The sequence below is a fragment of the Edaphosphingomonas laterariae genome, assembly GCF_900188165.1.
GTDB classification, from domain to species: domain Bacteria; phylum Pseudomonadota; class Alphaproteobacteria; order Sphingomonadales; family Sphingomonadaceae; genus Sphingomonas_E; species Sphingomonas_E laterariae.
Window position 1 is genome coordinate 1 of the sequence record NZ_FZOS01000005.1, and the last position, 206,144, is coordinate 206,144.

Genomic DNA, 206,144 nt, shown 5'->3' on the forward strand with positions numbered 1-206,144 from the left:
CCCGTTACGACAAGCTCGCCGCCAACTTCCTCGGCTTCGTCAAACTCGCCAGCATCATGCTCTGGATCAAATAATTAAATCGTCACTACAGCCTAGAGCATTTATTCGACCCGACTGCGTCGGCTCGAATGCTCTAAACTTTTGGTTTGCCGCGTTTTCCGAGTCAGCAGATGATTCCACCTGCTTGGAAAACGCTCTAAGGTTGGCGTTGGCCGTGCCACTGGGAGGATGATCATGACGGACCGCAAGCTTCACCCCGAAACGCTCGCCCTGCACGCCGGCTGGCGCGCCGATCCGGCGACGGGGGCGGTGGCGCCGCCGATCTACCAGACGACATCCTACCAGTTTCGCGATGCCGATCATGCGGCCAGCCTGTTCGCGCTTCAGGAACTTGGCAACATCTACACCCGGATCGGCAACCCGACGACGGACATCTTGGAACAGCGGATGGCCGCGCTTGAGGGCGGGGCCGCCGCGCTTGCCGTGGCGTCGGGCCAGGCGGCGTCCGCCTTCGCCGTGCAGAATCTCGCCCGCGTCGGCGATAATATCGTCAGCGGCACCGATCTTTACGGTGGCACCTGGAACCTGTTCGCCAACACGCTGAAGGATCAGGGCATCGAGGTCCGCTTCGTCGATCCGGCCGATCCGGAAGCGTTCGCCCGCGCCAGCGATGAACGCACGCGCGCCTGGTATGTCGAAACGCTGCCCAATCCTAAGCTGGTCGTCTGCCCGATTGCCGAAATCGCGGCGCTCGGCCGGCCGCTGGGCATTCCGCTGATCGTCGACAATACGGCGGCACCGCTGATCGCTCGTCCGCTCGATCATGGTGCCGCGATCGTCGTTTATTCGGCGACCAAATATATTGGCGGCCATGGCACCTCGATCGGCGGCATCATCGTCGATGGCGGCAATTTCGATTGGGGCGCCTTCCCCGAACGCCAGCCGCTGCTCAACACCCCCGATCCCAGCTATCATGGCGCGATCTGGAGCGAGGCGGCGAAGCCGCTGGGGCCGATCGCTTACGCCCTCCGCGCGCGCACGATCCTGCTGCGCGATCTCGGTTCGGCGCTGTCGCCGTTCAATGCCTTCCAGATTCTTCAGGGGCTGGAAACGCTGGCGCTCAGGATGCCGCGCCATTGCGAGAATGCGTCGAAGGTCGTGCGTTTCCTGAGCGAGCGGGCGGATGTGGTTCGGGTCATCCACCCGTCGCAATTGTCGGGCGCGCAGGCCGATCGGGCGTCGCGCTATCTGCAGGGCGGTTTCGGCGGCCTCGTCGGCTTCGAACTCGCGGGCGGCCGCGATGCCGGGCGGCGCTTCATCGACGCGCTCGAACTCTTCTACCATGTCGCCAATATCGGCGATGCCCGCAGCCTTGCCATCCACCCCGCGACGACCACCCATTCGCAGCTTTCGGCGGAGGAGCAGAAGGCGACGGGCGTGTCGGAAGGCTATGTGCGCCTGTCGATCGGGATCGAGCATATCGACGATATTCTCGCCGATCTCGGCCAGGCGCTCGACAAGGCTTCGGTCTGATCGGGGCGGCCTGATCGGGGCGGCCTACCAGCGCGGCCTGATCAGCCCCGGCGCCCTTTGGGGCGCAGGTGGCGGAGCAGGCCGCGATCGCCCATCGCCTCGAACATGTCGTCGGGATTTTCGGGGTCGAGCACCTCATTGTCGGCGAGCCATGCTTCCACGTCCGAAAGGTCGGGCGGCGCATAAGGCACCAGCCTGCGCCTCCGGTCGCGCGCATTGCTGCGGCCGGTGAAGCGCAGCTTCTCGATCGTCGCGATGATCGATCCGGTTCCAGCGATGCTCGCCGCCACCGCCGCTTTGCTTGTGCCGAGATGTTCGGCCAGCAGATCATCGCGGATCGCGGCGATCGCGTCGCCCAGATCGTGATGGCCGTCGGTCGCCCGGTTGATCGCCCGGTCGATCGCGACGTCGCATTCCGTGTCCAGCCGCATCGAACGGTTGTTCATGTTGGACGATCCCACGCGCAGGATCATGTCGTCGACGATCAGGATCTTGGCGTGGACGTAGATGGGCGCGCCATCCCGCGTGACGGGGTGGTAAAGGCGCAGGCGATCGTGCCGGTCGTGGTGGCGCAGCGCCTGGAACAGCCGCGCGCGGGCAGTATCCATGGCCAGCGGCTCCAGCCAGCCTTCGGCGCTTTCCGGGTTGACGATGACGATCTCGGGACCGTCCTTTTCGGCAAGGCGTTTCGCCATGGCCTGCGCGATCCGCCGTGACGCGAAATACTGGCTTTCGGCGTAAATGAACCGCCGGGCGCGGGCGATATGGTCGAGATAGAGCTGTTCCACCTCCCACCGCGCGCGCTGGCCCGGCATCCTGGGTATGGTGCGCGCGATCGTCACGTCGACATCGTTGAACTGCGGCGCCAGCCCTTCCGGCCAGCAATCATGCCGGGCCCGAACCGCCGTCAGCGGCTTGCCGCCCGCCCGCTTCCAGCGATCGCGGGCGAGCTTGCCGAGCAGTGCAGCGGCAGGCCCTTCGATCGCGCTCGTCGCGTCGTGCCATGGGCCGTAGGGCGATCCATCGGGGTGGATGCGGTGCGGCGCCTCGTCCGCATGGTCGCGCGTGTCCCAGCGGCTGTCGGTCATGTCGATGCCGCCGCAGAATGCGAAGCAATCATCGATGACGATGATCTTCTGGTGATGCGATCCGCCGGTCGGGTGATGGCCGTCCAGCTTCACGGCGATGCGGGGATGGGCCATCCATTTCGCAACGGTGAAGGCGGTCTTGCCGCGAAACAGCGATTTGATCGCGCCCATGTCCCAGCGCAGCAGGTTCACTTCCAGTTCGGGCTTCTGCTGGACCAGCCAGTAGATGAAATCGCCGATCATGTGGGGTGGTTCGCCGGCCGCAGCCTCGCTGTCCGGTGCAAGATCGATCCGCGCATCGAAATCCCAGCCGATCAGCAGGATGCGCCGCCGCGCCTTGAGCATCGCGGCGCGGGCATGGCGGAAATAATCGGCGGCATCGACGATGATGCTCATGCGCGTCGCGCGCGCGACCCGGCCGATGCTTTTCGGGGTGGATGTCATGACGTCATTGGCGGGTGCGGACCGGTTGGAATGCAGGGCTGAGAGAGTTTTGCCGTTGCCCGTTGGGAACTCCAAACTCGCTCTGTCGTTCCCGCGATGATCAACTGTGCGAGGCGCGGGTGGAAGCGGACCGGAACATGACCTCCTTCCGACGACCTGACCCCCGGGAAACGGTTGCCGGGGATGGCGGGGGCAGGCATGCCCCCGTGTCGCAGGACATGGAAGCGATCTTTGGCAAGAAGGGCGCCACGCTGCCGCCCTTGCCAACCATCCAGCGCCCGCGCGCCCGCCCTATCGTCATCCGGCCGGGTGCAGCTGACGATGATCGCGGAACCGGCTGGCGGCTTGCCGGGGCGGCCGCGCTGGCAACGCTTGTCGCCGCCGTCATCACGATTACCGCGCAACGGCAGGATGCCGGGCAAGATGCGGCGCCGTTGCCGCCCCGACAGGAAATCGCGGCGCGGGATGTGGGTGCGCCCCCTCCGCAGCCGCAGCCCGAGCTGGCACCGGCGCCGGTCGCATCGGTCGAGCCGCCGGCCCCCGAACCCGTTGCGGTGGTCGCCGCATCCGCATCGCCGCCGGCCAAGAAGCCGCCCGCTCGGCCGGCGCGGGCCAAGCGCAAGGCCGCGTCCAAAACGGAGCAACTGGCCGATGCCAGCCCGTCGCAGCCCGCGCCCGTGGCCGTCGCGGCCGCGCCGGCCCAGCCGCGTTGCGAGGGGATGACGGCCAATCGCGAGGCGTGGTGCCTCCGCCCGGCCGTGCTGGAGGCCGACAAGGATCTGCGTGCGGCCTATGCCAATGCCATCAATATCGGCGTCGCGCGCTCAACGCTTAGTTCCTATCGCAAGCGTTGGGCGAAGCTGCGCAAGCAATCGTCCGATGAGCCGCGCCACCTGATCGGCAGCTATCGGGCCATGACCGAAGAACTGGCCCTGCTGAGCACGCAGGCGCGCGCGGGGCGTTAGGCGGATGGCGCTGCAAGGTCTTCATACCGCCGCTTCGCAGACGCCCGCCAAAGGCGGCCGCAAGGTGGATGGCGGGCTGGTCTATGCCATTGGCGATGTGCATGGCTGCTATGATCAGATGCGCGGCCTGCTCGCCCGGATCATGGCCGACGTGGCGGAACGCGGCGCGGGGCGGCGCCCGATCGTGATCTTTTGCGGGGATTATGTCGATCGTGGGCCCCGTTCGTTCGAGGTGCTCGATGCATTGTGCTGGTTGCAGCGCCGCGCCGATTTCGAGCTTCATCTGCTGAAGGGCAATCACGAACAGGCGCTGCTCGATTTCCTGACCACACCCGAAGATGGCGACGAGTGGCTCGAATTCGGCGGGCTGACCACGCTCGCTTCCTATGGCGTGGAACCGCCCCGCGCCGCCGCAGGGCCGCAGGATTATCAGCGCGCGCGCGATGAGCTGCTGGATAATATGCCCGCCGCCCATCTGCGGTTGCTCGATCAGCTCGAACTGATGGTCAGCCTTGGCGACTATGCCTTCGTCCATGCCGGCATCCGCCCCAATTGCTCGCTCGACCGGCAGGTCGAGGACGATCTGCTTTGGATCAGGAGCGACTTTCTGGATGCCACCGGCCCGCATGAAAAGGTGATCGTCCACGGCCATAGCTGGAGCGGCGAAAACCCCGATATTCAGGCGCATCGCATCGGCATCGATACGGGTGCCTATCAAACCGGCGTGCTGACGGCGCTGCGGCTGGAGGACGGCCAGGTCGAGCCGATTCAGTTTCGCACAGGCGCCGGCGCTTGCTGAGGCCGATCATGCCGCAGGCGTGACGGCAAGGCGTTGGCGCTCGGCAGGAAGTGGCGTCCCGCACGGAACCTTTTCGTTGCGCCTGCGTCCCCCAACAGGCGTGCATGTGAACAGATTCCGGGAATTGTCGATGAAAGCCGCCGTGGACGGGGGGGCGCTGCCCCTTCCACCAGCCGATTTGCTGAGCGATGCTAGCCTGTTCATCGACTTCGATGGCACATTGGTCGATCTGATCGATCAACCCGATCAGGTGGTGGCGGACGACGCGCTGATTGCCTTGCTTGCGCGCCTGCTGGATCGCCGGGCGGACGGGCTCGCCCTCGTCAGCGGCCGGTCGATCGAACAGCTCGATCGCATGCTGGGCCCGATCGCGCAGCGGATCGCGCTGTCGGGAAGCCATGGTTGCGAACATCGGTGGAATGGCATCCTGGCCCACCCGGTGCGGCCGGCTGCGCTGGATGATGTGGAGGATCGGCTGAGGGGCTTTGCCGGCGCGCATCCGGGCGTCGTCGTCGAACCCAAGAGCTTCGGCGTGGCGCTGCATTATCGTCACGCGCCGGCGGCCGAGATCGCGGCCCACGAACAGGCGCGCCTGCTGGGCGAGATGTTCGGCCTGGCGGTGCAGCCGGGCAAGATGGTTGTCGAACTGCGGGTGCCCGGTGGCGACAAGGGGGCGGCCGTCCGGCGCATGATGGGGCGCCCGATCATGGCGGGCACGAGGCCGATCTTCATTGGCGATGACTGGACGGATGAGGCCGGTTTTCAGGCGGCGTCCGATCTTGGCGGCTTCGGTGTGCTGGTCGGCCCGCTGCGGGAAACGGCCGCGCTTTATGGCTTGCCGGACAGCGCCGCCGTGCGCGCCTGGCTGGGTGGGGAAGGGGCATGACCGCGACGCTCGATCTCTGGCCGATCGGCAATTGCCAGGTTTCCGCGCTGATCGATCGGCGCGGGCGCTTCGTCTGGGGCTGCCTGCCGCGCGTCGACGGCGATCCGCTGTTCAGCTCGCTTCTGGACAGCCATCCGCCCGCGGCCGAAGGCGCGCGCGGGTTTTGGGAAATCGATCTCGAAGACTGCGCCGAAACCCGGCAATCCTATCTCCGCAACACGCCCGTGCTGGTGACGCGGCACGATGACGGGTGCGGCAATGCGATCGAGATCATCGATTTCTGCCCGCGCTTCGCCCGGCGGGGACGGATGTATCGGCCGGTTGCCTTCGTCCGCATCGTCCGGCCGCTTTCTGGCAGTCCGCGTATCCGCGTGCGCCTGCGCCCGGCGCGCGATTGGGGGGCGGAAGCGACAGGGCGGACGCGCGGGTCCAACCATGTCCGTTATCTGCTGGCCGATGGCGCCGTCCGGCTGACGACGGACGCGCCCGTCGGCTGGATCGAGGATGAACGGATGTTCCGGGTGGAACGGCCGCTGCACTTCTTCCTCGGCCCCGACGAAAGTTTCGCCGATGATGTGCGCGTCGCGACCGAACAGATGCTCGATCGCACCGTGCTGCAATGGCGGCGCTGGGTGCGCGGGCTGGCAACCCCGGTGGAATGGCAGGAAGCCGTGATCCGCGCGGCGATCACGCTGAAGCTGTGCCAGCATGAGGAAACCGGCGCGATCGTCGCGGCGCTCACCACATCGATCCCCGAACATGCCGATTCCGGCCGGAACTGGGACTATCGCTACTGCTGGATCCGCGATGCTTATTATACCGTGCAGGCGCTCAACCGGCTGGGCGCGCTCGACGTGCTGGAAGGCTATCTCGAATATCTGCGCAACATCGTCGACAATGCGAAGGGCGGGCATATCCAGCCGCTCTATGGCGTGGGGGGCGAGGCGCTGTTGACCGAGCGGACCGTTCCGGCGCTCGATGGCTATCGCGGCATGGGGCCGGTGCGTGTCGGCAATCAGGCCTATGAACAGATCCAGCACGACGCTTACGGCCAGATCATCCTGTCCAACGTGCAGGCCTTTTTCGACCAGCGCCTGTTCCGCGTGGCGGGCGTGGAGGATTTCGCCGCGCTGGAGCCGATCGGCGAACTCGCGTGGGACGTGCACGACAAGCCCGACGCCGGCTTGTGGGAATTGCGGACGCGCAGCCATGTCCACACCTATTCGGCGGCGATGTGCTGGGCGGCGTGCGACCGGCTGGCCAATGCGGCGGAGGTGCTCGGCCTCGAAGATCGTCGCGCTTACTGGCAGGCGCGCGCAGCGGCGATCCGGGCGAAGATCGAGGACAAGGCATGGCGGCCGGCCACCGATCGCCTGTCCGCCACCTTTGGCGGCGACGATCTCGACGCCAGCCTGATCCAGCTGCTCGACCTGCGTTTCCTGCAACCCACCGATCCGCGCTTCCACAGCACGCTGGTCGCGGTGGAAGATGGGCTGCGGCGCGGCAGCCACATGCTGCGTTATGCGACCGAGGATGATTTCGGCCTGCCCGAAACCGCGTTCAACGTCTGCACCTTCTGGCTGATCGAGGCGCTGGAGGCGACCGGGCGGACGGCCGATGCCCGCGCCTTGTTCGAGGAGATGCTGAGCCGGCGGACGCAGGCGGGGCTGCTTTCGGAGGATATCGATCCCGTGACCGGCGAACTTTGGGGCAATTATCCGCAAACCTATTCGCTGGTCGGGATGATCAACTGCGCCGTGCTGCTCAGCCGCCCGTGGGGGTCGGTGCGATGAGCCGCCTGATCGTGATTTCCAACCGGGTGCAGCCGGCCAATGGCGAAGGGGCGGGCAATCAGGGCGGGCTGGCGGTGGCGCTTTCCGCCGCCTTGCGCGAAAGCAACGGCATCTGGTTCGGCTGGTCGGGCGAGGAGATCGAAACCTTCACCGGCCAGCTCAATTTCCAGCGGCATGATGGCGTGGCGACCGCGACGGTCGATCTCGGCGCGCAGGACATCGAGGAATATTATAACGGCTTCGCCAACCGCACGCTGTGGCCGCTATTCCACTATCGGATCGACGTGGCGGAATTCGAACGTGGTTTCGCCGGCGGCTATGACCGCGTCAACGCCCGCTTCGCGGAAACCGTGCATCCGCTGATCGAGCCCGACGATCTGATCTGGGTGCATGATTATCACATGATCCCGCTTGGCGCAGAGCTGCGCGCGCGGGGCGTGCGCAACCGGATCGGCTTCTTCCTCCACATCCCATGGCCGCCGATGCGCCTGCTCGCCGCGCTGCCCAATCATCGCCAGCTCGTTCAGGCGATGCTCGCTTATGATGTGATCGGTTTCCAGACGCGGGATTGGCTGGATTCCTTCCTCGATTATGTGCGGGCCGAAATGCCCGACGTGCGGATCGAGGCCGATGGCAGCCTGTTCGTCGGCGAACGCGCGATTCGCGTGATCGCCTGCCCGATCGGCATCGACACGGCGGCGTTCCGGGCGAGCGCGCGCGAGCCCGAGGCGGTCACCGCCTTCGAACGGATGCGCGCCAGCGCCAATGGCCGCGATCTCATCGTCGGGGTGGATCGGCTGGATTATTCCAAAGGGCTGCAGGAACGCTTTCTCGGCTACGAACGCTTCCTGTCGTCCCGGCCGCAGGCGCTGGGCCGCGTGTTCCTGCTCCAGATCGCGCCGCCCTCGCGCGAGGATGTGCAAAGCTATCGCGAGATTCGTTCGGCGCTGGATGGGTTGTCGGGGCGGATCAACGGCGAGTTTGCGGACGTGGAATGGGTGCCGATCCGCTACGTCAATCGCGGCTATCCGCGCGATCGGTTGGCCGGCATCTATCGCGCGGCGCGGGTCGGGCTGGTGACGCCGCTGCGCGACGGGATGAATCTGGTCGCCAAGGAATATGTGGCCGCGCAGGACGAGGATGATCCCGGCGTGCTCATCCTCTCGCGCTTTGCGGGCGCGGCCGAACAGATGGGTGAGGCGCTGCTCGTCAATCCGCACAGCGCCGAGGAAATCGCCGACGCGATCAGCCAGGCGCTCGCCATGACGCGGGCCGAGCGCCAGCGGCGCTGGCGTGCGCTGATGGATGGCGTGGAGGAACGCGACGTGCTCTGGTGGCAACGCTGCTTCCTCTCGGTCCTTGCCAGTGGGGGGAAGGCGACGGTGGACGCCTGACACGCGACAGGCAGCGGCGGCGTTGCTAGGCTGGCGGGTGGCCGCATTGCTTCGGGGCGTGGATTTGACGATGACACGAAATTCGGTGGTGCCGCGCGTCGGCCCGCTCAAGCTCAAGGCGCAGATATTCTGCGGCGACGAACCGGCGATCGGCCCCGGCAAGGCCGATCTTCTCGACGCCATCGATCGCGAAGGATCGATCTCGGCCGCCGGCCGCGCGCTCGGCATGAGCTATCGTCGTACCTGGCTGCTCGTCGACAGCATGAACCGTTGCTGGGTGGAAAAGCTGGTGGATACCACCGCCGGCGGCAGCCGCGACCGCGGCGCCCGGCTTACCGATTGTGGCCGCACGGTGCTGGCGGCCTATCGCGATCTCGAACGCCGGCTGATCGCGGTGGCGGGGGCCGGCGGGCTCGATCCTTTCCTGCCGCTGCTGCGGGATGCGCCGTTGCCGCCGGCGGCCACCACGCCCACGGCCTGACCCTTCCATGACCGGCCGATCCTCGCCGCTGGCGCTGCGCGTCGATCGCTGTATATGTAGAAATATAACAGTGCGTGGGGCAGCATGACTCGATTGATCGGCCGCTTGCTTGCGTTGGTTGCGTTGCTTGGGGCGGCCTGTTCGCCTGCTGCGGCTGAAGTGAAGCCGCCTCTGGTGCTTGCGGCTGCCAGCCTTCAGGAATCGCTGACGGCCGCCGCCGCCGCGTGGAGCGCGAAGGGCCATGCAAGGCCGGTGCTGTCCTTTGCGGCGTCCTCGGCGCTGGCCCGCCAGATCGGTTCGGGCGCGCCGGCCGATCTCTTCATCTCGGCCGATGAGCCGTGGATGGACGACGTTGCGAAGAAGGGATTGATCCGGCCGGGAACGCGCGTCTCGTTCCTGCGCAACCGGCTGGTCCTGATCGCGCCGGCGGCGCGGCCGGTGAAGCTGGCGATCCGCCCCGGCTTTCCGCTGGCCAGCGCACTCGGCAGCCAGGGGCGGCTCACCATGGCCGATCCCGATGCGGTGCCGGCGGGCAAATATGGCAAGGCGGCGCTCACCCGGCTCGGTGTGTGGGCATCGGTCGAGCCCCGCGTCGCGCGCGCCGAAAATGTGCGCGCAGCACTTGCCCTGGTCGAACGGGGTGAGGCGCCGCTGGGCATCGTCTATGAAACCGACGCCCGGGCTTCGCGCGCGGTGGCGATCGTCGGTGCCTTCCCGGCGGATAGCCATCCGCCGATCACCTATCCGCTGGCGCTGCTGAAGACCGCCAGCAGCCCCGATGCGGAAGGCTTCCGCCGCTTCCTGCTGTCGAGGCAGGGCAGGGCGATCTTCGCCCGCTACGGCTTCGTGGCCAAATAGCGTTGCTGGGGCTGGCGCCGGACGATTGGGAGATCATCCGCCTCTCGCTCAAGGTGAGCGCGGTGGCGGTGCTGGTGACGTTGCCGATCGCCTTCGGCCTCGCCTGGCTGCTGGCGCGCATGCGGTTTCCGGGCAAGTTTCTGGTCGATGGCCTCATCCATTTGCCGCTGGTCCTGCCGCCGGTGGTAACCGGCTGGATGCTCCTCCTCGCCTTTGGCAATAACGGTCCGCTTGGCCGCTTCTTCGAACAATGGCTGGGCATCACCTTCATGTTCCGCTGGACGGGCGCGGCGCTGGCGGCGGCGGTGATGGCGCTGCCGCTGATGGTCCGCGCCATCCGGCTTTCGATCGAGGCGGTGGATCGCCGGCTGGAGGGCGCGGCGCGCACGCTGGGCGCCAGTGCCCTGCGCACCTTCCTCACGATCACCGTGCCCTTGTCGCTGCCCGGCGTGCTTGCCGCCACGGTGCTGGGCTTTGCCCGTTCGATCGGTGAGTTCGGGGCGACGATCACCTTCGTTTCGAACATTCCCGGCGAAACCCGGACGCTGCCGATCGCCATCTACACCGCGTTGCAAATGCCCGGGGCGGAAGCGGTGGTGACGCGTCTGGCGATCATCTCGGTCATCCTCTCGCTTGCCGCGCTGGTCGCGTCGGAGGCGCTGGCCCGCCGGTCGGGCCAAGGGCAGGGCGGCCATGTCCTTTGAGATCGACGTCACGCGCCAATTGGGCGACGCGGCCGTGCGCCTGTCGCTGCGCGCCGATGCCGGGCTGACGGCGCTGTTCGGTCCATCGGGGGCGGGCAAGACCAGCGTGCTCAACATGGTCGCGGGGCTGTTGCGGCCCGATGCCGGCCGGATCGTCGTCGACGGCGAACTGCTGTTCGATAGCGCGACGCGGGTCGATCTTCCGCCGGAACGGCGACGGATCGGCTATGTATTTCAGGATGGGCGCCTATTTCCGCACAAGCGGGTGCGGGCGAACCTCGTTTATGGCGAACGGCTGGCCGCGCCCGAACATCGCTGGATCGGGTTCGACGATGTCGTCGCCTTCCTCGGCATCGGCCATCTGCTCGATCGCTGGCCGCGCACCTTGTCCGGCGGGGAGGCGCAGCGCGTCGCGATCGGCCGCGCGCTGCTGTCCGCGCCGCGTTTCCTGCTGATGGACGAACCGCTATCGTCGCTCGATGCCGCCCGGCGCGAGGAGATCATGAGCGTGATCGAGCGTGTCCGCGATGAACTGCGCCTGCCGATCCTTTATGTCAGCCACGATCGCGCGGAAGTGGACCGGCTGGCGACCACGATCGTCCCCATCGGCCTTTGATCAGGCAGGTTTCGGGGCGGCCAGATAGCGCGCCAGATTGCCCATCGCCTCATCCAGCATCGCTTGCAGGAAGCTCGGGAAATCGCGGTCGGCGGACAGGAAGCTCAACCCTTCCAGCGGCTCGCAGGCCAGCGTCCAGGTAACGCGCGTGCCGCCTTCGGGAAGCGGATCGAAGGTGGTGAGTTCGATCTGCGCGGCGGCCAGCGGTTCCGTCGCCTTGTTGATGATATAGCCCCAGGCGCGCGGCTCGTCCCAGATCACCATGGTTTCGTCATGGGCGCAGCCCGCTACCCACGACTTGCGGATCATGCCGACGCCGGGGGCGCCTTCATGGACCACGCGTTCGACATGCGGAAACCAGTGCGGCCAGCTGGCGGGATCGCAAAACGCGTCCCACACGGCCTGCACCGGCGCATCGATCGACGAGACCGTGACATAGCGGGTCGGCGCCGTATTCACGAAATCCGGGCCGACGGCGCGGAAATCGAACCATTGGGCCGGGGCGGACTGGGGAAGATCGTCGCTCATGCGTCAATGCTGCGGGATCAGCGCGGCGCTGTCCACGCCGCGATGGTTGACGAAACGGCCAATGCGGTTTGAACTGGCCATAACGACCATGTTTCGCGAAAGCATGGCGGGGGAGATGGGGATGCTTCTATCGACGATGCCGCCGCAACGGCACGGGTTGGCGCCATGAACTGGGCGCCGCGGGATGGCCATGGCTGGCGCCAGCTCGTCCGGCGGATCGCGCGCGCCACGCGCGATCCCGACCGGGCGGAGGATCATCTGCACGCGGCCTATGTGCGGCTGGCCGAATATCGGTCGCGCTCCACGGTGGCCAATCCGGCCGGTTTCCTCGTCCGCGCGGCCGCCAATATCGCCGTGGATGATTCGCGGCGGCGCTGGGTGCGCGGCGAATATGGGCCGCAGCCGGGCGACATCGCCGAATTCGCCGACAATGGGCCGCTGCAGCTTGAAATGTTGCAGCTTCGCCAGCGGCTTGAACGGGTGCGCCTTGGCCTTGATGAACTCAGCCCACGCACCCGCCAGATATTCCTGATGCACCGGATCGAAGGCTTGAAATATCGTGAAATCGCCGAACAGCTCGGCATCACCATGAGCGCAGTGGAAAAGCATATCGCCAAGGCCGCCTTGTTCCTGGCCGAGTGGACGGAAGGTTGGTGACGTGACGGACCCGACACCTGCCCTTTCCCGGACAATCAAGGCGGAGGCTGCCGCCTGGCTCGCGCGCCTGCGCAGCGAGGATCGCGGCCCCGAGGACGAGGCCGCCTTCCGCGCCTGGCTGGCCGAGGATGCGCGCCACGCCGCCGCCTTCGATCTCGTCACCAATGCGTGGGAGATGGTGGGCGGCCTCACCCATGAGGTCGCCGTCGATGAACCCGTGGAGCGGACGGGGATGAGCCGGCGAACGGTGCTCGCCGGTGTCGCCGCGATGGTCGCGGTAGGGTCCGGCTATCTCTACCAGCGTGGCGCGGGGGCGGATCATTATGCGACCCAGCTTGGCGAACAGCGCCGGGTAACGCTGGCCGATGGCTCTGCCGTCACGCTCGATACCGAGACGGAGATCCGCGTCGCCTTCCACGATGATCGGCGCGAGATCGAATTGCTGCGCGGTCGCGCCCATTTCGATGTCGCCAAGGATGCCGCGCGCCCGTTCCGCGTTACCGCGGGCGGGCGGGAGGTGGTGGCGATCGGCACCGCCTTCGATGTCGCGCGGCGCGAGGATGAAGTGGCGGTGCTGCTGGTCGAAGGGCGGATCGCGGTGCGTTCCCCCGGCGTGGCGGCGGCCTATCCCCGGCCGGGCGAACGCATCGTGATCGATCGCGCCAATGCCATCCATCAGGAACGCCCCGACGTGCAGCGCGCGACTGCGTGGCAGGTCGGCCGGGTGATCTTCGACGATCAGCCGCTGGCCGCCGCCGTGGCGGAGATGAACCGCTATAATCGCAAGCCGCTGGTCGTTACCGATGCGGAGCTCGGCGCGTTGCGGGTCAGCGGCACTTACAGCACGGGCGATTCAGAAGCCTTCGCCCGTTCGATCGCCAGCCTGCTGCCGGTGGCGGTGCATTCCACCCCGCAGCAGATCCTCATCGAACCGCTGGCGCAAGAATCGGAACAATCGAGCTGAGGAAAAATCGCGTTCGCACGTCACCGCTCCGAGCGTCGCAAAACGGCGCCGCCAAGGAGGGGACATATCCATGATCGACAAGCCGGCGTTCTGCCGCACCTTTCTCGCCTGCTCTGCGTCGTTGCTGGCGCTCGCGCCGCTGCCGGCCGCAGCCCAGCGCGCGCCCGTCGCGATCCATATTTCCGCCAAGCCGCTGGCGGCCGCACTGAACGAACTGGCGCAGAGCACGCGCACCAACATCCTGTTTTCGCCGGATGCCGTGAAGGGCCTGCGCGCGACGGCGGTGCGCGGCGTGCTGACGCCGGAAAAGGCGGCACGGCAGCTGGTGCTGGGCACGTCGCTGGAAGTGGTGCGCGATGATGTCGGCGCGCTGATCATCCGCAAGCGGGCCGAACCGGGCCGGGCGCGGGGCGAGGCAGCGGCGCGCACGCCGGGCGTCACGGCGGCGGTTGCCGCCCCGGTGCGGATCGCGAGCGCCGATGCGCGCCTGACCGACCTGGGCGTCAGCGTGGATGGTGCGCAGGGCACTTCGGTCGCCGCGCCGATCGACGATACCGGGCTGGCCGAAATCGTCGTCACCGCGCAGAAGCGCGCGGAATCGCTGCAGGATACGCCGATCTCGATCGCCGCGCTGGGCGCCGCCGATATCGAGCGCGCCGGCGTCAATGAAATCAGCGACCTGCGTTCGCAGGTGCCGACCCTGCAGATCACGCCGCACCCGAACAGCGGCGTCAGCACGCGCATCTTCATGCGCGGCGTCGGCAATAATGACGATCAGATCACGCAGGATCCGTCGGTCGCGGTCTATGTCGATGGCGTCTATGTCGCGCGTACGCAGGGCATGGCGTCCGAAGTGGCGGAGCTGGAGCGCGTCGAAGTGCTGCGCGGGCCGCAGGGATCGCTTTACGGCCGCAACGCGACCGGCGGCGCGATCAACTTCATCACGCGCGAGCCCGATCTGGATGATCTGCGGATCAAGCAGACCTTCACCGTCGGCAATTACGATCATTTCCGCACCCGGACGAACGTGAACCTGCCGCTGGCGGATACGATCGCGGTCGAGCTGGGCTATATGCACACCGAACGCGATGGTTTCGTCGATAATCTCGGCACCGGCGTCGAACGGTTCGGCGATCAGCGTCGCGATGCCTATCGCGCCGGCGTGCTCTGGCAGCCGAGCGACGATTTCAACATCCGCTACACCTATGATCGTTCGGAAATCAGCGACACGCCGATCTTCATGGCGCAGGTGCCGCTCTTCCCGGGCAAGGGGCAGCGACCGTCCGAAGGCTCGCCCTTCGTCAACAATCTCAAGCGCAACGACGTCGTGGCGCAGGGGCATAATCTGACGGCGACATGGGATGTGGCCGATAGCCTGACGCTCAAGTCGATCACCGGCTATCGCAAGCTCGATAACCAGACCTACCAGAATTATCATTCGGGCGTGCTCGGGCCGTTCGCGCTGCTCGATTCCTCCAGCCTGATCCATCAGGACCAGTTTTCGCAGGAATTCCAGGCCGTCGGCGACGCGTTCGACGATCGCCTGCGTTACGTGCTGGGCGCTTATTATTTCGACGAGGACGCCGACGGTTTCGACGTCAGCCGCCAGCCCGCGCGGCGATCGGCCAGCGAACGCACCGTCACGATCGGCAACCGGGCTTATGCGGTCTATGGCCAGGCGACCTTCACGCCATCCTGGCTGGACGAGCGCCTGCACCTGACCGGCGGCCTCCGCTGGTCGCGCGACGAGCGCAAGGCCTCGCTGCAGGAAACCCTGATCCCGGCGAGCGGCATCCCGGCCGTGGGGCCGACGACCCCGGCGTCGAAGGCGTTCGAAAATTTCAGCCCGACGATCGTCGCCGCCTTCGATGTGACGGAGGATGTGAACATCTATGCGAAGATGGTGCGGGGCTATAAATCGGGCGGCTTCAACACCCGCGCCAGCACGCTCGAACGCTTTGCCGAGGGCTTCGGCCCCGAAACGCTGACATCCTACGAACTGGGTTTCAAATCGACCCTGCTGGACAAGCGCCTGCGCCTCAACATCGCGGCCTTCATGTCCGATTATAAGGATATTCAGGTCAACCTCCGGTCCGATCCATTGAACGTGGGCATCACCGACGTGCTCAACGCTGGCAAGGCGAAGGTGAAGGGCGTGGAGCTCGACATCACCGTCCGTCCTGTCGATCCGCTGACGATCAGCTTCAGCTACGCCTATCTGAACGGCGACTATAAGGAGGTGATCGACGCCACGGGCACGGATCGGTCGGAATTCTTCCGGTTCATCAACATGGCGCCGAACACGATCACCGCGAAGCTGGACTATCAGTTCCCGGCCACCGGCATCGGCCAGCCCGGCATCTACGTCGATTATTATTATCAGGACCGGATCACGACCTCGACGTCCGATCCGCGTTATCAGGCGCCGAGCTACGGGCTGCTCGATCTGCGCTTCACCCTGTCGGACATTCCGATCGGCTTCGGCAGCTGGCGTCTTTCCGCCTTCGGCCGCAACCTGACCGACAAGGAATATTATATCGCGCACTTCAATTCGGGCGTGCCGAGCGCCTTTTTCGGCCAGCCGCGAACCTATGGGCTGGAGCTGACCTTCGAATATTGAGCGATTTTTCGGAGCAGGTGCGAGCATCTGCTGACCCGGAAATCGCTTTATGTGCCCGCCAAATGGGGGAGCGGGGAGGGGCGTCGGCAAAACCGGCGCCCCTTTCGCGTTGTCGCGGTGGGCACGAACCGATAGGCATCGCGCATGGATGAAGCCGAACCCCTTGCCGCGAACGATATGTCGATGGCCGATCAGGAACCGCCGGTGAGCGCCGTGCGGGAAATCGTATCGCGCCTGCAGTCCGGCCCGACCAACCCCGTCGCGCGGGCGCGGCTGCGCGTCGAGCAGGAGGTGCCCGTGGCGCAGCGTGGCCCCGGCTGGGATCGCCACTGGCGCGAGCTGGAAGCCTATGTCGAGCTGCGCGGCGCCTGGCCGCTGGCGGCGAAGGGCCAATCCACCGACGAATGACAAGGTCGCAGGCCGAGGGGGAGAGCGATGCTGCGGGGAAATATGGGGCGCAACGCAGCGATCGCGATCCTGCTGGCCATCGCGGCGCCGGTTCTGCTGCCCGTCGCTGCGGCATATGCCCAGACGGTCGCCGTCGAACCCAATGGGCCGATGGTGCCGCGCGACATGCAGCCGTTGCCGGTTCATGTCGGCGGGCGGGTCGCCATCGCCAAGGCGGCACGCGGTGCGCAGCTTCACGCCCATCAATGGCCCGGCACCTATTTCGAGGCGGCCTTCACCGGCGATCACCTCGCCCTCAGTTTCGATGACAAGGGCAATGGCTATCAACTGCTGATCGACAACGCCCCGCCGATCGCGATCGCGCCGCCGGGGCGGTCGCTGCTGCGGGTGACTGGCCTGTCCCCCGGCGTGCATCGCGTGCGGCTGGAAAAGCTGACCGAAAATGATGGCGTGCGGGGGATATTCGGAGGCTTCTATGTGGCGCGTGACGCCCAGCCGCTGGCGGTGGCGCCGCGCAGCCGCCAGATCGAATTTATCGGCGATTCCTCGATGACGGGTTTCGGGCTGCGATCCGGCAAGGCGCAGTGCAGCTTGCGCGAATCCCAGGAAAGCACCGATACGCAGGGCGCCTATCCCGCGCTGGTCGCCCGCCATTACGACGCCGATTACCAGATCAACGCGATTTCGGCGCGCGGCCTCGTGCGCAATTATGCGGGCATGGTGCCGGGTCGGGAGATACCGAAGGTCTATCCCTTCACCTTCTTCGACATGACGACGCCCTATGTCGATGCGGGCTGGCGGCCGGAGCTGATCGTCCTCAAGCTCAACGCCGATTTCGTCGGCGCGATCGGCCCAGGTGAGAAGTGGAAGGATTTCGGCGAGGTCGCGGCCGATTACGGGCCGGCTTACGGGGCCTTCATCGCCGAGCTTCATCGCCGTTCGCCATCCGCCGCCTTCCTGATCTGGTGGTTCGATACCGCGCGGATGGGCGATCCCAATGCCCGCCGGATTTTCGAGACGGCCGAACAGGCGATCCGCGATGCCGCCCGGCAGGCCGGCGTCCAGCATCTCGATTTCATCACGGCATCGGATCTGGCGATCGAAGGCCGCGCCTGCGGGCATTATACGCCGTCGGATCAGCGCAAGCTGGCCGATTGGCTGATCGCCTATCTTGATCGGCATCCGACGATCTGGCCGGCCGAGAAAGCGAAAGCCCGGCAAGCGGAAGCCCGGCAAGTGGAATGATCGAAGGGGGAATGGGATGGACAAGCCACCGCCGTTGCACACCACCCTGCTATCGGGCGATGTCCGTCCCCTCGGCCCCAAGGGGATCGCCAGCGGCATCGCCAAGCGGCCCAACACCGCGCCCGCGCGGCTGACGCGGCTGGGTTTCGCGGGCGACGCGCAGGGCGACACGCGCAACCATGGCGGGATCGACAAGGCCGCCCACCATTATCCGTTCGATCATTATGCCGGCTGGCAGGCCGATCTCGGTGGCCATGCGCTGCTCGATCGGCCGGGCGCCTTTGGCGAGAATATCTCCACCCGCGGGCTTGTCGAAAGCGACGTCGCGATCGGCGATCGCTTCCGGCTCGGCCGTGCGCTCGTCGAAATTTCGCAGGGGCGGCAACCCTGTTTTCGCCTCAACCTCCGCTTCGGCATCGCCGATATGGCGCGGCGCATGCAGGGCAATGGCCGCACCGGCTGGTATTATCGGGTGATCGAGGAAGGCGATGTGGCGCCCAGCGATCGACTGACGCTGGTCGATCGCCTGACGCCGGAGTGGACGATCGATCGGCTGTGGCGCCTGCTTTACGTCGATGTGATGGATCTGGAAGGGCTGCGCGAAATGGCGGCGCTGCCGCATCTGCCCGATCGCTGGCGCCAGACCGCCGCCCGCCGCGTCGAAACCCGCGCGGTGGAAGACTGGCGTCGCCGTCTGGAAGGCGATTGACGGTGCCACCCCGCGCCGCGCCGGCATGGTCGGCGCGGCGCGGGGCGACATTGCGTCAGAACTGATATTTCAGCGTCAGCGTCACGTTGCGCGGCTCGCCAAAGGCGTGCTGGTCGTAAAAGCCGATCTGCGAATAATATTTCTTGTTGAACAGGTTCTCGACATTGAGCTGGGCGGAAAGCCCCTCGGCGAACTGATAGCGGCCCATCAGGTTGACCACCGCATAGGATTTCACCTCCAGCCGTTCGGGATCGCCCGATACGGGGTTGAAGGTGTCGGTGTAGCTCAACCCTTCCCAGTTGACGCCGCCGCCAAGCACCAGCCCATCCAGCGATCCACCGAACTTGTAGGTGGTGAACAGGCGCAGCAGCTTCTGCGGGAACAGGGTGTTGACCCGGTTGCCGTCCCGGTCCTTGGCCTTGAACTGGGTGTAGTTGCCGCTGACCGACCAGCCGGGCAGCACCTCGCCATTGGCTTCAACTTCGAAGCCGGTGCTCTTGATGCCCTTCACGCCGATATAGGCCTGTTCCGGCAGGTTGCCGTTGCCGCCGGTGCCGGGCACGGTTTCGTTGCCGTCCTCGATGCCGAAATTGTCCTGCTGGATGCGGAACACGGAAAGCGCGGTGATCAGGCGGCCGCCAAAAAAGCTGCTCTTGAGGCCGGCTTCATAGGTGCTGCCCGACAGCGGATCGAGGAACTTGCCGGTGCGGTCGCGCCGTTCCTGCGGCTGATAGATATCCGTGTAGCTCACATAAGCGGTGTGGTGCTGCGCGAATTCGTAGAGCAGGCCGGCATAGGGCGTGAACTTGTCGTCGTAGCCATAATCGACGGACGTGCCATAATAGAGGCCGTTGCGATCCCAGCTGTTCAGGCGGCCGCCCAGGATCGCCTTCAGTCCGTCGGCCAGGTGCAAGCGGGTCGACGCGAAATAACCCCATTGCTTGGTCTTGAGGTCGACCTGCTGGCTGCGCGCGCCCCAGGTTGGTTCGGGGAAGCTGCCGTCCCAGTTCAGGAAGTCGCCGACGGCGGCGACGTTGCTCGACGCGTAGCCGAAGAAGCTGAAATCCTGCTTGGCATAGCTTGCGCCGACCATCAGCTCATGTTCGCGCCCGAACAGCCCGTAGCTGCCGTTGACGCGGATGCCGACGTCCATCTGTTCGCGCCGCGCGTCATAGCGGGCGGGCGAGGCGCCCATGCCAAGCCCCGTCACCTTGTCCGGATAGCCGTAGAGGTAGAGCAGGCGCATGTCGCTCTTATTGTTGGTATAATTGCCGTAGAGGCGCGCATTCCACTTGTCGCCAAGCTGCTGGGTCAGATCGGCGAAATAGGTGTAGTTTTCGGCCGGCCAGGTCGTCCAGTTGGCGCCGATCGTCTTGGAACGGCGCCAATCGGTGCGCGAACCATCGGCATACCAGGTCGGCAGGCCGCCCCATTGCGTGCCGCTGGCATCATGATCCTGATAGCTGGCGCCGACGCTGAGGTGCGTGCCCGGCGTGATATCGGCATCGATGACGCCGTAGAGCACCAGCTTCTTGTTGTGGAGGATGTCGATGAAGCTGTCGCCTTCCTCATATTTGGCGACGACGCGGGCGCGCACCGCGCCATCGGCGGTGATCGGCGTGCTGACATCGCCCATGATCTGGTAATTGTCCCACCGGCTTGCGGACGCGGTGATCGACGCGGTCAGCTCGTCGCTGTCGGCATGCTTGCGGATCAGGTTTACCGAGGCGGAAGGGTTGCCCACGCCTGTCAGCAGGCCGGTGGCGCCGCGCACGATTTCCACCTGCTGGTAGATGGCGACGTCGAGATTGGATTCACCCGCGCTGAAGCCCTGCACCCACTGCACGGGAATGCCGTCGACCTGATAGATGTCGATGTCGAAGCCGCGCGCCGAAAAGCCGTTGCGCGAGCTGTCGAGCGCCTTCACCGACACGCCGGCGGCATTGTTCATCACGTCGCTGAGCGTGCGGATCGCCTGATCGTCCATGCGATCGGCGGTCATCACCGTCACCGACTGGGGGGTTTCGAGGATCGAAAGGCCGAGGCCGGTTGCCGAACCGAGTTTTTCGCTCGTGGTATAGCCCGTCACGACTATCGCATCGCGATCGGCGGCGTCGCGATCCTTTTCGGCGGATTGGGCGAGCGCCGGGGCGGCCACCGCAAGGCCACAGGCGAGTGCGATCGCGGACGCACCGCGCCGGGTGAGCGAAGGAAAGGCCAAGGACGTCGCGATCATGGATTAACCCCCCGGATTTTTTTGATGATGTTATGCGTGCGGCAACCGCCCGCCCCGCCATCGACGCGCGTGGCGCGGACGATGCGGGGCGGGCCTGTCGCGGATCAGAAACGGTAGGACACGGTGCCCATCACGTTGCGCGGTGCGCCCATGAAGCAATCGCCGCGCGCCAGGCAGGACGCATAATATTTGTTGTTGAACAGGTTGGTGGCGTTGAGCGCAAAGCGCCAATTGTCCCAGCTCACTTCCGCCAGCGCGTCGACCGTGGTGCGCGACGGCGTGACGATCGACCAGATGGAGCTCGTCGAGATGCTCTTGCCGGCATAGACGACGCCGCCGCCCAGGCGCAGCTGGGCCTCGCCGGGCAGGCCGAAGGTCTTGGTCGTCCAGGCCGACGCGGTGTGGCGCGGCATGTAATCGAGGCTGGTGTTGGTTTCGGACTTCAGCTTGGAATAGCCGTAATTGGCCAGCAGCTCGAAATTGCCGGGCAGGGTGTGGCTCGCCTCGACTTCGAAGCCCTTGGTGTTGAGTTCGCCCGACTGGGTGGTGCCGCCGGCGGCGAGATAGAGGACGCGGTTGCGTTCCTTGATCTTGAACGCGGTGGCCGTGATCAGCGTATTGGCGTCCGGCTGCCATTTGATGCCGGCTTCATATTGCGTGCCGGTCTGCGGCACATAGGGATCGCCGAAGGTGCCGTCCGGGTTCTCGATCAGCCCCGCGACCGGCAGGAAGCTTTCGGTATAGCTGAAGAAGGGCGAGAAGCCGGCGCCGATTTCGCCGATGATGCCGGCGCGGAAGGTGGTGGCGTTGTCCTTCTGCCCCGACGAGCCGGTGACGCGATCGCGACGGGCGCCGACCACGACCGACACACGATCGTACAGGCGGATCTGATCCTGGACATAGACGCCCAGCTGCTTCTGCGATGTCGAGGTGAAGGGCCCCGAGGGATCGTAGGTCAGCAGCGCATCATAATCGATGTCGTAAAGGTCGACGACCTCGAAACCGCCGTCATAGCGCTTGCTCACCTTGTTCCAGCTATAATCGATGCCGACGAGCAGCTTGTGCTCGATATCGTCGCCGGTGTTGAAGTTGACCTGCAGATTATTGTCGGTCGAAAAGACGTTCATCCGCGCGTCGCTGGCATCGGCGATCAGGCCGATGGTGCGGCCGTCTGTGCCGTAGACCGAATAGGGATCGGTCGGGTTGCTGTAGCTGTCGGCATAATGGGTGTTATATTCAAGGTCGCTGTCGATGTAGCGCGCCTTGAGGCTGAGGCGGATATTGTCCGAGAAATTGTGGGTGATGGTGCCGCCGCCCTGAAGCGAACGGCCGTTATAGCGATCCCAGCCCGCCTTGCCGACGAAGACATAACGGTCCAGCTGCTCGCCCGCGACCGGGTTGGGCTTGAAGGTGCCGACGATCGGCAGGAATTGCGAGGTCGAGCCGGTGTCGTCTTCCTGATAGAGGCCGGTCAGCACGATGTTGGTGTCGGGCGTGGGCTGCCAGCGGATCGACGGCGCGAACATCACGCGATCGTCGGGCACATGATCGACATAGGTGTCGGCATCGCGGACGCGGCCGACGGCGCGGATCGCCAGATTGTCGGTCAGCGCGACGTTCACGTCGCCCAGCAGTTCCTTGCGATCATAGCTGCCATAGACGGCGTTCAGTTCGCCGCGCGTTTCGAAATCCGGGGTCTTGGAGACGAGGTTGACGAGGCCGCCGATCGATCCCTGGCCGAACAGCACCGAGGCCGGTCCGCGCACGATTTCCACGCGGGAGAAGTTGTACGGGTCCGACGTGATCGAGGCATAATAAGAGAAGATGTCGCGCATGCCGTCGCGGAACTGCAGCGCATCGAGCCCGCGCACATTGAACCCGTCGACCCGCGTGTCGCGGCCATAAGGGTTGGCGAGCACGCCGGCGGCATATTTCACCGTGTCGCTGATGTTGATCGCGCCCTGCGAAATATAGGTTTCGGACGAGATGATCGTGATCGGCTGGGGCAGCTCGACCAGCGGCGTTTCCGTCTTCGTGCCGGCATTGGCGCCGGTCACGACGATCACATTCTCATCGGCTGCCGTTTCGGCGGCTTCCGCCGCCGCCTCTGCCGCCATCACCGGCAGCGGGCACAGCGCCAGCGCCGCACAGGTCCATGCAAATTTCCTTGCCGTGCTCATCATATTCCCCTTCCGCACGAAAATCATCGGGGCGCGCATAGGGCTATTGCGATGCGATCGCAATAGCGATACTCGCGTCTGCAATTAATCATGGCTTGCAATAATCGGCGCGCGACGGCTTATAGGTCCATCCGCGGCAGGAGGATCAATGTCGCCCACGTCCCGAAAATGGCTTCGCGTGTTTTTCGCCGGCCCCGGCGCGGTGATCATCGCGATGGTGGTGATGGCCGGCATGGCCCTGTGGCTGCCGCGCGGCGCCGCGCAGATCGACAATCTTGTCCTGCCGCTCGTGCTCGTGCCGCTGATCTGGGCGGCTCTGTTCTTTCACGCCTGCCTTGATCGTCGGCTCGGCCGCGTCGCCATCGTGGCGATCGGGCTGCTGTTGATCCATGGCGGCCTTGTCGCCCACAAATTCATGAATCGGCCGCCGGCGGCCGGGGAGCAGGCGAAATGATCCATCTTCCCAAGGAAGAAACCAAGCTGATGGTCGCGGTCCACGGCTGGTCCGGGATCCTGCTCGGCCTGCTGCTCTATGCCGTCGTCATCACCGGCATGGCGGCGGTGTTCGCCGAGGAGATCGGCGCCTGGTCCGCCGGGCATGTCGAGACGCAATCGGCGTTCGAACGTCCGTTCGACAAGGCGGTGCGCGAACTCGGTGCGCGCACGCCGGCCAAATATCATGAAGGCGTCGATCTGTTCGAAATCGGCGATCACAATCTCGGTGCCTTCTTCCACCGCCACGAAACCGATCCCGACGGCAAATTCGTCAGCCGTGGCATCTATTACCAGCTCGATCGCGACGGCCGGATCGAACAGGAACTGCACGGCACCGGCGAAGAGGTGTTCCAGCCGCGCAACGATGATGCGCTCAGCCACTTCCTGATCGACACCCATGTCCGCCTGCACGTGCCGGACCCGTGGGGTCTGCTGCTCACCGGCATATTGGGGCTGGCGATGCTGGTCGCGGCCATTTCGGGCCTGCTGATCCACCGCCACCTGTTCAAGGACATCTTCACCCTGCGGCGCAAGGCGAACCCGGTGCTGGTCGATCGCGACCGGCACAGCGTGGCCGGCACATGGAGCCTGCCCTTCGCCTTCATCCTCGCCTTCACCGGCAGCTTCTTTTCCTTCTTCGGCACGATCGGCGTGCCGATCGTCGCGATGGCGGCCTTTGGCGGCGACGTGCAGGCGCTGAACGACGCGGTGTTCGGCAACCCGGCCAAGCCCGATGCCCGGCCCGTGGCGGTGGGCAATCTCGATCGGATCGCTGCGGATTCGATCCAACGCGCCGGCGGACCGCCGATCTTCGTCGCGGTGGAAAATTACGGCCGCGCGGATGCCATGGTGACGAGTTTCCACGATCCCAAGGCCGGCGCCATCGAGCCGATGACCCTGCTCTACAACGGCACAACCGCCGAATTCGATCGCGCCAAGCCGTCGATCGGCACGCGCCCGTCGGCGGGCGGCACGCTCGCCGCGATCATGTCGCCGCTGCATTTCGGCAATTTCGCCGGCCTGTTGTCCAAGGCGGTGTGGTTCGGCCTCGGCTTCGCCATGTGCTATGTCACGCTCACCGGCCTGCGGCTCTGGCTCGTCCGCCGGCGTGAAGCCGGGCGCGCGCTGGCGTGGCTGGAGCGCACCGTCGCGGTCGTCGGCTTCGGCCTGCCGCTGGCGCTCGTCGTTGCCGCAGCCGCCTTCCTTGTCGCCATGCCGGCGGGCAGCGCGGTTTTCTGGACGCCGACGGCCTTCCTTGCCGCATCGGCGGTTGCGATCCTTGGCGGCATCCTCATGCGCTCGGCCGATGCGATCAGCCGCCTCCTCCAGATTGCGACGGGGGCGATCATGCTCGTCCTGCCGGCCTTGCGGCTCGCCACCGGCGGGCCGGGCTGGGGGCAGGCGATCGGCGCCGGCCAGCCGGTCATCGCCGCGCTCGACCTCGCCTTCATGGTCGCTGGCCTGTGGATGCTGTGGCGCGTGTTCGGCGCGCACCGCCGCCGCGACGATCTTCCGCTTTCCGCCAATCTGCAGGCTGCCGAATGATGCTGCCCACGCTTATCGCCATCGCCTGTTCGGCGGTCCTGATCATCCTGTTGTGCGCGAACGATCCCAAGCGGCGGCGTTCGGCCGGATTGGCCGATGCACTGCAGACCAGCGCGATGCGGCGATCATTTGCCGCGCTGGCCTGCCTGCCGGGCGTGGTGCTGGCGCTGATGGGCGATGCGGCGGCCTTCCTGATGTGGCTTGGCGCCTGTGCGTCGCTGGGCTGGTTCGTCACCCTGTGGTTCGGCGACCGCCGCGAGAGGGGCTGACCGGGCTTAGCATTTTGCCGACGCCGCCCTATCATGCGCGGCCGGCGGCAAGGTGGAGGCCAGCGCATGAGCAAGCACCGGATCTGTTCGGCGAGCGTGGCGAGCGTCTATCCCCATTATGTCGCCAAGGCCGAGAAGAAGGGCCGCACCAGGGCCGAGGTGGATGAGATCATTCGTTGGCTGACCGGGCATAGCCAGCCGTCGCTCGACGATCAGCTGGCCAATGGCGTGAGCTTCGAGGATTTCTTCGCGCAGGCGCCCCGCATGAATCCCGCGCGATCGCTGATCAAGGGCGTGGTCTGCGGCGTGCGGGTCGAGGATGTCGAAGAGCCGACGATGCGAGAAATCCGCTATCTCGACAAACTGATCGACGAACTCGCCAGGGGTAAGGCGATGGCGAAGATCCTGCGGGAATGATGCGGCGGGCGGCCGTTAACGGGCGCGCCGCCATTTGAGCACGGCCCGCTGGCCGCCTGTGCCGATATCGGCCGAAAGCGTCAGATCACCGTCGCCCTCGAAGGCATAGTTGCGGACGACGGTGGTTCCCGCCCAGCCGGGCATGGTCGCGCCCAGAACATGGTGGCTCACCTCATGCCGGCCGGTGTCGACATCATAGGGCCCATAATAGCTGGAATAGCGATCATAGGAGACCCGCGCCTCATAGGTCGCGCCATCGGCCACCGTGGATGGGCGCGCAGGCGGATTGGGGTTGAGCAGGTGGCAGGACATGTTTCCCGCGGCATCATAGATGATCTGGCCCTGCGCCTTGGCGCCCATCGGATGGATGACGCCGCCCTTGCCATCGTGAAGTTCATAGGAAACCAGCTGCCAGGTGCCGATCAGCCGGGGGAGCGCGGTGGCGGCGGCCTCATTTGCCATGGCGGGGCCGCCCGGCATCAGGGCCAGCACCGGCATGGCGACCGTGAGCGCCTTCAGCCAATATCGTCTCGACGCGATTGTCATCTGGCCGCTCGCTCCCCATCGGTGAATGCCCTCGCAATGCTGACGGGCCGATGCATAGGTGGTTAGCCGCAAGATCGCGATCTTTTCAATTGGAAGCTCCCTGGACGCTTGCCTGAAGCGGCCATGGTGGCGGACGCAGGGACTCGTTCAGAAGCTCATGCCGATGCCGATGATGCCGACATTGGCATCGGGTTCGCCGTCGCCGATGAACAGGCGCTTATATTCGATCTTGGCGTAGAGGCGCTCGGTGAGGCCCTGTTCCCAGCCGGCGCCGAGGCCGATGGCGTTGCCGCATTCACCGCAATCCTTGGATTGCCAGTTCAGGCCGGCGAAGGCCTTGCCTTCGGGCAAGGGTTCGATGCCGATCCGCCCGCCAATGCCCCACGCGACGCGGGTGTCATCGGCCAGCGGCTTTTCCGCCAGCCCTTCGACGCCCACGAAGACGCCTTCGGTGATGTCGAAATCATAGCCGACCGCCACGCCGGCGATCGCGTTCGTTTCCTCGTCATTCCAGCTGATGCCGCCAGTGGCTTCGATATAGGCCTCACCCGCGAAAGCGGGGGTGGCGGCGGCGAGGGGCAGGACGGCCAGCGACAGGATTGCCTTGCGTATCATGCGTTCACTCCCCAGCAATTCCCCCGGGAAATTCGGCCCCTCCGCGCGCTTGTCTGGCTGCGCCTGCGGCGGACGGCTGTCAATGTTCGTTGAACTTGCCCAGGAAGGGCGCCGCCACTTCGGCGGGCACGCGGATCGGGCGGCCGATGGATTTGTCGATGATCGCCCAGGTGGTGCGCGACCGGACATGGGCCTTGCCGTCGACGCCGATGAATTCCACCATCCGGTCGAAGCGCGCGCCCTTGGGTGGATCGGGGATCCAGGTGCGCGCGATCACCGTGCCGCCGGGGCCCAGCGCACGCAGATAATCAATCTCGTGCCGGGTCACGACCCAGATATAGGCATCGACATGGGTGGGATCGGCAACGGTGATCCAGTGCGCGGTGGCGACCTGCTGGATCCACTGCACCCATACCGCATTGTTGACGTGGCCCAGTTCGTCGATGTCCTCGGGCTGGGCGGTGAAGGTGACGGAGAAGCTCATGCGGTCAACGTCCCTCTGTCGATCGTTGCGCGGTCCTGCCGGCATCGCGGGGGGCGTGCCGGCAAGGTCGCGCCATCATCTCATGCCATCTGGGTCAGGATGAAGGCATAGGCTTCGGCATCTTCGCGCAAGCTGTCGAACCGGCCGGACTTACCGCCATGGCCCGCGCCCATATTGGTCTTGAGCAGCAGGGCGTTGGTGTCCGTCCTGGTGGCGCGCAGCTTCGCCGTCCATTTCGCCGGTTCCCAATAAGTGACGCGCGGATCGTTGAGGCCGCCGGTGATCAGCATTGGCGGATAGGCCTGCGCCGAGACATTGTCATACGGGCTGTAGCTGCGGATCAGATCGAAGGCGGCGGGATCGGTGATCGGGTTGCCCCATTCGGGCCATTCGCCCGGCGTCAGCGGCAGCGTATCATCCAGCATGGTGTTGAGCACGTCGACGAAGGGCACGTCGGCCACCACCGCGCCCCACAATGCGGGATCTGTGTTGGCGACCACGCCCATCAGTTCGCCGCCCGCCGATCCGCCGTTGATGGCGATATTGCCCGCGCGGGTGAAGCCGCCGGCGATCAGCCCCTTCGCGGCATCGACGAAATCGTGGAAGGTGTTCCAGCGCTTTTCCGCCTTGCCATCGAGATACCAGCCATAGCCAAGATCATCGCCGCCCCGGATATGCGCGATGGCATAGGCATAACCGCGGTCGAGCAGGCTGAGGCGCAGCGTGGAGAAGGCCGGCGGATAGGCATAGCCATAGGCGCCATAAGCGTAGAGATAGAGCTTGCCCTGGCCGTTCTTCACGAAATCGCGCCGATAGACGACCGAGACGGGCACCTTGGTGCCATCGCGCGCATCGACCATCAGCCGTTCGGTGGCATAGAGCGCGGGATCATAGCCCGACGGGATCTGCTGCACCTTGAGCGTGGTGAGGCTGCCCGCCGCCCAATCGAAATCGAACACCGTATTGGGCGTCACCAGCGACGAATAGACGAGGCGATAGACCGGCGGATCATATTCGGGATTGGCGGCGAGGCCGGCGGTGTAGCTGGCTTCGGGGAAGGGGATGAGGCTTTCGGCGCCGTCATAGCCGCGCAGCCGAACCTGATCGAGCCCGTCCACCCGTTCCTGGATGACGAGGTGCTGGGCGAAGCTGGTGACGCCGCGCAGATAATGGCGGTCGGACCCGGCGATCACCTCCGTCCACTCGCCCGGCGCGGCGGGATCGGACGAGGCGAGGCGGAAATTGACATGGGTGTCGTTGGTCAGGATCCACAGCCGGCCGTGGGCGCTGTCGATCGAATATTGCCGCTTCACCTGGCGCGGGCTGACGAGGAGGGGCGTGGCGGCGGGATCGGTTGCGGGGACGAGGCGCGCTTCGCTGGTTTCATGATCGCCGGTGGCGATGATGATCCACTGGCGATCCTGCGAGCGGCCGAGCGCCACGCGGAAGCCTTCGTCCGCTTCCTCATAGAGCGTCGCATCGCCTGCGGGATCGCGGCCGAGATGATGGAGCTGGGCGCGATAGGTACGCCAGTTGTCGTTCACCTCGGTGTAAGCGACGGCCGTGGAATCCGCGCTCCACACCACCGCGCCATTGGCGACGCGGCTGACGGTTTCGATATCCTGCCCGGTCGAAAGATCGCGGATGCGCAGCGTGAAGCGTTCCGATCCGTTGTCGTCCGCCGACCAGGCGAGCAGCCGGCCGTCGGGGCTGACTTCGAGCGCCTGCAGCCGGAAATATTCCTTGCCTTCGGCCTCGGCCGGTTCGCTGAGGATCAGTTCGTCCGGCCCCCCGGCCACGGGCTTGCGATACCAGAGGCGATATTGCCCGCCCGGCTGGAACGCCCACCAATAGAGCCAGTCGCCATCCTTTTGCGGCACGCCGGCATCGTCTTCCTTGATGCGGCCCTTCATTTCCTGGAACAGCGTTTCGACCAGATCGCCGTGGGGCGCCATCGCGGCTTCGAACCAGGCGTTTTCCGCCTTCAGATAATCAAGGATCTCCGCATCATCGACCTTGGGATAATGGGGGTCTTTCAGCCAGGCGTAGGGATCCTCGACCGTCCGGCCATGGTGGGAAAAGCTGTGCGGCTTCACCGCAGCGACCGGGGGCAGGACAGTCATCAACATCCTCTTAACTAGCGTCGGGCGGCCTGACGGCCTATCTAGGCCGTTTAGAAATAGAAGGCCGGGTGCTGATGTCCACCTACGAAGATCGTTTGAAGGCGCTCCGCGAGGAGCTGGCGAAGCGCAAGCTGGACGGATTCGTCGTTCCGCTGACCGATGAGCATATGAGCGAATATGTCGGCGCCTATGCCCAGCGGCTGGCGTGGCTGACGGGGTTCCAGGGATCGGCCGGATCGGCGGTGGTGCTGCCCGCCGAGGCCGCGATCTTCGTCGACGGGCGCTACACGCTGCAGGTGCGCGAGCAGGTGGACGGCAACCACTGGAGCTACCAGTCGGTGCCGCAGACCAGCATTGCCGCCTGGCTGAAGGACCATGCCGGCCAGGGCGCGCGGATCGGTTACGACCCGTGGCTCCACACCCGCGGCTGGGTGAAGGCCGCGCGCGCGGCGCTGGCGGATAAGGGCGCCGAGCTGGTGGCGGTGGACACCAACCCGGTGGATGCGGTGTGGCCCGACCGGCCGGAGCCGTCCAAGGCGAAGCTGGTCGTCCACGGCAATGATCTGGCGGGCAAGAGTTCGGCCGAAAAGCGGCAGGAGGTGGCCGACTGGCTGGCGACGCGTAAGGCCGACGCGGTGGTCGTCTCCGCGCTCGATTCGCTCGCCTGGCTGCTCAATGTGCGGGGTGAGGATGTCGAGCGGACGCCGGTGGCGCTGGCTTATGCGGTGGTGCAGGCCGACGGCACGGCCGATCTGTTCGTCGCGCCCGAAAAGCTGGGCGAGGATGTCGCCAAGCATCTCGGCAACGCGGTGCGCCGCCATCCGCGCGATGCCTTTGCCGGCTATCTGGCGGGGCTGGCGGGCAAGACCGTGGCGGCCGACCCTGAACGCGCTGTCGCCGCGATCTTCGAGGCGCTCGACAAGGCCGGCGCGCGGGTGATCGAGGCGCGCGACCCGACGGTGCTGGCCAAGGCGATCAAGAATGCGGCGGAGATTGCCGGCCACAAGGCCGCGCAGCTGCGCGACGGCGCGGCGCTGGTGCGCTTCCTCCACTGGCTTTCGGTCGAAGCGCCGAAGGGCGGGCTGACCGAACTCGACGCGTCCGACAGGCTGGAGGCGTTCCGCCGCGACACCGGCAAGCTGCGCGACCTTTCGTTCGACACGATTTCGGGTGCGGGGCCGAACGGCGCGGTCGTCCATTATCGCGTGACCGAGGAGACCAACCGGCCGATCGAGATCGATTCGCTGTTCCTGATCGATTCGGGCGGACAATATGAGGACGGCACGACCGACGTGACCCGCACGGTGGCGATCGGCACGCCCACGGCGGAGATGAAGGATCGCTTCACCCGCGTGCTGCGCGGCCATGTCGCGCTCGCCCGCGCGGTCTTTCCGGTCGGCACACGCGGCGGCCAGCTCGACGCGCTGGCGCGCCAGTTCCTGTGGGAAGCGGGGCTGGATTATGCCCATGGCACCGGCCACGGCGTCGGCAGCTATCTTTCGGTGCATGAAGGGCCGCAGCGCATCGCCACCTTCGGCGGTGGGGACGAGCCGCTGCAGGCGGGCATGTTCCTGTCCAACGAGCCGGGCTATTACAAATCCGGCGAATATGGCATCCGTGTCGAAAATCTTGTTCTGGTAGAGACGCGTGAAATAGCGGGCGCGGAACGCGAAATGCTGGGCTTCGAGACGCTCACCTTCGCTCCCATCGACCGCGAGCTGATCGACACCGGCGTGCTGACGCCCGGTGAGCGTGCATGGATCGACGGCTATCATGCCGAGGTGCGCGACCGGATTGGCCCGCTGCTCGATGGCGATGCGAAGGCGTGGCTCGACCGCGTAACGCAGCCGCTGTGATCGGAGGGGTAGGCATTCGATGAGCAAGAAGTGGCATCTTGGCGTTGCGGGCGTGCTGGCCGTCGGCGTCATCGCGGCGGTCGGCTATGCGCAGTTTCCGGGGGTTCCGCCCACGCCGCAAATGGCGACGGCGGAAGCGAACAAGCGCGTCGCCTGGGATTTCAACCTGACCGCGATCGACGGCGCGGCGATGCCGATGACCAAATATAAGGGCGATGTCGTGCTGCTGGTGAACACCGCCAGCATGTGCGGCTTCACCCCCCAATATGAAGGCCTGCAAAAGCTGCAGGACAGCTATGCCAAGCGCGGCTTCACCGTGGTCGGCGTGCCTTCGGGCAATTTCAAGGGCCAGGAATATGGCTCGAACCAGGAGATCGCGGCCTTCTGCAAATCGAAGGCGGTGAAATTCCCGCTGGCCGAAAAATCCGACGTGGTGGGGCCGAACGCGCTGCCCATCTATCGCTGGGCGGCGACCAAGCTGGGCGCGCAGAACACGCCCAAGTGGAACTTCCACAAATATCTGATCGGCCGCGACGGCCGCCTGATCGCGGCCTTCGGCACGCGCACCGATCCCACCGATCCCAAGGTCACCGCCGCGATCGAAACCGCGCTGAAGGCAAAGGGCTAGATTCGCCTTACGCCTGCCCGTCATGCCGGATCTGTTTCGGGGTGACGGGCCCTGTTGGCGCGCGCGCCGCATTCGTTTCAGTCCTGTGTGTCGTCGGCCTGCTGGTCCCGCGCCGCATCGTCGCGTTCGCGGCCCTGTTCCTTGCGCTTGCGGAGGTTCGCACGCAGCGCTTCGGCCAGCCGCCGGGCGCGCTCGGGATCGTCTTTCGCCATGAATTTGCTGTGAAGGCGAATATCCGCTTCGGCAAGCCTTGACGCCGCCCGGATGATTCTCCATAGGCGCCGCTCCAACGCGGTTTCGACCGTAGTGCTGCCGTAGCTCAGTGGTAGAGCGCATCCTTGGTAAGGCTGAGGTCGGGAGTTCAATCCTCCCCGGCAGCACCATTTTCCTTCATCCGCAATGATGACCGGACGATCCCTTCGGGGACCGTTCGTGCCTTCCATCGCGCTTTGCCGTTCGGGCCATCTTGGCCGCGATGGCCCGAAGCGCGTGCGCCGGACGTGCGCGGGGGTGAGGATCGTTGCCGCCCTGGCCGTCAGTGATGTCACGCCATCAATCCGCAAAGACCGGATCAAGCAGGGGGATATCCATGAAAGGCCATCTGACCGCCCGTTTCTTCATCATCGCAGTGCTGATCGCGGTGATCGTGTTCATCGCCGATTGCGCCTTCCACGCGGTGCTGGTGCCCGACATGTATGCCGGCTATCCGCAGCGCGCGCAGGCGGGGATGGAGGCGCTGTTTCCCTTCCTGTTCCTGACCTACATCGTCCAGATCACGCTCTACCTGATGATGTTCCTGTTCATCTATCCGCAGCGCGGCGTGGGCAATGCCTTGTGGTGGGGTGTGTGGGGCGGCCTGTTCGTGGTGCTGCCCAACATGCAGTTCTTCGTCGCGGTCGAAGGCACGACATGGACGTTGCTGATCGCCCAGTGCGTCGAGGCGATCGTGCTGCTGATGGCGGCCGGGCTGCTGTTCGAACTGCTTTATCGTCCGCGTGGCCAGGCGGCGGTCGCTACGGCCTGAGGGTCGGGCTGGAAGGGGCGGGCAGGCGCGGGTGGTTCCCGCGCCCGCCTGCGTTTAGGCTGGCACGATGCTGAGACGATTCGTGCCCTTCGCCCTGCTGTGCCTGACCGCCACGCCCGCTTATGCGCAGGAAGCGACGCCCGTGGCGCCAGCGCAGCCGCCAGCGCCGGCCGAAGCGCCTGCGCCCAAGCCTGCCACGGTGCGCGTGACGCTGCAGACCAGCGAAGGCGCCATCGTGCTGGAACTGGAGAAGGAGCGGGCGCCCGTCACCACCGCCAATTTCCTGCGCTATGTCGATCAGAAGCGGCTCGACGGGGCGACCTTCTATCGCGCGACCAAGGTGGCACCGGGGTTCGGGCTGATCCAGGGCGGCGCGCGCAACGATCCCAAGCGGGTGCTGCCCGCGATCGCGCATGAGCCGACGACGCAGACCGGGCTCAGCCATGACGCCGGCGTGATCTCGATGGCGCGCAACGCGCCGGGGACGGCGACCGGCGATTTCTTCATCACCGTCGGTGGCGCGATGCCGTCGATGAATGCGACTCCGGGCCAGCCGGGCGACAATCTTGGCTTTGCCGCCTTCGGCCGGGTAGTCGAGGGGACGGACGTCGTGAAGCGCATTCTCGACGCGCCGACATCGCCCACGGAAGGCGAAGGCGTGATGCGCGGGCAGATTCTGGCGCAGCCGGTGGTGATCACGGCCGCGCGCCGGGCGGATTGAACGCGGCCGCCGCGAGCGGCTTCGGTGGTTGGCAGGGAAGGGTAGCGCGATGATCTATCGCCGGCTTCGCATCCATGGCCGCGTGCAGGGTGTCTTCTATCGCGGCTGGTCAGTCGATGCCGCGCGCCGGCTCGGCCTTGTCGGCTGGGTGCGCAACCGCCGCGACGGCACTGTCGAAACGCTGGTGGCGGGCGATGACGAAGCGGTGCGCCGGTTCATCGCGATGTGCGGTGACGGCCCGGCGGCCGCGCGCGTAGACCGCATCGACGAAAGCGAGGCGGACGTGGAGCCGCTGGCGGACTTCACCCAACGGCCGACCGAATAAACCGTCGCCCGCGAGTCGGGGTGATGCGCTGAAAAGCCTTGCCGGCCGCGACTCGCCGGGAATCTTGGCTTCGCCGCGATCGCCTTTCAATTCGCGCCGATCGGCATAGTATACCGATAACGGGGTATGCATTGGGGGCCGACTTTGGAGGTACCTCCGATGACCAGACTGACCGCCGATTTCTGCGAACGCCGGGCCCTGGAGGAGATGGAAGCGGCGGAGCGGGCGGCGTGCCCCGAGGCCAAGGCCGCCCATCGCCAGCTGGCGCGGGAATTTTCCTCGAAGGCAAAGGCACTGCGCACGCAGGGTGACGAACCCCGCCTGCGCGGGCCTTCGGCCATGCTTATGCCGCGCGCGTTTTACCAATAGGGAACCGAGCCGTAAGGGCCGTAATAGCCGAAAATCTGTTCCCCATAATTGAGGTGGCTGGGGCCGCCGAGCTGGACCAGTTCATAGCGGTCGTAATTCGGCGCGGCCTCCAGCTGGGCGCGATCGAGCGGGACGACATAGCCGCCCTGATCGGGATCATAATCGAGCAGCGACCAGGGCAGCGGGTGGAATTTCTCGCCAATGCCGAGGAAGCCGCCGAACGACATCACGGCATAGATCACCTGCCCGCTCACCCGTTCCACCGACAGATCGTCGACATGGCCGATCTTTTCGCCGCCCTTGGAATAAACGGCGGTGCCGATCACCCGGTTGGCGAGGATGAGCGAATGGCTGCGATCGTCGCCGGTCGCGGCGGTGGGGTTGGGGCTTGTCTGGTTCATCCGGTCAGCTCCGTTCCGTCAGTTGGGATAGACGCGGCGGCCCTTGCTATCGACATAATAGCGGCGGCCATTCTCGTCGGTATAGTAACGCCGATCCTTGTCGGCCGTTGCAGCGCCGACCACCGCGCCGCCCGCCGCGCCGATGGCGGCGCCTTCGCCGACGCTGAGGCCCGGGATCACGGCACCGGCGACGGCGCCACCGGCCGCGCCAAAGCCCGCGCCGCGGCCGGCGCCGCGCAGGGTGGGATCGCTGGTCGAACAGCCGGCGGTCGCGGTGGCCAGCAGGATCGCTGCGATGGCATATCTGGTCATGGCAAGTCTCTCTCGGACAACGGGATCCCGCTCACCTTCCCCATGTAAACGCGCTGGTGGGGCACGGGTTCGATGGCCCGTCAGCCGGCAGGCTCGACTCGTCGCGATAAGGGGGGCGTGGGGCGCAAGAGGTGCGGGGCCCCAGATACAGGTAAGCCCCGTCGCTTTGGGCGGCGGGGCTCCCTGATGGCTTCGCCTCCATATCGAAGGACCGAAGTCTTCATCCACACTCCATTTTTCGATGAAGTGTTCGGGTATAACGGGCGGCGCCAAGGATGGTTCCGCGCCGCGCGAAATAAATCAGCGCCGCACGACGACGCCGTTGAGGACGATGCTGGTGATATCGTCGATCAGGCTTTCATCGGCCGGTGTCGATCCGATCAGCAGGCGGGAAAGCACCGCGCCGATGGTGACATCGTAAAAGGCGCCGGCATCGATCTCGGGGCGGATCAGGCCCTTGGCCTTGCCGGTATCGACGATGCGCTTCATGTCGGCGCGCGCGGCGGATTCGATCGGATGCTGCAATTCGCGGCGGAGCGCCGGATCGCGCTGGATTGCGGCGAAAAGGCCGAGCGCGGCGGCGCTGATATCGGCCAGCTGGTAGCGATAATAGACCTGCGCGACGAGCGCGCGCACCTCGCCCTCAATCCCTTCGGCTTCGGTGACGTCGACGAACTGGACGTTTTCGTCCTCATTGGCGATGTTGCTCAGCAGATGGGCCTTGGTCGGCCAGCGCCGATAGATGGTGGCGCGGGTGACGCCGGTTGCCTGGGCGATCGCATCGAAGGTCAGCGCCTCGATACCGCCTTCGCGCAGCAGCCGGCGGCCGGCGGCCATGATCGTGGCATCGGTTTCGGGATTACGTGGGCGACCGCGTCCGCGCGTCTGGGCGGGCGGGGGAGAAGCGGTCATCGACGATCCTTGCTGTTCATGGCCACAATCCTATGCACGGGGCATCGTAATTCGTCACCCCGTGAATTGCCCGGCGGCGCGGCTTTGGCTTAACAGAAGCCCATGGAGAACGCCCTGAAAACCCCGCAATCGCCCCGCCCCGCAGCTCTTGTCACCGGCGCCGGACGGCGCATCGGCCGCGCCATCGCGCTGAAACTGGTGGCGGCGGGCTGGGACGTCGCGATCCATTGCGGCCACGCCGTCGAAGAGGCCGAAACCGTGGCCCGCGCGGCTGAAGTTGCCGGCGCGCGCGCGGTGGTGCTGCCCGCCGATCTGGCCGACGAGACGGCGGTCGCCACGCTCGTCGCGCGGGCGGCGGAGGCGCTGGGGCCGCTGCGCCTGCTGGTCAACAATGCCTCGCTGTTCGAGGATGATCGCTTTGGCGGGCTGGATCGCGAGGGGTGGGATCGTCATTTCGCGGTCAATCTCCGGGCGCCGGTGGTGCTGGCGGAAGCCTTTGCCGCGCAGGCCGGCGAGGGCGCGGCGATCGTGAACCTGCTCGACCAGCGGGTGCTTCGCCCCAATCCGCTGTTCTTTTCCTACGCGCTCACCAAATCCGCGCTGTGGACGGCGACGCAGATGATGGCGCAGGCGCTGGCGCCGGCGATCCGCGTCAATGGCGTGGCCCCCGGCCCGGTGCTGGCGTCGTGCCATCAGGATGAGGACAGCTTTGCCCGCGAGGCGGCGGGGACGTTGCTGGAACGCCCCAGCGCGCCCGACGAGATTGCCGATGCCGTGCTGTTCCTGGCGACGGCGCCTTCGGTAACGGGGCAGTTGATCGCCGTGGATGCGGGCCAGCATCTCGGCTGGCGCACCCCCGACATGATTATGGGCTGACGCCGCCCCAACGGGGAAGCGCCAGCCCGGAGCATCATCAGAACTTCAGCGTCGCCTCGACGCCGTAGGTGCGGCCGAGATCGGGCACGATGACCTGGTTGATCGCGGTCGGGCCGAAGGTGCCCCGATCCACGTCGAACAGGTTCTTGCCGTAGAGCGAGATGCCGACCTCGGTGCCCGCGATCGGCAGGTTGGCGATGCCGGCGCGCGCGTCAGTCAGGATATACTTCTTCGCATAGGCCAGCTCGTCCAGGCCCGGACGGCCGGTCGGGAAGGCGGTCAGCGGCGTGCCCGAACGATAGCGGGCGTCGACGTTGACGAAGAAGTTGCCGCCATTGGCCAGTTCGAAGAAATCATACTGGCCGCCCAGGCGGGCCGTCCATTTCGGCGTGTAGATGATGTTGACGATATCGGCGACGTTCACGCCGTTCTGCATATATTCCTTATACTTGACGTTCGTGTAGCTGAAGTTCGCGTCGATCGTCAGGCCATCGACCGGGGCAGCCTGGAATTCGCCTTCGAGACCCCAGATCCGGGCCTTGCCGGCATTTTCGAAGCGCTGGACGCCGCCGACGAAGGTCTGCACCTGCAGATCCTTATAGTCCGAATAATAAGCGGCGAAATTGGCGCGCAGGCGGTTGTCGAACAGCTGCGATTTCAGGCCGAGTTCGTAGCTGACCAGCGTTTCCGGGCCGTAGGGAATGGCACCCAGAATGCCGCCGGCGACATAGCCCGATGCGATCTTCGCATAGGTGGTGATGTCGTCGGTCGGGCGATAGGTGATGATGCCCGTATAGTTCAGCTTCTCATAGCTGGTCTTGTAGGTGCGGCCGGGAACCAGATTGCCGCCCGACGACGCCGCCGTGGCGCTGATCAGATCGGTCGCGCGATCGTCGATCGTGTAGCGCAGGCCGACCGCGATATCGAGCTGATCGGTCGCATGCCAGGTAAGCTGGCCATAACCCGCCATCGAATCGTTGATCGCCCGCGTTTCGGTGACGCCGCTGCCGAAAACATTGTCCAGCGGGGTCGGAATGACCACGCCGTTGACGACCGGCTGGAAGATGCCGAGCACGTTGGTGGCCGGCGAATTTTCGTGGAAGTAGAACACGCCCGAGGTGAGATCGAAGCTGTCCCAGTTGAAGATGAACTGCATCTCCTCGGTGAACTGCTTCTGGCTGGTCGAACGCGCGGTCATCAGCGTGAAGAAGCTGTCATTCGGGCCGGGCAGCGGTGCGGCGAGAACGTCGCCGCCCGTCAGCATGGCGCCGAGCTGACCGGGGCTCAGCTTCAGGCCGCCGGTCGAACCGAGATCGAAGATCTGGGGCTTCTGCTTGAACTTGCGATAGGCGGTGATGCTCTTCACCGTCAGGATGTCGTTCACGCCCCATTCGACCGTGACGTTGTGGCCTTCCACGGTCAGCGGTTCGAGGCTCGTCGCATTGGCGACGGCGTCCATGCGCTTCTTGCCGAGGTTGGTGATGCCGCCGTTCAGCGGCTGCAGCGCGAGGATGCCGGCGGCCAGCTGGCCGGTCGAGTCACCCGTCGGCCCGAGCAGCTGCACGGCGCGGCCGACCGTCTTGCTGTCGGTATAATCGAAGCGATAGTCGACGGTCAGATCGTCCGACAGATCGAGCCGGGCGGCGACCTGGAAGGCATCGACATTCCGGTAGCCCAGCTTGTCGGCATATTTCAGCACGCCGAATTCCGGGCGGCGCAGGCGCAGATCGAGGGTCTTGCCGCCGATCAGATTGTCGGTGTCGCCGCCAAATTCGTCATGCAGGTAGGAAAGCTTGACGCTGAGCGGGCCGAAGGCCGGCAGATCGAGCACGGTGCGCGACCGGAAGGCATCGTAATTGCCGTAGGAGAGCTGCTGGCGCAGGCCGAATTCGCCCGACGGCGCCGCCGAGACGAGGCTGATCGCGCCGCCGGTGGAGTTACGGCCGAACAACGTGCCCTGCGGACCGCGCAGCACTTCGACGCGGGCCAGATCGGCAAGGTCGAAGATCGCGCCGACCGAACGGCCGATATAGACGCCGTCGAGATAGATGCCGACCTTGGGATCGACGGCGTTATCCGACGTGCCCGAGGTGATGCCGCGCACCTGCAGCGTCGGGATCGAGGCGATGCCCTGCGTGGTGATCTGAAGGCTGGGCGCGTAGCCGCTGAGATTCTGGACGTTGACGATGCGGGCCTGATCCAGCGCCTCGGTGTTCATCGCGGTCACGGCGACGGGCACGTTCTGCAGGTTTTCCTCGCGCCGCTGGGCGGTGACGACGATGTCCTCAAGGCCGCCCGACGACACGGCGTCCTGCGCCGCTTCCTGGGCGAGCGCCGGCGTTGCTTGCAAGGCGGTGATCGCGATCGCCGAGGCGGCCGCCAGATAAGTGAACTTCATGATGCTCCTCTCCTGATGATCCGTTTATTTTTCGCCGGTTGATCCGGCCTGTTGTGGATTGTGGGTGCGACGAAGGACGAAGGTCAGCGCGCGAGCGTCTGGCCGCTGGTGCCAGTGCGATCGAGCAGGCCGTTCAGCTTGATGAGGGCGATATCCGGCGCGGCGTCGCGCAGGGTGACCCAGGCGATATGATCCATTTCGCCCGTGCCATGTTCGTGCGAGATCGCGCCCGCCGTGCCCATGGTGATATAATCGCGGCCGTTGCGCTGTTCGTGCGTGTAATAATGGTTGTGCCCGGCGATCACCGTATAGGGGCGCCCGCCGAGCGCCGCTTCGATCTTGGCGAATTCGGCCGATTTCAGCTTCCACGCCGGCTTGTGCATCAGCACGAACGTCCAGCGGACCTGCGGGTGATCGGCGATCGCCTTGAGCGCGAAATCGACCTGTTTCGGGCTGAACCGGGCCAGCGACAGCGCCGCCATTTCGGGATCGGTGGGATTGCCCTTGGCGCGATCGGCATTCACCCCGCCGAGGAACTGCGCGAGCGCCTTTTCGGTCGCCACCGGATCGGTCTTCATGCCGGCCGCCATCTGGTGGAACTGCTTGGCGAAAGCGGATGGCATGTCGCGCGGGGGATCCTCGGTATCGAGCACGAGGAACAGCACGTCCTTGTAGACGAACTGATAATAAGGCTCGCCGCGCTTCGCCTTCCACGCGTTGAGCATCAGATCGTTGCCGATGTCGTGGTTGCCGGCCACGTAGAAGAATGGCGCGCGGAGCTGGCCGATGGCGCTTTCCATCTCGCCCCATTCGCGGGCAAGTTCGGCCGTGTCGCCGGTATAGCCTTCGATCAGATCGCCGACATTGATCAGGAATTCGGGCTGGAGCAGATCGACCTGCTTGATCGCCTGTTCGAAAACGCCCGGCCGGGCGAGGCCGGTGCGATCGCCGATGACGGCGAAACGCAGCGTCTGCGGCTCGGCGGACGGGGCCTTCGTCCACGGAGCCGGCCCTTTCGGGCCGCCGACGAAACCACCGTCCGCAGGGGCGGCAAGGGCCATGCCCGACGCGATTAGGGCCGAAATGGCCGAAATGCGCAAACTGGCCCTTCGCGCAATGCCCCATTGCATTTTGCGCAACTCTCTCCGGGATCCGAACATGCAGATGCTCGCTCTTTATTATTGGACCTCGTGTATCGTAATTCACGGGGCGAGCGCGAGAGGGTCATTTGCCGGCCGGGCTGGCCGGTCACCTTGTCGTAAATGTGTCGCTTTCTATGAAGTTGGCCGGGTGGTCAGAATGTATAGACCAAGGTCGCGCGGCTCAGCGTGTCGACCGGATCGCGATCCACCGGGGCATCGCGCTCATAGCGGATATTGTAGGAGATGCGCGTTCGCAAAGGCCCGAACAATTTGGCGTCGAGCGCGATCGTGGAACTGGCGTTGGTGTTGCCCGATTCCACATAGACCGCCGCATCCTGATTGAGGCTGGCAGTGGGCGAGATCGCCCATTTCAGCGCGATCGAGGCGCGGCCGGCGACCGTGGTCTCATCACTTTCGTCGACGAAATCGGTGTAACGCAGCGCCGGGCCGCCTTCGATGTCGAGCTTGAGCCGGGGGCCGGTGAATACCGTGTAACCGAAACCGCCGCCCAGCGTGTAGCGGCTGTCATAGCCCAGGAAGCGATCATGCTCATATTGGCCGAGGCCATAGGCATAGAGCCGGTCGTCGAACTTGAAATTGGGCTGATAGGCGAGCAGCCAGCGTTCGGTGGTGGTTTCGTTGTTGGTTTCCTGCACGTCGGCGCGGCCGTTGAAGCGGTGGCGGACGCGCAGCCCCTCGCGCTCGCCCTTGGCGGCGCCATAGAGGCCGAGCGTGCGGGTGTTGCCGGTGGCGCGCGAGGCCCCGAATTCCAGTTCGCCGCTCCACCCGTCGAAGAAGCTGGCGGCCTTGATGCGATCGTGCCGCTGGCGTTCGGCCAGCGCCTTCTGTTCGGCGATGCGGTTGTTGAACCCGTCGCGCAGCTTTTCGGCATCACGCGCGGCCCATGGCGCGGTCTGCTTGGCGAGCTTGGTGACGGTGGCGACGGCCTGGGCGTCGCCGCTGGCAATGGCGGCGTCCAGCATCGAGCGGACGTGCGGGGGCAGGCCGCTGGGCGCCTCCACCTCGATGCGGGGCATCGGCAGCGGGCGCGGCGGCGGCGGTGCCGCATAGACGATCGGCGCGAGTTCGAACTCGATCGCATCGAGCGCCGGCGGCTCGGGCGCGACCAGAGGTGGCTCGCCATCGGCAGCCAGCAAAGCAAAGGCAACTAGGGAAATCATCGCGGTCCTTCCGTCGGGCCGGGTATTCAGCAAGAGTCAGAGATATTCGGCGAATTCCTCTAGCACATCCTCATATAGACGGCGCTTGAACGGCACGATCAGCCGCGGCAGCTCAGCCGGTTCGGCCCACCGCCAGCCGCGAAATTCGGGTTCGGCCGTGTCGAGATTGACGTCGGCGTCGGTGCCGAGGAAGCGCGCGAGGAACCAGTGCTGGCGCTGGCCGCGATATTTGCCCTTCCACACCTTGCCGACCAGATCGGCGGGCAGATCGTAGAACATGACGCGGCGGGCCGGTGCGATCAGCTCGACCAGATCGGGACGGATGCCGGTTTCTTCCTCCAGCTCGCGCAGCATGCCGGCTTGCGGATCCTCGCCATCGTCGAGCCCGCCCTGCGGCATCTGCCAGGCATCGGCCTTGTTATCGATGCGCAGCGCCACGAACACCTTGTTCTCGGCATTGAGCAGCATCACGGCAGCGGCGTCGCGATAGGGAAGGTCGTGCTGGCTCATTCCGCTGCCTCCTTGAGCGCGGCTGCGGCGTCGGCCTCGACGATGATCGCCTTCAGCGCCAGCAGACAGCCGGCGAGATCGGCGACGGACGACGGGATCGCCTTGCGCATGTTCAGGAAGCCGTGGATGTTGCCCGTGGCCTCGCGATAGATGGTCGGCACGCCGGCCTTGACCAGCGCGGCCGCATAGGCCCGCCCGGAATCGCGCAGCGGATCGAGGCTGGCCGTGACGATCAGCGTCGGCGGGGTGCCGGCATGATCGGCCTTGAGCGGCGAGGCGCGCCAATCGGCATAATCGGCCGCATAGCTTTCGTGAAACCAGTTCATCGCCGCCGCGTCGAGGAAGAAGCCATCGGCGAAATCGCGATAGGAATGATATTTTCCGGCGGGGTCCGGCGCCGGATAGATGGGCCATTGCGCGATCACCGGCACGGCGGCGGGGGCATCGCGGAGCGCCAGCGTGGTAACGATGGTGAGCGTGCCGCCCGCGCTGTCGCCGGCGAGGACGAGGCCCGTTGCCGTGCGGCCGAGTTCCGCCGGGCTGGCGGCGATCCAGCGCGCGGCCGCCTCGCAATCCTCGGGCGCGGCCGGCCAGGGGTTTTCCGGGGCCAGCCGGTAATCGACCGAGACGACCGGCAGATCGAGCGCGCGGGCGATTTCGGCGCAGATCGGTTCGTGGCTGTCGAGCCCGCCGACGACGAAGCCGCCGCCATGATAATAAACGAGGACGGGGCCCGCCTCGCGCTCGCCCCGCGCATCATAGAGCCGCGCCGGAATAGGGGCGCCGCCGGGGCCGGGGATCGCGAGATCGCGGATCACCGCGAGCGGCCCGACCGGCAGATCGAGCAGATCGCGCCCGGCCGCCACCATCTGCCGCGCCATCGCCAGTTCCATCTCGTGCAGCTTCGGCGCGCCCGCCGTCGCGACATAATCGAGCATGGCGCGGACATCGGGTCGGACGAAATGATCGGTCATGCGGCGGGCCTCCTTGCAAGCCTGCCTGATTTAGCCGGCTGGCTGACGAAGTCGAGCCGATCGCCTATGTTTCCGGCCAAATGCTCCATGTCGTGCACCATCCCGGCTATGTGCCACCCGCAGCGCCGGGCAGCCGGTTCGCGTTCGACAAATATCGGCTGGTGATGGACGCGCTGATGGAGGAGGGCGTGCCCTTCGTTCGCCACGAACCCGCGCCGATGCCGCGCGAATGGATCGCGGCGGTGCACGACCCGGATTATGTGGACGAGGTGATCGCCGCCGAGGTGCCCGCGCACAAGGAAAGGCGGATCGGGTTTCCGGTGACGCCCTTCGTGGCGATGCGCGCGCAACTGGCGCCGGGGGGCACCTGGCTGGCCGCGAAACTGGCGCTCGAACATGGCTATGCCGCCAACAGTGCCGGCGGCAGCCATCATGCGCTGGCGGACAGCGGGGCGGGATATTGCGTGTTCAACGATCTGGCCGTCGCCGCGCACCGGCTGATCGCGGAGGGTGATGTCAGGCGGGTGATGATCGTCGATCTCGACGTCCATCAGGGCGATGGCACGGCGGCGCTGATGGCGGGGCGGGAGGACGTGTTCACGCTTTCCATCCATGCGGACAGGAACTTCCCGGTGCGCAAGGCGCGGTCGTCGCTTGATATCGGGCTGGCGGACGGCACCGGCGACGCGGAATATCTGGCCATGCTGCAGGCCGCACTTCCCGGCGCCATCGCACAATTCGGGCCGGAACTGATACTTTACCAGGCGGGTGTCGATCCCCACATTGATGACAGGCTGGGCCGGCTCGCTTTGACCGACTCCGGCCTTGCTGCGCGCGACGCCTGCGTCATGCGTGCAGCATGCGAGAGAGGAGTGCCGTTGGCCAGCGTGCTGGGCGGCGGATATGGGGAGGACAGGATGGAGGTGGCGCGACGCCACGTTCGTTCTATGATCGCACTGGTCGAAGCGGCCAAGCCGGGCGTGTTGCCTTAAAGTATTTTCTTCTTTGAGACGCCCGGAACCGGCAGCTACGAAAGAAGGCGAAAATAACTGAGGTGTCTAGGGTTATGGCGACAGCCGTTCACGAACTCACGCCAAAGGAAGCCGAGGCCAACCCGTCAGCAGAAGCGATTGTCGTTCGCTTTGCCGGGGATAGTGGCGACGGCATGCAATTGACCGGTGGTCAGTTCACACTTTCGACCGCGCTGGCCGGCAACGACCTCGCCACTTTTCCTGACTTTCCCGCAGAGATCCGCGCACCGCAGGGTACTTTGTTCGGGGTGTCGGCCTTCCAGATCAATTTCGGTTCGACTGCGATCGAAACTGCGGGCGACGCGCCCGACGTGCTGATCGCGATGAACCCGGCCGCGTTGAAAACCAATGTCGGCGTGCTCAAGCCGGGCGGACTGATCATCGCCGACGAGGGTGAGTTCGGCGCCCGCAACCTTGCCAAGGCCGGCTATGACGTGTCGCCGCTGGGCGATGGCAGCCTCGGTAAATGGCAGGTGCTGAGCTTCAACATCTCGCAACTGACAATGGATGCCGTGAAGCCCTTCGGCCTCGGCAACAAGGAAGCGCTGCGCTGCAAGAATATGTGGACGCTGGGGCTGGCGCTCTGGATGTTCGATCGCGATCGCGAGCCGCTGATCCAGTGGCTGAAGGACAAGTTCGCCAAGGCGCCGACCCTGGCCGAAGCCAATATCGCGGCGCTCAACGCCGGCCACGCTTTTGGCGAAACGGCCGAGATTTCGGGCCCGCTGAAGCAGCATCACATCGCCGCTGCGCCGGCGGAGCCGGGCCTCTACCGCACGATCACGGGCGCGGAATCGATTTCGCTCGGCCTGGTCGCCGGGGCGCAACTGGCCGATGTGAAGATGTTCTTCGGCGGCTATCCGATCACGCCGGCATCCGCGATCCTGCACCATCTTTCGCGGCTGAAGGAATATGGCGTCACCACCTTCCAGGCGGAGGACGAGATCGCCGCGATCGCGGCGGCCGTCGGCGCCTCCTATGCCGGGTCGCTCGGCGTCACCTCCTCGTCCGGGCCGGGCATCGCGCTCAAGGGCGAGGCGATGGGACTGGCGATCATGACCGAACTGCCGCTCGTCATCGTCAATTCGCAGCGCGGCGGCCCTTCGACGGGCCTGCCCACCAAGACCGAGCAGTCGGATCTCTATCAGGCGGTCTATGGCCGCAACGGCGATGCGCCGATGCCGGTGATCGCCGCGCGTTCGCCCGCCGACGCGTTCGACTGCGCGATCGAGGCCTGCCGCCTCGCCACCCAGTTCATGACGCCGGTGATGCTGCTGACCGACGGCTATATCGCCAATGCGGCCGAGCCATGGAAGGTGCCGGATATGAGCGGCTATGTGCCGTTCCCGGTGCAATATCTGGACAGCGTGCCCGAAGGCGGGTTCAAGCCCTATGGCCGCGACGACAAGCTGGCGCGGCCGTGGGTGAAGCCCGGCACGCCCGGCCTGATCCACCGCATCGGTGGCATCGAAAAGCAGGTCGATACCGGCCATATCGATTATGCGCCGGCCAATCACCAGGCGATGACCGATCTGCGCAAGGCCAAGGTGGACGGCATTGCCGATCATATCCCCGATCAGGACGTGACGCTGGGCGATACGACCGGCCAGCTCGTGCTGGTCGGCTGGGGATCGACCTTCGGGCCGATCCATCAGGCGGTGCGGCGCGCGCGGGCCCGGGGCCATGACGTGCACCATATCCACATCCGCCACATCTGGCCGCTGCCCAAGAATCTGGGCGCCTTGCTGAAGGGCTATGACAAGATCATCGTGCCGGAAATGAACACCGGCCAGCTCAAGACGGTGCTGCGTGATCAATATCTGGTCGACGCCCGCCCGCTCAACAAGGTGTCCGGCCAGCCCTTCCGCATCGCGGAGATCGAAGCTGCTATCGAGAGTGCGCTCGCATGAACGAGATGACCACGATCAAGACCACGCCCAAGGATTGGGAAACCGATCAGGAAGTTCGCTGGTGCCCGGGTTGCGGCGACTATGCCATCCTGAAGGCGGTGCAGCGGACCATGCCGGAACTGGGCGTGAGGCCGGAAAACACCGTGTTCGTATCGGGCATCGGCTGCTCGTCACGCTTCCCTTATTATATGGAAACCTATGGCTTCCACACCATCCACGGCCGTGCGCCGGCGGTGGCGACGGGGGTGAAGCTGGCCAACCCGGAACTCGACGTGTGGATCATCACCGGCGACGGCGATGCGCTGTCGATCGGCGGCAACCACACGATGCACCTGTTGCGGCGCAATCTCGATTGCCAGATCCTGTTGTTCAACAACGAGATTTACGGGCTGACCAAGGGCCAATATTCGCCCACCTCGCGCGTCGGCACGCGGTCTCCGTCCACGCCGTTCGGTTCGGTGGACCGGCCGGCTTCGCCGTGCAGCTTCGCGCTGGGATCGGGCGCGCGCTTCGTGGCGCGCGGCATCGACACCCACAAGAACCTGCCGGCGGTGCTGAAGGCGGCCCACGCCCACAAGGGCGCGAGCTTCGTCGAAATCTACCAGAACTGCATCGTCTATAATGACGGCGTGTTCGATCCCTTCACCGAAAAGAAGGCATCGGCCGACAGCCAGATCTGGGTGGAAGATGGGCAGCCCGTGCTGTTCGCCGGCGGTGCCAAGGGGCTGGCGATGGATACGGCGGCGCTGCGCCTGCGCGTCGTCGACGTTGTCGATGGCGACTGGCAGGCGGCGGGCGTGATCGTGCACGATCAGACCAATCATGGGCTGGCGCAGATGCTGATCGATTTCGCGCCCGGCGATGGCGGTCCGGTGGTGCTCGGCGTGATCTTCAACCATCCGCGCCCGACCTTCGATCGCGCGGTGGTGGAACAGAATGTCGCGGCCGCGGCCGGCAAGACGCCGAACCTGCAGAAGCTGATTTCCAAGGGGCAGACCTGGCAGGTGGACAAGCAGCCGCACGCATCCTGAGCGGCTGCAACGGGGCGCCCGGCTAGGGCTGGGCGCCGGTTTCCGCGTCGGCGGGCGCCGGACTGTCCATGGCGGGCGTGTAGATGTCGGTCGATGACTGGCGTTCGGTGGCCGACGGCGCATCCCGCTCGGTATCGCTGTCGGCGATCGGTGGCATGGCCGTGGGCTGCACGCTGCAACCGGCGACGATGACCAGAAAAGCTGCCGCCGACCTGGTGGGGATCGTCATTCCCGCCTCCTGACAAGGCGCCTGCCCGATTCGAACCGGGCGCGGCGGATTATGCCATGATCCGGCGCGTGCGGACATAAGCGGGTTTCGCCGCGGCTGGGGCTGGACCGTCAATGAAAAGCGGTTATGCCGGCCCGATGGACGCGCCGGTTCTGCTCTGGTTCCGACAGGATCTGCGGCTGGAAGACCAGCGCGCGCTGGCGGCGGCGGTGGGCGAGGGGCCGGTGATCCCCGTCTATGTGCTCGACGATGTGGCGCCCGGCGACTGGGCGATCGGTGCTGCGCAGCGCTGGTGGCTGCACCACAGCCTGGCGGCGCTGGACGCGGCCTTGCGCGCACACGGCGTGCCGCTGATCCTGCGGCGGGGCGATGCGGTGGACGAACTGTCGCGCCTTGCCCGCGAAACCGGCGCGACGCGCATCCACGCGATCCGCCATTATGAACCCTGGTGGCAATTGGCCGAAAGCGAACTGGGGCGCCGGATCGACCTTGTGCTCCACGATGGCGGCACGCTGGCGCCGCCCGATGGCGTGCGCACGGGCGGCGGCGGGCGATACCGCATGTTCACGCCCTTCTGGCGCGCGCTGAAGCAGCAGATGCCGCCGGAGCGTCCCGTGCCGGCACCGGGCGCGATCCGCCCGCCCGCGCGGCTGCCGAAGGGCGAACGGCTGGCCGACTGGGATCTGCTGCCGACCGCGCCCGATTGGGCAGCGGGCTTTGCCGATCAATGGACGCCGGGCGAGGCGGGCGCGCGGCAGGCCTTCCGCCAGTTCCTGCCACGGCTGGACGGTTATGACGACAGCCGCAACCTGCCCGCGCGGCCCGGCACCTCGCGCCTTTCGCCGCATCTCCATTTCGGGGAGATTTCACCGGCGACGACCTGGCACCACGCCGCGCGGCAGGCGCAGGCAGCGGCCGAGCCCTTTCTGCGCCAGCTCGGCTGGCGGGATTTCACCGCGAACATCGTGGATCAGATGCCGCGCTATGGCCGCCGCGCCGGGCGCGAGGGGTGGGACGATTTTCCGTGGCGGGCGGATGAGGCGGGGCAGGCGGACTTCGTGGCGTGGACGCGGGGGACGACCGGCTATCCCATCGTCGATGCGGGTATGCGCGAATTATGGGCGACGGGGTGGATGCACAATCGCGTGCGGATGATCGCGGCATCCTTCCTGACCAAGCATCTGTTGATCGACTGGCGGCGCGGCGAACGCTGGTTCTGGGACACGCTGGTCGACGCCGATTACGGCAATAACGCGGTGAACTGGCAATGGGTGGCCGGCACGGGATTCGATTCCAACCCGTTCGGGCGGATCATGGCGCCGGTGCTGCAATCGGAAAAGTTCGATGCCGCCGCCTATATCCGCCGCTGGGTGCCCGAATTGCGCGACGTGCCAGAGCCCTGGATCCACGATCCGCAAGAGGCCGGCTGCGCGCCCGCCGCCTATCCGGCGAAGCGGATCGGCCATCGCGAAGGGCGCGAACGGGCACTGGCGGCAATGGCTGCATTTTCGCGCGGATAAGCGCCGGATATCGCCAGAGATCGATTGCATCCGCCGCGCCTTCCCCCCACATGCAGGCTGGAAGGCCGGAGGTGAAATGAACGCAGAGCAACCGTTACGGGGGCGCCATCTGGTGACCGCCGATCGCGGGTTCGCCACCGGCGCGGGCGTGCTTGCGCGCGTGCTGGCACCGGGCTTCCGCCGGGTTCTCGATCATATCGATGCAGGGCTGGAACACGGCGCGATCGAGGCTGTCCTGCCCGATGGGACGCGCCGGTTGCTGGGCGGCCATGCCGACGGGCCGATCGCCATCGTCGAACTGCATAGCTGGCGGCCGCTGGTGCGGCTGATGACGTCGGGTTCGGTGGGCTGGTATCGCGGCTGGGCCGAACGCGAATGGAGCAGCCCCGATCCGGTGCCGCTGTTCGATCTGTTCATGCGCAACCGTGCCGCGCTGGGCGAGGCGGGGCGTGCCCGTGGGCTGAGCCGGTGGCTCAATTGGGTGAAGCATGCGCTGCGCCGCAACAGCCGTTCGGGCGCGCGCCGCAACATCGAATTCCATTATGATCTGGGCAATGATTTCTACGCGGCGTGGCTGGATGCCACCATGTCCTATTCCAGCGCGCGTTTTGCCGAGCCTATTTCGGACGTCGAGCCGCTGGAACTGGCGCAGGACCGCAAGATTCGCGGGCTGCTCGATCGGCTGGCGCTGAAGCCGGGCGATCGGTTGCTGGAAATCGGCTGCGGCTGGGGCGGTCTCGCCGAGGTCGCGGCGCGCGATTATGGCGTCCACGTCACCGGCATCACGCTGTCCGCCGAACAAAAGGCCTTTGCCGAAGCGCGCATGGCGAAAGCGGGGCTGTCCGACCGGGCCGATTTCCGCCTGACCGATTATCGCGACGTCGCCGATCGCTTCGACGCGGTCGCCAGCGTCGAGATGGTGGAGGCGGTGGGCGAGGCTTACTGGCCGGCTTATATGGAGGCGATCGCCCGCGTGCTGAAGCCGGGCGGGCGGGCCGCGATCCAGTTCATCGACATCGATGACGCAATCTTCGCCAATTATGCGACGAGCGCGGATTTCATCCAGACCTACATCTTCCCCGGTGGCATGCTGATTTCGGAAAGCCGGTTTCGCGCCGCTGCCGAGGGGGCGGGGCTGGCCTGGCAGAAGCTCGATCGCTTCGGCCTGCATTACGCGGAAACCCTGCGCCGCTGGCGATTGCGCTTCGACGCGGCGGTGGAAAAGGGCGCTCTGCCTGCGGGCTTCGACGAAGCGTTCGTGCGACTGTGGCGTTATTATCTGATGTACTGCGAAGGCGGTTTCCGGGGCGGCGGCATCGATGTCGCCCAGATCACCTTGGTGCGCGGCTGATCGGGCCGGCGATTTCTCGTTTCGGAACCGCAAGCGCTGCCATATGTTCGTTTCCCGGGTTTCCAGATGGGAGACGATGATGGCTGATACCCCGACCGACGAGTCCACCGCCAAGCCTGCCCGCACGACCAAACCGCGCAGCACCACGGCCGCGAAGCGCACCACCGCCAAGGCCGCGACCGCCAAGACCGCTGCTACCAAGGCGGCCACAGCCAAGGCCCCGGCGAAGCCGCGTGCTGCGGCCAAGCCGAAGGCCGCGCCCGCCACCGCCGCGAGCCGTGCGAAGGCGGCGATCGACAAGGCCGAGAAGGATGTGGCGGCGCTCGCGAAGACGGCGTCGGCCAAGGCCCGGCAGACGGCCAGTCAGGTCAAGACCAGGATGCCGCCGGCAACGCCGCGCAATGTGGCGATCGGCGCTGGCGCCGCGGTTGCGGTGGTCGGCGCGGCGCTGGCCGCGACGGTGGGTCGCAAGACCATCGCCAAGGCATCCGCCGATCTGGTGGAATCGGTCAAGAAGTCGATCGCGAAGTCGCGGGCGAAGGCCAGCAACAGCAATAGCAACAAGCCCTGACGAGTCCCGGGCCGGGACGATCATTAACCATGATCTGCTTGGGACATTTTGATTATCAAGGCGTTAAGCCTTGCACATGATCGAGGCGCAAACTGGATTCGCCCGTCCCTCCGCCGCCGTCGCGCGGCGGTTGCGGAACAGGCTGGGCCCGCAGGTCCGGGCGGGGCGCGGGCTGCTGGCCCGCGTCCCTCGGGATGATTTGCGGCTGTTCGGCCTGACCTTTGCGGCCGGCTTCCTGTTCTTTTCGGTGTTCCTGGCCTGAGGGGCGGGGGAGGGCGCCGGTCGCGGCGCCTTCCTACAGTCGCAGGCCCTTCAGTCGCAGGCCCCTTAATCGCAGGCCTTGTGGAGCTTCCAGGCGATCCAGGCGGACACCAGGCACATCGCGGCGACCAGCAGCAAGGTCTGCACCACGGTGACGCCCATCGACGTGAGCCCCATGATCGCCAGCGATCCGATCACCATCGCACCCGAATTGACGATATTGTTCGCCGCCACCGTGCGCGCCGTCTGGTCCTTGGGCACGGTGGTCGTCAGGAAGGCGTAGAGCGGCACTACGAACATGCCGCCGCTGACCGCGACCGCGAACAAGGCCGCGAACACCTCGATCGCGCCGGGGTGGGCGATGAAATCCTTGAAGCCGTAAAGCTGCCCGTCGGGCAGGCCCTGCCAGCCATTGGCGACATGGAACATGAACAGCACCGCCACGCCCATCGCGATCACCGAAACGGGCGCGAAGCGGGCGGAAACATGCGCGCCGAGCAGCCGGTTGATCGCCACCGATCCGATCGCGACGCCGACCGAGAAGATGGCAAGGAACAGGCTCGCCACGGTTTCATCGGCCGTGAACACGTTCTTCACCAGCGGCGGGAAGATCACGATCAGCACCGATCCGATCGCCCAGAAGAAGCTGATCGCGCAGATCGCCAGGAACAGGCGGGGGATGTGCATCGTCTGGGAGACGAGGTGCAGCGACGAACGGACGACATGGAAGTCGAGCGGCAGCTTTTCGCCCATGGCAGGCGCCGGCGGCACCTGCCGGCCGGATAGCCAGCCGAGCACTGCGACGCCCAGCACGGTTGCGGCGATGGCGATTTCGTTGCGGCTCATCAGCCCGGCGATGATCGTGCCGGCGAGGATCGCGATATAGGTGCCGGCTTCGACCAGCCCGGTACCGCCCAGCACCTCATCCTCGTCCAGATGCTGCGGCAGGATCGCATATTTGATCGGGCCGAAGAAGGTGGAGTGGATGCCCATCGCCAGCACCGCCGCCAGCATCAGCGGGATCGACGAAAGCAGCAAGCCCGACGCGCCGACCAGCATGATCAGGATTTCGGCGGTCTTCACCAGCCGGATGATCTTCGCCTTGTCGCGCGTGTCGGCAAGTTGGCCGGAAAGCGCGGAAAGCAGGAAGAAGGGCAGGATGAACAGCCCCGTCGCCAGCGCATTGAAGCCCGATTCGGCGCGCGGATCGGAATAGACCTCGTAGGTGACGAACAGCACCATCGCGGTCTTGAACAGGTTGTCGTTGAATGCCCCCAGGAACTGGGTGACGAACAGCGGCAGGAACCGCCTTTTGGCCAGAAGCCTTATCGATGCATGCATGCCGCGCTTGGTTCGCCTTGTTCTTATCGCCGGCGTGCATAACGCAAGGATATGACGGGTCCAAGCATTGTCGGCATCGGATTGTTCGATGCCGATCGCACTCCCCAAGCCGCAAAAAGCACGCTAAGACGGATGCGAAACCATGCTGACGCTGCCCAATATCCTCACGCTTTCGCGCATCTTGGCGGTGCCGATCCTGGTGTTTCTGCTCTGGAAACCGGGTTGGTACGATTATGCGCTCGCCTTCGTCCTCTATGTGCTGATGGGCGTGACCGACTATTTCGACGGCTATGTCGCCCGCGCGCGCGGCACCGTATCGAAGTTGGGCGTGTTCCTCGATCCGATCGCCGACAAGATCATGGTGGCCGCTGTCATCGTGATGCTGGTGTTCACCCGCGATATCGACGGTATCGCGGTGATCGCCGCGCTGGTGATCCTGCTGCGCGAGATCGCGGTATCGGGCCTGCGCGAATTTCTGGCGGACCTGCGCGTTTCCGTGCCGGTGAGCCAGCTTGCCAAGTGGAAGACGACCTTCCAGCTCGTCGCGCTGGGCGCGCTGATTCTGGGCGGGGCGGTGCCGCAATGGCCGTGGGTGCACGAAGTGGGGCTGTTCTGCCTGTGGGCGGCGGCCGCGCTGACCCTGATCACCGGCTGGGATTATCTGCGCGTCGGCCTGAAGCACATGGATTGATCCCGTGGCGATCGACATTCTCTATTTCGCCTGGGTGCGCGAAGCGATCGGCACGGATGCCGAAACGGTAACGCCGCCCGCCGAAGTGGGGACGATCGCCGATCTGGTGACCTGGCTGAGCGCGCGTTCGCCCGGCCATGCCGAAGCCTTTGCCCGGCCCGATCGGCTGCGCGCGGCGATCGACCAGGAATTCGTGGCGCTGGATGCGCCGGTGGCCGGCGCGCGCGAGATCGCGATCTTCCCGCCGGTGACCGGCGGATCGGGATGCGCGGGATGAGGGACATCCGCGTCCAGACCGGGCCGTTCGATCCGGGCACCGAGCTGGAGCGGCTGGAAGGCATGGGCGGCGGCGCGGTGGCGAGCTTCACCGGGCTGGTCCGCGGCGATGGCGGGCTGACCGACATGACGCTGGAGCATTATCCCGCGATGACGGCGCGGGCGATGGCGCGGATCGCCGACGAGGCGGAGGCGCGCTGGCCGCTGCTGGGGCTGACCCTGATCCACCGCCACGGCCCGTTGGTGCCCGGTGAGCGGATCGTGTTCGTCGGCACCGCATCGTCCCACCGCGCGGCGGCGCTGGAGGCGTGCCATTTCCTGATCGACTGGCTGAAGACGGCGGCGCCCTTCTGGAAGCGCGAGCGTTATGCCGATGGCCGCGAAATCTGGGTCGAGCCGCGCGCGGCCGACGATGCGGCGGCGTCGCGCTGGGGCAGGGAGGCGAAGGCATGAGCGGGAGCGTGGAAGCACCGCTGGAGGCGCTGATCGCCGCCACGGCGGCCGGCGACCGGCAGGCATTCGGCGAACTCTACCGCCGCACGTCGGCGAAACTCTATGGCGTGATCCTGCGTATCTTGCCCGAAGGAGGCAAAGCCGAGGATGTTCTGCAGGACGTCTATGTCCGCGTGTGGCACGCGGCGCAGGGCTATGATCTCGCCCGTGGCCGGCCCGTCACATGGCTGGCGGCGATCGCGCGCAACCGTGCGCTCGATGTCGTGCGGCAGGGCATGTCGGCCGGGCGGCGGCGCATCGTCGACGTGGATCCCGAAGAACTGGCCGGCATCGTCGACGAGCGCCCCGATGCGGACGAGGTGGCGGCGCTGCGCCAGTGCCTCGACGGGCTCAACCCCGAACATCGCGACTGCATTCTGCTGGCCTATATCGACGGCGCGTCGCGTGACGAGCTGGCCGAACGCTTCGATCGGCCGGTGGGCACGATCAAGTCGTGGCTCAGCCGTGGCCTGCTGGCGCTGAGGGGGTGCCTGGGCCGTGGATGAGGAACAACTGATCGTCGTCGCCGGCGAATATGTGCTCGGCACGCTCGACCCGGCCGAGCGCGAGGCGTTCGTGCGGCGGATGGCGGACGATCCGGCGGCCGCGCAGGCGGTGACCGAATGGCGTATGCGGCTGGGCCCGCTGGGCACGGCGGCCCGCGAAGTGCCACCGCCCGCGCATCTGTGGCCCGCGATCGAGGAACGCATCGGCCTGATCGAGCCGGTGGTGCCGGCCGAGATTCTTGCCGTCAACGACAACCGGGTTTCGCCCTGGTGGCGCAGCGGCGCGGTGGCGGCATCGCTGGCCGCGCTCGTGCTCGCCGGCGTGGCGTTCACACCGGGCCGGCACGCCGTGCCTGATGCCGCCCCACCGATCGCCGCCGCGTCCGCCGAGATGCCGACCTATGTTTCGGCGGTCACGCGCGAGGGGGCGGAGCCGGCGCTGCTGATCACGCTCGATCCCGAAACCGGCAAGGCGGTGGTGCGCGCGATCGGCCTTACCCCGCCGCAGAAGAAGAGCCTGGAACTCTGGTATATCGGCGGTGGCCGCGCGCCGAAATCCATGGGCCTTGTCGAAGGCGACATGGAAAAGGCGATGATGCTGGGCGATGCAATGCGCAATCGCGACAAGCTGGATGACAGCATGTTCGCGATCAGCGTCGAACCCGAAGGCGGTGCACCGGCGGGCAAGCCGACCGGCACGATCATGTATACGGGCAAGGTGCGGCAGGTTTCGGGCACCTGAGCCGCGTCCGCGGTCGCGCGGAACCGGCAATCCGGGCCAAGCCAATGCAGCCGGCCATTTTGTGACGCTGGCGCCGCATCGTGGGGGTGGCGGCAGGTTCCGCCCGGCATCCCGCAGGCTATGTCCTGCCCCAGCACAAGATGGATGGGATGCTTTCATGAAGAACATGAATCTGAAGCTGGAACGCGACTACGCCTTTGCGCCGGCCAAGGTGTGGGCCGTGCTGGGCGATTTCGGCAATATCGGCTGGGCCGCGCCGGGCGTTCAGGTCGACAAGATCGGCGATGGGCCGGGCATGATCCGGCGGATCCACATGCCGGGCATGGAGCCGATCGACGAAGTGCTCGAAGCGATCGACAACGACGCCCACCGCTTTAGCTACACCATCCCGCGCGGCCTGCCGATGCCGATCACCGATTATCGCGCGGTCGTCGAACTGTCGCCGATCGGCGACAATGGCTGCCGCGTGCACTGGAGCGCGGTTGGCGTCGCCACGGGCGATTTCACCGGCGATCAGGCGGCGGAAATCCTGGCCGGCGCCTATAACCAGATGCTCGATGCGCTGCAGGCCCATTTGAGCCAGGGCTGAACCGATACCCTGCTCCCCGCGCCGGAAGGGCGGGGAGCGATGCGGCCTTCCTCAGCGAACCTCGTCGAGGAAGGCGGCCACCTCGGCCAGATCGACATCCTTGGCGAGGAAGGTCTGGCCGATGCCGCGCGCGAGCAGGAAGGGCAGGCGACCGCCCGCCATCTTCTTGTCATGCATCATATGCGCGACGAGCGCGGCGCCCGGTGCATCGACGCCGGCCGCCTTCAGCGATGCGGGCAACCCGGCGGCGGTGAGATGCGCGGCGACGCGGGCCGCGTCCTCGGCCGGGCACAGGCCCTGCCGCGCCGAAAAGGCGAAGGCCAGCGCCATACCGGCGGCGACGCCTTCGCCGTGCAGCAGGCGATCGGAAAATCCGGTTTCGGCTTCGAGCGCATGGCCGAAGGTGTGGCCGAGATTGAGCAGCGCACGGCGGCCGCTCGTCTCGCGCTCATCATCGGCGACGATCGCGGCCTTGGCGGCGACGCTGCGTTCGATGGCATATTCCCGCGCGGCGGCATCGCCCGCCAGCAGCGCGGCGCCGTTCGCTTCGCACCAGCCGAAGAAGCCGGCATCGTCGATCAGGCCATATTTCACGACCTCGGCATAGCCGGCGCGCACCTCGCGGGCCGGCAGCGTGTCGAGCGTGGTCGGATCGATCAGCACATAAGCCGGCTGGTGGAAGCTGCCGATCAGGTTCTTGCCGGCGCGGCTGTTGATCGCCGTCTTGCCGCCGACCGACGAATCGACCTGCGACAGCAGCGTCGTCGGCACCTGCACGAAACCGCAGCCGCGCTTCAGGATCGAGGCGGCGAAGCCGGTAAGATCGCCGATCACGCCACCGCCCAGCGCGATAATGTTGTCGCTGCGTTCGATTTCGAGTTCGAGCAGGCGATCGGTGAGCGTTTCGAGATGGGCCCAGCTCTTGGTCGCCTCGCCCGCCGGCAGGACGATCGCGTCATGGCCGATGCCGGCGGCATCGAGGCTGGCGACGAGGCGGGGCAATTGCGCCGCCGCCACGCTGGCGTCGGTGACGATCGCGAAGCGGCCGCGCTTGGCGAAGGGGCGGAGCAGATCGCCCGCGCGGTCGAGCGTGCCCGCCGCGATGTCGATGGCGTAGCTGCGCTCGCCCAGGGCAACGTCGACCCGGCTCACAGGTTGAGGGCCCGCAATATGGCGTCGACCGTGGCGTCGTGCGGCAGCGGCTGGCTGCGGACGCGGATCGGCGCCAGCGCGTAGACCGGGTTGCGGATGGCGGCGAGTTCGCTCAGCGCCTCGTGCGGATCGCGGTCCTTGAGCAGCGGGCGGCCTTCGCGGCGGCCGACGCGATCGACCAGCACCTCGATATCGGCGTCGAGCCACACGGCGGTCGCCTTGTCGAGAATGAGCTGGCGGGTTTCATCCTGCATGAAGGCGCCGCCCCCCGTTGCCACCACCTTGGGTTCGCCGTCGATCAGCCGGGCGATCACGCGGCGTTCGCCGTCGCGGAAATGGCCTTCGCCGAATCGCGCGAAGATTTCGGGAATCGACAGCCCCGCCGCCACCTCGATTTCATGATCGGCGTCGACGAAGGGCAGGTGCAGGCGCGACGCCAGCCGGCGGCCGACGGTGGATTTGCCCGATCCCATCAGGCCGACAAGCACGATCGGCCGGCTCAGGACAGGATGGGAAGAATGGAGGGTATGCGGCATTGTGCGGGGGCTATACACAGGGCAACAGCATCGGGCAAAAGCCGTGTGGCGCCAATTGCGATGGCGCCGGCGGTTTCCGCATCAAAGGAAGATCATGTCGCGTTTCGGGCTCATCCTCATCGTCCTGCTGCTCCTGATCGTGGGGGGCATTGTATTCCTGTCGACGGTCGACACCGAAGTGCCGCCCGTGCGTGTGGAAAAGGCGATGCTGAATGAAGCTGACGCGCAATAAGCTGATCCTCGCCGCGCTGCTGGGCGGTGCGGCGCTGGGCCCGGCCCTGTGGCCGGCGATGGGGCAGGAAGCGCCCGAATCGCTGCTGCCGCCGGGCTTTGGCGATGCACCGCCGGCGGCACCGGCGCCGCAGCCTGCGCAACCCGCGCAGCCGGGACGGCCGGCTCCGGCGGTGCCCGTGCCTGCGCCGGGTGGCCCGGTCGATCTGTTGCCTGCGCCGCCGGTCGAGGCGGCGGGCGAACCGGTCGAGGAGGAAAAGAGCGCCGCCGAACTGGCCGCCGATGCAAAGGAAGCGGCCGAACTGGAGCTGCCGACCGCATCGCGCCGGCCGATCGAGGTGGTTGGCGTGCTCGACACGCATTGGGGCATGGCGCCCGATGCGTTCGGCAATATGAGCGGCGTGACGCTGAACGGGCTATTGCAGCGCACATCGGCGCCGATGCCGTCGCGCTGGGCGTCGATGCTGGTGCGCCGCGCGCTTTTGTCGCGCGTGCAGGCGCCGCGCGGCGTCGCCCCGCAGGACTGGGTGGCCGAACGCGCCTGGATGCTGCTGCGCATGGGCGAGGCGGATGGCGCGCGGATGCTGGTGCAGGCGGTCGACGTCGATCGCTTCACCCCGCGCCTGCTGTCGATCGCGGCGCAGACCGCGCTGGCGACCGCCGATCCGGCCGGGTTGTGCCCGCTGACGGCGCTGGCCGGCAACAGCCAGGAACCGATCTGGCCGATGGCGACCGCGATCTGCACGTCGATGGCGGGCGATGCGGCGATTTCGGGCGCGCTGATCGATCGCACGCGCGATCGCGGCCTTGCGCGCGGCATCGATACGCTGCTGGCCGAAAAGGTGATCGGCGCGGGCAGCAATGGCCGCCGCGCGATCACGATCGAATGGACGGGTGTCAGCAAGCTGACGAGCTGGCGTTTCGGCCTCGCATCGGCAACCAACGTGCCGATCCCCGATGAGTTGTTCGCCACTGTCGGCCCGCAGGCGCGGGCGTGGCAGGCCCGTGCGCCGTTGCTGGCGCCGGCAAGCCGGATCGGCCCGGCGCGTACGGCGGCGGCGCTCGGCGTCTTTTCCAGCGCAGCGCTGGTCGATCTCTATGGCGCGGTGGCCGAACTGACCGACGAGGCAGACATTGCCGACAGCGATGCCGGCCGCCTCCGCACGGCTTTTGTGGGCGAGGATGCGGCCGCTCGGATGACCGCGATCCGCGCCTTGTGGACCGGCGCCCAGCCGGGGCGCGACCGTTATGCTGCGCTGATCCTGACGGCGCGCGCGGCGGCGCGCGTCCAGCCGGGCCGGGATCAGGCCAGCGAGGCCGGCAAGCTGATTGCGTCGATGCTGTCGGCCGGGCTGGATTATCAGGCGGCGCGCTGGGCACCGGTGATCAACGCGCTCGACGATGACGATGCCGATGATGCCTGGGCGCTGCTGGCCGTGGGCGTGCCGCGTCCCGGCGTCGATATCGGCGCCGGCCGGGTCGAGGATTATGTCGGCCGCAAGGGCGAGGATGGCGCGCAGCGCGCACGCCTGCTCGTCGCGGCGCTGGCCGGGCTGGGGCGGTTGAACGCCGCCGATGCGCAGCGCCTGGGCGAACAGGCAGGCGTCAACCTGGCCCATCAGGATGCCTGGACCCGCGCGATCGACGCGGCGGCCCGGCGGGGCGAGGCGGGCACCGTCGCCTTGCTGGTGGCGACGGGCATGCAGACGCGTGACTGGCAGGGCGTTCCGGCGCAATATTTCAGCCATATGCTCAGCGCCTTGCGGGCGGTTGGCCTGGAAGGCGACGCACGGATGATCGCGGCGGAGGCGATGACGCGCGCGTGAGCATGGCCGATCCCCGCGATTCGGGCGAGGATGGCCGGGCAATCGCGCGCTTCCTGGAGATGCTGGCGGCCGAGGCCGGCGCCGCGCGCAACACGCTGGTCGCTTATGGCACCGATCTGCGCGGCGCATCGCTGCTGCTCGGCGGCCGGTTGGCCGAAGCGGGGGAGGCCGAACTGGGCCGGCTGGGCGCGGCGTGGAGCGATCTTGCGCCGACAACGGCCGCGCGCAAGGCGGCCGCATTGCGGCGCTTCTTCGCCTTTCTGGCCGATGAGGGCTTTCGCGCCGACGATCCGTCGCCGGCATTGCCGCGTCCGCAGACGGGCCGGCCGTTGCCCAAGACGCTCGATCGCGGCGATGTGGAGCGCCTGTTCGCGGAGCTCGAACGGCGGCAGGCGGCGGATCCGACACCGGCGAATCTGCGGCTCACCGCGTTGGTCGAACTGCTTTATGGATCGGGGCTGCGCGCGACCGAACTGGTATCGCTGCCGCGGCGTGCGCTTCGGCCGGACCAGCCCTTCCTGATCCTGAAGGGCAAGGGCGGGCGCGAGCGGATGGTGCCGATTTCCGATCGGGCCCGTGCGGCGGTGGCAGCCTATGCGCTGCTGGTGCCGGTCGACAGCCCGTGGCTTTTCCCTTCGGGGCGCAGCCATTTGTCGCGTATCCGCCTCTATCAGCTCCTGAAAGTTCTGGCCGCCGATGCCGGGGTTCCGCCCGATCGGATCAGCCCGCACGTCCTGCGCCATGCCTTTGCCACGCACCTTCTGGAAGGCGGGGCGGACCTGCGCGCATTGCAGCTGATGCTGGGCCACGCCGATATCGCGACCACCCAAATCTACACCCATGTCGACAGCCGCCGGCTGGTCGAGCTGGTCAACCAGCGACATCCGCTCGTTGACGCGCATCGCAACCGGGCTTAACCGCGGCGATATGGTGGCCTTTCTAGAATTCGAAAAACCGATCGCCGAGTTGCAGAACCGGATCGCGGACCTGCGCGAGACGGCGGAAACCGGCACCGTCGACATCACGGCCGAAGTCGCCAAGCTTGAGGCGAAATCGGACAAGATGTTGCGCGATACCTATGCGCGGCTGACGCCCTGGCAGAAAACCCAGGTTGCGCGGCATCCGGAACGGCCGCACTTCAAGGATTATATCGCCGGCTGCGTCGAGGATTTCGTGCCGCTGGCCGGCGACCGCGCCTTTGCCGACGATCTGGCGATCATCGGTGGTCTCGGCCGGATCGGCGGGCGGCGTGTGATGGTGATCGGCCATGAAAAGGGCGACGATACCGCCAGCCGGCTCCGCCACAATTTCGGCATGGCCAAGCCCGAAGGCTATCGCAAGGCGATCCGCCTGATGCAGGTGGCCGATCGCTTCGGCCTGCCGGTCGTCAGCCTGGTCGACACGTCGGGCGCCTTCCCCGGCATCCAGGCCGAGGAGCGCGGCCAGGCGGAAGCGATCGCGCGGTCGACCGAAGCGTGCCTCGAACTCGGCGTGCCGATGGTGGCCGCCGTGGTGGGTGAAGGCGGATCGGGCGGCGCGGTGGCGCTGGCGGCCGCCAATCGCGTGCTGATGTTCGAACATGCCGTCTATTCGGTGATCTCGCCCGAAGGGGCCGCCTCGATCCTGTGGCGCACGTCGGACCGGGCACCCGATGCCGCCGATGCGATGCGGATCACTGCTATCGACCTCCAGAAGCTGGGCGTCGTCGATCGTGTCGTGCCCGAACCCGTGGGCGGCGCGCATCGCGATCCGGTGGCGGCGATCGCGGCGCTCGCCTCGGCGATCGGCGATGAGCTCGATACGCTCACTGCCCAGTCGTCGGCCACACTTAAGGCCGCGCGGCGCGAGAAGTTCCTGGCGATCGGTTGACAGGCGTAACGGAACCGGGCGCAACTTGCCGGGTTCAAAACGTCGGAACCACGATCGGGAGACGGGAATGAAGCGGGTCGTTGCTTGGGGGGTGGCGGCATCGCTGCTGGGTTATGCCGGCTATGGCGCCGCGCAGCAGCTGCAAAGCATGTCGGCGGCGGACAAGAAGGCGGGAGCTGAGGCCCATCCGCAGCTGATGCAGGAATTTGGCGGCGCCTTCACCGGCCCCGCCGCCACCTATGTCACCGGCGTCGGCCGCAAGATCGCGATGCAATCGGGCCTTGCCAATTCGCAGTCCGAATTCACCATCACGCTGCTCAATTCGCCGGTCAACAACGCCTTCGCCATCCCCGGTGGCTACGTCTACACGACGCGCCAGCTGGTCGGCCTGATGAATGACGAGGCGGAACTGGCCTCGGTGCTCGGCCATGAGGTTGGCCATGTCGCCGCGCGCCATTCGGCCAAGCGCCAGGCGGCGGCTCAGCGCAACAGCGTGCTCGGTGCGCTGCTCGGCCTGGGGCTGGGCGCGATCGCAGGCGATTCGGGGCTCGGCCAGCTATTGCAGGAAGGGGCGGGGCAGGCGGCGCAGCTGCTGACGCTGCGTTATTCGCGTAAGCAGGAATATGAAGCGGACGATCTTGGCGTCCGTTATCTGCTCGGCGCGGGTTATGACACGATGGCTTCCTCGTCGATGCTCGCCTCGCTGGCCGCGCAGACCAGCCTGGATGCGCGCGACAAGGGCGCCGAATCGCGCGGGTTGCCCGAATGGGCCAGCACCCACCCCGATCCCGCCGGCCGCGTCGTCCGCGCCCGCCAGAAGGCGCAGGCCGCCGGTGGCGTCGGCCGGGCACGCAATCGCGATGCCTTTCTGAATGCGATCGACGGGCTGCTTTACGGCGACGATCCCAAGCAGGGCGTGGTGGATGGCAGCAGTTTCCGCCATCCGGATCTGCGCATCGCCTTCACCGCGCCGCAGGGCTTTGGCATCTCGAACGGCACCAACGCCGTGTCGGTCAGCGGCAGCGGCGGCCAGGCGCAGTTTTCGGGCGGCAAGATCGGCGGATCGCTGCAATCCTATATCGACGGTGTCTATCGCCAGCTTGGCGGCAAGGGCAGCGTGGGCGAGGTTCAGACGACGCGGATCAACGGGATCGATGCGGCCTATTCGGTAACGCGCGCGCAGACCAAGCAGGGGCAGGTGGATGTGGGTGTCGTCGCCTATCAAATGGGTGGCGGCAATGCCTATCACTTCGTCACGCTGGCGCCGGCCGGTCGCGGCTTCGGGCCGTTTTCCTCAATGGTCCAGTCGTTCAATCGCCTGACGCCGGCGCAAGCGGCGGCGGTGCGCGCGCGCAAGATCGACGTGGTGACGGTGAAGGCGGGCGATACGGTGCAGGGCCTGTCGCAGCGCATGGCCTATAACAATCTGAAGCAGGAACGCTTCATGACGATCAACGGGCTGGCCGCCAATGCGCGGCTCACGCCGGGGCAGCGGGTGAAGCTGGTCGTCTGGGGTTGATGCTTTTCTAAGAGAAGTGGGCAAAAGAAACGGGCGGCGAACCGAGGTTCGCCGCCCGTGCCTAGCAAGCCAAACCCCGATTAGAGGTTTTCGGCGACGTTGTTGAAGGTCGTTTCGAGGTTGTCGCCGATCGCGCCCATGGCCGAGATCGCGGCGACGGCGATGAGGGCGGCGATCAGGCCATATTCGATCGCGGTCGCGCCCTTGTTGCTCTTCAGAATCTTGCGGATGAACTGCATGTCCGGTCTCCATCGTTCCAGTATTCAGGGAGTGTTCCGTCTCCCTGCCGGTGCCTTTTCGAGGTCCGGCGTGGCGATTTTCAAATAACTCGGTTGCGAAATATTTAATTTTTTGGCCGGTATTGGAATATTGATGGTTAAGTTGCGTTAACTACTTTGTTCTCGAGATCATCCCACATGCCACCGGCTGTGCCGCCGAGCTGGCTTAGCCCCGCCATCATCGTGAGTGCGATCAGGGCCAGAATCAGGCCATATTCGATCGCGGTTGCCCCCTTGCGATCGTGAATCAGCTGGCTCAGCAGTTTTCTCATGCGCGGTCCTAGCCGCCGGGCCTGTTTCCCGGCATGGGACGCGAATAATGCAACAGCCTTAAGAAAGAGCTTATGTCGACGCCCGATCGCGAATTTTCCGGTCTGTTGACGGTGGTGGCGGTGGCGATGGTCGATGCCGATGGCCGCGTGCTGCTGCAAAGGCGGCCCGAAGGCACGTCGATGGCGGGGCTGTGGGAATTTCCCGGTGGCAAGGTGGAGCCGGGGGAACTGCCCGAGGCCGCGCTGATCCGCGAATTGCGCGAAGAGCTTGGCGTTGATGTCGAGGCGGCCTGCCTTGCTCCGGCGACGTTCGCCAGCGAAGCGCTGGGCGATCGCCATCTGCTGCTGCTGCTCTACGCCTGCCGCAAGTGGAAGGGCATTCCCCAGCCGCTGCACGCGCCCGAACTGCGCTGGGTGCGTCCGGTCGAAATGCACCGGCTGCCGATGCCGCCGGCGGATCGTCCGTTGATCGGGCTGATCGAAGCGCTGCTGTAAGATCCGCGCGCCTGGCGGGCATTTGCGAAATTAATGATTGATATGTTGTATCATGCGCTCTATCGAGCGTCTGATATAACGTATCGATAAAGGGTATCGCGAATGCTTCGGGTGGGCTTGTTGTGCGGTGTGGCGTTTCTGTGGGCGGGCGTGGCCCAGGCGGAGGAACTGGCGACCGACGCGGATGCGGCGGGCCAGGGGCATGATCGCAACGCGCCGGGCGATTATCATGAGACGGCCGGGCAGGACATCATCGTCACCGCGCCCTTCCGCCGCGACGTCGGTACGCTGCTCAGCGGCATTTCGGTGATGTCCGGCGAAACGCTGACGCGCGAATTGCGGCCGACGATCGGCGAGACGCTGGCGCGCCAGCCGGGCGTTTCGGCCACATCCTTCGGCCCCAATGCCTCGCGCCCAATCCTGCGCGGCTTCCAGGGCGATCGCGTGCGTATCCTGACCGACGGCATCGGCAGCTTCGATGCGTCGTCCACCTCGGTCGACCATCCGGTGGTGATCAACCCGCTGACGTCGGAGCGGATCGAGGTGCTGCGCGGGCCTTCGGCGCTGCTGTTCGGATCGTCGGCGGTCGGCGGTGTCGTCAATGTCATCGACAGCCGGATTCCCCGCCGCATTCCCGACGAGCCGATCCATGTCGACGGCATCGCCAGCTATGGTTCGGCCGCCAATGAGCGTTCGATCTCCGCCGGGGTGGAAAGCGCGCTGACCGACAAGCTCGTCATCCATTTCGACGGCAGCTACAGCAAGACCGGCAATCTGGAGACAGGCGGCTATATCCTGACGCCCGCGCTGCGCGCCGAAGCGGCGGAGAGCGACGATCCCGAAACTGCGGCGCTTGCCGATCTGAAGGGCAAGCTGCCCAACAGTGCCGCGCGCACTTGGCAGGTGGCGGCCGGCGCGGCGCTGATCACGGAAACCGGCAATTTCGGTTTTTCGGTCGCGCGCTATGACAGCCTGTACGGCATCCCCACCCGCTATGACGTCCATGGCGACGAGGATCACGACCACGACCATGATCACGATCATGACGACGATCATGGCGGCCACGGCCATGACGGGCAGGTGCGGCTGGATGTGAAGCAGACGCGGGTCGATGTGCGCGGCGAGGTCGAAACCGGCGGTGGCTTCCTGCAAAGCATCAAGTTTCGCGGCGGCTTCGCCGATTACCAGCATGACGAGCTGGAGGAATCGGGCGAGATCGGCACGACATTCTACAATCAGGGCTGGGAAGGGCGACTGGAGCTGGTTCAGGCCGAACACGGCGGCTGGCGCGGCGCGCTGGGCGGCCAGTTCCTGATCCGCAACCTCAATGTCGTCGGCGAGGAGAAGTTCGTTCCCCGCAACGAAACCCAGCAATTCGGCCTGTTCACCCTGCAGGAAGTGAATCTGGGCGCCGTGAAGGTGGAGGCCGGCGGCCGGTTCGAACATTCGGTGCTGAGCGCCGCCGCCGATGCCGATCTTGGCAACCCCAATTACCAGCGCACCTTCGATGCGATCTCCGCCTCGCTCGGTGCCGGTCTCGACCTCACCGATGGCTGGCGCGTCGGCGTCAACCTGTCGCGCAGCGAACGCGCGCCTTCGGCCGAGGAGCTGTTCGCCAACGGTCCGCACGCCGGCACCCAGAGCTTCGAGGTCGGCAATCCCGATTTCGCCAAGGAAAAGAGCTGGGGGCTGGAAGCTACGCTGCGCGGCAAGGGCGAAGGCTACAGCTTCAGCGCATCGGCGTTCCACAGCTGGTTCGACGATTATATCTATGAATCGGCCACGGGCGCGGAGGAGGACGGCCTGCCGGTCTTCCAATATGCCCAAGCCGATGCCCGTTATTACGGGTTCGAGGTCGAAGGGTCCGCCACGCTCGCCCATATCGGGCGCACCACGATCGTGGCCGATGCGCTGGCCGATTATGTCCGCGCGACGATCAAGGGGGACGGACCCGCGCCGCGCATCCCGCCGCTGCGCCTGCTGGGCGGCATCGAGGCGCAGTCGGAGGCCGTGACCGGCCGTGTCGAGGTGGAATGGGCGGACGACCAGAAGCGCGTCACCCAGTTCGAAACGCCGACCGACGGTTATACGATGGTCAACGCGTCGCTCGCCTTCCGCCCGTTCGGCAGCGGCAACCCGACCAGCATCGCGCTGTCGGTCAACAATATCTTCGACGTGGTGGCACGGCGCCATGTCAGCGTGCTCAAGGATTATGCGCCGCTGGCCGGCCGCGACGTGCGGATCACGACGCGCATCGATTTCTGACGGCTCCGCCGATCCCGGCCGCCGCCGACGCGGGGCTTGTGCCCTGGCGGTGGCGGCCGGCCGGCCCCCGGTTGCCACGCCTCCGCGCACCATGATAAAGGTGACGCCACTTTCACCTGTCGGCAGAACAGGGTTCGTGGAGAGAGTGGATGCTTCGGAACTTCGTTCAGGCAGAATTGCACAGCGGTCCGGCGCGCGTTCGCGTCCAGACCTATAATTACGACACGCCGTCCGAACAGACCCGCTGCCCCCAGCACCATACCCTGACGCTGATGACGTCGCGCCGCCGCAGCGGCTGGCGCGGCTATTTCCACCGCCCGCAACAGCCGGGTCGGCTGTTCGCTTTCGGCGATCTGATCTTCGTGCCGGCCGGCGTCAGCATCCATGGCAGCGGCCCGGGTGGCCCGCAGACGATGGTTGCCTGCAGCTATGCGCGCGGCTCGGCCGATGCGCTGGAGATGTTCGAACAGGGCTGGGACGATCGCGAGCTTGCCCGCTGCGGCGACCTGCGGTCCGATCGGATCGCCGATGCGATGCGGCGGCTGGGCGAAGAGGCGGTCAATCCTGGTTTCGGCAGCGATGTGCTGGTCGATGCGCTGACCACCGCCTTGCCGATCGATCTCGCCCGCCATTTTCAGGATGTCGTGCGCCGCAGCGTGCCGGTGAAGGGTGGGCTGGCGCCGCATCAGCTGCGCCTGATCGAGGAATATGTGCGCGAATGGCCGGCGGGCGGCGTGCGGGTCAGCGATCTGGCTGCGCTGATCGGCCTGAGCCGCGGGCATTTCATGCGCGCGTTCAAGCAGAGCGTGGGCAAGACGGTGCACGGTTTCGTCGAAGGCGTGCGGCTCGATCAGGCGAAAACGCTGCTCGCCGAAGGCGAAATGCCGTTGAAGCAGATCGCCGCGCGGCTGGGTTTCGCCAATCCGGCCAGCTTCTCGCTTGCATTCCGCCGCATGACTGGCGATACGCCCGGCCGCTACCGCACGGTACGCAAGGGGCTGAACTAAATAAGGCTCGCCCGCGCTACGCAAAATGCCGTCCGCAGTCCCTGTGGACGTTGCATTGCGATCCGTTCCGTCTCGTAATTGCCGGATAATGCGGTTCGAAATCTCCTTTATGAATCCTTGCGATAAGCGCGCGCGTTTTTGAACATAGGCGCGTCTCGCGCGCTGCGGGCGATCGCTTAAGACCTCCCTCCATTCGGCAAACAGCCGTTTCACAGGCAACGGGCGAATAAGCCCGGCCCAGGGAGGCCAGGATGCAGTTGGTTGATTCTCGTACCTTGTTCCGTGCGCGTTCGATGCGCAGTGCCCTGTTGGCGGCTGGCGCGGCGATGCTGCTGCCGGCCATGGCCCAGGCCCAGGATGCGGCCGCCCCGGCGGCATCCGAAGGCGGGCTGGAAGATATCGTCGTCACCGCCCAGAAGCGCAGTGAATCGCTGCAGCAGACCCCGCTCGCGATCAGCGCCGTCAGTGCCGACACGATCGCCACGCGGCGCATCACCGACGCGTCGATGCTGAGTTCGGTCGCGCCGAACCTTTCGACCACCACCGGCCCGTCGTCCAAGGGCCACCTGATCATCCAGATCCGCGGCATCGGCGAATCCGAACCGATCCTGACCGCCGACAGCCCGATCGGCGTCTATGTCGACGGCGTGATAGTCGGCCGGTCGACCGGCGCCGTGTTCGAACTGGTCGATCTGGAGCGCATCGAGGTGCTGCGCGGTCCGCAGGGCACCCTGTACGGCCGCAACACCACCGGCGGCGCCGTCAACCTGATCACCAAGAAGCCGGCCGACGAATTCGGCATGGATGTCGCCGGAAGCTACGGCAATCGCGGCTATTGGCAGGGCAAGGCTTCGGTCGACACGGGCGAGTTCGGCGACAGCGGCTTCAAGGCGAAGCTGAGCTATCTGCACAAGCAGGCCGACGGCTATGTCGACAATCTGAACGTCAAGGACAGCCGCGATCCGGGCGCCTACAACACGGATGCCGTGCGCGCGGCGCTGGCCTTCGATCGCGGCGGCGTATTCCGGTTCGACTATACGTTCGACTGGGCCGAAACGAAGGCGGTGGCGGCGATGGCGCAGCTGACCGTCGCGCGGCAGGATGTGCTGGATTATTTCAGCCGTTCGGCAGCCGTGGGCGGCACCGCGTTCATCCCGCCGTCGACCGAGCGACGCAGCGAAGCGCGGCCCGATGTGACGGCGACCTATGATCGCACGATCAGCCATGTCGCGACCGCCGAGGTCGATTTTTCGGACAGCACGACCTTCCGTTCGATCACGGGTTTCCGCGAATGGAAGAACACCATCGCCAACACCGACCTTGATAACAATTCCGGCCTGATGGGGCTGGTGGTCAGCCCGGCGCCGGCCGGGATCAAGCCGGTGCAGCTGTTCGGCGCGGACAATGATCGCAAGCAGCACCAGTTCAGCCAGGAACTGAACCTGCTCGGCCAGATCGGCGACAATCTCGAATATGTCGCCGGTGCCTTCTACTTCCGCGAAGAAGCGCGCGAAACCAATCCGCAGACCTACACCTTCGTCCGCAACATCCCGAATGTCGGGCTGGCGGGGATCAACCTGGTCAACACGGTCGACTATAATACCGAAAGCGAATCCAAGGCGCTGTTCGGCCAGGCGACCTATAATTTCACCGACGATCTGAGCTTCACCGGCGGTGTGCGCTACACGTGGGACGACAAGAAGCTCGTCCAGCGCGCGCCCTTCGTGCGCCAGCTTTCGCGCGGCTTCTCCAAGTTCAACTATGCCGCGACGCTGACCTGGCAGGCGACGCCGGACATCATGACCTATGCGCGCATCGCCACTGGCTACAAGGCCGGCGGTTTCAACCCGCGCGCGGTGAACGACGGCTATGATCCCGAAACCGTGACCAACTACGAACTGGGCGTGAAGAGCGAGTTCTTCGATCGCCGCCTGCGGTTCAACGGCACGCTGTTCTACATGGATCTGAAGGACAAGCAGTTGAACCAGTTCGTCGCCGGATCGGGTGGTGCTGCCAGCCAGACGATCAACGCCGGCAAGGCGGACTTCAAGGGCGTCGAGGTCGAGGTCGAGGCGCTGCCCTTCGATGGCCTGCGGCTCAACGCGGCGTTCGGCTATGTCGATCGCAACTTCAAGGAATTGCTGGCCGTCGATCCGGCCGACAATATCGAGAAGGACTATGCCGATATCGGCAAGTTCAGCTATTCGCCCAGCACGACGCTGAACGCCGGTGCGCAATATTCGATCGAGGACGTGGCGGGCGGAACGCTCTCCTTCCGGGCTGATTATACCTATAAGAGCAAGGTCCATTACAACGTCCTGCCGGGCGCGCCTTTCTCGCCCTATGACGCCGATATCGCGGCGCCTGGCTATGGCCTGCTCGACGCGCGCATCGCGCTCGCCGATGTGGCCATTGGCGGCACCGAGGCCACTTTCACGCTGTGGGGCAAGAACCTGACCGACAAGGTCTATCGCGTGTCGGGCATTGATTTCGGGTCACTTGGCTTCGCCGTGAACACCTATGGCGAGCCGCGGAGCTACGGCGTGGATGCGAGATTCAAGTTCTGAGCCGCGCCTGATGCGTTAGGCTGCCGGAAATAGCGCGCGGGCACGTACCCGCGCGCAACCGGAAAGAGGATGCGATGGCCTACGACACCTATCTGATGAAGGGCTATCAGCCGCTTGCGACGGACAGCAGCGTGCTGGTCAGCTCGTCCAAATATCTCAACGATCCGCGCGTGCGCGATTGGGTGGCGACGCACATGCTTCGCCGCAACGGGCCGGACATTCCGACGCCTTCGGATTCGATCCAGCTCGTCATGATCCTGCGCCAGATCGAGGATGCCGATCATATCAACGCGCTGTTCGCCGAGGAGCGCAAGAAGAATCCCCGGCTCGATGCCTGGCTTTCCGAACGCTATGTTTCGACCTTCAAGCGCGAGGATCTGGCGCAATATGGGCCGGAAACGGTTGGCGGCATCTTCTACAAGCAGTTGATGGATAACGACCTTCAGGTCGATATCGTGCCGCCGTCGGTGCCCAAGACGGACTATGAATATTTCAACCTGCGGTCCGGCCAGTGCCACGATCTGGAGCACATATTGGGCGGCGGCGGCTTCGATTTCATCGGCGAACTGGTGCCCTATTATATGCGGCTCACCAATTTGTTCGTCCATCTGAGCCCCGAGCTGGCCGGGCTGATTTCCGCCTTCTCGATCCTCGGTTCGACGCGGATCATCACCCGCGCGGTGCTGCATTATCCCGAAACCTGGCTGACGGTGCAGGAAACGGTGGAGCGCGGCGCGAAGGTGGGCCGGGAATCCGATCCCTTCTTCATGGCCAAATATGAAGACGTGTTTCACCTGACGCCCGATGCCGCGCGCGAGGCGCTGGGCATTCGCGGCGTCCGCATCGTCGATACGGCGGAGGCTTCGGCAAAGTGGGTATGATCGAACGCATCAGCTTTCGCGGGCATGACGGCATCAGCCTGGCCGCGGATATTCGTGGCCCGGCGGATGGCGCGCCGGTGCTGCTGCTGCACGGTGGCGGCCAGACGCGCGGTGCCTGGGGCGCGACGGCGGATGCGCTGGCCCGCAAGGGCTTTCGCGTCACCACCATGGATCTGCGCGGCCATGGCGAAAGCGAATGGTCGCCCGATGGCATCTATATGCTCGATCGCTTCGCGGACGATCTGCGCGGCGTGATCGCCGAGATTGGCGAGGATCCGGTGCTGGTCGGCGCGTCGCTGGGCGGGCTCACCTCGATGCTCGCCTGCGGGGAAGGGCCCAAGGCGCCGCTCGCCGCCCTCGTGCTGGTCGATATCGTCCCGCGCATCGAACGCGGTGGCGGCGATCATGTCGTGGGCTTCATGCGCGGCACCAAAGATGGGTTCGACAGCCTGGAGGACGCGGCCGAGGCGATCGCCGGCTATCTGCCGCACCGGCCGCGTCCCAAGTCGCTCGGCGGTCTCGCCAAGAATCTGCGGCAGGGCGAAGACGGGCGCTATTATTGGCGCTGGGATCCCGAATTCGTGCGCCCGCGCGAAAACTGGAACCCCGACGAAACCAGCCGCCGGCTGGGCGCCGCCGCGCAGGCGATCGACGCGCCGATCCTGATGGTGCGCGGCACCAAGAGCGAGATCGTTTCGGACGAGGCGCTGCGCCATTTCCGCGAACTGCTGCCGCAGGCCGAAGTCGCCGAGATTCCCGAAGCCCGGCACATGGTGGCGGGCGACGATAATGACGCTTTTCTGGGTGCAATCACGGATTTCGTAGCCCGTCATGCGGGCCGGGGAGAAAAAGCCGATGGGTGAATGGGTGCTTCCCAGCCGCGAGGAAACGATGGCGCGGTTGATGCGGGGTTATTCGCGTGTCGCGGGCTTCGCGCGCGATCAGGATTATACCGTGGCCGACCGGCTGGAGGAGCGCGCGGCCGACCATGCCGACACGCCCTTCATCCTGTTCGAGGATGAACGGCTGACCTTTGCTGAGGCCAATGCCCGCGCCAACCGTGTCGCCAATGCCGCGCGGGCGGCGGGGCTGCAGAAGGGCGATGTCGTCGCCCTGATGATGTACAACCGGCCCGATTTCGTGGTGACTTGGCTGGGCCTGTCGAAGATCGGCGTGGTGACCGCGCTGATCAACACGTCGGCCACCGGCACCGTGCTCGCCCATGCGATGAAGCAGGTCGGCGCGCGGGCGCTGATCGTCGATGCCGAACTGGGCGGCCCGGTGGCCGAACTGGCCGATGCCGACGTGCCGGAACTGCTGTGGGAACAGGCGGAAGCCGGCCGGCCGCTGTTCGGGCTGAAGCGGGCACGCGATTTCAATGCCGAAATGGCCGCCGCCAGCGACGCCAATCCCGATCGCTCGCTCCGCGCCGGGGTGGTGATGGGCGAGCCGCTCTATCTGATCTTCACCAGCGGCACGACCGGCCTGCCCAAGGCCGCGAAGATGAGCCACATGCGTTTCCTGAACGCGGGTGAGATGATGGGCGGGCTGATGGAATTCGGCCCCGACGACGTGTTCTATTGCGTGCTGCCGCTCTATCATGGCGCCGGCGGCATGGTGGTGCCGTCCACATCGCTCGCTTTCGGCGTGCCGTTCGTGCTGCGGCGCAAATTTTCGACCAGCGGTTTCTGGCCGGATGTGCGCCGTCACAAGATCACGTCCTTTTACTATATCGGCGAGATCTGCCGCTATCTGCTGAACGCGCCTGAACGCCCCGACGATGCCGACAACAGCCTGCGCGTGATGACGGGTGCAGGCATGAAGGCCGAGCTTTGGGAAGCCTTCCAGAAGCGTTTCGACGTGGGCTGGGTGTTCGAGGGGTTGGGCTCGACCGAGGCCAATTACGGCATCACCAATGTCGACAACAAGGCGGGCTCGGTCGGCCGCGTGCCATATCCCGCGCACACCAACATGAAGTTCGTGCGCTATGACGTCGAAAGCGACGATCATGTTCGCGACGCCGATGGCCGGCTGGTCGAGGCGCAGGTGGGCGAAGTCGCGGAACTGATCGCCGAGGTGCTCGGTGGCACCGGCGTCGGCGGCTATTTCGAAGGCTATACGTCGGCCGACGCGACCGAGCAGAAGCTGCTGCGCGACGTGTTCAAGCCGGGCGACATCTGGTTCCGTTCGGGCGATCTGATCCGCTTTGACGAGGAGGATTATTTCTACTTCGTCGATCGCATCGGCAACACCTTCCGCTGGAAGAGCGAGAATGTGTCGACCGAGGAAGTGGCCGCCGTGCTCGGTGGTTTTCCGGGGCCGGACATCGTGAACGTCTATGGCGTGAAGGTGCCGGGCACCGAAGGCCGGGCCGGGATGGTGGCGCTTACCTATGCCGATCCTTCCGCGTTCGACCCCGAAGCCTTTTATCGCTTCGCGGCCGACAAGCTGGCCCATTATGCCGTGCCGCTGTTCGTGCGGCTGGCCGCCCAGGCGGACATGACCACCACGTTCAAGCTGCGCAAGGTGGAACTGCAGCGCGAAGGCTATGCGCCCGATCGCGTTCATGGCGATCCGCTGTTCGTCGTCGATCCGCAGGCCGGTCGTTATGTGCCGCTGACGCCCGAGGCGCTGGCACGGCAGGGCCTTGCCCCCTTTAATTCGGAGAGTTGAGATGCGCGTCGAACCGAGCGCGGAACAGAAGGCGCTGCGCGCCGAGTTTCGTGCCTATCTGAACGGGATCATGACGGACGAGGTTCGCGCCGCGACGCAAGGGGCGGAAAGCGGCACGGTCTATCGCGACGTCATCCGCCAGATGGGCCGTGATGGCTGGCTTACGCCGGGCTGGCCGGTCGAATATGGCGGCAAGGGCCTCGATCCTTCGATGCAGAAGATCCTGCTCGAAGAACTGGTGCTGGCCGAAGCGCCGTTTCCCTTCGTCACCGTCAACACCGTCGGCCCCGCGCTGATGCGGCTCGGCACCGAGGAGCAGAAGCGCGAGATCCTGCCCCGCATCGCCACCGGCGATCTGATCTTCGCGATCGGCTATACCGAACCCAATGCCGGGTCTGACCTCGCCTCGCTGAGGACGCGGGCGGTGCGCGATGGCGATGATTTCGTCATCAACGGGCAGAAGGTGTTCACCAGCGGCGCCGAGGGCGCGGACTATGTGTTCCTCGCCGCCCGCACCGATCCGGATGCGCCCAAGCATAAGGGCATCACCATCTTCATGATGGATGCGCGGACGCCGGGCTTTTCGGTGACGCCGATCTGGACGGTGGGCAGCGTGCGCACCAACGTCACTTATTATGAAGATGTCCGCGTGCCGGCGTCGATGATCATCGGCCAGGAAAATGGCGGCTGGCGCCTGATCGCCGAGCAATTGAACCATGAACGGATCGGCCTCGCCGCGCTCACTTATGGCGCGAACGGCTGCTTCGACGATGTGGTGGAATGGGCGCGCGGCATCGACGCGGCCGATGGCGGGAAGCTGATCGATCAGGGTTGGGTGCAGCTCGCGCTCGGCGAATGCTACGCCTTGCTCCGCGCCATCGGGCTGATGGGCGATCGCGTGGGCTGGGAAGTGTCGCAAGGGGTGACGCGGCCCGAATTGGCGAGCGGCCTCAAGGTGTTCGGCACCGAAGGCATGATCCGCGCGATCCGCCTGCTGCTCGACGTGATGGGCGCCGCCGGGCTGGTGCGCGATGGATCGCCCGGCGCGCAACTGCGCGGCCGTATCGAGCGCGAATATCGCAAATGCCAGATCAATACGTTCGGCGGCGGCTCGGCCGAGGTGCTGCGCGACATGGTAGCGCAGGTTGGCCTGAAGATGCCGCGCGCAAGGTGAGGATGGATATGACCGAACAGAGCGATTTGCTGGCCCGCGCCCGGGCCTATATCGGCAGCGAAGCGACCAAGCCGGTCACCGCGCGCGATCCCGTCAACCAGCCGATGATCCGCCGCTGGGCGGAAGCGATGGGCGACACCAACCCGCTGTGGCACGACGCGGATGCCCGCGCCGCCGCCGGCTTCAACGGCGCGGTCTCCCCGCCGGCGATGCTGGAAGTGTGGACGATGTCGCCCTACCGGCCCGGCGGCGGCACGTCGGACGAGGGCATGGAAGTGCTCAAGCTGTTCGACGAGGCCGGCTATTTCGGCGTCGTCGCCACCAATATCGAGCAGGAATATGTCCGCTACCTGCAGGAAGGGGACATCATCCAGTCGCGCGCGGTGGTCGCCGACGTGTCGGACGAAAAGCGCACGGGCCTCGGCATCGGCCATTTCGTGACGATCGACTATGAATTCACCGACCAGAAGGGTGAGCTTGTCGGCCGGATGAAGTTCCGCGTGCTCAAGTTCAAGCCGCCGCTCAAGCAGGCCGAAGCCGCGCCGGCGGCGGCCGAGGGCAAGGCGAAGAAATTCCCCCATCCGCGCCCGGCGATCACGCATGACAACGCCTTCTTCTGGGAAGGGCTGAAGCAGCGCAAATTGCTGATCCAGTCGTTCAACGGCCGGCTGGTCCATCCGCCGGTGCCGGCTTGCCCCGAAACCGGATCGTTCGAATGGACGACGGTGGAAGCGAGCGGCAAGGGCGTGATCCACAGCTTCGTGGTGATGCACCAGCCGCAGCTGCCCTGCTTCGAATATCCGCTGCCGGTGGTGCTCGTCGAACTGGCGGAGGGCGTTCGCATCGTCGCCAACATGATCGACGCGAAGCCCGAGGATGTGGCCGTCGGCAAGGCGGTGACGCTCGATTTCGTCGAGGTCGAGCCCGATTACATCCTCCCCGCCTTCCGGCTGGCCTGAGGAGGCGCCCCGTGGATTTCGCTCTTACCGAGGATCAGGCCAGCCTGCGCGATCTCGCCGCGCAGATCCTGTCCGACAACAGCACGGACGACAGCCTTCGCGCCTTCGCCCGCGACGATCGCCCTTATGATGCGGCGCTCTGGCAGACGCTGGCCGAAGCCGGCCTGCTCGGCCTGGCCGTGCCCGAAGCGCATGGCGGGCTGGGGCTCGGCATGATCGAGCTGGGCCTGTTGCTGGAAGAACAGGGCCGCACGCTCGCCCCGGTGCCGCTGCACGCGACGCTGGTGGCCGGCGCGCTGCCCATCGCCAGGTTCGGCAGCGCGGCGCAGCAGGCGATGCTCGCGCGCGTCGTGGCCGGTGAAGCGGTGCTGACCGCGGCGCTGGAGGAAGTGGGCAACCATGATCCCGCGCGGCCGATGCTGCGTGCCACGCGTTCGGGCAATGGCTGGACGCTGGATGGCGTCAAGACGGCAGTGCCTTATGGCGCGCAGGCCGAACGCATCCTCGTTCCCGCCACCAGCGATGAAGGCGTGATCGTGTTCGTCGTCGATCCGCAGGCGGCCGGCGTCGAAATTGCTGCGCAGCAAAGCACCAGCCCCGAACCGCAGGCGGAGATCCGTTTCCGCGCGGCACAGCTTGCCGGCGACGATGTGCTCGGCACCGTCGGGCAGGGGGGCGAAATCGCCCGCTTCATCGTCGATCATGCCCGCGCCGGGCTGGCCGCCTTGCAGGTGGGCATTTGCGGCGAGGCGCTGAAGCGCACGGCGGCTTATTCCAGCGAGCGCATCCAGTTCGATAAGCCGCTGGGTTCGATGCAGGGCGTGCAGCATCGCGTGGCCGACGGCTTTATCGACGTGGAGGCGATGCGCTCCACCGCCTTGCGCGCGGCCTGGCTGCTGGACGAGGGCATCACCTCCCCGGCTGAGGTGGAAACCGCCAAATATTGGGCGGCGATCGGCGGGCACCGCGTGTCGCATTCCGCCCAGCATCTCCATGGCGGCATCGGCGCGGACACCGATTATCCGATCCACCGCTTCTTCCTGGCCGCCAAGCAGGTCGAGCTCGCGCTGGGCGGCGCGCAGCCGATGCTGGCCGCCATCGGCCGCGAGATCGCGGCCGGCAACACCGAACCTCTCGCGGGAGCACGCGCATGACCTTCGACGACATTCAGGTGGGGCAGGCGCTGCCCGAACTCGTGATCCCGATCACCGCGTCGGCTATCGTGGCGGGCGCCATCGCCACCAATGATTTCGAAAATGTCCACCATGACAAGGCGGCCGCGCAGGCCACCGGCGTGCCGGATATCTTCATGAACATCCTGACCACCAACGGCTTCGTCCAGCGTTTCGTGACCGACTGGGCCGGGCAGGATGCACGCATCGCCAAGATCGCGATCCGGCTGGGCGCGCCCAATTTCGTCGGCGACGAGATGAAGATGAACGGCGAAGTCGTGGCGCTCGACGCCGCCGCGCGCACCGCCGATATCAAGGTTTCCGGCCGCAACGGCATTGGCGAGCATGTGACGTCCACCGTCACCATCGGTTTTGCGGAAGGAGCGCGTTGATGGGCACGATCAGCAATCAGGCGGCGATCGTCGGCATCGGCGCGACGGAGTTTTCCAAGAATAGCGGCCGTTCCGAACTGCGCCTCGCGGTCGAAGCGACGCTGGAGGCGCTGGCCGATGCCGGCATCGACCCGGCCGAGGTGGACGGGCTTTCGACCTACACGATGGACAACAACCCGGAGATCGAGCTTTTCCGCGCGATCGGCGGGCGGGAACTGAAATTCCACAGCCGCATCCATTATGGCGGCGGCGCGGCCTGCGCGCCGATCATGCACGCGGCGATGGCCGTGGCGACGGGCGTAGCCAAGACGGTGGTCTGCTACCGCGCGATGAACGAACGCTCGCAATATCGCTTCGGCACCGGCCACACGCCGCCGCCGGTGCCGACCGCGGAAACCGCACATTACGGCTGGTATGTGCCTTATGGCCTGATTTCGCCCGCTTCGTGGGTAGCGATGCAGGCGCGGCGCTACATGCACAATTATGGCGCGACGTCGGAAGATTTCGGCCGCGTCTCGGTGGCCGCGCGCAAGCATGCCGCGACCAACCCGAAGGCATGGTTCTATCAGCAGCCGATCACGCTGGAGGAGCATCAGGCGAGCCGCTGGATCGTCGAGCCGCTTCACCTGCTCGATTGCTGCCAGGAATCGGATGGCGCGGTGGCGATCGTCGTCACCTCGGTCGAACGCGCCAAGTCGCTCAAGCAGCCGCCGGCGATCATCCGCGCGGCAGCGCAAGGCGCGGGTGACGATTCGCAGATGATGACCAGCTATTACCGGCAGGACATCAGCCGCATTTCGGAAATGAACATCGTCGCCGAACAGCTCTACGCGCAGGCCGGCATCGGCCCGAACGACGTGCAGGCGGCGATCCTCTATGATCATTTCACGCCCTTCGTCCTGCCCCAGCTCGAAGCCTTCGGTTTCGCCAAGGAAGGCCAGGCCAAGGATTTCATCCGCGAAGGCAATATCGAAATGGGCGGGCGCCTGCCGATCAACACGCATGGCGGCCAGCTCGGCGAAGCCTATATCCACGGCCTCAACGGCGTGGCGGAAGGCGTGCGGCTGGTGCGGGGCACCTCGGTCAACCAGGTGGCGGGCGTCAACAATGTGGTCGTCACTGCCGGCACCGGCGTGCCGACCAGCGGCCTGATCCTGTCGCCGGCATGACGAGCGCCGCCCTCGCCGCGCAGCCGCTGGTCGGCGGGCGCATCGGTGCGGCACTGTCGCTGGCGGTGTTGTTGTGTGGATCGGTCTGCACCGGGCTGGTCTTTGTCGCACTGGTGCCGGTGCTGCCGCTGCTGGCGGCGGAATATGGCGGGGGCGATACGGGGGCACTATTCGCCCAGTCGGTGATGACGATGCCGGCGATCGGGCTGATCGCCGGGGGCTTCGGATCGGCGCTGATGATCCGCAAATTCGGGGCGACCTTGCTGCTGATGCTCGGCCTTGCCTTGCTCGGCACCAGCGGCGCGGCGGCCTTCGGCCTGCATCGTGGCGAATTGCTGCTGGCGAGCCGGCTGGTGCTGGGCTTTGCCGCATCGATGGTGACGATTGCCACCACGGCGCTGATCTCGGCCCGCTATGAGGATATTACCCGCGCCCGGATGATCGGTATCAAGGGCGCGCTGGGCGCGGTCGGCAGCGTTGCCGGCATCATGATCGCCGGCGAACTTGGCGATCTCGGCGGTTGGCGCCTGCCAAACCTGCTCTATCTGTTCGGCTTCGTGCTGCTGGCGCTGGCGCTGGCGACGATCCCGATCACCCGGCCGGCGGTGGCCGCGGGTGGCCCGACCGGCAGTGCGATGCAGGCGATCCGCCTGCTTTGGCCGATCTATCTGATGGTGATCGGCTTCGGCGTCGTGCTGATGATGACGAACACGCAGCTTTCCTTCCTGCTGGCGGAAATCGGCATCACCAAGCCGACCGAGGCATCGCGCATCCTGGTCGTCAGTTCGATCAGCTCCGCGATCGGGGGCTTCCTGCTCGGTTCGCTGCGCCAGTGGATCGGCATTGCGCGCGTGCTGCCGCTCGCCTTCGCCTGCTGGGGCGTCGGCCTGTTGCTGCTCGGCTTCTCGCACACCGCCTTGCCCGCGATCATTGGCAGTTTCCTGTGCGGTTTCGCCGGCGGCACCTTCGTGCCGCACATGGTGGCGAGCCTTGCCGGCAGCGCGCCGGTCGCGCTGCGGGATCGGGCGATCGCGCTGCTCTATTCGGCGATCTTCCTCGGCGATTTCATGAACCCGCTGATCATCCAGCCGGTGAGCGAGGCCCTGACCCGCCATGGCGCCTTCAAGCTCGTCGGCGGCATCTGCATTCTCGCCGCCGTCATCGCCTTTGCCCGGGTGATGCGGCGGCCGGCCTGACGGAACGGCCGACAGATCGGGCCTTTATGTGCCGGCATGGCCACCAAGCGGGGCAGGGGGTGGAGCCATGGCGGCCGGTGCGCGCTAGGCTTCGGCCAAAGCATTCAGGAGCACGGAAATGGCCCATCCCCATGACGAAGTCGCCGGCACGGTCGAACGGCTGATCGAAGCCTTCAAGGAATGCGAACGGCGCAACAGCTGGAGCTGGCTGGCCGACGAATTCTACCACCAGGACTGCGTCTATATCTGCGAATATGGCGGGGTGATGCCGGTGACGGCCAATGGGCGCGAGGAGATCCGCCGCACCCATTATGGCCGCGACATGGAGGTCGGCTCCGGCTGGGCCGGGTGGACCTTCCCGATCGTCGACTATGCGGTCAACGGCGACAGCATCATCACCCACTGGAAGAATCGCGGCCCCGGCACGCGGCCCGACGGCAGCTATTATGAAACGCCGGGCGTGTCGTTCATCACTTATGGCGGCGACGGCAAGTTCATCCGCCAGTTCGACATGTTCGACATCGGCCACCAGATGGTGCTGTGCGACGAACTGGAGGCCGCCGGCCTGCTTTCCCCGCAGCTCAAGGCCGAATGGGTGGTGCCGATGAAGCAGCGCATCATCGCCAAGCTGCAGGGCGCCTGAGTTCCGTCATCCCAGCGCAGGCTGGGATCTCCCTCCTTCTGGCGTTACGGTCAAGGCAAAGAGATCCCAGCCTGCGATGGGATGACATGGTTTAAGCGATGTCGATCTTCAGCCGGGTGAGCTTCACCGTCGCGATCTTCCAGCCATCGGCCTCGCGCCGATAGGTTTCGTGGTAATGGCCATAGCCGTGCAGGAAGCCGTAGGGCACCGGCGCGCCCGGCTTCACCCATAATTTGTCCTCCATCGCCCAGATGCCGCGCGCGGTGGTGGGCGAGAGGATTTCGATTTCCGGCATATGGCCGTGGTGGACGGTGGTGATGTCCGCCAGGATCGGGCTCAGCATCGCGATATAGGGGTCGGCGCCGTCGGTAACGGCGTCCTCCAGCGGCGGATCGCTGCCTTCGCGGAAATCGGCGTGCAGATCGGCGGTGAACACCGCGCGCAGCCCGGCCCAGTCCTTCATGTCCATGCAGCGGAAGTAACGCGCCTTGAGCGCCTTGATCTCTTCGATCGCGAGCAGCTTTTCGATCGCGTCCATGGCCTCTCCCTTTCGTATCCGGGGCCAGTCTGGCCGTGGCCCGGTTGATGGAAAAGCCCGCATTCGCCCCAAGAATCGCTTTATGGCGCGCAGGCGAAAGGGGCGGCATTCAGGATGAAGTCCCCGGCCTTGCCGCATTCCGGCGGTTACCTCACCTTGGTGGCGTAGGGATCGGTGGGCTGGTGCCCGCCGCGACAAGGCAGAAAAGAGCGAGAGAGAGTGAGCGACAATCCCAGCGCCACCGCCGGCGTGAACCTGACGCATCTTCAGCGTCTGGAGGCGGAATCGATCCATATCCTGCGCGAAGTGGTGTCCGAGGTCGAAAAGCCCGTGATGCTTTATTCGGTCGGCAAGGATTCGGCCGTGATGCTGCATCTGGCCCGCAAGGCCTTCTATCCGTCGCCGCCGCCGTTTCCGCTGCTTCACGTCGATACGACGTGGAAGTTCAAGGCGATGTACGAGCTTCGCGACCGGATGGCGAAGGAAAGCGGCATGGAGCTGCTCGTCCACCACAACCCGGAAGCGCAGGAGCGCGGGATCAACCCGTTCGACCATGGCTCGCTCCACACCGACATGTGGAAGACCGAAGGTCTGAAGCAGGCGCTCGACAAGTTCGGCTTCGACGCGGCCTTTGGCGGCGCGCGCCGTGACGAGGAAAAGAGCCGCGCCAAGGAGCGCATCTTCTCCTTCCGTTCGGCCAACCATCGCTGGGATCCGAAGAACCAGCGTCCCGAACTCTGGCGCCTCTACAACGCCAAGAAGGCCAAGGGCGAAAGCATCCGCGTCTTCCCGATCTCGAATTGGACCGAGCTGGACATCTGGCAGTATATCCACCTCGAAAATATCCCGATCGTTCCGCTCTATTTCTCGGCGCCGCGCCCCACGGTGCAGCGCGACGGGCTGACCCTGATGGTCGATGACGATCGTTTCCCGCTGAAGCCGGGCGAAGTGCCCGTGATGAAGTCGATCCGCTTCCGCACGCTCGGCTGCTACCCGCTGACGGGCGCGGTGGAGAGCGAGGCGAAGACGCTGCCGGAAGTGATCCAGGAAATGCTGCTGACCACGACGTCGGAACGTCAGGGCCGCGCGATCGACCATGATCAGGCCGCCAGCATGGAGAAGAAGAAGCAGGAGGGGTATTTCTGACGCACGGCGGCAGCCATGCGTCAGCCTGACGAAGGTCAGGATCTCCCTCCCCGAGAGCATGCTCTCAACCGCAAGAGATCCCAGCTTGCGCTGGGATGACGGGATTGAACCATGACGACCAATGAAAGCTCCTACAAGGCCGATGCCCTCATCGCCGAGGATATCGACGCCTATCTCGTCCAGCATCAGCACAAGAGCCTGCTGCGCTTCATCACCTGCGGATCGGTGGACGACGGCAAGTCGACCCTGATCGGCCGCCTGCTTTACGATTCCAAGATGATCTTCGAGGATCAGCTTGCGGCGCTCGAGGCGGATTCCAAGCGCGTCGGCACGCAGGGGCAGGAAATCGATTTCGCGCTGCTCGTCGACGGCCTCGCCGCCGAACGCGAACAGGGCATCACCATCGACGTCGCCTATCGCTTCTTCGCGACCGACAAGCGCAAGTTCATCGTCGCCGATACGCCGGGGCATGAACAATATACGCGCAACATGGTGACGGGCGCGTCGACCGCCGACCTCGCCGTGATCCTGATCGACGCGCGCAAGGGCGTGCTCACGCAGACGCGGCGGCACAGCTACCTCGCGCACCTGATCGGCATCCGCAACATCGTGCTCGCCGTCAACAAGATGGACCTGATCGATTATGATCAGGCGCAGTATGAAGCGATCGTCGAGGATTATCGCGTGTTCGCGACCTCGATCGGGATCGAGGATTTCGTCGCCATGCCGATTTCCGGCTTCAAGGGCGACAATATCACCGGCCCGTCGCCGAACACGCCCTGGTACAAGGGCCCGGCGCTGATCGAACATCTCGAGACGGTCGAGCTCGACGTCACCACCGATCAGGCCAAGCCGTTCCGCATGCCGGTGCAGTGGGTGAATCGCCCGAACCTCGATTTCCGTGGCTTTTCGGGCCTGGTCGCCACCGGCACGGTGAAGCCGGGCGATGCCGTGCGCGTCCTGCCGTCGGGCAAGACCTCCACGGTCAGCCGCATCGTCACCATGGATGGCGATCTCGATCAGGCGGTCGCCGGCCAGTCGGTCACGATCTGCCTCGCGGACGAGGTGGATTGCTCCCGCGGGGACGTGCTCTCGATCGCGGATACGCCGCCGCAGGCGGCCGACCAGTTCGAAGCGACGATCGTGTGGATGGCGGATGAGGAAATGCTGCCCGGCCGGCCTTATTGGCTGAAGCTCGGCACGCAGACCGTGACCGCGAACATCCAGGCGCCGAAATATCAGGTCAACGTCAACACGATGGAGCATCTGGCGGCCAAGACGCTGGATCTGAACGCCATCGGCGTCGCCAACCTGTCGACCGATCGCCAGCTGGTGTTCGAGCCCTATGAGCAGGATCGCGATCTCGGCGGCTTCATCCTGATCGACAAGCTGACCAACGCCACCGTGGCGGCGGGCATGCTGCACTTCTCGCTGCGGCGCGCGCAGAACGTCCACTGGCAGGCGCTCGACATCAGCCGCGATGCGCATTCGAACCTCAAGAACCAGAAGCCGGCCGTGCTGTGGTTCACGGGGCTGTCGGGTGCCGGCAAGTCGACGATCGCCAATCTGGTCGAAAAGAAGCTGCACCGGATGAACCGGCACACCTTCCTGCTCGACGGCGATAATGTGCGCCACGGGCTGAACAAGGATCTCGGCTTCACCGATGCCGATCGCGTGGAAAATATCCGCCGCGTCGGCGAAGTGGCGAAGCTGATGACCGACGCCGGCCTGATCGTCATCACCGCCTTCATCTCGCCCTTCCGTCAGGAGCGGCAGATGGTGCGCGACATGATGAAGTCGGGCGAGTTCCTGGAAGTCCACATCGATACGCCGCTGGCCGAGGCCGAGGCGCGCGACGTGAAGGGCCTCTACAAGAAGGCGCGTTCGGGCGAACTGGCCAACTTCACGGGCATCGACAGCCCCTATGAAGCGCCGACCAACCCGGAAATCCGCATCGACACGACGAAGATGACGCCCGAACAGGCGGCCGACCTCATCGTCGAGGAGTTGCTGAAGTGACGGACGTCGAACTCGCCCGCCACATCGCGGAAACCGCCGGTCAGATCCTCGTCACGCTCCAGAAGTCGGGCCTTTTCGAAGGCAAGGCGCTGGGCAAGGCGGGGGACCGCGTGGCCAACGCCTTCATCATGGCGGCGCTGGCCGAACAGCGCCCCGATGATGCCGTGCTGTCCGAAGAGGAGAAGGATAATTCCGATCGCCTCAATCGGGAACGCGTGTGGATCGTCGACCCGCTCGATGGCACGCGCGAATATGGTGAGGCGCGCACCGACTGGGCGGTCCACATCGCGCTCGCCATCAACGGCCGGGCGGAAATCGGGGCCGTGGCGCTGCCCGGCATTCCGCTGACGCTCTGCACCGAACGCAAGCTCGATGCGGCGGCGGCGGAAGGCAAGCTGCGCATGCTGGTCAGCCGCACCCGCCCTGCCGCGGAAGCGGTGGCGGTGGCCGAAAAGCTGGGCGCCGAACTGGTGCCGATGGGTTCGGCCGGCGCCAAGGCGATGGCGGTCGTCCGTGGCGAGGCGGAGATCTATCTCCATTCGGGCGGCCAGTATGAGTGGGATAGCTGCGCCCCCGTCGCGGTGGCGCAGGCGGCCGGTTTCCATGTCAGCCGCATCGACGGCAGCCCGCTCGTCTACAACCAGGCGGACGTCTATCTGCCCGACCTGCTGATCTGCCCGCCGCAATATGCGGAGCAGGTGCTCGGCCTGATCCGCGAAGTGACGCCGGCTTGAGCTCCTGAACGTCATCCCGACGAAAGTCGGGATCCAGAAACGCTACGCTTGAAATGACAAGCAAAGGTAGCGGCAATGGATCCCGACTTGCGTCAGGATGACGTTTCTTAATGGAGCGACGAATAATGAAATTTTGGCAGAATCTGAGCTGGATGGAGACCGACCAGCAGATCGAGTGCGCACGTTTCGCCGAGGAGCTGGGCTTCGAAGGCGTCATGCACGGCGATCATTTCTGCTTTCCCGATGTCATCCGCAGCCGATACCCGATGTCGCCGGACGGCGTGCCGCCGATGCCGACCGACTGGGATTATCCCGACATGTGGGTGACGATGGCGGCGCAGGCCGCCGTCACCACGAAGCTGCGCTTTGCCTCCGCCATCTACACCATGGCGACCCGGCACCCGATCGTCACCGCCAAGGCCACCGGCACGCTGGCGCTGCTGTCGGGCAACCGCGCGGTGATCGGCGTGGCGCCCGGCTGGATGAAGGAAGAGTTCGACGCCGCCGGCGTGCCGTTCGAGAAGCGTGGCGCGCGGCTGGACGAGGCGATCGAGGTGACGCGCAAGCTGTGGCGCGGCGGTGCGGTCGAGCATCATGGCGAATTCTACGATTTCGATCCCGTCCGGCTGGAGCCGATGCCGGGCTATGAGGTGCCGATCTTTATCGGCGGCTCGGGCGACGTGGCGTGGAAGCGTGCGGCGCGGCTCGGCGACGGCTGGGTTGGCGGCGGCGATGCGCCGGAGGAGGCCCCCGCGCTGGTCGCGACGCTCAAGCGGCTGCGCGAGGAAGCGGGCAGGGGGCACCTGCCGTTCGAGATCATCCTGCCCTTCACCCGGCCCGTCACGGTGGACGAACTGAAGCGCCTGCACGAACAGGGCGTCGACGGCACGGTTGCCTATCCGTTCATGATGACGATCGGCCCGCGTTCGACGATCGACGAGAAGAAGCGGGTGATGGAGGCGTTCGCCAGGGAATTCATCAAGCCCTTCGCCTGATTGGCGGAATCCGGCGCGCGCACGGCACGGACGGGCGCGCGTCGCTTTGTCCTTCCAGCCCATCTGCGGCAGATTCGCCGGCATAGGTGGGGGATTGGGCATGCAGTGGCAGCGTATCGGGTGGACGGCAGGGGCGATCGGCGCGTTGGCGCTGGTCGCGGGTTGTGGCACGCGCCAGCCACCGCCGCCGCCCGTGACGGCGCAGCCGGTGCCCCGGCCCGTGCCGCCCGGTGGGGCCGCCGTCAATATCGTGCTGCCGCCGCGCAATGCCGATGGCAGCTATCGCACGATCAACGATGGCGTCGGCCGTGACGAGGCGATCTGGCATGTCCGGTCCGCGCTCAACGTCGCCGCATTGAGCTGCGTCGGCGCCGGCAACGCGCAGCTGGTCGCCGATTACAATGCCCTGCTCGGCCAGCGAAAGGCGGTCTTCAACACCGCCTACAAGGCCGAAACCGGCGCCCACAAGGATGGGGGCCATGCCGCGCTCGATCGGCACATGACCCAGCTCTACAATTTCTTCGCGCAGCCACCGGCGCAGGCAGGTTTCTGCGCGGTCGCCCGGCAGGTGGCGACGGAGGCGCGGGCCGCGCCCGCAGCGGGCTTTGCCGACTTCGCGGTGGCGGCGCTGCCCCGCCTCAGCGCGCCGTTCGATCAATTCTATCGCGCTTATGCGGGCTATCAGGTCGAACTGGCAGCGTGGGAGAAGGGGCCGCGCACGGTGGCCACGCCGGCCGCGACAAGCGCCGCGCCGCTGGCCTTCGCGTCTGCCGCACCCGCCTCACGCACCGCCGCTGCGATGGCGGGTCCGTCCGCATGGCGCATCCAGCTCGGCGCCTTTTCGGGGCAGGCGGCGGCGGAACAGGCCTGGGCGAAGATTCATGCGCGGCTGGCCGGGGTGAACGGCTTCCGCCCGCAATATCAGCCGGTGCCCGGCAAGGCGCTGGTCCGCGTGCAGGTCGGCCCGCTCAGCGACCGGGCATCCGCTATCCGGCTGTGCGCTGCCGCCGCCGCCGCCGATTTCGATTGCCTGCCCGTGCCGTCATGACCGCCCGGCGCATGCCGCCGAAGCGCGGTAGGCGCGGGTCACCGCCTCATCGAGAGGCAGGGCGCGCTGGGCATCGGCGATGATCTCCACGCCGATCGGCCCGGCATAGCCGATCTCGCGGATCAGCCGGACGAAACCGGCCGGGTCCATCTGGCCTTCGCCGGGCGGCAGGCGATCGTCGACGGTGGCGTCGAACATGGATTTGGCGGGGTTGGGGATCGCATCGTTGATCTCGATGCCGATGATCCGCTCCACCGGGATCGAGCGGAGCTGCGCGTCGCTGACATCGCCGTGGCGCACATGCCAGATGTCCAGATAGATGCCGCCGGCCGGCGTATCGCCCACGATTTCCAGCGTCCGTTCGGGCGTGGCGATGTCGGAAAAGGGCAGCATCTCGATGCCGATGGCGATGCCCGATCCCGCCGCATCGGCGCACACGCCGGCAAAGCTGTCGGCCAGCCGCGCGGTTTCCACGCTTTCGCCGATCGGCCCCATCAATTTCATGTGGCGCGCGCCGATCGCGCTGCCGAATTCGATCAGCAGCCGGCGCTGTTCGTCGGATACACGGCGGCGCTCACCGGTCGCAAACCAGTCGCCAAGGCATTCGACCTCGATGTCGTTCAGGCCGTGATCGGCCAGCATCCGCGCAATCTCCGCCACCTTGTGCCGGGTCAGCAGGTGGGGGATGTCGCTTTGCAGAAAGCCCATGCCGGTAAAGCCCGCGCGCGCCACGGCGGCCATGCGCTCGGGCAGGGAATGGGGGCTGATCCCGTTGGATCGCACCGGGTGCTGGTTGCCGGCGATCGTCCAGTGGCAGGCGATCAGCCTGATATTTTCGCTCTCCATCCCGGCATAAGAGGATGCGGCGCGGCCACGGACAAGGGTGTGGCGTTTATCGATTCAGGCAAGCAGTGATGGTGGCGGGGCGGCCGCACCGGGCCGCCCATACCTGCCGTCAGGCGATCGCGGCGACCAGCCCTTCGAACAGCCGGCGGCCATCGGTGCGGCCGTGTGCCGCCTCGATCATCCGCTCGGGGTGCGGCATCATGCCCAGCACATTGCCGGCATCGTTGAGCACGCCGGCGATGTTGCGGGCCGAACCGTTCACCTGTTCGCCATAGCGGAAGGCCACGCGGCCTTCGCCTTCCAGGCGATCGAGCGTCGCTTCGTCGGCGGTGTAGTTGCCGTCATGATGCGCCACCGGGATGCGGATTTCCTCGCCCGCGTCATAGCGCGAGGTGAAGGCCGACTGGCTTGTGCCCACCGTCAGCGCGACATCGCGGCAGACGAAGTTCAGCCCGGCATTGCGCATCAGCGCACCGGGCAGCAGGCCGGCTTCGGTGAGAACCTGGAAGCCGTTGCAGATGCCCAGCACCGCCACGCCGCGCGCGGCGGCATCGGCCACCGCCCGCATCACGGGGCTGCGCGCGGCCATCGCGCCGGAACGCAGATAGTCGCCATAGGAAAAGCCGCCGGGAACGCCGATCAGGCCGATGCCGTCGGGCAGTTCGGTTTCGCGATGCCACACCATCGCGGGGGCCTCGCCCGTGACCTCGCGAATCGCCACCGCCAGATCGCGGTCGCAATTCGATCCCGGAAAGACGATGACCGCGCTCTTCATGCCGCGATCCGTTCGATCCGGAAATTCTCGATCACGGTGTTGGCCAGCAGCTTGCGGCACATCGCTTCGATGTCCGCATCGCTGGTGCCTTCGGCCAGCGACAGTTCGATCAGCTTGCCGGCGCGGACATCCTCGACGCCCGAAAAGCCGAGGCCTTCCAGCGCGTGGTGGATGGCGCGACCCTGCGGATCGAGAACGCCGTTCTTGAGGGTGACGTAGACGCGCGCCTTCATGCGATTCAGCCCGATGATGATTGGATGGCCGGGCATATGCGCCGGTCGGCCCGTGCTTTCAACCTTGACCTTGATCGCCTGGGCGGATTCGCCCCCGACGCGGCATCTGGCTGAAACCGCTCGGGCATGAGCGGCACGCGGCCGCCCATGCCCAAGTGCTTACTTCTTCTCGCGATTCTTGCGATGCTTTTCGAGGTCGAGCACCGTGGTGTCGCCTTCGGGAAGCAGGCCAAGCCGGCGGGCGACTTCCTGATAGGCTTCCACTTCGCCGCCGAGATCGCGGCGGAAGCGATCCTTGTCGAGCTTCTCGCCCGAATTCATGTCCCACAGGCGGCAGCCGTCCGGGCTGATCTCGTCGGCCAGGATGATGCGGCTGAAGTCATTGTCCCAGATCCGGCCGAACTCGAGCTTGAAGTCGACCAGACGGATGCCGACGCCGGCGAACAGGCCCGACATGAAATCGTTCACGCGGATGGCGAGGTCGGCGATGTCGTGCATCTCCTCCTGGCTCGCCCAGCCGAAGCAGGCGATATGCTCGTCGGTGATCAGCGGATCGCCGAGCGCATCGTCCTTGTAATAATATTCGATGACGGTGCGGGGCAGCTGCGTGCCTTCCTCGATGCCGAGGCGCTTGCTGATCGAACCGGCGGCGACGTTGCGCACCACCACTTCGATCGGCACGATTTCGACCTGGCGGATCAGCTGCTCGCGCATGTTGAGCCGGCGGATGAAGTGCGTCGGCACGCCGATCTGGCCGAGCAGCGTGAACACATGCTCGGAAATGCGGTTGTTGAGCACGCCCTTGCCCGAGATCGTGCCCTTCTTCTGGGCATTGAAGGCGGTCGCGTCATCCTTGAAATACTGGATCAGCGTGCCGGGCTCGGGGCCCTCGTAAAGGATCTTGGCCTTGCCTTCGTAGATCTGGCGGCGGCGGGACATGGGCGCGGGCTCCCGGGCGTTAAAAAGAAAGAGCGCCCCGGACGCGGCGTCTCATGCGACGCGCAGCCGAGGCGGACGGATGGCCCTATAGCCCAAGGGGGTGCCGGTGGCAACAAAGCCGCTGGCGCCCCCTTGGGGCTATGGATCAGCGGTAGAAGATATGGTCGCCCAGCACGCCCGCGCGCTGGCGCGTGCGGAAGAAGCGGGGCGGGGCGATATAGGTCGCGTGGTAGAACAGGGCGCCCGGCACGACGTCGGCGGTGGTGCCGACCATCGCTTCGCGCGACACGTCAACGGCGCTCTGCCACATCGCGGTGGTGCGCTTCGGATTATAAGCGTGGGTGTTGAAGAACTGGCCACGCTGGTTGACCACGGCGCACACGGAATCGGCGAAGCGACCCGATTCAAGGCGGTTCATGATCAGCTGGGCGACGGCAAGCTGGCCATCGCGCGACTGGTTGCCGGCTTCGTGGTGGACCACCTTGGCCATGCAGTCGAGCTCGGCCTCGTCGATCGGATCGGCGGCGGCAACAGCGACGGCGGGGGTCTTCAGCGGAAGGACGGGCGCCTCGACCGCTTCGCCAGGGCCTTCCGCGACGATCGTGGCGGAAGCCGTCTCGACGGCCGCATCCGCAACGGCGGGGGCATCGGCGAGGTTGGCGGTATCAGCGGGAAACGCTGCGGAAATCGTAGCGGCCAGCGAGGTTTCGGAAGCGAAACCGAAGGTGGCCGGAACAGCCGTCGCCAGAGCGACAGCAGCAGAAACTGCAAGGTTGCGGCGGTTAAGTCGCAGCGACATCAAGAACTCTATCAAATGCGCAAAAGCCGTCCACGCCCCCAAACTCAAAAACACCTGGGCGCGGCCGTACTTTCACGTCTTGTCGAGCAGCGGGGTTGGGAGACAGATAGTCGCGACCCCCGCAGCGACCGGATCGGGGAGTCCCATCGACTCGTCGCCGTCGGGAGTCAAATATCGCACGACGAGTCGTTACGCTCGCGGGGTGGCCCGATGGCAATTGTGGGAACGATCACAGATTTTTGTGCGTCCACCGTTCACGCAACGGGTGCGGAACGACCGAATCGGGCAAGCGTAATCTCGCCACGATTGCCATCCATCTATAATGCTGAATCTTAATGAAGCGTAAGTGATGAACGAGCAGTCAAACATGGCCGGAGACAATGCCCACCGCCTTCCCGCCCTCGATGAGGTGATCGAGGAGGTGCTGGATGGCGCGATGGCGGAAAATGCCGAATCCTCCTTCCGGCGCGATCGGCTGCTCGCCGCGATCGCGCTGATCAGCGGGGCAGGGCTGTTCCTCGGCATGCCCTTTGCGCTGCGCATGGGGGCGGAATTCTTCCTGCCGGTCACCGCCGCGCTGGTCGTCGCGATCGCGCTGGTGCCGCTGCTTGAATGGCTGGAACGGCGGCGCGTGCCATCCCCGCTCGCCGCGTTCAGCTGCCTCGCTTTCTTTCTGACGATCGCCAATGTCGCGGTGGCGCTGATCGTGGTGCCGGCAAGCGACTGGTTCGCGCGCCTGCCCGAACGCGCCGGCCAGATCCGTGCCAATCTTTCGCCGCTGATCGAAATCTATTCGAATCTCGAACGCTTCATCGACGATCTCGTCCAAACCTTCGCGCGCAAGCCGGTGGCGTCCACCACCGTCGCTGTCCAGACGCCCAACTCGCTGCTGGAGATCGTCGCCTCGTCGGCGCCTTATGCGGCGATCCAGATGTTCTTCGCGATCCTGGTCGTCTTCTTCTTCCTGTCCGGGTGGACGCGAATGCGCCGCCGGATCATCCAGAGCCGGTCCAGCTTTTCCAGCGCGATGCGCACCGCGCGCGTGATTCAGGAAATGGTCGATTCGACCTCGGCCTATCTGGGCACGATCACGATCATCAATATCGGTCTCGGCACGCTGGTGGCGATCGCCTTGTGGGCCATCGGCATGGAAACGCCGATGATGTGGGGCGGCATCGTCGCGGTGCTCAATTATATTCCCTATCTCGGCCCGATCGCGGCGGCGCTGCTGCTCGCCGCCGGCGGGCTGATGACCTATCCGGACGTCTGGGTGGGGCTGGCGCCCGCTGCGATCTTCGTCGCGATCCACCTGATCGAGGCGAATGTGATCACGCCGATGCTGGTCGGCCGCCGGTTGACGATCAACCCGCTGTTGATCCTGATCGCGCTCAGCTATTGGGGCTGGGTGTGGGGCACCACCGGGGCGCTGCTGGCGGTGCCGCTGCTGATCATCCTCAAGACCATCCTCGATGCGGCGGGCAAGCCCGACATTGCCGGCTTCCTGTTCGAGGAAGGCACGCTGACGACCGGCCACCATGAGGAAGTGGAGGCTGCGGTGGAGGCAGCGCGCACCGGCGGGCAGGGTTCTCCACAATAATCGGCCGATGGCTGTTGACAGCTATCCGGGGCGGTTCTAGGGAGCGCGCCTCATCGCTTCGATGCGGGTGTAGCTCAGTTGGTTAGAGCGCCGGCCTGTCACGCCGGAGGTCGCGGGTTCGAGCCCCGTCACTCGCGCCATTCCCTGTCCGGGAATGGTTTTCGAATGGATGAGCATCGCATTTTGTGCGGGTGTAGCTCAGTTGGTTAGAGCGCCGGCCTGTCACGCCGGAGGTCGCGGGTTCGAGCCCCGTCACTCGCGCCACTCCCTACGGGGAGGGCGCCTTCTCCCACAAAATCGCTCCCATAAAATCACCATCGCTAAGATTGGCGGTCGATGTTTCGGCCGGGCACTCATCGTGTCCGATCGGATCGCGCCTGATTGGAATGCGTCCAACCGCTCAGTCGCGCCAGACGCCGAGTTCCATCCAGCGCAGCAGCCGCTTCATCGGCAACACCCACAGCCAGGCAAAGCCGGCGATGACGTAGAGGATCATGTTGATCCACTCGGGCGCGGACAGCAGCTCGACGATCGTGACCACGACGACGGCCCACAGGGCGATCAGCGCCATGATCAGGAACATGCCAACGGGTTTGCGCCAGCTCGGGTTCATCGGGGCTCCGCTTCGATCCATTCCAGTTCGGTCGCCACCCCGTGCAACGGCACGTCCCACGGGTCGGCGGGCGCCTCCTCCACTTCCTGGACGGACCATGCAAGCCCGATTCGCCGGATATGCGGCAGCCGGGCGAACAGCCGGTCATAATAGCCGGCGCCCTGGCCGAGCCGCATCAGCCGCCGGTCGAACCCCAGAAGCGGCGTCAGGATCAGATCGAAATCCTCAATTGGCGCGGTGTCGGTCGCGGGCTGGAGCAGGCCGTGCGCGCCCGAATGCAGCGTGTCGCCGGGTTGCCAGCGATGGAATGTCATCGGCTGGTCGGGGCTGGTGACATGGGGCAGGGCCACCACGCATCCGCGTGCGTGCAGCGCCAGCATGGCGGGGCGCGAATCGGCTTCCGATCCGGCGGGCCAGTAAGTGGCGATGGTCCGGGCCTCGCCCCGTTGCGCGATCACGCGTGCGGCCATCGCTTCGGCGGCTTCGCTAATCGTCCCGGCGGCATTCATCCGCGCCACGAAGTCGCGGCGGCGGGCGCGCAGGCGCTGGCGCAGGCCGGCCTTCATCGCGTGATTCGCCTTTCGCAATGGGCATGGGTGCCAGGCGGGTTGGCGGGACCACCATGGCCGTTTTCCGGAATATCCTCTGACGCCGTAAACGTCAGGTGGGGGCCGTGTGTTTTGGACCAGGGTCCGGACAGGGACAGCTCCCTTGGATGATGAATCGCCTCAGGGATGTTCACAAGGCTCGTACCGGGCAGTGCCCGCCGCCTGCCTATCTAGGGCGTCGGGGGCGCGCCCTCAACCCCGGGATCGGCACTTCCCGCCAAAGCCTCCAGCCGCTGGGCAAGATGTTCGAGCGCGCCGATGATCGCGGGGTCGAGCATTGGCTGGGCCGGGGGCGCCGGGGTGGGGGCCGGCGCGGCCGGCCTGGGTGCCGCGCTGCGGGCGCGCCGCGCCTCCTCCAGCTCGTCGGCCAGCAGCAATGACGCGAACAGGAACTGGCGGACTTCGTTGAGGCCGCCGACCGCCTGGGCGGCCTGCGCCATCTTGCCGTCGATGATCCCGGCGAGGTCGTGGAAATGCGCCTCCTCGCCGTCGCGACATGCGAGCGCATATCGGCGTCCGCCGATCTCAAGATGAACTTCCGCCATCAGCCTGCCTTCTGCTGATCGATCAGCGCGGTCAACCGGTCCAGCGCGGCGGTCGCCCGCTCGCGCAGCCGCTGTTCGCGTTCGGCCAGCCGGTCGTAACGCACCTGCAACTGGCCCAGCGCCTCCACCACGGCGGGATCGCCGGCGGATCTGGCGCCGTTCCGGCTTTCCAGGCGGACCAGGGCACGTTCGATGCGTTCGATGGTCGAGATCAGGCGCTCGTCAGTCATCATGGCACGCATAGCATGGCTGGGCGGGGCGGCAATATGATGCGACATGATGCGACATGGGGGGCTTGCCGAGGGTCGCTGCGGTTGACGATTGGTGCTGCGCGCGACAAAGGGACGCGCGATCCCAAATTGAGTCGCCGCGGTCGTCGCGGTTTCCATTCCGCTTGATCATAAGGCTTGCCCATGACTGTCGCCCCGAAGCAACTCGCCAACGCGGTCCGCGCGCTGTCGATGGACGCCGTTCAGGCCGCGAATTCGGGCCATCCTGGCATGCCGATGGGCATGGCCGATGCCGCCACCGTGCTGTTCACCGATTATCTGAAGCATGATCCGAAGAATCCGAAGTGGGCGGATCGCGATCGCTTCGTGCTGTCGGCGGGCCACGGCTCGATGCTGATCTACGCGCTGCTCAACCTCACCGGCTATGCGCGCCCGACGATGGAAGACATCCGCAACTTCCGTCAGCTCGGCAGCCCCTGCGCCGGCCACCCCGAGAATTTCGAGCTGGCGGGCGTCGAAGCGACCACCGGGCCGCTCGGTTCGGGCTTCGCCACCGCCGTCGGCATGGCGATCGCCGAACGTCACCTCAACGCCAGCTTCGGCGACGATCTCGTCGATCACCGCACCTGGGTGATCGCGGGCGACGGCTGCCTGATGGAAGGCATCAACCACGAAGCGGTGGGCCTGGCCGGCCATCTCAAGCTCGGCCGCCTGATCGTGCTGTGGGACGACAACAAGATCACGATCGACGGTTCGGTCGATCTGTCCTCGTCGGAAAATGTGCTCGGCCGCTACGATGCGTCGGGCTGGCACACCGTGGCGTGCGACGGCCATGGCGCCGCCGACGTCAAGCGCGCGATCGATGAGGCGCTGGCCGATCCGCGCCCGTCGCTGATCGCCTGCCGCACGATCATCGGCTATGGCGCGCCCAACAAGCAGGGCACGTCGGCCACGCACGGTTCGCCGCTGGGCGGGGATGAAATCGCCGCCGCCCGCGCGACGCTCGGCTGGACGTCGGCGCCGTTCGAAATCCCGGCGGACATCGCCGCCGCCTGGGCCGAAGCCGGCCAGCGTGGCGCTTCGGTCCGCGCCGAATGGGAAAAGCGCGTCGCCGCGCATCCGCAGGGCGCCGAATTCAGCCGCCGCATGGCCGGCACGCTGCCGGTGAACGCCGCTGCCGCCGAACATATCGCCGCGCTGCTCGCCGATCCCAAGAAGGTCGCTACCCGCAAGGCATCGGAAGACGCGCTGCAGGCGCTGACCGCCGCGATCCCTGAAATGGTGGGCGGTTCGGCCGATCTCACCGGTTCCAACAACACCAAGACCAAGGTCCAGGCGCCGCTGACGGCGGACGATTATTCGGGCCGCTACATCTATTACGGCATCCGCGAATTCGGCATGGGCGCCGCGATGAACGGCATGGCGCTGCACGGCGGCGTCATCCCCTATGGCGGCACCTTCCTGGTCTTTTCCGATTATTGCCGCCCGGCGATCCGCCTGTCGGCGCTCCAGCAGGTCCGCGCGATCTATGTGATGACGCATGATTCGATCGGCCTTGGCGAAGACGGCCCGACGCACCAGCCGATCGAGCACCTGATGTCGCTGCGCGTCATGCCCAATCTCGATCTCTATCGTCCGGCCGATGCGGTCGAGACGGCGGAGTGCTGGGCGCTCTCGATCGAAAAGACCGACGGCCCGTCGATGCTGGCGCTCAGCCGCCAGAACCTGCCGCAGGTGCGCACCTCGGCGGACGAAAATCTCTCGGCCAAGGGCGCCTATCGCCTCCGCGCCGCCACCGCCGCCCGCAAGGTCGTGCTGGTCGCCAGCGGCTCGGAAGTCGAAATCGCGCTCGGCGTCGCCGACAAGCTGGAAGCCGAAGGGATCGGCGCCGATGTCGTGTCGATGCCCTGCTGGTCGCGCTTTGATGCGCAGCCCGGCGCCTATAAGGCCGATGTTCTGCCGGCGGGCGTGCTAAAGGTTTCGATCGAAGCCGGCACGACGATCGGCTGGGAACGCTATGTCGGGCTGGATGGCCTGCGTTTCGGCATCGATGGATTCGGGGCGTCCGCCCCGGCGCCGGATCTTTACCGGCATTTCGGGCTCACGCCCGACGCGATCGCGCCCAAGGTTCTTGCGGCGCTGAACGGCAACTGAGGAGACTAGACCATGGCGGTGAAGGTAGCGATCAACGGGTTCGGGCGCATCGGTCGCCTTGTCGCGCGGGCGATCCTGGAACGTGCGGACAGCGGGCTCGAGCTGGTCGCGATCAACGACCTCGCGGACGCCAAGTTTAACGCGATGCTGTTCAAGCGCGATTCGGTCCACGGCGCCTATCCGGGCACCGTCGAGGTCGACGGCAACGACATCCTCGTCGACGGCAAGCGCATCCGCGTCACCGCCGAGCGCGATCCCGCGAACCTGCCGCACAAGGATCTGGGTGTTGATATCGCGCTCGAGTGCACGGGCTTCTTCACCGATCGTGAAAGCGCGCAGAAGCATCTCGACGCGGGCGCCAAGCGCGTGCTGATCTCGGCGCCGGCCAAGGGCGTCGACCTGACCGTCGTCTATGGCGTCAACCACGACAAGCTGACCGCCGATCATGTGATCGTCTCGAACGCGTCGTGCACCACCAACTGCCTCGCGCCCGTCGCGAAGGTGATGAACGATTCGATCGGCATCGAGCGCGGCCTGATGACCACGGTCCACGCTTATACCAACGATCAGAAGATCCTTGATCAGATCCACAGCGATCCGCGTCGTGCGCGTGCCGCTGGCATGTCGATGATCCCGACCACCACGGGCGCCGCGCGCGCCGTGGGCGAAGTGCTTCCCGAACTGAAGGGCAAGCTCGACGGTTCGGCGATCCGCGTTCCGACGCCGAACGTCTCGCTCGTCGACCTCACCTTCACGCCGAAGCGCGACACGACCAAGGAAGAGGTCAATTCGATCCTCAAGGCCGCCTCGGAAGGCGCGCTCAAGGGCGTTCTGGCTTTCACCGATGAGCCGCTGGTCTCGATCGATCTCAACCACAATCCGGCCTCGTCGACGGTCGACAGCCTTGAAACCACCGTGCTCGAAGGCAAGCTCGTCCGTGTCGTGTCCTGGTACGACAATGAATGGGGTTTCTCGAACCGCATGGTCGACACTGCCGGCGCGATCGGCAAGCTGATCTAAGTTGGCGGAAACCACCCCATTCGTCATGCCGGCGCAGGCCGGCATCTCTTGCGGCAAGGGCGCGCTCTCGCCGATTGGGGCCCCGGCTTTCGCCGGGGTGACGGGGAAGGGAAAATGACGACCGGCCGTCTTCTCGGTATCGCGCGGCATGATCGGCCGCGCGGGCCGATGGAGACGGCCGATCGCGTTTCGGTGACGCTCGACGGCGGCATCGCCGGCGATCATCGCGGCCGGCGCAAGCCTGGCGGCACCGGCAAGCGGCAGGTGACGGTGATCACCCGCGCGGCGTGGGACAAGGCCCTGTCGCTCCTTCGCCGCGACGATCTCCACTGGTCGGTGCGCCGCGCCAATCTGATCGTCGATGGCGTGGATCTGCCGCAGCAGCCCGGCGCTCGCCTGGTCTTCGCCGGCGGCGTCGTTCTCGAAATCACCGGCGAATGTGATCCGTGCAGCCGCATGGATGAAATCGCACCCGGCCTGAAAGACGCGCTGACGCCGGACTGGCGCGGCGGCATCACGGCGCGGGTGCTGGCCGATGGCGATCTCGCCATTGGCGATGAAGTGAGGATCGAACACCCATGACCTTCAAGACGCTCGACGACATTGGCGAAATCCGGGGCAAGCGCGTGCTCGTCCGCGAGGATCTGAACGTTCCGATGGACGGCGCGAAGGTCACCGACGACACCCGCCTGCGCGCCGCCGCGCCCACGCTGGCCGAACTGGCGGACAAGGGCGCGATTGTCCTCGTCCTCGCCCATTTCGGCCGCCCCAAGGGTGAGCGGAAGGCGGATATGTCGCTTTCGGTCGTCACCGGCCCGCTCGCCGCCGTGCTCGGCCGCGATGTCGCCTTCATCGACGATTGCGTCGGCGATGCCGCGCTTGCGGCGGTGAACGCGCTCCAGCCCGGCCAGATCGCGGTTCTGGAAAATACCCGCTTCCACAAGGGCGAGGAAAAGAACGATCCCGCGCTCGTCGCCGAAATGGCGAAGCTCGGCGATCTCTACGTCAACGATGCTTTCTCCGCCGCGCACCGCGCCCACGCCTCGACCGAAGGGCTCGCCCACGCGCTTCCGGCCTTTGCCGGCCGCTCGATGGAAGCCGAACTGGTCGCGCTCGACAAGGCGCTGGGCAGCCCCGAACACCCCGTCGCGGCGGTGGTCGGCGGCGCCAAGGTGTCGACCAAGCTCGATGTGCTCAAGCAGATGGTCGCCAAGGTCGATCACCTCATCATCGGCGGCGGCATGGCCAACACCTTCCTCGCCGCGCGCGGCGTGGATGTGGGCAAGTCGCTGTGCGAGCATGACCTGAAGGACACCGCGCTCGAAATCCTCGACGCGGCCGACAAGGCGAACTGCATCGTCCACCTTCCTTATGACGTGGTCGTCGCCAGGGAATTCCGCGCCAACCCGCCGGTCCGCACCGTCAACGTGCACGAAGTCGCGGCGGATGAGATGATCCTCGATGTCGGCCCGGCGGCGGTCGAGGCGCTGGGCGATGCGCTCAAGACCTGCAAGACGCTGGTCTGGAACGGCCCGATGGGCGCCTTCGAAATCGCGCCTTTCGACACCGCCACGGTGGCGCTCGCCAAGACGGCCGCCGCGCTCACCACCGCCGGCCAGCTCGTCTCGGTCGCCGGCGGCGGCGATACGGTCGCCGCGCTCAACCATGCCGGCGTCGCGGCTGAATTCACCTTTGTCTCCACCGCCGGCGGCGCCTTCCTCGAATGGATGGAAGGCAAGGAACTGCCGGGCGTGAAGGCGCTGGGCTGATCCGCCCTTATCCTCCCCGGGCATGCTCGGGGAGGTAGCGGGCAAAGCGCGCGCCACCGCCGCCTACAACGTCAACCCAGCGAAAGCTGGGATCGCCCTGCCTCCTGCCACCCCCGGAAGCAAAAAGATGCCAGCCTTCGCTGGCATGACGGGAACGTTACGGAGCGTGAACGGCGCGCTCTAGAGTTGCAAAGGGCAAATGCTGGTCATCGCCCATAATCTGGCGATCTCGACAATCGATCCCGTCCGCTAAAGACAGCGGTCACAGCCGACCTATTGTACAAAGCCAAACGTCATGAAGTGCTGTTGCGCGCCAACGGGACGGTCAGCAGTCGTGAGTCCAAAATGTGCGGTGCGCACACCCATGGGAAACGAGTACGCTTTATAGATCGTGCGGGCGCCATCTACTTGGCGTACTTCAGGTTTTTCCGAAGTAAGCTCAGCCCCGGCGCCCTTTGCAACACCTTTCATCACCGCTTCAAACGCGTCGCGTACTGAGGTTTCATCGGCTTCCCGAATGCGCAGGCCGCAAATCCCACTCGCCGTATAATCAAGCATCAGTTCAGCATTATTGGGGCTACGAACCGTCCATCCCACGCCGCCGTCGAGGCCACCCTGCGCCTGCCGTACAACATCATCGGGTAAGCGTCGGGCTAACTCGTTTCCATTGCCGAGGACCGTCAACGCCCGGTCGCGCGTTCCGGCCGACCCCACACAGAAGGTAGCAAAGAATTGAACACTATCAGTCGCTCTGGGATCGGGGCTTTGAGCTTGAGCTGATGGAACAGCGATTATGGTTGAAATCAGTCCAAGGACAATCCTGCAAGGTTTCACGCTCATCCCCCGAGATAAATGTTTCGGTATCCTAGCATGTTGATCGTTGGCGCGGTCAATACATCAGGAAGCGGGTGAACGGTGATTGGCATGACGGCCGGTGTGGCGTCGCAATTGTCGCCGCGCGCTGCCCGGCCTAGAACATCCCGATGATCCATATTCAGGCCATCGATCATGTCGTCCTGCGGGTCGTCGATCTCGATCGGATGATCCGCTTTTATACCGAGGTGCTGGGCGCCGCAGTGGAGAAGGTGCAGGCGGAGATCGGCCTGTGGCAGCTCCGCGTCGGGACCGCGCTGATCGATCTTGTGCCCGTCACCGGCCAGCTGGGCGCGATGGGCGGCGCACCGCCGGGTGCGGAAGGGCGCAACATGGACCATGTCTGCTTCCGCGTCAGCCCATGGGATGACGATGCGATTCTGGCCCATCTTGGCCGCCACGGCATCACCGCCGAAATCGCGTCGCGCTATGGCGCGGAGGGGGAGGGGCCATCGATCTATCTGGCGGATCCCGAAGGCAATATGCTCGAACTCAAAGGCCCGCCCTGGCCATCTGGCCGCATTCGGGACAGCATTTGACCACGCTGCCTTTGTCCCGCCGGACAATTTCGGATAGGGACCGCGCGAACATCAATCAGGGAGCCGATTCCGATGACCTTCACGCCGACCGTCAAAGCCATTCTCGACAAATATGAGAGCGACAATCCCGGCGTTAAGGCCAATCTCGCCCGCATCCTCACGCAGGGCCGTCTCGGCGGCACCGGCAAGCTGATCATCCTGCCGGTCGACCAGGGTTTCGAACATGGCCCGGCGCGCAGCTTCTCGGTCAACGAACCGGCTTACGACCCGCACTATCACTACCAGCTCGCCATCGACGCCGGCCTGTCGGCTTATGCCGCGCCGCTCGGCATGCTCGAAGCGGGCGCCGACACCTTCGCCGGCCAGATCCCGACCATCCTGAAGGTCAACAGCTCGAACAGCTGGGCTGGCGGCGCGAACCAGGCGCTCACCGGCAGCGTCGAAGATGCGCTGCGCCTCGGCTGCTCGGCCATCGGCTTCACCATCTATCCGGGCAGCGACGACTGCTTCGACATGATGGAAGAAATCAAGGAAATGTCGGCGGAAGCCAAGTCGGTCGGCATCGCCACCGTGCTGTGGTCCTATCCGCGTGGTGGCAAGCTGCCCAAGTCGGGCGAACTGGCGCTCGACGTCGGCGCCTATGCCGCGCACATGGCGGCGCTGCTCGGCGCGCACATCATCAAGGTGAAGCTGCCCAGCGACCATATCGAACAGGAAGACGCCAAGAAGGCCTATGCCGGCACTGACTGGTCGAAGCAGTCGGACCGCGTGAAGCATGTCGTGAAGGCCTGCTTCAACGGCCGTCGCATCGTCGTCTTCTCGGGCGGCGCGGCCAAGGGTGCGGACGCGGTCTATCAGGACGCGCTCGACATTCGCGACGGCGGCGGCAACGGTTCGATCATCGGCCGCAACACGTTCCAGCGCGAACGTGGCGAAGCACTGGCGATGCTCGACAAGCTCGTCCGCATCTACAAGGGCGAGGAATAAGAAAGGCGCCGGCGATGGAGCGACGCGCATTCATCGCCGGAACAGCCGCCGCGGCGGTGCTGGGCACCGCTGCGGGCGCCGCGCCGGCTGGCCAGCCCAAATATGGGCTGATCGGCCGGATGCTGGCGAAACCCGGCCAGCGCGACGCGCTCGTCGCCATCCTGCTCGACGGGGTGGCCGATATGCCGGGATGCTTGAGTTACATCGTCGCGGAAGATCCCGACGATGCGAACGCGATCTGGATCACCGAGGCGTGGGACAGCGAGGCGAGCCACAAGGCGTCGCTCGCCCTGCCGGGGGTGCAGGCGGCGATCGGCAAGGCACGGCCGCTGATCGCGGGAATGGATAATGGCCGCGTGACCCGGCCGATTGGCGGACATGGGCTGAAATGAACGAACCCGAACATGATTTCGACGCGGAAGACCTCGCGCTCGACCCGCATTTCGCGGACCGTTTCGAGCATGAGGACAAGCCCGCCTGCCAGCTTTACCTGATCTCGCCGCCGAAGATCGACGCGGGCTTTGCCGCGAAGCTGGCGGAAGCGCTGGATGCGGGCCCCGTGGCCGCTTTCCAGCTGCGCCTGAAGGGCATCGACGACCATGCCATCGCCGCGCTCGCGCCGCCCCTGCAGGCGATCTGCGCGGAACGCGAGGTGGCGTTCATCGTCAACGATTCCATCGGCCTTGCGAAGCGGCTGAAGGCCGATGGCGTCCATCTCGGCCAGGATGACGGCGATGCGCGCGACGCGCGTGAACAATTGGGCCGCGACGCCCAGATTGGCGTCACCTGCCATGACAGCCGGCATCTGGCGATGGAAGCGGGGGAGGCGGGGGCCGATTATGTGGCCTTCGGAGCCTTCTACCCCACCGATACCAAGGAGGTGCAGCACCAGCCCGATCCGTCGATCCTCGGCTGGTGGTCCACGGTGACGGGCATACCCTGCGTCGCGATCGGCGGGATCACGCCGGCCAATGCGAAGCCGCTGGTGGATGCGGGTGCCGATTTCCTCGCGGTCTGCGGCGCGGTGTGGAACGATCCCGACGGGCCGGCGGCGGCGGTGGGCAAGTTCGCGGCGGTGCTTGCCGCCGACTGATCACCAGCGGCGGACGCGGCCCGTATCGACGTGGACGAAGCCATCGCGCGGATAATAGCCGACGCCGCCACGGCCCAGCGCCAGCGCGGCGTTGCGCACCGTTTCCAGTCGCACGCCGGGCAGCGCGATATCGGTGGCCTTGCCCAGCATGTGCTGGCTCTTGGTGGCGACACCGCCACCGCCGCGCGCGCGCAGGGCGGCATTGGTGTGCGGCGATCGATAGCCTGAAATCAGGTCGAAGGATCGGTTGCCCGAAACGCCCAGCGAATCCCGAAGCGCGACCAGAAGGTCGAGCAAGCCGCGGTCCATCGCGGTCACGTCGCCGGTGCGCCAGTCGCGCAGGCCGTGGTCGATCTCGGCCAGGCCCTCGCGGTCGAAGCCGGTGGCGCCCCAATAGCGCGCGTCAATCTTCTCGTTGGTGTGGACGTTGCGGAAGGCGAGGCGGCGTTCGCCGATGCTCGCCATCGCGGTGCCCGGTATCGCGAGGGCGCCTGCGCCGATCGCCAATGCGCCGGCCAGCCACCCGCGCCGATCCATCATTACGCCGTCATGCTCGGCCAAAATGCTCCACCCGCTCTGACTTATGTCCCGAGCAGGATCATAGGCCGGAAAGGTTGACAGGAAATATCCCCTGGCGTGCCTTCGATCCCGGCGGAAACACGGCCCATCCTGTTTGGCGGCGCGTCTGTGCCGAAAATCACTGCGGCCACGGAACCAAATGGAAAGCGCGAATCCAGGCGAAAGCGCGAACCGAAGCATGGCGCGCGCCAAAAAGAAAGGGCGGCGCCTTCGCAGGCGCCGCCCCTCTTGTTCGTCGCCGAAGCGAAGAAGCTTACTTGAGTTCGACGGTCGCGCCGGCTTCCTCGAGCTGCTTCTTGAGCTTCTCGGCTTCGTCCTTGCCGATGCCTTCCTTGATCGCCTTCGGCGCGCCTTCGACGAGCGCCTTGGCTTCGGTCAGGCCCAGGCCGGTGATGGCGCGGACTTCCTTGATGACGTTGATCTTCTTGCCACCGTCGCCGGTGAGGACCACGTCGAATTCGGTCTTTTCTTCGGCGGCAGCGCCACCGGCGGCGCCACCGGCGGCCGGAGCGGCAACGGCAACGGCCGCAGCGGCCGAAACGCCCCACTTCTCTTCGAGGAGCTTCGAGAGCTCCGCGGCTTCGAGAACGGTCAGGGCCGAAAGGTCGTCAACAAGCTTCTGAAGGTCAGCCATTTAAAGTCTCCATGCGGGGCGGGTGGCCCCAGTCAGTGTCAGTGAAACGGTATCGAAAATCAGGCGTCGGCCTTGGCGGCATAAGCGCCAAGAACGCGAGCGACCTGGCCGCCGGGCGCCTGAAGCACCTGGGCGATCTTGGTCGCGGGCGCGCTGACGAGCCCGATGATCTTCGCGCGCAGTTCGTCCAGGGTCGCCCTCATCGCCGGAGCCTTCACCCCATCCACGTCGAGGACGGTGTCGCCCATCGCGCCGCCGACGATTTCCAACTTGTCGTTGGTCTTCGCGAATTCGACGACGACCTTGGCGGCCGCCACCGGATCGGCAGACGTGGAGAGCGCCGTCGGGCCCGTCAGCAGGTCGGTCAACGTGCTGTAGGGCGTGCCCTCGGCGGCAATGCGGGCGAGCGTATTCTTCGATACCCGATAGCTGGCGCCGGCTTCGCGCATCTTCACCCGCAGCGCAGTGGACTGCGCGACGGTGAGGCCGAGGTTGCGGGTCACGACGACCACACCGCTCTCGGTGAAGGTGCTCTTCAGTTCGGCGACCAGGTCGGCTTTCTGAGCTCGATCCATGCCTTACTCCTTAACTGCCCCGACGGAACATCCGCCGAGGCCCCCGCGCACCGGCATGCCGGAACGCAGGAGATTGAGCCGACGGACGGATACGCAGTCCGGCCGGCCAGTCCGAAGGGGAAGGGTAATCTGACGCCGGGCATGGAGCCCTTGGCAGACCCGGGGAGACAGCCGCGATGCGGCCGGCCCGGAAAACTCTATCCCCGCCTATGCAGTCAAACATTAAGGGCTGAAGCCCGGCTGCAGTCTCGGACGGTACAGCCCGCCAGACCGAGGTCCGGCGGGCGATGCGGGTGGGCCCTTAGCGCATGTTCGCGAAAAAGCCCAGCCCTAACCGCTCCCCCGAAGGGGAGGGGCAATTGCTTAGGCGGCGACGTCCGCGACGTCGACCTTGATGCCCGGGCCCATCGAGGAGCTCACGGCGATCTTCTTGACATACTTGCCCTTGGCGCCCGACGGCTTGGACTTGACCAGCGCGTCGAGGAGCGCGTCGAAGTTCGCGCGGAGATCTTCGGCCGGGAAGCTCGCCTTGCCGATGCCCGAGTGGATGATACCGGCCTTTTCGACGCGATATTCCACCTGGCCGCCCTTGGCCGCCTTCACGGCTTCGCCGACGTTCACGGTCACGGTGCCGAGCTTCGGGTTCGGCATCAGGCCCTTCGGGCCGAGCACCTTGCCGAGACGGCCGACGAGGCCCATCATGTCCGGGGTGGCGATGCAGCGATCGAAGTCGATGTTGCCGTTCTGGACGGCTTCGAGCAGGTCTTCCGCACCGACGACTTCGGCGCCGGCGGCCTTGGCTTCGTCAGCCTTGGCGCCACGGGCGAACACGCCGACGCGCACGTCCTTGCCGGTGCCCTTGGGCAGCGTGACGACGCCGCGGACCATCTGGTCGGCGTGGCGCGGATCGACGCCCAGGTTGACGGCGACTTCGATGGTCTCGTCGAATTTGGCGGTGGCGTTCTTCTTGGCGAGCGCGATGGCTTCGTCGACGCCGTAGAGCTTGGTCGCGTCAACCGCGTTGACGAGGGCCTTCTGCTTCTTGGTCAGCTTCTTCGGAGCGAACATGTCTTAACCCTCCACCACTTCGAGGCCCATCGCGCGGGCGGAGCCTTCGATGATGCGGGTGGCCGCTTCGATATCGTTGGCGTTCAGGTCCTTCATCTTCGTGTTCGCGATGTCGACCAGCTGCGAGCGCTTGATCTTGCCCGCGGAAACCTTGCCCGGCTCCTTCGAACCCGACTTCAGGTTGGCGGCCTTCTTGATCAGATAGGTCGCCGGCGGCATCTTCGTGACGAACGAGAACGAACGGTCGGCATAGACGGTGATGATCGTCGGCAGCGGCGTGCCTGGCTCTTCACCCTGCGTCTGCGCGTTGAACGCCTTGCAGAATTCCATGATGTTGACGCCGCGCTGACCGAGCGCGGGGCCGATCGGCGGGCTGGGGTTGGCCTTGCCGGCCGGCACCTGCAGCTTGATATAGCCAGTGATTTTCTTGGCCATGATTTCTCACTCTCTTCCAAGTTTAGCGGTTCATGCGGCGGCCGAAGCCGCCTCCCGCGGTCATGTTGGTCGCATCACGCAGCGGAAAGCCTGTTCCCGCGTGTCGCGATGCTTCCATTTTCCCGGATCGCTCCGGAAACTGGTGAATTACTTTGCGCGCTCGACCTGTTCGAAATCGAGCTCGACCGGCGTGGCGCGACCGAAGATCGACACCGACACCTTGACCTTGTTCTTTTCGAAATCGAGTTCCTCGACGACGCCGTTGAAGCTCGCGAAGGGGCCGTCCAGCACCTTGACGCTGTCGCCGATCTCGAAATCGACCTTGATCTTGGTCTTGGGCGCGGCGGCGGCGGCTTCCTCCTTGGTGCTGAGGATGCGCGCGGCTTCCGCCTCGCTGATGGCCTGCGGCTTGCCCGACGAACCGAGGAAGCCCGTCACCTTCGGCGTATTCTTCACCAGGTGATAGACGTCGTCGTTCATGCTGAGCTTCGCCAGCACATAGCCGGGGAAGAATTTGCGGTCGGAGGTGACCTTCTTGCCGCGGCGAACCTCGGTCACCTTTTCGGTCGGCACCTCGACCGCTTCGACGAGCTGCTCGAGGCCGAGGCGCGCGGCGTCCGCGAGGATCGCCTCCTTCACCTTGTTTTCGAAGCCCGAATAGGCGTGGATGATGTACCAGCGCGCCATGTGCCTTGCCTGTTCCCCGCTTAGTTGCCGGCTGCCAGGCCGATCAGGAACTTCACGACCGCGCCGAAGAACGAATCGACGCCGAAGAAGAAGATCGCCAGCAGCGACGTCATGATCGCGACGAGAATCCCGGTCGTGATCGTTTCGCGACGGCTCGGCCAGACGACCTTCTTGGTCTCCGCCTGAACCTGCCGGATGAATTCGCCGGGTGAAACCTTCGCCACCAGAACCTCGCAATTCCTTGTTCCGCCATGCCTGCCCGAATCGCCCCATAAGGAAATCGATCGCGCAGAAACAGCGACAACGAGGCCGTAGGCCGCTAACCGGTGCCCCCGGCGCAGCCCGGCCTCGTCAAGCCTTTCCGGACCCTTTTTCTGCCCTGCCGTGCGCCGCAAGGCGCGCGGAGGTGGCAGGAGTGGAGGGACTCGAACCCCCGGCCCTCGGTTTTGGAGACCGATGCTCTACCAACTGAGCTACACTCCTCCGGGGTCCGGAGAGGGGTGCGACATAGCGGCGCGTTCGGCGGAGCGCAAGCCATGATCGGCTTGATTCTGCGCTTGTGTCAGGCGCGGCGGCGAATGGCGCTGGCGATCAGCGCACGGGCGTCCTCGGCCGGCACCGGCGTACCCGACAGGAAGCCCTGGAGGTGCGTGCAGCCGAGATCACGGGCGACGCGCTGTTCGGCCGCCGTTTCGGCGCCCTCGGCCGTGGTATCCATGCCCAGCGTGGCGGTCAGCGCCACGATCGCGCGGATCAGGCCGAGCGCGTCGGGGTCGCGGCTGGCGGCGGCGACGATCAGGCTGCGATCGACCTTCACGGTGCTGAAGCGGCCCATGCGGATATGGCCGAGGGCGGAGGCGCAGGCGCCGAAATCGTCGAGCGAGATCCGCACCGAAAGCCCGCGCAGGCGATCGACGGCGGCGCTGATCGCCGCGCTGTCCTCGCGGAAGGAACGTTCGCCGACCTCCAGTTCAAGCCGCGAGGGCGGCAGGCCGGACTGGGCGAGGGCAGAGAGCACGATCGCCGGCAATTGCGGGTCGGTGATCTGTTCGCGGGCGAGGTTGACGAGCAGGCGCACGTCGTCCGGCCATCGGGACGCTTCCGCGCAGGCGGCGCGGATCACCCATTCGCCGATCTGGCCGAGCAGGCGGGCCTCGGCCGCGATGGGGATGAATTCGTCGGGCGGCACGTCGCCCAGTTCGGGGTGGCGCCAGCGCAGCAGTGCCTCGAACCCGGCGATTCGGTCGTCGCGGGCGTTCACCACGGGTTGATAGGTGAGGCGCAACTGGCCTTCGTCCAGCGCGTCGCGCAGCGCGCTTTCGATCGCGCGGCGCTTTTCGGCGCGGAGGAGCATATTGGTTTCGAACAGGCGATGGACCCCGCGCCCGTCTTCCTTGGCGCGATAGAGGGCAAGATCGGCATTGCGGGTCAGCATCTCGGCCGAGCGTCCGTCGCGCGGGCCGGTCGCGGTGCCGATGCTGGCGCCGACGCGGACGATCTGCCCGTCAATCTCGAACGGTGCCGAAAGCGCGGCGATGATCCTTTCGCCGAGCGCGCCGATCAGGCTCTTGTCCGCCGCATCGGCGATGACGACGGCGAACTCATCGCCGCCAAGGCGGCCGCAGGTGTCGCCCTTGGCCACCAGCCCGGACAGGCGTTGCGCGACGAGGCGGAGCAGCTTGTCGCCCACCGGATGGCCCAGCGTGTCGTTCACCGCCTTGAACCGATCGAGGTCGACCAGCATCAGCGCGCAATGGCCGCGATCGCGGAAGGCGCGGCCCATCGCCTTGCGCAGCGCCTCGTTGAACGCAGTACGGTTGGCAAGCCCGGTCAGCGCGTCGAAACGCGCCATGCGGTCGATCTTCTCGGCGGACCGGCGGGCTTCGGTGATGTCCGATCCCACGCCATGATAGCCGACGAACTGGCCGCGCCCGTCGACGCGGGGATTGCCCGACAGGCGCCACCAGCGCGTTTCGCCACGGATCAGCGCGGGCAGCTCGAAATCGATGAAGCGTTCGCGCGCGTTCATCCGTTCCAGCAGCCGGCGCAGTTCGGGCGCCTGGCCGGGTTCTTCCCAGCGTTCGCCGGCAAGCAACTGGAACAAAGGCATGCCGTCCAGCGCATCGGGCGTGCTGCCGGCGGCATCGGCCAAAGCCGGCGGTACGTCGCGCAGCCGCCGGGCGCTATCCGCCTGCCACAGCCAGTCGGCGCCATGATCTTCCGATTCGCGCAGCAACAGGCTCACCACCTCATGCTTTTCGGCCAATGCGATCTCGGCCCATTTGCGCAGCGCGAAGGCGCGGCCGCTGATCAGCCCGCCGATCGCCAGGCACAGGCCGTAGCCGACGGGCAGGGCGGCCAGGAAAAGCGATCCGGTCTTGGCCATCATCAGCGTCAGGCCGGACGCGCCGAGCGCGACGAAGGTCAGCATCGTCACCGGCACGGCCGATACCGTCACCGTCGCGCTGGCGATGACGGCGGTGGAAACGAGGCAGATGGCGAGCTGCTCGTCCAGCCCGGCGGTGCTGGAAAAGATGGTGGAGGGGACCGACCAGAGCAGCCCCAATATGATCGAACGGATGCTGACGCGGCGGATGACGGGTTGAGGCGCATCGATGGCGGTGCCCGCGCGGACGCGGGCGGCGAGGCGGGTCGTTTCGATCATCACGGCGACGATGGCCGCGAACCAGCCGAGCAATTGCCAGCGCGGGCTCGTGTCCCACAGCAGCACCAGCAGCGCCAGCGCGCTCATCACCTGGGTCAGGGCGATGACGCCGGTCATCCGGGCGAGTTCGGCCACCTGTGCCGCACGCACCAGTTCCCAGCCGGCGACATGACCGCCGAGCCCCAAGAGGGCGCGCCAGTCCGGGCTCTTGGCCGGGGAAGAGGAAGACCGCTGCCACATTGCGGCGACGATCAATAGTCGCAGGAGGTTAGCGTAAAGTAACCACCGCAGTAATCACAAGCAGAACGGGTGGCCGCGGCGGACATACCCGAAGGTTCGGGAAGTCGCCGCGGCCCCGTTTCAGGCAGCGAGGTCGTAAGGCTGGATCTCGCCGGAAAGATAGAGGTTGCGCGCCTTGGCCCGGCTCAGCTTGCCGGAGCTCGTGCGCGGCAGGGTGCGCGGCGGCACCAGTTCGACCACGCAGTGCATGCCGGTGATCGAGCGCACCTTTTCGCGGATCTGATCGCGCAGGCGGGTGCGTTCGGCCGGGTCCGACGTGCGGCACTGGACCAGCACCGCCGGTGTTTCCTCGCCACCCGGCGTGGTGATCGCGAACGCGGCGATGTCACCGGCCTTGAAGCCGGGAATCTGTTCCACCGCCCACTCGATATCCTGCGGCCAGTGGTTCTTGCCGTTGATGATGATCATGTCCTTGGCGCGGCCGACGATGTAGATATAGCCTTCGCTGATATATCCCATGTCGCCGGTATCCAGCCATCCATCGGCCATGCAGGCGGCGGTGGATTCGGGATCGCGGAAATAGCCGTCCATGATCGACGGGCCCTTGCACCAGACCTTGCCGATCGCGCGTTCCGGCAGCAGGCCGCCATCCTCGTCCCGGATCTCGACAAGCATGTCCTTCACCGGCTTGCCGCAGTTCACGATCGCGCGATAACGCTGCGGCCGGCCGATCGCGGCGTCGCCGCCCGAAAGCTGGGTTTCCTCGACCAGTTCGACGACGATGCCTTCGCCCGGCGGCATGATCGAAACCGCCAGCGTGGCTTCGGCCAGGCCATAGCTGGGCAGGAAGGCGGAGGCCTTGAACCCGGCTTCGGCAAAGGCGTCGACGAAGGATTGCATCACGTCCGGCCGGATCATGTCCGCGCCATTGCCGGCGATCCGCCAGCGCGACAGGTCGAACCGCTCCGAAGCCTTGGTCTGGCTGGACATGCGGCGCGCGCAGATGTCGTAGCCGAAGGTCGGCGAATAGCTGATCGACGTGCCCGGGTTCCGGCTGATCAGATCGAGCCAGGCGAGCGGGCGGCGGGCGAAATCCTCGGTCTTGAGGAAATCGACCGACACCTGATTAGCGACCGGCGACAGGAAGCAGCCGACCAGCCCCATGTCGTGATACCAGGGCAGCCAGGAAATGCAGCGATCCTGCGGCTCCAGCTCCATGCCATGCGAATGCGCCGACAGATTGTTGAGCAGGGCGGCATGGGTGACGGCAACACCGTGCGGGAAGCGCGTCGATCCGCTGGAATATTGCAGATAGGCGATGTCGTGCGGCGCTGCGTGCGGCAGCGTGGCGGGCTTCGCCTCGTGCCGGGCGAACTCCTCATAGCTCACGCCCTCGACATGGCAGGCAGCGGCGGCGGCGCCGGCCATCTCGCGCAGCTCTTCGGGGAAGAACAGCATCTTCGGGTCGGAACTGCCCAGCTGCACCTTCAGCTGGTCGATATAGCTTTCCTTGCCGCCGAAGCTGGTCGGCAGGGGCAGCGGCACCGGCCAGGCACCCGCATAGACCGCGCCGAAGAACAGGGCGGCGAATTCGGGGCCGGTTTCGGCGACGAGCGCGATGCGATCGGCCGTGCGCACGCCATGGGCGATCAGCCGAAAGGCAGCGGCGATCGCGTCTGATTTCAGCTCGGCATAGCTATAGGGGCGCTGCAGCGTGCCGCGCGCATCGTGGAAGTTGAAGCCGCGCTCGCCCCGGGCGGCATAATCCAGCGCATCGCCGAGCGTCGCGAACTCGGAAAAAATACGCGGAAGCTCGTCCTCGGTGGGCGTGGCGGTGACGTTGGCGGCCTGGTTGGCCGGCTTGGTACTCGTCGTGGCTGCGGTCCGGTTCAGCACCGACGGCGACTCCTTAGATTCTTGGCCGGACGGCGTCGTACCCATGGTCGATCGTCGTCCGCTATGGTTGATCCAGCCGCATCGGCGGCACATTTGCACACGGATTTGCCGATCGGGCGCGTTCTAAATCCGGCCTGACTGTGGCACAAACATGGCGCGTGGCACGATCGTCATCATATCGCAACCAAAAGCCGCTTGATCGCGAGGCGCTGGAACGACTCGCCATCGGCTATGTCGGCCGCTTCGCGACGACGCGGGCGAAGCTGTCCGCCTATCTGCGCCGCAAATTGCAGGAACGCGGCTGGGACGGGGCGGACGCGCCTCCGGTTGCCGCAATCGTCGAACGCTTCGCCGAGGCCCATTATGTCGACGATCGCGCCTTTGCCGATGCGCGGGCGGCATCCTTCACCCGCCGGGGCTATGGCCCGCGCCGACTCGCCGAACGCCTGCGTGCCGATGGAATCGACGAGGAGGATTCGGCCGCCGCACGCGAATTTGCCGAGGCCGGCGAATGGGATGCGGCCCTCGCTTTTGCGCGTCGGCGCCGAATCGGACCTTTCTCTGTGGTGCCGGTGGATCCCGATCGGCAGCGCAAGGCGCTCGCCGCGATGCTCCGCGCGGGGCATTCCATGGCCATAGCGCAGCGAATTCTGCGGGCTACGGCCGATGATGTCCCGGATGGGATCAGTTTGTGAAAAGACTATATTTCCGCCTTCGTTTCGGGAAAGCCCCGTGCTAGCGTCCCCTGATGCTTGCCGGGGGGGTGGGCCCATGAAGTTAGAAAGTCAGGTGGCATCGACCTTGGATAATTCGCCCTTTGAGGAACTGGGGTCCGGCAACGGCCTCGCTGGTCCTGCTGGGGACGAAGGGTTCGAGGTCAGTGGCATCATAAAGTGGTTTGATGCGACGCGGGGGTTCGGCTTCCTGATCGGCGACGAAGGCACGGGGGATATTCTCGTGCATTTTTCGGTGCTCAAGGAACATGATCGTCGCACGTTGCCGGAAGGCACGCGGGCGAAGGTTGTCGCCGTCCGTCGCGAACGGGGTCTGCAGGCGCGCGCTGTGGTCGAAATCGACCTGAGCACCGCAACCGGCCCCGATGCCGATGTGATCGCGCGGCGCAATGCCGATCGCGTGAATCCGAGCGAACTGGTTGAAGGCGCCGGCGAATTTGAGCCGGTGATCGTCAAATGGTTCAACCGGCTGAAGGGATATGGATTCGTCGTCCGGCCGAACGATGCCGAAGATATCTTCGTGCATATGGAGGTTGTCCGGCGGGCCGGTCTCGCGGACCTTGAGCCCGAACAAAGCCTGATGGCGCGCGTCGCCGCCGGGCGGAAGTGGCCATTGGCCGTCGTCGTCCAGACCGGAAACTCCTAGGGCGTCGCGCGTCTTTTTGTGGCGCGCAACGTACGGGACTATCCGGTTCCGCCTGTCACAAGGGAAAATCGCCGGCGCGGGCTGTCGTCGGCGATTTCGTTATGCGTGGAACCGCGATATGGGCGGATGATGATCTCGCGTTCTTTTTCCGCGCTTGCCGCGCTTCTGGTCATGGCCACGCCGCTGGCCGGCTGCGCCGCCGCTGCCGATGCGCCGCCGGCGGTTCGCACCGATGGCCTTGTCGAACTGTCGGTTGCCACGGCGAGCGGGCAGCGCCGTTTCCTGGTGGAAATGGCGCGCACGCCGTCCGAACAGGCGCGCGGGCTGATGTTCCGGACGGAACTTGCCGCCGATCGCGGCATGCTCTTTCCTTATGATCCGCCGCAACCGGCATCCTTCTGGATGAAGAACACGCTGATCCCGCTCGACATGATCTTCGTGCGGCCGGACGGCACGATCGCGCGCATCGCCGAAAATACGGTGCCCGAGTCGCTCGAACCGGTCAGCTCGGGCGAACCGGTCAGCGCCGTGTTCGAAATCGCGGGCGGCAACGCCGCCGCGCAGGGGATTGCCGTTGGCGACAAGGTGATCTGGCACGATCCGCAGGCCCGCACGGGCCGCTGAGACATGGTGACGCGGCTTTGCCGTTGCACCCAACCCTTCACAAAGGCTAAGCGCAGCCCATGGGCCTGTTGAAAAGCATCTTCACCTGGTGGGACGGAGCCACCATCGGCACTTCGCTCTGGAGCCGTCGCAACGGCGTCAAGGTGGGCGAGGACGGACTCGGCAACGTCTATTTCGAAACGAAGAGCGGCCAGACGCCGCGTCGTCGCTGGGTCATCTATAATGGCGCCAACGATGCCAGCCGGGTTCCGGCGGAATGGCATGGCTGGTTGCACCAGACGATCGAGGACGCGCCGGACAAGGCCTTGCTGCCGCCGCGCGCGTGGCAGAAGCCGTCGGCGGTCAACCCGACCGGAACGGCCGATGCCTATCGTCCCGCCGGTGCGCTGGAAAAGGGTGGCCGCCGTGCCGCCGCGACCGGCGATTACGAGGCGTGGAGCCCGAACTGAGCGATGAAAACGCTGCTGCGTGAAAATGTCGGCGAAGCGCTGGTCGGCCTTGTGGTCGTCGCGCTGGCTGCCTGGTTCGTGCTGTTCGCCTGGAACCGCACGGGCGGTGGCGCCCGCGCCGGCGCAACGCGCGTGGTGGCGATGTTCCCCAACGCGGCGGGCGTGGATGTCGGCACCGATGTCCGCGTGGCCGGGCTCAAGGTCGGCACGGTCGCCGAACAGCATCTCGATTCCCAGACCTATCAGGTCGCCGTCACGCTGGCGATCGATCCGGCGGTGAAGGTTCCGAACGACAGCAGCGCCGCGATCACCTCGGAAGGGCTGCTCGGCGGCACCTTCATCGCCTTGCTGCCCGGCGGTTCGGAAACGCCGCTCAAGACGGGTGACACCATCATCGACACGCAGGGCGCGACCGATCTGATGGGCATGATCGGCCAGTTCGTGAACGGCACCGGCAAGAGCGAAGATCTGCCGCCGAACGGCGAAGCCGCGCCGGGGGCCGCGCAGCCGTGAAGCGCGCACTCGCGGCGACGGCGCTGGCCGCGCTGCTGGGGGTCGGTGCCTGGCAGGCGGCCGAGGCGCTTCAGAACGAAGCCGCGCCGCCGCAGCCCGTGGAGGATGTGGCTGAGCCTGCCGAACAGCCCGCGCAAGAATCATCCGCGCAGCCGCGCTCGCGTGGGGAAGCGCGTCGGGCGGAACCGGGCGTTCGCGCCGCGACGCCGATGGCCGAACGCGTGGCCGTCATCGGCCTGCTCAACAAGCGCAACGGCATTTCCCGCGATATCGAGATGAAGCCGGGGCAGGCGGTGCGTTCGGGCGATGTCATCATCCGCCTGCGCGCGTGCGAGACGACCGCGCCGTGGGAGCCGCAGCAATTGACCGGCGCCTTCGTGCAGACCGATGTGCGCGGCCGCGACAATAAGTGGCGCCGCGTCTTCTCAGGCTGGCTCTACAAGGAGTCGCCGTCGCTCAACATGGTCCAGCACCCGATTTACGATGTCTGGCCCAAGAGCTGCACGATGCGCCATCCCGAAACCGGGCCGGACACCGTCTCGGCGGGGTCGGGGGGCAACCGGTCGAGCGCGAAGAAATCGGGCAAGCCTGCCGCCGCCGAGGATGCGGCGCCGGCGGCCGCGCCCGCCACCGGCCCGGCGGCACCCAGCGCCGCATCCAGCAACGACACATAATCGTCCCGGCTGATCTCGATCGCGCCCAGCGAGGCGAGATGATCGGTGATGAACTGGCAGTCGAGCAGCACGAAATTGCCGACCCGCAGGCGCGCAACCAGCCAGGCCAGCGCCACCTTCGATGCGTCGCTTTCGCGGCTGAACATGCTTTCGCCGAAAAAGGCGCCGCCCAGCGTCACGCCATAAAGGCCGCCGACCAGTTCGTCGCCCAGCCAGCATTCGATCGAATGGGCATGGCCGCGGGCGTGCAGATCACCATAAGCGCCCTCGATCTGCGGGTTGATCCAGGTGTCGGGGCGGTCCGGGCTCGGCTCCGCGCAGAGCGAGACGACGCGGCCGAAGGCCTGATTGGCGGTCACGCGGAAGCGATCCGAACGGACGCGCTTGGCCAGCGAATGCGACAGGCGGAAACCGTCCAGCGGCAGCACCCCGCGCCTTTTGGGTTCGACCCAGAAGATCTCGCGCGCCGCGCGGCTGTCCGCCATCGGGAATACGCCGACGGAATATGCTCGAAGCAGCAAGTCGGGGTCGAGGCGAGACATCCGAAAGCGATGCTACATCAACCACGCAGCGCTTGCGAGAGGAAGCATCAACGGCTGGCGAGCCGATGTTCGATGCCGCGCCAAAGATTTGCGCAGGCTTCGGCGCCGGGTGATCGGGGGGCGAAGGCGCCCACCGGCTCGCGTCGCGCGGTCATCGCCTCGATCGCGCTCGCCATCGGCACCACCGGCCAGTCGGGCTGCTCGGCAAGCGCGGCGAGATGCAGCGCGCGGCGCCGGTCCACCATGGTGAAGACGGGCAGGATCGGCGGATGCCGCCCATGTTCGCGGGCGAGATGGGCGACCACTTCGTCGAAGGCGCGCCGCGACAAAGGGGAGGGGATCAGCGGCACGAGGATCAGCGAGGCGGCGCGCATCGCCTGATCGGCGGTTTCGGTCAGGCCCGGCGGGCAATCGAGCAGGATGCGATCATGCGCGCGCGCCAGCCCGTCGATCAGCTTGGCCATCCGCTTCTTCTTGCCGAGCCCGAAGAAGAAGCGGTCGAGCCCGCGCAGCGACATGTCGGCGGGCAGCAGCCGCAGTCGCTCGATCCGTGTCGCCACCTCCAGCTTGTCGGGCGCGACATCCTTGGCGAACACCGCCTGCGCGTCGCCATGCACCTTGCCGTTGCCGAGCAGATAGGTCGATGCGGCCTGCGGATCGAGATCCCACAGCAGGGTCCGCCGCGCCGACAGCATGGCCGAACACCAGGCGAGGTTCACCGCCAGCGTCGTCTTACCGACGCCGCCCTTCAGGCTGTAGACTGCGATCGTTGCCATGCCGTCAGCCAAGCTCCCGATCGATGCCGAGAAATCGCGCGGTCGATCCGGAGGCAATAGTCCCGAGATCGCGGGGCATGGTCAAGGCTGGGGGAAGCGCGTGGCGCGTGCGGCCGGCTGGCGGGCAGGGGACGGATAGGGGGCGGGCCAGCGGGCGCCGCCCCCATTTCCGGCGTCAGAGGATTTCCAGGACCTTGTCCTGCGGGCGGCACAGGCGGACGCCCTTGTCGGTTTCGACCAGCGGCCGTTCGATCAGGATCGGATCGGCCACCATCGCGTCGAGCACGGCATCGTCGTTCGCGTCGGCCGCGATCAGCGCCTTGGCGGCGTCTTCCTTGGTGCGCAGCCCGTCGCGCGGGCGGATGCCGGCCGTCTGGTAGAGATCGGCCAGCTTCGCCCGCGTCGGCGGCGTCTTGAGATATTCGACGACGGTGACGTCGGCGCCATGCTCCTCAAGGATCGCCAGCGTCTTGCGCGATGTGCCGCACTTGGGGTTGTGCCAGATCGTTGCCTTCACTGCGCATCATCCTGTTCGGCGAGCCACTGTTCCAGCCACTTGATCGTGTAATCGCCCTTCTGGAAGTCGGGCACGTCGAGCAGCGCCTGGTGCAGCGGGATCGTGGTCGTCACGCCTTCGATCACGAACTCCTCCAGCGCGCGGCGCAGGCGGCGCAGCGCGCCTTCGCGCGTGGTGCCATAGACGATCAGCTTGGCGATCATGCTGTCGTAATAAGGCGGGATGCGATAGCCGGCATACAGGCCGCTATCGACGCGCACATTCATGCCGCCCGGCGCGTGGAACTGCTTCACCAGCCCCGGCGACGGGGTGAAGGTGCGCGGGTTTTCCGCATTGATGCGGCATTCGATGGCATGGCCACGGAAATGCACGTCTTCCTGACGCAGCGTCAGGCCGTGGCCGTCGGCGATGCGGATCTGTTCACGCACGAGATCGAGCCCGGTGATCGCTTCCGTCACCGGATGTTCCACCTGCAGGCGGGTGTTCATCTCGATGAAGTAGAATTCGCCATTCTCGTACAGGAACTCGATCGTGCCGGCGCCGCGATAGCCCATGTCGGCCATCGCCTTCGCGCAGATACCGCCCATCTTTTCGCGCTGTTCGGCGGAAATGACGGGCGAGGGCGCTTCCTCGAGCACCTTCTGGTGGCGGCGCTGGAGCGAGCAGTCGCGCTCGCCCAGATGGATGGCATTGCCATTGCCGTCGCCGAAGATCTGGAACTCGATATGGCGCGGATCGCCGAGATATTTTTCCATGTAGACGGTGGCGTCGCCGAAGGCGGCCTTCGCCTCCGAACCGGCCTGCGCCATCAGGGTTTCGAGCTGATCTTCGCCCGACACCACCTTCATGCCGCGCCCGCCGCCGCCGGAAGCGGCCTTGATGATCACGGGATAGCCGATCGCGGCGGCCACGCGCTTGGCCTCGTCGAGCGATGTCAGCGGGCCGTCCGATCCCGGCACCAGCGGCAGGCCGAGCTTGGCGGCCGTCGCCTTCGCCTCGATCTTGTCGCCCATCGTGCGGATATGTTCGGGCTTCGGCCCGATCCAGATGATGTTGTGGCTTTCCACGATCTCGGCGAAGCGGGCATTTTCCGAAAGGAAGCCGTAGCCCGGATGGATCGCGTCCGCGCCCGAAATCTCCGCCGCGGCGATGATGTTCGGGATGTTGAGATAGCTTTCGCCGGCCGGCGGCGGGCCGATGCAGACCGCCTGGTCGGCCAGCCGCACATGCATCGCGTCCGCGTCGGCGGTGGAATGCACCGCGACGGTCTGGATGCCCATCTCATGACAGGCGCGATGGATGCGCAGCGCGATTTCGCCGCGATTGGCGATGAGGACCTTGTGGATCGCCATCGCGCGTTACTCGACGATCAGCAGCGGCTGATCGAATTCCACCGGCTGGCCGTTTTCGACCAGCACCTGCTTGACGGTGCCGCCGCGCGGCGCGGTGATCGGGTTCATCACCTTCATCGCCTCGACGATCAGCAGCGTCTGGCCGGCGGAAATCTTGTCGCCCGCGCTGACGAAGGGCGCGGCGCCCGGCTCGGCGGCCAGATAGGCGGTGCCCACCATCGGCGATTTCACGGCGCCGGGGTGGTCGGCGGGGGCAGCCTCGGCGGCCGGCGCGGCAGCGGCCACCGGGGCGGCGGCGACGGGCGCGGGCGCTGCGGCATAGGCCACGGGCGCAGCCACCGGGGCGGCCTTGCGCACCACGCGGACGCGGCGCTCGCCGTCCTCGACCTCGATCTCGGTCAGCTTGGTGGCATCCAGCAGCTCGGCCAGCTGCTTCACCAGATCGACGTCCACCCGGATCGGGCCTTCATGCTTGTCGGTCATTCGGTCTGACCCTTCTCTAGCTTGTCTTGTTTGAATGTTGCGCGCGCTACTGTCAGAGCTTGGCCGCCGCGTCCAGCGCGAGCATATAGGAAAGCGCGCCGAAACCGGCCACCGTTCCCTTCGCCGCCATGCCGACAAAGCTCTTGTGACGGAAGCTTTCGCGCGCATGCGGATTGGAAAGATGCACCTCGATCACTGGCACCGTGATCGATTTGATCGCGTCATGCAGCGCCACCGACGTGTGGGTATAACCGCCGGGATTCAGGATAACCGCCTTTGCCGGCAGGGCATTTGCCTCATGCAGCCAATCGATCAGATGGCCTTCATGGTTGGATTGGCGCATGTCGATCGTCAGGTCGAGCTCGCGGGCGCGGTCCTCCAGCCGGTCGGCAATATCGTCCAGCGTGTCGGATCCGTAGATTTCCGGCTCGCGCAGGCCCAGCAGGTTCAGGTTCGGGCCGTTGAGCACGAAAATGGTGTCGGCCATGCAATATCCCCCTGTGATGGCGAACCCCTATAGGGGGATGGGATCATGCCGGAAAGAGTCTGCTGTCCCAGGGCCAGCGTGCCTGCCTCGTCACCTGCGCGCCTGCCGCATCCGGGTGTAGCGGATTGAGCAGCCAGTTGAAACCGCCCGGCGCGATGATCGATGGCGCGCGCAACAGCGCGGTGCGCCGTTCGGCCAGCCAGGCGCTGCCCCAGGCAGCGCTTTCGGCCGGCGTGTCGAGCAGGGCGGCCGGTGCCTCCTCCACCGCTATATCGTCCGGCACCGCGATTTCGAGCAGCTGGAAAGGCGGCGGGATCATGCGGACTTCCAGATGCACCAGCACCTCCAGCATGGCGAGCGCGCTCGAATCGGCCATATAGACGATGGGGCGGCCGCGCTCGTTCCAGCGCCCGGCGGCCACCATCCCGCCCATGCCGTCCAGCACCGCATATTCCGAAATGCGCCAGAACAGCATCCGGTGTTCAGCCAAGCATGCCGTGGCGCGCCTGAAGCAGCAGATTTTCCACCAGCTGCGCGCCGGCATGGGTGCGCAGCAGGTCCAACGGGCTCATGCCTTCGAACCGGGCCTTGGGCGCGCGCAGCCATTCCATCGCGGTCGCGCGGCCGCCCAATATGTCGGCGGCCAGTTCCAGCACTTCGGCGAACCGGGCGAAGCGATCGCTTTCCTCCGGCGTCAGCGCCTCATCGTCGGCCAGCCGCCGTTCCAGCGTGCGGCGTTTGGCGACGATCCGGGCGATATCGGCCAGCGTGATCGCCGGGTCGGCCACCAGATCGCGCACCGCCTTGGCGGGCAGGCCGCTTTCCACCACGCGTGCGCGATCGAGCGGCGGCGCGTGCAGGAAGCGATCGAGGGAGAAGGCGGTTGCCATTTGGCGTATATATATGCGTCAAATGGTGCGTGGACAAGCCGGCGACAACGCCTAGATGGGGGGGCGGACGAAGGAGACACCGCAGATGAGCCATGCCGACGGGACCATTCAGCTACGCGTGAACGGCGAACATCGTCGCGTGCCCGTGGGGTTGACGCTGGCGGCGCTGGCTGGCGAACTCGGGCTCGATGCCGCCAAGGTCGCGGTCGAACGCAATCTGGAAGTTGTGCCGCGCTCGACGCTCGATCAGGTGGTCGTCGAAGATGGCGACGAGCTGGAAATCGTGCATTTCGTGGGCGGCGGTGATCATGCCGCCGGGCAGGATGATAGCTGGACGGTCGCTGGCCGCACCTTCCGGTCGCGGCTGATCGTCGGCACCGGCAAATATAAGGATTTCGCGCAGAACGCCGCCGCGGTGGAGGCATCGGGCGCGGAAATCGTCACCGTCGCGGTGCGTCGCGTCAATATCGCCGATCCCAAGGCGCCGATGCTCACCGATTTCATCGATCCTAAGAAGATCACCTATCTGCCCAACACCGCCGGCTGCTTCACGGCGGACGATGCGATCCGCACGCTGCGCCTTGCGCGTGAGGCGGGGGGCTGGAACCTCGTCAAGCTCGAGGTGCTGGGCGAGGCGAAGACGCTCTATCCCGACATGCGCGAAACGCTGCGCGCGACCGAGATATTGGCCAAGGAAGGCTTCGAGCCGATGGTCTATTGCGTCGATGATCCGATCGCGGCGAAGCAGCTGGAAGACGCCGGCGCCGTGGCGATCATGCCGCTGGGCGCGCCGATCGGATCGGGCCTCGGCATCCAGAATCGCGTCACCATCCGGCTGATCGTCGAAGGCGCCAAGGTGCCGGTGCTGGTCGATGCCGGCGTCGGCACCGCGTCGGACGCGGCCGTGGCGATGGAACTCGGCTGCGATGGCGTGCTGATGAACACCGCCATTGCCGAGGCGAAGGATCCGATCCTGATGGCGCGGGCGATGAAGGCCGCGGTGGAAGCCGGGCGCATGGCCTATCGTTCGGGCCGCATGGGCCGGCGCATGTATGCCGATCCCTCCAGCCCGCTGGCCGGCCTGATCTGACGGCCTGGGCCTGTCCTACAGGCGGCGCGCGATGATAGGGAAGGGCCCGCTCGTCGGGCTCTTTCTCATCATGCGACGCTGCATGCGGGGGCGGGTTGAGGAATGCGCAGGCAAGCCTCAACTTCCTCAACTTATCTGGTGCGTCGCCGTCGCCTCATAAGCGCGTCGCGTGGCGTTGGCGGCGTCATGGGCCAGCCGGATCGGCAGCGGCAGGCGGCGCCCTTCGCTCAGCCGCATCACCCAGTCGATCGCCGTGTCGAGCGCGATGCGATGGCCGATGCTGACATAGATGGGGGCCGCGCGCGGCCGGGTGCGCAGCGCCATCGCGACCAATTCGCCACGGTCGATCACCGGCGCCCGATCGCCGGCAGCGGGGCCGATCGCGCCCTCCACGACCCCGCATAGCAGCGATTTCGCGCAGCCGATGGTCGGCACGTCGAGCATCACGCCCAGCTGGCAGGCCACCCCCGCCCGGCGCGGATGGGCGCGGCCCTGGCCATCCACCAGGATCAGCCCGGGCTTGTCCGCCATCGCGTCCCACGCCGCCGCCAGCACCGGCGCCTCGCGGAACCCCAGATAGCCCGGCACATAAGGAAAGGCCGGAATCGCGGTCAGCGTGCCCGCCGCGCCGTCCACCGGGGCGATCGCGGCATGGACGGGGCCGCGCGTGTCGCGCCATTTCATCGAAACGTCCGCGCCCGCCACGCGGGGCGACGGGCCGATCCGGTTGGCGGTTTCGACCCGCGCGGCGATCAGGCGCTGCACCGCCGTTGCCTCCTTCAGCGACGTCACTTCCAGCCACTCGCGACTCACCGGCGCGCTCCTCGATGATTCGGGTTCAGAATGAAGGGACCGGTTCGGCCCGATTTTGGGGCGGACTCTGCCCAAGATTCGAGCACAATCTTGCCCTTTGCCGCTTCTTGCGGCAGCGCAGCGAAAGTCACAGCCGGATTCGCGACGCATTCTTGCGCCGCACCATTTGGCACGCTTATTGAAGAACGCGGGTCAGCGTTCGAGCGGGAGGGAGCGCACATGAAGAAAATCGAAGCGATCATCAAACCGTTCAAGCTCGACGAGGTGAAGGAGGCGCTGCACGAGGTTGGCGTGTCCGGAATCACCGTCACCGAGGCCAAGGGTTTCGGCCGGCAGAAGGGGCATACCGAACTTTACCGGGGTGCCGAATATGTCGTCGATTTTCTGCCCAAGGTGAAGCTTGAGGTGGTGGTTGACGATGACCTCGCCGAACGCGTGGTGGAAGCCATCGCCGCGGCCGCCCAGACGGGCCGGATCGGCGACGGCAAGATCTTCGTGATCCCGGTGGAGAGCGCGCTGCGCATCCGGACCGGGGAGAAGGGCGTCGACGCGATCTGATCGCAGCGCGCCAATGGCCTTGCGGGTAGGCATCACCCGCAGAACTCATGGGAATTCAATCGGAAGGCGAAGTGACATGGCCAATAAGGCTTCTGACGTTCTGAAAATGATCAAGGACAAGGAGATCGAATGGGTCGACCTCCGCTTCACCGATCCCAAGGGCAAGTGGCAGCACCTCACGATGTGCGCCGGCGTCATCGGTGACGATGAACTGACCGACGGCTTCATGTTCGACGGTTCGTCGATCGAAGGCTGGAAGGCGATCAACGAATCCGACATGGTCCTGAAGCCGGATCTGGACGCGGTGTGGTTCGATCCGTTCTCGGCCACCCCGATGCTGATCCTGGTCTGCGACGTCGTCGAACCGTCGACCGGCGAACTCTATGCCCGCGATCCGCGCTCGACCGCGAAGCGCGCCGAAGCGTTCCTCAAGTCCACCGGCATCGGCGACACCGTCTATGTCGGCCCGGAAGCCGAATTCTTCATGTTCGACGACGTGCGGTTCGAGAACACCTATTCGTCGAGCTACTACAAGATCGACGACATCGAACTGCCCGGCAACACCAGCCGCGAATATGACGGCGGCAATCTCGGTCACCGTCCGCGCGCCAAGGGCGGCTATTTCCCGGTCGCGCCGGTCGACTCGGCCGTCGACATCCGTGGCGAGATGGTTTCGACCATGCTCGAAATGGGCCTGCCCTGCGACAAGCACCACCATGAAGTGGCCGCTGCCCAGCACGAACTCGGCCTGACCTTCGGCACGCTGGTCCAGACCGCCGATCGCATGCAGATCTACAAGTATGTCGTCCACATGGTCGCCCAGGCCTATGGCAAGACGGCGACCTTCATGCCGAAGCCGATCAAGGAAGATAACGGCTCGGGCATGCACACCCACTTCTCGATCTGGAACGGCAAGGAGCCGCTGTTCGCGGGCAATGGCTATGCCGGCCTCAGCGACATGTGCCTTTATTTCATCGGCGGCGTCATCAAGCACGCCAAGGCGCTGAACGCCTTCACCAACCCGACCACCAACAGCTACAAGCGCCTGGTGCCGGGTTACGAAGCTCCGGTGCTGCTGGCCTATTCGGCGCGCAACCGTTCGGCTTCGTGCCGCATTCCGTATGGCACGGGTGCCAAGGCCAAGCGCGTCGAGTTCCGCTTCCCGGATGCGATGGCGAACCCGTATCTCTGCTATGCGGCGATCCTGATGGCCGGCCTCGACGGCATCGAGAACAAGATCCATCCGGGCGAGGCGATGGACAAGAATCTCTATGATCTGCCGCCGGAAGAGCTGAAGGAAGTGCCCACCGTGTGCGCGTCGCTCCGCGAAGCGCTCGAATCGCTCGAGAAGGACAACAGCTTCCTGCTCAAGGGCAACGTGTTCAGCGAGGATCAGATCGCTGCATATGTCGAGCTCAAGTGGGCCGAAGTGTATCGCTGGGAAATGACGCCCAGCCCGGTCGAATACGACATGTACTATTCGGCCTGATCGCCCAGTCGATCATGGACAAGAAGGGGGTTCCGGGGCACTGCTCCGGAACCTCTTTTCATTGGGGCGGTCTCCACGCCGACGGCGCCGGAACATCCGCCCTATGATTTTGTTACAACGCGATTTTTGAGGTGGCAGACGAATCCGTCTGCGTCGGAATCGCTCTGGGGCCAAGCGGCATGGGATTGTTCGACAGACTGTTCGGCAAGAAGGCGACGCGTATCGAGGCATCGCCGCCACCTGCCGCCGCGCCGCAGCCGCAGCCGCAGGCGGCCCAGCCCGCACCGCAACCTGCGCCGCCGCCGGCTGCGCCAAGCCCGCAGGACGCCGCGCGCGAGGCCGAAGGCGTCCGCATGATGACCGAGCTGCTGGACGAGGTGGTCCGCAACGTCGCGACCGCGCTGGCCGCGCGCGGGCAGGTTGGCGGTGCGAACTTCGTCTATGTCATCGCCGCCGTCGCCGGGCAGATGGCGCAGGCCGGCGCCATCCGCGCCCGCGCCAGGGCGGGCGAGCCGCTGGAAGCGCCGCATGTCGCGGCCGTCGAAACCGCCAGTGGCCGCACCTATCTGTTCGGCGATGCCATCGGCGCGGCGCTGATCGGCGTGGCGAACGATCCCGGCGTGCTGTGGCAATCGGCCGGCACGGCTGGCCTGCCCTTCGATCAGGAGGTGATCAACGAGCTGTTCCGCCATGCGGCCGCGACGGTCGGCAGCGATGATTTCGGCCGGCCGCGCGGCGAGACGGCGGTGTCGCCCGATCTGAATATCGATCAGGCGGTGCTCCACATCCAGACCGTGGTGCCCAGTTTCACCAAACGCGGCATCGGCCAGGATATCTGGCCGCGCATGACCGCGCTTGCCACCCGCCACGCGCTGCTGGCCGCCGCGCGGGACGGCGACATGGCGGTGCTGGGCCAGATCGCGCTCGACGCGGCGATCGCCGGGGCGCGTGTCCAGTTCGAGGATGTGGCCGCGCGCAAATAGCCCCGTTTCGGTTGCGCATTCCGGCAAGCGCTTCCGCCCGCATGACGCGAGCCTCGCCACCCGCGAGGTGGCGCCATAGGATCGTCGCCAACATTTTGGAGAGGACGAACCATGGCGAATGACGCGCGCTACGACTATTCCGGCGCGAAGGTTTTGGTGACGGGCGGCACCAGCGGGATCGGCGCGGCCATCGCGGCGGGATATCGCGCCGCTGGTGCGGACGTGACGATCACCGGCACGCGGGCGAATGCCGGCGATTATGACGGCGATCTCGCCGGCTACCGCTATCTGCAGCTCGATGTCGAGGATGCGGCCAATGTCGGTGCCGTCGCGGCAGCGGCCAGCGCCAATGGGCTCGACATCCTGATCAACAATGCCGGTTTCGCGCTGCCGTCGCTGGGGCTGGACGAATATGAGCCCGACATTTTCGCCCGCGCGGTCAACATGCACCTGACGGCGGCCTATCGCATGGCCAAGGGGTGTTCGGATGCGCTGTCGCAAAGCAAGCTGGCGGGTGGCGGCGCCGTCGTCGGCATCGCTTCGATGAGCTCCTATTTCGGCATCGGTATCGTGCCGGGCTATGGCGCGGCCAAGACCGGCATCATCGGGCTGACCCGCGTGCTGGCGGTGGAATGGGGCAAGCGCAACATCCGCGTCAACGCGGTGGCGGCGGGGCTTACGGAAAGCCGCATGACGGCCAGCACCTTCGCCAACCCGGCCTGGTCCGAACCGACGCTGCAGCGCACGCCGGCAGGGCGGCTCGGCAAGCCTGCCGACATTGCCGGCGCCGTGTTGTTCCTGACGAGCGCGGGGGCTTCGTGGATCACCGGCCAGACGTTGCCGGTCGATGGGGGCTATACCGTCGCCGGCTGATGCCGAACGAAAAGGAGCGGCCGATCAGGTCGGCCGCTCCATATTCCTGCTATGTCGCGATTTTTTGGGCAGCCGCCGGATTGAAGAGCGCTGCAATCGCGCCCGCCCTTCAGGCGTAGGGCGGTGCGTGAAGCCCGGTCGGGCTCTGGGTGAAGATCTCGCACCCGTCCTCGGTGATGCCGATCGAATGTTCGAACTGGGCGGAAAGCGAACGATCGCGCGTCACCGCCGTCCAGCCATCATCCAACACCTTCACGTCGGGGCGGCCGATATTGATCATCGGTTCGATGGTGAAGAACATGCCGGGCCGCAGCTCGGGGCCGGTGCCCGGGCGGCCGGCATGGACGACTTCCGGCGCATCGTGGAACACGCGGCCAAGGCCGTGGCCGCAGAAATCGCGGACGACGCCGTAGCGGTGCTTTTCGGCGTGGCTCTGGATCGCATGCGCGATATCGCCCAGCCGGTTGCCGGGCTTGGCCTGCGCGATGCCGAGCATCAGCGATTCATAGGTGACTTCGACCAGCCGGCGCGCCTTGATCGGCACATTGCCGACCAGGAACATGCGGCTGGTATCGCCATGCCAGCCGTCGAGCAGCGGGGTCACGTCGATATTGACGATATCGCCGTCCTTCAGCGTCTTGGGGCCGGGGATGCCGTGGCAGACGACATGGTTGATGCTGATGCAGCAGCTGTGCGTGTAACCGCGATAGCCGAGCGTCGCAGGCACGCCGCCGCCATCGAGCGTCATCTTGCGGACGATATCGTCGATTTCGCCAGTGGTGACGCCAGGGCGGACATGGGGGACAAGCGCGTCGAGAATTTCGGCCGCCAGCCGGCCGGCCTTGCGCATCCCTTCGAAACCGTCGGGACCATAAAGTTTGATCGCGCCGTTGCGCGTGACGGTATCGCCGTCCTTGACGTTCACATAGCTGTCCATGACGGCCATATAGCAAGCCAAGGCCGCTTTTGCGAGGCGCGAGCCGGAAAGCATTTCCCCCGCAGGCCGCACTTGTTCTATGGCCGTGGCGATGAGCGAAGACCGCATCTGGACAGCCGCCCTGATCGTCATTGGCGACGAGATACTTTCCGGTCGCACGCAGGACCGGAATATCGAACAGGTCGCCCTGTGGCTGAACCTGCAGGGGATCCGGCTGGCCGAGGTGCGGGTGATCGCGGACCGGCAGGAGGCGATCGTCGCGTCGGTCAACGAACTGCGCGCGCGCAACGATTATCTGTTCACCACCGGCGGCATCGGCCCCACGCATGACGACATCACGGTGGACGCCATCGCCGCCGCGCTGGGCCGCGACGTGGTGGTCCATCCCAAGGCGCGCGCGGTGCTCGAATCCTATTATGCCACGCGCGGCGGGCTGACCGAGGCGCGGCTGCGGATGGCGCGGGTGCCGGACGGTGCCGAACTGATCGAAAATCGCATGTCGGGCGCGCCCGGCATCCGCATCGGCAACATCATCATCATGGCCGGCGTGCCGCATATCGCAGCCCTGATGATGGAAGCGCTGTCGGGCCAGCTGGAAGGCGGCCGGCCGCTGATTTCGGCGACGATCGGCTGCTGGGTGGCGGAAAGCGAGATCGCCGACATCCTGCGCGAAACCGAGGCCGCGCACGAAGGCTGCCAGATCGGCAGCTATCCCTTCTTTCGCGAAGGCACGGTGGGCGCCAATTTCGTCATCCGATCGACCGATCAGGCGCGGCTCGACGGCTGCACCGACGATCTTGCCGCGCGGCTCGCTGCGGCCGGGCGCGAAGTGTTTCGCGGCGGCATTTAAGGGCGCATGGCCCGCATCCTGATCGGGTGGGAGCTTGGCGGCGGCAGCGGCCACACGGTGAATGTCGCTGCGGTGGCGGAGGAACTGCGCCGGCGCGGGCATGATCCGGTGCTGGCGGTGCAGCAGACCGGCGAGGCGCCGGCCGGGTTCGAGATATGGCAGGCGCCGATGTGGCCATCGCTGATCGCCACGCGGGGCCGGCGGGCGGTGGGCAATCCCAACAGTTTCGGGGATATCCTTGTCGCTTTGGGGGGCAGCCAGGAAGGTGTCCTTGCCGCGTTGTTGCGCGCGTGGGACGGTATTTTGCGGGCGGTTCGGCCCGATGCCGTGGTGGCGGAATTCGCACCCGCGCTGCTCGCCGCGACGGCCGGGCGCTGGCCGTCGCTGGCGCTGGGGACCGGGTTCAGCCTGCCGCCCGCGACGCTCGCCACCTTTCCCAGCCTGACGGGCGCGGCGCCGCTGCATGACGAACGGGCGCTGCTGGCCCAGGTGAATCGCGAACTGGCGGCTGCCGGCCGCGCGCCGCTTGCCGCGCTGCCGGCGCTGCTCCGCGCCGACCGGGCGCTGGTGCAGTGCTTTCGCGAACTCGATCCCTATCGCGATTGCCGCGATGGCGTGGATTATGTGGCACCCCATTTCAGCGGGCGGGCGCCGATCGTCGACGGGCGTGGGGAGGAGGTGTTCCTCTATCTCAACGGCATGCAACGCTCGCTCGACTGGCTGATCGGCGGGCTGGCCGATTCGGGCCTCAGGGTGCGGATGCACGATCCCCGGATGCGCGAAGCCGATATCGCGGTGCTGGAACAGGCCGGGATCACCTTCGAGCGCAAGCCCGTGCCGCTGGAACGGATCGCCGAACGATCGCGGCTGGTGATCAGCCATACCGGCCTGGGCTTCGTCAGCGCGGCGCTTTATGCCGGCCTGCCGCATCTGGCGCTGCCTTATGATCTGGAAAAGCGGGCGACAGCCGCTGCGCTGGTCGATGCCGGGCTGGGGCGGAGCGTTGAATATAATTCCGTGGACCGGGCGGCGATGGCCGCTCTGGTGGCGGATGCCTTTGCCGACGAAGCGATGGCGGCGCGGGCAATCGCGGCTGCCCCCGGTTTCCGCACCCGCACCGATCCGCCAAGTTCGGCGGCCGCCGCCGAGGCGGCGGAGGCGCTGCTGGCGGCATAAAGAGAGGCCCGACCGCCTGGAGACGGCCGGGCCCAGTTCTAGGGATGCGATCGGAGAGGAGTGATCGGTCCCGCTGCCGGTGGGAGAGGGGGCTCCCGGCCCGGCAGAACTTGGCGGTCAGCGCAAAGGTGCCTCGATGCGCGCCCAGAATTCTTCGGCGGAAAGCGGCGGGGGATCGACCGGGTGATGGCCGTCGGGCTGTTCCGCTGGCGGTGGCGCCGACCAGTCGGCGATGGCGTCTTCGATCATGGCATCCTCCTTTCGATAAAACACTACTAATATAGTAGAGAATAAGGCGCCACCCACTTCCGCTAGGGATGGGCAAAGCCGATCTTTAGCCCGCCGGGCATCTTCCGGCGGGCTGGCGGCTGGCGTATCGTGCGCGGCATGAACCCGCTTTACGCCGAGATGCCGACGACCATTTTCGAGGCGATGTCGGCGCTCGCGCGGGAATTGGGCGCGGTCAATCTCGGCCAGGGCTTTCCCGATGCGCGGGGGCCGGACGCGGTGATCGAGGCGGCGGTGACGGCGCTGCGCGAAGGATCGAACCAATATCCACCGATGGCGGGAATGGCGGAACTGCGCCGCGCGGTGGCCGATCATTACCGGCGTCATCAGCAGGTCGATCTCGATTGGGCGAGCGAGGTGACGGTGACGTCGGGCGCGACCGAGGCGCTGGCCGCCGCGATCTTCGCGCTGGTGCGGCCGGGTGACGAGGTGCTGCTGTTCCAGCCGATGTACGACGCCTATCTGCCGCTCGTCCTGCGCGCCGGCGGGGTGCCGCGCTTCGCCCGGTTGGCCCCGCCCGACTGGCGGATCGACGCCGCCATGCTCGATCAGGCCTTCACCCCGCGCACGCGGCTGGTGATCATCAACAATCCGGTCAACCCGTCGGCCAGCCTGTTCGATGCTGAATCGCTCGCCTTGCTGGCCGAGCGGGTGATCGCGCACGACGCCATCGTGATCAGCGACGAGGTGTGGGAACATCTGGTCTTCGACGGGCGGCAGCATATTCCGCTGATGCGGTTGCCCGGCATGCGCGACCGGACGGTGAAGATCGGATCGGCGGGCAAGATCTTCTCGCTCACGGGCTGGAAGGTGGGCTGGATGTGCGCCGCGCCGCCGCTGACCCGCGTGATCGCCAAGGCGCATCAGTTCCTGACGTTCACGACACCGCCCAATTTGCAGGCCGCTGCCGCCTTTGGCCTCGCCATGGCGGACGATTATTTCACGGCGATGCGTGATCATTATGCCCGTTCGCGCGATCGGCTGGCGCGGGGACTGCTGGATGCGGGCTATGCCGTGCTGCCGTCCGCCGGCACCTATTTTCTGTCCATCGACCTGCCCGCATCCGGCATTTCGGCCGACGACGTGACCTTTGCCGAACTGGCCGTGCGCGAAGCCGGCGTGGCGACGATTCCGGTATCCGCATTCTATGCCGAGGATGCGGTGCGCGGTGTCGTCCGCCTGTGCTTCGCCAAGCAGGATGAAACGATCGATGCCGGTATCGCGCGGATGAAGATTGCCCGGGGCCTTTTCGTATCGAATTGAAGCAGAAGTGCTTTTCTGGTCTCGCTTTGACTGTCGTCAAAGCCGGGATTCCCAGTAATAATCGCCAATGATCCTGATGATGTTCGGCAGTGGGGAGCGTGGCGGCAGATGGAGTGGTCGATCGAAACGGTCGAAGGCGCGACGATTGGATGTCCGCAGGGGCGGGTGGACGAAGAATCGTGGGAGCTTTTCCTTGCGCGGATGAACGAGACCATTCTCGCCGCCGCAGCCGCCGGCCATCGCTTCGTGCTCGATCTTGCCAGGCTCGATTACATGTCCTCGCGCGGCCTGCGCGCGCTTACCATCGCCAAGCGCGAAGCGGACGTGCACGGCGTGCCGATGGCGCTCGCCCGGCCGAATGATCGGCTGCGCGAGATTCTGGCGATCAGCCGCTACGACAAGATTTTCCCGGTCACCGCGTCGCGCGACGTGGCGGACTGACCCGCAGCCAGGGGGACGGAGGATGCTGGTTCGTTTCTGGGGCACCCGTGGCTCGCTGCCCGTGGCGGCGCGCGCGGCGACGATCGAACGCAAGGTGGCGCGCGCGCTGGTGGCGGCCGGCGGGCGGACTTTCGCCGACGAGGATGAGGCGCTGGCCTATATCGCGGCCGAAAGCGATTTCGCCGCCGCGCGCACCTATGGCGGGGCGACGACCTGTGTGGAGATCGAGGGCGGCGATGGCAGCTTCGTGATCTGCGACATGGGATCGGGCCTGCGCGAGCTGGGCGTCGATGCCTTTGCCCGCTGTGCCGCCGGCAAGCCGCGTGAGTTTCATTTCTTCCTGTCGCACCTCCATTGGGACCACATCATGGGCTTTCCCTTTTTCGGGCCGGCCTTCGACCCCAACGCCCGGATCGTCATCCATGCCGGCCATGCGGACGCGGAGGAGGCGCTGCGCCGCCAGCAGGAGGAGATTTCGTTCCCGGTGCCGTTCGACGGGCTGCGCGCCGCGATCGAATTCCGCACGCTTGTCCCGGATCACACCTATGAGATTGGCGGCCTGAAGGTGCGGACGATCCCGCAATATCATTCGCATACATCCTACGCCTATCGGTTCGAGGATGGCGACAAGGCCGTCTGCTTCAGCACCGACGCCGAACATCGCGTCGACGACATGGACAATGAACGGCTGTTCGAGGCGTTCTTCCGCGATGCCGATCTCTGCATCTGCGACACCATGTATTCGCTGGCCGAAAGCGTGACGATGAAGGCCGATTGGGGCCATAGCAGCAACATCGTGGCGGTGGATCTGTGCCAGGCCGCTGGTGCCCGGCGGCTGGCGCTTTTTCACCATGAGCCGACCTATAGCGACGAGGACATCGAGCGGATGCACCGCGAGACGATCCGCTTCGAAGAACTGAACCGGGGCGAACGACCGAAGCTTGAGGTGCTGTGCGCCTATGACGGGCTCGAAGTCGCGCTCTGATCCGGTGTCGGCCGAGGCGCGGTCCCCGCTCGGCCGGGCGCGCGCCATTGGCCTTGCGGCGGCGCTGGCGATGCTGGCGCTGATCCAGCTGGCCGGGCCGGGGATCAGCGAACGCCTGTTCGACAGCTATCAGCGTTGGGCGCCGGCGCGGCCGGCCAAGGCGCTCGCCCATGTCGTGCTGATCGACCCGGAAAGCCTGGCGAGCATCGGCCCCTGGCCCTGGCCGCGCTATACCATTGCCCGGCTGACCGAGCGGCTGGCGCAGGGCGGCGCGGCCGCGATCGGCTTCGACGTCACTTTCCCCGAGCCTGACCGTTACAATCCCGATCAGCTGGCAGCGCTTTATCCCGAACTGGCCGGGCCGGCGCGCGACAGCCTGATGGCGCTGCCGTCGATGGACGCTGTTTTCGCCGAAGTGATCGGCCGGAACCCCGTGGTGCTGGCGCGGGCGGGGCTGGTGGCAGGCAGCACCGATTATGAGGTGGCGGCGGCAACCGACGCCGCGCTTCTGCCCGTGGAGGCGCAGTTCACCGCGCCGCTGCCGCCCGGCGTCGGCAGCTTTGATCGCGCGCTCAGCAATATCGTCGATCTGGATGACGTGGCGGCGGGCCACGGCCTGATCAACGGCACGCCCGATGGCGACGGCACGGTGCGCCGCGTGCTGATGGTCGCCAATGTGGGCGGCGTGCCGACGCCGGGCTTTGCGCTGGAACTGGCCCGGGTCGGGCAGGGGATCGCGACCATCCGGCCGGTGATCGCGGATGGCGGCCTCAGCGGGGTCGGGCTGGGCGACACCTATGTCCCCGTGGCGCCGGACGGGCGGATGCGGCTCCATTTCGGGCCGATGCCGGAAAAGTCCGTCACGCCGGCGCATCTGGTGCTGAAACGCGGCCTCGCGCCGGGGCGGTTCCGGGGGAAGTTCGTGCTGGTCGGGCTGGCTGCGGCGGGCACGGCGGACGTGGTGACGACGCCGATCGAGGACGAAACCTATGGCGTCTATGTGCAGGCGCGCACGGTGAACGCGATATTGTCCGGCGATGCGCTGATCCGGCCGCGGCTGGCGACATGGGGGGAAAGCGCGCTGGGGCTGGCGCTCGCGCTGGTCAGCCTGTGGTTGTTGCCCCGCCTGCGCCTGCCCTGGGCGGCGATCCTGCCCGTGGGGCTGGCGCTGGCCTTGCTGGCGGGGAGCTGGATCGCCTTTCGCGGCCATGGCCTGCTGTTCGACCCGATCCGCCCGATCGCGATCGCCGGGGCCGCCGGGGTGGGGCTGCTCGCCGCCTTGTTCGTGGAAGCGGTGATGGCGCGGCAGCGTCTGGCGGCGGCGCTCGATGTGGAACGGCTGAACGCCGCCAAGGCGGCGGGTGAACTGGATGCCGCGCGCGACATCCAGCTTGGCATGTTGCCGCCGGTGGACCGGATGACGCGACTTCACCCCGCCATCGATCTGGATGGCTTGCTGGAACCCGCGCGCACGGTGGGCGGTGATTTTTTCGATGCGATGCGGATCGACGACCGGCGGATCTGCTTTCTTGTCGGCGATGTCACCGGCAAGGGCGTGCCGGCGGCGCTGTTCATGGCGCTTTCCAAGGCGCTCGCCCGCAGCGCCCTGCGGCGCGGGCCGGCGGATCTGGGCGCCGCGATGACCGGCCTCAATGACGAGATTTCGCGCGATAACGGGCAGGACATGTTCGTGACGATGCTCGTCGGCATCATCGACGCGACGACGGGCGAGGTTCTGCTGTGCAATGCCGGCCATGAGAATCCGATTCTCGTCCACGCCGATGGCCGTGCGCGCGAAGTGCCCCTTGAAGGCGGACCGCCCTTATGCGCGGTCGATGCCTATCCCTATATGGCCGAACCGATCCGGCTGGCGCCCGGCGACGGGCTCGTTATCGTCACCGACGGCATATCCGAGGCGCAAAGCCCCGACGGCGATTTCTTCGGCCATCCACGGATCAACGCGGCGCTGGCATCGTGGACCGCCGATCGCCCGGCGGGCGATGCCGGCACCGCGCTGCTGCGCGCCGTGCGCCGCTTTGAGGCGGGCGGGGAGCCCAGTGACGACCTGACGGTGCTGGCGCTCCGTTTCCGGGGTGGATGACGCGCGCCTGACGAATTAGCGGACGACGACCTCGACCCGGCGGTTTCGTGGTTCGCTGATGCCGTCTTCCGTGGCGACGAGAGGATCGCGTTCGCCGCGGCCGCTGGCGCGGGTGGCGTCGGGATCGAGCCCGCGCGTGATCAGGGCGGCGCGGATTTCCTGCGCGCGCGCCATCGACAGCCGGTCATTGTCGTCGCCGGAACCGAGCCGATCGGTATGGCCGATGATCTGCACGTCGGCGCCCGGCCGAGCCGCCACTTCCGCCAGCAAAGCGCTGAGCACCGCTTCCGAACCCGGTGCGAGATCAGTCGAATCCTCCAGAAAATAGAGCGTGTAGCTGGTGGGGGCGGTGGGAAGGTCCGCCACCAGCGCGCGATCGCGATCGGATGGCTCGGCCGGCCGCTGACGCACCGTGCCGTCGCCGATGCTTGCTTTCGTGTTGGGTTCGCTCACCACCGCGCGATCTGAGCCGTCGCTTTCGTCGATGACGGCCACGGCGCCCGTCTTCGCGCCATTTTCGCCATCGAGCAGCAGCACCGAAGGGGTGGCGCAGGCCGTGGCGAGGGTGAGGAACGGGAGGGCGATGGGGAGGCGGGCGAGGCTGGCGCGGATCAAGGCACGTTCACCACGAAGCGGGTGCCGCGCACGCCGAGCAGCGATGTCGGGGTGCGGACCTGCATCGCCTTGGGATCCTCCTTGGCGATCTGGCCCGAGACGACGGCCAGCGATCCCCGATCGACCTTTGTGACGAACTGCCCCTTGTGCGACGTTTCGTCGAAGCGGAATTCGGATAATGCGATCCGCGAATTGGGCCCGGCCGAAAAGCGCGTATTATCGATGAAGGTGATCGACAGGCGGCCATCGCGCCCGGTGGCGAGCGTATCGCCCTTCGAAAGCGCGAAGCCCGGTGCCGGCGCGAGTTTCTGGCCGCTACGTTCCACCCAGGCCTGGCCGACGACGCGCTTCACCCGCCCGATTTCGGCAAGTGCCGGAGAGGACAGGGCAAGCGTGGCGATCAATGCGATCAGACGATACGGAATCATCATCTTTCCCCCCACGGGATCTGGCATAGAATAGGCCCGATGCGATCGGGCGACAATCTTGCAATATCGGTGCCGGCAGGCCCCGGTGCGGCCGTGCGGGCCATCGCGGCGGCGCATGACTATTGCGATCGCACTGGATGCGACGACGATGCCCGCGCGCATATCGCCATCATCGTCGAGGAACTGGTGCTCAACATCGTCGAGCATGGCGGCGCTGCCCTGGGGGATCCGATCCACATCCTGCTGGAGCAGGTGGGCGAGGGGACGCAACTGACGCTCACCGACGGCGGCACCTTCTTCGATCCGCGCGAGGCGGAGGCGCCGGGGCTGGCCCCGCCCGAACGCGGCGGTGGTGCCGGGATCGCGCTGATCCTCGCCTGGGCGGAGATCCGGTCATACGTGGCGGAAGGCGGCCGCAACCGGATGGTGCTGCTGATCCCGGCGCGCTGAGCGATCAGCGCGCGGCGAGCAGGCGGACCGCGCTCACCTGATCGCTGCTATAACCCTGGTCGAGCAGCTTGGTGGCCAGACGCTCGGCAAGTTTGTGGCCGTTGCGGACGGCGCAGACGAAGCTGCGCAGCGTTTCCAGCCGCGGATCGGCCAGCGGGCGCAGCGCCTCGCTGCCGGTGAGCAGGCTGGCGAGCCGGCGCCAGCGCGACGCGGCGAAAATCCGTCCGCCGCCAATGCGGCTGGCTTCGCGGATGGCGAGGCCGATCACCTGCCATTCCAGCGCCGACAGGGCGAGCAGCGGGGCCGTGGCGGCACCGGCTACCTCGAAACTGTCCGTGATTGGCATCCAACTCATCTTACGCTCCTGCACGCTGCGCAAAGATACGAATCAACCTGAACGCTTGATGCACCGGCCGGGCCGGCGGCGCTGTGACCTCCGCCACAATCGTTGCGGCCATGTCCGTTTGGACGGGGCTCGTCGCGCGCGGTGCGACTAAGCTCCGCAAAATTTCGACGGGAGAGTTCGTCCATGGCGTTTCAAGACAAGGTTGCAGTGATCACCGGCGCGGCGAGCGGCATCGGCCGTGGACTGGCCGAGCGCGGCCATGCCCAGGGGATGAAGCTGGTGCTGGCCGATCGCGATGCGGGCGCGCTGGCGGCGCTGGCTGCATCGCTGGACGGTGCGATCGCGGTGCCGACCGACGTGACCGATCCGGCGGCATTGGTGGCGCTGGCCGACACCGCCTGGGCCAGCTTCGGCGGCGTCGATTATCTGTTCAACAATGCCGGCATCATGGCGACGGGCTATAGCTGGGAAATCGAGCCGGCCCGCTGGGATGCGTCGATCAACGTCAACCTCAAGGGCATCCTGCACGGCATCCGCGCCTTCGTGCCGCGCATGATCGCGCAGGGGCGGGGTCATATCGTCAACACCGCGTCGGTGGGCGGTTTTGGCGCCAGCCCGCTGATGGCGCCTTACAGCGTCACCAAGTTCGCTGCCGTGGCGTTGACCGAATCGCTGCATGCCGAACTGGCGATGATCGGCGCGCCGGTGGGCGTCAGCCTGCTTGCGCCGGGGCCGGTGAAGACGGGCATCTTCGACAATCCCTTCGGCGACATCGCCAATCCGGCGGCCGAACGCTTTGTGGAAGAACTGCGGCACATGCTCGACACCTATGGGCTGGAGCCGGGGCCGTTCGCCGACAAGGTCTATGCCGCGCTGGCGGCGGGCGAATTCTGGATCGTGCCGCAGCCCGAGGCGCTGGATCCGATGCTGAAGGCGCGGACCGAAACGATCCTGGAGCGCCGGACGCCGAGCTTCGCGTGGGACGGCGGTAACTGATCGGCCCAAAGCCTTGTTTGGCCGCGGCAGTGGGGGCATAGGCACGGGCATGTCGCTCTCCACCACTGCTGCGGCAAACCCGCAGGCCGCCCAGCCCCAGCCCGCGCGCATTGCCCGCTGGCTGCTTGTCGTCGCCTTCATGGTGTTTGCCATGGTTGTGGTCGGCGGGATCACCCGCCTCACCGAATCCGGCCTGTCGATGGTGCGGTGGGAACCGATCTCGGGTGTCGTGCCGCCGCTCGACGAGGCGCAATGGCATGCCGAGTTCGACGCCTATAAGGCGACGCCGGAATATCAGAAGATCAACCACGGAATGTCGCTGGGCGAATTCAAGGCGATCTTCTTCTGGGAATATCTCCACCGCGTGCTCGGCCGGCTGATCGGCATGGCGTTCGCGCTGCCGCTGGCCTGGTTCGCGTGGAAGCGGGCGATTCCCCGGGGCTATGGGCCGCGGCTGGTCGCACTGCTCGCATTGGGCGGGCTGCAAGGCGCGATCGGCTGGTGGATGGTGGCTTCGGGCCTCGTTGACCGGCCGGATGTGAGCCATATCCGCCTCGCCGTTCACCTGCTGACCGCCTTGTTCATCCTGGGCGGTCTGGTGTGGACCGCGCTCGACCTGATCGATCTGTCGCGTAGCCCCGCCGCCCGGCCGGCGAAGCTGACCGGGATCGCGGCGATCGCGATGATCGTCCTGTTCGTGCAATTGCTGCTCGGCGCCTTCACCGCCGGGCTGGATGCGGGCTATGCCTTTGCCGAATGGCCCACCATGGGCGGCCAGATCTTCCCGGCGGGCGTGGCCTTCATCGAACCGGCCTGGCGCAATCTTGTCGACAACCCGATCGTCGTCCAGTTCGTCCATCGCTGGCTGGCCTGGGTGGCGGCCGCCCTGCTGCTGGCGCTGGCCTGGCGCGCGCACAAGATGGGAGTGAAGGGGCCGGTGCACGCCATCGCCACTTTCCTTGTCCTGCAGATCGGCCTGGGCATCGCGACGCTGCTGACCGGCGTCGATATCCATGTCGCCGTGGCGCATCAGGCGGTTGGCGCGTTGCTCGTCGCCAGCGTCGCCTGGACGGCGCACCGCGTCGGCGCGCGGCGCGGATGACCGGCATCGCCACCGTCTATGCCGTGTTCGCGGACGAGGCGGAGGCGGAGCGGATCGGCCGCGAGATGGTGGAGGCGGGGCTCGCTGCCTGCGTCAACATCCTTGGTCCATGCCGGTCGATCTACCGCTGGCAGGGCGCGGTGGAGGAGGGCGCGGAGATCCCGGCCTTGTTCAAGACACGCGCCGATCAGGCGGATGCGCTGATCGCCGCAATCGCTGCCCGCCACAGCTATGATGTGCCCGCCGTCGTGGCATGGCCGATCACTGCCGCGCACCCGGCCTATGAGGCCTGGGTACGAGATGGTATCTAGATACCTCTTGTGAAACCCGCCATTTTTCTTGACTCTGGCGACCCTCATCGCCATTAGCCCTCTCGTCTGCGCCGTCCCTCGTGGGGCGGCGTGTTTAGTTTTTCGAGAAGGTCCGAGCCAATGAAAGCGCTCATGAAGACCACCAAGTCGGCGACGCCGGCGACGGTGGAAAAGAAGTGGCTGCTGATCGACGCCGAAGGGCTCGTCGTCGGCCGCGTCGCCAGCATCATCGCCAACATCCTGCGCGGCAAGCACAAGCCGAGCTTCACCCCGCACATCGATTGCGGTGACAATGTCATCGTCATCAACGCGGACAAGGTGCGCTTCACGGGCAAGAAGCTGGGCCAGAAGGTCTATTACAAGCACACTGGTTATGCCGGCGGCATCAAGGGCATCACTGCCGGCAAGGTGCTGGAAGGTCGCTTCCCGGAGCGCGTGCTTGAAAAGGCCGTCGAGCGCATGATTCCGCGTGGTCCGCTGGGCCGCCAGCAGATGCGCAACCTGCGCATCTTCAACGGTGCTGAACACAGCCACGCCGCGCAGAACCCCGAAGTCCTCGACGTCGCGTCGATGAACCGCAAGAACAAGGTGGGCGCATAATGTCCGACAATCGCCAGTCTCTCGCCGATCTCGCGGCTCTGACGAGCGCGGCCCCGGCCGCTGCCGCCCCGGTTGCCGCCGAAGCCGACGTCGAAGCCGCCGCCCCGATCGTCACCCAGCCGACGACCCCGCTGCGCGAGCAGCAGATCGACGCGCAGGGCCGCGCCTACGCCACCGGCCGCCGCAAGGACGCCGTTGCCCGCGTGTGGCTGAAGCCGGGTTCAGGCAAGATCACGATCAACGGTCGCGATCAGGAAGTCTATTTCGCGCGTCCGACGCTGCGTCTCGTCATCAACCAGCCGTTCGGCGTTGCCGGCCGCGAAGGCCAGTATGACGTCGTCTGCACCGTCAAGGGCGGTGGCCTTTCGGGCCAGGCCGGCGCGGTCAAGCACGGCATCGCCCAGGCGCTGACCCGTTACGAGCCGGTGCTGCGCAGCCCGGTCAAGGCCGCTGGCTTCCTGACCCGCGACAGCCGCGCCGTCGAGCGTAAGAAGTACGGCAAGGCGAAGGCCCGCCGCAGCTTCCAGTTCTCGAAGCGCTAAGTTTCGCGACAGCTTCGGCTACAGGAAAGGGCGTCCCGTTCGGGGCGCCCTTTTCCTTTGGATCAATCGTCCATCGGCGGATAGCGTTCGAACTCGGGCAGTTCGTGCAGATTCTTGGCCCATCCGATCCGTTCGGCGACCTGGATATGGGCGGATGGCGCTGGCACGTCATCGGGATGGTCGAGCGTCGCCGATTGCACGTCGATCAGACCCGGCAGCATGGCTTCGTTGACGTAGAACAGCCCGGTGCCGCATTCGCCGCAGAAGTGGCGGCGCCCATGTTCGGATGATGCGTGCACTTTGGGTTCGCCGCTGATCAGTTTCACTTCGCCTGTCGGCAGCATCGCCCAGGCGACGAAGGGCGCGCCGGCGGAACGACGGCAGTCGACGCAATGGCAAAGCGCGTGATGCAGCAGGGCGGTGCCCATTTCGTAACGGATCGCGCCGCATTGGCATCCTCCAGTCGGCATAATTCCCTCCGATTCCCTTGTGGTGCCGTCATCGTAGCAAATCGTGCACGGCGATGTTGTCTCATGTCGAAATGATATGTTGTATCTTTCTTCGGATCATGTCATTGCGAACCCGGATCAGAGGAGTGGATTCGGGATCGTGCCGGAGGTTGCAGGACGCGGTTATTGGCTGGACCGGCTGGCGATCGGCCTGTCGGGGCTGTGCCTTGCCCACTGCATCGCATCGGCGGTGCTGGTGGCGCTGCTGGCGTCGGCCGGCGGCATCCTGCTTCACCATTCGATCCACGAGGCGGGGCTGGTGCTGGCCATCGGCTTCGCGGTGCTGGGGCTTGGCCGGGGCGTGATGCGCCATGGTTTCATGATGCCGGGCGCGATCGGTGGACTGGGCATCGGCGTGATGGCCGGCGCGCTCACCATGCCGCATGATGCGGGCGAGGTGATTTACACGATCATCGGCGTCGCACTTGTCGCACTGGGCCATGATCTCAACCGCCGGGCGCTGATCTAGCCCCTATAGCTTGCCGAAAGGGCCGGTAACGCCTAGATTTGGCGCATGGCCCACGCGCATTCCCATGTCATCCATGAAGGTGCGTCGCTGAAGCAGGCGGCGCGCGACACGCTCGAGAAATCGGGCCAGCAATGGACCGCGATGCGCGCGTCGGTGTTCGATGCGCTGGCCCAGTTCGAGCGGCCGGCATCCGCCTATGACATCGCCGAAGCGGTGTCGAAGGCCGAAGGGCGCCGGATCGCGGCCAACAGCATCTATCGCATTCTCGACCTGTTCGTGGCGTCGAATCTGGCCCGCCGGGTGGAAAGCGTGAACGCCTATGTCGCCAACGCGCATCCCGATTGTCAGCATGACTGCATTTTTCTGGTTTGCGATGCCTGTGGGCAGGCGACGCATATCGATGACGACAGCCTGAGCGGCAATGTGCGACGAGCCGCTGAGAAAGCCGGCTTTTCGGTCAAGCGGCCGATCATCGAAGTCCATGGGACGTGCGCCGACTGCGATAAGAACTGACGGCATCTCCACGGCATCTTGATCTGCGATGGTTCACCTTCGCAGACAGATGCTCTACGGGGGTCGTTTGAAAGGATCGTCCGCTTACATGTCCGAACGCCCGAAGACGCCGCTTCTCGACAAGGCCGATACGCCTGAGGAACTGCGCAAGCTGAAGCCCGAGCAGCTGCCCGAACTGGCGCGCGAATTGCGCGACGAGATGATTTCGGCGGTGTCCGTTACGGGCGGCCATCTGGGCGCGGGCCTTGGCGTCGTCGAACTGACGGTCGCGCTGCATTATGTGTTCGATACGCCGAACGACGTGCTGATTTGGGATGTCGGCCACCAGGCCTATCCCCACAAGATCCTGACCGGCCGCCGCGATCGTATTCGCACGCTGCGGCAGGGCGGGGGGCTTTCGGGTTTCACCAAGCGGTCTGAAAGCGAATATGATCCGTTCGGCGCGGCGCACAGCTCGACCTCGATTTCGGCGGCGCTGGGCTTCGCCGTGGCCAACAAGCTGGCCGACAAGCCGGGCAAGGCGATCGCGGTGATCGGCGACGGCGCGATGTCCGCCGGCATGGCCTATGAGGCGATGAACAATGCCGAGCAGGCGGGAAACCGTCTGGTCGTCATCCTGAACGACAATGATATGTCGATCGCGCCGCCGGTGGGCGGCCTGTCGGCATCGCTGGCGCGGCTGGTTTCCAGCCGGCCGTTCCTCAGCCTGCGCGATCTGGCCAAGCGGCTGGCCCGCAAGCTGCCGCGCCCGCTGCACGATGCCGCGCGCAAGACCGACGAGTTCGCCCGCGGGATGACGATGGGCGGAACGCTGTTCGAGGAACTCGGCTTTTATTATGTCGGCCCGATCGACGGCCATAATCTCGACCATCTGATCCCGATCCTGGAAAATGTGCGCGATGCGGCCGAAGGGCCGATCCTGATCCATGTCGTCACGCAGAAAGGCAAGGGCTATGCCCCGGCCGAAGCGGCGGCCGACAAATATCATGGCGTCCAGAAGTTCGATGTTGTGTCCGGCGTTCAGGCCAAGGCGCCGCCGGGGCCGCCCAGCTATACCGGCGTGTTCGCCAACGCGCTGATCGCGGAGGCGAAGCGCGACGAAACGGTCTGCGCGATCACCGCGGCGATGCCGTCGGGCACGGGGCTGGACAAGTTCGCCGCCACCTTCCCCGATCGCAGCTTCGATGTCGGCATCGCCGAACAGCATGCGGTGACCTTCGCGGCGGGCCTTGCCGCGCAGGGCTATCGCCCGTTCTGCGCGATCTATTCGACCTTCCTGCAGCGCGCTTACGACCAGGTGGTCCACGACGTCGCGATCCAGAACCTGCCGGTCCGCTTTGCCATCGACCGCGCCGGGCTGGTCGGCGCGGATGGCGCCACCCATGCCGGCAGCTTCGACATCAGCTATCTGGCATCCCTGCCCAATTTCGTGGTGATGGCGGCCGCCGACGAGGCGGAACTGACCCACATGGTGCATACCATGGCGCTCCACGATAGCGGGCCGATCGCGGTGCGCTATCCGCGCGGCAATGGCACCGGCGTCGCCATTCCCGAAACGCCGCTGCAATTGCCGATCGGCAAGGGCCGCGTCATCCGCGAAGGCAAGTCGGTGGCGATCCTGTCGCTTGGCACGCGGCTCGCCGAAGCCGAGAAGGCGGCGGACCAGCTCGATGCGCTCGGCCTGTCGACCACGGTGGCCGACCTGCGCTTCGCCAAGCCGCTCGACGAGGCGTTGATCCGCCGGCTGCTCACCACCCATGATGTTGCCGTGACGATCGAGGAAGGCTCGATCGGCGGGCTCGGCGCGCATGTGCTGACGCTGGCCAGCGACGAAGGGCTGATCGATGGCGGGCTGAAGCTGCGCACGCTGCGCCTGCCGGACGTTTTCCAGGATCATGACAAGCCCGAAAAGCAATATGAGGACGCCGGGCTGGATGCCGAAGCCATCGTCGCGACCGTGCTGGCGGCGCTGCGGCGGAACAATGTCGGCGTGATCGAAGGCGCCCGCGCCTGAACAGCTAGCATTCGCTGTCCTACACGCGCGCGATGGCTATAATCGCGTGCGAAGGCGGCGCTGATCCGCAAGCACCATGAGGGTGCGTTCCCCCACCGGCATCGAGCCGGAAAAGGAGCGCACCATGACGCAAGCCGTTCACCTTCCCCAGCCTTATCGCTTTCTGGAAACGACTGCGCCCTTGCCGCGCATGGTGCAGGAGGCGATCGGGTTGTTCGGCACGCGCGAGCAGCCGGGGCCGGGCAACAACCCCGTCATCATGCAATGGGTGGCCGAACTGGGCGATCCGCAGGTCAAGGCGGTCTATACCGCCGATGCCGTGCCCTGGTGCGGGTTGTTCATGGCGATCGTCGCCCGGCGCGCGGCGAAAGTGCCGGTCAGGCAGCCGCTCTGGGCGCTCAACTGGGGCAAGTTCGGCGTGGAGGCGGGCCAGCCAATGCTGGGCGACGTGCTGACCTTCGTGCGGCCCGAAGGCGGGCATGTCGCGCTCTATATCGGCGAAAGCAGCCGGAGCTATCATGTCCTTGGCGGCAATCAGGCCGACAGGGTCTGCTTTGCCGAGATTGCCAAGACGCGGCTGCGCGCCGCGCGCCGGCCGCTTTATGTGAACCGGCCGGCGACGGTGAAGCCCTATCTGCTCGGTAGCAACGGCGCTTTCTCCACCAACGAAGCGTGAGATGGACCGGGCTGCGGACGGCTGCTCAGATCGCCCGCGGCCCGGCCTCCTCGCGTGCAAGCGACGCGAGGATCTCGCCGGCGGCCGCGCCGTGCGCGACGGGGCCTTCGGCGGTTCCGATCAGCCGGTCGAGCAGCCGCTGGCCTTCGTGCCACAGCCCGATGCCGCTGGCGGCGTTGATGTGGCCGCAACTGCCGATATTGACGAAATGGCTGCCCCAATCGCGCGCCATATCGAAACTGCGCTGGATCGCGGCGAAGGGATCATCCTCGCTGGCGACGAGGATCGACGGGAAGGGCAGGCTGGATCGCGGGCGCGGCGCGAAATCGCCGAGCACGCCCGCGATTTCCGATCGCTCGATATCGGGCGGGGCGACGAGCAGCGCGCCGGCAACCGGCCACCCCCAGGGCTGGCCGGCCAGTTCCGCCCACCAGGAAACGGCGATGCAGCCCAGGCTGTGCGCGGCGAGGATGATGGGCTGGTTGGCCGATCGGATCGCCTGATCGAGCTTGGTGACCCATGGGTTGCGCCGTGGCGCATCCCACATGCCCAGATCCACCCGCGCGGTATCGCCACGGGATTGTTCCCACAGCGTCTGCCAATGCGCCGCGCCGGAGCCGTTCAGCCCCGGGATCGTCAGCACCAGCGGCTGCCGGCCGCTGAATTCGGAAAAAGCCTGCGTCATGCGTCGTCTCCCGATGATTCGGAGGCGAGAATAACTCTATCGATAAAGTTGACAATGCCGCCGCGCCCAAACAAGGCTTTATTGCGGCAGCCCGATCGGCCATGGACGGCCGATGGCGAAGGGTATTCGGGCGGATCAGCTGCTGGTGGAACGCGGGCTGGCGGAAAGCCGTGCGCGCGCGCAGGCGCTGATTTTGGCGGGGCTCGTTTATGTCGGCGACCGCAAGGTGGAAAAGGCCGGGCAGGCGATCGCGCCCGATGCCGTGCTCGACGTGCGCGGCCGCGACCATCCCTGGGTGTCGCGCGGCGGGATTAAGCTTGCCCATGGCCTCCAGCATTTCGGCTGGGATGTGGCCGGTGCGGTGGCGATCGACGTCGGATCGTCGACCGGCGGCTTTACTGATGTGCTGCTGACCAACGGCGCGGCCCGCGTCTACGCGGTCGATTCGGGAACGAATCAACTTGCGTGGAAACTGCGCCAGGATGATCGCGTGATCGTCCATGAACGCACCAACGCCCGCAATCTTACCGCCGAGCATGTGCCCGAGCCGGTGGACATCATCGTCTGCGACGCCAGCTTCATCTCGCTTGCCAAGGTGCTCGACGCTGCATTGGGCTTCGCGCGGCCGGGCGCGCACCTGATCGCGCTGATCAAGCCGCAGTTCGAAGCGGGCCGCGCGGAGGTGGGAAAAGGCGGCGTGGTGCGCGATCCCGAGGTGCACGCCCGCATCTGCGCCGAGGTGACCGACTGGATCGGATCGCGGGGCTGGGCGGTCGCCGGTATCACGCCAAGCCCGATCACGGGGCCTGAAGGCAATGTCGAATTCCTGATCGGCGCGACCTTGCCGGACGTATCGGAAACCTGATCGGGGAACCAATTGCGGCATGGCGGGTGGTACACCATTGTTGCACTTTGACCCGTGCCCGCAGAGACGATAGGCATGTTGCAGGGGCAGAAGGATCGCAAAGGACAAACGTGGCGCTACCTCGCTTCTTCGCCTTGGTCGTCGGCCTCATGGCCGCATTCTATTTCGGCTTTGGCATAGCAAGATACACGCTGAACCCGATCGGCGGGGCGATCATGCTGCTGGGCGCAATCCTGCTGCTGGCGGCATCGGTGCGCAAGGCCGTGACCCGGAAGCAGCGTTATCTGGTGGCCGGTGCCTGGGCGGCGTTCAGCCTGCTGTCGCTGATCGCGCTTGGCATCATCGTCTGGTTCAGCGGCGGATCGCGCGAAAAGGCGATGGCGTTGCTGCTGTTCGTCACCGGCCTTGGCTTCACCGCCCGCGCATTCTGGCAGGCGGGCCGCAAGAAGCGGCATAAATGGGACAATTATTTCGACAAGTGACGCGGGGGCCGCTTAGCCGCGCGCGGGGATCAGCGTGGCCAGCCAGATCTCGGTCAGCGTGTCGAGCAGAGCGTCGAACCCGGTGTCCCATTCCTCGATATGAACGGCCATCATCGCGCGTTCGAGCTGGAAGATCAGCAATTGCGCGCGGCGCCGTGCCTCGTCGGCCGTGAAGGCGGACCAGCGCTCGCCATCGCCGATCAGCGCTTCGACGAAACCGGTTTCGTGCGCGCGGGATTCGGCGGATATTTCGGCCAGCATCTCGCGTAGCAGCGTCCGCATGCCATCATGGTGGACGCGCCAGGATTCACCCACGCTGGCCAGCCAGGCGCGGATCGAGCCGCGCGACCAATCGGGCAGTTCGGCGAAGCGGACATAGAGTTCGGTGCCGCTGGCCCACATATCGGCGACGATCGCGCGGGCAACGTCCGGCTTGCCGGTGAAATGGGCATAGAAGGTTGCGCGCGAAACGCCGGCCGCGCCCAGAATTTCCTCGATCGTGGCCGGCCCCATGCCGCGTTTTTCGAACACCGCCAGCGCCGCATCGGTGATCCGCGCGCGGGTGGCGCGCCGCTGCTGTTCGCGCAGCGATATGGGGGGCAGGGCGGCCAGGCTCGGCAGGATCGGCATCGACGCCTTCGCTAACAGACGTGGAATCGAAAACAAGGCCATACATATGTATGGAATGTTGACGATCATATGGTGCGTGTTATGCCTCGACGGAACCAAAAAGAATGGAGAGGCCCCAGATGAACGCGATCAGCCCGATACCCATGCGCCACCGATCGGCGGACACCGATTTCCCGCGTGGGTGGTATTGCATTGCCGAGTCCGAAAATGTGTCTGCCGACAAGATGTTGCCGGTAAGCTGGCTGGGCCAGGAACTGATCGTCTACCGCACCAAGGACGGCAAGGCGCAGGCGACCGACGCTTATTGTCCGCATCTCGGCGCGCATCTGGCGAGCCATGATGGCAAATTGTGCGAAGGCCGCATCACCTGTCCGTTCCACAAATGGGAATTCGACAGCGCGACCGGCAAGGTGGAGCATATCCCCTATACCGACGTGCCGGTGCCGGCGAGCGTGCGGCTGACGCTGCATCCGACGCGTGAAAGCGATGGCATGGTGCTGATCTGGCACGATCCCGCCGGCGGCAAGCCGACGTTCGAGCCGTTCGATTCCAGTGCTTTGCGTGGCGATGGCGAATGGATCCGCTATGCGGTGCACAGTTGGGAGATGACGTGCCCGTTCCGCGACATTCTGGAGAATATCTTCGATACCGCGCATGTGACGCAGCTTCACAATGCCGCCGCGCTGCCGGAAATCACCAGCTTCGAGCCGCAGGATTACGGGCTGCGGGTGCAATATACCACCGATCCCGATGCCGGTGAGGCGACGCCGATCCGGGGGTTCGAAATGAACCTTTCGGGCATTTCGCTGCTGACCCAATATTATGACGGCATCCACTTCACCGGGCTGTTCGTGATCTCGTTCACGCCGGTGGACGAGGAACGGGTGGTGCAGACCGCGCGCCTCTATCTGAAGGATAATGGCAATCGCGAGATGATGGACCAGATCGGCCGGGCCTTCATCGACCGCTTCTGCTTCGAGGTGGAGCAGGACCTGAAGGTGCTGGATTACAAGAAGCACCTCACCCAGCCGCGGCTGTGCGCGGGCGATGGCCCGATCATGAAGTTCCGCAACTATGCGGCGCAATTCTACGCCTGATCGCCGGACAGGTGGGTGAACGGGCGGCGGCGCTATCCAATCAGCGCCGCCGCCCAGTTGGCGAAGGCGATCCAAGCTGGCGTCTGCCAGACGAGCACGGGGATCATGACCGCGCCAAACGCGAACAGCCCGCCCCATATGGTTGCGCGATGGAGACGGCGCAGCGTCGCCATATCCCACAGCGCCAGCGCGACGACGTAAAGGCTGGGGATCAGGACGATGCCGGAAAGCCCGCCGAACCAAGGCATCCGGCCGAAGGCGGCACCCATCATCGGCACCATGGCGAGCAGCATCAGCCGCTTGTGAGACTGCGGCACACGCCGTTTCCACAAGGCGGCGAGTATCAGCCCGCCGAAGCCGGGGACGGAGAAGAGGGGAATGGCTGCCCAGGACGGCGGCGGCACGACCGGCGGGCCCGAGGCGCGGGCGATGCCGGCAAGTCCGGTGATCGTGCCGATGACGATCATGGCGAGGACGAGCGGCAGGCCGATCAGCCCGAGCCGGCGATGAATATCGGTCCGCCCGGCGGCGACGAGGCTGGTCTGCGTGACGAACAGCAGCATCCACGCCGAAAAGACCGCGCCGTGAAGATGGACCAGCGGTGTCGGCGGCACGATATGCGCCGGCAAGCCGTTGAACGGGACGAGGAACCAGGAGGGCGCAAAGCCGATCAGCACCGCCGCCAGCATCGACCAGGCGGCGCCGCTGTAGAAGAGTCGTTCAGGGGCTATTCCCCGCCCCGATGCCACCCGCGTCGCCATCCACACCTCCCCACGAAGCGGCGAAGGGTTGACCATGGCGGGGGCTTCCGGCGCGAGCGCCGCGCGACGAACATTGCGCACGCTGCGACTTGCATGCGCCTTGGCCTGCCCCTAGCCTGCATTGCAGGGGCAAGGTGGATGGATGTGCCGGCTTGGGCTGGCACCTTTTCAATGGAGCCACTAGGTTCCGATCATGTCCGAATCCCAGCAGCCCTATCGCGTCCTAGCGCGCAAATATCGTCCGCAGCGTTTTGCCGATCTGATCGGCCAGGATGCGATGGTGCAGACGCTGGCCAACGCCATCGCGCGCGAGCGGCTGGCCCATGCCTTCCTGCTGACCGGCGTGCGCGGGGTGGGCAAGACATCCACCGCGCGGCTGATCGCCAAGGCGCTGAATTGCGTGGGGCCGGACGGGCAGGGTGGCCCGACGATCGACCCCTGCGGCGTATGCGAACCCTGTCGCGCGATCGCCGAAGGCCGGCATATCGACGTGATCGAGATCGACGCCGCCAGCCATAATGGCGTCGACGACGTGCGCGAGATCAGCGAGGCGGTGCGCTATGCCGCCGTGTCGGCGCGCTACAAGATCTACATCATCGACGAAGTGCACATGCTGTCCAAGGCGGCGTTCAACGCCGTGCTGAAGACGCTGGAAGAGCCGCCGGCGCATGTGAAGTTCCTGCTGGCGACGACCGAGGTGCAGAAGATTCCGGTGACGGTGCTGTCGCGCTGCCAGCGGTTCGACCTGAAGCGCATCCCCGCCGAAAAGCTGGCCGACCACTTCGCCCGCGTGGTCGAGGCGGAACAGGTGGAGGCTGAGCCGGAGGCGCTGCAGCTGATCGCGCGCGCGGCGGAAGGTTCGGCGCGCGACGGTCTGTCGATCCTCGATCAGGCGATTGCGCATGGCGGCCCGGTGGTTTCGGCCGATCAGGTGCGCGACATGCTGGGCCTTTCCGATCGCGGGGCGGTGCGGCGGTTGTTCGGCCTGCTGCTCGCCGGCGATGCGCCGGGCGTGCTGGGCGCGCTGCGCGATCAATATGATCTGGGGGTCGAGCCTTCGACCGTGTTCATCGGCCTGCTCGAAGCCGTCCATGGCGTAACTCGCGCCAAGGCGGGTGGCGGGCAGGATCCGGCGTTGTCGATGGAGGAGCGCGAGGCGCATGCCGACTGGGCGGGGCGTCTGGGTTTCGCGACGCTGCACCGGCTGTGGCAGTTGCTGCTGAAGGGCCATGCCGAGGTGCAGGCGGCCGCTCTGCCGATCGAGGCGGCGGAAATGGCGCTGCTGCGCGTCGTCCATGCCTCCACCATGCCCGATCCGGGCGAGCTGGCGCGCCGCCTCGTTAATGGCGAGGTGACGGCGGTGCCGGCGCAGGCCGCGCCGCCGGAAGCCGCCCCCGCCGACGCGCCGGCGCCGATGCTGGCGCGGCCGACGCCGCCGGCGGATTTCCCCGCTCTGGTGGAGGTGGTCAACGCCCGGCGGCCGTTGCTGGGCCAGCAATTGCACGATTTCGTCGGGCTGGTGCGCTATGCGCCGCCCGAACTGGTCGTGCGCCCCACCGGGCCCTTGCCGGCGGAGTTCGCCCGCGATCTCGGGGCCTTGCTCCGATCGATCTACGAGATGCGGTGGGACGTTTCGATCGCCGATGGCCCGGCCGAGCCGAGCCTGCTCGACAAGCAGAAATCGGCGGAGAATGCGGCGCGCGACGCGATTCTTGCGACGCCCGTCGTGAAAGCCGCGTTCGAGGCCTTTGCGGAAGCCGAGCTGGTCGACTACACGCCGCCCGAACCCGGGTTCGCAGCCAGGAGCGCGTGAGATGGATATCGAGAAGATGATGAAGGCGGCGCAGGATGCCGCCGAGAATATTCAGAAGCAGATGGGCGAGGCGCAGGCCAAGCTCGATACGATCGAGGTGGAAGGCGTTTCCGGCGGTGGGCTGGTGAAGGTGCGCGCCACCGCCAAGGGCCGCATCCTTGGGGTTTCGATCGACGAGACTTTGCTCGTGCCGTCCGAAAAGCAGATGGTGGAAGATCTTGTCGCCGCCGCGTTCAACGATGCCCGCGCCAAGGCGGACGCCGCGTCGAACGAGGAAATGGGCAAGATGAGTGCCGGCCTGCCGCTGCCGCCGGGCTTCAAGCTGCCCTTCTGACGATCAGGTGATGACGTCCGGTCGCTGGCGCCCCGTCCGCGACCGGATTTCGGCGATGCCGTCCGCCGCCGCGATCAGACCGGCCAGCGCGGCGGGCGTTTCATAGTCCAGCCGGCCATCGGCGGGCTCATAGCGTTCGAGATAGACGCGCAGCGTGGCACCCGACGTGCCGGTGCCCGACAGGCGGAAAACGATGCGCGAACCGCCTTCGAACAGGATACGGATCCCCTGATGGCGGCTGTCCGATCCGTCGACCGGATCATGATAGGCGAAATCGTCCGCCGCGATCACGGCCAGATCGCCGATCCTGTTGCCGGGCAGCGTGGCCAGCTTTTCCCGCAGGGCCGCGATCAGCCCTTCGGCCGCCGCACTGTCGATCGCCTCATAATCGTGGCGCGCATAATAATTGCGGCCGAAGCGCAGCCAGTGCTGACGGGCGATGGCCGCCACGCTTTCCCGCCGCGCCGCCAGGATGTTGAGCCATAGCAGCACCGCCCAGAGCCCGTCCTTTTCGCGGACATGGCTGGATCCGGTGCCCGCGCTTTCCTCCCCGCAGATCGTGACGCGACCGGCATCGAGCAGATTGCCGAAGAATTTCCAGCCAGTGGGCGTTTCATAATGCGGCAGGCCGAGCGCATCGGCCACGCGGTCGGCGGCGGCGCTGGTCGGCATCGAACGGGCGATGCCGGCAAGGCCGTCCGCATAGCCGGGCGCCAGATGCGCATTGGCGGCCAGCATGGCCAGAGAGTCCGATGGCGTAACGAAGATGCCGCGCCCAAGGATGATGTTGCGATCGCCATCGCCGTCCGATGCCGCGCCGAAATCCGGCGCATCGGCCGCGAACATGCGATCGAACAGCGCCTTGGCGTGAACCATGTTGGGATCGGGATGGTGCCCGCCGAAATCGGGCAATGGCACGGCGTTGACGACGCTGCCCGCCGGCGCGCCCAGCCGCCGTTCGAGGATTTCGACGGCATAGGGGCCGGTAACCGCGTGCATCGCATCGAAGCTGAGGCGGAAGCCGCCGGCGATCAGCGCGCGGATCGCCGCGAAATCGAACAGCCCTTCCATCAGATCCGCATAGTCGGCGACCGGATCGATCACCTGGACCTTGGTGGCGCCGACAAAGCTGTCGCCGATCACGTCGATATCCACATCGCCGGTTTCGTAGATGCGATAGCTGTCGATGATGCGGCTGCGCGCATAGATCGCGTCGGTGATCCGTTCGGGCGCGGGGCCGCCATTGCTTGCATTATATTTGATGCCGAAATCCTCGTCCGGCCCGCCCGGATTGTGGCTGGCCGAAAGGATGATCCCGCCAAAGGCGCCATATTTGCGGATGACATGGCTTGCCGCCGGGGTGGAGAGTATGCCACCGCGGCCAACGATGACGCGGGCAAAGCCGTTGGCCGCCGCCATCCTGATCGTCGTCTGCACCACTTCGCGGTTCCAGAAGCGGCCGTCGCCGCCGACGACCAGCGTCTGGCCGTCCATGCCCTCCAGCACGTCGAAGATCGACTGGATGAAGCATTCCGCATAATGGGGCTGGCGGAACACCGACACCTTCTTGCGCAGGCCCGATGTGCCGGGCTTTTGATCCGAAAAAGGCGAAACGGCGACGGTGCGGATCATGCGGACATAAGCTCCGGTTACGACATGCGATAAGGATGCGCCCCTAAACCATAAATATTGCCGGCGCTTTTCCTTTCGTCGAGATGTGTTGCTGCGGCGCGGTCGCAAAAAGCGACGGATATTGTGCAAAGCCGCATAATGCCGGTAAGAGCGATCCACCATTGACTGCAAAATGAATGACGTTCAGCATGGTCGGGTGAGCGTCTCGCCAGGGCTGGCCGCCGTTGCGGCTGAAATACGAGGTGCAATATGCCGAGACTGAGCGAAGCTCGTCGTCAGGACCGTTACGATATGCTGCTCGATGCGGCGACCGCCCAATTTGCGGAGAAGGGCTATGATGCCACCTCGATTTCCGGCATCGCGCGGGCGGCCGGCGTGTCGGACGGGCTGATCTATCGCTATTTCACCGACAAGCGCGCCTTGCTGAGCGCGGTGCTGGAACGATTGTTCGAACATATCATCGATCGCACCGCGCGCGCCGTTCATGGCGTGGAGGGGATCGAGCGGCGGCTGGAGCAGTTCATTGCGTCGCAGCTGACCGTGTTCAAGGAAGAACCCGATCTCTGCCGCCTCTATATTCGCGAGGTGCGCAACCTTTCCACCTTCCGTGGATCGCCCCTGTTCCACATGACCAAGCGTTACACCGACCTGTTGGTCGAGGTGGTGGAGGATGCCGTGAAATCGGGCGAGGTGGAGCCGGGCACCGATCCCCGCATGCTGCGCGACGTGATGTTCGGTGGTATCGAACATATCGCGCTGCACCTGCTTGTCGGCGGGCAACCGCTGGAGATTCCCGAGACATCCCGGCGTCTTGCGCATATGTTCGTGGCGGGAATCGGCCGGCGCTGATTGCCGACACGAGACAAAACAGGACGGGACGGAGAGGTTGATGGCGTTCAAGTCGATCGCGCTTCTGAAGAAGAAGCCGGGGCTCACCCGGCAGCAGTTCATCGATTATTACGAGAATAATCACGCGCCGCTGATCGTGCGGCTGACGCCGGGCATCAAGGCCTATCACCGCAATTTCATCGACTGGAATGGCGCGTTCGAGGCGGCCGACGGTTCCGAAACCAATTTCGATTGCGTGACGGAAGTGTGGTTCGAGGATCGCGCGGCCTATGACAAGGCGATGGCGGTGCTGACCAGCCCGGACGTGGCGCAGGCGATCGCCGACGACGAGGAAAATGTGTTCGACCGATCCAAGACGCGGATGTTCGTCGTCGACGAGACGAAGTCGCCGATCGGCTGATCGCCATGGGCCGCGCCACAAGCGTTGCGATCGCCGACGGGGTGATGACGCTTACGCTCGCGCGGCCCGACAAGCTGAACGCCTATAATCCCGAAATGCAGGCGGAGATGATTGCCGCCTTCGATCGCGCCGACGCGGATGATGATGTGCGCGCGGTGATCGTGACGGGGGAGGGGCGGGCCTTTTGCGCCGGTGCGGACCTGAGCGGCGGCGCGGCGACTTTCGATTATGGCGGCGACAGCGAATGGCGGAGCGAGGCCGTGCCGCGCAACGCCGATGGCGGCGTCGATTTTTCCAGCCCGTCGGTGCGCGATGGCGGCGGCACGCTGGCGCTGCGTATCTTCCGCGCGAAGAAGCCGGTGATCGGGGCGATCAACGGCGTAGCGGTGGGCGTGGGCGTGACGATGACCCTGCCGATGGACGTGCGGCTGGCGAGTGAAACCGCGCGCTTCGGCTTCGTCTTTGCCCGGCGCGGCATTGTGCCCGAAGCGGCGTCAAGCTGGTTTCTGCCCCGCATCGTCGGCATCGCGAATGCGCTCGACCTCTGCTTTTCGGGGCGGATCATCGGCGCGCAGGAAGCGCAGGGGCTGGGGCTGGTGCGATCGGTGCACGCGCCGGACGATCTGCTGCCGGCCGCGCGGGAAGTCGCGCGCAGTTATGTGGAGGCGACGGCGCCGGTATCGATCGCGATGACCCGCGCGATGCTGTGGCGGATGCTGGGCGCCGCGCATCCGATGGAAGCGCACCGGCTGGACAGCCGGGCGATCTGGACGCGCGGCGCATCGGGTGATGCGCGCGAAGGGGTGGAGAGCTTCCTGGAAAAGCGTGACGCCGCTTTCCCCGACCGCGTGTCACGCGACTTGCCGCATTTCTCCCCCTGGATGGACGATCCCGACTGGAGCTGACGCGCGGCGGACGCTGAAGCCGTGCGACCCGGCACATTTTCCGGGCGGGTCGCGGTTCATGCTTTGATGAGGCTTTTCGGATGGTTGCCATCCTCGTCCGGTTGGGCGAGGGGGCGGCGATGTTGCTTTTGCTTGTGTCGGCGTCCGCCGCTTTGTCCTGCGCCAGCCCCAGCCACCACGATGGCGACGCGATCCGCTGCGATGGTGCGCGGCGATCGATGCGGCTTTATGCGATCGACGCCCCCGAAATGCCCGGATCGTGCCGTGAGGGGCGCCGCTGCACCCCCGGCGATCCCTTTGCCGCGCGCGATCATCTGGCGGCGCTGACGCGCGGCCGCGAGGTGCGTTGCGAGGTGGTGGATAAGGACCATTATAGCCGCAGCATCGCGCGCTGCACCGCCGATGGCGAGGATCTGTCCTGCGCGATGGTGCGCGATGGCTTTGCGGTCGAACGCTACGGCCAGCTCGATTGCGATCGCGCGCCGGCGGCGCGGCTGGCCGAACCGAAGGAAGGTGTGACGCCGGGCGCCCCGGCCACCGACCTCCCCGCGATCCTGGCCACTGCCTTGGCCGGGGTTCTGCCCGATCTTGGCGGCGGCTGGCGGTGGCTGGCTTATTATCTGCTCGGCCTCAACCTCGTCACCTATCTCGCCTTCTGGATCGACAAGCGGCGGGCGCGGGCGGGGCTGTTTCGCGTATCGGAGGCGCAGTTGCTGTCGCTCGCCGCGCTGGGTGGATCGCCGGGCGCGATGCTGGCCCGCCGCCATTTCCGCCATAAGACCCGCAAGCAGCCCTTCACGGCGGTGCTGATGGCGATCATCGTGGTGCAGGTTGGTGCGCTGGGCGGGCTGGGCTGGGTGGTGGTGGAACGCTGGACCGCCTGAGCCCGAAAAGAAAAAGGCCCCGGTTGCCCGGGGCCTTCGCGATCAGAAATTGTAGCGCAGCTGCGCGCCGAAATAGCGATCCACGTCGCGCGGCAGCAGATAGCGATAGCTGCCGCCCGGGCCGCCCGGGGTGATCAGCGTCGCATAGCTCGTATCGGTCAGGTTGCGGCCGATGAAGTTGAGCCGCCACACGCCGTTCGGATCGACCAGCGCGATATTGGCATCGACGATGGCATAGCCGTCGATGGTGATCGCGCGCCGCGTCACCGGATTGGCTTCCAGCGTCGAAACCTGATCGCTGGTCAGCGAAATCTGGCCGCCGATCTCGACATCGGCGAAGCCGCCCGTCTCGATCGTGTAGAGCGCCGATGCATTGCCCTTCCACTTCGGCGCCAGCGGCAATTGTTCGCCATGCCGGTCGCTCTGGCCGGGCTGGGTGATGTTGAAGCGGTCGATCTCGGCATCGGTATAGGCCATGCCGATCTGCAGCGTGAAGTTGCGCGTCGGCCGGATCACGGATTCGATTTCCACGCCCTGCGTGATGATCGTGCCGGCGTTGGTGAGCTGGGTGACGGTGCTCACATTGGGCGGCGTGCCGATCTCCACGAAGCCGTTCGCCTGGAAATTCTTGTACTTGGCGTGGAACAGCGCGGTGTTGAGCGTGAACGCGCCATCGGCCGTGCGGAACTTGGCGCCCGCTTCGAAGGCGTCCGAGGTTTCGGGCTTCAGCGGATCGCGCTGGTTCAGATTCTGGTTGAAGAAGACGTTGAACGCCGGCCCCTTATAGCCCTGCGAATAGGTGGCATAGGCCATCAGATCGTCGGTCAGATCATATTGCAGGCCGGCGCGGAGCGAGAAATCGTCATTCTTGACCTTGAAGCGTTCATCGAACGCGGCGGCAAGCACGCCCGGCCCGGCGATCGCCGATGCGGTGCGGACGTTGAACGCCTTCAGATCATCATGCGTGTAACGCCCGCCCGCGATGACGCGGAAGGCATCGGTGATGTTGATCGTGGCGTTGCCATAGATCGCGAAGTTGTTGAACGTCGAACCGAAATTGCCGACCGCGCTGGGGAAGGTGAGCGTCGACGAGCCCGCCGCGCACGGCGTCAGGCCCGGCGCCACCGGGGCCAGCGTGGTATCGGTGCAGACAATGTCGTCGCGCTGGAAGGTGCGTTCCTGCTTCGCCCAATAATAAAAGCCGCCGATCACATATTCGATGAACTGATTGCCCGGCGATGTCAGGCGGATTTCCTGCGTGAACGTCTTGGACGGCTGCGGCCCGAAATCGTCGAGCTGGAAGCCGCCGCCCTGCGAATAGACCGTATCGATGAAATCGCCGTCGCGGATGCCGTAGTTACGGTAATAGCGATAGGCGGTGATCGAGGTCAGCGTGCCCGCCGAACCCACGTCGAGGTCGCCCTGGAGCGAGACGCCCCAGCTGGTTTCCTTGGTCTTGGTGAGCGTGTTCTGGCGGATTTCGCGCGTGGCATCGCCCTTCACGTCGACGCCGTCGAGTGCGCCGGCCAGCGCCCCGGCGGGGAGCGTGCCGATCACTTCGGCACAGCAATCGCTGTTCATCCGGCGATAATCGCCGATCAGCGTGAAGCTGAGATTGTCGGTCGCTTCAGCCGTCACCACGCCGCGAATGCCATAGCGTTCATAGCCGTTGACCGTGCGATCGAGCGTGATGTTGCGCACCGTGCCGTCGAACCAGCCATAGGATGCGGTCCAGCGGCTCTTGATCGTATCGGAAATCGGCAGGTCGACCGCGGCGCGGATCTTATATTCTTCGTCCGTCGTGGCCGTGCCTTCGACATAGCCGCCAAATTCGTCGCCCGGGCGCTTGGTGACGACGCTGATCACGCCGGCCGAAGCGTTCTTGCCGAACAATGTGCCCTGCGGCCCGCGCAGCACCTCGATCCGCTCGACATCGTAAAGATCGCCGAACGCTTCGCCCGCGCGGGCATAGGTGACGCCATCGACCACGAAGCCGACCGAGGGTTCGGCGGCGATCGAGAAGTTGATCGTGCCGACGCCGCGCAGGAATAGCGTGGAATCGAGGCTGGTCGCGCTATCCTTGAAGTTCAGGCTGGGGACGAGCTGCTGCAGCGACTGGATGTTGACGCCGCCGCGCTGTTCGAACTGGAGCGCGGAAACCACGCTGACCGCCGCCGGCACGTCCTGCAGACTTTCGGTGCGCTTCTGCGCGGTGACGACGATATCGTCGAAACGCTCGGCTTCGGCACCCTCCTGCGCGGCGGCCGGAATGGCCAGCGCGATTGCCGAAACCCCTGTCAGCGTTGTCAGGGTGAGCGCGCGAATGGCGGCGCGGCGGGGGAATGCAGGCATGTCGATCTCCCTGTAGAACGGGCGCGTTGACCCCGGCTTGCGGTGGAAGCGCCTCTTACCCGGCCAATGGCTATGCACTGGCGGCCCGACTGTCAACACTATCGAAAAGATAGAGAATGTTGTGTCGCCTCAATCTGCTTTGCAGGCGGGGTGAATGTGCTATCGCTGTCATATGGTCGAAAGGGCGGATATGCGTATCGAACAACTGGCGGACGGGTTCGAATTGTGGGTGGGAGATGTGGCGATCGTACGCCATCGCGCCGCTGAACCTGCCTTCTTCGTCGGATCGGGTCGTCCACTGGTCGAGATGTATCGCGGCAATTTCGCGATCGAGGACCGGGTGGACGAGCGGCTGCCGCTGCGCCACGCCGAAATCGCCGGCAACCTCGTCAGGCTGGCCGTCGCCGCCGGGCTAGCGCCGCTGCTGGAATTGCGGGTGGAGCCGGGCGGCTTGGCGCTGAACGCGGCCGGGCCGGCGCTCAACCGCTTCTGGCTGCGCGTGCTGGCGGATGCCGGCGAGCGGCTGTGGGGCGGCGGCGAGCAGATGTCCTATTTCGACATGGCGGGCCGGCGCTTCCCGCTCTGGACGTCGGAACCCGGCGTGGGCCGTGACAAGAGCACGCAGTTGACGTGGCAGGCCGATGTGACCGGAAAATCGGGCGGCGATTATTGGAACACCAATTATCCGCAGCCGACCTATGTTTCGTCGCGCCGCTATGCGCTGCATGTCGAAACCGACGCTTATGCGGCCTTCGATTTCCGCGATCCCGATTTTCATGAGATCGAGGCCTGGGCCGTGCCTGCGCGGATCGAGGCGTGGGCGGCACCCAGCTTCGTCGGGCTGGTCGAGCAATTGTCCGCCCGCTTCGGCCGCCAGCCGCGGCTGCCCGACTGGGCGATCGGCGGCGCGATCGTCGGGCTGAAGGATGGCGAGCGCAGCTTTGACCGGCTGGAGGGTTTCGTCGCGGCCGGTGCGGAGGTTTCGGGCCTGTGGTGCGAGGATTGGGTTGGCCTGCGCGTCACCAGTTTCGGCAAGCGGCTGTTCTGGGACTGGAAAGCGAACGAGGCGCGCTATCCGGGGCTGCGGGGGCGGATCGCGGCGCTGGCGGCGCGCGGCATTCGCTTCCTGGGCTATGTGAACCCCTATCTGGCGGCGGACGGCGTGCAGTTCGTCGAAGCGGCCGAGCGTGGCTATCTGGCGCTGCGGCAGGATAGCGACGACATCTATCTCGTCGATTTCGGCGAGTTCGATTGCGGGGTGGTGGATTTCACCAATCCCGACGCCGCCAAATGGTTCGCCGAACGGATCATCGGGCAAGAGATGCTCGATTTCGGCCTGTCCGGCTGGATGGCCGATTTCGGCGAATATCTGCCGGTCGACGTGCGCCTCTCCAACGGCGTCGATGGCATGTTGATGCACAATCCCTGGCCGACGATCTGGGCGAAGGTGAATGCCGATGCGGTGGCCAGCCGGGGCCGGACGGGCGACGCCCTGTTCTTCATGCGCGCGGGCTGGACGGGCGTGCAGGCGCATTGCCCCTTGCTGTGGGCGGGCGACCAGTCGGTCGATTTTTCGCGCCATGACGGCATCGGCACGGTGATCCGCGGCGCCCTGTCGTCGGGCCTGCTCGGCAATGCCTATCACCATAGCGATATCGGCGGTTACACGTCGTTGTTCGGTAATGTCCGCACCGCCGAACTGATCATGCGGTGGAGCGAGATGGCGGCCTTCACACCCGTCATGCGCAGCCACGAAGGCAATCGCCCCGACGATAATCTGCAGATCGACGGCGATCCGCAGGTGCTCGCCCATTTTGCGCGGATGACGCGCATCCACGCGGCGCTCGCCCCTTATGTCGCGGGGCTGTGCGACGAAGCGGTGGCGACCGGCCTGCCGCTACAGCGCCCATTGTTCCTGCATTTCGAGGAGGATGCGGCCTGTTACCCGGTGGAAACCGCCTATCTTTATGGCCCTGACCTGCTGGTTGCGCCGGTGATCGAGCCGGGGGCGGAGCGCTGGCAGGTCTATCTGCCGGCGGGCGCCGACTGGATCCATCTGTGGAGCCATGAGGCCCATTCCGGCGGCCAAGTGCTTGATGTGGAAAGCCCGATCGGATCGCCGCCAGTGTTCTGGCGCGCGGGCAGCGTGCACGAAGCGCTGTTCGCGGGGCTTGCGTCGATCTGACCTCTCGCCATAGTCGACCCATGCGCACCACGATCAAGGATGTCTCCATCGCGGCGGGCGTGTCGATCAAGACCGTCTCCCGCGTCCTCAACAAGGAAAAATACGTCAAGGAGGAGACCCGCAAGAAGGTCGAGGAGGCGGTTGCCGCGCTCAATTTCAGCCCGAGCCTCGCGGCCCGCACGCTGGCCGGGCGGCGATCTTTCCAGATCGCTTTGCTCTACGACAATCACAGCCCTTATTATATCCACCAGATTCAGGACGGGGTGTGGGGGCGCTGCCGCGAACAGGGCGTCCGTCTGCTCGCCCAGCCGACCGACGTGGATTCGGCGACGCTGGCGCAGGATGTGGGCGGCCTGATCGACGAGACCCATGTCGACGGCGTCATCCTGTCCTCGCCGGTGACCGATGCGGCACCCGTGCTGGAGGAGCTGGAGCGGCGCGGCATCCCGTTCGTGCGGATTTCGCCCGGCACCAACCATGCGCTCACCTCATCGGTGTTCATGGATGATGTGCAGGCGGCGGATGACATGACGACGCACCTGATCAACGAAGGGCATCGGCGGATTGGCTTCGTGGTGGGCCATCCCAACCATATGGCGAGCGACCAGCGCCTGTTCGGCTATCGCCGCGCGCTCGACCGGGCCGGTGTGCCGTTCGAACCGAACCTTGTGCGGCAGGGCGCCTTCGATTTTGCCAGCGGCGCGGACGCGGCCGAAACGCTGCTCGACCTGCCCGAACCACCCAGCGCGATCTTCGCCAGCAATGACGACATGGCCGCCGGCGTGCTCGCCGTCGCGCATCGGCGCGGCATCGCGGTGCCGGACGATCTTTCGGTCGCGGGTTTCGACGACACCGATCTCGCCCAGCTTGTCTGGCCGCCGCTGACGACGATCCGCCAGCCGACCCGCGAACTGGCCTACACCGCCGCCAGCCTGCTCTTCGCGATGGGCGACGGCGTCGAACATCGCCGCCTGCAACATGATCTGGTGGTGCGGAGTTCGACGGCGCGGCGCAAGGGGCGATAGGGTGGTAGCGATGCCAGCCGGCGCTGGCATGATGTCGACGCGCCAAACAATCCGTTCATTCCCGTTGTCGCGGTGATGACGGCCTAGCCGACCAGCAGCATCGCCGCCGCGATGGAGAGGGCGAGGGCGACAAGCGTTGCGCCGGCGATCACCAGCAGCGGGCGGGGGCCGCCGGCCATCAGCGTCTGCATGGGCGATCGGATGCCGGTAGCGGTGACCGCGCAGGCGAGCAGGGCGGCAGCGCCGTCATCGGCGGCATGGTTGACGAAAGCGGGGACAATGCCCGTGGAGTTCAGCGCGGCGAGGCCGAAGAAGCCGACGACGAACCAGGGCAGGCCGGCGAACTTGGCCTTGCGCCCGTCTTCGGCCGGGAAGAACCAGGCGATCGCGGCGAGCACGGGGGCGAGCAGGGCGACGCGGCTGAGCTTGGCGATGGTGGCGATTTCGCCCGCCGGCGCGGAATAGGAATAGCCGGCACCCAGCGCCTGCGCGACATCGTGGATCGATGCGCCGAGCATGAAGCCGGCCGCCTTGTCGCCCATCGCCAGTTGGTGCGCGATCAGCGGATAGGCGACCATGGCGAGCGAACTGGCCGCCGAAATGCCGACGAGGACGAGGGTGAGCTGGCCTTGGCCCGCGCGCTTTTCGCCAAGCACGGTGGCAATCGCGAGCGCCGCCGATGCGCCGCAGATCGCGACCGCACCGCCCGCCAGTGCGCCGAAGGCCGCGCCGAAGCCGAGCAGGCGGGCGATGCCGACGCCGGATAGCAGGGTGAGCGCGAGGATGAGGACGATCGCGGCGAAGGCGGCCGGGCCGAGATCGACGATCTGGCCCAGCGTGATCCGCGCGCCGACCAGCACGATCCCCCAGCGCAGCAGCGTGCGCGACGCGAAGGCGAGGCCGGGGGCGAGGCGCTGGTCCGCGCTCAGGAAATTGAGGGCCAGGCCGACGAGCAGGGCCATCAGCGTCAGCGGCGCGCCATAGCGTTCGGACAGATAGGCTGCCGCCAGCGTGGCCAGCGTCGCCAGGATCAGCCCCGGCCCATAATCCTGCCAGCGGACGACGGGGGCGGGTTCGAGATCGCCATAAAGATCGGCAGCGGCGGGGAGCGCGGGGCGGTGTTGGTTCTTCAAGGTCGTCCTCGGGGGCGCGGGCCGGGTGTTTCAGACAGCGTTATCATATTTTTTCGGGGAGGCTCGACTTTTTGTGCCGGGCGGCGTTATGACCGGACGTATGACAGCGATGACATATCTGCCCGCGCCAGCGGAATCCCGCCTTCTCGGCAAGAGCGGCCTCACGGTATCCCCGATCGCCTGGGGCATGTGGCGCTTTGCCGGCGATGATGTCGCTGCGGCACGCGCCCGGATCGAGGCGGCGCTGGCGGCAGGCGTGACGCTGTTCGACACGGCAGACATTTACGGCCCCGACAATGGCGAGCCATTCGGCGCCGCCGAAAAGCTGTTGGGCCGCGTCTTCGCCGAAGATCGCGCGCTGCGTAACCGCATGGTGATCGCCACCAAGGGCGGGATCGAAATGGGCACGCCCTATAATTCCGGTGCGGCCTATATCGAGGCGGCGATCGATGCGTCGCTGCAGCGGTTGGGCGCCGATCATGTCGAGCTGTGGCAGATCCACCGCCCCGACATGCTGACCCACCCCGCCGAAGTGGCGCGCGCGCTGGAAAAGGCCCATGCGGCGGGCAAGATCGGCGCGGTCGGCGTGTCCAATTACACCGTGTCGCAGGCGGCGGCGCTGATGGCGTTCCTGCCGATGCCGCTGGTCAGCCACCAGCCGGAATTTTCGGCGCTCAAGCTTGATCCGCTGAACGACGGCCTGTTCGATCAGGCGATGACCCACGACGTCGCCGTGCTCGCTTGGTCGCCGTTGGGCGGCGGCCGCATCGCCGATCCGCAGGATGCGCGTTCGCTGCGCGTGGCGGCGGCGCTGGATGCCAAGGCGATCGAATATGGCGTGTCGCGATCGGCGGCCGCCTATAGCTGGATCATGGCGCATCCGGCGCGCCCGATCCCCATCGTCGGAACGCAGAATCCGGCCCGCATCGCGGAAATCCCGGACGCGCTGAAACCCCGCTGGACCCGCGCCGACTGGTATGCGGTGCTGGTGGCATCCCTGGGAGAAAATCTGCCATGACCGATCGGGCGCCGTGCGAGATCAGCTGGTTTTCCGCGCTTTGCGACGATGATTACGAGTTTCTGGGCCAGCCCGACCCCAAGTTGCAATCGTCGTGGGAACATTGCCGCGATATCGTGCTGCAGGCCGAAAGCGGCGGTTTCGACAATATCCTGCTGCCGTCGGGCTATGCGCTGGGCATCGACAGCACCGCCTTTGCGGCCGGGATCGCGCCGTTGCTCCAGCGTATCCGCCTGCTGCTCGCCATCCGCGTCGGCGAGATGTGGCCGCCACAGCTGGCCCGCCAGATCGCTACGATCGATCGGATGCTGGGCGCCGATGGTAATGGAAATGGGCGGCTGGCGATCAACATCATCTCGTCCGACATGCCGGGCGAAACGCTGGCCTCCGCCCCGCGTTATGCCCGCACCGTCGAGGCGATGCACATCCTGAAGACGCTGCTCAACGGCCAGCCGCTCGACCATGATGGCGAATTCTGGAAGCTCAAGGTCGATCCGCCGCGCCTCGGCACGCTTTCGGGCAGGGCGCCGCAATTCTATTTTGGCGGGCTATCCGAAGATGCGCGTGAGGCGGCGGCCAAGGGGTGCGACGTCTATCTGATGTGGCCCGACAAGCAGGAGGCCGTGGCCGCGATCATCGCCGATATGAAGGCGCGCGCGGCGAAGCATGGCCGCACCCTGCGCTTCGGCTATCGCGCCCATGTGATCGTGCGCGAGACGGAGGCCGAGGCGCGGGCGGCGGCCGATCGTCTGCTTTCCAAGCTCGACGCCGAAACCGGTGCCGCGATCCGGGCGAAATCGCTGGATTCCAAGTCGGCCGGCGTGGCCGCGCAGGCGGCGTTGCGCGAAGGCGCGGGTGACGATGGCTATGCTGAAGCCAATTTGTGGACCGGCGTCGGCCGGGCGCGATCGGGTTGCGGCGCGGCGATCGTCGGCGATCCCGATCAGGTGCTCGCCAAGCTGGAAAGCTATCGCGCGATGGGGATCGAGGCGTTCATCCTGTCGGGCTATCCGCACGCGGCCGAAGCCGATCTGTTCGCCCGCCACGTGCTGCCGCGGATCGACCACGGCCCGCTGGGCTAGGGCGCCTTCAATCACCTGCTGACTCGGAATTTGCTCTAAGCGCGCGCCGGCCCGGTTCGTCAGCGCCGCCCGGTTCGTCAGCTCCGGTTGAGCGACATGATCATCCGGGCGGCCGCGATCGGCCGTTCGGGATCGTCCTGCCATGCCTCGATCGCGACATTGGCGATGCGATTGCCGATGCGGGTGACGCTGCCTTGCGCGAAGGTTTCGACAAGGCGGCCGCCGCGCATGAAATCAATGGTGACGTTGACCGGCTTCACCTTCGGCCGGTCCTCGCCCAGGGCGCGGTGCAGCGCGACCATGCCGGCGATTTCCATCAGCCCGGTGATGGCGCCGCCATGGAGGAAACCGGGGCGGCCGAGCACATGATCGCCCGCCGGCATCGCGACGCGCAGATCATCCCCTTCGCCGACCAGCGTCAGCCGCAGGAAATCGGCATAAGGCGGAAGCTGGATTGTCATCATTCGTCCGTGAACATGAAGGTGCCGGCGACATGCGCCACCGGATCGGCGGGATCGCCGTCATGCGCCTGGCCGCGCACGAAGGCGATGCGGCGGGTGACGCGATAGCATTCGCCACGCCCGAACACGGTGCGGCCGGGCACGGCGGGGCGCAAATAATCGACGCGCATGTCCAGCGTCGCCTGCGGGCGGAAGATGTTGGTCCGCCGCCAGATCGCCATGCTGGTCGCCATGTCCATCAGCGCGAAGATCGGGCCGGAAGCGAGCACGCCGGTATCGGCATTGCCGATCAGCCGGTCGTCATAATCGAGCGCGAGTTCCACCCAGTCGTCGCCATGGTTCACATAACGAATGCCCATCGCGCCATTGTGGCCGTGGGTGCGGATCGCATCGGTGAAGCGGGCTGGATCGAAGGTCATGCCGACGGGTTGCTGTGCCATGTCCTGCGCTTAATCCGGCCGGGCGATGGCCGCAACCGTGATGGGCGGGGCGGCGCGAAATGGCGGCCGCCCCGCGACAGGCAGCTTATTCGGGCAGGAAATCGGGCACCGAAAGATAGCGTTCGCCGGTATCGTAGTTGAAGCCGAGGATGCGGCTGCCGGCCGGCAGTTCCGGCAGTTTCTGCGCAATGGCGGAGAGCGTGGCGCCCGACGAGATGCCGACCAGCATGCCTTCCTCGCGCGCGGAACGGCGGGCCCATTCCTTGGCGTCGGCCGGATCGACCTGAATCACACCGTCGAGCAACTGGGTGTGGAGGTTGGCGGGGATGAAGCCCGCGCCGATGCCCTGGATCGCGTGGGGGCCGGGCTGGCCGCCCGAGATGACCGGCGAGAGCGTCGGTTCGACCGCATAGACCTTCAGGTTCGGCCATTTCGCCTTGAGCACCTGCGCGCAGCCGGTGATGTGCCCGCCCGTGCCGACGCCGGTGACGAGCACGTCGATCGGCGTGTCGGCGAAATCGCGATAGATTTCGTCCGCCGTGGTTTCGACATGCACGTCGATATTGGCGGGGTTTTCGAACTGCTGGGGAATCCAGGCGCCGGGCGTGGCTTCGGCCAGTTCCAGCGCGCGTTCGATGGCGCCCTTCATGCCCTTTTCACGCGGGGTCAGATCGAAGCTGGCGCCATAAGCCAGCATCAGCCGGCGGCGTTCCAGCGACATGGATTCGGGCATGACGAGGATCAGCTTATAGCCCTTCACCGCCGCCACCAGCGCCAGCCCGATGCCGGTATTACCGCTGGTCGGTTCGATGATGGTGCCGCCGGGCTTGAGCTTGCCCGAACGCTCCGCCGCCTCGATCATCGACAAGGCGATGCGATCCTTGATCGATCCGCCGGGGTTCGAGCGTTCGGACTTCACCCAAACCTCGGCATCGCCGAACAGCCGGTTGACCCGGATGTGCGGGGTGCCGCCGATCGTTTCCAGGATATTGGCCGCCTTGGTCATTTCGCATTCTCCTGCACGGGTATGTCTTCCAATGTTTGCGGCGGCGCGAAGGTTTTCGCCCGGCTGATTTCCGGGAACCAGCGCGCCCATAATAGGGTGACTGCGATCGCGCCGACACCCCCGGCGACAACCGCCGCCACCGGGCCGACCAAAGCGGCGAGAAAGCCGGATTCGGCCTCGCCCAGCTCGTTCGATCCCGAAATGAACAGGGTGGAAACCGCGCCGACGCGGCCGCGCATTGCATCCGGCGTGTAGATCTGGATCAGCGACTGGCGGACATAGACCGAGAACATGTCCGCCGCGCCGAGCAGCGCCAGGCAGCCGAGCGACAGCGGCAGCCAGCGCGACAGGCCGAAGGCGATCGTGGCCGCGCCGAACACGGCGACCGCGCCCAGCATCTTGATGCCGACATTGTTTCGGAGCGGCCGGAACGCGAACCACAAAGCGACGAGTGCCGCCCCCACGGCGGGCGCCGCGCGGAGATGGCCGAGCCCGGCGGGGCCGACCGCCAGCACGTCGCGCGCGAAGATCGGCAGCATCGCCGTCGCCCCGCCGAGCAGCACGGCGAACAGATCGAGCGAGATTGCACCGAGCACGAGCCGGTTGTGGCGAACGTAGCGCAGCCCATCCACCATCTGCGCCCACGGGTTGGCCTTGCCGTCCAGCGAGGTGCGCGGCACCGGCCGGATCGTCAGCAGCGCCACGAAAGCGAGCGCGAACAGGCCGCCGGACGCGGCATAAGGCAGCCAGTGGCTGTGCGCGTAGAGATAGCCGCCGGCGGCCGGGCCAAGGATCGCGCCCGTCTGCCACGCGATCGAACTGAGCGCGATCGCATTGGGCAGCACGGCCGCCGGCACCAGATTGGGGGCAAGGGCCGAAAGCGCCGGGCTGGCGAAGGCTCGCGCAACGCCGAGCAAGGCGGCGACCGCGAACAAGGCGGGCAGGCTGGTCGTGTCGTGCCAGGCGAGCCAACCCAGTGCCGCAGCGCAGCCGGCTTCGAGCAGGACCGCCGCGCGCGCGATCCAGCGGCGATCGACGCGATCCGCCGTCCAGCCGACGATCAGGGTGAGGGCGAGCAGCGGCACGAACTGGAACACGCCGACCAGCCCGAGCTGGAGGGCGGCTTCCCTGGGCGGCATTGTCCGCCGCGCGATATCGTAGACCTGCCACCCGATCACCACGACCATGCTGTTCTGGGCGATGGTCGTCACCAGCCGCGCGAACCAGAACGCCCTAAAATCACGGATGCGGAACGGATGGGGCGAAGCGCTCATGTTGTGCGTCTAAGCCGATCCCGCCGGGGTGGGCAATCGGCCTTTTATCTATCTGCAAAATAGAAAAATGATTACGCCCAAAAGAAGAGCGGGCCGGCAAGGGAACCGGCCCGCTCGGTATCACCGCCCTGGGGGGGGAAGGGCGGTTTGTTCAGACGGTTGGGGGAGTGTCCGTCTGAAAGCGATATGGGTGGTGGCGATCGGCTTTTCCACCCTGCCTAGGGGTCAATCGGATCATATCTTCGTATGATCGGCACGGCTTGCCTTGCCCGTCCCTTGCGCGAACCAGGCGATCGCCGGCGCGCTCACCGCATAGGACAAGGCGGCGGCGAGCAGGCCGAGCAGGGGGTCGCCGAAATAGCTTCCCGTCACGGCGGCCGATGCGGTGGAGGTGGGCAGGCCCAGGGCGATCGGGCCGATCAGGCTTTTCCAGCGCGGCGCTGGCGCGGCGCGGCGCGGACGCAGCCATTCGCGCGGGGCGGGGGCCGCGATTTCGCCGGTGCGGGCAAAGCTGTGGAGGGGGATGCCTTCCGCCGCGTTGAGATCGAGAAAACCCATGGCCCTGTTCCATCCGGAAAGTTGCCACGTCGAAATGCCCTGAATGGCGGGTGAATTGAATCAGACCTGGGGGTGGAATGGCCGTGCTTTAATATGGCGGCATCATACTTAGGTTTGATGCGATGCAGCGAATGGCGCTGGACGTCGCCATCTGGCTTTGAGAAAATCGCGTCCAGCCCAAGCCGGAGAATATGAACGTGGCCACCATCGTGCCCCAGCCGAGCCTTAGCCCGTCGCCGGATGCCGGCCGGCAGCCGCCCGCCGACCTGGCGAACCTGCTCGACCTGAGCGACGATACGCTGTCCATTCGTGGCGGCGACGGCGCGATGCAGTTCTGGAACGGTGGATCGACCCGGCTTTACGGTTGGGCGGCCGAGGATATGGCGACGCCGGGCAGCTATGCGCGGATGCACACGCGCTTCGACACGGCCGAGGAGGATGTGCTGGCCGAGCTTGTCCGCACCGGGCGCTGGGAAGGCCATGTCACCCGCACCACGCGCGACGGCCGCGAAGTGCTGGTTTCGGTGCGCTGGGCGGCCAGCCGGACGGAGGACGGCACGATCGACCGCATCGTCGAAACCGGCCGCGACGTGACGTGGGACATCATCCTGGAGGAGGATTTCCGGCGGAGCGAATATCGCTATCGCAATATGTTCCAGGCGATGGCGGTGTCCTTCTGGGAGCTCGATTTTTCGGCGGTGAAGCAGATGGTGGCCGAATGGAGCCACCCCAATGAAAGCGACCTTGCCGCTTTCTTCGCATCGGCGCCCAATGCGATCCGCAACTCGATGGCCAAGACGCGGATCGTGGACGTCAACGACAAGACCTTGCGGATGTTCGGCGCCAGGACGCGCGAGGATCTGGGCGAGACGATGGAGCGCTTCTGGCCGCGCGAGAGCGAGCCTGTGTTCGCGGCCAGCGGCATCGCGGCGATGGCGGGGCGGCCGACCTTCGAGGCCGAAACCAAGATGCTCACGCTCGACGGTCGCGAGATCGACGTGATGTTCACCTGGAGCTTTCCGCCGCAGGAAATGGGCCATGGCACCGTGCTGGTGGGCATCGTCGATATTACCGGCCGGTTGCGCGTGCAGCAGGAATTGCAGCGCGTTCAGGGCGAACTGGCCCATGCCGCGCGGGTGGCGACGCTGGGCGAGCTGGCGGCGTCGATCGCGCATGAGGTGAACCAGCCGCTGGCCGCGATCGTCAATTTCGGCGAGGCGGCGAAGCGCTGGATGTTCCGGCCCGAACCCGACATGGCCGAAGCCAATACCGCCATCGAACGGATGATCGCCGATAGCCGCCGGGCATCGGACATCATCGGCCGTATCCGGGGCATGGCGACCAAATCGGCGCCCAAGCCGACGCTGTTCCATCCGTGCGAAGCGGTGCGCGAGGCGGTGCAGCTATGCCGGCACGACATGCAGTCGCGCGGCGTGGCGCTCAGCATCGCCGAGATCGCCGGGCTGCCGCGCGTGCGCGCCGATCGCATCCAGATCCAGCAGGTGGCGGTGAACCTGATCGTCAACGCCATCCAGGCGATGGCGGATTTGCCGGAGGAGCGCCGCGCGCTGGTGATCCGCACGCGGCTGACGCCCGACAATATGGTGTTGATCGAGGTGCAGGACAGCGGCCCCGGTATCGATCCGGCGGTGGCCGACCGCCTGTTCACCGCCTTTGCCAGCACCAAGGAGAGCGGCATGGGCATGGGGCTTTCGATCAGCCGCTCGATCGTCGAGGCCCATGGCGGCAAGATCAGCGGGCGCGCCAACCATGACGGCCCGGGCGCGACCTTCGCCTTCAGCCTGCCGATGGCCGAAGGCGAAAAGCTGGACGTTCCCTGCCCCTACGCCGCCTGACGACGGCGTGGGGCGGGCAGGGCGAGTGTCAGGCCAGCATCGATCCGGTCCTGACGAAGCGTTCGTGCCAGGACAGCGCCTCGGGCAGGAGGTGCGGGGTCTGCTGGCCATAGGAGCCTTCGCGCGCGCGGCGATAATAATCGGCCAGCATCGGCCGGTAATCGGGATGCGCGCAATTGGCGATGATCGCTTCGGCCTTCTGCTTGGGGCTCAGCCCGCGCAGATCGGCCAGGCCCTGTTCGGTGACGAGCACCGCCACGTCCTGATTGATATGATCGACATGGCTGGCCATCGGCACGATCGCCGAAATCTTGCCGTTCTTGGCGGTCGACGGCGTCATGAAGATCGACAGGAAGGCGTTGCGCGCGAAATCGCCCGATCCGCCGATGCCGTTCTGGATGCGTGAACCCATGACATGGGTGGAATTGACGTTGCCGTAGATGTCGGCCTCGATCAGCCCGTTCATCGAGATGCAGCCGAGGCGGCGGATCAGTTCGGGATGGTTGCTGATTTCCTGCGGGCGGAGCAGCAGTCGGCCACGGAAGTCGTTCATGTTGGCGTTGAGCGAGGCGGCGGCTTCCGGGCTCAGCGAAAAGGCCGTGCCCGACGCGAAGCGCAGCCGGCCGCTGTTCATCAGGTCGAGCATGCCATCCTGAATCACCTCGGTATAGGCGGTCAGATTGTCGAACGGGCCGTCGATCAGGCCGGTCAGCACGGCATTGGCGATGTTGCCGACGCCCGATTGCAGCGGCAGCAGGCTGGCGGGCAGCCGGCCCTTCTTCACTTCATGCTTCAGGAAATCGATCAGGTGGCCGGCAATGCCCAGCGCGTCGGCGTTCGGCGGGGTGAAGGGGGCGTTGCGATCGGGCGTGTCGGTTTCGACGATCGCGACGATCTTCGCGAGATCGCAATGGAAATAGGGCTCGCCGATGCGGTCGTCCGGGTTGATCAGCGGGATCGGCACGCGCGCGGGCGGCAGCGCCGTGCCGTAATAGATGTCGTGCATCCCTTCGAGCGCGGGATTCTGCCAGCTGTTGACCTCGAGGATGATCTGGCCGGCGCGGTCGAGCCACGTCTTGTTGTTGCCGATCGACGATGACGGGATGAGCGCGCCATCGGGGCGGATGCCCGTCACTTCGATCACCGCGGTATCGAGCGGGCCGAGGAAGCCCTGCCACGCCATCGGCGCGACCTGGCTGAGATGCATGTCGAAATATTCCATCTCGCCGCGATTGATCTTCTCACGCGCGATCGGATCGGAATTATAGGGCAGGCGGAATTCGATGCCGTCCGCCTTGGCAAGCGCGCCGTCCAGTTCCGGCCCGGTGGAGGCGCCCGTCCAGACCTTGACCTTGAACGGGTTGCCGGCGGCATGTTCGCGCTCGATCTGCGCGGCCAGCGCCAGCGGCACCGCCTTGGGATAGCCCGATCCGGTGAAGCCGCTCATGCCCACGCTGCTGCCCGATGTGATCAGCGCGGCGGCGGCCTCCGCATCCATCACCTTGGCGCGCAACTGCTCCGCTTGAATACGACTCCCGGACATGACGCAACTCCCTAGACTGAAGATGGCGCCTATTAACGAGGGATGCGCGACAGTGCGACCCGCGCGACCGTATCATAACACGGTTACGCGGGGCCGAAGCGGCCGTTTTGACGTCAGTGGAGCGGTTAAGCCAGCAAGCTCAATCGACTAGTGCGCACCAGCGGAAATCATGCTTGATGAAATTCTGGCCGAGGCTGTAACGCACCCTCCGCACGCCGGGGATCTTGTCGATCGTCTGGTGCAGGAAATCGGTCAGCTCGTTGCCATTTTCCACCAGCGTCATCGCCAGCACGTCGGCGCGGCCGAGCATGGTGGCGACGAAACCGATTTCGGGAACCTTGGCCAAAGCGGCGGCCATATCCTCGATATCGCCCGCCGAATTGGCCTCGATCCACAGATAAGCGAGGATCGGGTTGCGCAGCCGGCTGGTGTTGGTGATCGCGGCGACGCGGATCACCCGATTGTCGAACAGGCGCTTCAGCCGCGACCGGATCGTGCCTTCGGTCAGCCCCAGCTCGCGCCCGATTTCGCGGTTGGAGACGCGGGCGTCGATGCCCAGCCGCTCGATGATCTTATGGTCGATTTCGTCCAGTGCGACGCCGAGGCTCATAGGGGTGCCCAATCCGGAGTGTATTTCAGAACCTTGAGCGCGAGGCCCGGGACGATCTTCTCGACCCCCGGAACATGCGCGATGACATGGGTGAGCAGCCGATCGAGATCGGCGAGATCGCGCGCGACCACCTGGGCTTCCACATCGTGCGTGCCGATCGAGACGTTGACCGTCACGACCTCTTCCAATTGGGCGAGATCGTGGCCGACCGCCGCTGCGGATCGGCCCTTCACCTGCACGCCCACGGCGGCCAGGCATTCATAGCCCATGGCCGAAAGATCGCGCATCGCGACGACGCGTACCGAGTCGCTTTCTTCCAGCCGGCGCAGGCGGGTGCGCACGGTGGCTTCGTTCACGTCGACGATACGGGCAAGGTCGCGATTGGCGATCCGCCCGCTGTGGCGCAGCGCAGCGATGATCTTTTCGTCGACTTCATCCAGTTCGTAGGTTGCGGCATCACCACCGCCGCGTCCGCGGCCGCCGCTGCGCGCCGTCGCTTCCCTTGCCAAACCTTGACCCCCAGATGTTCGCCTTGTGGCGCCGCCAGCAGGGCGGCGCCGATAGAGCCGGGAATCAGACAGGATTGGGCGGGCGCTGTCAATGCTGCGCGAAACCGCGCAGCATCACTTCACCGCGCGAGGAAGCCGCCATCGACCGCGAGCGGATGGCCGGTGATGAAGCTCGCCTTGTCCGAACAGAGGAAGACGACGGCATCGGCCACTTCACGCGCTTCGCCGATGCGGCCCATCGGGTGCATCTGCTTGATGAAGGCAGCGGCCTGCAGATCGGCGTTCAGCGTGTCGGTCATCGGCGTGGCGATGGCGCCGGGGCAGACGGCGTTGACGCGCACGCCCTGCGTCGCCCAGCGCAGCGCGGCCGACTGGGTGAAGCCGATCACGGCGTGCTTGCTGCCGCAATAGGCGGGGCCACCGGCGCCGGACATGCCCGCGATCGACGCGGTGTTGACGATCGCGCCGCCGCCGGCCTTGGCCATGATCCGCGCTTCGGCGGCGATGCAAAACATCACGCCATCGGCGTTCACCGCCATGGTGCGGGCGTAGATGTCGCCATCGCCCCACGGCGTCGTCATATTCTCGATCGCGACGCCGGCATTGTTGAACGCGGCATCGAGCCGGCCCCAGCGGGTGACGACGGCTTCGACGGCGGCGTCCACCGCCGCGCGATCGGTGACGTCGAGCGCGGCGCCATAGGCTTCGCCGCCGGCGTCGGTGATCATCCGGGCGGTTTCCGCTGCCCAGTCGCCATTATAATCGGTGGCGGCGACCTTCGCGCCTTCCTCCGCAAAGGCCAGCGCGGCGGCGCGGCCAATGCCGCCGCCGGCGCCGGTGATGAATACGGTGCGACCTTCAAAAAGCTTGCTCACAGGGCTCTCCCGATGGCGGTGATCCAATGATCGAGCCGCGTACAGAGGCCGGCGATGCTGGAAAAGCCGAAATGATTGTGCCCGGTGGCCAACAATTGCAAAATCGTGATGTCGCCAGCACCCGGATAGGCGGCGGGAACCTCGCCCCAGGGCACGCCGATATCGCGATCGCCGAAGGCCAGGAACATCGGCACGTCGATTGCCGCGGCCTCGGCCGCGAAGCTGCCGGGCACCATCGACATGACGCCACCGGCGGCGAACATGCGATCGCCGATGCCACGTAGTGCCGCCGAAACAGCAGGATCGCCGCCGCCGAAAATCTCCGCCGCGAGTTCCTTGTTGGCGGCGCGAAAGCGCGGAAAGGCGCCGCCGAAGCGCGCTTCGGCCAGGCGGGGCAGGGCGGCTTCCAGTCCATCGGGATCGCCGATATAGCCGCGTTCCTCGTCGGTCAGCGCCCAATCGAGCCCGCTGGCGCTGGATCCGAGCAACGCCATGGCGGCGAAGCTGCGGTTGCGCGCCTGCTGGAGCGTGACGAGCATCCCGCCCATCGAATGCCCCACCGCGATGGCGGGCAGATCGGCCAGCGATGGGATGCGGTTGCGGAGCGCGGCCAGCGCGTGATGGTGGCTGTCGCCGGCCTGGCGCGGGGTAAAGGCGGCAGGGGCGGGCGGTTCGCCGCTTTCGCCGATGCCGGGATTGTCGATCGCGACCACGGCATGGCCCATCGCCGCCATGCGCCGGGCGAAGCTGTGCCCGGTATCGCCCGCCGCCAGATCGAAATAGCCGCGCGCGGCGCCGCCGCCGGGCACGCACCAGAGCAGTGTGCGCGGATTTCCGGCCGGCAGGAACAGATCCGCCGCCATGGCGATCACCCCCGCGCCGTCGGGCGCGGGGGTGTCGATCTTCAAGCGTTGCACGGTCAGGGGATCAACGCCCCCAATTATAGGTGAGCGACAGGCCGTACATGCGCGGCTCGCCATAGATCACCGAGTCGAAGCCGATCTGCGAATAGAGCGGATAGCCACCGGTGATATATTTCTCCTTGGTGATGTTGGTGGCGAACATCGCGGCGTCGATATTGCTGCCGCCGATCCGGTTCCACTCGATCCGCGCGTTGAGGATCTCGTAGCTCGGGAACTGGTTGATCGGCGGGGGCGCCGCGAAGTCGGGCGAATTCACCTTGGCCTGATAGCTGAAATCGCCCTGGAAGGCGATTTCGCCGCCATCGTTCATCGGAATGGCGTAACGGCCGGTCAGGCTGTACTTCCACTTCGGCTGATAGGCGGTTTGCCGGCCCTTGATTGCGGGCGTGCCCGGCAGGGTGATGTCGCTCGACGCGTCGAGATAGGACACCCAGCCCGACAAGGTGAGGCCTTCGATCGGGACGATAGAGGTTTCGAACTCGAAACCCTTGTTGGTCGCCTTGCCGACATTCTGCGCAACCGACGCGATGCCCGTGGTGGCGATCGCGACCGGGACGGTGATCTGCTGGTCCTTATATTTGTCGTAGAAGACCGCGAGGTTGGTGCGCAGCGGCACGCCGATATCCCAGTCCGCCTTCAGGCCGACTTCGAAATCGTCGACATATTCGGGATCGAAGCTCTGCAGGTCGGCGCGCGGTGCCGGCAGGTTGAAGCCGCCCGATTTGAAGCCGCGCCGATAGGCACCGTACAGCAGAACGCCATCCATGGGCTTCCACTGCAAGGTGGCATCGTATGTGGGTTCGCTGAACTTCGCTTCATATTCGATCGGGCACTGCACCGCCCCGCTCTGCGGGTTGACCAGCACGCAGGCGCCGGTGGCCGTGCTGACCTGCGCCAGCGACGCCTTGCGCTTGTCCCAGGTGTAGCGGAAGCCACCGCTTACCTGCAGCGTATCGGTGATGTCGAACTCGGCATGGGCGAACAGCGCGTCGCTGGTATCGGTGTTGGTGACGAGGCGCGTGTTGAACGATCCGAAGGTGGACGACGGAATCGCCGGATCGAAAGCCGGCTTCGACTTTTCGTGATAATAGCCGACGATATAGTTGAAGCTGTTGCCGAGCGATCCCTGGATCTGGAATTCCTCGGTGAACTGATCCTGGCCGAACTGCCAGTCCTGCGTCGTGACGTTGAACTGGGCGATCAGTGGCAGCACCGTGCCGTCATAATCATTGCCTTCATCGGTGCGCTGGCCGCGCCACGCGATGATGTTCTTGATCGTCAGATTGTCCGTGATTTCCCACGTTGTCTTGTTGGTGATGCCGTAATTCTGGGCACGGTTATAGTTGCGTCCGGCATAAGCGATCTTGCGGATGCCGATGGCCTGTTGCTGCGCCAGAAGCCCATTGATCACCGCATCCGGTGCGAAGCCGAAGCCGCCGCCGGCCAGCGCCTGGCCGACGATCTGGACGGGCACCGGAACGGGGCTCGTCGGGTCGAAGGCCGGGCAGCCCGGCGCCATCGGCGCCGAAAGGCAGGCGATCGAAACGCGGCTGGTGCCGGTGCCGAGATACATCGGCACATTGGGAAAGAAGGGATCGAGCGGGGTGCCCTGCAGGACGTTCGGGCTGATCGCCGCATCGGTGTTGAAGGCGCGCGGGATGGCGGACGAACCGCTGGCATCGCGGCTCGAATAATCGCCGATCAGCAGGTTTTCGATGCCTTCGCCCGGCCGCAGCAGCAGCGACACGCGCATCGATTCATAGGCGCGACCGTCCAGCTTCTGGCCGCTGATGATATTCTTGGTGAAGCCGTCGCGCCGTTCGACCTGGCCGGCGACGCGGATGCCGCCGAAATCGTTGCCGAACGGCACGTTGACCATCGCTTCCAGGCCGTAGCGGTCATAATTGCCGACGGTGGCGCGGACGAGGCCTTCGAAATCGTCGCTCGGCCGGTTCGGTTCGAACAGCACCGCGCCGCCGGTGGTGTTGCGGCCGAACAGCGTGCCTTGCGGGCCCTTCAGCACCTGCACGCTTTGCAGATCGAAGAAGATGCCCGGCCCGGCGACCGGGATCGGCACTTCGGCGAAATAGGTGGCGACCGACGAGAAGTTGCGCTGGCCGGCGTTGATCACGCCCGGGCCCTGGCCGCGAATGTAGAATTGGGCTTCGTCGCGCTTCTGGGCGCCAATGTTCACGCCCGGCGCGACATCGCGCAGCTGTTCGACCGACTGGACGCTCTTTTCCTTGAGCGCGTCGCCGGACAGGGCGGTGATGGCGAGCGGCACTTCCTGCAGCGCTTCTTCGCGCCGGCGGGCGATGACCACGATGTCCCCAAAGGCTTCCGAATTGCTGATACCGCTATCGGCGTCCTGCGCCATCGCAGGCGCTCCGACGCTCAGTGCCGCCAGGCTGGCAGACAGACAAAGGACGTGCGTAAGGCTCCTCATCAAGCATCCTCCCCATCCAGCGCGACCCACTTGAGCGGAGCCGCTTTTCCATTCCCGCCAACGGCTTTCCGTCTGGCGTCCCAAAATGAATGTGCTTCAGCATGGATGATGCATGTTTGCGTGGCAAGACGAATTTTTCGAAACGCATTCCCGCGTCCACATTTCGACATGGCGCTGCAGAAGCACTGATTTTCAAATGTTTACGGTGCGTAACGCATCGAAATTTGGCGGCGTCCTCGCGGCAGGGTAGATTTCGTTCCCCCGGCATCGAGTCTCCACGCTCATGCGGTTTCGTCGTGACAAACTGAATGCAATTCATTATGTGTCCGTCGATCCGTTTCGAGAATGCGTGAGGAGAGGCGCACCATGAACGAGATGACGACGATCGAGCGCATTCAGACCGGCGACGAACTGGAGCGCTGCCCCTTCCCGATACCGATCGGCTGGTTTGCCGTGGCGCTGTCGGACGAATTGAAGCCCGGCGAACTGCGCAACCTGCACGTCTTCGGGCGCGAATGGGTGCTGTTCCGCGGCGAGGACGGCAAGGCCGGCCTGGCCGATCCCTATTGCCCGCATCTTGGCGCGCATCTCGGCCATGGCGGCGAAGTGGTGGGCAACACCATCCGCTGCCCCTTCCATCATTGGGAGTTCGACGCCGAGGGCTGGTGCAAGAAGATCCCCTACGCCAAGGTGATGCCCGGCATCGCGCGCAAGAAGCCGGTGCTGAAGACGCTGCCGATCGAGGAGCGTTATGGCGCGGTGTTCGCCTGGTACCATCCCAATGGGGATGAGCCGAGCTTCCCGCTGCCCGACGCACCGGAACTGGAAGCTGACGGCTATGTGCCGGTCCGGCGCGGCCAGTGGAACATCGGCACGATGATCCAGGAAATCGGCGAGAATGGCGTGGACAACGCGCATCTCAAATTCCTGCACAAGGCACCGATCATCCCGCCCGTCGAAGCGCGGCCGGATGGGCACAAGTTCCACACCAATATCGGTCAGGGCTATATCGTCGGCGAAAGCCACGGACCGGGCATCGCCATCCAGCGCTTCAACAATCAGGGCGTGACGATGCTGATGTTCGCGATGTCGACGCCGATTGATACGGAAATGACGCTGACGCGCATGGCCTTCACCTTCCTCGATCATCCGGAGGGTTCGAAGGAGCGCGGCATCGCCGAACATCTCTACCAGCATTCGATCGGCGCGGCCGATGGCGAGGATTCGGCCGGGTTCGAATCCGTCGATCTGATCGTCTGGGACAACAAGAAATATCGGCCGCAGCCGCTGCTGTGCGACGGCGACGGGCCGATCCTGATGTGGCGCAAATGGTTCAGCCAGTTCTACGCGGAGCCGGTCAAACCCTGAGCAACGAACAAGCACCTGGCCCGTTGATCCCGTCGAGGCGCTGCCTTGGCGGGATCGGCGGAGCCGGGGCGATACGGGAGGTTATCAATGAACGAGATGACGACGGTCGAGCGCATCCAGACCGGCGACGAACTGGAACGCTGCCCATTTCCGATCCCCTTCGGCTGGTTCATGATCGAGGAATCGGCGAAGCTCGCGGCGGGTGAGATCCGCAATTTCAAGGCGTTTGACCGCGAATGGGTGTTGTTCCGCGGCGAAGACGGCAAGGTCGGCCTGACCGATCCTTATTGCCCGCATCTCGGCGCGCATCTCGGCCATGGGGGCGAGGTGGTGGGCAACCATATCCGCTGCCCGTTCCACCATTGGGAATTCGACGCCGAAGGGTGGTGCAAGAAGATCCCCTACGCCAAGGTGATGCCGGGCATCGCCCGCAAGAAGCCGGTGTTGAAGGCGCTGCCGATCGTCGAACGTTATGGCGCGATCTTCGCCTGGTATCATCCCGACGGGATCGACCCGACCTTCCCGATCCCCGACGTGCCCGAGCTTGAGGATCCGGATTATGTGCCGATCCGCCGCGGCATGTGGGACATCGGCACGATGATCCAGGAAATCGGCGAGAATGGCGTCGATTACGCGCACCTCAAATTCCTCCACGGATCGCCGGAAATCCCGCCGGGCACCGGCCGGGCCGATGGCTACAAGTTCCAGACCGATATCGGCGAAGGCTTCATCGTCGGCGAACATCATGGCCCGGGCATCCAGATCATGCGGTTCAACAAGGATGGCGTGACGATGACGATGTTCTCGACGCCGATGCCGGTGGATCGGGAAATGACGCGGACGCGCATGGCCTTCACCTTCCGCAACTATGCCGAAGGCACCAAGGAACGCGCGATCGGCGAGCATCTCTACCAGCATTCGATCGGCGCGGCGGAGGGCGAGGATTCGGCCGGGTTCGAATCCGTCGACCTGATCGTCTGGGACAACAAGAAATACCGCCCCCAGCCGCTGCTGTGCGACGGCGACGGGCCGATCCTGATGTGGCGGCAATGGTTCAAGCAATTCTATGCGGAACCGATCGACGGCTGACGCGGGGGCGCGGGTAAAAAGGGGGAGGGGGCGCGTCGGCATCGGCCGGGGCGCCCTTTTTCCGTGGGTGGCATTGACGTTGCGCATCCGGAATGGCCTGATCTGCCGATGAGATGGGGATCCTCTTCGCGATCCGGCCGGTCGCTGCCGGGTCTGGCCGTGATGGCCGGCCTGCTGATGGCGGGCGGGGCGCAGGCGCGGTCGGTGGCCTTGCAGCAGGGCATCGACGTTTCGCACCATCAGGGCCGGATCGACTGGCAGCAATTGCCCCGGCAGGGCGTCACCTTTGCTTATATCAAGGCGAGTGAGGGCGGCAGCCACCGCGACCGCGCCTTTGCGGCCAATTGGGCGGGCGCGAAGGCGGCGGGGCTGCAGCGCGGCGCCTATCATTATTTCACCTTATGCCGTGCGGGCGCGGACCAGGCCGCCAACTTCATCGCAGCCGTGCCGGTGGACAGCACCGCGCTGGCGCCGGCCGTGGACCTCGAATTTCTGGGCAATTGCGATCGCCGGCCAACGCCCGATGCCTTTCATGCGGAGCTTGCCGCCTTTCTGCGCGCGGTGGAGAAGCATTATGGCAAGCCGGTCCTGCTCTATCTGACCGAGGAGTTCGACCAGGCCTATGCCGTCAGCGCGCGGGTCGACCGGCGGCTCTGGCTGCGGAGCCTCGGCAAGCCGCCCGGCTTCGGCGCGCGGCCGTGGAGCCTGTGGCAGCAATCCCACTCCCGCAAGCTGAATGGCATCGCCACGCCCGTCGACTGGAACGTCGCGCGCTGAGCCGCGTGTAATGCGATAATCCGCCTGAAAGCCGGGGTTTTCCCCGAGTGACGGGTCGGGGGCCGTCTGCCAACACGCGTGGATAAGGGCCGGGTGCTTCCGCGTCGCTTTCGGGGCGAACACATGGCCGATGAAATGACGGGGAGAATCCGATGTTCAGTCTCGCCACCGGCGGTGATTGCCTGCGCCGTCCTGCATTGCCGACCGGCCTGATCGCCATGGTCGCCTCCAGCCTGCTCGCGGCAGGCGTGGCGCAGGCGCAGGAACAGGGCGGTGGCAGCAGTGGCAGCGATCTCGCGCAGCAGTTGGCCAATCCGGTGTCGGACCTGATCAGCGTGCCGTTCCAGAACAATTATGACTGCTGTTTCGGCAGCGAGGATGGCGGCCGTTACACGCTGAACATCCAGCCGGTGATGCCCTTTTCGGTTGGCGAGAAATGGAACCTGATCACCCGCACGATCGTGCCGATTATCTCGCAGGAACGGACGACGCCGACACAGGGCAGCACATCGGGCTTCGGCGATATCGTGCAGAGCTTCTTCCTGTCGCCCAAGGCGGCGGCGAACGGCATGGTGTGGGGCGTCGGGCCGGTCATCCTCTACCCGACCGGGAAATCGAGCCTTGGCACGGAAAAGTGGGGGGCGGGGCCGACGGCGGTGGTGCTGAAGCAGATGAAGGGCGGCATCACGGCCGGCGTGCTGGCGAACCATATCTGGTCGTTCGCCGGCGATAATTCGCGGTCCGACGTCAGCAGCACCTTCATCCAGCCCTTCCTCACCAAGACGCTGCCGGATTCGACCACCTTCGCGCTCAACACCGAAAGCACCTATGACTGGAAGAGCAAGAAGTGGACGGTGCCGGTGAACCTGGCCGTGTCCCATATCTTCCGCTTGGGATCGCAGCCCGTGCAGATGGGGCCGGGCGCGCGCTATTATGTCTCGTCGCCCACCGGCGGGCCCGAATGGGGCGTGCGCTTCAACGTCGTCCTCCTGTTCCCGAAGGGGCATTGATCGCGGCTGGCGGCAGCGGGCGACCACATAAGGGGAACGCACAAAAGGAAAAGGCGCGCCCGGTATCCCGAACGCGCCCTTTTTCCATGCGGTGTGCGGCCTGATCAGCCCATCGAGGGCAGCAGCCGCTTTTCACCGGCGATCCGCATCATCGCCTTTTGCAGCTTGTCGAACGCGCGCACCTCGATCTGGCGGACACGTTCGCGGCTGACGCCATAGACCTGGCTCAGTTCCTCAAGCGTCTTGGGATCGTCCGACAGGCGACGTTCGGCAAGGATGTGCTTCTCGCGATCGTTGAGCGCATCCATCGCCTCGACCAGCATGTTGTGGCGGACGTCCTTTTCCTCTGCATCGGCGAGGCGTTCGTCCTGCAGCGGATCGGTATCGACCAGCCAATCCTGCCATTGGCCGTCGCCATCCTCGCGCATCGAGACGTTGAGCGAGGTATCGCCCCCCATCGCCATGCGGCGGTTCATGCTCGTCACCTCTTCCTCGGTCACGCCGAGATCGGTGGCGATTTTGGCGAGATCCTCGGGCTTGAGGTCGCCATCCTCGAACGCGTCGAGCTTGGATTTCATCCGGCGGAGGTTGAAGAACAGCTTCTTCTGGGCCGCCGTGGTGCCCATCTTCACCAGGCTCCACGACCGCAGGATATATTCCTGGATCGACGCGCGGATCCACCACATCGCATAGGTGGCGAGGCGGAAGCCGCGATCCGGCTCGAACTTCTTCACGCCCTGCATCAGGCCGATATTGCCTTCGGAAATCAGTTCGGAGGTCGGCAGGCCGTAACCGCGATAGCCCATGGCGATCTTCGCCACGAGGCGCAGGTGCGAGGTCACGAGCCGCGTCGCCGCTTCGGGATCGCCATGCTCCTGATAGCGCTTCGCCAGCATATATTCCTCCTCGGGGGCGAGGAGGGGGAACTTCCGGATCTCGGCGAGATAGCGGTTGAGGCCAGCCTCGCCGCCGAGAGCGGGAATCGTCGCAGGGACGTTCTTGCCGCTTGCCATGATCTTCACTTCACTCCCTGGTCCGTGGGACCGACTGATATGGGCCGAATCTTTCCGTACCCGATTGAAACTCTTTATAGCGCCAGTTCCATTAACAGCGCCTGCATGTCTGGCGGCATGTTACTGTCGAAGGCGAGATGCTCGCCACTATACGGGTGTATGAAGCCCAGGTGCGCCGCATGAAGCGCCTGCCTTTCGAATCCCAAACGATTAAGCAGGCTGCGGTGTTCCGGCCTGATACGTCCGTATACCGGGTCGCCCAGAAGGGGGTGGCCGATCGACGACATGTGGACACGCACCTGGTGCGTGCGGCCCGTTTCCAGCCGGCATTCGACCAGCGATGCGCCCTTGAGCGCGGTGATCAGCCGATAATGGGTCACGGCACGCTTGCCGCGTCCATCCTGCACGATCGCCATCTTCTTGCGGTGCGTGGCCGATCGCGCGATCGGCCCGTCGACGCTGCCCGTTGTCGGCACCGGCAACCCGGCGACGATCGCGCGATAGCGGCGGTCGATGCTGTGCGCCGCGAACTGCTTGGCCAGCCCTTCATGGGCCAGATCGGTCTTGGCGGCGACCATCAGCCCCGACGTATCCTTGTCGATCCGGTGGACGATGCCCGGCCGCGCCACCCCGCCGATGCCCGAAAGGCTGCCGCCGCAATGGTGCAGCAGCGCGTTGACCAAGGTGCCGTCGAGATTGCCCGCCGCCGGGTGGACGACAAGGCCGGCCGGCTTGTCGACGACGATCAGATGATCGTCCTCATAAGCGATGACGAGCGGGATATCCTGCGCTTCGTTTTCCAGCGGTATGGGCGGCGGCACGGTGACGTCGAACGCGTCGCCCGGCGCCACCTTCGCCGAAGGATCGCCCGCCGGCGCGCCATCCGCCCGGTGCACCTGGCCGTCGTTGATCAGCGCCTTCAGACGTTCGCGCGAAAATTCGGGGAGTGCGGTCGCCAGTGCCTTGTCCAGCCGCCATCCTCCGGCTTCCGCCGGCACGATTGCCCGAACTGTCGACACCCCCGCGTCCATCGCCTAGCCATGTGGCGATGCATGTCGCGATTGCAAGCCGCCTGCTGAGGCAAATTGTCCACCATGCGGCGGGTTCACCCGATCGCGAGGTGTGCGGCCTGCTGTTCGGTACGCCCGAGCGCATCGTCGCGGTGGAGGCGACGGCCAATGTCCATGCCGATCCCGCCGCCTTCTTCGAGGTCGATCCCGCCCGCCTGTTCGCGGCGCTGCGTGGCGAGCGGGCGGGCGGTGCCCGGCTGATCGGCCATTATCATTCGCACCCGACCGGCCGGGCCGAACCTTCGGCTGCGGACGCGGCGGCCGTCGATCCCGTGGCGGAACGGCTGTGGCTGATCGTCGCCGGAGAGGATGTGGCGGCGTTCCGCGCCGGCCCATCGGGGGCGATCCATGGCCGCTTCGATCGGGTCGGGCTGGTCGTGAAGGACTGAAGCGAGCCAGCCAAGCGGCCGAATGCGCCCCGCGCCGCTTGCGTTCGCCGCCGCCAGCGGCCACAACGGCGGCCTATTTCGGGGACGATCCGTTACATGACGAATGCTGTCGATTTCGCGAGCCTGCTCTGTTCACGCCTGTGCCACGATCTGCTGAGCCCGGTCGGCGCGCTCAACAATGGCATCGAGCTGATGGCCGACGAAACCGATCCCGAAATGCGCGCGCGCTGCCTGGAGTTGCTGGCGGAAAGCGCCCGTGCATCGGCCAACAAGTTGAAATTCTTCCGTTTGGCCTTTGGCGCTGCCGGTGGTTTCGCCGATCAGGTCGACACGCGTGAGGCGCGCCAGGCGATCGACGGCCTGTTCGGCGGCGACAGCAAGATCCTGCTCGGCTGGATGGTTGAGGAACCGTCGCTCAGCAAGTCGGCGATCAAGATCCTGCTCAATCTGGCGCTGATCGCGGGCGACGCGCTGGTGCGCGGCGGCCGGCTCGATATCGGTGCCGAAGGCTCGGAAATCGTCGTCCGGGCCGAAGGGCCGCGCCTCGTCCTCGACAGCGAGCTCAAGGACGCGCTGCTCGGCTGGACCAGTGAGGAAGCGTTGACCCCGCGTGCCGCCGCCGCATGGCTGGTGCACCAGTTGGCCAAGGAAGCGGGGGGCAGCGTGCAGGTGTCCGAACCGTCCGATGGCGTGCTGATGTTCGGCGCCACCCTGCCTCCACGGTAAACCGCCTTTAACCAGTGACATGGCAGATCGGCCTTTCCGGTGTTCGGACGGAAGGGCCCGATGGACGATCTGCTGCAGGAATTCCTGGCTGAAACGCGCGAGATGCTGGCCGCGATTTCAGGCGAAATCATCACCTGGGAGGCCGAGCCCGGCGATCGCGCGCGCCTCGATTCGATTTTCCGCTTCGTCCACACGGTGAAGGGGAGCTGCGGCTTCCTCGATCTGCCGCGCCTGGAACGGTTGAGCCACGCGGCGGAAGACGCGCTGGCCGAAGTGCGCAGCGGCGAACGCCAGGCCGATGTCGCGCTGGTCAATGCCGTGCTGGCGATCATCGACCGGATCGGCGAGCTGACCGAGGCGATCGAGGCGGGCGAAAGCCTGCCCGACGAGGACGATCACCGCCTGATCAACGCGCTCGTCCCCGGTTCGGCGGCGCCCGCCGCCGTCGCCCCGCAGGCGGTCAGCGGATCGCCGATCCGCACGGTTTCCCGCAGTATCCGCCTGCCGATCGATCTGCTCGATCGCATGATGGGCGGCGTTTCGGACATGGTGCTCGCCCGCAACGAACTGTCGCGCAAGCTGCGCGATTCGATGGTCGACGGCGCGATCGAGGCGGCGTTCGAGCGGCTGTCGCTCTGCGTGGCGGAAATGCGCGACGCGATCACGCGCACGCGCATGCAGCGCATCGACCATATCTTCTCGGTCCTGCCGCGCATGGTGCGCGATCTTTCGGCCGAACTGGGCAAGACCGTCGCGCTTGAGGTGGAAGGCGGCGATGTCGAGCTGGATCGCGAGATGATCGAGATGATCCGCGATCCATTGACCCACATCATCCGCAACGCGATCGACCATGGCGTCGAACTGCCCGACGATCGCCGCGCGCTGGGCAAGCCGGTGGCCGGGCGGCTGATCGTTTCGGCCCGGCAGGCGGGCAATCAGATCCTGATCGAGGTGATCGACGATGGCCGGGGCATTGATGGCGAACGGCTGGTCGCCAAGGCGATCGCGGCCGGCATCGTCACGCCCGAGCGCGCCGAAAGCCTGACCTGGACGCAGAAACTGGCGCTGGTGTTCGAACCCGGCCTGTCGACCGCGCAGGCGATCAGCGCGATTTCGGGGCGCGGGGTCGGCATGGATGTCGTGCGTTCCAATGTCGAGCGGATCGGCGGGCTCGTCGATATCGAAAGCCGCCTGCACCAAGGCGCGCGGCTGACGCTGCGCGTGCCGCTGACGCTGACGATCATTCCGGCGCTGACGGTGAGCGCCGGAGGCCAGACCTTCGCCATACCGCGTTCGGCGATCGAGGAAATCGTGCGCGCCACCGGCGATGGTGTGCGGCTGGAACCGATGGGCGGCGTCCATGTCGCGGCCATTCGCGGCCGGCGGATGCCGGTGGTGCCGTTGGGCAAGCTGACGCGCGGGGCGAGCCGGCCGGTTTCGCCGCCCACGCTCGTCGTGCTGCGCCCGGCGGGCGGCGCGCTGTTCGCGCTCTCCGTCGATGCGGTCCACGATCATGAGGAACTGGTGGTGAAGCCTGCCGCGCCGGCGGTGATGGCGACGGGCATCTACGCTGGCACCACCTTGCCCGATAATGGCCGGCCGATGCTGCTGCTCGATCCGGCCGGCATTGCCAGCGTCACCGGCGTCGCATCGCAGCAGGTGGCCAATGCCGAACCCGACGCCGTGGCGGAGGAAGCCGCACCGCTGGTCCAGACCCTGCTGTTCCGCGATTCGGACGGAATTGAGCGCGCCATCCGCCTGTCGGTGGTCGAACGGATCGAGGAAGTGCCGGCGTCGGCCGCGCGCTTCTCGGCCGGGCGCCTGCGCATCGCCCATAACGATCAACTGCTGCCACTGCTCGGCCATGCCGATCCGTCGGCGCGCACGCGGCTGCGGGTGTTGCGGGTCAGCGATGGCGAAACCCAGCTCGCTTATATGATCGACGAGGTGATCGACATCGTGGCGCTGCCGCCGCTGGCCGATTCGGCGGTGCAGCCGGGGCCGGTGGCCGGGGTCGTGATGGTCGAAGGCCGCCAGGTCGAACTGCTCGATCCGCACTGGCTGCTGGCCGATGCGGCGGGCGGTCTGCCGCAGCCGTCGGCGCGGCCGATCTGCCTGCTGGTCAATGCCGAGGATCGCTGGATGAGCGAGATCCTGCGTCCGCTGGTCGAAGCGGCGGGCTATCGCGTCGTCGTCGGCCGTGCGCCGGCGGATTCGCGGCCCGACGTCATCATCGATACCGGCGGCCCGCATGCCGAGCTGACGGACGGCGGCGTGCCGGTCGTGCGCCTGCGCACCGCGCCGGCACCCGCCAATGGCGCGGACGACAGCATCTATCGCTACGATCGCATCGGCCTGCTCGCCGCGCTCGACGGCGTGGTCGCGGCGCGGAGGTAAGGATCATGGAAGCATTGCACCTCATCGTCGGGATCGCAGGCCAGCGCGTCGCGCTTGCCGCCCGCCATGTCGAATCGGTGGTCGAGATCGATGCCGTCACCCCGGTGCCGCTGGTTGCCCCGCATATCGCCGGGCTGGCCGCGCTGCGCAGCCGCGTGCTCACCATCGTCGATACGCTGGCCGCGCTCGATCTCGGCCGGATGGAGATGGAAGACGTGATGCAGGCGGTGATCGTCACCATCGACGGCCATCTTTACGGCCTGCTGGTCGAAGAGGTGGAGGACGTGATCTCGCTGGGCGACGCGCCGACGCCGGTCTGCGCGGTTTTGGGGCCGGGCTGGGCACGGGTCGCATCGGGCATGGTCGAGATTGACGGCGATGCGCTGCTGTTGATCGACCCGGCGGCGCTGGTTGCCGGGCCGAGCGCGCTTGCCGCCTGAAAACGCTCGTTAACTCACCGCTTACCGAAGCGGGGGTAGAGGAAGAAAGCCGACTTTCCGGCGCGAGGACGGGAACCCGATGAAGACATGTTTGGTGGTCGATGACTCGAAGGTCATCCGCAAGGTAGCGCGCCACATCCTCGAAACGCTGGAGTTCAATGTCGCCGAAGCGGGCGACGGCCGCGAGGCGCTGGCTTATTGCCAGGATACGCCGCCGGACGTGGTGCTGCTGGACTGGAACATGCCGGTGATGAGCGGGATGGAGTTTCTCCGCGCGCTCGGCACCAGCGGCATGAGCCCGCGCCCCAAGATCGTGTTCTGCACGACGGAAAATGGCGTCGGCCATATCCGTGCCGCGATCGAGGCGGGCGCGGACGAATATGTGATGAAGCCGTTCGATCGCGAGACGCTGGAAAGCAAGCTCCAGATCGTCGGCCTGGCCTGAGCCGCAGCCGGGCTGTGCCGCTTCCGGTGCCATCGTTCCACGCCGGCCGATCGTCCGCCGCCGTGCATGGCCATCGGCCGATCCGGCTGATGATCGTCGACGATTCGATCGTCGCGCGGACGGTGATTTCCCGGATTCTCGAAGGCAATGACGCGTTCGACGTCGTCGCGACGGCCGGCCATGCCGGCGAGGCGCTGGACCTGCTGGCCCGCGTGCAGGTCGATATCATTCTGCTCGATGTGGAAATGCCGGGGCTCGACGGGCTGACCGCGCTTCCCGATCTGCTGGCGCGCAGCCATGGCGCGCGCGTGCTGATCGTTTCGTCGGCCGCCGCCGATGGTGCCGTGGCGACCGTCCGCGCGCTGACGCTGGGGGCGGCGGATACGCTGCTGAAGCCCGGCGCCGGCAGCTTCGCCGGCCGTTTCGCCTCCGTTCTTACCGAGCGCCTGCTGCGCATCGGCCATGCGCCCGAAGCGGCGACTGCACCCATTCCCGTGGCCGAGCCGGCCGAACCGACGCTGGCGCCGGCCGCGCATGGTCCGGTCGGCTGCCTTGCCATCGGTGCATCGACCGGTGGCCTGCATGCTTTGTCCGATTTCTTTCAGGAACTGCCGCGCGATTTCGCCGCGCCGATCCTGGTGACGCAGCATCTGCCGCCGGTGTTCATGCCCTATTTCGCATCGCAGTTGATGGAGATTGCGGGCCGGCAGGCGCATGTCGCCGAAGATGGGATGCGGCTGGTGCCGGGCGAGCTTTTCGTGGCGCCGGGCGACGGCCATCTCGGCCTTGTCCGCAACCGGGGGAGCGTGCGGATCCGCATCGATCGCAATCCCGCGCCGACCGGCTGCCTGCCGTCGGTGGACCCGATGTTCGCGGCGGTGGCTTCTGTGTTCGGCGCCGGTGCGGTGGCCGTGGTGCTGACCGGCATGGGGCGCGACGGGCTGATCGGTGCGCGCGATGTCGCGGCTCAGGGGGGCGAAGTGTTGGCACAGGATTCGCGGACTTCGGTGGTGTGGGGAATGCCCGGCGCGGTTGCCAATGCGGGGCTTGCCGCCGCCGTCCTGTCGCCGGGGCAACTGGCCCAGCGGATTGCCAAGCGGGGAGGGGCGGCCGCGTGGAACTGAGCCCCGTCGCCATGCGCGCCTTTGCCGGCCTGCTGAAGGATCGCACCGGACAGGAACTCGCCGCCAGCCGCCACTGGCGGATCGAAACGGCGCTGAAGCCGCTGCTGCGCGATCGGGAATTGCCGTCGTTCGATTCGCTGGCCGCCGGCCTTGCCGACCGGCGCGACATCAAACTTGCCGACGCCGTGGTGGAGGCGCTGTTGAACCACGAAACCTTCTTCTTCCGCGAACAGGCGGCCTTCAACATGCTGATGGCCGGGCCGGTGGAGGCGCTGGCAGCGGCGCGCGGCGGCACGCGGCGGCTGCGCATCTGGTGCGCCGGCTGCTCGACGGGCCAGGAAGCCTATTCGATCGCCATGGCCTTTGCCGATGCCGGCGATCGCTGGCGCGCCTGGACGGTGGAGATCATCGGCACCGATGTTTCGGCCAGCATCGTCGGCCGCGCGGTGGAGGGGTGCTACAGCCAGTTCGAAATCCAGCGCGGGCTGCCCGTGCGCCAGATGATGCGCTGGTTCACGCCCGATGGTGATGATTGGCGCGCCAATGCCGATCTTCGCCGGATGGTGCGGTTCGAACGGCACAATCTGCTCGATCCCGCGCCCTTTCCGGGCACGGCCGACATCATATTGTGCCGCAACGTCCTGCTGTATTTCGCGGCTGAGGAGCGGACGCGCGTGTTCGACGGGCTGGCGGCCACGATCGCGGGCGATGGCTGCCTGATGCTCGGCGCGGGCGAAACCGTGCTCGGCAACACCACCCGGTTCGAGCCCGATGCCGCGCAACGCGGATTTTACCGCCCGGTCGCCTGAACAGTTTGACGCGTCATCCGGCCGCGTTAAGGCCTTCGCCTTATGACGGTCGAAAAAACTGCCACGCTGGGTCCGCGCGATCTGATCGTCGCATTGCTGATCAACCTCACCTGGGGGCTGAACATCATCGCGGTGAAGATGGCGGTGATGGCGACGGCGCCCTTCGCCGCCGGCGGCCTGCGGCAGGCCGTGGTGCTGATCGCCTGCCTGCCCTTTCTGCGCTGGGTGCCCGGGCGGATGCGGCCATTGCTGGTGCTGGCCGCGCTCAACGGCACGATCTTCCTGATCTTCACCAATTTCTCGCTGCAGGTGGCGGATAATGTCAGCGCGCTGGCGATCGCCGGGCAATTGGGCGTGCCCTTTTCGCTGATCCTCGGCGTGATCTTCCTGGGCGAACGGATCGCCCTGCCGCGCATGTTGGGCATCGCGCTGGCCTTTGGCGGCGTCGTGCTGCTGGTCTTCGATCCGGGCATCTTCAGCGAATTGCCGGGGCTGATCCTGATGGCGCTCGGCACCTTCACCTGGGCGGTGGGGGCGTTTCTCCAGCGCAAGCTCGCCGACGTGCCCGCGCTCACCATCTATGCCTGGATCGGGCTGGGCGGGGTGATCGGGCTGATGCCGCTCAGCATGTGGCTGGAACCTGGGGCCTTCCGCAACCTGCCCAATCTGCCGCTGCGTGATGTGGGCTGGCTGCTCTTTTCGGGCCTCGGCTCCTCGGTGATCGGGCAGGGCGGCATGGCCTGGCTGCTGCAACGCCACCCCATCTCCACGGTGCTGCCGCTCACGCTCGGCGCGCCGGTGATCGCGGTCAGCGCCTCCTCCTACTTCTTCGGCACGGTGCTGACACCGGTGATGATCGCGGGGGGATTGCTCACGCTCAGCGGCGTGGTCATCATCACGCTACGCAGCGCACGGGCGAAAAAGGGTCAGCCATGAGCGAATATATCGAGTGCCCGTCGCCCAACCATGATGAGCGCGCGCTGCCCGTTTCGATGCTTGTGCTGCATTATACCGGCATGGTGGACGCGGCCTCCGCGATCGACTGGCTGGCCAATCCCGAAGCCAAGGTGTCGGCCCATTATGTCGTGACCGAGGATGGCCAGGTGGTGCGCATGGTGGATGAAGCGCGGCGCGCCTGGCATGCCGGGCGTTCGCACTGGCGGGGCGTGACCGACGTCAATTCGGCCAGCATCGGCATCGAAATCGTCAATCCGGGCCATGAACATGGCTATCGCCCGTTCCCCGCCGAACAGATGGCGGCGCTGCTGCCGCTGGTCGCCGATATCGTGAAGCGCCACGGCATCGCTCGGGCGAACGTGGTGGGCCATTCGGATATCGCGCCCGCGCGCAAGATCGATCCGGGCGAATTGTTCGACTGGGATCTGCTGGCGCGCAACCGGCTGGCGCTTGCCCGCCCGCGCGCCAATCTCGCTGATCCGCACTGGACGGATGGCGGCTTCCTACTCGCGCTCGAACGCTTCGGCTATGATGTCGGCGACGGGCCGGCGGCGGTGCGCGCCTTCCAGCGGCGCTTCCGGCCCGAACGGATCGACGGGCTTGCCGATGGCGAAACCCGCGCGATCCTGCTGTCGCTGCTGCTCGACCGCGAACGCGGCCGGGAATAGCGGATCAGTTCGCCGCGCGCTCCACCGTCTTGCCGACGGACTGGACGTCGCGGCCCATGCCTTCCACGGTGTTGCAGGCGGCAAGGCCCCCCAGGCAGGCGAATATCATCAGCGCCCGCATCGTCTTGATCGTCTGCAAGGAATTCTCCACAGGTTCGTCGTTCCATCGCCCCTATATCGCGTCGGCGATGCCGCACAATCTTGCTCTGGCGGGCATTGCTGCTATCTGAACCGGGCCAGAGGGCCGGGCGGCCGCCGGTTCCCCTTCGTGGGGGACGGGAGGAAAGTCCGGGCTCCAAGAAGCAACGGTGCCGGGTAACACCCGGCGGCCCCGGCGCAGGCCGGGGTTAGGGACAGTGCCACAGAAAGCATACCGCCCGGCGGGCTTCGGCTCCGGGTAAGGGCGAAAGGGTGCGGTAAGAGCGCACCGCGGGCCGGGTAACCGGAACGGCATGGTAAACCCCACCGGGAGCAAGACCGAATAGGGACGGCATATGGGCTCGCTTCGCCCCGTCGTCCGGGTTGGTTGCTTGAGACCGCGGGCAACCGCGGTCCTAGAGGAATGGTCGCCCATCCGGCTTCGTGCCGGTGGACAGAACCCGGCTTATAGGCCCTCTGGCGTTTTCCTTGCGTTCGACCATGGATCGTTCGGCCGCTCCGCACTACATGGGGGGCATGGCGCGTTCGTCTCGATCCAATGACTGGGGTTTTCCCCGCTGGCGTGGTTATGGCAGCGAACGGGGGGCGACCAGGGTGCGCATGTGCGATCGCGAAGGCTGTGATCAGCCCGGCGATCGGCCTGCGCCCAAATCCCCCAACAGCCCGGAACGCTGGTATTTCTGCGAGGACCATGCGGCCGAATACAACCGCAACTGGAACTATTTCGAAGGGCTGAGCGCCGAGGAAGCCGCTGCCCGCGAAGCGCGCGAACGGCGCGACGCATCGGGATATGCGGATTCGAAGCATTATGCCTGGGGCGGCCCCGGCGATGGCACGCGATCGCGCGACGAGATGCGCGCGCTGGCCGTGCTCGAACTCGAGTCGGATGCCGACTTCGATGAGATCAAGGCCGCGTGGCGCCGGCTGGCCAAGGCCAACCATCCCGATGTGAAGCCCAATGACGCGGCCGCCGCCGCGCGCTTCCAGTCGATCCAGGCCGCGTTCGAAGTGCTGCGCAAGGCCGAGGAGCGCCGGGCAACGGCATGAGGGCAGGGGCGTGAAAAGCCATGTCCGCTCGGAATGGCAGGGCGCCATTCTCGTCTGCCGCAAATGCGGCAAGAAAGCGGGCGGCGGCTTCGGCCCCAAGGGCAAGACCAGCCTCGCCAAGGCGCTGCGCAAGGAAATGCACGGCGGCAAGGGCCGCAAGGCGAAGCTCGGCGTGGTCGAAGTCGGCTGCCTCGATATCTGCCCCAAACGTGCCGTCACCGTCGTCGATACCCGCCATCCCGGCGAATGGCTGATCGTCCGCGCCGGAACGCCGGTCGAGGATGTCGTGGGGCGACTGAACAGAAGCGCGGATGAAACCGGGGGTGAAGGTCAGCCCTGAGCGCCCCCCGCCCATGCCGCCGCTCAGGATTGCGCCGGGGCAACTGGCTGACCGGATTATGGCGCGGCATGTAACTCGCCCGATTTTCGACCGGGCCATCGTCCGGTTTCGAGCCACAAGGCCAAGTGGTTGTGGCGGCTTGGTCGGGTTTTCCCGTCCACCCGCCCCATGCCTCGTCATGCCAGCGCAGGCTGGCATCGCTCCGTTCCTTCGAACGCAGCATCAGAAAGAAGTGAGATCCCAGCCTTCGCATATTGAAAGCGGACGCCGTCAATATCAGGTCCGTCGTATGTTTCGCCCTTCTACAGGCTCTATGCCGTGTGGTGCGCCGTCAGGTAGGTCGCTCGAGCCGAGCGCCTCGTCGCTTTCGGGATCACCGGCAACTAGGTTGATTGGTGCAACAATGTCAGCCGGGGGCGGTTTGCAGCGGTGTTCCTGATGCAGTGCCTGACGGCTCTCGACGCGGATTGGATCATAGTGCCGTCACTGGAGGAGGGCGCTCGTCGAGGGCGCGCACAGTTGCTAGCCAAGGGAGTGGCCAAGCCACTATAGCGACGGTGACGTTGATCGCTAAGGGCGGGACGAATGAGCATCACATTGGAAGCGACATTCCCACAGGCTGTTGGCCAAGACGGTCGCTTTTCGCTTGATCTCTACGTTGAGCGGTCCCGGCAGTTTACGGCAGCGGCCAAGGACATAGCCGAGGTATCTAGCCGGGGGGTCGTCCAGCATAGATCACTTATCTTGGTCGACCTGCAAGGCCTGTACCTCGCTCTGGTCAACTGGTTTGCGGCGCAGGAAATCCCCTTGGAAAGCGGGCTGCTGCTCAGCGAGTTTGCAATCTGTTCGCTTTCCTCGGTGGTCAAGTCGGTGGAGCAGCGGATTATGGCAAACTCCGGCGGCCCGATCATCACCTTCTCAGAATTGGTCCGACGTGTCACGAAGGACGAGGTGCCGACGGCTGTGCCGGAGCACGAGGTGTTGAAGCTCGAGCCTAGCATTGAACTCTTCTACGCTCCTGTGCCCTTGAAGGAAATTGAATGGCAGCTGCGGAAGAGGGCGCAGCAAGGGAGCTGGCAAGCCGAAGAGCAGTTGGCGGGCCTGTCGGCGGGGCTTGTCTCTTATCCTGGTGTTGAACGTGATTACCGGTTCTACGAGGATTTCGTAACGTGCCTGAAGAAGAGCCCGTTCGTGACCCGTTCGGAGCATGGCTTCTTTAACTTCTATGTGGGTGCGAGGGGTCTGAAGTTCATTGACGAGAAGGAAGTTGATATTCGCGTCGCCATCCGGGCTGTTGACGCTTGCTACGATAGAACGGCTGACTCGGTTTGCATCGTGTCCTCGGACCAGGATTTCGTGCCTCTTCTCGAACGATGCCAGCGAGCCGGACTGACGAGCTTCCAAGCAGACGCTGCCAAGTTTATGCAGCCGGAGAGGGTTGGACGCAGGATACGCGAGCTCGGGACGAGTTACATCCCGACGCGCATGGAGTCTGGTTGGCCGCTGCGCGTAATCATCGGGTCTATGTCCCCGTTTTCTAGGTATCAAATTTCCTTCGACGAACTGGAAGGGCTGTGTCGCGCGCACAATGCGATCAATGACGTTGAACTTCATCCGCAGCGTCTCGACAACGGAAACGCAGGTTTGGTCATGCACCGACCGGTTCGCTGAGGGCGAATGACCGCAACTGGTCGTGAACTGCCGTTGCGAGATACATCCGCAATATCGGCGCGTCCTGACAGGCAGTTTTTGGCAGCCAGATCAAGTTGTCGGTCATGGCGGGCGTCGCGATAGGCGAGAGGCTGATCCGCGCGGCGCGGCTGGCGTTCACCCCACGGCGGCGATTTCGTAGAGGAAATCGACGAAGCCCATGATTGAATCGTCCATGCCCGCCACTTTCGGGTTGGTGCTTTCGATGACGAAATATTCGTCGAGCGCGTGGGCGCCACTGCCGTGGCCGAGGCCGAACTGGCCGGCGGGCAGGCCGACCGGCTGGCCGGTGAAGACGACGCCGGGCCAGGAACCGGCAAGGCGCGGATAGAGCGTGGTCGGCACCTTGGCGCGGGCATAGACGGCCAGTTCCGCCTTGACGAGCTTGCTGTCCTCCGGCGTTTCGGTGGGATCGTAGCCGCCCGAGACGACCATTTCGATATCCTGATAGCCATGTTTGTCGAGATGGGCGCGGATCTTGGCGACGGCCTCATCCTTGGTCTGGTTGGGCACGATGCGGCAATCGATCTTGGCGACGGCGCGGCCGGGCAGCACGGTCTTGCCGCCGGGCCCGGTATAGCCGGCGACCAGCCCTTCGATGTTGATCGTCGGTGCCGAAGCGAGACGTTCGAGCGCCTTCTGCCAGGGCAGATCGTCGATCCAGCTTTTGACGCCGAGCATCCGCTTGGCGTCCTCCTCGCTCATGCTGCGCGCGGCCTCGGCGATGAGCGCCCGTTCGCGCGGGGTGAGCGGGCGGACATTGGCCATATAGCCATCGACCGCGGGCATATTGCCATCGGGCGTGACGAGGGTGGACAGCGCGGCGACCAGCCGCCAGGCAGGGCTGTCGACGCGCGCCTTCTCGCTCGAATGAATGTCGCGCGCGGGGCCGCGCCCCCATTTTTCACCCGATGCGATCAGTTCGAACTCGATCACGCCCTTGGCGCCGAGATTGACCGCGACGCCGCCGGTGGCCGGGCTCTGCCAGCCGGTGGGGATGATGACGCCCGTGCATTTCTTGAGTGCGGCAAGCACATGTGGGCGGCGGACGATCTCGCTGAAATGGGGCGAGCCGATCTCCTCTTCGCCCTCGGCGACGAGCACGAGGTTGACCGGCAGCTTGCGCCCGGCCTTGCGGAAGGCGTGGAGCGCGGCGAGGAAATTCGCCTCCGGCCCCTTCTGGTTCACGGCCCCCCGGCCCATCACCACCTTGCCGAATCCGGGCTTGTCGACGAGCCGTGCTTCCACCGGCGGCACCGACCATTCGGCGGGGTCATATTGCTTCACGTCGTACATGAAGTAGATGCCCATCCACTTCTTCGCGCCCGCATCCAGCGTGGCGAAAACGCCGGGATGGCCGCTGGTCGGCACGCGTTCGACATGCTGGAAGCCGGCGTCGCGGGCCAGTTCCATCATGTGGGAACAGCCCTTTTCCATGTCGCGGTTCTCGGCCGCGATGGAGGGGAGGCGGATCCAGTCCTGCAGGCGCTGCACGGCTTCGGGATGGTTGGCTTCCACCGCCTTGCGGATCGCCGCGAGATCGCCGCTTTCCGCCAGCACCGCGCCGGGGGCGAACAGCGCGGCCCCGGCGGCGGCCCCGCGCAGCACGGCGCGGCGATCGGCAAAGCTGACGTCGCGATAATCCTGGGCCATGGACTCACCCCCTGTTTTCAATGCGTTCGACATTAGATCGCGGATTTGGCCGCCGGGCAAGCTGGCGTGATGCGAAGGCCGGGCTATAGAAGTGCGGGCATGGCAAGGGAGCGGATGGTGGCGCTGAGCGCGGAGCGGGTGGACGAAATGGTGCGCGAAGGGGTGGCCGCGATGCAGCGGCGCGATCCCGCGACGGCGCGCCGCCTGTTCGAGATTTTGGCCGACCCGGCTTCGGGCGTGGCGCCGCCCTGGCTGTTGCTGGCACAGGCGTGCCGCATGGCGGGCGACGACGTAGCGGAGGAGGGCGCGGTCGATCGCCTGATCGCGGAGCAGCCGCGCCACCTGCGCGGGCTACTGATGAAGGGTGATTGCCGTGCCCGTGCCGGCGACATGCGGGCGATGACATCCTTCTTCTCGCTGGCGGTGAAGCTGGCGGCGACGGTGGAGCAACTGCCGCCCGCGCTGGCGGCGGAGCTGGATCGGGCGCGGGCGGCGCTGGCCGCCCAGTCGCGCGACTATCACGCGCATCTGGATAGCGCGCTGCACGGGGTGGATGTTGCGGCAGCGGGCCCGCGCTTTCGTGAGGCGGCGGATATTCTGGCCGGACGCAAGCAGGTCTATCTGCAACAGCCCAACAGCTTTTATTATCCCGGCCTGCCGCAGATCCAGTTCTACGATCGCGCGCAATTTTCCTGGGTGGCGGAGATGGAGGCGGCCGTGCCCGCGATGCGCGCCGAACTGGAAGCACTGATGGCCGAGGGCGAGGCGTTCGCGCCCTATATCCAGCCGCGCGAAAACCGGCCGCAATCGCCCAATCCGTTGTTTGGCGATCCCCGCTGGGGCGCGGCCCATATCTGGCAGGATGGTGCGCTCGTCCCCGAAATGGCGGATCGCTGCCCGCGCACGGTGGCGGCGCTGGCGGCGGCGCCGATCCCGGTGATCCGCGAACGATCGCCGATGGCGCTGTTCTCGCGCCTCCACCCCGGCACCCATATCGAGCCCCATCATGGCATGCTGAACACGCGGCTGATCTGCCATTTGCCGCTGATCGTGCCGCCGGGCTGTCGCCTGCGCGTGGGCAACGATGTGCGCGCGTGGGAGGAAGGCAAGATGCTGATCTTCGACGACAGCATCGAGCATGAGGCGTGGAACGAGGGCGACAGCACACGGGTGGTGCTGCTGTTCGAAATCTGGCGGCCGGAACTCGATGCGGCCGAGCGCGAGGCGCTGACGACGCTGTTCGAATCGATCGTCGATTATTGACCGTCGGGCATCGCCGCCACCGTCTCCGCGACGGTGACGAAGGGCGAGGCGGTGGAGTGGAGGACGAATTCGCGCACCGCCGCGCCGAATTGCGCGGGCGTCGGTTCGCCGGCGAAGAAACGCGGCATCAGCAGGTTGCCCGCGCTGTCGATCGTCACCGCATAAACGGGCCCTTCGATCGACAGCCGGCCGAATGCGCCGTCGACCAGCCGGGCCATCTGGTCGGGCAGGCGGACGAGGCGGAAGATGCCGAGATCCTTGACCTCGGCGAAATAGAGCAGCGGCGCCTTGGTGGAACGGCGGATGGCGACATCGCCGAGCGGCGGGGTTTCGATGCGGCCGATTTCGGGTAGCGCGCGCTCGGCGGTGGCGTCGAACGACATGGTCTTGGCCAGCAAGGATGGCAGCATGCTTTCTACCATATGGCTGTCGAAGGGCACCGTGCCGCTGGTCCGGCAGGCGGCGCCGGTGCAATCGCCATTGGCGGCCAGCACGGCGGCCCAGGGGAGTTCGCGAACGATGATGTCGATCGCGCCTTCCTGCGCCGGATCGCGTACCTGCGTGATCGTGGCGCGGACCTTGACCGACCATTTCCCGAGATCGGCGAGGTAGATATAGTCCATCACCGTCGCCGGGCCGATGCCGGTCTTGTAGGTGCCCTTGAAGGCGCGCAGCGGGACCGGGGAACTGGCCGGCGCGGCGATCGCGAACGGGCCGCTGACCCAGACGAACGCCTTGGGCGATCGCGCCGCGATCGCGGCCAGCGCGCCTTTCAGCTCATGCTGTTCCGCGCCCTGCGGCTTGTACAGATAGATGGATAGCCGCGTATGCGTATCGCCATCCTGCGCGTCGTAATTGATCGCCACGTCGCTGCCATCAGGCGCGAGGGCGATCGCGCGGCTGCGCCGGAAAATGCCGTAGGCCGCCGGGAAGCTGGCGCCGGTGGGCTTGTGGACGAGCGGGCCGGACGCCGGATCGCCCGCCCAGACGGCGGAGGCCGGGGTGTCGGCGGGTTGGGCAAGGGCCGGTGGAGCAAGCAGGAGGAGGGCGGCGGCGAGCGCAAGGCGGGCGGGATAAGGGCCTGTCATCGGGGCAGTCTGACAGATCGAAGCCCCTCGGGACAAGTCCGCCGCCGGATCAGGGCTAACCCCAATGTCGTCCACGGTATGGCGGATTATTCTGGCGGGCGAATGCGGGCGCTTTCCGGCCAGCAGCGGAGACGGAAGATGGGTAGCCAGATCCTGCCATCATGGAATGACGGGGCCGCCCGCGCGGCAATCATGGATTTCGTAGGCCGGGTGACGAAGGAGGGCGGGCCGGATTATGTGCGGCCGGCCGAACGCATCGCCACTTTCGACAATGACGGGACTTTGTGGTGCGAGCAGCCCTTGCAGGTCCAGTTCTTCTTCGCCCGCGAACGGCTGGACGCGATGGTGGAAAAAGACCCTAGCCTGAAGGATCGCCCGCCGTTCAAGGCCTTCGTCGATCGCGACATGGAAGCGATCAAGGCACAGGGCAAGAAGGCCCTGATGACGGTGGCGGCGGCCGTCCACGCGGGCACGACCGAGGACGAGTTCTACGTGATCGCCGAGGAATGGCTGGCGCGCGGCAAGCATCCCACGCTGGGCCGGCTGTTCACCCAATTGACCTATCGGCCGCAGGTGGAACTGCTCGACTATCTAAGGGCCAACGGCTTCAGGACCTTCATCGTTTCGGGCGGCGGGATCGATCTGATCCGTGCCTTTGCCGAGACCGCCTATGGCATCCCGCGCGAACAGGTGGTGGGATCCAGCAACAAGACCCGTTTCGAACTGGTCGACGGGCGGGCCTCGCTGGTCAAGCTGGCGGAGCTTGGCAGCTTCGATGATCGCGAGGTGAAGCCCGCCAACATCAACCTGCATATCGGCCGCCGGCCGATCCTGGCGTTCGGCAATTCGGACGGCGATCTGGCGATGATGCGCTATGCGCTGGGCAACCGGGGCCCGAGCCTCGCGCTTCTGCTCCACCATGACGATGCCGACCGCGAATTCGCTTATGATCGCGAATTCGTCCTCAGCCCGCTGGCCGAGGCGCTCGACAAGGCTGCGGACTACGGGATCACGGTGGTCAGCATGAAGCGCGACTGGAAAGCGGTGTTCACCAGCGATCCGTGACGCGCCGGGCGATCTTCGCCTTCACGCTTCGACGTCGGCGCTGACCCGGTGGAAGAAGGGGTGCGGGGGCGAGATGCCGCGCTGGATGTTGCTGAACATGCCCGCGCCCAGTGTCGGCAGGATCGCTTCGACCAGCGTCACATGTTCCAGATTGCGCACGTCGATATGCACTTCCAGCCGGCCTTCGTAGGAGAAGGTGACGATCGCCTCCTGCGGGCAGACGGCAATCAGCGTCTCGGTGATCCGGCGCAGCTCGTCCGAAATCGCGGTCGATCGAGGCTTGGATGGCAGCCGTTCGACACCGGCGACGTTACCACTCTTCTCAACAGCACTCATTTCCGACCCTTCTGGCTGGAGGGGGCCTCCAATCCAAAGCAAAATGCGAGATTCGGCAAGCCGGGATTTACCCTTGGCGCCGTGCCATGAAGGCCAGCCGCTCGAACAGCATCACGTCCTGCTCGTTCTTGAGCAGCGCGCCATGGAGCGGCGGGATGGCCTTGCGGGCGTCCTTCGTCTGAAGCACGTCGAGCGGCATGTCTTCCGCCAGCAGCAGCTTCAGCCAATCCAGCAACTCACGGGTGGACGGCTTTTTCTTGAGGCCGGGAACGTCGCGGACTTCGTAGAAGATGTCCATCGCGCGGCTGACCAGAACCTTCTGGATGCCGGGGAAATGGACGTCGATGATTTCCTGCATCGTGTCCCGTTCAGGGAATTTGATGTAGTGGAAAAAGCAGCGGCGCAGGAACGCGTCCGGCAAATCTTTTTCGTTGTTCGATGTGATGACGACGATCGGGCGCTCCTTCGCGGCGATCGTTTCGCCCGTTTCATAGACGTCGAAGCTCATCCGATCGAGTTCCTGCAGCAGATCGTTCGGAAACTCGATGTCGGCCTTGTCGATCTCGTCGATCAGCAGGACGGGCAGTTCGGGGGAGGTGAACGCCTCCCACAGCTTGCCCTTGCGGATATAGTTGGAAATGTCGTGGACGCGCGGATCGCCGAGCTGGCCGTCGCGCAGGCGGGCCACCGCATCATATTCGTACAGGCCCTGATGCGCCTTGGTGGTGGATTTCACATGCCACTGGATCAGCGGCGCGCCGGTGGCCTTGGCGATTTCGTGCGCGAGCACCGTCTTGCCGGTGCCCGGTTCGCCCTTGACGAGCAGCGGACGGCGGAGCGTGACCGCGGCATTGACGGCGACCTTCAGGTCGTCGGTCGCCACATAGTTTTTCGTGCCTTCGAAGCGCACCCGAAACTCCCTTGCCGTGCCCGTCAACCTTGGCGTCAACGCAGGTCGGATAGGGGGCGCGGGCGCCGCTGGCAAGCGTCAGCGGCTGGGGCCACCCAACTCCGCGATCCAGCCGGGCAACTCGCTCAGCGTCGCCAGTTCGCGGTAGCGCGGATGATCGACCGGCGGTTCGGCCGCCTCATGCGCCCAGACGAGCGGGTAGGGGATCAATGCCGCATGGGCGCCGGCAGCGAGCGCAGGCAGGATATCGGACTTCACCGAATTGCCCGCCATCAGCGATGTTTCGGCCGTGCCGCCATGGCGCGCGAAGGCGCGGACATAAGCGTCGGCGGTCTTCTCGCTGACCACTTCGACGCCGTGGAACAGGCCGCCAAGGCCGGACGCGGCGAGCTTTTGTTCCTGATGGAACAGATCGCCCTTGGTGATCAGCACCAGCCGTTGCTCGGCCGCCAGTGCCTCCAGCGCGGCGCGCACGCCGGGCAGGGGATCGATCGGATGGGCCATCATCTCGCGCCCGGCGGCGACGATTTCGGCGATCACATGGGCCGGCGCGCGCTGGTCGCTGATCTCCAGCGCGGTTTCCAGCATCGAAAGCGTGAAGCCCTTGGCGCCATAGCCGTAGAGCGCGAGATTGCGGCGTTCGACCTCGGCCAGCCGCGTCTCGATCGTTTCGGCATCGGCAAATTCGGCGAGCAGCGCGTTGAACCGCTGATGGGTCAGCCGAAAGATCGTCTCATTGTGCCAGAGCGTATCATCGGCATCCACGCCGACCAGGCCGATCGGCACCCGATTTACTCCACGCCCTCGAACTGCAGGCGCGCCAGCCGGGCATAGAGGCCGCTGTTCGCGGTCAACTGATCGTGGCTGCCCTGTTCGACGATGCGGCCCTGTTCCATCACCACGATGCGATCGGCCGCGCGGACGGTGGCGAGGCGGTGGGCGATGACGATGGTGGTGCGGTTCTGCATAAGCCGATCGAGCGCGGTCTGGACCAGGCGTTCGGATTCGGCATCGAGCGCGGACGTCGCCTCGTCGAGCAGCAGCAGCGGCGAATCGCGCAGCAGCGCGCGGGCGATGGCGAGGCGCTGGCGCTGGCCGCCGGACAGGCGCGCGCCGCCTTCACCCATGAAGGTATCCAGCCCCTGCGGCAGCGCGCGCAGAAATTCGGCGGCGTTGGCGGCTTCTGCGGCGGCCCACAGGGCATTGTCGTCCGCATCCCAGCGGCCGTAGCGCAGATTGTCGCGGGCGGAGGCCGCGAAAATCACGGTTTCCTGCGGCACCATCGCGATCCGGGCGCGCACTTCGGCCGGATCGGCATCGCGCAGATCGACGCCGTCGAGGCGGACCGCGCCGCCTTCGGGATCGTAGAAACGCTGGGCGAGCTGGAACAGGGTCGACTTGCCGGCGCCCGACGGGCCGACGACGGCGACCATCTCGCCCGGCTGGATCGCCAGCGAAAAGCCGTCCAAAGCCTTGACCTCGGGCCGGGTGGGATAGCGGAAATCGACATTATCGAAGGCAAGACTGCCCCGGGCCGGCACCGGCAGCGCAACCGGATTGGCGGGCGGCGCGATATCCGGCACCTCGACCAGCAGTTCCGCCAGCCGGCTGGCCGCACCGGCCCCGCGCAGCAGATCGCCATAGACTTCCGAAAGCGCGCCGAACGCACCCGCGACGATCGCGCCCGAAAGCATGAAGGCGGCGAGCGTGCCGCCCGACATCGTGCCCGAGGCGACGTCGATCGCGCCCTGCCACATCACCATCGTGATCGATCCGAAGACCAGGCAGATGACGATCGCGGTCATCGTCGCGCGCAGGGTGATGCGGCGGCGCGCGGTGGCAAAGGCCGATTCCACCGCGCCGGAGAAGCGCGCGCTTTCGCGACCCTCCTGCCCGAAGGCCTGGACGATCTTCATCGCGCCCAGCGTTTCCGACGTCATGGCGCCGACATCGGCGATGCGATCCTGGCTGAAGCGCGCCACGGCGCGCAGCCGGCGGCCGAGGAACACGATCGGCAGGATGACGACGGGAATGCCGAGCAGCAGCATCGCGGTCAGCTTGGGCGCGAGCGTGAACAGATAGGCGATGCCGCCGATGCCGAGCACCAGGTTGCGCAACGCCACCGACACCGTGGTGCCGACGATCTGTTCGATGATCGTGGTATCCGCCGTCAGGCGCGACGCGATTTCGGCCGGGCGATTCTCCTCGAAGAAGCGCGGGGCGAGCGACAGGAGGTTGCGGTGCACCGCCGCGCGGATATCCGCCACCACGCGCTCGCCCAGCCACGACACGAAGTAGAAGCGCATCGCGGTGGCGATGGCGAGCACCACGACGATCATCAGCAGGTAATGGAAATAGGGCGAAACCTCGCCCCCCTTGGCGATGAAGCCCTTGTCGATGATCTTCTGCAGGCGCTGCGGAATGGCGAGCGTGGCGCCGGCGGCCATCAGCAACGCAATGCCGGCGGCCGTGATATGCCCCGGATAGCGTGACGCGAAACGCCAGATAAGACCGAGATTTCCGAGCTTGCGGTCAGTGGTTGCGGACGGTGCGGGTTCGGCCATGCGGCGCCGACTAGCAGGAGCTAAGCGTGTGCTCAACAAGCGGTGCGCCACAAAGTGCGGGGTAACTCACGGTTTGTTGCGTTGCACCCTAAATCAGTTTGGGCGTAAGCTTCCCGGCAATGATGGTCCGGGATTCTCAATTCGATGCTCTATAACGCCTATGAGATGCAGCGCACCCTGCTGGCAGGCGCCAGCACCTTCGCCAATCTGGGGGCGGAATGGATGCAAAGCCCGGCGAATCCACTGTCTTATACCGCGCTTGGCCCGGTGATGGCATCGGGGCTGGATGTGTTCGCCCATGCTGCAGCGCCGCGTGGAAAGCCGGAATTCGGGCTGCGCACCACCGTGGTCGATGGCCAGGCCGTGCCGGTTTCGGAAGAAATCGTGCTGCGCAAGCCGTTCGGCCAGCTCAAGCATTTCGTGCGCAAGGGCGTGACGGGCGGTTCCAAGCTGCTGATCGTGGCGCCGATGTCGGGCCATTATGCCACGCTGCTGCGCGGCACGGTGGAACGGATGCTGCCCGAACATGACGTCTATATCACTGACTGGCGCGACGCGAAGATGGTGCCGATGTCGGAAGGCGGCTTCGATCTCGACGACTATGTCGACTATGTGATCGAGCTTCTGGAGCATATCGGCCCGAACACGCATGTGCTGGCGGTCTGCCAGCCGTCCGTGCCCTGCTATGCCGCCGCCTGCCTGATGTCGGAGGATGGCAATCCGGCCCGGCCGCTGACGCTCACCATGATGGGCGGGCCGATCGACACGCGCGAGGCGCCGACCGAGGTGAACACGGTGGCGACGCAGCGGCCGCACAGCTGGTTCGAACATAATGTGATCCACACCGTGCCCTTTTACTATCCGGGCGCGGGGCGGCGGGTCTATCCGGGCTTCCTGCAGCTGACCGGGTTCATGGCGATGAACTTCGGCAACCACCTGATCAGCCACTGGACGATGTTCAAGCATCTGGTGGAAGGCGATGGCGACAGCGCCGATGCCACCAAGGCGTTCTACGACGAATATCGGTCGGTCTGCGACATGGATGCCGATTTCTACCTGCAGACGATCGACGTGGTGTTCCAGGATCATGCCCTGCCCAAGGGCCGGATGATGCACCGTGGCCGCAAGGTCGATCCTGCGGCGATCAAGGACGTCGCGATCCTCGCCGTCGAAGGCGAGCGCGACGATATTTCGGGGATCGGGCAGACGCGCGCGGCGTTGAAGATCGCAACCGACCTGCCGGACGCCTACAAGAAATATTATATGGCGGAAGGTGTCGGCCATTATGGCATCTTCAACGGCCGGCGCTGGCGTGAGATCATTGCGCCGGTGGTGACGAACTGGATTGCGGAGCATGGCAAGCGTGATTGAACGCAGGGTGTTTGCGGCAACGGCGCTGGGCCTGGCCCTTGCGCTGGCGACACCCGCAAACGCCGCGCGGCCAACCACGCTGCAAGCTGATGAAGCCCCTGCCGAAGTGGCGCCCGCCGATGCCGCGAAGCGCGATGCGCTGCGCGCCGCGCTGGCCAAGCTGCAGCAGGAAGATTGCGAGGGCGGGCTCGCCATTCTCGATCCGTTGGTCGAGGGGATGAAGGGCAAGGAGCGCAATGCCGTTCAGCTGTTGCGCATTCCCTGCCTCGGCAATGTCGGCCGGGGTGATGAACTACCCGGCATCTATCGCGAAATGGTGGCGGTTGAGCCGGAAAATCCCGGCGTTCGGGCCGTCGGCGTGTTCGCCGCCGCGCAGGAACGCAATTTGCCCGAAGCGGGCAGGCGGCTGACCATCTTGGCCGAACAAAGCCCGCAGGGGCTGGGCCCGATCAACAGCCTGCTCGCCCGCGCGGTGATCCAGGATCTGACGCAGCGGAACGATCTGGCGCAGCGCAAGCGCCTGTTCGTCGCGCTGGCCCGGGCCGACTGGCAGCCGGCCGATCGCCCCGAAATGCGCGACAGCATCGCGCAGGGCGCGATCGAGGCGTTGCTGGCCGAAAAGCAGGTGGCCGAGGCGCAGGCCATATTGCCGCGCGTCACCATGCCCGAACTGCTCGCCGCGATGGCGATGGAACGGCTTTACGAGCCGCTGTGGCCGGCGATCGAACGGCAATATGGGCCGCATGGCGGGCCGTCGATCGATCGGTTCGCGCTCAGCCGGCTCGAAGCGTTCACCCGCAGCGAGAATGACGAGCGCGCGCGGCGCGATGCGATCCGCGCCTTCATCCTGCTCGGCCGTTATCCCGAGGCGATCGAACTCGCCGAAAAGGTGCCGATCGGCGAGGGGATGAGCGAGGAAGCGGTGACCAGCGTGCGTTATCAGGCGCAGGCGATGGCCGCGCTGGGCCAGCGTGACGCCGCCGTGGAGCGGATGCGGCCCTTTGCCAAGATCGACCCCAAGGCCACGCCCGCCGGTGTTTCCGGGCTGGTCAGCCTTGCCGAGATGCTGGACGAGGCCGGCCGCGCGGAAGAGGCGCTGGCGGTTTCGCGCACCGCACTGGAATCCAGTGGCGACGCATTGAGCCCGTGGGGCCGGGCCTGGCTGAAGCGCACCGAGGTCTGCGCGCTTTCCAGCCTGCAACGTGCGGCGGACGCCCGGCCGATCGGCGATCGGCTGATCGCATCGGCCGATGACAATGAAGCCGCGACGATCGAGGCGCTGCTGTGCGCCGGCCGGTCGGACGAGGCAGCCAGGATCGCAGTCGCGGTGCTCGCGACGGAGGAAGGCGCATCGGCGCTGGCCGATCAGTTCCAGCCCGAAGGTGCGATCTGGGCGCCGGCGGCATCGCGCCTGCGGGCGCTGTGGGGTAGTTTCCTCGCCCGGCCCGATGTGAAGGCGGCGTTCGACAAATCCGCGCGCATCCTGCCGCAACCCCTGTGGCCGGCGCGCGAGCCCCGCCCGATCCCCCGGCGCGGCACCGACGATCCGTCGACGACGATCGCCTGAACCGATGACGAACGCTTCCGCTCCGCGCCTCACCGCGCGCATCGAACGCTGGCCGGTAGCCGGCGCCTTCACCATCGCCCGTGGCGCCAAGACGCATGTCGACGTCGTCGTCGCCGAGATTGCGGCCAACGGCCTTGTCGGCCGTGGCGAGGCGACGGCGATCTATTATCATGGCGAAAGCGCGGAAAGCGTGGCCGCCGCGATCGCGGGCGTGGCCGACGCGGTGGCCGAAGGGGCGGACCGGCAGGCGATCCAGACGCTGATGCCGCGCGGCGCGGCGCGCAACGCCGTCGATGCCGCTTTCTGGGATCTGGCGGCGCGTGCCGCCGGGCAACCCGCCTGGGCGCTGGCCGGCCTTGCCGCGCCCCGGCCGCTTTTGACCGCCTTTACGATTTCGCTCGGCGATCCCGACCGGATGGAGGCCGATGCCCGCGCGGCGGCCGGCCGGCATCCGCTGCTCAAGCTCAAGCTAGCGGGCGAGGGCGATATTGCGCGTGTCGCGGCCGTCCGCCGGGGCGCGCCCGATGCCCGGCTGATTGTCGATGCCAATGAAGCGTGGACGGGGCGCGACGTCGCGGCGGAGGCAGCGGCGCTGCTGGCCTACGGCGTCGAACTCATCGAACAGCCGGTCAAGGCCGGGCAGGACCATCTGCTCGACGGCGTGGTTTCGCCCATTCCGCTCTGCGCCGATGAAAGCTGCCAGGACCGGGCCGATCTGGCCCGGTGCGCGGGCCGTTACGCTGCGATCAACATCAAGCTCGACAAGGCTGGCGGGCTGACCGAGGCCTTGGCGCTGGCGGATGCGGCGCGCGGCGCGGGGCTCGACCTGATGGTCGGCTGCATGCTGTCCACCTCGCTCGGCATCGCGCCAGCCTTCCTGGCCGCGCAGGACGCGCGCTGGGTCGATCTCGACGGGCCGTTGCTGCTTGCCGAGGATCGCGTGCCCGGCTTTTCCTTCACCGGCGGCACGATGGCGCCGCCAGCCGAGGGGCTGTGGGGCTGAGGCCGGAGCTGAACGGCAAAAGCGGCTAGGCCACGTGGACAAAGGGTAGCCACAGCAATGCTGATGCGAGGCTGACGAAGCCGAGATAGGAGCTTTTGCTTTTGTCGTAGCGGGTGGCGAC

General features: G+C 66.0%; 218 protein-coding genes, 4 tRNA genes, 1 other RNA gene and 2 pseudogenes. 140 read left to right on the plus strand and 85 right to left on the minus strand.

The window, feature by feature from the left end; all coding sequences use genetic code 11:
- Positions 1 to 234 precede the first annotated feature (234 nt).
- Positions 235 to 1,533: an O-acetylhomoserine aminocarboxypropyltransferase/cysteine synthase family protein gene (locus CHB74_RS06070; RefSeq protein ID WP_089218925.1), complete on the plus strand. Its 1,299-nt coding sequence runs from the start codon at positions 235 to 237 to the stop codon at positions 1,531 to 1,533.
- A 41-nt stretch (positions 1,534 to 1,574) separates the two neighbouring features.
- Here the strand turns inward: CHB74_RS06070 and CHB74_RS06075 are convergent, their stop codons facing one another.
- Complete coding sequence (locus CHB74_RS06075; protein WP_089218743.1) at positions 1,575 to 3,065, minus strand: phospholipase D-like domain-containing protein; 1,491 nt, start codon at positions 3,063 to 3,065, stop codon at positions 1,575 to 1,577.
- Positions 3,066 to 3,283: 218 nt separating this feature from the next.
- Here CHB74_RS06075 and CHB74_RS06080 point away from each other — a divergent pair, with 218 nt between their 5' ends.
- From CHB74_RS06080 to modC, 9 genes are all read left to right on the plus strand, one after another.
- Positions 3,284 to 4,030, plus strand: a complete 747-nt coding sequence (locus tag CHB74_RS06080) for a hypothetical protein (RefSeq protein WP_089218744.1) — start codon at positions 3,284 to 3,286, stop codon at positions 4,028 to 4,030.
- Between the two features lie 4 nt (positions 4,031 to 4,034).
- A complete protein-coding gene (locus CHB74_RS06085) occupies positions 4,035 to 4,829 on the plus strand; it encodes a metallophosphoesterase family protein (protein WP_089218745.1) in 795 nt (264 codons plus the stop codon).
- Between the two features lie 178 nt (positions 4,830 to 5,007).
- On the plus strand, positions 5,008 to 5,715 hold the full coding sequence (otsB, locus tag CHB74_RS06090; protein WP_089218926.1) for a trehalose-phosphatase: 708 nt from the start codon (positions 5,008 to 5,010) through the stop codon (positions 5,713 to 5,715).
- On the plus strand, positions 5,712 to 7,508 hold the full coding sequence (locus tag CHB74_RS06095) for a glycoside hydrolase family 15 protein (RefSeq protein ID WP_089218746.1): 1,797 nt from the start codon (positions 5,712 to 5,714) through the stop codon (positions 7,506 to 7,508). Before otsB ends, CHB74_RS06095 begins: the two co-directional genes overlap by 4 nt.
- Positions 7,505 to 8,902 carry an alpha,alpha-trehalose-phosphate synthase (UDP-forming) gene (locus CHB74_RS06100; protein WP_089218927.1) on the plus strand — a complete coding sequence of 466 codons (1,398 nt, stop codon included), beginning with the start codon at positions 7,505 to 7,507 and terminating at the stop codon, positions 8,900 to 8,902. Before CHB74_RS06095 ends, CHB74_RS06100 begins: the two co-directional genes overlap by 4 nt.
- Before the next feature lie 70 nt (positions 8,903 to 8,972).
- Positions 8,973 to 9,383 (plus strand): winged helix-turn-helix domain-containing protein, encoded by a 411-nt coding sequence (locus CHB74_RS06105; protein ID WP_089218928.1) that lies wholly within the window; start codon positions 8,973 to 8,975, stop codon positions 9,381 to 9,383.
- 84 nt (positions 9,384 to 9,467) lie between these two features.
- Positions 9,468 to 10,241 (plus strand): molybdate ABC transporter substrate-binding protein, encoded by a 774-nt coding sequence (gene modA, locus CHB74_RS06110; RefSeq protein ID WP_089218747.1) that lies wholly within the window; start codon positions 9,468 to 9,470, stop codon positions 10,239 to 10,241.
- A gap of 5 nt (positions 10,242 to 10,246) precedes the next feature.
- Positions 10,247 to 10,945: a molybdate ABC transporter permease subunit gene (gene modB, locus CHB74_RS06115; RefSeq protein WP_179220743.1), complete on the plus strand. Its 699-nt coding sequence runs from the start codon at positions 10,247 to 10,249 to the stop codon at positions 10,943 to 10,945.
- On the plus strand, positions 10,935 to 11,561 hold the full coding sequence (modC, locus tag CHB74_RS06120) for a molybdenum ABC transporter ATP-binding protein (protein ID WP_089218749.1): 627 nt from the start codon (positions 10,935 to 10,937) through the stop codon (positions 11,559 to 11,561). Before modB ends, modC begins: the two co-directional genes overlap by 11 nt.
- Here modC and CHB74_RS06125 read toward each other — a convergent pair whose 3' ends face one another.
- Positions 11,562 to 12,089 carry an SRPBCC family protein gene (locus tag CHB74_RS06125; RefSeq protein WP_089218750.1) on the minus strand — a complete coding sequence of 176 codons (528 nt, stop codon included), beginning with the start codon at positions 12,087 to 12,089 and terminating at the stop codon, positions 11,562 to 11,564.
- Between the two features lie 165 nt (positions 12,090 to 12,254).
- Between CHB74_RS06125 and CHB74_RS06130 the strand changes: the two genes are divergently transcribed.
- From CHB74_RS06130 to CHB74_RS06155, 6 genes are all read left to right on the plus strand, one after another.
- Positions 12,255 to 12,746, plus strand: coding sequence for a sigma-70 family RNA polymerase sigma factor (locus tag CHB74_RS06130; RefSeq protein ID WP_089218751.1), 492 nt, complete (start codon positions 12,255 to 12,257; stop codon positions 12,744 to 12,746).
- Between the two features lies 1 nt (position 12,747).
- Positions 12,748 to 13,710: a FecR family protein gene (locus tag CHB74_RS06135; RefSeq protein ID WP_089218752.1), complete on the plus strand. Its 963-nt coding sequence runs from the start codon at positions 12,748 to 12,750 to the stop codon at positions 13,708 to 13,710.
- Between the two features lie 70 nt (positions 13,711 to 13,780).
- The gene (locus CHB74_RS06140; protein ID WP_089218753.1) at positions 13,781 to 16,330 is read left to right on the plus strand and encodes a TonB-dependent receptor; all 2,550 of its coding nucleotides are present in this window, start codon (positions 13,781 to 13,783) and stop codon (positions 16,328 to 16,330) included.
- A 144-nt stretch (positions 16,331 to 16,474) separates the two neighbouring features.
- Positions 16,475 to 16,738 (plus strand): hypothetical protein, encoded by a 264-nt coding sequence (locus CHB74_RS06145; protein ID WP_245842675.1) that lies wholly within the window; start codon positions 16,475 to 16,477, stop codon positions 16,736 to 16,738.
- Positions 16,739 to 16,765: 27 nt separating this feature from the next.
- Positions 16,766 to 17,983, plus strand: coding sequence for an SGNH/GDSL hydrolase family protein (locus CHB74_RS06150; protein ID WP_144033736.1), 1,218 nt, complete (start codon positions 16,766 to 16,768; stop codon positions 17,981 to 17,983).
- Positions 17,984 to 17,999: 16 nt separating this feature from the next.
- On the plus strand, positions 18,000 to 18,692 hold the full coding sequence (locus CHB74_RS06155; RefSeq protein WP_089218755.1) for an MOSC domain-containing protein: 693 nt from the start codon (positions 18,000 to 18,002) through the stop codon (positions 18,690 to 18,692).
- A 55-nt stretch (positions 18,693 to 18,747) separates the two neighbouring features.
- On the opposite strand, the gene CHB74_RS06160 is transcribed toward CHB74_RS06155, so the two are convergent.
- Both CHB74_RS06160 and CHB74_RS06165 read right to left on the minus strand, forming a co-directional pair.
- A complete protein-coding gene (locus CHB74_RS06160; protein ID WP_089218756.1) occupies positions 18,748 to 20,928 on the minus strand; it encodes a TonB-dependent siderophore receptor in 2,181 nt (726 codons plus the stop codon).
- A 104-nt stretch (positions 20,929 to 21,032) separates the two neighbouring features.
- Positions 21,033 to 23,108 (minus strand): TonB-dependent siderophore receptor, encoded by a 2,076-nt coding sequence (locus tag CHB74_RS06165; protein WP_089218930.1) that lies wholly within the window; start codon positions 23,106 to 23,108, stop codon positions 21,033 to 21,035.
- A gap of 148 nt (positions 23,109 to 23,256) precedes the next feature.
- On the opposite strand from CHB74_RS06165, the gene CHB74_RS06170 reads away from it, so the two are divergent.
- The 4 genes from CHB74_RS06170 to CHB74_RS06185 all read left to right on the plus strand — a co-directional run bounded on the left by CHB74_RS06170 (position 23,257) and on the right by CHB74_RS06185 (position 25,834).
- Positions 23,257 to 23,562 (plus strand): hypothetical protein, encoded by a 306-nt coding sequence (locus CHB74_RS06170; RefSeq protein ID WP_089218757.1) that lies wholly within the window; start codon positions 23,257 to 23,259, stop codon positions 23,560 to 23,562.
- Complete coding sequence (locus CHB74_RS06175; protein ID WP_089218758.1) at positions 23,559 to 25,148, plus strand: PepSY-associated TM helix domain-containing protein; 1,590 nt, start codon at positions 23,559 to 23,561, stop codon at positions 25,146 to 25,148. Before CHB74_RS06170 ends, CHB74_RS06175 begins: the two co-directional genes overlap by 4 nt.
- Positions 25,148 to 25,417 carry a hypothetical protein gene (locus CHB74_RS06180; protein WP_245842677.1) on the plus strand — a complete coding sequence of 90 codons (270 nt, stop codon included), beginning with the start codon at positions 25,148 to 25,150 and terminating at the stop codon, positions 25,415 to 25,417. The genes CHB74_RS06175 and CHB74_RS06180 overlap by 1 nt, the downstream gene beginning before the upstream one ends.
- 66 nt (positions 25,418 to 25,483) lie before the next feature.
- Complete coding sequence (locus tag CHB74_RS06185) at positions 25,484 to 25,834, plus strand: DUF2200 domain-containing protein (RefSeq protein WP_089218760.1); 351 nt, start codon at positions 25,484 to 25,486, stop codon at positions 25,832 to 25,834.
- 15 nt (positions 25,835 to 25,849) lie between these two features.
- Here the strand turns inward: CHB74_RS06185 and CHB74_RS06190 are convergent, their stop codons facing one another.
- From CHB74_RS06190 to CHB74_RS06205, 4 genes are all read right to left on the minus strand, one after another.
- Positions 25,850 to 26,380, minus strand: a complete 531-nt coding sequence (locus CHB74_RS06190; RefSeq protein WP_089218761.1) for a lipocalin-like domain-containing protein — start codon at positions 26,378 to 26,380, stop codon at positions 25,850 to 25,852.
- A 147-nt stretch (positions 26,381 to 26,527) separates the two neighbouring features.
- Complete coding sequence (locus CHB74_RS06195; protein ID WP_089218762.1) at positions 26,528 to 26,995, minus strand: porin family protein; 468 nt, start codon at positions 26,993 to 26,995, stop codon at positions 26,528 to 26,530.
- A 79-nt stretch (positions 26,996 to 27,074) separates the two neighbouring features.
- On the minus strand, positions 27,075 to 27,479 hold the full coding sequence (locus CHB74_RS06200; RefSeq protein ID WP_089218763.1) for an acyl-CoA thioesterase: 405 nt from the start codon (positions 27,477 to 27,479) through the stop codon (positions 27,075 to 27,077).
- An 80-nt stretch (positions 27,480 to 27,559) separates the two neighbouring features.
- Positions 27,560 to 29,602 (minus strand): S9 family peptidase, encoded by a 2,043-nt coding sequence (locus tag CHB74_RS06205; protein ID WP_245842678.1) that lies wholly within the window; start codon positions 29,600 to 29,602, stop codon positions 27,560 to 27,562.
- Between the two features lie 74 nt (positions 29,603 to 29,676).
- Between CHB74_RS06205 and CHB74_RS06210 the strand changes: the two genes are divergently transcribed.
- Together CHB74_RS06210 and CHB74_RS06215 are read left to right on the plus strand one after the other, a co-directional pair.
- Entirely contained in the window at positions 29,677 to 31,458 is a 1,782-nt protein-coding gene (locus CHB74_RS06210) for an aminopeptidase P family protein (RefSeq protein WP_089218765.1), read from the plus strand.
- Positions 31,459 to 31,477: 19 nt separating this feature from the next.
- The gene (locus CHB74_RS06215) at positions 31,478 to 32,086 is read left to right on the plus strand and encodes a glutathione peroxidase (RefSeq protein WP_089218766.1); all 609 of its coding nucleotides are present in this window, start codon (positions 31,478 to 31,480) and stop codon (positions 32,084 to 32,086) included.
- Between the two features lie 77 nt (positions 32,087 to 32,163).
- Here CHB74_RS06215 and CHB74_RS22615 read toward each other — a convergent pair whose 3' ends face one another.
- Entirely contained in the window at positions 32,164 to 32,298 is a 135-nt protein-coding gene (locus tag CHB74_RS22615; protein WP_281253524.1) for a hypothetical protein, read from the minus strand.
- A gap of 96 nt (positions 32,299 to 32,394) precedes the next feature.
- On the opposite strand from CHB74_RS22615, the gene CHB74_RS06220 reads away from it, so the two are divergent.
- The 5 genes from CHB74_RS06220 to CHB74_RS06240 all read left to right on the plus strand — a co-directional run bounded on the left by CHB74_RS06220 (position 32,395) and on the right by CHB74_RS06240 (position 34,525).
- Positions 32,395 to 32,469: transfer RNA gene (locus CHB74_RS06220), tRNA-Thr, on the plus strand.
- 206 nt (positions 32,470 to 32,675) lie between these two features.
- A complete protein-coding gene (locus CHB74_RS06225; protein WP_089218767.1) occupies positions 32,676 to 33,110 on the plus strand; it encodes a hypothetical protein in 435 nt (144 codons plus the stop codon).
- A 67-nt stretch (positions 33,111 to 33,177) separates the two neighbouring features.
- On the plus strand, positions 33,178 to 33,831 hold the full coding sequence (locus tag CHB74_RS06230) for a peptidylprolyl isomerase (protein WP_089218768.1): 654 nt from the start codon (positions 33,178 to 33,180) through the stop codon (positions 33,829 to 33,831).
- Positions 33,832 to 33,880: 49 nt separating this feature from the next.
- Complete coding sequence (locus CHB74_RS06235; RefSeq protein WP_089218769.1) at positions 33,881 to 34,156, plus strand: acylphosphatase; 276 nt, start codon at positions 33,881 to 33,883, stop codon at positions 34,154 to 34,156.
- Positions 34,157 to 34,315: 159 nt separating this feature from the next.
- Positions 34,316 to 34,525: a hypothetical protein gene (locus CHB74_RS06240; RefSeq protein ID WP_089218770.1), complete on the plus strand. Its 210-nt coding sequence runs from the start codon at positions 34,316 to 34,318 to the stop codon at positions 34,523 to 34,525.
- Here CHB74_RS06240 and CHB74_RS06245 read toward each other — a convergent pair.
- The 3 genes from CHB74_RS06245 to CHB74_RS06255 all read right to left on the minus strand — a co-directional run bounded on the left by CHB74_RS06245 (position 34,516) and on the right by CHB74_RS06255 (position 36,150).
- Positions 34,516 to 34,926: a PRC-barrel domain-containing protein gene (locus CHB74_RS06245; RefSeq protein WP_089218771.1), complete on the minus strand. Its 411-nt coding sequence runs from the start codon at positions 34,924 to 34,926 to the stop codon at positions 34,516 to 34,518. The two genes, CHB74_RS06240 and CHB74_RS06245, sit on opposite strands and share 10 nt — an antisense overlap.
- An 18-nt stretch (positions 34,927 to 34,944) precedes the next feature.
- The gene (locus CHB74_RS06250; RefSeq protein WP_089218772.1) at positions 34,945 to 35,238 is read right to left on the minus strand and encodes a hypothetical protein; all 294 of its coding nucleotides are present in this window, start codon (positions 35,236 to 35,238) and stop codon (positions 34,945 to 34,947) included.
- Positions 35,239 to 35,538: 300 nt separating this feature from the next.
- Positions 35,539 to 36,150 carry a TetR/AcrR family transcriptional regulator gene (locus tag CHB74_RS06255; protein ID WP_089218773.1) on the minus strand — a complete coding sequence of 204 codons (612 nt, stop codon included), beginning with the start codon at positions 36,148 to 36,150 and terminating at the stop codon, positions 35,539 to 35,541.
- A gap of 102 nt (positions 36,151 to 36,252) precedes the next feature.
- Here CHB74_RS06255 and CHB74_RS06260 point away from each other — a divergent pair, with 102 nt between their 5' ends.
- A complete protein-coding gene (locus tag CHB74_RS06260; RefSeq protein WP_089218774.1) occupies positions 36,253 to 37,026 on the plus strand; it encodes an SDR family oxidoreductase in 774 nt (257 codons plus the stop codon).
- Positions 37,027 to 37,063: 37 nt separating this feature from the next.
- Here the strand turns inward: CHB74_RS06260 and CHB74_RS06265 are convergent, their stop codons facing one another.
- The 5 genes from CHB74_RS06265 to CHB74_RS06285 all read right to left on the minus strand — a co-directional run bounded on the left by CHB74_RS06265 (position 37,064) and on the right by CHB74_RS06285 (position 43,231).
- Positions 37,064 to 39,424, minus strand: coding sequence for a TonB-dependent receptor (locus CHB74_RS06265; RefSeq protein WP_089218775.1), 2,361 nt, complete (start codon positions 39,422 to 39,424; stop codon positions 37,064 to 37,066).
- An 83-nt stretch (positions 39,425 to 39,507) separates the two neighbouring features.
- Positions 39,508 to 40,485 carry a metallophosphoesterase family protein gene (locus tag CHB74_RS06270; protein ID WP_245842679.1) on the minus strand — a complete coding sequence of 326 codons (978 nt, stop codon included), beginning with the start codon at positions 40,483 to 40,485 and terminating at the stop codon, positions 39,508 to 39,510.
- A gap of 233 nt (positions 40,486 to 40,718) precedes the next feature.
- Positions 40,719 to 41,747 carry a DUF481 domain-containing protein gene (locus CHB74_RS06275; protein ID WP_089218777.1) on the minus strand — a complete coding sequence of 343 codons (1,029 nt, stop codon included), beginning with the start codon at positions 41,745 to 41,747 and terminating at the stop codon, positions 40,719 to 40,721.
- Between the two features lie 36 nt (positions 41,748 to 41,783).
- Positions 41,784 to 42,257, minus strand: coding sequence for an RNA pyrophosphohydrolase (locus CHB74_RS06280; protein WP_089218778.1), 474 nt, complete (start codon positions 42,255 to 42,257; stop codon positions 41,784 to 41,786).
- On the minus strand, positions 42,254 to 43,231 hold the full coding sequence (locus CHB74_RS06285; RefSeq protein WP_089218779.1) for an alpha/beta hydrolase: 978 nt from the start codon (positions 43,229 to 43,231) through the stop codon (positions 42,254 to 42,256). The genes CHB74_RS06280 and CHB74_RS06285 overlap by 4 nt, the downstream gene beginning before the upstream one ends.
- Before the next feature lie 80 nt (positions 43,232 to 43,311).
- On the opposite strand from CHB74_RS06285, the gene CHB74_RS06290 reads away from it, so the two are divergent.
- The 3 genes from CHB74_RS06290 (at position 43,312) to CHB74_RS06300 (ending at position 47,203) form a co-directional block, all read left to right on the plus strand.
- Positions 43,312 to 44,223: a histone deacetylase family protein gene (locus CHB74_RS06290; RefSeq protein WP_089218780.1), complete on the plus strand. Its 912-nt coding sequence runs from the start codon at positions 43,312 to 43,314 to the stop codon at positions 44,221 to 44,223.
- A gap of 74 nt (positions 44,224 to 44,297) precedes the next feature.
- Positions 44,298 to 46,172, plus strand: a complete 1,875-nt coding sequence (locus CHB74_RS06295) for a 2-oxoacid:acceptor oxidoreductase subunit alpha (protein WP_089218781.1) — start codon at positions 44,298 to 44,300, stop codon at positions 46,170 to 46,172.
- Positions 46,169 to 47,203 carry a 2-oxoacid:ferredoxin oxidoreductase subunit beta gene (locus CHB74_RS06300; protein WP_089218782.1) on the plus strand — a complete coding sequence of 345 codons (1,035 nt, stop codon included), beginning with the start codon at positions 46,169 to 46,171 and terminating at the stop codon, positions 47,201 to 47,203. The genes CHB74_RS06295 and CHB74_RS06300 overlap by 4 nt, the downstream gene beginning before the upstream one ends.
- A 22-nt stretch (positions 47,204 to 47,225) precedes the next feature.
- On the opposite strand, the gene CHB74_RS06305 is transcribed toward CHB74_RS06300, so the two are convergent.
- The gene (locus tag CHB74_RS06305; protein WP_089218783.1) at positions 47,226 to 47,432 is read right to left on the minus strand and encodes a hypothetical protein; all 207 of its coding nucleotides are present in this window, start codon (positions 47,430 to 47,432) and stop codon (positions 47,226 to 47,228) included.
- A gap of 137 nt (positions 47,433 to 47,569) precedes the next feature.
- Between CHB74_RS06305 and CHB74_RS06310 the strand changes: the two genes are divergently transcribed.
- From CHB74_RS06310 to CHB74_RS06325, 4 genes are all read left to right on the plus strand, one after another.
- The gene (locus CHB74_RS06310) at positions 47,570 to 48,952 is read left to right on the plus strand and encodes a cryptochrome/photolyase family protein (RefSeq protein WP_089218931.1); all 1,383 of its coding nucleotides are present in this window, start codon (positions 47,570 to 47,572) and stop codon (positions 48,950 to 48,952) included.
- Positions 48,953 to 49,028: 76 nt separating this feature from the next.
- Positions 49,029 to 50,303, plus strand: a complete 1,275-nt coding sequence (locus tag CHB74_RS06315; protein ID WP_089218784.1) for an SAM-dependent methyltransferase — start codon at positions 49,029 to 49,031, stop codon at positions 50,301 to 50,303.
- A gap of 79 nt (positions 50,304 to 50,382) precedes the next feature.
- Complete coding sequence (locus tag CHB74_RS21930) at positions 50,383 to 50,874, plus strand: hypothetical protein (RefSeq protein WP_179220738.1); 492 nt, start codon at positions 50,383 to 50,385, stop codon at positions 50,872 to 50,874.
- A 76-nt stretch (positions 50,875 to 50,950) separates the two neighbouring features.
- Positions 50,951 to 51,136 (plus strand): hypothetical protein, encoded by a 186-nt coding sequence (locus tag CHB74_RS06325; protein ID WP_089218785.1) that lies wholly within the window; start codon positions 50,951 to 50,953, stop codon positions 51,134 to 51,136.
- Between the two features lie 65 nt (positions 51,137 to 51,201).
- Here CHB74_RS06325 and CHB74_RS06330 read toward each other — a convergent pair whose 3' ends face one another.
- A complete protein-coding gene (locus CHB74_RS06330) occupies positions 51,202 to 52,476 on the minus strand; it encodes an MFS transporter (protein WP_089218786.1) in 1,275 nt (424 codons plus the stop codon).
- Positions 52,477 to 52,618: 142 nt separating this feature from the next.
- Between CHB74_RS06330 and pgsA the strand changes: the two genes are divergently transcribed.
- The 6 genes from pgsA (at position 52,619) to CHB74_RS21935 (ending at position 55,772) form a co-directional block, all read left to right on the plus strand.
- Positions 52,619 to 53,167 (plus strand): CDP-diacylglycerol--glycerol-3-phosphate 3-phosphatidyltransferase, encoded by a 549-nt coding sequence (gene pgsA, locus CHB74_RS06335; RefSeq protein WP_089218787.1) that lies wholly within the window; start codon positions 52,619 to 52,621, stop codon positions 53,165 to 53,167.
- Between the two features lie 4 nt (positions 53,168 to 53,171).
- On the plus strand, positions 53,172 to 53,444 hold the full coding sequence (moaD, locus tag CHB74_RS06340) for a molybdopterin converting factor subunit 1 (RefSeq protein WP_089218788.1): 273 nt from the start codon (positions 53,172 to 53,174) through the stop codon (positions 53,442 to 53,444).
- Positions 53,441 to 53,896, plus strand: a complete 456-nt coding sequence (locus tag CHB74_RS06345; protein WP_089218932.1) for a molybdenum cofactor biosynthesis protein MoaE — start codon at positions 53,441 to 53,443, stop codon at positions 53,894 to 53,896. The genes moaD and CHB74_RS06345 overlap by 4 nt, the downstream gene beginning before the upstream one ends.
- Positions 53,893 to 54,441, plus strand: a complete 549-nt coding sequence (locus CHB74_RS06350) for a sigma-70 family RNA polymerase sigma factor (protein WP_089218789.1) — start codon at positions 53,893 to 53,895, stop codon at positions 54,439 to 54,441. Before CHB74_RS06345 ends, CHB74_RS06350 begins: the two co-directional genes overlap by 4 nt.
- Positions 54,434 to 55,183 carry an anti-sigma factor gene (locus CHB74_RS06355; RefSeq protein ID WP_089218790.1) on the plus strand — a complete coding sequence of 250 codons (750 nt, stop codon included), beginning with the start codon at positions 54,434 to 54,436 and terminating at the stop codon, positions 55,181 to 55,183. The genes CHB74_RS06350 and CHB74_RS06355 overlap by 8 nt, the downstream gene beginning before the upstream one ends.
- Positions 55,184 to 55,340: 157 nt before the next feature.
- Complete coding sequence (locus CHB74_RS21935; protein ID WP_179220739.1) at positions 55,341 to 55,772, plus strand: SRPBCC family protein; 432 nt, start codon at positions 55,341 to 55,343, stop codon at positions 55,770 to 55,772.
- Between the two features lie 51 nt (positions 55,773 to 55,823).
- Here CHB74_RS21935 and aroB read toward each other — a convergent pair whose 3' ends face one another.
- A complete protein-coding gene (gene aroB, locus CHB74_RS06365; protein WP_089218792.1) occupies positions 55,824 to 56,924 on the minus strand; it encodes a 3-dehydroquinate synthase in 1,101 nt (366 codons plus the stop codon).
- Entirely contained in the window at positions 56,921 to 57,460 is a 540-nt protein-coding gene (locus tag CHB74_RS06370; RefSeq protein ID WP_089218793.1) for a shikimate kinase, read from the minus strand. Before CHB74_RS06370 ends, aroB begins: the two co-directional genes overlap by 4 nt.
- A gap of 94 nt (positions 57,461 to 57,554) precedes the next feature.
- Here CHB74_RS06370 and CHB74_RS21940 point away from each other — a divergent pair, with 94 nt between their 5' ends.
- From CHB74_RS21940 to CHB74_RS06390, 5 genes are all read left to right on the plus strand, one after another.
- Positions 57,555 to 57,692 carry a hypothetical protein gene (locus CHB74_RS21940; RefSeq protein WP_179220740.1) on the plus strand — a complete coding sequence of 46 codons (138 nt, stop codon included), beginning with the start codon at positions 57,555 to 57,557 and terminating at the stop codon, positions 57,690 to 57,692.
- Positions 57,673 to 59,517, plus strand: coding sequence for a hypothetical protein (locus CHB74_RS06375; protein WP_089218794.1), 1,845 nt, complete (start codon positions 57,673 to 57,675; stop codon positions 59,515 to 59,517). The genes CHB74_RS21940 and CHB74_RS06375 overlap by 20 nt, the downstream gene beginning before the upstream one ends.
- Before the next feature lie 2 nt (positions 59,518 to 59,519).
- Positions 59,520 to 60,434 (plus strand): tyrosine-type recombinase/integrase, encoded by a 915-nt coding sequence (locus tag CHB74_RS06380; protein ID WP_089218795.1) that lies wholly within the window; start codon positions 59,520 to 59,522, stop codon positions 60,432 to 60,434.
- Between the two features lie 10 nt (positions 60,435 to 60,444).
- Positions 60,445 to 61,386, plus strand: a complete 942-nt coding sequence (locus tag CHB74_RS06385; protein WP_089218796.1) for an acetyl-CoA carboxylase carboxyltransferase subunit alpha — start codon at positions 60,445 to 60,447, stop codon at positions 61,384 to 61,386.
- Between the two features lie 67 nt (positions 61,387 to 61,453).
- On the plus strand, positions 61,454 to 62,905 hold the full coding sequence (locus CHB74_RS06390; protein WP_089218797.1) for a M48 family metalloprotease: 1,452 nt from the start codon (positions 61,454 to 61,456) through the stop codon (positions 62,903 to 62,905).
- A gap of 80 nt (positions 62,906 to 62,985) precedes the next feature.
- On the opposite strand, the gene CHB74_RS06395 is transcribed toward CHB74_RS06390, so the two are convergent.
- Complete coding sequence (locus CHB74_RS06395) at positions 62,986 to 63,144, minus strand: Flp family type IVb pilin (RefSeq protein WP_089218798.1); 159 nt, start codon at positions 63,142 to 63,144, stop codon at positions 62,986 to 62,988.
- A 137-nt stretch (positions 63,145 to 63,281) separates the two neighbouring features.
- Positions 63,282 to 63,455: a Flp family type IVb pilin gene (locus CHB74_RS06400; RefSeq protein WP_089218799.1), complete on the minus strand. Its 174-nt coding sequence runs from the start codon at positions 63,453 to 63,455 to the stop codon at positions 63,282 to 63,284.
- 72 nt (positions 63,456 to 63,527) lie between these two features.
- Here CHB74_RS06400 and CHB74_RS06405 point away from each other — a divergent pair, with 72 nt between their 5' ends.
- The 14 genes from CHB74_RS06405 to CHB74_RS06470 all read left to right on the plus strand — a co-directional run bounded on the left by CHB74_RS06405 (position 63,528) and on the right by CHB74_RS06470 (position 80,048).
- Positions 63,528 to 63,950 carry a (deoxy)nucleoside triphosphate pyrophosphohydrolase gene (locus tag CHB74_RS06405; protein ID WP_089218800.1) on the plus strand — a complete coding sequence of 141 codons (423 nt, stop codon included), beginning with the start codon at positions 63,528 to 63,530 and terminating at the stop codon, positions 63,948 to 63,950.
- Positions 63,951 to 64,052: 102 nt separating this feature from the next.
- Positions 64,053 to 66,215 (plus strand): TonB-dependent receptor, encoded by a 2,163-nt coding sequence (locus tag CHB74_RS06410; protein ID WP_089218801.1) that lies wholly within the window; start codon positions 64,053 to 64,055, stop codon positions 66,213 to 66,215.
- A 149-nt stretch (positions 66,216 to 66,364) separates the two neighbouring features.
- Positions 66,365 to 67,222: a helix-turn-helix domain-containing protein gene (locus CHB74_RS06415; protein ID WP_089218802.1), complete on the plus strand. Its 858-nt coding sequence runs from the start codon at positions 66,365 to 66,367 to the stop codon at positions 67,220 to 67,222.
- 251 nt (positions 67,223 to 67,473) lie between these two features.
- Positions 67,474 to 69,789, plus strand: coding sequence for a TonB-dependent receptor (locus CHB74_RS06420; protein ID WP_089218803.1), 2,316 nt, complete (start codon positions 67,474 to 67,476; stop codon positions 69,787 to 69,789).
- 74 nt (positions 69,790 to 69,863) lie between these two features.
- Complete coding sequence (locus CHB74_RS06425; protein ID WP_089218804.1) at positions 69,864 to 70,670, plus strand: hypothetical protein; 807 nt, start codon at positions 69,864 to 69,866, stop codon at positions 70,668 to 70,670.
- The gene (locus CHB74_RS06430; protein ID WP_245842680.1) at positions 70,667 to 71,533 is read left to right on the plus strand and encodes an alpha/beta fold hydrolase; all 867 of its coding nucleotides are present in this window, start codon (positions 70,667 to 70,669) and stop codon (positions 71,531 to 71,533) included. Before CHB74_RS06425 ends, CHB74_RS06430 begins: the two co-directional genes overlap by 4 nt.
- Positions 71,526 to 73,343 (plus strand): long-chain-acyl-CoA synthetase, encoded by a 1,818-nt coding sequence (locus CHB74_RS06435; protein WP_089218806.1) that lies wholly within the window; start codon positions 71,526 to 71,528, stop codon positions 73,341 to 73,343. Before CHB74_RS06430 ends, CHB74_RS06435 begins: the two co-directional genes overlap by 8 nt.
- A gap of 1 nt (position 73,344) precedes the next feature.
- Positions 73,345 to 74,517 carry an acyl-CoA dehydrogenase family protein gene (locus CHB74_RS06440; protein WP_089218807.1) on the plus strand — a complete coding sequence of 391 codons (1,173 nt, stop codon included), beginning with the start codon at positions 73,345 to 73,347 and terminating at the stop codon, positions 74,515 to 74,517.
- An 8-nt stretch (positions 74,518 to 74,525) separates the two neighbouring features.
- Entirely contained in the window at positions 74,526 to 75,476 is a 951-nt protein-coding gene (locus CHB74_RS06445) for a bifunctional MaoC family dehydratase N-terminal/OB-fold nucleic acid binding domain-containing protein (RefSeq protein WP_089218933.1), read from the plus strand.
- 11 nt (positions 75,477 to 75,487) lie between these two features.
- Positions 75,488 to 76,630, plus strand: coding sequence for an acyl-CoA dehydrogenase family protein (locus CHB74_RS06450; protein WP_089218808.1), 1,143 nt, complete (start codon positions 75,488 to 75,490; stop codon positions 76,628 to 76,630).
- Positions 76,627 to 77,040, plus strand: coding sequence for a MaoC/PaaZ C-terminal domain-containing protein (locus tag CHB74_RS06455; RefSeq protein WP_089218809.1), 414 nt, complete (start codon positions 76,627 to 76,629; stop codon positions 77,038 to 77,040). The genes CHB74_RS06450 and CHB74_RS06455 overlap by 4 nt, the downstream gene beginning before the upstream one ends.
- Positions 77,040 to 78,209 carry a lipid-transfer protein gene (locus CHB74_RS06460; RefSeq protein WP_089218810.1) on the plus strand — a complete coding sequence of 390 codons (1,170 nt, stop codon included), beginning with the start codon at positions 77,040 to 77,042 and terminating at the stop codon, positions 78,207 to 78,209. The genes CHB74_RS06455 and CHB74_RS06460 overlap by 1 nt, the downstream gene beginning before the upstream one ends.
- On the plus strand, positions 78,206 to 79,405 hold the full coding sequence (locus CHB74_RS06465) for an MFS transporter (RefSeq protein ID WP_089218811.1): 1,200 nt from the start codon (positions 78,206 to 78,208) through the stop codon (positions 79,403 to 79,405). Before CHB74_RS06460 ends, CHB74_RS06465 begins: the two co-directional genes overlap by 4 nt.
- Positions 79,406 to 79,523: 118 nt before the next feature.
- A complete protein-coding gene (locus tag CHB74_RS06470) occupies positions 79,524 to 80,048 on the plus strand; it encodes a nuclear transport factor 2 family protein (RefSeq protein ID WP_089218812.1) in 525 nt (174 codons plus the stop codon).
- Between the two features lie 91 nt (positions 80,049 to 80,139).
- Here the strand turns inward: CHB74_RS06470 and CHB74_RS06475 are convergent, their stop codons facing one another.
- The gene (locus CHB74_RS06475; RefSeq protein WP_089218813.1) at positions 80,140 to 80,586 is read right to left on the minus strand and encodes a nuclear transport factor 2 family protein; all 447 of its coding nucleotides are present in this window, start codon (positions 80,584 to 80,586) and stop codon (positions 80,140 to 80,142) included.
- 219 nt (positions 80,587 to 80,805) lie between these two features.
- Between CHB74_RS06475 and cysD the strand changes: the two genes are divergently transcribed.
- The 5 genes from cysD (at position 80,806) to CHB74_RS06500 (ending at position 86,528) form a co-directional block, all read left to right on the plus strand.
- Positions 80,806 to 81,732 (plus strand): sulfate adenylyltransferase subunit CysD, encoded by a 927-nt coding sequence (gene cysD / locus CHB74_RS06480; protein WP_245842682.1) that lies wholly within the window; start codon positions 80,806 to 80,808, stop codon positions 81,730 to 81,732.
- Between the two features lie 111 nt (positions 81,733 to 81,843).
- Positions 81,844 to 83,751: a sulfate adenylyltransferase subunit CysN gene (cysN, locus tag CHB74_RS06485; RefSeq protein ID WP_089218815.1), complete on the plus strand. Its 1,908-nt coding sequence runs from the start codon at positions 81,844 to 81,846 to the stop codon at positions 83,749 to 83,751.
- Positions 83,748 to 84,485, plus strand: coding sequence for a 3'(2'),5'-bisphosphate nucleotidase CysQ (locus CHB74_RS06490; RefSeq protein ID WP_089218816.1), 738 nt, complete (start codon positions 83,748 to 83,750; stop codon positions 84,483 to 84,485). The genes cysN and CHB74_RS06490 overlap by 4 nt, the downstream gene beginning before the upstream one ends.
- Positions 84,486 to 84,610: 125 nt before the next feature.
- Complete coding sequence (locus tag CHB74_RS06495; protein ID WP_089218817.1) at positions 84,611 to 85,480, plus strand: TIGR03619 family F420-dependent LLM class oxidoreductase; 870 nt, start codon at positions 84,611 to 84,613, stop codon at positions 85,478 to 85,480.
- Positions 85,481 to 85,580: 100 nt separating this feature from the next.
- Entirely contained in the window at positions 85,581 to 86,528 is a 948-nt protein-coding gene (locus tag CHB74_RS06500; protein WP_089218818.1) for an SPOR domain-containing protein, read from the plus strand.
- Here the strand turns inward: CHB74_RS06500 and CHB74_RS06505 are convergent.
- The 5 genes from CHB74_RS06505 to CHB74_RS06525 form a co-directional block, all read right to left on the minus strand.
- Positions 86,523 to 87,374: a sugar phosphate isomerase/epimerase family protein gene (locus CHB74_RS06505; RefSeq protein ID WP_089218819.1), complete on the minus strand. Its 852-nt coding sequence runs from the start codon at positions 87,372 to 87,374 to the stop codon at positions 86,523 to 86,525. The two genes, CHB74_RS06500 and CHB74_RS06505, sit on opposite strands and share 6 nt — an antisense overlap.
- A 109-nt stretch (positions 87,375 to 87,483) precedes the next feature.
- Positions 87,484 to 88,149, minus strand: a complete 666-nt coding sequence (gene purQ / locus CHB74_RS06510) for a phosphoribosylformylglycinamidine synthase subunit PurQ (protein WP_089218820.1) — start codon at positions 88,147 to 88,149, stop codon at positions 87,484 to 87,486.
- Positions 88,146 to 88,382: a phosphoribosylformylglycinamidine synthase subunit PurS gene (gene purS, locus CHB74_RS06515; protein WP_010127227.1), complete on the minus strand. Its 237-nt coding sequence runs from the start codon at positions 88,380 to 88,382 to the stop codon at positions 88,146 to 88,148. The genes purQ and purS overlap by 4 nt, the downstream gene beginning before the upstream one ends.
- 159 nt (positions 88,383 to 88,541) lie before the next feature.
- Positions 88,542 to 89,321, minus strand: coding sequence for a phosphoribosylaminoimidazolesuccinocarboxamide synthase (gene purC / locus CHB74_RS06520; protein ID WP_089218821.1), 780 nt, complete (start codon positions 89,319 to 89,321; stop codon positions 88,542 to 88,544).
- A 145-nt stretch (positions 89,322 to 89,466) separates the two neighbouring features.
- Entirely contained in the window at positions 89,467 to 90,120 is a 654-nt protein-coding gene (locus CHB74_RS06525; RefSeq protein WP_089218822.1) for a cell wall hydrolase, read from the minus strand.
- Between the two features lie 349 nt (positions 90,121 to 90,469).
- Here CHB74_RS06525 and CHB74_RS06530 point away from each other — a divergent pair, with 349 nt between their 5' ends.
- The 3 genes from CHB74_RS06530 to CHB74_RS06540 all read left to right on the plus strand — a co-directional run bounded on the left by CHB74_RS06530 (position 90,470) and on the right by CHB74_RS06540 (position 91,981).
- Positions 90,470 to 91,717: an AI-2E family transporter gene (locus CHB74_RS06530; protein ID WP_089218823.1), complete on the plus strand. Its 1,248-nt coding sequence runs from the start codon at positions 90,470 to 90,472 to the stop codon at positions 91,715 to 91,717.
- Between the two features lie 63 nt (positions 91,718 to 91,780).
- A tRNA-Asp gene (locus CHB74_RS06535) sits at positions 91,781 to 91,857 on the plus strand.
- 47 nt (positions 91,858 to 91,904) lie between these two features.
- A tRNA-Asp gene (locus CHB74_RS06540) sits at positions 91,905 to 91,981 on the plus strand.
- Positions 91,982 to 92,117: 136 nt separating this feature from the next.
- On the opposite strand, the gene CHB74_RS06545 is transcribed toward CHB74_RS06540, so the two are convergent.
- From CHB74_RS06545 to CHB74_RS06560, 4 genes are all read right to left on the minus strand, one after another.
- Entirely contained in the window at positions 92,118 to 92,330 is a 213-nt protein-coding gene (locus tag CHB74_RS06545; protein ID WP_089218824.1) for a DUF2842 domain-containing protein, read from the minus strand.
- A complete protein-coding gene (locus CHB74_RS06550) occupies positions 92,327 to 92,896 on the minus strand; it encodes a 5-formyltetrahydrofolate cyclo-ligase (RefSeq protein WP_089218825.1) in 570 nt (189 codons plus the stop codon). Before CHB74_RS06550 ends, CHB74_RS06545 begins: the two co-directional genes overlap by 4 nt.
- A gap of 212 nt (positions 92,897 to 93,108) precedes the next feature.
- Entirely contained in the window at positions 93,109 to 93,483 is a 375-nt protein-coding gene (locus CHB74_RS06555; RefSeq protein ID WP_089218826.1) for a cell division protein ZapA, read from the minus strand.
- Positions 93,483 to 93,713, minus strand: a complete 231-nt coding sequence (locus tag CHB74_RS06560) for a hypothetical protein (protein WP_245842684.1) — start codon at positions 93,711 to 93,713, stop codon at positions 93,483 to 93,485. Before CHB74_RS06560 ends, CHB74_RS06555 begins: the two co-directional genes overlap by 1 nt.
- A gap of 183 nt (positions 93,714 to 93,896) precedes the next feature.
- Between CHB74_RS06560 and tkt the strand changes: the two genes are divergently transcribed.
- From tkt to CHB74_RS06580, 4 genes are all read left to right on the plus strand, one after another.
- A complete protein-coding gene (gene tkt, locus CHB74_RS06565; protein ID WP_089218828.1) occupies positions 93,897 to 95,867 on the plus strand; it encodes a transketolase in 1,971 nt (656 codons plus the stop codon).
- Between the two features lie 12 nt (positions 95,868 to 95,879).
- A complete protein-coding gene (gene gap / locus CHB74_RS06570) occupies positions 95,880 to 96,887 on the plus strand; it encodes a type I glyceraldehyde-3-phosphate dehydrogenase (RefSeq protein ID WP_089218829.1) in 1,008 nt (335 codons plus the stop codon).
- Positions 96,888 to 97,001: 114 nt separating this feature from the next.
- Positions 97,002 to 97,469 carry an MOSC domain-containing protein gene (locus tag CHB74_RS06575; RefSeq protein WP_089218830.1) on the plus strand — a complete coding sequence of 156 codons (468 nt, stop codon included), beginning with the start codon at positions 97,002 to 97,004 and terminating at the stop codon, positions 97,467 to 97,469.
- The gene (locus CHB74_RS06580) at positions 97,466 to 98,656 is read left to right on the plus strand and encodes a phosphoglycerate kinase (protein ID WP_089218831.1); all 1,191 of its coding nucleotides are present in this window, start codon (positions 97,466 to 97,468) and stop codon (positions 98,654 to 98,656) included. Before CHB74_RS06575 ends, CHB74_RS06580 begins: the two co-directional genes overlap by 4 nt.
- A gap of 273 nt (positions 98,657 to 98,929) precedes the next feature.
- On the opposite strand, the gene CHB74_RS21580 is transcribed toward CHB74_RS06580, so the two are convergent.
- Positions 98,930 to 99,496, minus strand: a complete 567-nt coding sequence (locus CHB74_RS21580) for an NMCC_0638 family (lipo)protein (protein WP_144033738.1) — start codon at positions 99,494 to 99,496, stop codon at positions 98,930 to 98,932.
- A 143-nt stretch (positions 99,497 to 99,639) separates the two neighbouring features.
- On the opposite strand from CHB74_RS21580, the gene CHB74_RS06585 reads away from it, so the two are divergent.
- From CHB74_RS06585 to thiE, 4 genes are all read left to right on the plus strand, one after another.
- A complete protein-coding gene (locus tag CHB74_RS06585; RefSeq protein ID WP_089218832.1) occupies positions 99,640 to 100,068 on the plus strand; it encodes a VOC family protein in 429 nt (142 codons plus the stop codon).
- Positions 100,069 to 100,140: 72 nt separating this feature from the next.
- Entirely contained in the window at positions 100,141 to 101,055 is a 915-nt protein-coding gene (locus tag CHB74_RS06590; protein ID WP_089218833.1) for a class I fructose-bisphosphate aldolase, read from the plus strand.
- A 14-nt stretch (positions 101,056 to 101,069) separates the two neighbouring features.
- Entirely contained in the window at positions 101,070 to 101,447 is a 378-nt protein-coding gene (locus CHB74_RS06595) for a putative quinol monooxygenase (RefSeq protein ID WP_089218834.1), read from the plus strand.
- Positions 101,444 to 102,148, plus strand: coding sequence for a thiamine phosphate synthase (thiE, locus tag CHB74_RS06600; RefSeq protein ID WP_089218835.1), 705 nt, complete (start codon positions 101,444 to 101,446; stop codon positions 102,146 to 102,148). The genes CHB74_RS06595 and thiE overlap by 4 nt, the downstream gene beginning before the upstream one ends.
- Here the strand turns inward: thiE and mepK are convergent, their stop codons facing one another.
- The 10 genes from mepK to CHB74_RS06650 form a co-directional block, all read right to left on the minus strand.
- Positions 102,149 to 102,685 carry a peptidoglycan L,D-endopeptidase MepK gene (gene mepK / locus CHB74_RS06605; protein WP_089218934.1) on the minus strand — a complete coding sequence of 179 codons (537 nt, stop codon included), beginning with the start codon at positions 102,683 to 102,685 and terminating at the stop codon, positions 102,149 to 102,151.
- A gap of 295 nt (positions 102,686 to 102,980) precedes the next feature.
- Positions 102,981 to 103,361, minus strand: coding sequence for a 50S ribosomal protein L7/L12 (rplL, locus tag CHB74_RS06610; RefSeq protein ID WP_089218836.1), 381 nt, complete (start codon positions 103,359 to 103,361; stop codon positions 102,981 to 102,983).
- 59 nt (positions 103,362 to 103,420) lie between these two features.
- The gene (gene rplJ / locus CHB74_RS06615; RefSeq protein WP_089218837.1) at positions 103,421 to 103,936 is read right to left on the minus strand and encodes a 50S ribosomal protein L10; all 516 of its coding nucleotides are present in this window, start codon (positions 103,934 to 103,936) and stop codon (positions 103,421 to 103,423) included.
- A gap of 363 nt (positions 103,937 to 104,299) precedes the next feature.
- Positions 104,300 to 105,004, minus strand: a complete 705-nt coding sequence (gene rplA / locus CHB74_RS06620; protein ID WP_089218838.1) for a 50S ribosomal protein L1 — start codon at positions 105,002 to 105,004, stop codon at positions 104,300 to 104,302.
- Between the two features lie 3 nt (positions 105,005 to 105,007).
- Entirely contained in the window at positions 105,008 to 105,439 is a 432-nt protein-coding gene (rplK, locus tag CHB74_RS06625; RefSeq protein WP_089218839.1) for a 50S ribosomal protein L11, read from the minus strand.
- A gap of 147 nt (positions 105,440 to 105,586) precedes the next feature.
- Positions 105,587 to 106,126, minus strand: a complete 540-nt coding sequence (gene nusG, locus CHB74_RS06630) for a transcription termination/antitermination protein NusG (RefSeq protein WP_089218840.1) — start codon at positions 106,124 to 106,126, stop codon at positions 105,587 to 105,589.
- A 20-nt stretch (positions 106,127 to 106,146) separates the two neighbouring features.
- Entirely contained in the window at positions 106,147 to 106,350 is a 204-nt protein-coding gene (gene secE, locus CHB74_RS06635) for a preprotein translocase subunit SecE (RefSeq protein WP_089218841.1), read from the minus strand.
- Positions 106,351 to 106,533: 183 nt separating this feature from the next.
- A tRNA-Trp gene (locus CHB74_RS06640) sits at positions 106,534 to 106,609 on the minus strand.
- 79 nt (positions 106,610 to 106,688) lie between these two features.
- On the minus strand, positions 106,689 to 109,031 hold the full coding sequence (locus tag CHB74_RS06645) for a putative bifunctional diguanylate cyclase/phosphodiesterase (protein WP_245842686.1): 2,343 nt from the start codon (positions 109,029 to 109,031) through the stop codon (positions 106,689 to 106,691).
- A gap of 120 nt (positions 109,032 to 109,151) precedes the next feature.
- Complete coding sequence (locus CHB74_RS06650; RefSeq protein WP_089218936.1) at positions 109,152 to 110,927, minus strand: fatty acyl-AMP ligase; 1,776 nt, start codon at positions 110,925 to 110,927, stop codon at positions 109,152 to 109,154.
- A 140-nt stretch (positions 110,928 to 111,067) separates the two neighbouring features.
- Here CHB74_RS06650 and CHB74_RS06655 point away from each other — a divergent pair, with 140 nt between their 5' ends.
- The 6 genes and pseudogenes from CHB74_RS06655 to CHB74_RS22385 all read left to right on the plus strand — a co-directional run.
- Positions 111,068 to 111,622, plus strand: a complete 555-nt coding sequence (locus CHB74_RS06655) for a regulatory protein RecX (RefSeq protein ID WP_245842687.1) — start codon at positions 111,068 to 111,070, stop codon at positions 111,620 to 111,622.
- Between the two features lie 94 nt (positions 111,623 to 111,716).
- A complete protein-coding gene (locus tag CHB74_RS06660; protein ID WP_245842689.1) occupies positions 111,717 to 112,307 on the plus strand; it encodes a cold-shock protein in 591 nt (196 codons plus the stop codon).
- A 129-nt stretch (positions 112,308 to 112,436) separates the two neighbouring features.
- Positions 112,437 to 112,931: a DUF192 domain-containing protein gene (locus tag CHB74_RS06665; protein ID WP_089218937.1), complete on the plus strand. Its 495-nt coding sequence runs from the start codon at positions 112,437 to 112,439 to the stop codon at positions 112,929 to 112,931.
- Positions 112,932 to 112,990: 59 nt separating this feature from the next.
- Complete coding sequence (locus tag CHB74_RS06670; RefSeq protein ID WP_089218844.1) at positions 112,991 to 113,380, plus strand: NADH:ubiquinone oxidoreductase subunit NDUFA12; 390 nt, start codon at positions 112,991 to 112,993, stop codon at positions 113,378 to 113,380.
- Positions 113,381 to 113,383: 3 nt separating this feature from the next.
- Positions 113,384 to 113,893, plus strand: coding sequence for an outer membrane lipid asymmetry maintenance protein MlaD (gene mlaD / locus CHB74_RS06675; RefSeq protein WP_089218845.1), 510 nt, complete (start codon positions 113,384 to 113,386; stop codon positions 113,891 to 113,893).
- Positions 113,894 to 114,168: 275 nt separating this feature from the next.
- Positions 114,169 to 114,336, plus strand: a pseudogene (locus CHB74_RS22385) (DUF2155 domain-containing protein); the annotation flags it as partial.
- Positions 114,337 to 114,371: 35 nt separating this feature from the next.
- Here the strand turns inward: CHB74_RS22385 and aat are convergent.
- The 8 genes from aat to parS all read right to left on the minus strand — a co-directional run bounded on the left by aat (position 114,372) and on the right by parS (position 119,614).
- Positions 114,372 to 115,109 (minus strand): leucyl/phenylalanyl-tRNA--protein transferase, encoded by a 738-nt coding sequence (aat, locus tag CHB74_RS06685; protein WP_089218846.1) that lies wholly within the window; start codon positions 115,107 to 115,109, stop codon positions 114,372 to 114,374.
- 47 nt (positions 115,110 to 115,156) lie between these two features.
- Positions 115,157 to 115,885 (minus strand): ParA family protein, encoded by a 729-nt coding sequence (locus tag CHB74_RS06690; protein ID WP_089218847.1) that lies wholly within the window; start codon positions 115,883 to 115,885, stop codon positions 115,157 to 115,159.
- 175 nt (positions 115,886 to 116,060) lie between these two features.
- On the minus strand, positions 116,061 to 116,402 hold the full coding sequence (arsC, locus tag CHB74_RS06695; protein WP_089218848.1) for an arsenate reductase (glutaredoxin): 342 nt from the start codon (positions 116,400 to 116,402) through the stop codon (positions 116,061 to 116,063).
- Positions 116,399 to 117,754 carry an acetyl-CoA carboxylase biotin carboxylase subunit gene (gene accC, locus CHB74_RS06700; protein ID WP_089218849.1) on the minus strand — a complete coding sequence of 452 codons (1,356 nt, stop codon included), beginning with the start codon at positions 117,752 to 117,754 and terminating at the stop codon, positions 116,399 to 116,401. The genes arsC and accC overlap by 4 nt, the downstream gene beginning before the upstream one ends.
- A gap of 6 nt (positions 117,755 to 117,760) precedes the next feature.
- Positions 117,761 to 118,237 (minus strand): acetyl-CoA carboxylase biotin carboxyl carrier protein, encoded by a 477-nt coding sequence (gene accB, locus CHB74_RS06705; RefSeq protein WP_089218850.1) that lies wholly within the window; start codon positions 118,235 to 118,237, stop codon positions 117,761 to 117,763.
- A 52-nt stretch (positions 118,238 to 118,289) separates the two neighbouring features.
- Entirely contained in the window at positions 118,290 to 118,724 is a 435-nt protein-coding gene (gene aroQ / locus CHB74_RS06710; RefSeq protein ID WP_089218851.1) for a type II 3-dehydroquinate dehydratase, read from the minus strand.
- A gap of 43 nt (positions 118,725 to 118,767) precedes the next feature.
- The gene (locus CHB74_RS06715; RefSeq protein WP_089218852.1) at positions 118,768 to 119,199 is read right to left on the minus strand and encodes an RES family NAD+ phosphorylase; all 432 of its coding nucleotides are present in this window, start codon (positions 119,197 to 119,199) and stop codon (positions 118,768 to 118,770) included.
- A 7-nt stretch (positions 119,200 to 119,206) separates the two neighbouring features.
- Positions 119,207 to 119,614, minus strand: a complete 408-nt coding sequence (parS, locus tag CHB74_RS06720; RefSeq protein WP_089218853.1) for a type II RES/Xre toxin-antitoxin system antitoxin — start codon at positions 119,612 to 119,614, stop codon at positions 119,207 to 119,209.
- 85 nt (positions 119,615 to 119,699) lie between these two features.
- On the opposite strand from parS, the gene thiS reads away from it, so the two are divergent.
- The gene (thiS, locus tag CHB74_RS06725; RefSeq protein WP_089218854.1) at positions 119,700 to 120,704 is read left to right on the plus strand and encodes a sulfur carrier protein ThiS; all 1,005 of its coding nucleotides are present in this window, start codon (positions 119,700 to 119,702) and stop codon (positions 120,702 to 120,704) included.
- 126 nt (positions 120,705 to 120,830) lie between these two features.
- Here thiS and CHB74_RS06730 read toward each other — a convergent pair whose 3' ends face one another.
- Positions 120,831 to 121,517, minus strand: a complete 687-nt coding sequence (locus CHB74_RS06730) for an endonuclease V (RefSeq protein WP_089218855.1) — start codon at positions 121,515 to 121,517, stop codon at positions 120,831 to 120,833.
- Positions 121,518 to 121,736: 219 nt separating this feature from the next.
- Between CHB74_RS06730 and CHB74_RS06735 the strand changes: the two genes are divergently transcribed.
- From CHB74_RS06735 to CHB74_RS06750, 4 genes are all read left to right on the plus strand, one after another.
- Positions 121,737 to 122,075, plus strand: coding sequence for a P-II family nitrogen regulator (locus tag CHB74_RS06735; RefSeq protein ID WP_089218856.1), 339 nt, complete (start codon positions 121,737 to 121,739; stop codon positions 122,073 to 122,075).
- Positions 122,076 to 122,151: 76 nt separating this feature from the next.
- A complete protein-coding gene (gene glnA, locus CHB74_RS06740) occupies positions 122,152 to 123,564 on the plus strand; it encodes a type I glutamate--ammonia ligase (RefSeq protein WP_089218857.1) in 1,413 nt (470 codons plus the stop codon).
- A gap of 179 nt (positions 123,565 to 123,743) precedes the next feature.
- Entirely contained in the window at positions 123,744 to 124,547 is an 804-nt protein-coding gene (locus CHB74_RS06745; RefSeq protein ID WP_089218858.1) for a hypothetical protein, read from the plus strand.
- A gap of 111 nt (positions 124,548 to 124,658) precedes the next feature.
- Entirely contained in the window at positions 124,659 to 125,420 is a 762-nt protein-coding gene (locus tag CHB74_RS06750; RefSeq protein ID WP_089218859.1) for an SDR family NAD(P)-dependent oxidoreductase, read from the plus strand.
- 109 nt (positions 125,421 to 125,529) lie between these two features.
- Here CHB74_RS06750 and map read toward each other — a convergent pair whose 3' ends face one another.
- A complete protein-coding gene (map, locus tag CHB74_RS06755; protein WP_089218938.1) occupies positions 125,530 to 126,357 on the minus strand; it encodes a type I methionyl aminopeptidase in 828 nt (275 codons plus the stop codon).
- Between the two features lie 91 nt (positions 126,358 to 126,448).
- Between map and CHB74_RS06760 the strand changes: the two genes are divergently transcribed.
- Complete coding sequence (locus CHB74_RS06760) at positions 126,449 to 127,207, plus strand: competence/damage-inducible protein A (protein ID WP_089218939.1); 759 nt, start codon at positions 126,449 to 126,451, stop codon at positions 127,205 to 127,207.
- A 6-nt stretch (positions 127,208 to 127,213) separates the two neighbouring features.
- Positions 127,214 to 128,383 carry a glycosyltransferase family protein gene (locus CHB74_RS06765; RefSeq protein WP_089218860.1) on the plus strand — a complete coding sequence of 390 codons (1,170 nt, stop codon included), beginning with the start codon at positions 127,214 to 127,216 and terminating at the stop codon, positions 128,381 to 128,383.
- A 117-nt stretch (positions 128,384 to 128,500) separates the two neighbouring features.
- On the opposite strand, the gene CHB74_RS22620 is transcribed toward CHB74_RS06765, so the two are convergent.
- A complete protein-coding gene (locus CHB74_RS22620; RefSeq protein ID WP_281253525.1) occupies positions 128,501 to 128,632 on the minus strand; it encodes a hypothetical protein in 132 nt (43 codons plus the stop codon).
- A gap of 138 nt (positions 128,633 to 128,770) precedes the next feature.
- Here CHB74_RS22620 and CHB74_RS06770 point away from each other — a divergent pair, with 138 nt between their 5' ends.
- The 4 genes from CHB74_RS06770 to CHB74_RS06785 all read left to right on the plus strand — a co-directional run bounded on the left by CHB74_RS06770 (position 128,771) and on the right by CHB74_RS06785 (position 133,461).
- On the plus strand, positions 128,771 to 129,934 hold the full coding sequence (locus CHB74_RS06770; RefSeq protein WP_089218861.1) for an aminotransferase: 1,164 nt from the start codon (positions 128,771 to 128,773) through the stop codon (positions 129,932 to 129,934).
- A 108-nt stretch (positions 129,935 to 130,042) separates the two neighbouring features.
- Positions 130,043 to 130,375 (plus strand): STAS domain-containing protein, encoded by a 333-nt coding sequence (locus CHB74_RS06775; protein WP_089218862.1) that lies wholly within the window; start codon positions 130,043 to 130,045, stop codon positions 130,373 to 130,375.
- Positions 130,376 to 130,397: 22 nt separating this feature from the next.
- On the plus strand, positions 130,398 to 131,360 hold the full coding sequence (locus CHB74_RS06780; RefSeq protein WP_089218863.1) for an MBL fold metallo-hydrolase: 963 nt from the start codon (positions 130,398 to 130,400) through the stop codon (positions 131,358 to 131,360).
- Positions 131,335 to 133,461, plus strand: coding sequence for a CHASE2 domain-containing protein (locus CHB74_RS06785; protein ID WP_089218864.1), 2,127 nt, complete (start codon positions 131,335 to 131,337; stop codon positions 133,459 to 133,461). The genes CHB74_RS06780 and CHB74_RS06785 overlap by 26 nt, the downstream gene beginning before the upstream one ends.
- Positions 133,462 to 133,476: 15 nt before the next feature.
- On the opposite strand, the gene CHB74_RS06790 is transcribed toward CHB74_RS06785, so the two are convergent.
- Both CHB74_RS06790 and CHB74_RS06795 read right to left on the minus strand, forming a co-directional pair.
- The gene (locus tag CHB74_RS06790; protein ID WP_245842692.1) at positions 133,477 to 134,076 is read right to left on the minus strand and encodes an OmpA family protein; all 600 of its coding nucleotides are present in this window, start codon (positions 134,074 to 134,076) and stop codon (positions 133,477 to 133,479) included.
- On the minus strand, positions 134,073 to 134,507 hold the full coding sequence (locus tag CHB74_RS06795) for a FecR family protein (protein ID WP_245842694.1): 435 nt from the start codon (positions 134,505 to 134,507) through the stop codon (positions 134,073 to 134,075). The genes CHB74_RS06790 and CHB74_RS06795 overlap by 4 nt, the downstream gene beginning before the upstream one ends.
- A gap of 36 nt (positions 134,508 to 134,543) precedes the next feature.
- On the opposite strand from CHB74_RS06795, the gene CHB74_RS06800 reads away from it, so the two are divergent.
- The gene (locus CHB74_RS06800; protein ID WP_089218865.1) at positions 134,544 to 134,954 is read left to right on the plus strand and encodes an ATP-binding protein; all 411 of its coding nucleotides are present in this window, start codon (positions 134,544 to 134,546) and stop codon (positions 134,952 to 134,954) included.
- A 4-nt stretch (positions 134,955 to 134,958) separates the two neighbouring features.
- Here CHB74_RS06800 and CHB74_RS06805 read toward each other — a convergent pair whose 3' ends face one another.
- Positions 134,959 to 135,309 carry a hypothetical protein gene (locus CHB74_RS06805; protein WP_245842696.1) on the minus strand — a complete coding sequence of 117 codons (351 nt, stop codon included), beginning with the start codon at positions 135,307 to 135,309 and terminating at the stop codon, positions 134,959 to 134,961.
- 174 nt (positions 135,310 to 135,483) lie between these two features.
- Between CHB74_RS06805 and CHB74_RS06810 the strand changes: the two genes are divergently transcribed.
- From CHB74_RS06810 to rpsI, 5 genes are all read left to right on the plus strand, one after another.
- Positions 135,484 to 136,296, plus strand: coding sequence for an SDR family NAD(P)-dependent oxidoreductase (locus tag CHB74_RS06810; RefSeq protein WP_089218866.1), 813 nt, complete (start codon positions 135,484 to 135,486; stop codon positions 136,294 to 136,296).
- Between the two features lie 49 nt (positions 136,297 to 136,345).
- A complete protein-coding gene (locus CHB74_RS06815) occupies positions 136,346 to 137,398 on the plus strand; it encodes a COX15/CtaA family protein (RefSeq protein WP_089218867.1) in 1,053 nt (350 codons plus the stop codon).
- The gene (gene cutA / locus CHB74_RS06820; RefSeq protein ID WP_089218868.1) at positions 137,395 to 137,709 is read left to right on the plus strand and encodes a divalent-cation tolerance protein CutA; all 315 of its coding nucleotides are present in this window, start codon (positions 137,395 to 137,397) and stop codon (positions 137,707 to 137,709) included. Before CHB74_RS06815 ends, cutA begins: the two co-directional genes overlap by 4 nt.
- 120 nt (positions 137,710 to 137,829) lie before the next feature.
- Complete coding sequence (gene rplM / locus CHB74_RS06825) at positions 137,830 to 138,309, plus strand: 50S ribosomal protein L13 (RefSeq protein WP_089218869.1); 480 nt, start codon at positions 137,830 to 137,832, stop codon at positions 138,307 to 138,309.
- Positions 138,309 to 138,851: a 30S ribosomal protein S9 gene (gene rpsI, locus CHB74_RS06830; protein ID WP_089218870.1), complete on the plus strand. Its 543-nt coding sequence runs from the start codon at positions 138,309 to 138,311 to the stop codon at positions 138,849 to 138,851. Before rplM ends, rpsI begins: the two co-directional genes overlap by 1 nt.
- 62 nt (positions 138,852 to 138,913) lie before the next feature.
- On the opposite strand, the gene CHB74_RS06835 is transcribed toward rpsI, so the two are convergent.
- Positions 138,914 to 139,321: a GFA family protein gene (locus CHB74_RS06835; protein WP_089218871.1), complete on the minus strand. Its 408-nt coding sequence runs from the start codon at positions 139,319 to 139,321 to the stop codon at positions 138,914 to 138,916.
- 139 nt (positions 139,322 to 139,460) lie between these two features.
- Here CHB74_RS06835 and CHB74_RS06840 point away from each other — a divergent pair, with 139 nt between their 5' ends.
- From CHB74_RS06840 to CHB74_RS06855, 4 genes are all read left to right on the plus strand, one after another.
- Positions 139,461 to 139,829, plus strand: a complete 369-nt coding sequence (locus tag CHB74_RS06840) for a MerC domain-containing protein (RefSeq protein WP_089218943.1) — start codon at positions 139,461 to 139,463, stop codon at positions 139,827 to 139,829.
- Between the two features lie 45 nt (positions 139,830 to 139,874).
- Positions 139,875 to 140,342, plus strand: coding sequence for a Fur family transcriptional regulator (locus CHB74_RS06845; protein WP_089218872.1), 468 nt, complete (start codon positions 139,875 to 139,877; stop codon positions 140,340 to 140,342).
- 88 nt (positions 140,343 to 140,430) lie between these two features.
- Positions 140,431 to 142,356, plus strand: a complete 1,926-nt coding sequence (dxs, locus tag CHB74_RS06850; RefSeq protein WP_089218873.1) for a 1-deoxy-D-xylulose-5-phosphate synthase — start codon at positions 140,431 to 140,433, stop codon at positions 142,354 to 142,356.
- 124 nt (positions 142,357 to 142,480) lie between these two features.
- The gene (locus CHB74_RS06855) at positions 142,481 to 143,032 is read left to right on the plus strand and encodes a TIGR02594 family protein (RefSeq protein WP_089218944.1); all 552 of its coding nucleotides are present in this window, start codon (positions 142,481 to 142,483) and stop codon (positions 143,030 to 143,032) included.
- Between the two features lie 25 nt (positions 143,033 to 143,057).
- Here the strand turns inward: CHB74_RS06855 and CHB74_RS06860 are convergent, their stop codons facing one another.
- Entirely contained in the window at positions 143,058 to 143,717 is a 660-nt protein-coding gene (locus tag CHB74_RS06860) for an RBBP9/YdeN family alpha/beta hydrolase (protein ID WP_089218874.1), read from the minus strand.
- A gap of 112 nt (positions 143,718 to 143,829) precedes the next feature.
- Between CHB74_RS06860 and CHB74_RS06865 the strand changes: the two genes are divergently transcribed.
- Positions 143,830 to 144,582, plus strand: coding sequence for a TlyA family RNA methyltransferase (locus CHB74_RS06865; RefSeq protein ID WP_089218875.1), 753 nt, complete (start codon positions 143,830 to 143,832; stop codon positions 144,580 to 144,582).
- A 110-nt stretch (positions 144,583 to 144,692) separates the two neighbouring features.
- Positions 144,693 to 145,064, plus strand: coding sequence for a hypothetical protein (locus tag CHB74_RS06870; protein ID WP_245842698.1), 372 nt, complete (start codon positions 144,693 to 144,695; stop codon positions 145,062 to 145,064).
- Positions 145,065 to 145,076: 12 nt separating this feature from the next.
- On the opposite strand, the gene CHB74_RS06875 is transcribed toward CHB74_RS06870, so the two are convergent.
- Positions 145,077 to 145,694, minus strand: coding sequence for a TetR/AcrR family transcriptional regulator (locus tag CHB74_RS06875; RefSeq protein ID WP_089218877.1), 618 nt, complete (start codon positions 145,692 to 145,694; stop codon positions 145,077 to 145,079).
- Positions 145,695 to 145,813: 119 nt separating this feature from the next.
- Between CHB74_RS06875 and CHB74_RS06880 the strand changes: the two genes are divergently transcribed.
- Positions 145,814 to 146,791 carry a Rieske 2Fe-2S domain-containing protein gene (locus CHB74_RS06880; protein WP_089218878.1) on the plus strand — a complete coding sequence of 326 codons (978 nt, stop codon included), beginning with the start codon at positions 145,814 to 145,816 and terminating at the stop codon, positions 146,789 to 146,791.
- A 32-nt stretch (positions 146,792 to 146,823) separates the two neighbouring features.
- On the opposite strand, the gene CHB74_RS06885 is transcribed toward CHB74_RS06880, so the two are convergent.
- Entirely contained in the window at positions 146,824 to 147,633 is an 810-nt protein-coding gene (locus tag CHB74_RS06885; RefSeq protein ID WP_144033739.1) for a hypothetical protein, read from the minus strand.
- Positions 147,634 to 147,745: 112 nt separating this feature from the next.
- Here CHB74_RS06885 and CHB74_RS06890 point away from each other — a divergent pair, with 112 nt between their 5' ends.
- Together CHB74_RS06890 and CHB74_RS06895 are read left to right on the plus strand one after the other, a co-directional pair.
- On the plus strand, positions 147,746 to 149,365 hold the full coding sequence (locus CHB74_RS06890; RefSeq protein ID WP_089218880.1) for a DNA polymerase III subunit gamma/tau: 1,620 nt from the start codon (positions 147,746 to 147,748) through the stop codon (positions 149,363 to 149,365).
- A 1-nt stretch (position 149,366) separates the two neighbouring features.
- Positions 149,367 to 149,699 carry a YbaB/EbfC family nucleoid-associated protein gene (locus tag CHB74_RS06895; RefSeq protein WP_089218881.1) on the plus strand — a complete coding sequence of 111 codons (333 nt, stop codon included), beginning with the start codon at positions 149,367 to 149,369 and terminating at the stop codon, positions 149,697 to 149,699.
- Positions 149,700 to 149,702: 3 nt separating this feature from the next.
- Here the strand turns inward: CHB74_RS06895 and CHB74_RS06900 are convergent, their stop codons facing one another.
- Positions 149,703 to 151,331, minus strand: coding sequence for an alpha-D-glucose phosphate-specific phosphoglucomutase (locus tag CHB74_RS06900; protein ID WP_089218882.1), 1,629 nt, complete (start codon positions 151,329 to 151,331; stop codon positions 149,703 to 149,705).
- A gap of 249 nt (positions 151,332 to 151,580) precedes the next feature.
- Between CHB74_RS06900 and CHB74_RS06905 the strand changes: the two genes are divergently transcribed.
- The 4 genes from CHB74_RS06905 (at position 151,581) to CHB74_RS22725 (ending at position 154,369) form a co-directional block, all read left to right on the plus strand.
- Positions 151,581 to 152,180 carry a TetR/AcrR family transcriptional regulator gene (locus tag CHB74_RS06905; protein ID WP_089218883.1) on the plus strand — a complete coding sequence of 200 codons (600 nt, stop codon included), beginning with the start codon at positions 151,581 to 151,583 and terminating at the stop codon, positions 152,178 to 152,180.
- Between the two features lie 40 nt (positions 152,181 to 152,220).
- Complete coding sequence (locus CHB74_RS06910; protein WP_089218945.1) at positions 152,221 to 152,580, plus strand: EthD domain-containing protein; 360 nt, start codon at positions 152,221 to 152,223, stop codon at positions 152,578 to 152,580.
- A 5-nt stretch (positions 152,581 to 152,585) separates the two neighbouring features.
- Positions 152,586 to 153,485 (plus strand): crotonase/enoyl-CoA hydratase family protein, encoded by a 900-nt coding sequence (locus CHB74_RS06915; protein WP_089218884.1) that lies wholly within the window; start codon positions 152,586 to 152,588, stop codon positions 153,483 to 153,485.
- A gap of 119 nt (positions 153,486 to 153,604) precedes the next feature.
- On the plus strand, positions 153,605 to 154,369 hold the full coding sequence (locus CHB74_RS22725; RefSeq protein ID WP_179220741.1) for a DUF1294 domain-containing protein: 765 nt from the start codon (positions 153,605 to 153,607) through the stop codon (positions 154,367 to 154,369).
- Positions 154,370 to 154,411: 42 nt separating this feature from the next.
- On the opposite strand, the gene CHB74_RS06925 is transcribed toward CHB74_RS22725, so the two are convergent.
- Positions 154,412 to 156,721, minus strand: a complete 2,310-nt coding sequence (locus CHB74_RS06925) for a TonB-dependent receptor (RefSeq protein WP_089218886.1) — start codon at positions 156,719 to 156,721, stop codon at positions 154,412 to 154,414.
- Between the two features lie 172 nt (positions 156,722 to 156,893).
- On the opposite strand from CHB74_RS06925, the gene CHB74_RS06930 reads away from it, so the two are divergent.
- Together CHB74_RS06930 and CHB74_RS06935 are read left to right on the plus strand one after the other, a co-directional pair.
- Positions 156,894 to 158,906, plus strand: coding sequence for an alpha-glucosidase (locus CHB74_RS06930; RefSeq protein ID WP_281253526.1), 2,013 nt, complete (start codon positions 156,894 to 156,896; stop codon positions 158,904 to 158,906).
- Between the two features lie 20 nt (positions 158,907 to 158,926).
- Positions 158,927 to 159,931 carry a LacI family DNA-binding transcriptional regulator gene (locus CHB74_RS06935; RefSeq protein WP_089218887.1) on the plus strand — a complete coding sequence of 335 codons (1,005 nt, stop codon included), beginning with the start codon at positions 158,927 to 158,929 and terminating at the stop codon, positions 159,929 to 159,931.
- Positions 159,932 to 160,014: 83 nt separating this feature from the next.
- On the opposite strand, the gene CHB74_RS06940 is transcribed toward CHB74_RS06935, so the two are convergent.
- The gene (locus tag CHB74_RS06940; protein ID WP_089218888.1) at positions 160,015 to 161,064 is read right to left on the minus strand and encodes a YeiH family protein; all 1,050 of its coding nucleotides are present in this window, start codon (positions 161,062 to 161,064) and stop codon (positions 160,015 to 160,017) included.
- Positions 161,065 to 161,173: 109 nt separating this feature from the next.
- Here CHB74_RS06940 and CHB74_RS06945 point away from each other — a divergent pair, with 109 nt between their 5' ends.
- Positions 161,174 to 162,082 carry an aldo/keto reductase gene (locus CHB74_RS06945; RefSeq protein ID WP_089218947.1) on the plus strand — a complete coding sequence of 303 codons (909 nt, stop codon included), beginning with the start codon at positions 161,174 to 161,176 and terminating at the stop codon, positions 162,080 to 162,082.
- Entirely contained in the window at positions 162,079 to 163,164 is a 1,086-nt protein-coding gene (locus tag CHB74_RS06950) for an LLM class flavin-dependent oxidoreductase (protein ID WP_089218889.1), read from the plus strand. Before CHB74_RS06945 ends, CHB74_RS06950 begins: the two co-directional genes overlap by 4 nt.
- Positions 163,165 to 163,241: 77 nt before the next feature.
- Here CHB74_RS06950 and CHB74_RS06955 read toward each other — a convergent pair whose 3' ends face one another.
- The 5 genes from CHB74_RS06955 to CHB74_RS06975 all read right to left on the minus strand — a co-directional run bounded on the left by CHB74_RS06955 (position 163,242) and on the right by CHB74_RS06975 (position 166,903).
- The gene (locus CHB74_RS06955) at positions 163,242 to 163,625 is read right to left on the minus strand and encodes a PaaI family thioesterase (protein WP_089218948.1); all 384 of its coding nucleotides are present in this window, start codon (positions 163,623 to 163,625) and stop codon (positions 163,242 to 163,244) included.
- Positions 163,625 to 164,065 carry a PaaI family thioesterase gene (locus CHB74_RS06960; RefSeq protein ID WP_089218890.1) on the minus strand — a complete coding sequence of 147 codons (441 nt, stop codon included), beginning with the start codon at positions 164,063 to 164,065 and terminating at the stop codon, positions 163,625 to 163,627. The genes CHB74_RS06955 and CHB74_RS06960 overlap by 1 nt, the downstream gene beginning before the upstream one ends.
- Positions 164,066 to 164,150: 85 nt before the next feature.
- Positions 164,151 to 165,071, minus strand: a complete 921-nt coding sequence (cysK, locus tag CHB74_RS06965) for a cysteine synthase A (protein ID WP_089218891.1) — start codon at positions 165,069 to 165,071, stop codon at positions 164,151 to 164,153.
- Positions 165,068 to 166,345, minus strand: coding sequence for an MFS transporter (locus CHB74_RS06970; RefSeq protein WP_089218892.1), 1,278 nt, complete (start codon positions 166,343 to 166,345; stop codon positions 165,068 to 165,070). The genes cysK and CHB74_RS06970 overlap by 4 nt, the downstream gene beginning before the upstream one ends.
- Before the next feature lie 234 nt (positions 166,346 to 166,579).
- Positions 166,580 to 166,903, minus strand: a complete 324-nt coding sequence (locus CHB74_RS06975) for a hypothetical protein (protein WP_089218893.1) — start codon at positions 166,901 to 166,903, stop codon at positions 166,580 to 166,582.
- A 191-nt stretch (positions 166,904 to 167,094) separates the two neighbouring features.
- On the opposite strand from CHB74_RS06975, the gene CHB74_RS06980 reads away from it, so the two are divergent.
- Entirely contained in the window at positions 167,095 to 168,759 is a 1,665-nt protein-coding gene (locus CHB74_RS06980; RefSeq protein WP_089218894.1) for a sensor histidine kinase, read from the plus strand.
- A 28-nt stretch (positions 168,760 to 168,787) separates the two neighbouring features.
- On the opposite strand, the gene scpC is transcribed toward CHB74_RS06980, so the two are convergent.
- The 6 genes from scpC to CHB74_RS07010 all read right to left on the minus strand — a co-directional run bounded on the left by scpC (position 168,788) and on the right by CHB74_RS07010 (position 175,596).
- Positions 168,788 to 170,302 (minus strand): succinyl-CoA:acetate CoA-transferase ScpC, encoded by a 1,515-nt coding sequence (gene scpC, locus CHB74_RS06985; RefSeq protein WP_089218895.1) that lies wholly within the window; start codon positions 170,300 to 170,302, stop codon positions 168,788 to 168,790.
- A gap of 139 nt (positions 170,303 to 170,441) precedes the next feature.
- Entirely contained in the window at positions 170,442 to 170,912 is a 471-nt protein-coding gene (locus CHB74_RS06990) for an Lrp/AsnC family transcriptional regulator (RefSeq protein ID WP_089218896.1), read from the minus strand.
- Positions 170,909 to 171,421: an Lrp/AsnC family transcriptional regulator gene (locus CHB74_RS06995; protein ID WP_089218897.1), complete on the minus strand. Its 513-nt coding sequence runs from the start codon at positions 171,419 to 171,421 to the stop codon at positions 170,909 to 170,911. Before CHB74_RS06995 ends, CHB74_RS06990 begins: the two co-directional genes overlap by 4 nt.
- 119 nt (positions 171,422 to 171,540) lie before the next feature.
- Entirely contained in the window at positions 171,541 to 172,296 is a 756-nt protein-coding gene (locus tag CHB74_RS07000) for a glucose 1-dehydrogenase (RefSeq protein ID WP_089218898.1), read from the minus strand.
- Positions 172,293 to 173,204: an alpha/beta fold hydrolase gene (locus tag CHB74_RS07005; RefSeq protein ID WP_218821397.1), complete on the minus strand. Its 912-nt coding sequence runs from the start codon at positions 173,202 to 173,204 to the stop codon at positions 172,293 to 172,295. Before CHB74_RS07005 ends, CHB74_RS07000 begins: the two co-directional genes overlap by 4 nt.
- 19 nt (positions 173,205 to 173,223) lie before the next feature.
- Positions 173,224 to 175,596 (minus strand): TonB-dependent receptor, encoded by a 2,373-nt coding sequence (locus CHB74_RS07010; RefSeq protein WP_245842699.1) that lies wholly within the window; start codon positions 175,594 to 175,596, stop codon positions 173,224 to 173,226.
- A 435-nt stretch (positions 175,597 to 176,031) separates the two neighbouring features.
- Here CHB74_RS07010 and CHB74_RS07015 point away from each other — a divergent pair, with 435 nt between their 5' ends.
- The 4 genes from CHB74_RS07015 to CHB74_RS07030 all read left to right on the plus strand — a co-directional run bounded on the left by CHB74_RS07015 (position 176,032) and on the right by CHB74_RS07030 (position 179,909).
- The gene (locus CHB74_RS07015; protein ID WP_089218901.1) at positions 176,032 to 177,033 is read left to right on the plus strand and encodes a Rieske 2Fe-2S domain-containing protein; all 1,002 of its coding nucleotides are present in this window, start codon (positions 176,032 to 176,034) and stop codon (positions 177,031 to 177,033) included.
- Positions 177,034 to 177,120: 87 nt separating this feature from the next.
- Positions 177,121 to 178,122: a Rieske 2Fe-2S domain-containing protein gene (locus tag CHB74_RS07020; protein WP_089218902.1), complete on the plus strand. Its 1,002-nt coding sequence runs from the start codon at positions 177,121 to 177,123 to the stop codon at positions 178,120 to 178,122.
- Positions 178,123 to 178,230: 108 nt separating this feature from the next.
- Positions 178,231 to 178,899, plus strand: coding sequence for a GH25 family lysozyme (locus tag CHB74_RS07025; protein ID WP_245842700.1), 669 nt, complete (start codon positions 178,231 to 178,233; stop codon positions 178,897 to 178,899).
- Positions 178,900 to 179,051: 152 nt separating this feature from the next.
- Positions 179,052 to 179,909, plus strand: a complete 858-nt coding sequence (locus CHB74_RS07030) for a transporter (RefSeq protein WP_218821398.1) — start codon at positions 179,052 to 179,054, stop codon at positions 179,907 to 179,909.
- A gap of 104 nt (positions 179,910 to 180,013) precedes the next feature.
- On the opposite strand, the gene rpoH is transcribed toward CHB74_RS07030, so the two are convergent.
- Both rpoH and CHB74_RS07040 read right to left on the minus strand, forming a co-directional pair.
- Positions 180,014 to 180,922, minus strand: coding sequence for an RNA polymerase sigma factor RpoH (rpoH, locus tag CHB74_RS07035; protein ID WP_089218950.1), 909 nt, complete (start codon positions 180,920 to 180,922; stop codon positions 180,014 to 180,016).
- A gap of 74 nt (positions 180,923 to 180,996) precedes the next feature.
- Positions 180,997 to 181,953 (minus strand): RluA family pseudouridine synthase, encoded by a 957-nt coding sequence (locus tag CHB74_RS07040; RefSeq protein ID WP_089218904.1) that lies wholly within the window; start codon positions 181,951 to 181,953, stop codon positions 180,997 to 180,999.
- Positions 181,954 to 181,970: 17 nt separating this feature from the next.
- On the opposite strand from CHB74_RS07040, the gene CHB74_RS07045 reads away from it, so the two are divergent.
- From CHB74_RS07045 to CHB74_RS07085, 9 genes are all read left to right on the plus strand, one after another.
- Positions 181,971 to 182,381, plus strand: coding sequence for a M67 family metallopeptidase (locus CHB74_RS07045; protein ID WP_089218905.1), 411 nt, complete (start codon positions 181,971 to 181,973; stop codon positions 182,379 to 182,381).
- A 96-nt stretch (positions 182,382 to 182,477) separates the two neighbouring features.
- Positions 182,478 to 183,107, plus strand: coding sequence for a histidine phosphotransferase family protein (locus tag CHB74_RS07050; RefSeq protein WP_089218906.1), 630 nt, complete (start codon positions 182,478 to 182,480; stop codon positions 183,105 to 183,107).
- A gap of 60 nt (positions 183,108 to 183,167) precedes the next feature.
- Positions 183,168 to 185,504, plus strand: coding sequence for a chemotaxis protein CheW (locus CHB74_RS07055; protein ID WP_089218907.1), 2,337 nt, complete (start codon positions 183,168 to 183,170; stop codon positions 185,502 to 185,504).
- Positions 185,505 to 185,509: 5 nt separating this feature from the next.
- On the plus strand, positions 185,510 to 185,944 hold the full coding sequence (locus CHB74_RS07060; protein WP_089218908.1) for a chemotaxis protein CheW: 435 nt from the start codon (positions 185,510 to 185,512) through the stop codon (positions 185,942 to 185,944).
- A gap of 79 nt (positions 185,945 to 186,023) precedes the next feature.
- A complete protein-coding gene (locus tag CHB74_RS07065; protein WP_089218909.1) occupies positions 186,024 to 186,389 on the plus strand; it encodes a response regulator in 366 nt (121 codons plus the stop codon).
- 89 nt (positions 186,390 to 186,478) lie between these two features.
- Positions 186,479 to 187,513, plus strand: coding sequence for a chemotaxis-specific protein-glutamate methyltransferase CheB (gene cheB, locus CHB74_RS07070; protein ID WP_089218951.1), 1,035 nt, complete (start codon positions 186,479 to 186,481; stop codon positions 187,511 to 187,513).
- Positions 187,504 to 188,322, plus strand: coding sequence for a CheR family methyltransferase (locus CHB74_RS07075; RefSeq protein WP_245842702.1), 819 nt, complete (start codon positions 187,504 to 187,506; stop codon positions 188,320 to 188,322). Before cheB ends, CHB74_RS07075 begins: the two co-directional genes overlap by 10 nt.
- A gap of 42 nt (positions 188,323 to 188,364) precedes the next feature.
- On the plus strand, positions 188,365 to 189,258 hold the full coding sequence (locus CHB74_RS07080) for a DMT family transporter (RefSeq protein WP_089218910.1): 894 nt from the start codon (positions 188,365 to 188,367) through the stop codon (positions 189,256 to 189,258).
- A complete protein-coding gene (locus CHB74_RS07085; RefSeq protein WP_089218911.1) occupies positions 189,255 to 189,947 on the plus strand; it encodes an N-acetylmuramoyl-L-alanine amidase in 693 nt (230 codons plus the stop codon). Before CHB74_RS07080 ends, CHB74_RS07085 begins: the two co-directional genes overlap by 4 nt.
- Positions 189,948 to 189,951: 4 nt before the next feature.
- On the opposite strand, the gene CHB74_RS07090 is transcribed toward CHB74_RS07085, so the two are convergent.
- Positions 189,952 to 190,068 carry an entericidin A/B family lipoprotein gene (locus tag CHB74_RS07090; protein WP_089218953.1) on the minus strand — a complete coding sequence of 39 codons (117 nt, stop codon included), beginning with the start codon at positions 190,066 to 190,068 and terminating at the stop codon, positions 189,952 to 189,954.
- A gap of 115 nt (positions 190,069 to 190,183) precedes the next feature.
- Between CHB74_RS07090 and rnpB the strand changes: the two genes are divergently transcribed.
- The 5 genes and pseudogenes from rnpB to CHB74_RS07110 all read left to right on the plus strand — a co-directional run bounded on the left by rnpB (position 190,184) and on the right by CHB74_RS07110 (position 193,164).
- Positions 190,184 to 190,570: RNase P RNA component class A (gene rnpB / locus CHB74_RS07095), an RNA gene on the plus strand.
- A 52-nt stretch (positions 190,571 to 190,622) separates the two neighbouring features.
- Positions 190,623 to 191,153 (plus strand): J domain-containing protein, encoded by a 531-nt coding sequence (locus CHB74_RS07100; protein ID WP_089218912.1) that lies wholly within the window; start codon positions 190,623 to 190,625, stop codon positions 191,151 to 191,153.
- A 10-nt stretch (positions 191,154 to 191,163) separates the two neighbouring features.
- The gene (locus CHB74_RS07105) at positions 191,164 to 191,493 is read left to right on the plus strand and encodes a hypothetical protein (protein WP_089218913.1); all 330 of its coding nucleotides are present in this window, start codon (positions 191,164 to 191,166) and stop codon (positions 191,491 to 191,493) included.
- A 408-nt stretch (positions 191,494 to 191,901) separates the two neighbouring features.
- Positions 191,902 to 192,045 (plus strand): annotated as a pseudogene (locus tag CHB74_RS22865) (hypothetical protein); the annotation flags it as partial.
- A gap of 33 nt (positions 192,046 to 192,078) precedes the next feature.
- Positions 192,079 to 193,164 (plus strand): NYN domain-containing protein, encoded by a 1,086-nt coding sequence (locus CHB74_RS07110; RefSeq protein WP_089218914.1) that lies wholly within the window; start codon positions 192,079 to 192,081, stop codon positions 193,162 to 193,164.
- 156 nt (positions 193,165 to 193,320) lie between these two features.
- Here CHB74_RS07110 and CHB74_RS07115 read toward each other — a convergent pair whose 3' ends face one another.
- Positions 193,321 to 194,856 carry a M20/M25/M40 family metallo-hydrolase gene (locus CHB74_RS07115; protein ID WP_089218915.1) on the minus strand — a complete coding sequence of 512 codons (1,536 nt, stop codon included), beginning with the start codon at positions 194,854 to 194,856 and terminating at the stop codon, positions 193,321 to 193,323.
- 99 nt (positions 194,857 to 194,955) lie between these two features.
- On the opposite strand from CHB74_RS07115, the gene CHB74_RS07120 reads away from it, so the two are divergent.
- Positions 194,956 to 196,119: an aspartyl/asparaginyl beta-hydroxylase domain-containing protein gene (locus CHB74_RS07120; RefSeq protein ID WP_245842704.1), complete on the plus strand. Its 1,164-nt coding sequence runs from the start codon at positions 194,956 to 194,958 to the stop codon at positions 196,117 to 196,119.
- Here the strand turns inward: CHB74_RS07120 and CHB74_RS07125 are convergent.
- Positions 196,113 to 197,207 (minus strand): hypothetical protein, encoded by a 1,095-nt coding sequence (locus tag CHB74_RS07125; RefSeq protein WP_089218916.1) that lies wholly within the window; start codon positions 197,205 to 197,207, stop codon positions 196,113 to 196,115. The genes CHB74_RS07120 and CHB74_RS07125 overlap by 7 nt on opposite strands.
- A 138-nt stretch (positions 197,208 to 197,345) precedes the next feature.
- On the opposite strand from CHB74_RS07125, the gene CHB74_RS07130 reads away from it, so the two are divergent.
- A complete protein-coding gene (locus CHB74_RS07130; RefSeq protein WP_089218917.1) occupies positions 197,346 to 198,272 on the plus strand; it encodes an HAD family hydrolase in 927 nt (308 codons plus the stop codon).
- A 21-nt stretch (positions 198,273 to 198,293) separates the two neighbouring features.
- Here the strand turns inward: CHB74_RS07130 and CHB74_RS07135 are convergent, their stop codons facing one another.
- The 4 genes from CHB74_RS07135 to CHB74_RS07150 form a co-directional block, all read right to left on the minus strand.
- Entirely contained in the window at positions 198,294 to 198,608 is a 315-nt protein-coding gene (locus CHB74_RS07135) for a hypothetical protein (RefSeq protein ID WP_089218918.1), read from the minus strand.
- A 67-nt stretch (positions 198,609 to 198,675) separates the two neighbouring features.
- The gene (locus tag CHB74_RS07140) at positions 198,676 to 199,518 is read right to left on the minus strand and encodes an AAA family ATPase (RefSeq protein WP_089218919.1); all 843 of its coding nucleotides are present in this window, start codon (positions 199,516 to 199,518) and stop codon (positions 198,676 to 198,678) included.
- Positions 199,519 to 199,596: 78 nt separating this feature from the next.
- Positions 199,597 to 200,304, minus strand: a complete 708-nt coding sequence (locus tag CHB74_RS07145; RefSeq protein ID WP_089218920.1) for an HAD family hydrolase — start codon at positions 200,302 to 200,304, stop codon at positions 199,597 to 199,599.
- A 5-nt stretch (positions 200,305 to 200,309) separates the two neighbouring features.
- On the minus strand, positions 200,310 to 202,082 hold the full coding sequence (locus tag CHB74_RS07150; RefSeq protein ID WP_089218921.1) for an ABC transporter transmembrane domain-containing protein: 1,773 nt from the start codon (positions 202,080 to 202,082) through the stop codon (positions 200,310 to 200,312).
- 144 nt (positions 202,083 to 202,226) lie between these two features.
- Between CHB74_RS07150 and CHB74_RS07155 the strand changes: the two genes are divergently transcribed.
- From CHB74_RS07155 to dgcA, 3 genes are read left to right on the plus strand one after another with little or no spacing between them, the layout of a single operon-like run.
- On the plus strand, positions 202,227 to 203,453 hold the full coding sequence (locus CHB74_RS07155) for a polyhydroxyalkanoate depolymerase (RefSeq protein WP_089218922.1): 1,227 nt from the start codon (positions 202,227 to 202,229) through the stop codon (positions 203,451 to 203,453).
- Complete coding sequence (locus tag CHB74_RS07160; protein ID WP_089218923.1) at positions 203,437 to 205,020, plus strand: tetratricopeptide repeat protein; 1,584 nt, start codon at positions 203,437 to 203,439, stop codon at positions 205,018 to 205,020. Before CHB74_RS07155 ends, CHB74_RS07160 begins: the two co-directional genes overlap by 17 nt.
- 4 nt (positions 205,021 to 205,024) lie before the next feature.
- Positions 205,025 to 206,023: an N-acetyl-D-Glu racemase DgcA gene (gene dgcA / locus CHB74_RS07165; RefSeq protein WP_089218924.1), complete on the plus strand. Its 999-nt coding sequence runs from the start codon at positions 205,025 to 205,027 to the stop codon at positions 206,021 to 206,023.
- Positions 206,024 to 206,144: the final 121 nt, after the last annotated feature.

What these genes read in the sequence shown, in the direction of transcription:
- CHB74_RS06070 (WP_089218925.1), top strand. Translation starts at nt 235, where the DNA reads ATGACGGACCGCAAGCTTCACCCCGAAACGCTCGCCCTGCACGCCGGC.
- CHB74_RS06075 (WP_089218743.1), bottom strand. Translation starts at nt 3,065, where the DNA reads ATGACATCCACCCCGAAAAGCATCGGCCGGGTCGCGCGCGCGACGCGC.
- CHB74_RS06080 (WP_089218744.1), top strand. Translation starts at nt 3,284, where the DNA reads ATGGAAGCGATCTTTGGCAAGAAGGGCGCCACGCTGCCGCCCTTGCCA.
- CHB74_RS06085 (WP_089218745.1), top strand. Translation starts at nt 4,035, where the DNA reads ATGGCGCTGCAAGGTCTTCATACCGCCGCTTCGCAGACGCCCGCCAAA.
- CHB74_RS06095 (WP_089218746.1), top strand. Translation starts at nt 5,712, where the DNA reads ATGACCGCGACGCTCGATCTCTGGCCGATCGGCAATTGCCAGGTTTCC.
- CHB74_RS06100 (WP_089218927.1), top strand. Translation starts at nt 7,505, where the DNA reads ATGAGCCGCCTGATCGTGATTTCCAACCGGGTGCAGCCGGCCAATGGC.
- CHB74_RS06105 (WP_089218928.1), top strand. Translation starts at nt 8,973, where the DNA reads ATGACACGAAATTCGGTGGTGCCGCGCGTCGGCCCGCTCAAGCTCAAG.
- modA (WP_089218747.1), top strand. Translation starts at nt 9,468, where the DNA reads ATGACTCGATTGATCGGCCGCTTGCTTGCGTTGGTTGCGTTGCTTGGG.
- modC (WP_089218749.1), top strand. Translation starts at nt 10,935, where the DNA reads ATGTCCTTTGAGATCGACGTCACGCGCCAATTGGGCGACGCGGCCGTG.
- CHB74_RS06125 (WP_089218750.1), bottom strand. Translation starts at nt 12,089, where the DNA reads ATGAGCGACGATCTTCCCCAGTCCGCCCCGGCCCAATGGTTCGATTTC.
- CHB74_RS06130 (WP_089218751.1), top strand. Translation starts at nt 12,255, where the DNA reads ATGAACTGGGCGCCGCGGGATGGCCATGGCTGGCGCCAGCTCGTCCGG.
- CHB74_RS06140 (WP_089218753.1), top strand. Translation starts at nt 13,781, where the DNA reads ATGATCGACAAGCCGGCGTTCTGCCGCACCTTTCTCGCCTGCTCTGCG.
- CHB74_RS06145 (WP_245842675.1), top strand. Translation starts at nt 16,475, where the DNA reads ATGGATGAAGCCGAACCCCTTGCCGCGAACGATATGTCGATGGCCGAT.
- CHB74_RS06150 (WP_144033736.1), top strand. Translation starts at nt 16,766, where the DNA reads ATGCTGCGGGGAAATATGGGGCGCAACGCAGCGATCGCGATCCTGCTG.
- CHB74_RS06155 (WP_089218755.1), top strand. Translation starts at nt 18,000, where the DNA reads ATGGACAAGCCACCGCCGTTGCACACCACCCTGCTATCGGGCGATGTC.
- CHB74_RS06160 (WP_089218756.1), bottom strand. Translation starts at nt 20,928, where the DNA reads ATGATCGCGACGTCCTTGGCCTTTCCTTCGCTCACCCGGCGCGGTGCG.
- CHB74_RS06165 (WP_089218930.1), bottom strand. Translation starts at nt 23,108, where the DNA reads ATGAGCACGGCAAGGAAATTTGCATGGACCTGTGCGGCGCTGGCGCTG.
- CHB74_RS06170 (WP_089218757.1), top strand. Translation starts at nt 23,257, where the DNA reads ATGTCGCCCACGTCCCGAAAATGGCTTCGCGTGTTTTTCGCCGGCCCC.
- CHB74_RS06175 (WP_089218758.1), top strand. Translation starts at nt 23,559, where the DNA reads ATGATCCATCTTCCCAAGGAAGAAACCAAGCTGATGGTCGCGGTCCAC.
- CHB74_RS06180 (WP_245842677.1), top strand. Translation starts at nt 25,148, where the DNA reads ATGCTGCCCACGCTTATCGCCATCGCCTGTTCGGCGGTCCTGATCATC.
- CHB74_RS06185 (WP_089218760.1), top strand. Translation starts at nt 25,484, where the DNA reads ATGAGCAAGCACCGGATCTGTTCGGCGAGCGTGGCGAGCGTCTATCCC.
- CHB74_RS06190 (WP_089218761.1), bottom strand. Translation starts at nt 26,380, where the DNA reads ATGACAATCGCGTCGAGACGATATTGGCTGAAGGCGCTCACGGTCGCC.
- CHB74_RS06195 (WP_089218762.1), bottom strand. Translation starts at nt 26,995, where the DNA reads ATGATACGCAAGGCAATCCTGTCGCTGGCCGTCCTGCCCCTCGCCGCC.
- CHB74_RS06200 (WP_089218763.1), bottom strand. Translation starts at nt 27,479, where the DNA reads ATGAGCTTCTCCGTCACCTTCACCGCCCAGCCCGAGGACATCGACGAA.
- CHB74_RS06205 (WP_245842678.1), bottom strand. Translation starts at nt 29,602, where the DNA reads ATGACTGTCCTGCCCCCGGTCGCTGCGGTGAAGCCGCACAGCTTTTCC.
- CHB74_RS06210 (WP_089218765.1), top strand. Translation starts at nt 29,677, where the DNA reads ATGTCCACCTACGAAGATCGTTTGAAGGCGCTCCGCGAGGAGCTGGCG.
- CHB74_RS06215 (WP_089218766.1), top strand. Translation starts at nt 31,478, where the DNA reads ATGAGCAAGAAGTGGCATCTTGGCGTTGCGGGCGTGCTGGCCGTCGGC.
- CHB74_RS22615 (WP_281253524.1), bottom strand. Translation starts at nt 32,298, where the DNA reads ATGGCGAAAGACGATCCCGAGCGCGCCCGGCGGCTGGCCGAAGCGCTG.
- CHB74_RS06225 (WP_089218767.1), top strand. Translation starts at nt 32,676, where the DNA reads ATGAAAGGCCATCTGACCGCCCGTTTCTTCATCATCGCAGTGCTGATC.
- CHB74_RS06230 (WP_089218768.1), top strand. Translation starts at nt 33,178, where the DNA reads ATGCTGAGACGATTCGTGCCCTTCGCCCTGCTGTGCCTGACCGCCACG.
- CHB74_RS06235 (WP_089218769.1), top strand. Translation starts at nt 33,881, where the DNA reads ATGATCTATCGCCGGCTTCGCATCCATGGCCGCGTGCAGGGTGTCTTC.
- CHB74_RS06240 (WP_089218770.1), top strand. Translation starts at nt 34,316, where the DNA reads ATGACCAGACTGACCGCCGATTTCTGCGAACGCCGGGCCCTGGAGGAG.
- CHB74_RS06245 (WP_089218771.1), bottom strand. Translation starts at nt 34,926, where the DNA reads ATGAACCAGACAAGCCCCAACCCCACCGCCGCGACCGGCGACGATCGC.
- CHB74_RS06250 (WP_089218772.1), bottom strand. Translation starts at nt 35,238, where the DNA reads ATGACCAGATATGCCATCGCAGCGATCCTGCTGGCCACCGCGACCGCC.
- CHB74_RS06255 (WP_089218773.1), bottom strand. Translation starts at nt 36,150, where the DNA reads ATGACCGCTTCTCCCCCGCCCGCCCAGACGCGCGGACGCGGTCGCCCA.
- CHB74_RS06260 (WP_089218774.1), top strand. Translation starts at nt 36,253, where the DNA reads ATGGAGAACGCCCTGAAAACCCCGCAATCGCCCCGCCCCGCAGCTCTT.
- CHB74_RS06265 (WP_089218775.1), bottom strand. Translation starts at nt 39,424, where the DNA reads ATGAAGTTCACTTATCTGGCGGCCGCCTCGGCGATCGCGATCACCGCC.
- CHB74_RS06270 (WP_245842679.1), bottom strand. Translation starts at nt 40,485, where the DNA reads ATGGCCCTTGCCGCCCCTGCGGACGGTGGTTTCGTCGGCGGCCCGAAA.
- CHB74_RS06275 (WP_089218777.1), bottom strand. Translation starts at nt 41,747, where the DNA reads ATGATTTCCCTAGTTGCCTTTGCTTTGCTGGCTGCCGATGGCGAGCCA.
- CHB74_RS06280 (WP_089218778.1), bottom strand. Translation starts at nt 42,257, where the DNA reads ATGAGCCAGCACGACCTTCCCTATCGCGACGCCGCTGCCGTGATGCTG.
- CHB74_RS06285 (WP_089218779.1), bottom strand. Translation starts at nt 43,231, where the DNA reads ATGACCGATCATTTCGTCCGACCCGATGTCCGCGCCATGCTCGATTAT.
- CHB74_RS06290 (WP_089218780.1), top strand. Translation starts at nt 43,312, where the DNA reads ATGCTCCATGTCGTGCACCATCCCGGCTATGTGCCACCCGCAGCGCCG.
- CHB74_RS06295 (WP_089218781.1), top strand. Translation starts at nt 44,298, where the DNA reads ATGGCGACAGCCGTTCACGAACTCACGCCAAAGGAAGCCGAGGCCAAC.
- CHB74_RS06300 (WP_089218782.1), top strand. Translation starts at nt 46,169, where the DNA reads ATGAACGAGATGACCACGATCAAGACCACGCCCAAGGATTGGGAAACC.
- CHB74_RS06305 (WP_089218783.1), bottom strand. Translation starts at nt 47,432, where the DNA reads ATGACGATCCCCACCAGGTCGGCGGCAGCTTTTCTGGTCATCGTCGCC.
- CHB74_RS06310 (WP_089218931.1), top strand. Translation starts at nt 47,570, where the DNA reads ATGGACGCGCCGGTTCTGCTCTGGTTCCGACAGGATCTGCGGCTGGAA.
- CHB74_RS06315 (WP_089218784.1), top strand. Translation starts at nt 49,029, where the DNA reads ATGAACGCAGAGCAACCGTTACGGGGGCGCCATCTGGTGACCGCCGAT.
- CHB74_RS21930 (WP_179220738.1), top strand. Translation starts at nt 50,383, where the DNA reads ATGGCTGATACCCCGACCGACGAGTCCACCGCCAAGCCTGCCCGCACG.
- CHB74_RS06325 (WP_089218785.1), top strand. Translation starts at nt 50,951, where the DNA reads ATGATCGAGGCGCAAACTGGATTCGCCCGTCCCTCCGCCGCCGTCGCG.
- CHB74_RS06330 (WP_089218786.1), bottom strand. Translation starts at nt 52,476, where the DNA reads ATGCATGCATCGATAAGGCTTCTGGCCAAAAGGCGGTTCCTGCCGCTG.
- pgsA (WP_089218787.1), top strand. Translation starts at nt 52,619, where the DNA reads ATGCTGACGCTGCCCAATATCCTCACGCTTTCGCGCATCTTGGCGGTG.
- CHB74_RS06345 (WP_089218932.1), top strand. Translation starts at nt 53,441, where the DNA reads ATGAGGGACATCCGCGTCCAGACCGGGCCGTTCGATCCGGGCACCGAG.
- CHB74_RS06350 (WP_089218789.1), top strand. Translation starts at nt 53,893, where the DNA reads ATGAGCGGGAGCGTGGAAGCACCGCTGGAGGCGCTGATCGCCGCCACG.
- CHB74_RS21935 (WP_179220739.1), top strand. Translation starts at nt 55,341, where the DNA reads ATGAAGAACATGAATCTGAAGCTGGAACGCGACTACGCCTTTGCGCCG.
- CHB74_RS06370 (WP_089218793.1), bottom strand. Translation starts at nt 57,460, where the DNA reads ATGCCGCATACCCTCCATTCTTCCCATCCTGTCCTGAGCCGGCCGATC.
- CHB74_RS21940 (WP_179220740.1), top strand. Translation starts at nt 57,555, where the DNA reads ATGTCGCGTTTCGGGCTCATCCTCATCGTCCTGCTGCTCCTGATCGTG.
- CHB74_RS06375 (WP_089218794.1), top strand. Translation starts at nt 57,673, where the DNA reads ATGAAGCTGACGCGCAATAAGCTGATCCTCGCCGCGCTGCTGGGCGGT.
- CHB74_RS06380 (WP_089218795.1), top strand. Translation starts at nt 59,520, where the DNA reads ATGGCCGATCCCCGCGATTCGGGCGAGGATGGCCGGGCAATCGCGCGC.
- CHB74_RS06385 (WP_089218796.1), top strand. Translation starts at nt 60,445, where the DNA reads ATGGTGGCCTTTCTAGAATTCGAAAAACCGATCGCCGAGTTGCAGAAC.
- CHB74_RS06390 (WP_089218797.1), top strand. Translation starts at nt 61,454, where the DNA reads ATGAAGCGGGTCGTTGCTTGGGGGGTGGCGGCATCGCTGCTGGGTTAT.
- CHB74_RS06395 (WP_089218798.1), bottom strand. Translation starts at nt 63,144, where the DNA reads ATGCAGTTCATCCGCAAGATTCTGAAGAGCAACAAGGGCGCGACCGCG.
- CHB74_RS06400 (WP_089218799.1), bottom strand. Translation starts at nt 63,455, where the DNA reads ATGAGAAAACTGCTGAGCCAGCTGATTCACGATCGCAAGGGGGCAACC.
- CHB74_RS06405 (WP_089218800.1), top strand. Translation starts at nt 63,528, where the DNA reads ATGTCGACGCCCGATCGCGAATTTTCCGGTCTGTTGACGGTGGTGGCG.
- CHB74_RS06410 (WP_089218801.1), top strand. Translation starts at nt 64,053, where the DNA reads ATGCTTCGGGTGGGCTTGTTGTGCGGTGTGGCGTTTCTGTGGGCGGGC.
- CHB74_RS06415 (WP_089218802.1), top strand. Translation starts at nt 66,365, where the DNA reads ATGCTTCGGAACTTCGTTCAGGCAGAATTGCACAGCGGTCCGGCGCGC.
- CHB74_RS06420 (WP_089218803.1), top strand. Translation starts at nt 67,474, where the DNA reads ATGCAGTTGGTTGATTCTCGTACCTTGTTCCGTGCGCGTTCGATGCGC.
- CHB74_RS06425 (WP_089218804.1), top strand. Translation starts at nt 69,864, where the DNA reads ATGGCCTACGACACCTATCTGATGAAGGGCTATCAGCCGCTTGCGACG.
- CHB74_RS06430 (WP_245842680.1), top strand. Translation starts at nt 70,667, where the DNA reads ATGATCGAACGCATCAGCTTTCGCGGGCATGACGGCATCAGCCTGGCC.
- CHB74_RS06435 (WP_089218806.1), top strand. Translation starts at nt 71,526, where the DNA reads ATGGGTGAATGGGTGCTTCCCAGCCGCGAGGAAACGATGGCGCGGTTG.
- CHB74_RS06440 (WP_089218807.1), top strand. Translation starts at nt 73,345, where the DNA reads ATGCGCGTCGAACCGAGCGCGGAACAGAAGGCGCTGCGCGCCGAGTTT.
- CHB74_RS06445 (WP_089218933.1), top strand. Translation starts at nt 74,526, where the DNA reads ATGACCGAACAGAGCGATTTGCTGGCCCGCGCCCGGGCCTATATCGGC.
- CHB74_RS06455 (WP_089218809.1), top strand. Translation starts at nt 76,627, where the DNA reads ATGACCTTCGACGACATTCAGGTGGGGCAGGCGCTGCCCGAACTCGTG.
- CHB74_RS06460 (WP_089218810.1), top strand. Translation starts at nt 77,040, where the DNA reads ATGGGCACGATCAGCAATCAGGCGGCGATCGTCGGCATCGGCGCGACG.
- CHB74_RS06465 (WP_089218811.1), top strand. Translation starts at nt 78,206, where the DNA reads ATGACGAGCGCCGCCCTCGCCGCGCAGCCGCTGGTCGGCGGGCGCATC.
- CHB74_RS06470 (WP_089218812.1), top strand. Translation starts at nt 79,524, where the DNA reads ATGGCCCATCCCCATGACGAAGTCGCCGGCACGGTCGAACGGCTGATC.
- CHB74_RS06475 (WP_089218813.1), bottom strand. Translation starts at nt 80,586, where the DNA reads ATGGACGCGATCGAAAAGCTGCTCGCGATCGAAGAGATCAAGGCGCTC.
- cysN (WP_089218815.1), top strand. Translation starts at nt 81,844, where the DNA reads ATGACGACCAATGAAAGCTCCTACAAGGCCGATGCCCTCATCGCCGAG.
- CHB74_RS06495 (WP_089218817.1), top strand. Translation starts at nt 84,611, where the DNA reads ATGAAATTTTGGCAGAATCTGAGCTGGATGGAGACCGACCAGCAGATC.
- CHB74_RS06500 (WP_089218818.1), top strand. Translation starts at nt 85,581, where the DNA reads ATGCAGTGGCAGCGTATCGGGTGGACGGCAGGGGCGATCGGCGCGTTG.
- CHB74_RS06505 (WP_089218819.1), bottom strand. Translation starts at nt 87,374, where the DNA reads ATGGAGAGCGAAAATATCAGGCTGATCGCCTGCCACTGGACGATCGCC.
- purQ (WP_089218820.1), bottom strand. Translation starts at nt 88,149, where the DNA reads ATGAAGAGCGCGGTCATCGTCTTTCCGGGATCGAATTGCGACCGCGAT.
- purS (WP_010127227.1), bottom strand. Translation starts at nt 88,382, where the DNA reads ATGAAGGCGCGCGTCTACGTCACCCTCAAGAACGGCGTTCTCGATCCG.
- purC (WP_089218821.1), bottom strand. Translation starts at nt 89,321, where the DNA reads ATGTCCCGCCGCCGCCAGATCTACGAAGGCAAGGCCAAGATCCTTTAC.
- CHB74_RS06525 (WP_089218822.1), bottom strand. Translation starts at nt 90,120, where the DNA reads ATGTCGCTGCGACTTAACCGCCGCAACCTTGCAGTTTCTGCTGCTGTC.
- CHB74_RS06530 (WP_089218823.1), top strand. Translation starts at nt 90,470, where the DNA reads ATGAACGAGCAGTCAAACATGGCCGGAGACAATGCCCACCGCCTTCCC.
- CHB74_RS06545 (WP_089218824.1), bottom strand. Translation starts at nt 92,330, where the DNA reads ATGAACCCGAGCTGGCGCAAACCCGTTGGCATGTTCCTGATCATGGCG.
- CHB74_RS06550 (WP_089218825.1), bottom strand. Translation starts at nt 92,896, where the DNA reads ATGAAGGCCGGCCTGCGCCAGCGCCTGCGCGCCCGCCGCCGCGACTTC.
- CHB74_RS06555 (WP_089218826.1), bottom strand. Translation starts at nt 93,483, where the DNA reads ATGGCGGAAGTTCATCTTGAGATCGGCGGACGCCGATATGCGCTCGCA.
- CHB74_RS06560 (WP_245842684.1), bottom strand. Translation starts at nt 93,713, where the DNA reads ATGACTGACGAGCGCCTGATCTCGACCATCGAACGCATCGAACGTGCC.
- tkt (WP_089218828.1), top strand. Translation starts at nt 93,897, where the DNA reads ATGACTGTCGCCCCGAAGCAACTCGCCAACGCGGTCCGCGCGCTGTCG.
- gap (WP_089218829.1), top strand. Translation starts at nt 95,880, where the DNA reads ATGGCGGTGAAGGTAGCGATCAACGGGTTCGGGCGCATCGGTCGCCTT.
- CHB74_RS06575 (WP_089218830.1), top strand. Translation starts at nt 97,002, where the DNA reads ATGACGACCGGCCGTCTTCTCGGTATCGCGCGGCATGATCGGCCGCGC.
- CHB74_RS06580 (WP_089218831.1), top strand. Translation starts at nt 97,466, where the DNA reads ATGACCTTCAAGACGCTCGACGACATTGGCGAAATCCGGGGCAAGCGC.
- CHB74_RS21580 (WP_144033738.1), bottom strand. Translation starts at nt 99,496, where the DNA reads ATGAGCGTGAAACCTTGCAGGATTGTCCTTGGACTGATTTCAACCATA.
- CHB74_RS06585 (WP_089218832.1), top strand. Translation starts at nt 99,640, where the DNA reads ATGATCCATATTCAGGCCATCGATCATGTCGTCCTGCGGGTCGTCGAT.
- CHB74_RS06590 (WP_089218833.1), top strand. Translation starts at nt 100,141, where the DNA reads ATGACCTTCACGCCGACCGTCAAAGCCATTCTCGACAAATATGAGAGC.
- CHB74_RS06595 (WP_089218834.1), top strand. Translation starts at nt 101,070, where the DNA reads ATGGAGCGACGCGCATTCATCGCCGGAACAGCCGCCGCGGCGGTGCTG.
- thiE (WP_089218835.1), top strand. Translation starts at nt 101,444, where the DNA reads ATGAACGAACCCGAACATGATTTCGACGCGGAAGACCTCGCGCTCGAC.
- mepK (WP_089218934.1), bottom strand. Translation starts at nt 102,685, where the DNA reads ATGGATCGGCGCGGGTGGCTGGCCGGCGCATTGGCGATCGGCGCAGGC.
- rplL (WP_089218836.1), bottom strand. Translation starts at nt 103,361, where the DNA reads ATGGCTGACCTTCAGAAGCTTGTTGACGACCTTTCGGCCCTGACCGTT.
- rplJ (WP_089218837.1), bottom strand. Translation starts at nt 103,936, where the DNA reads ATGGATCGAGCTCAGAAAGCCGACCTGGTCGCCGAACTGAAGAGCACC.
- rplA (WP_089218838.1), bottom strand. Translation starts at nt 105,004, where the DNA reads ATGTTCGCTCCGAAGAAGCTGACCAAGAAGCAGAAGGCCCTCGTCAAC.
- rplK (WP_089218839.1), bottom strand. Translation starts at nt 105,439, where the DNA reads ATGGCCAAGAAAATCACTGGCTATATCAAGCTGCAGGTGCCGGCCGGC.
- nusG (WP_089218840.1), bottom strand. Translation starts at nt 106,126, where the DNA reads ATGGCGCGCTGGTACATCATCCACGCCTATTCGGGCTTCGAAAACAAG.
- CHB74_RS06645 (WP_245842686.1), bottom strand. Translation starts at nt 109,031, where the DNA reads ATGTGGCAGCGGTCTTCCTCTTCCCCGGCCAAGAGCCCGGACTGGCGC.
- CHB74_RS06665 (WP_089218937.1), top strand. Translation starts at nt 112,437, where the DNA reads ATGATCTCGCGTTCTTTTTCCGCGCTTGCCGCGCTTCTGGTCATGGCC.
- CHB74_RS06670 (WP_089218844.1), top strand. Translation starts at nt 112,991, where the DNA reads ATGGGCCTGTTGAAAAGCATCTTCACCTGGTGGGACGGAGCCACCATC.
- mlaD (WP_089218845.1), top strand. Translation starts at nt 113,384, where the DNA reads ATGAAAACGCTGCTGCGTGAAAATGTCGGCGAAGCGCTGGTCGGCCTT.
- aat (WP_089218846.1), bottom strand. Translation starts at nt 115,109, where the DNA reads ATGTCTCGCCTCGACCCCGACTTGCTGCTTCGAGCATATTCCGTCGGC.
- CHB74_RS06690 (WP_089218847.1), bottom strand. Translation starts at nt 115,885, where the DNA reads ATGGCAACGATCGCAGTCTACAGCCTGAAGGGCGGCGTCGGTAAGACG.
- accC (WP_089218849.1), bottom strand. Translation starts at nt 117,754, where the DNA reads ATGGCGATCCACAAGGTCCTCATCGCCAATCGCGGCGAAATCGCGCTG.
- accB (WP_089218850.1), bottom strand. Translation starts at nt 118,237, where the DNA reads ATGACCGACAAGCATGAAGGCCCGATCCGGGTGGACGTCGATCTGGTG.
- aroQ (WP_089218851.1), bottom strand. Translation starts at nt 118,724, where the DNA reads ATGGCCGACACCATTTTCGTGCTCAACGGCCCGAACCTGAACCTGCTG.
- CHB74_RS06715 (WP_089218852.1), bottom strand. Translation starts at nt 119,199, where the DNA reads ATGCTGTTCTGGCGCATTTCGGAATATGCGGTGCTGGACGGCATGGGC.
- parS (WP_089218853.1), bottom strand. Translation starts at nt 119,614, where the DNA reads ATGGCAACCGCCTTCTCCCTCGATCGCTTCCTGCACGCGCCGCCGCTC.
- thiS (WP_089218854.1), top strand. Translation starts at nt 119,700, where the DNA reads ATGAGCCATGCCGACGGGACCATTCAGCTACGCGTGAACGGCGAACAT.
- CHB74_RS06735 (WP_089218856.1), top strand. Translation starts at nt 121,737, where the DNA reads ATGAAGAAAATCGAAGCGATCATCAAACCGTTCAAGCTCGACGAGGTG.
- glnA (WP_089218857.1), top strand. Translation starts at nt 122,152, where the DNA reads ATGGCCAATAAGGCTTCTGACGTTCTGAAAATGATCAAGGACAAGGAG.
- CHB74_RS06745 (WP_089218858.1), top strand. Translation starts at nt 123,744, where the DNA reads ATGGGATTGTTCGACAGACTGTTCGGCAAGAAGGCGACGCGTATCGAG.
- CHB74_RS06750 (WP_089218859.1), top strand. Translation starts at nt 124,659, where the DNA reads ATGGCGAATGACGCGCGCTACGACTATTCCGGCGCGAAGGTTTTGGTG.
- map (WP_089218938.1), bottom strand. Translation starts at nt 126,357, where the DNA reads ATGGACAGCTATGTGAACGTCAAGGACGGCGATACCGTCACGCGCAAC.
- CHB74_RS06760 (WP_089218939.1), top strand. Translation starts at nt 126,449, where the DNA reads ATGAGCGAAGACCGCATCTGGACAGCCGCCCTGATCGTCATTGGCGAC.
- CHB74_RS06765 (WP_089218860.1), top strand. Translation starts at nt 127,214, where the DNA reads ATGGCCCGCATCCTGATCGGGTGGGAGCTTGGCGGCGGCAGCGGCCAC.
- CHB74_RS22620 (WP_281253525.1), bottom strand. Translation starts at nt 128,632, where the DNA reads ATGATCGAAGACGCCATCGCCGACTGGTCGGCGCCACCGCCAGCGGAA.
- CHB74_RS06770 (WP_089218861.1), top strand. Translation starts at nt 128,771, where the DNA reads ATGAACCCGCTTTACGCCGAGATGCCGACGACCATTTTCGAGGCGATG.
- CHB74_RS06775 (WP_089218862.1), top strand. Translation starts at nt 130,043, where the DNA reads ATGGAGTGGTCGATCGAAACGGTCGAAGGCGCGACGATTGGATGTCCG.
- CHB74_RS06780 (WP_089218863.1), top strand. Translation starts at nt 130,398, where the DNA reads ATGCTGGTTCGTTTCTGGGGCACCCGTGGCTCGCTGCCCGTGGCGGCG.
- CHB74_RS06785 (WP_089218864.1), top strand. Translation starts at nt 131,335, where the DNA reads ATGACGGGCTCGAAGTCGCGCTCTGATCCGGTGTCGGCCGAGGCGCGG.
- CHB74_RS06795 (WP_245842694.1), bottom strand. Translation starts at nt 134,507, where the DNA reads ATGATGATTCCGTATCGTCTGATCGCATTGATCGCCACGCTTGCCCTG.
- CHB74_RS06800 (WP_089218865.1), top strand. Translation starts at nt 134,544, where the DNA reads ATGCGATCGGGCGACAATCTTGCAATATCGGTGCCGGCAGGCCCCGGT.
- CHB74_RS06805 (WP_245842696.1), bottom strand. Translation starts at nt 135,309, where the DNA reads ATGAGTTGGATGCCAATCACGGACAGTTTCGAGGTAGCCGGTGCCGCC.
- CHB74_RS06810 (WP_089218866.1), top strand. Translation starts at nt 135,484, where the DNA reads ATGGCGTTTCAAGACAAGGTTGCAGTGATCACCGGCGCGGCGAGCGGC.
- CHB74_RS06815 (WP_089218867.1), top strand. Translation starts at nt 136,346, where the DNA reads ATGTCGCTCTCCACCACTGCTGCGGCAAACCCGCAGGCCGCCCAGCCC.
- cutA (WP_089218868.1), top strand. Translation starts at nt 137,395, where the DNA reads ATGACCGGCATCGCCACCGTCTATGCCGTGTTCGCGGACGAGGCGGAG.
- rplM (WP_089218869.1), top strand. Translation starts at nt 137,830, where the DNA reads ATGAAAGCGCTCATGAAGACCACCAAGTCGGCGACGCCGGCGACGGTG.
- rpsI (WP_089218870.1), top strand. Translation starts at nt 138,309, where the DNA reads ATGTCCGACAATCGCCAGTCTCTCGCCGATCTCGCGGCTCTGACGAGC.
- CHB74_RS06835 (WP_089218871.1), bottom strand. Translation starts at nt 139,321, where the DNA reads ATGCCGACTGGAGGATGCCAATGCGGCGCGATCCGTTACGAAATGGGC.
- CHB74_RS06845 (WP_089218872.1), top strand. Translation starts at nt 139,875, where the DNA reads ATGGCCCACGCGCATTCCCATGTCATCCATGAAGGTGCGTCGCTGAAG.
- dxs (WP_089218873.1), top strand. Translation starts at nt 140,431, where the DNA reads ATGTCCGAACGCCCGAAGACGCCGCTTCTCGACAAGGCCGATACGCCT.
- CHB74_RS06855 (WP_089218944.1), top strand. Translation starts at nt 142,481, where the DNA reads ATGACGCAAGCCGTTCACCTTCCCCAGCCTTATCGCTTTCTGGAAACG.
- CHB74_RS06860 (WP_089218874.1), bottom strand. Translation starts at nt 143,717, where the DNA reads ATGACGCAGGCTTTTTCCGAATTCAGCGGCCGGCAGCCGCTGGTGCTG.
- CHB74_RS06865 (WP_089218875.1), top strand. Translation starts at nt 143,830, where the DNA reads ATGGCGAAGGGTATTCGGGCGGATCAGCTGCTGGTGGAACGCGGGCTG.
- CHB74_RS06875 (WP_089218877.1), bottom strand. Translation starts at nt 145,694, where the DNA reads ATGCCGATCCTGCCGAGCCTGGCCGCCCTGCCCCCCATATCGCTGCGC.
- CHB74_RS06880 (WP_089218878.1), top strand. Translation starts at nt 145,814, where the DNA reads ATGAACGCGATCAGCCCGATACCCATGCGCCACCGATCGGCGGACACC.
- CHB74_RS06890 (WP_089218880.1), top strand. Translation starts at nt 147,746, where the DNA reads ATGTCCGAATCCCAGCAGCCCTATCGCGTCCTAGCGCGCAAATATCGT.
- CHB74_RS06895 (WP_089218881.1), top strand. Translation starts at nt 149,367, where the DNA reads ATGGATATCGAGAAGATGATGAAGGCGGCGCAGGATGCCGCCGAGAAT.
- CHB74_RS06900 (WP_089218882.1), bottom strand. Translation starts at nt 151,331, where the DNA reads ATGATCCGCACCGTCGCCGTTTCGCCTTTTTCGGATCAAAAGCCCGGC.
- CHB74_RS06905 (WP_089218883.1), top strand. Translation starts at nt 151,581, where the DNA reads ATGCCGAGACTGAGCGAAGCTCGTCGTCAGGACCGTTACGATATGCTG.
- CHB74_RS06910 (WP_089218945.1), top strand. Translation starts at nt 152,221, where the DNA reads ATGGCGTTCAAGTCGATCGCGCTTCTGAAGAAGAAGCCGGGGCTCACC.
- CHB74_RS06915 (WP_089218884.1), top strand. Translation starts at nt 152,586, where the DNA reads ATGGGCCGCGCCACAAGCGTTGCGATCGCCGACGGGGTGATGACGCTT.
- CHB74_RS22725 (WP_179220741.1), top strand. Translation starts at nt 153,605, where the DNA reads ATGTTGCTTTTGCTTGTGTCGGCGTCCGCCGCTTTGTCCTGCGCCAGC.
- CHB74_RS06925 (WP_089218886.1), bottom strand. Translation starts at nt 156,721, where the DNA reads ATGCCTGCATTCCCCCGCCGCGCCGCCATTCGCGCGCTCACCCTGACA.
- CHB74_RS06930 (WP_281253526.1), top strand. Translation starts at nt 156,894, where the DNA reads ATGGTCGAAAGGGCGGATATGCGTATCGAACAACTGGCGGACGGGTTC.
- CHB74_RS06935 (WP_089218887.1), top strand. Translation starts at nt 158,927, where the DNA reads ATGCGCACCACGATCAAGGATGTCTCCATCGCGGCGGGCGTGTCGATC.
- CHB74_RS06945 (WP_089218947.1), top strand. Translation starts at nt 161,174, where the DNA reads ATGACATATCTGCCCGCGCCAGCGGAATCCCGCCTTCTCGGCAAGAGC.
- CHB74_RS06950 (WP_089218889.1), top strand. Translation starts at nt 162,079, where the DNA reads ATGACCGATCGGGCGCCGTGCGAGATCAGCTGGTTTTCCGCGCTTTGC.
- CHB74_RS06955 (WP_089218948.1), bottom strand. Translation starts at nt 163,625, where the DNA reads ATGACAATCCAGCTTCCGCCTTATGCCGATTTCCTGCGGCTGACGCTG.
- CHB74_RS06960 (WP_089218890.1), bottom strand. Translation starts at nt 164,065, where the DNA reads ATGGCACAGCAACCCGTCGGCATGACCTTCGATCCAGCCCGCTTCACC.
- cysK (WP_089218891.1), bottom strand. Translation starts at nt 165,071, where the DNA reads ATGACCAAGGCGGCCAATATCCTGGAAACGATCGGCGGCACCCCGCAC.
- CHB74_RS06970 (WP_089218892.1), bottom strand. Translation starts at nt 166,345, where the DNA reads ATGAGCGCTTCGCCCCATCCGTTCCGCATCCGTGATTTTAGGGCGTTC.
- CHB74_RS06975 (WP_089218893.1), bottom strand. Translation starts at nt 166,903, where the DNA reads ATGGGTTTTCTCGATCTCAACGCGGCGGAAGGCATCCCCCTCCACAGC.
- CHB74_RS06980 (WP_089218894.1), top strand. Translation starts at nt 167,095, where the DNA reads ATGAACGTGGCCACCATCGTGCCCCAGCCGAGCCTTAGCCCGTCGCCG.
- scpC (WP_089218895.1), bottom strand. Translation starts at nt 170,302, where the DNA reads ATGTCCGGGAGTCGTATTCAAGCGGAGCAGTTGCGCGCCAAGGTGATG.
- CHB74_RS06990 (WP_089218896.1), bottom strand. Translation starts at nt 170,912, where the DNA reads ATGAGCCTCGGCGTCGCACTGGACGAAATCGACCATAAGATCATCGAG.
- CHB74_RS07010 (WP_245842699.1), bottom strand. Translation starts at nt 175,596, where the DNA reads ATGGCGCAGGACGCCGATAGCGGTATCAGCAATTCGGAAGCCTTTGGG.
- CHB74_RS07015 (WP_089218901.1), top strand. Translation starts at nt 176,032, where the DNA reads ATGAACGAGATGACGACGATCGAGCGCATTCAGACCGGCGACGAACTG.
- CHB74_RS07020 (WP_089218902.1), top strand. Translation starts at nt 177,121, where the DNA reads ATGAACGAGATGACGACGGTCGAGCGCATCCAGACCGGCGACGAACTG.
- CHB74_RS07025 (WP_245842700.1), top strand. Translation starts at nt 178,231, where the DNA reads ATGAGATGGGGATCCTCTTCGCGATCCGGCCGGTCGCTGCCGGGTCTG.
- CHB74_RS07030 (WP_218821398.1), top strand. Translation starts at nt 179,052, where the DNA reads ATGTTCAGTCTCGCCACCGGCGGTGATTGCCTGCGCCGTCCTGCATTG.
- rpoH (WP_089218950.1), bottom strand. Translation starts at nt 180,922, where the DNA reads ATGGCAAGCGGCAAGAACGTCCCTGCGACGATTCCCGCTCTCGGCGGC.
- CHB74_RS07040 (WP_089218904.1), bottom strand. Translation starts at nt 181,953, where the DNA reads ATGGACGCGGGGGTGTCGACAGTTCGGGCAATCGTGCCGGCGGAAGCC.
- CHB74_RS07045 (WP_089218905.1), top strand. Translation starts at nt 181,971, where the DNA reads ATGCATGTCGCGATTGCAAGCCGCCTGCTGAGGCAAATTGTCCACCAT.
- CHB74_RS07050 (WP_089218906.1), top strand. Translation starts at nt 182,478, where the DNA reads ATGACGAATGCTGTCGATTTCGCGAGCCTGCTCTGTTCACGCCTGTGC.
- CHB74_RS07055 (WP_089218907.1), top strand. Translation starts at nt 183,168, where the DNA reads ATGGACGATCTGCTGCAGGAATTCCTGGCTGAAACGCGCGAGATGCTG.
- CHB74_RS07060 (WP_089218908.1), top strand. Translation starts at nt 185,510, where the DNA reads ATGGAAGCATTGCACCTCATCGTCGGGATCGCAGGCCAGCGCGTCGCG.
- CHB74_RS07065 (WP_089218909.1), top strand. Translation starts at nt 186,024, where the DNA reads ATGAAGACATGTTTGGTGGTCGATGACTCGAAGGTCATCCGCAAGGTA.
- cheB (WP_089218951.1), top strand. Translation starts at nt 186,479, where the DNA reads ATGATCGTCGACGATTCGATCGTCGCGCGGACGGTGATTTCCCGGATT.
- CHB74_RS07080 (WP_089218910.1), top strand. Translation starts at nt 188,365, where the DNA reads ATGACGGTCGAAAAAACTGCCACGCTGGGTCCGCGCGATCTGATCGTC.
- CHB74_RS07085 (WP_089218911.1), top strand. Translation starts at nt 189,255, where the DNA reads ATGAGCGAATATATCGAGTGCCCGTCGCCCAACCATGATGAGCGCGCG.
- CHB74_RS07090 (WP_089218953.1), bottom strand. Translation starts at nt 190,068, where the DNA reads ATGCGGGCGCTGATGATATTCGCCTGCCTGGGGGGCCTTGCCGCCTGC.
- CHB74_RS07100 (WP_089218912.1), top strand. Translation starts at nt 190,623, where the DNA reads ATGGCGCGTTCGTCTCGATCCAATGACTGGGGTTTTCCCCGCTGGCGT.
- CHB74_RS07110 (WP_089218914.1), top strand. Translation starts at nt 192,079, where the DNA reads ATGAGCATCACATTGGAAGCGACATTCCCACAGGCTGTTGGCCAAGAC.
- CHB74_RS07115 (WP_089218915.1), bottom strand. Translation starts at nt 194,856, where the DNA reads ATGGCCCAGGATTATCGCGACGTCAGCTTTGCCGATCGCCGCGCCGTG.
- CHB74_RS07120 (WP_245842704.1), top strand. Translation starts at nt 194,956, where the DNA reads ATGGCAAGGGAGCGGATGGTGGCGCTGAGCGCGGAGCGGGTGGACGAA.
- CHB74_RS07125 (WP_089218916.1), bottom strand. Translation starts at nt 197,207, where the DNA reads ATGACAGGCCCTTATCCCGCCCGCCTTGCGCTCGCCGCCGCCCTCCTC.
- CHB74_RS07130 (WP_089218917.1), top strand. Translation starts at nt 197,346, where the DNA reads ATGGGTAGCCAGATCCTGCCATCATGGAATGACGGGGCCGCCCGCGCG.
- CHB74_RS07135 (WP_089218918.1), bottom strand. Translation starts at nt 198,608, where the DNA reads ATGAGTGCTGTTGAGAAGAGTGGTAACGTCGCCGGTGTCGAACGGCTG.
- CHB74_RS07150 (WP_089218921.1), bottom strand. Translation starts at nt 202,082, where the DNA reads ATGGCCGAACCCGCACCGTCCGCAACCACTGACCGCAAGCTCGGAAAT.
- CHB74_RS07155 (WP_089218922.1), top strand. Translation starts at nt 202,227, where the DNA reads ATGCTCTATAACGCCTATGAGATGCAGCGCACCCTGCTGGCAGGCGCC.
- CHB74_RS07160 (WP_089218923.1), top strand. Translation starts at nt 203,437, where the DNA reads ATGGCAAGCGTGATTGAACGCAGGGTGTTTGCGGCAACGGCGCTGGGC.
- dgcA (WP_089218924.1), top strand. Translation starts at nt 205,025, where the DNA reads ATGACGAACGCTTCCGCTCCGCGCCTCACCGCGCGCATCGAACGCTGG.